This window comes from Ruegeria sp. CE8 (genome assembly GCF_056537465.1).
Genome location: NZ_JBQFRP010000005.1, coordinates 110,285 through 288,699 on the forward strand (window position 1 = coordinate 110,285; position 178,415 = coordinate 288,699).

Here is a 178,415-nt window from a genome sequence, read left to right on the forward strand (position 1 = left end):
CAAAGTCCGGTAGCCTGATCACGGCGCGGGACGCCCTGGATCAGGGGCGCGAAGTTCTGGCGGTGCCCGGTCACCCTTTCGACGCCCGCGCTGCCGGGTGCAACTTGCTGATCCGAGACGGCGCGACATTGGTGCGATCTGCTGAAGATGTCATTGAGGCACTGCCAAAACAGGTTGCAAATTGCGATGTCGAAAGCCCTTCCCTGCCCCACATGCCGGATGAACCATTCATCACCGGCGTCGCGCTGCACAAGGAAATCCTGTCGCGATTGGGGCCGTCCCCGATTGCCGAGGACCAGTTGATCCGAGATATCGCCGCAACGGCCGGAGAAATCGGCCCTGCACTGATCGATCTGGAACTTGATGGGCGCATCCAGCGGCAACCGGGCGGTTTGCTGTCTTTGACGGCGTAACACGGATTCGCCCTGCCGCGCCCTTTGGTTTGGCGCCGTGTATCCACCTGTTATTACCGCGTTATTTCCACCTTCAAAGGAACGCATTGACAATTCGCCCTTGCCCTCCACATTTTGCACGACCATAGAAGGCGTACATTCTGTCGAGCGAGGTTTTCCCTTAAATGCCTGTAGTTGTTGTAGAATCTCCTGCCAAGGCCAAAACAATCAATAAATATCTTGGCCCCGACTACACGGTTCTTGCGTCTTACGGCCACGTACGTGACCTTCCGCCAAAGGACGGATCCGTCGATCCCGAGCATGAATTTGAGATGAAATGGGAAGTCGGAAACGACAGCCGAAAGCACGTCAAGGCGATCGCCGACGCCCTGAAGGAAGACAATGCTCTGATCCTTGCAACCGACCCTGATCGCGAGGGTGAAGCCATCAGCTGGCACTTGCAGGAAGCGCTAACCAAGCGTCGGTCAATTAAGAAAGACACACCAGTCAGCCGCGTCACGTTCAACGCGATTACCAAAGACGCTGTGACCGAAGCGATGCAAAACCCGCGCGAAGTCGACATGCCGCTGGTCGAGGCTTATTTGGCGCGTCGCGCGCTGGATTACCTTGTTGGGTTCAACCTGTCTCCGGTCCTTTGGCGCAAACTCCCCGGCGCCAAGTCCGCTGGTCGTGTGCAATCGGTCTGTCTGCGCCTAATCGTCGAGCGCGAGATGGAGATAGAGGCCTTCAAACCGGTTGAATACTGGTCGGTCAAGGCACTGTTCGAAACGCCGCGCGGACAGACCTATGAGGCACGCCTGGTCACTCTGGCCGGTAAAAAGCTGGACAAACACGATCTGGCCAACGCGACACAGGCTGAGTTGGCGGTTCAGGCTATCACCAGCCGCGCGCTAAGCGTGACATCGGTTGAGGCAAAGCCGGCAGCGCGCAATCCCAGTGCCCCCTTCATGACCTCGACCCTGCAGCAAGAGGCCAGCCGGAAGTTCGGCATGGGCGCGCGCCATGCGATGCAGGTGGCGCAGCGGCTGTATGAGGCGGGTTACATCACTTACATGCGGACCGATGGCATCGACATGGCACCCGAAGCTGTGGCTGCCACCCGCGACGCGATCACCGATCGCTACGGCGCCAAATACGTACCGGACAGCCCGCGCATCTATAAAAACAAAGCCAAAAACGCGCAGGAAGCGCACGAATGTATCCGCCCGACGGATATGTCGCGCGATGCCAAGGCTCTGAAGGTTACGGATGAGGATCAGCGCAAGCTATATGACCTGATCTGGAAGCGCACGATTGCCTGTCAGATGGCTGCGGCCCGGCTGGAACGTACGACGGTCGAGATCGGCAGCGATGACGGTCAGGTCGGTCTGCGCGCCACAGGTCAGGTGGTTCTGTTTGACGGGTTCATGCGCGTCTACGAAGAAGGCCGCGATGATGTAGCCGACGAAGACGAAAAGCGCCTGCCTCAGATCATGCAGGGTGATCCGGCCCGCTTTGCCAAAACCTCATTGCGGGATCAGTTCGCGAAGGCGACCAGTGAATCTGGCGACAAGGTCGCGAAAGAAGCCATTCTGTCGGAGAATGAAGCCGTTCTGGCGCTGCAGCACCACACGCAGCCACCACCACGCTATACCGAGGCCACCTTGGTCAAGCGGATGGAAGAGTTGGGGATCGGTCGCCCGTCGACCTATGCCTCGATCGTGACCACGATTCAGGACCGGGAGTATGTGCGCAAGGACAAGAACAGGCTGATCCCTGAGGAAAAGGGCCGGATCGTCACCATCTTTCTGCTGAACTTTTTCCGGCAATATGTGGGCTACGAGTTCACCGCAAATCTGGAAGAGCAACTGGACGACGTCAGCGCCGGGGACCGCGACTACAAGGACCTGCTGGGCAAGTTCTGGCGCGATTTCTCAGCGGCGATCGGCGAGACGTCCGAACTGCGCATCTCGGAAGTGCTGGACAAGCTGGACGAGGCGCTGGCACCGCAGCTCTATCCTCCACGTGAGGATGGATCCGATCCGCGTATCTGCCCGAAGTGTGGTGTGGGTCAATTGCACCTCAAAACATCCCGGACTGGCGGTTTCGTGGGCTGCGGGAACTATCCCGAATGCACATATACCCGCCCCATCGCTGGTGAGGGGGCCGAGGGCGATGAACGCCTGCTGGGCGAAGACTCAGGTGATGAGATCTGGCTGAAATCCGGACGCTTTGGTCCCTATGTTCAACGTGGCGAGCCGACACCTGAAAACAAGAAGCCGCCGCGCGCGTCTCTGCCGCGCGGTTGGAACAAGGATGACATGGATCTGGACAAGGCGCTGACCTTGCTCAGTCTGCCGCGCCAGATCGGTGAACACCCCGAGGGCGGCTTGATCAGTGCGAATTTCGGGCGGTTCGGACCCTATCTGATGCATCAGTTGCCGGAGGAGGCCAAGCCGGTCTATGCCAACCTCAAAGACCCTAACGACGTGTTTGAGATCGGCATGAACCGCGCTGTCGAGATGCTGGCCGAAAAACGTGCCAACCCCGGGCGGGGCCGTCGTGCGGCAGCCAAACCGTTGAAGGAATTGGGCGATCACCCAGATGGTGGCGCAATGCAGGTTTTGGATGGGCGTTATGGACCATATGTGAAATGGGAAAAGGTCAATGCGACCATTCCCAAGGACATCAAGCCCGAAGACGTGACGCAGGAAATGGCCATCGAATTGGTCAACGAGCGCGCGGCCAAAAAGGGCACCAAGAAAAAGGCTGCACCGAAAAAGAAAGCCGCTGCCAAGAAGACGACCAAAAAGGCGGCCACCTGACGGTCGGCTAGGTAGAAATACCACCTACGCCTTGGTTTCATTGACTTCCCCGTGACGTGGCGGCACAACCTGCGCCATCACCATGTCATTGGGGGAGTTTTCCATGAAGAAAGTCTATGCCAATGCCACCGAAGCGCTCGATGGAGTGATTTCGGACGGCATGATGATCGCGGCGGGCGGTTTTGGCCTGTGCGGTATTCCCGAGCTGCTGCTTGAGGCGATCAAGGACTCGGGTGCTCAGAACCTGACTTTTGCGTCGAACAACGCTGGCGTCGACGATTTCGGCATCGGCATCCTGCTGCAGACCAAGCAGGTCAAAAAGATGATCAGCTCTTATGTCGGCGAAAACGCCGAGTTCATGCGCCAGTACCTGAGCGGTGAGCTGGAGCTGGAGTTCAACCCGCAAGGCACACTGGCCGAGCGTATGCGCGCCGGTGGTGCGGGCATCCCCGGTTTCTACACCAAGACCGGCGTGGGCACTGTGATCGCTGAAGGCAAAGAGCACAAAGACTTCAACGGCGAGACTTACATTCTGGAAGAAGGCATCTTTGCCGATCTGGCCATCGTCAAAGCCTGGAAAGCCGACGACACTGGCAACCTTATTTTCCGCAAGACCGCCCGCAACTTTAACGCGCCCGCGGCAACCTGCGGCAAGATCTGCATCGCGGAAGTGGAAGAGATCGTACCGCGCGGCTCGCTGGACCCTGACGCGATTCACCTGCCCGGTATCTACGTGCACCGCATCATTCAGGGCGAGCACGAGAAGCGCATCGAACAACGCACCACCCGTAAGAAGGAGGAAGCATAATGCCCTGGGACCGTAATCAAATGGCCGCCCGCGCCGCACAAGAGTTGGAAGACGGCATGTATGTGAACCTCGGCATCGGGATTCCGACGCTGGTGGCGAACTATGTGGGTGACAAAGACATCACCCTTCAGTCCGAAAACGGTATGCTGGGCATGGGTCCCTTCCCCTTCGAGGGTGAAGAGGACGCAGACCTGATCAACGCGGGCAAGCAGACGATCACCGAACTGTCGCGCACATCATATTTCGACAGTGCTACTTCGTTTGCCATGATCCGGGGTGGCAAGATCGCAGCCGCGGTTTTGGGCGCGATGGAGGTCGATGAAGAGGGCGACCTGGCCAACTGGATGATTCCCGGGGTGCTCGTCAAAGGCATGGGCGGCGCAATGGATCTGGTTGCAGGCGTTGGCCGCGTAATTGTGGTGATGGATCACACCAACAAGCACGGAAAATCCAAACTGCTGAAGAAATGCACCCTGCCCCTGACCGGCAAGAAGGTGGTGAATCGCATCATCACCAACTTGGGCGTTCTGGACGTGGTCGATGGCGGGCTGAAGATCATCGAGATCGCCGAAGGCGTGACCGAAGACGAGATTCGCGCTGCAACCGAAGCTAATATCGTCAACTGATTCCGATCATAGAAAAGGCCCGCCGGTCGCGAGCGGGCCTTTTTCAATTCCCGGTTTGAAAGACGCATCCGTCCGAAATTAACTCCGGCGGCGTTGAACACAAGGCACGGGCCACTTGAAACGCTGCTAAAACCTTTGGCACATAGTCACGCGTTTCCGCATAGGGCGGCACGCCTTCGTGTTTTCGCACGGCGCCTTCGCCTGCATTGTACCCGGCCAGCACTAGAATCGGGTCATTACCGAACTCTTCCATCAGCCAATTCAGGTATTTCACCCCGCCTGAGATATTCTGTGACGGCTGCATGCTGTCCTTGACGCCAAAGCGTTTGGCAGTGGCGGGCATCAACTGCATCAAACCCTGTGCCCCGGCTGAACTGACGGCATCCGTACGCCCGGCCGATTCCACCGAAATAACGGCCAGCACCAGTGCCGGAGAAACATTTGTACCAATGGTTGAACGCAGAATATCAACGCCGCGCTGTTCGGCGATGTTCTGCAACGTCTGCAACCTTGGCGAAGAGATGTTTGTGGCTGCCAGCGCGTTTATGGCATCGTCCAGCCGCCCAGACTCGGACTCGGCCAGTGCGGGTGAGATCCTCTCCCAAAAAGCTTTATAAGATCCGACCGCTTTATTCACTGCGCCAACAGCACCCGGCACTGCGGCGGGCACGACCCGCGTGCGCGCAATGATCTCGGGTACAATGATCTCAGTGCCGGTACTTGGGGCGGAAGGTGCCGTCGCATGTTGCTCGGCTGTTATCTGTACCGTGACGCGGGGCCGCGTTCCCGGCTTCGGCGCCTTCACCCGCTTATAGACACCCCTTGGCTCGGTCTCGCTTGCGACTGCTGGCACTGGGCCAGACACCACCAACACCGCTAAGCCGGCGCAAGTTATTGCGTCCCGGAGATTCATTTGCCTGCCTCATGTTTATTCTTTTGGTTGATTTGAACCTCGAATCCGCCCGTAAGACCAGAAAAACAATGCGAAATGGGGCAATTTCGCCTCATTTGCCGCAATTTTGCATCGGCCAAACAAGGCTACATCGGTCGCATTGAATTTTTATTCATTTCTTTTCAATGCCTTACACAAAAAACTACCAAAAAGTTAAACTCCCACCAAAAAAAATGGGGTTTGGCCCAATTCCTGCCACGCACAGCAGGCAATCATAGTGCCATACCGAGACGGTCGGGAGCGGACTGAGAGAGAAAGCTCTGGGAGACGCCAAGGTTTAAGTGACTTTTTTGATCCTTTAGGAGGGACGTAACATGATCAAGTTCATCAAGAACTTCCGCAAAGACGAAGACGGCGCCGTAACAGTTGACTGGGTCGTTCTGACCGCAGCCGTTGTTGGCCTGGCAGCAGTTGCCTACACTCAGATCGGTGAAGGCACCGGCAAAGTTTCAAAGAAAGTTGGAACCGCGCTGACCACAGTTGAAGGCGCTGTTCAGAATCCTGACGTAGACTTCACGCAGCAATAATAACTCAGATACTCTGAGTTTTCTTTGATGGGGGCCTGGCTTGTTTCAGCTTGGCCCCCATTTTTTCAGAAACTCCAACTTTGGGGTTCCCATGGTAAACAGAGTAAAAAATCTCCTGAAAGATGAAGATGGTGCAATCACTGTTGATTGGGTCGTTTTGACAGCGGCGCTGGTTGGGATTGCCGTCTTCATCGGCCTGTACATAGCGGACCCCGTAAGGGAATTAGATGGTGCAGTCGGCACATCGCTGACCACGGTTAGCGACAATGTTCAGGAAATCACTGTTAACTTTAGCCAGCCTGACTCCTGATCCCGTTCGCAGCTAAGCCATAGCGCTTAAGAAAGGCTGTGAAAAAGTAATGATTGTCCCCCTTTTCGACACAATTGGCATTCATATTGGGGGAAACTGATGTCGTAACGTGTTCGACGTCTAACCTGAATGAAGTAATGCGAGGGGACGCGAATGCGCGCAGTATTTGGACTAGTCCTGATTATTGGGGTGGCTTTGGCCGGAGGTGCCGTATATTTGGCACGAGACTATATCGCTCAGTATCAGGACCAACTTGCCCGAGAGCGCCTGGCGACGCAGGAAGCGTTGGCAAATGTCAAAACAATTCCGACTGTCGGAGTGATCGTTTCAAACAAGGCTCTGAAATACGGCCAACGCCTGACCGAAGAAGACGTTCGTATCGTGAACTGGCCCGAGGACGCCATCCCTGAAGGCACCTTCGTGGAAATGGCGGTGCTATTCCCGGAAGACGCAAGGGGTGAACGCTTTGTCCTGAGAGCAATGGAAAAGGACGAAGCTCTGATGGAGGTGAAAGTCACGCAACCCGGCGAAGCGGCTGGTATTACGTCTCGCCTTGAAAAAGGTATGCGAGCGTTCGCTATCAGCGTGGACGTGGCATCGGGCGTATCAGGCTTCTTGCGTCCAGGCGACAATGTCGATGTTTATTGGACCGGCTCCCTGGTAGGTGCAGGCGGCGAAGGCGAGATCACACGCCTGATCCAGAACAACATCGAGTTGATCGCAGTTGACCAGACCGCGGGATCAGATGTGACCGGCACCACGATCGCGCGCACGGTAACGGTGGCCGCGACCCCGGAACAGATCGCCGCACTGGCTCAGGCTCAGAATACTGGGCGATTGTCCCTGGCGTTGGTCGGGGTGCAGGATGAAACCGTCGCTAGCGCAGTCGAAGTAGACCAGCGCAAGCTGTTGGGAATCAAAGAAGCGGCACCGACCCCCGTCGCCCAGGAGGAAAAAGTCTGTACCGTGAATACCCGCCGCGGTGGTGAGATTGTAAAAACGGTCATCCCCTGTACAAACTAATGAAAAATCAGAACCTTAAAGACACAAGCCGTGCGTTCAGCGCGGCTTGTGTTTTTTCGGATGTTGCGTATTACCCACATAAGGAAGTTTCCAGAAACCATTGATTATTGCAATAAATTCGCAATTCGCGCAGTGTTAATGCACATAAGGGCATTAGACCTAAAACGAGGCGTGATCGGAGAGGCAGGTCACATGAAAATAAGTTCCTGGATCAGCGCAACCCTGCTTGGGTTGGCGCTAGTTATCAGTTCGGCTGGCGATGCCGTCCGGGCTGAAACCCTTCGCGTGGTCAAGAACGGAACGGCGGAAACGCTGGATGTTCCGATGAACCGCGCAATTGTTGTTGAAAGCGAAACACCGTTCGCTGAGCTTAGCATTGCTAATGCGGGCATCGCCGACATTTCGTCGCTTTCGGACCGCACTATCTATGTTCTGGGTAAGGCGCCCGGCCTGACGACTCTGACCTTGTTTGACGGGGCGGGCAATTTGCTCGCCAACGTCCGGGTCCGCGTTTCCCCGGACGTATCCGAGTTCAAAGAGCGGCTTCGTCAGATTCTACCGAGCGAACCGGTCGAAGTACGCACCGCGAATGACGGGATCGTCCTTTCGGGCACGGTTTCCAGCGCGGCAAAACTTGCGCGTGCGCTGGAGCTGGCAGAACGTTACGCGCCCGAGCGTGTTTCTAACCTGATGTCGGTTGGCGGTGTTCAACAGGTTATGCTGAAAGTTCGCTTTGCCGAGATGAACCGGTCTGTCGCCAAAAGCCTGACCGCATCGCTTGGCTTTGGCGGCAGTGATGTAACGGGTGGTATCAACACACTGAACAGCGCTGGTGCTTTGGCCAACGCGTTGAGCAACAGAATCCCCCTCCAACAGACGAATACAGGTGCTATCCTGTTTGGCTTTGGCGCTGGTTCTACACAGGTGCGGTTGCTGCTGGAAGCCCTTGAGAGCAAAGGACTTGTCCGCAGTTTGGCGGAACCCAACCTGTCCGCCCTTTCAGGTCAGGAAGCAGAGTTCCTGGCGGGTGGCCAGGTGCCAATTCCGGTTCCAGCGGACGACGGCACCATTGGAATTGAATATCGTTCCTTTGGTGTTCAGATCCTCTTTACCCCCCGCGTGGTGGATGGAAACATCATCAACCTCGAGATGGGTACATCGGTTTCAAGCATCGATCCGAACTCGGAATTCACGATTGCAGGCAACAACGTGCCGACTTTCATCGTTCGCGACACAAAGACGACGGTTGAACTGCGGGATGGCGAGAGCTTTGCCATTGCAGGCTTGATTCAGGACAACTTCACGGACTTGAACAGCCAACTCCCATGGATCGGCGACGTTCCTGTGTTGGGTGCCTTGTTCCGCAGCGCTGAATACCAACGTCAACAAACTGAACTGGTGATCATTGTCACCGCACATCTTGTTTCGCCGACCCGCGGTGAAGCCCTGGCCTTGCCAACCGATCGGGTCAAACCGCCCACCGAGTTTGACTTGTTCCTCAATGGCAAAACAGCACGTACCGTGCGTTTGGGTGCCGGTGGCGCGTCCGAAGTCGCCAAGCAGGATTTTGGCAGCTCGTACGGCTACATCCTGGAATGATGGAGAGGATAGGACCAATGCAGAAGTGGATCATTACACTGGGTCTTTCAGTCGCTGTCGCCGGATGTACGCGTGAGGCAGGTTATGAAATTGACCAAGGCACCTTCGGGAACGCGACCCTGAATAACATTCAGGTCATGAACGGGGAACTGACTTATGCCCAGATTCTGGGTCAACGGTTTGCCGCCGAGGTGCCAACGCAGATCAACTTTGCCTTCGATAGCGCAAATCTGGACGCAACTGCTCAGCGCACTTTGCTTCGGCAGGCGGCCTGGATCAAACAATTCCCCGAAGTGCGGTTCCGCGTTTACGGCCATACGGATGCCGTCGGGTCCAAGGCATATAACCAGGCCCTTGGACAACGCCGCGCCAACGCCGCAGTTGCGTTTTTGACGCAACAGGGAATCTCACGGTCCAGGCTGGAAGCCGTTGTTTCCTTCGGTAAAACGCGGCCTCTGATCGACACAGCGAACCGGGACCGCCGCAACCGCCGCACGGTGACAGAGGTATCCGGTTTCTTGGATCGCAACCCGCTTGTACTGGATGGCAAGTATGCTGAGATCGTCTATCGCGAATACGTCGCAAGTGCCACGAGAGAAAGCTACATCCAGCGTGAAGATGCTTCCACCTCTAGCGAAGAATAATCCATATGAAATGGGCGGCATCGTCGCCCATTTCCCTACAATTGGTTCTTTTGCGCCAAAATCTTGCCTAAGTTCCAAGCCATCTTTTCAACAATAGGGTGAAGTGCGGCCCACATTGGCCGCGACCGGGCAACAGCAAACTGAACCGAACCAAGTACGTTCGGTCAGTATGCAGGCCCTCACGACGAGGATTGTGTAAATGACAAGCGCCACGACGCATGATGATGGGACTGCTATTCTGGCCTGCACGATCAGCCGCGACGTTCAGAACTTTGATCTGCTGATCGAAGATATGGAGGCCATACTGGGTGAGCGTTGGGGAGACCTGGGGTTTGCCGAAGCTCTGGCATTCTTCAGCCAGCCAGAGGCAGAAAGCCTTGAATTCGTTGCACTTGCCATTGACGGCGAAGACGAAGACAACCTTTCTCTGATGGGCGAAATCATCTCTCAGGCCAAGGAAAAGAAGATCAAGGTCGTGCTGATCGCCGAGGATGTAACGCCAGCCTCACTGCATCAGCTTTTGCGCAAAGGTGCGGACGAGTTTGTCCCCTACCCTCTTCCCGAAGGTGAACTTCAGGAAGCCATCGAGCGCATGAACAAACCTGATCCGGTTGCTGCTCCGCAGGCGGCGGCTGTTCCGATGGTTCAGGGCGAATCAAAAGAGGGAGCCCTTTTTGTCGTCCAAGGTCTGGCGGGCGGCGTGGGGTCGACCACGCTGGCGGTCAACCTGGCCTGGGAGCTTGCAACAGTTTCTGATAAAGACGCGCCAACCGTCTGCCTGATCGACCTGGACCTGCAATATGGCAGCGTGTCGACCTATTTGGATCTTCCGCGTCGCGAAACCGTATTCGAAATGCTGTCAGACACCGCTTCGATGGATGACGATGTGTTCTCACAGGCTCTTCAGACCTTTGAGGAAAAGCTCGAGGTTCTGACCTCACCGTCGGATATGGTTCCGCTGGACCTGATCACCCCCGAAGACATTGGGCGAGTAATTGAAACCGCCCGCAGGCAATTCGACTATGTGGTCATCGATATGCCAACGACTTTGGTTCATTGGTCGGAAACAGTACTCCAGACCGCGCATGTGTATTTTGCGTTGCTTGAACTGGACATGCGTTCGGCACAGAACGCGCTGCGCCTGAAGCGGGCCTTACAGGCTGAAGAGCTACCGTTCGAAAAGTTACGCTTTGCGTTGAACCGGGCTCCGAAATTCACGGATTTGAATGGCAAAAGCCGGGTCAAGCGAATGGGCGAAAGCCTGGGTATTTCGATCGACCTGCAATTGCCGGATGGTGGCAAACCGGTCATGCAAAGCGGCGATCACGGTCTGCCGCTGGCCAATTCGGCGGCCAAAAATCCGTTGCGCCGGGAAATCGCCAAACTTGCAAAGTCGCTTCACAGCCTGGGCAGCAACAACGCCGAGGCCGCGTAACGGAATTTCAGAGGGGTAGTCGTCGTGTTTTCAAGATACAAGAAACAGCCCGCGGCGCAGCCGGTCGAAACCGCTGCAGCGCCGCAAACCGCGGCCCCTGCGCCAGCGGCCGAGAAAGCACCTGCAGCCAACGCAATTGCCCGTCGGCCTGTGCAGAAGAAATCGGCAGAGCCGGTAGCTTCTGATCGCGAGCGCAAACGCAAGGAACGGCTTGGTGAAATCAAGATCGAATTGCATCGCGAATTGCTGGAAAACCTGAACCTCGCAGCGCTTGAAAAGGCAGGTGAGTCCGAACTCCGCGCCGAAATCAGTGCCATTGCCAGCGAAGTTCTGGAATCCCGCAATATCGTTCTGAACCGCGAAGACAGGACACAGCTTAACAAAGAACTGTATGACGAAGTCACCGGGCTTGGGCCCCTTGAGACGCTTCTTCAGGACGATACCGTCAACGATATTCTGGTTAACGGCCCACAGCAGATTTTCGTTGAGCGGTTCGGTAAACTGGAAATCAGCGACATTACGTTCAAGGACGAAAAGCACCTTATGCGGATCATCGACAAGATCGTGTCCGCAGTGGGTCGTCGTGTCGATGAATCCAACCCTTACGTTGACGCCCGTCTGGCCGACGGTTCGCGTTTCAATGCAATGGTGCCACCGATTGCGGTCGATGGCTCGCTGGTTTCCATTCGTAAGTTCAAGAAAGACAAGCTTGGCATCGACGATCTGGTCAATTTCGGTGCGTTTACCGAGGAAATGGCCGCCTACCTTCAAGCCGCAGTTTCCACCCGGCTGAACATTATCGTTTCGGGTGGTACGGGTTCCGGTAAAACGACTACGCTGAACGCACTGTCCAGCTTCATCGACGACGCCGAACGCATCCTGACAATTGAGGATACCGCGGAACTTCAACTGCAGCAGACCCATGTTGGCCGAATGGAAAGCCGCCCGCCCAACGTGGAAGGCAAGGGTGAGGTCAGTCCGCGCGACTGTCTGAAAAACGCCCTGCGTATGCGTCCCGACCGCATCATCGTGGGCGAGACGCGTGGCGCCGAGGTGATCGACATGTTGCAGGCCATGAACACCGGCCACGACGGTTCGATGACCACGATCCACGCCAACTCCGCCCGCGACGGAATTTCGCGTCTGGAGAACATGATCGCGATGGCCGGGATCGAGATGCCGATCAAAGCCGTCCGCAGCCAGATTTCTTCGGCTGTGAATCTGATTGTGCAAGCCAGCCGTCTGCAAGATGGCTCGCGCCGGATGACGTCGATCACAGAGATCACAGGTATGGAAGGCGATGTCATCTCTATGCAGGAAATCTTTAGATTTCAGAGGGTTGGCCTGACACCAGACAATAAGATCATTGGCCATTTCACCGCAACGGGCGTCCGCAGCCACTATTCGGAACGTTTCCGTTTGTGGGGCTTTGATCTGCCTCCATCCATCTACGAACCGACGACCGTCTAAGGAGATCCGGATATGCAACTGCCCGTAGAGGCCCTTATCTATGTCGTGATCTTCGTTGGAGTGCTGCTCTTGGTCGAGGGCATCTACCTTGTGGCGTTTGGCAAATCCATCAGCCTGAACAGTCGAGTGAACCGCCGTCTGGACATGCTGGACAAAGGTGTTGGCCGCGAACAGGTGCTGGAACAGCTGCGCAAGGAAATGCAGCAGCACATGAAGTCTCAGAGCATCCCGCTCTATTCTCTTCTGGCCGACAAGGCACAAAAGGCGGCTATCGCCTTCTCACCCCGCCAATTGATTATGATCATGGCGCTAGTTTCCGGCTTTGCCTACGTCGGATTGAGCATCGGTACAGCGACGGATCCCGTACTTAGGATCGTGCTGTCAATCGCAATTGGTGTTGGTGGCGTCTATGCCTGGGTAAACCACAAAGCTGGCAAACGCATGGCCATGATGGAAGAGCAGTTGCCCGATGCCGTAGAACTGATGGTGCGCTCGCTGCGCGTTGGTAACCCCTTTGTCTCGACGATCCAGATCGTCGCCAATGAGGTACAGGACCCGCTTGGGACCGAGTTCGGGATCATCGCCGATGAATGCGCATACGGCCGTGATGTGGGTGAAGCGCTCAAGGATCTGGCCGAGCGTCTGGATATGCAGGATCTTCGCTTTTTGTCTGTCGCTGTTGGTATTCAGCAACAATCCGGTGGTAACCTCGCCGAGGTTCTGGCCGGTCTCGCGAAGGTTATCCGCGCCCGTTTTCGCCTGTTCCGTCGAGTCAAGGCGATCACGGCCGAGGCTAAATGGTCCGGCAAATTTCTGTCCGGTTTTCCAGTGTTCTGCCTGTTGTTCATTCTTGTTAAGGACCCCGGTTATTACGACGAAGTTGTCGATCACGCATGGTTCATACCGGCTTGTTTCTTTGTTGGCATCATGCTGACCCTGAACCTGATCGTTATGCGCATCCTTACCGACATCAAGGTCTGAGGGCACCGACATGGAATTCCTGACCCAAATCAATGATATCCTGAAAGAGCATCTTGGAGAGTTTGGGCCACTTATCGTGGTCGGCTTGTTGGGATTGTTTATGATCCTCGTTGCCTTGCCGCTGATGCTGAACCAGCCAGAGGACCCCCTCAAGAAACTGCAACGCTCGAATGCGCCACAAAAAGGTGGCAAAAAGGCGAAGAAGGACAAGCTTCGAAACTCAAGCCGCAATGAGCAGCTCCAGAAATTCGCGACATTCCTTGAGCCCCAGAACGAAGAAGAGCTTTCGGCCATGCAGCTCAAGCTGCGCCAGGCAGGCTATCAGTCCAAGGACGCGGTTCGTTTTTTCCACTTTGCCCAGTTTGCGCTCGGTATTATTGGTATTCTGGTCGGCGTGATGCTTGTGACGGTTCTGGCCGGAGATCAGGAATTCACTCCTTCGCAAATGGCAATACGGGTGCTGATCCCAGCTTGTGTGATGTATTTCTTGCCTCGTTACTGGATCACCAGACGTGTAGCCGAGCGGGAGGAAGCCATCGTCGCCGGGTTTCCTGACACGCTGGACCTGATGCTGGTTTGCGTTGAAGCAGGGCAGTCTCTGGATCAGGCCATCGTGCGCGTGGCGGCGGAAATGAAGGTCTCCTACCCAGACATTGCCCTGGAATTCGAGGTCATTGCCTACGAATTGAAGGCAGGTAAGGACAAAGATACTGTTCTGCGTGACTTTGGTACGCGCTGCGGGGTTCAGGATGTCAGCGCCTTCGTGACCGTTATGATACAGTCGGCCACCTTTGGTACATCGATTGCCGATGCTCTGCGGGTTTATGCCGGTGAAATGCGTGACAAACGCGTGATGCGTGCCGAAGAGGCTGCGAACAAGTTGCCAACCAAAATGACGCTTGCCACAATGATGCTGACAGTGCCACCACTGCTGGTCATTCTGGTCGGCCCATCGGCAAAAGGTATCGCAGACTTTGCAAACAGCGCGAACTAGACTCCCGATGACATCAAAAATCAGGCGCATCCGTTTCCGGGTACGCCGCGCGGTTCAGGCCACCATGGTTTTTGCTATGGTGGCCTCTTGTACAGATACAGGACTGTCGAATGATCTGGATGCCCCCGGTCTCGACCCAAGAGCCGAGGGGGTGGATCCAATTACGGTTGGTAACCGGCTGATGGCCGCAGGCGAATATGAGCTGGCGATGGACGCCTTTACGCGGGCCGCTTTGGATCAGGGGATGACTACACAGATTCTCACGTCACTGGGCACTGCAAATCTGGGCCTTATGCGTTTGGGTCAGGCAGAAGACCTACTGCGTCGCGCTGTAAAAGATGATCCGGACTGGCCTGTCGCGTGGAACAATCTAGGCGTTTTGCTGATGGAAAAAGGCGAGTATCCAGAGGCTTCTCAGATGTTCCGAAGGGCCTTTGCGTTGGACAATGGCGAAAGTGACGCAATCCGAGACAATCTGCGCTTAGCCCTCGCAAAAATGGAAAATCCTGTTAATACTACCCCGGAAAAACAAGAATATACACTGGAGCAGCAAGGCGACGGGCAATTCACGCTGCGCAAGCTCCCGTAACATTGGCAAGAGCAGTAAGGGACGCAAAAATGCGCCAACAATTCTTGATTCCGACTATGGTAGTGTGCGGTATAGTTCTTTCCGCCTGCGAAAAAGAAACCTCAGAGGAAAAGGTGGAACGCACGTATCAGGAGGTTAACGTCATTGACGAAACCAACCTGAATGAGGTGCTGCTGACCGCTGCGGACCCGAATGAGGCCGTTACGTATTTCCAAGGCGCGGCGGCCAAGAATCCGGATCGGATTGACCTCCAGAGGGGCCTTGCAATTTCCCTTACGCGCGCCAAACGCACGACCGAGGCTGCGTCGGCTTGGAAAAAAGTTACGACCATGAAAGGTGCCTCGAGTGTCGACAAGGTCGAATATGCCGGTGCGTTGGTGCGCGCTGGTGACTGGGCGAAGGCCAAGGCGACATTGGATACCGTACCCCCGACTTATGAGACCTTCCAACGCTACCGCCTTGAGGCAGTTGTGGCCGATTCCAGAAAAGACTGGAAACGGGCAGATCATTTCTATGAAACTGCCGTCGGCCTGACCACACGCCCCGGAAGCGTGATGAATAACTGGGGATATTCAAAGCTGTCGCGTGGGGAGTATGCCGAGGCAGAACGCCTGTTCAGCGAAGCGATCCGACAGGACAAGTCTCTGTTTACGGCCAAGAACAACCTTGTGCTGGCGCGGGCAGCGCAGGGCAAATACAGCATGCCGGTCGTTCCCCTGACACAGGTCGAACGTGCCATGCTGTTAAACACAATGGGTATTACTGCAGTCAAACAGGGCGATGTCACAACAGCTAAGAACCTGTTCCGCGAAGCGATCGCCACCCATCCGCAGCATTATGAGGAAGCCGTTCGCTCGCTCCGCGCGCTCGAGGAAGCCTGATCCATGCATATCCCCGCGACTGCGGCGGCTTGGTTTTTGCCGTTCGTGTTGCCCATCTGTTTTTATGTGGCGTTCACGGATCTGCGCAGCATGCTGATCAAAAACCACGCTGTTCTCGCCTTGGCCGCCGGTTTTGCCGTCGTGGGCCTGTTCGTTCTGCCGCCGTGGTCGACCGAGTGGACGACCGGTGGCGTGGGTCCGATTGTTGTGACGCTTCCACCTTATCTTTGGCAGCTGCTGCATATTGTAGTCGCTCTTTTTTTGGGGTTTTTATTCAATGCCGCTGGCGTCATGGGGGCCGGTGACGCCAAGTTTCTGGCCGCCGCTTCGGCTTTCGTCTGGCCCGGCGATTACAGTCTCATGATTATGATTGTGACCTGTGCCACGCTGGGCGCCTTTGCCACGCACAGACTGGCCAAATACACCCGGCTCAGAACAATCGCCCCCGAATGGGAAAGTTGGAATCGGATTAAGCAGTTTCCGATGGGCTTTCCATTGGGCATGAGTCTGGCAATCTATCTGATTTTTGGAACTGTTTCCGGGTCATGAACTATCATCAGTCCGCCTTTTCACTGCCTTGGTGATGACACAAAGCAAGGTAAGATTTTCTCCAATCAGCCCCGTGGTGGGCTTTTGGCGTGAATACTGGATAGACGGGCAACGCTCATGAATATGCAGACCACTTCGGTAATGGCCCCCCCTGCCCCCAAGGGGTTGGGCGAAATGAAATTGCCCATCGTGATGATGCGGGACATTCTGCTCAAGACGATGTTCCGGAAGAACGTTGACACTGTCACCCAGGTCGCAGAAGCAATCTGCCTACCGGGCGCGGTCACACAGGAACTGATCGACATTGCGCGCGAACAGAAACTGATCGAAGCCACCGGTACCCTGAATGCCAACAGCGGCAATGAGATGGGATATCAGTTGACGGACGCGGGCAAAGCCCGCTCGCTTGACGCGCTAAGCCAGTCTGAATACTTCGGCGCAATGCCGGTTCCGCTGGACGTGTATCGCGAACAGGTCAAGCGCCAGTCGATCCGAAATATCCAGGTGACCCGTGACCAACTGACTGGGGCGATGGGCCATCTGGTTCTGCCCGACAGCTTGCTTGACCATTTGGGCCCTGCGGTCAGCGCGGGCCGCTCCATTCTGATGTATGGCCCTCCGGGCAATGGCAAATCCTCGATCTCGAACGGTATTCGGGATGCGCTTGGTGACAATGTATATGTGCCACGGGCCATCGAATATGCCGGTCAGGTGATCACGGTCTATGACCCAATCGTGCACACCGCGATCGAGCAGGAAGCCGACGACCCCAACAGCCTGCGCCGCCGCAAGCGGTTTGATACGCGATACGTTCAGTGTGAACGCCCCACTGTTGTCACCGGTGGTGAACTGTCGCTCAGCATGCTGGATCTGGTCTACAATCCAACAGCGCGGACCTATCAGGCACCGCTGCAGTTGAAATCGACCGGCGGCATCTTCATCGTCGACGACCTTGGCCGTCAGCAGGAACCGCCGCAGGCCCTGATCAACCGCTGGATTGTTCCGCTGGAAGAGAACAAGGATATTCTTGGCCTGCAGTCCGGTGAAAAGTTCGAAGTCCCCTTCGACACTTTGGTCATCTTCTCGACCAACTTCCACCCGAACGAAATCTTCGACCAAGCGGCTTTGCGCCGGATCTTCTTCAAGATCAAGATCGGTGGTCCGAACCAGGAAGACTTCCTGAAGATCTTTGCGATGGTTGCCCGCAAACGCGGCATGCCGCTGGACGAATCCGCGCTGGTGCATTTGCTGAAGGTCAAATACCCGACGATCAACAACGTCTACGCCAACTATCAACCGATCTTCCTGATCGACCAGATGATCTCGATCTGCGAGTTCGAAGGTATCCCCTACCAGATGAGCCCCGACCTGATCGATCGCGCTTGGGCCAACATGTTCGTCAAGGACGAGAAAATCGTCAAATAACGCCGTGCCATTTCCGGGATGAGACGGGTAGTCTGCTTGCATGACGCAGATTCCCGCCCGGATCACGGATTGGTTTGACGCCAAAAGCTGGTCCATCCATCCACATCAACAAGACATGTTCGACCGGGCTGCGGACCCGGCCACGTTGCTGATCGCCCCAACCGGTGGCGGCAAGACAATGGCAGGATTTCTTCCGACGCTGGCTGAACTCGCCGCATGTGACCGGACCGGTCTACACACGATTTATGTCTCTCCTCTCAAAGCTTTGGCCGCCGATATCCGCCGAAACTTGCGTGGCCCAGCGGACGAAATCGGCCTGCCAATTCGTATTGAAGACAGAACCGGCGACACCTCGGCAACACAGAAGAAACGCCAACGCGTGGACCCTCCGCATATCTTGCTGACGACGCCCGAAAGTCTGGCCCTGCTGACCTCTTACGAAGACGCCCCGCGTATGTTCAAAGGCGTGCAACGTGTAATCGTCGACGAAATCCACGCACTGGCCGAGAGCAAACGCGGGGATCAACTGATGTTGGCCCTCGCCCGGCTGCAAAGCTTGTGCCCGGACCTGCGCCGAGTCGGCCTGTCCGCCACCGTCGAAGACCCCGACGCCATTGCTCGGTTTCTGGCGCGCCACCCCGACCCCTGTCGGATTATTCAGGCTGACCCCGGCCCTGATCCGGACATTCGGATGTTGAAAACGCAGGAAATGCCTCCCTGGTCGGGCGGCGGTGCCGCTTATTCGATCCCAGCTGTTCTGGACCAGATCAAACAACACAAGACAACGCTGATCTTTCACAATACCCGGGCGCAGGCTGAGATTTTCTTTCACAATCTCTGGCTCGCCAATGACGACGCACTGCCCATCGGCATCCATCATGGCAGTCTGGATCGCCAGCAACGCGAACGCGTTGAGGCCGCAATGGTGCGCGGTGATCTGCGCGCGATCGTCTGCACAGGTAGTCTGGATCTGGGCATCGACTGGGGAGATGTGGACCTGGTCATCCAGATTGGCGCACCCAAAAACGTCAAACGACTGGTGCAACGGATCGGGCGCGCCAACCATAGATACAACGCGCCCTCGAAAGCCCTTCTGGTGCCCGCAAACCGCTTTGAGGTCGTGGAATGCGTTGCGGCACTTGAGGCCGCTAAAGCCCACGATCTGGACGGAGAGCCGCGCGGCTCCGGTCCTCGGGATGTGTTGTGCCAGCATATCCTGATCGCCGCCGCCGCCGGTCCCTTCGACGCGGATTCTCTATTCGCCGAGATGACTAAGGCCGGGCCTTTTGCCAACCTCAGCCGGGTGGAATTCGATGCCTGCCTGGATTTCTGCGCCACTGGAGGTTACGCGCTGCGCGCCTATGATCGCTGGCAGCGACTGCTGCAACGGTCGGACGGAAAGTGGCAGTTGAGAGACCCCCGCGCCGCACAACGCATCCGAATGAATCTGGGCACGATTCAGGATACGGACACGCTGAAGGTTCGCCTGAAACGCAATCGCGGCGGCAAACCTCTGGGCGAGGTCGAAGAGGCATTCGCCGCCTCGCTGACCCCCGGGGACACGTTCATGATCGGTGGTCAGATTGTCCGCTACGAGGGACTGCGCGAAATGGTGGTCGAGGTCAGCCGTCGGGCGGACAAAAAACCCAAAATAGCTACGTTTTCGGGCACCAAATTCGCCACGTCCACGCAGCTCAGCGACCGTATCCTTCGGATGTTTGCCCAACCTGACTGGCCTCAATTGCCGCAGCACACTGCCGATTGGCTGGCCCTTCAGCGCGATATGTCGCGCCTGCCACAACGGGATCGCTTGCTGATCGAGAGCTTTCCCAACGATGGGCGAGAACACCTGTGTGTATATGGATTTGCGGGGCGCAATGCGCAACAAACCCTGGGTCTGCTGCTGACCAAGCGGATGGAGGAAACCGGGCTGGCCCCGCTTGGCTTCGTCGCCACCGATTATGCGACGCTTATCTGGGGTTTGGACGCCGTGATGGACCCGCGCCCCCTGTTTCGGCAAGATACGTTGCGTGACGGGCTTGAGAATTGGCTCGCGGGCAATGCGGTGATGAAACGAACATTTCGTGCCTCGGCAACGATTGCCGGATTGATTGACCGCAATACTGGCGGACAGCGCAAAAGCGGACGGCAGGCGACGTTTTCCTCGGACATTTTGTACGACACTCTGTTGAAATATGACCCTGACCACCTGCTGATGCAGATCACACGCGAAGAGGCCATGCGCGGGCTGGTGGATTTTGGGCGCATCGAAGAGATGATCACCCGCATCGGCGACCGAATCGATCTGGTTCGGTTGGAGCGGGTCTCACCCTTGGCTGCCCCGTTGTTTCTTGAGGTCGGGAAAGTACCGGTCAAGGGTGCTGCCGAGGAACGATTGCTGGCCCAAGAAAGCGCCCGTCTGCTGCAGGAAGCCGGTTTGGAAACAAAGTAAAACCGCTTGCGTCGGGCTCGGAAAAAAGCAAAGAACGTACCATGAACAACCTGGCGTTCTCCTTTACCCAGCAAGACCTGCGTGCGTTGGCGTCAGGCGCTTTGTGGTGGCCCGACCAAAACCTGCTGTGCGTGAGCGACCTGCACCTGGGAAAATCCGAACGCATGGCGCGACGAGGCGGCCCGTCCCTGCCCCCCTATGACAGTCTCGATACCCTGACCAGATTGGCCGCGGACATTGAACGAACCGACGCGCAGACCGTCATCTGCCTTGGTGACAGCTTTGATGATCTGGACGCGCTCGCCGCCCTTGGAGCAGCTGAGAAACTCAGGCTCACGGCCCTACAGGCGGGACGCCAATGGATTTGGATCGAGGGTAACCACGACCCCGGTCCAATTGATCTGGGCGGCACGCATCGGTCAGAGTATTCGGCTGGTTCTTTGGTTTTCAGACATATTGCGCAATCCGATGGACAAGGCGAAGTTTCAGGCCATTACCACCCAAAGGTCAGACTGAAGGCGTGCGGCCGAACTATCACGCGCCGGGCATTCTTGCTGGACAACGCCCGACTTATCTTACCAGCTTATGGCACGTATACGGGCGGGTTGCTGAGCTCTGAAAAGGTTCTGAACGAGTTGATGAGTAACCGGGCCATGGCCATCCTGACCGGTCCGCAACCGCAACTCATTCCCATGCGGCGATGAACTCAGATTAACCCGTCGTCTTCGAGCTTTGGTTTGTATTTTCGGCTGACCGGCACCAGATCACCATTAACCAACTTCAGATAGGTTCTGTCGTCCACTTTCTCAGTGCCGATGATGGCTTTGTCGGTGACCCAGTGGGACCGGTGTACGCAATGCCCGGACAAAGGTTCCATTTCAGCGATTGCGTCAGTGAGCCGCGACCGGATCGTAAACGTGCCTTCCGACGTGACGACATCGACATAGTGGTTTCGGGAGGTCAGTCGGTATATCTGCCCCTGGAACGAAGCCGGCAAGCGCCGTGTCAGACGCGGCGCCGAGGGAGGCGTCGGTTCGCTTTTTGGTTCGACCTGACGCATCAGAATAAGACCGGCAGTAAACAGGGTGCTGTACCCCACCACGCGCGGAATCCCCGGCGCGTTGTACCCGCCAAAAGAAAACAGAAGCCAGGCCAACACCCAAAGCGACGGGATAAACAGAACCAATACAAGCAGGGCAAACATAAGATCGCGCGCTGGAACCTTCATACCGGCTTGGGTCCCGTGAAATAGATTTCTGGCCATCCAAGTGGACGTGAGGGCGATTGCCATCACTCCGATCCAGAACAGTAGGCGCAGCACGAATGGCAATTCCGAAACCATGAAAGGAGGAAATGTGTAAGCCAGCATTGGCAGGAAGACAAAACCGGCCACCACGCGCTGTGGGCTGAGTACCTTGCTGTCGAGACTTAGTTTTGACGTCATACCAAATTAAAAGCCACTTTCGAGGACCCAGCCAAAAGTCCCAAAAGCTACCAGAAACAAACTATAACCGGCTGAAAAATCAGCGCTATCACGCCCCATGCAAACATTCAAACATAAATGATGGGGAAATTTACTGCGATTGCGTCTCTGCCGCAGGCATTGGCATGACACAAAGCATGGGTTGGTTGGGGCAGCTCAGAACGTGCCCCAACGTTGTTACTTAGGCCGTTAGCCCTTCGGGTTCCGGCAATCCGTTGGCGCGGCAGCAGGCAGTCAGCGTGTTGGCCAACAAGCAGGCAATGGTCATCGGACCCACCCCACCAGGTACGGGCGTAATAGCACCCGCACGCTCGGCAGCACTGGCGTAATCCACGTCACCGACCAGCTTGTTTTTGCCGTCGCGTTCAATCCGGTTGATACCCACATCGATGACGGTTGCGCCTTCCTTGATCCAGTCGCCGGGTACCATTTCGGGTCGGCCTACGGCGGCAACCACGATGTCCGCGCGCCGTACAACCTCAGGCAGGTCCTTGGTGCGGCTGTGTGCGATGGTCACGGTGCAGCTATCACCCAGCAACAGTTGCGCCATCGGCTTGCCCACGATGTTCGAGCGGCCAATTACAACGGCATCCATACCCGACAACGAGCCGTGGTGATCACGCAGCATCATCAGGCAACCCAGCGGAGTGCAAGGCACCATCGACTTCTGACCGGTGCCCAGCAGACCCACGTTCGAGATGTGGAAACCATCAACGTCCTTGGCCGGATCAATCGAATTGATCACCAGATCTTCGTTCAGGTGCTTGGGCAGCGGCAACTGCACCAGAATGCCATGCACCGCCGGATCGTTGTTCAGCTTATCGATCAGCGCCAGCAAGTCCTCTTCGGAAGTGTCGACCTCCAGCTTGTGCTCGTACGAGTTCATACCGACCTCGATGGTCATCTTGCCCTTGGAGCGGACATAGACCTGGCTCGCTGGGTCCTCGCCCACCAGAACCACCGCCAGACCGGGGGTGATGCCGTTTTCTTCTTTCAGCTTTGCAACCTGATCGGCAACCTGCCCGCGCACCTTGGCGGCAAAGGCCTTCCCATCGATAACCTGCGCTACCATCCTTTGATCCCTTCTTTCAAAAACGGATCGGGCGCATGGGGCGCCCGGTCATTCAGTCTGGGCCGAGTACACGCTCTTCGCGGGCAATCGACCAGTCAATCAATATGCGCCACAACTGTTCAGCAAGGTCCGGGTCCATTCCCAGCTCAGCTGAACTTGTGCGCACGCGCTGCACCACTTCTTCGACACGATCCGGGATTCGAGCAGGCAAGCCCTCGCCCGGCTTCAGCTCAGACGCGCGGTCAATGTAACTTGCACGCGTCACCAACATTTCGATCAGTTGGCGGTCCAGCTTGTCGATCTGAGGCCGCAATTCCTGCATCGATTGGCAGTCTTGCGGCGGTGTCAGAGTGGGCATGTTCGTCTCCTCATGGCCCGGGGGATTCCCCGGACCACGAGATGTCCTATTCGGCGGCTTAGAACAAGCCCTCGATCTCACCTGCGTCATTGAGGCAGATGGTTTCCGCAGCCGGTTTGCGCGGCAGACCAGGCATGGTCATGATCTCACCGCAGACAACCACGATGAAACCGGCACCTGCGGACAGGCGAACTTCGCGTACCGGAACCGAGTGGCCGGTCGGCGCGCCGCGCAGGGTCGGGTCAGTCGAGAACGAGTACTGGGTCTTCGCCATGCAGACCGGCAGGTTACCATAGCCCGCTTCTTCCCACTCGCGCAGCTGGTTGCGGATTTTGTTGTCGGCCAAAACCTCGTCAGCGCGGTAGATGCGCTTGGCGATTGTTTCGATCTTCTGGAACAGCGGCATGTCGTCGGGGTAGATCGGCGAGAAGTTCGCAGCACCATTTTCGACGATTTCCACAACTTTCTCAGCCAGAGGCGCAGAGCCATCCGAACCCAATTCCCAGTGACGGGACAAGATCGCCTCGACACCGTGCTCGGCACAGTAGTCTTTGACGGCCTGAACTTCGTCATCGGTATCGGTTACGAAGTGGTTGATTGCGACGACGACCGGAACGCCAAAGGACTTAACGTTTTCAATGTGGCGGCCCAGGTTGGCACAGCCCGACTGAACTGCATCAACGTTTTCCGCGCCCAGATCGGCTTTGGCAACGCCGCCGTTCATCTTCATCGCGCGCACGGTGGCAACCAGAACCACAGCCGACGGTGCGATGCCCGCCTTACGGCACTTGATGTTCATGAACTTCTCGGCACCCAGGTCGGCACCAAAGCCCGCTTCGGTCACGACATAGTCGGCAACTTTCAGAGCGGTCTTGGTCGCGATGACCGAGTTACAGCCGTGTGCGATGTTCGCGAACGGCCCACCGTGGACAAATGCCGGGTTGTTTTCAAGCGTCTGTACCAGGTTCGGCTGCATGGCATCTTTCAGCAGAACGGTCATTGCGCCTTCGGCTTTGATGTCGCGGCAGTAGACCGGGGTCTTGTCGCGGCGATAGGCCACGATGATGTCGCCCAGACGCTTTTCCAGGTCTTTCAGGTCGTTCGCCAGGCAGAGGATCGCCATAACTTCGGAGGCCACGGTGATGTCATATCCCGCTTCGCGTGGGAAACCGTTCGAGACACCGCCCAGCGAGCAGGTGATCTGACGCAGGGCGCGGTCGTTCATGTCGACGACACGACGCCACACGACGCGACGCATGTCGATCTCGCACTCGTTGCCCCAGTAGATGTGGTTGTCGATCATCGCCGACAGCAGCGAGTGGGCCGAGGTGATCGCGTGGAAGTCGCCGGTGAAGTGCAGGTTCATCTCTTCCATCGGAACAACCTGCGCGTAACCGCCACCTGCTGCGCCGCCCTTCATACCGAAGTTCGGGCCAAGCGATGCTTCACGGATACAGATCATCGCGTTTTTGCCGATGCGGTTCAGGCCATCGCCCAGACCCACAGTGGTAGTGGTTTTACCTTCACCCGCAGGAGTCGGGTTGATCGCGGTGACCAGGATCAGTTTGCCGTCTTCGCGGTCCTGAACCGAGTTGATGAAGTCCTGGCTGACCTTCGCCTTGTCGTGGCCGTAAGGCAGCAGATCGTCGCTGGAGATGCCCAGCTTTGCGCCGATTTCCTGAATCGGCTTCTTGTTCGCTTCACGAGCGATTTCGATGTCGGATTTGTAGCTCATTGGGCAATATCCCTGATTGAATACCGTGCAAACCGGCGCAGATGGGCCGATGCTGGCCAATCCATACCGTTGTGTACAATCGCGATGGATATAGATTCCGACATAATCACGCCATGAAACGGCGTAGCGTCAATTCGCCGGTTTCAAATCGGAAACGGTTGGCCTCTATGGCGCCCAGGCTCTTTGATCCGGTACGAACAACGTCATCCGATCCCCCAGCCGCAGCTGTCCGGGGCGTTCCACCCACGCCGTCACACCCCGACGACCCTTTGCCGCAGGCTTGAAGGACGCGCCGTAACCCGGCTGATCCGCCTCGATCTCACGTCCGGGGATGACGCAAGGGCGGTTTTCCATATCCACTGTAATCGTCACGCCATCGCGGACCTGCAGACGCGAAGCTGGAGGGATATGCGTGAAATCGGGAATACCCCGCAACAGAATGCTGACCCCCAGGAAGGAGGGATCGAGACGATCCAGCCCCATCTCTTTGGCCGTGTCATCCATCTCTTCTGCGGACAGGATCGACAACTGGCGGACATTACGGATTTCAGTCCCCTGAGGATACAGGTTCTTGACCCTGACACAGGAGGCTCGATTAACACCCTCGTGTCGCGTACCTTTCTCGCCTGCGAAGTCCAGATCCAAGGATTCGACAGCCTTGGCGCGGATCGAGTCGCCGTCAGGTACATGCCCCAGCCAGACAACTTCACCCGTGAATTCTGTTTCGCGCAATACCGGCATCAAAAGCCCCTTTTAAAATGCTTATTAAAAAGCAATAGAGGCCAGCCGGTGCGAAATGAAAAGGCCCAAAATAAAGACCCGGGACAATGCCCGGGTCTTGTTCTCTTAAGCCGAAGGTTCCGGCTCCATCCCGCCCTCAGGCGGGGTTTTCTTGACCTTGGTCTTGGGTATCGCGGTGACGCTGGGCGCGTTGCCTTCATCCGGGCTGTCGCCTTCGTCATCGCCTTCATTCGGCGAGTCGCCATTCATGACGCGCTTGATCTCGTCCCCGGTCAGGGTTTCGTATTCCAGCAGACCTTGCGCCAGACGCTCCCATTCCTCGTTCTTTTCGGTCAGGATTTTGTGCGCACGCTCGTAACCCTGCTGGATCAAGCGTTTCACCTCTTCCTCGATCAGCTCTTTCGTATGTGCCGAAACCGAGAATCCAGCGGTGTTGCCCTGATAGCCTTCGTGGGCTTCGGCATAATCAATGTTACCGACCTTGTCCGACATACCCCAGCGCATCACCATGGCACGCGCCAATTGGCTTGCCTGCATGATATCACCGGCCGGACCGTTCGAAACGTGATCTTCACCGTATTTGATGACCTCGGCAGCCTTACCAGCCATGGTCATTGCCAGCTTCTGCTCACACTCATCACGGTGATAGTTCAGACGGTCCATTTCCGGCAAAGAGACAACCATACCAAGTGCACCACCGCGCGGAATAATAGTTGCCTTGTAGACCGGATCGCACAGCGGCAGCTCCAGACCGACGACGGCGTGGCCTGCCTCATGATAGGCGGTCTTTTCCTTCTGATCCTGGGTCAGCACCATCGAGCGGCGCTCGGCCCCCATCATCACCTTGTCCTTGGCGTTCTCGAAGTCTTCCATGGTGACAAAGCGGCGACCCACACGCGCAGCCATCAGCGCCGCCTCGTTCACGAGGTTTGCCAGATCAGCACCCGAGAAGCCTGGCGTACCCCGCGCGATGATGCGCAGATCGACATCGGGGCCCAGAGGTGTCTTGCGCGCGTGCACGCCCAGGATCTTCTCGCGGCCTTTGATGTCGGGGTTGCCAACGGTGACGTTGCGGTCGAAACGGCCCGGACGCAGCAGCGCGGGGTCCAGAACATCCTTACGGTTGGTGGCCGCCAGAATGATCACGCCCTCATTGGCCTCGAACCCGTCCATTTCAACCAGCAACTGGTTGAGCGTCTGTTCGCGTTCATCGTTGCCGCCGCCATAACCGGCACCACGATGGCGACCCACGGCGTCGATCTCGTCGATGAACACGATGCAAGGCGCGTTCTTTTTGGCCTGCTCGAACATGTCGCGCACACGGGATGCACCAACACCAACGAACATCTCAACGAAGTCAGAACCCGAGATGGTGAAGAACGGCACACCCGCCTCACCCGCGATGGCACGCGCCAGCAGCGTTTTACCAGTACCCGGAGGGCCAACCAGCAGTGCGCCTTTCGGGATCTTACCGCCCAGACGGCTGAACTTCTGCGGGTTGCGCAGGAATTCCACGATCTCTTCCAGTTCTTCCTTGGCTTCATCGATGCCTGCAACGTCGTCAAATGTCACGCGGCCGTGCTTTTCGGTCAGCATCTTGGCCTTGGACTTGCCAAAACCCATCGCTCCACCTTTGCCGCCGCCCTGCATCCGGTTCATGAAATAGACCCAAACGCCGATCAGCAACAGGAAGGGCAACAGAGTGATCAGGAAGGACTGGAAGCCGGACTGCTGCTGCTTTTCGGCGCGAACTGGGATGTTCTCGTCGATCAGCAGTTTGGTGACTTCGGCATCACCGGGTTTGATGGTGACGTAGTTCGCGCCGCTTTGAGTGGTATAGCGAATCTGCTCGCCATCCAGCGTCACGTTCTTGACTTCGCCGCTTTCAACCGCAGTGACAAAATCGGAATAGGTTCTTTCGTTATTCTGAAGCGTTCCGCCTGGCCCACTGAACAGATTGAACAGTGCAAGGATCAGCAGAAACAGAACGACCCAGAAGGCGATGTTACGAGCGTTGCCCAAGGAAAATCTCCCAAAAGATTTCGGCAGATGGGGATCTGCCGGGTTGCTCTATAAAATAGAGATGATTCAAGCAGGTTCAATGCGATAAAAGAGAAGAGTGAAACTCGGGCGTTTCCGGGGCGAATTCGGCGGTCCAACCATTGGCAAACCCTGCAAGAGGTGCGGCAAGCAGATCGTCCCCGATCCAAACAGCTGGTGAGGCCAGCAATGCGGCGCGAGGTTTGCCCAATTCCCGCCAATCCGGAACCTTTGGCAATCCTTTATCTCCCAATGGGCGAATTTCGGCCCCAGCAACGGTCGGCCCCGACAGAATCCAGCGCTTGTCCCACAACTCGCCAGGGTTTACGGATTTGCCCAGTACCGCGTTTAGCTCTCTGCAAATCCACATCTTATTGCCTTTAGGGATCAGCAGGCAGCCACCAATTGAGGTTCTCGTGCCCTCATCAATCGCTTTCAGAGCCTGTTCCACTGTGGTTTGGCGCGGCGGATACCCTACACCCGCGATCCAAGCGACGCAGCCGACCAGAATCCGGCGCTTAATCTCCTGTGGCAGGGCCTGAACCCCGCGTCGGTCCAAGCAAATATCGCCAGCGTCAACCATGGCAATTTTGCGGGCGGATTCCTGCGTATAGCGCGCCAATGCCTCACGCGCTTGTGCAAGGTTTTCAGAAACGCGCGTCAGAGATCCGGCTGTAATGCCCAATCCTTCGAGGCCGGACAACGCCTGTCGCGCTTTGATCCGGTCGAACCGAAGATCGTGATTCGAAGGGTCCTCGATCCACTCCACGCCCTTTTCCGCCAGATAGTCGCGCAGTTGTTTTCGGGTGATCTTCAGCATCGGACGCAGCAGGGTCACACCATCTTGATCGCGGGCGGCAGGCATCCCCGCTAGCCCCGTAACGCCTGCTGCTCGACCCAGACGCATCAGAAACGTTTCGGCCTGATCGTCTGCCGTATGGCCAAGGGCAATCGCGTTGATGGCGTTGCGCCGCGCCCATTCGGTCAACAAATGGTAGCGCGCCTGCCGGGCCTGATCCTGCAAGTTTCCGTCACCGGTCCAGCCATCCCAGACCAGCGTTTGATGCGGAATGCCCAAACGCGCAGCGAGTTTACTCACTTTGTCAGCTTCAGCGGCTGAATCAGGACGCAACCGATGGTCAACCGTTGCAGCAAACAGTTCTACCTTCTCGCTCTGAGCGATCTCGTTCAAAAGCAAAAGCAGGGCAACCGAGTCGCCCCCACCGGATACCGCCACGCCCAGACGGGCTGGCAGGTTTTCAGGCAACCGCGCCCGGATATCGGCGCGAAATTTGTCTTCATGTCCCGTCAAGAACAGCCCAGCGACGCCATTTCCTGAGTGGCACTCGTTGCCGAGGTTGTGCTCGGGAAACGGACGCCCACCTCGCTGAGGGTAATGCAGGCCTGGTCGGTCTGACCCAGGCGTCCAAGTGCCGCACCAAGTTCAAACAACGCTTCGGGGGCAAATGCGCCTTCGGAATCACCGGTGAAGCTGGCCAGGAAGGCACGCGCCGCCTCGCGAGTGTCACCCAGGCCAACAAGTGCCTGCCCCCGTTTCAGGTTGGCTTCGGGCGCCAAGGGGCTGCCGGGATACGAAGTTTCGAACGTGGCAAACTGTTCGGCGGCGGCCTGAAAGTTGCCATCCGCGAGGGCTTGGGATGCGGCGTCAAAATCGGCCCGCTCGCCAACCGCAAGTTCGCCCGGATCGGTTACTGGCGGCGCGGATGGTGTGGCCGGCGCTGCAGCAGTGACTTCAGTCTCTCCACCCAGTGTCGAGGTTTCCCCAAGCGTGCTAAGATCACCACCTTCCAGCTCGACCAGCCGGAATTCGAGATCACCGATCCGGTTGGTCCCGTCTGTGACGATGTTCTGAACACGCTGGTTCAACTGTTCTGTCTGCCGTGTAAGGCGCTGCAACTCGGCCTCAATGGCATCGACCCGTTCCAGAACGGAACTGCCGGACAGGTTGGGTGCCGGGGACCCGGTGGTCGAAAACTCGCGCTTCAGGCGCTGAATTTCCACGTGCAGCACTGTCAATTCCTGACGAATGTCCGCCAGGGTCTGCTGATCCTGTGCATTGGCGACCCCTACGGTCGCTACGACCGCGGCCAGTACCCATCCTGCAATTCGCATTGTCTTACCCCAAGGTTGAACCGGTCAGCACCGTCACCGCGCGGCGGTTTTTGGAATAGCATTCCTCGGTGCTGCAAATTTCGATCGGGCGCTCCTTGCCGTAGCTGACGGTCGTCAGTCGGTTCCCTGCGACCCCACGCGAAATCAGGAACTCACGCGCTGCGTTTGCCCGACGCGCGCCCAGCGCAAGGTTGTATTCGCGGGTGCCTTGTTCGTCCGCATGCCCTTCGATCGTGGCCACAAAATCCGTGTTGGCCAGCAACCAATCCGCCTGCCCCTGCAACACGGTCTGCGCCTGCGCCGTCAGCGTCGACTGGTCCACTTCGAACAACACGCGGTCGCCCACGGTCTGCTGGAAATAGGCCGGTGAGCGTGGGTCGCTGGGCGATCCAGGTACGATCGAACCGTTACCACCTGCGCCTCCCCCCAATCCGGACGGATCATTGTTAGTGCAGGCGGCCATAATGCCCAGCGCGCCCAATGCTAAGACTTTGCCCAATACATTCATTTCAGGTGCCTCGTCGTTTTATCGCTTTATTGCCGTCTCTGTTATCACAGTGCAGGAAATTTGTGAACTTTTCCAACCCCCTGCAATGATCACTTCTGCAATGGCCCCCAGGATGGGTCGCTGCCCCCGTCTGGCGTGCGGACCGGGCGCAGGTTCCGGCCCGAGATATCCACTGAATACAGCGTCGCCCGACCGCTTGCGCCCTGCGACTCGCGCGTGAACATGATGACACGCCCGTTTGGAGACCATGTCGGCCCTTCGTCCAAAAAGGACGAGGTCAAAAGGCGTTCCTCGCTGCCGTCCGTGCGCATGACCCCGATATGGAACCGACCCTTGTTCTGCTTGGTAAAGGCAATCAAGTCACCACGCGGCGACCAGACCGGCGTACCATAGCGCCCCTGTCCGAAGCTGATCCGAGTCGCCTCTCCGCCATTTGCGGGCATAATGTACAGCTGCGGCGTACCCGAGCGATCGCTTTCAAACACGATCTGCGAGCCGTCCGGCGAATAGCTGGGCGCGGTTTCAATCGCCGGAGTGTTGGTCAGGCGCACGCTTTGGCCCGAAGCCAGGTCCATTTTCCAAAGGTCGGTATTGCCGCCCTGAATCAACGAGTAAACAATCGAACGACCATCGGGCGAAAAGCGCGGAGAAAAGCTCATCGTGCCGTCCTGTGTCTTCAACTCGGTCCGTTTGACGCGATCAACGTCCAGAACATAGATACGCGGCTGCCCCGTTTCATAGCTGGTATAGAGCAAACGATCACCAGAGGGAGAAAAGCGCGGCGCCAGAACGATCGCAGAGCTATCGGTCAGATACTGAACGTTTGCCCCATCATAATCCATGATGGCCAGTCGCTTCAGGCGCTGATCCTTGGGCCCGCTTTCCGAGACAAACGCCACGCGGCTGTCGAAATACCCGCCCTCGCCGGTCACGCGGCTATAGACCTGATCGGCCACTTTGTGCGCCATGCGACGCCATCCATCCGTTGTGCCGGAAAACTGCAGACCGTTACCCAATTCCTGGCCCGAGAACACATCCCAAACCCGGAACCGCACCGTCAAGCGCTTGCCCGAGACATTCACGGCCCCGGTCACCAAGGCTTCGGCGTTGATCGCTTTCCAGTCTGCAAACTGCACCGGGGCATCGAAACTGCTGACCCGGCTGATGAACGCATCTGACGAGATTTCTCGGAACAACCCGGTTCCGGTCAGATCGGCGGCGACAACACGTGAGATGTCGTTGGCATATTGCGTGGCCGCTGGCCCATCGGGCACGAAGTTCGGCACGGCAAAGGGCAAGGGTTCGATGATACCCTGATCCAGTTCCAGCCGCAGCGGTCCGCTTTGGGCATGCACCGGCGCTGCCAAAATTGTCAGGCCAAGCAACAGGCTGGTCAGAAATCTAATCATTTGATCCGCATCCTCTCGGGATTGAATGTAATCTCAATATCCCGCCATTGATCGTATTTGTCAGCAGGCAGGGTGTATCCTTTGGCCCCACAGCGCAAAATCGCTCGCCGGGCGGCGTCATAGGCTTGTTTGGCCGACGTCGCAGTCCCGCCGGAACTGTCCAACATCCGCAGGCTGCCCCCGATCACCTTGCCGTCTGGCGTCAGTGAAAACCCAACGACCACAACCGTTTGCAACGCATCCGTGGACAACGAGCCGACATTCCAGCACTGCGACACAGCCAATCGCATGGCATCTTTCTCACCAGCGGTCAGGGGTGGGCCTGACGGTTCACTGCTTTGCTGCAATGCTTCTGCCAGCGCATCGTTAATGGCGGCCTCGTCGCTTGGCGCAGGTTCCGGCCGCGATGGCTCCTCAACCTCGGCCACTTCGGGCTGTGCCGGAGGCGTCGGCCGGTTCGGCCGCACCAGCGGGCGTGGAGAACTGCGTGGCGCATATTCCTTGGCCTCTTCCGCCTCGGTCACGATTTCGTCTGTCGCTTCTTCCGGAGCAGTCTGATCTTGCTGCTCTTGCTGAGTCTCGGCCCCCTCGTCCAGCGAAACAGCCGGTGACTCGATGTCATCCGGCGCTGCCTCGGGCGGTGGCGGAGCAACGGGTTCCGGCGCGACTTTATCCGCAGGACGTGGCTGCGCTTCGGGCCCCGGTGGCACCGGCAAAACAACGGCTTCCGGTTCAGGCGTCTCAAGCGCCGGAGGTTGCTCGATCACGATCGGCTCGGGCGGTGGCGCGACCGCCTCGGGCTGTTGTTCCGGTTCGGGTTCAATTGGCTCGGACACCTCTGGTGTCGGAGGTTCCTCTTCCACAGGTTCAGGTGTCGGGATCTCTTCCTCAGGTGCCTCAGGCTGTTGCAAGGCCGCAGGCGTGGGAACCTCCGGCGCTTCGCGCTGCGCGGTCATCGCCGCGAACTGCTCAGCCGTAATCACGGAAATATCCTGCACAGGCATAGGCAATGGTTCGGACCTGAAGGTGCCGCCAAACAGAGCCCATGAAATCAAACTGACATGGGCAATTGCCGAGATCTTGGTGCCGGTATCCACCGCGCGGCCTCACTCTCCACCTTCGTCCAATGACGGGCCGCCGGTGTCTGTCACAAGCCCCACATTGGAAAACCCACCTGCGTTCAGCGCGCCCATGATCTGCATCACCTGCGCATAGGGGATGGCACCATCGGCCCGCAGGAACACACGGTCGCTGCTGCGCTCTGCCGCAATGGCGCGCAGTTTACCAATCAACTCTTCGCGCACAACATCCGTGGTCTGAATTTGCACCCGTCCGTCGGCTGTCAAAGTCACGGTCAAAGGCTCTTCGTTGTCGCCCGGCAAGGCGCTTGCGGCCGTTTTGGGCAAATCCACCGGCACACCAACTGTCAGCAGCGGCGCCGCGACCATAAAGATGATCAGCAGCACCAGCATGACATCCACAAACGGTGTCACGTTGATCTCGGCCATCGGCTGCGCGCGGCCGCGCCGACGCCCACGTCTGCGACCGTTCCCGCCTGAGGATTGCTGAACCGCCGCACCCATGTCAGCTGTCCAACTGGCGCGACAGGATGGTCGCGAATTCGTCGGCAAAGGCTTCATAGCCGCCGACGATCCGGTCACTGTCCGCGCTGAGCTTGTTGTAGAAAATCACCGCCGGGATCGCGGCCAACAGGCCCAGCCCCGTGGCCAACAGAGCCTCGGCAATACCGGGGGCAACAACCGCCAGGTTCGTGTTCTGCTGTTCGGCAATCTCGATAAAAGCATTCATGATGCCCCACACGGTACCGAACAGGCCGATAAACGGGGCCGTCGACCCGACCGTTGCCAGGATGGGTAAACCCTTTTGCAGCGTCTCAGCTTCTTTGGCGATTGCCACATCCATCGAGCGGTCGATCCGCGCCGTGGCACCTGCGATCAGGCCACCATCGGTTCGATGCGACCTGCGCCACTCAATCATACCGGCGGCGAATATCTTCTCGGAACTGCCATCGGGTTGCGTGCCGATATGTTCGAACAGCTCGTCCAGCGGATTGCCCGACCAGAAGGATTCATCAAACACCTGCGCCTCGCGGCGGGCGGCGCGATAGTTGATCAGTTTCTGAATGATGATCGCCCAAGACCAGATGGATGCGCCAACCAGCATCAACATCACCAGTTTGACGATAAAGGTCGCGCGGGCATACAGCCCCCACATGGAGAAATCGATCTCCTGCGCCAGCGCCAGCGTTTCAGCTTCCATGAACCTGCTCTTTGTTTTGCCTGACGGCCGTTCGTTTGGCCTTGTTTTGCCAAACGCTAACGCAGTTGGTTACGAAAAGCCAACATAACCACCCCGGACCGACAAATTGTTACATCAATGCGCGAATCTCTGCCGGAAGACGCACTGGTTTGCCCTGCGCATTCATGCAAACCGCAGTCACCGAGGCCCTAAAAACCTCGGTCTCGCCGCGCTTTACAAGCTGCCCCATGGTCAAACGGACCCCGGAAATCGAGGAAAGCCAGGTTTCAACGATCAGTTCATCGTCAAACTTCGCCGGCGACAGGTAGTCTGCCTCAATCCGGCGCACGACCCATACGATCCCACCGTCCCGCATCGCGTTCTGATCATTTCCCAGACGACGGACATAGTCCGATCGCGCGCGTTCGATGAATTTTAGGTAGTTTGCGTGATAGACGACACCGCCCATGTCGGTATCTTCGTAATAGACCCGGATCGGAAAGACATGCTTGTGAGGGGCGTTGACTTCATTGGCCATGATATCAGGTCCGGTCTTTCAATTGGCATCAATACGTTAAGTTTCGGGCAAACCTTTCCCAGACACAGATGCATGCTTGCCGCTGTTCCTGCAATCCCCTCGTGGGGACAAATTTGGAATCATCGGATGCTCACTATCGATATATTGAAATTTGCCGATTAGTCTTTCTGACAACTGACGTGAAATCGACTGGTGACCGAATGGCTAAGCCCAACACAGAAGAGAGAAAATTCGCTCTTCCGATCCTTCGGGGCGTCTTGCCGCTCAATCGCGCCAGCCTGCCGGCGGAAGTCCTGGCCGGTCTGACCTTTGCCTGTCTCGCGATCCCTGAAGTCATGGGCTATACCAAGATCGCAGGCACACCTGTTGTGACGGGCCTGTACACCATTCTCATCCCGATGGCCCTGTTCGCGCTGTTCGGGTCCTCCCGCCATCTGGTGGTCGGCGCAGATTCGGCAACAGCCGCGATCACTGCCTCGGCGCTTGCGGGAATGGCCGTTTCCGGGTCGTCGGAATACTTGGCACTAGCATCACTTCTGGCCCTCATGGCAGCAGTCCTGCTGATTGCAGCGCGCATCATCGGCCTTGGGTTTCTGGCCGACTTCCTGTCCCGGACAGTGCTGGTCGGCTTTTTGACCGGCGTAGGCATTCAGGTCGCAACCGGAGAGATCCCCGGCCTTCTGGGGATCAAGACCGAAGGCCACGGAACAATCGCCAAGCTGAAAGAGACGATCCTGAACATGGATCAGACAAGCTGGCCAACATTGGTTGTATCGCTGGCTGTTTTGGCAGTAGTTGTCGGGTGCAGAAGGGTTTCCCCCAAACTGCCCGGCCCGCTATTCGCCATTTTGGGGGTGATCGCTTGCAGCTGGGCCTTTCAGTTCACCGAGTCGGGCATCGCCATTCTGGGCGCGGTTCCCAGTGGCCTGCCCGCATTTTCGATACCGGATGTGGACTGGAGTTGGAACTTGTTCAAACAGTTGCTGCCCACCGCGTTGTCCATCTTCGTTGTAATCCTTGCGCAAAGCGCCGCAACTTCGCGGGCCTATGCCGCGCGGTATGAAGAGAAATTCAGCGAGAACACCGATCTCGTGGGGTTGGGCCTCGCCAATCTGGGTGCCGCATTTACGGGGACATTTGTGGTCAACGGCAGCCCCACCAAAACCGAGATGGTGGCGAGCGCGGGGGGGCGCAGTCAGGTCGCTCAGCTAACAACGGTTTTGATTGTTCTAGTGGTAATCCTGTTCCTTACCGGCCCGCTGGCTTACCTGCCAAACGCGGCGCTGTCCGCCGTCGTTTTTCTGATTGGTGTCAAGCTGATCGATCTGAAAGGCTTGACCGCGATTTACAAACAAGCCCGGTCCGAATTCTGGATCGCTGTTGCGACCGCGGCCGTGGTGGTCTTTGTGGGCGTGGAACAGGGCATCATCTTTGCGATGGTTCTGTCGCTGATCGACCATACCCGCCGCGGATATCACCCCAAGAACTCGGTGATCGTCAAAAACGACGACGGCGGATGGCATTCCAAACCCATTTCAACGCCAAACCAGTTCGAACCCGGCCTGGTCATCTATCGCTTTTCTCACAGCCTGTATTACGCAAACACGCAACGGCTTTCGGATGAGATCACGGCAATCACTCGGGATTCCGAAACCGAAGTGCAGTGGTTCTGCATAGAGGCCTCAGCCATCGACGACGTGGATTTCACCGCCGGGTATACGCTACGCAACGTGCAGAAGTTGCTACAAGCGAAGAACATAAAGCTGGTCTTTCTGCTCATCGAACCGCATGTCCGGTCAGAGCTGAACCGGTACGGCATCACCGCTATGGTGGGGGATGATGCCTATTTCGACACAGGCAGCGACCTGTTGAATGCCTTTCACCGGAGCAGCGTCAGCGCCCAATGATTTGGCTCAGGAACCTCATTGAGGCTGATGCAGTCTCGCAAACAAGCGTAGCGCATGAGAGGCATCTTGCGCCGCCCCCGGCAGCACCGGATCATAGGCCGCACGGATCAACCCCGCGATGTCCGGGCGCAGGATCGTCGAACCACCGGCAACCGCAAGCGGAGATTTCGTGCGGAAGGCCGTATCGGACCACAGCAGGACGGTCTGCACCACTTGGCTAAGCGCCAAGGTCTCGGCCGGGACTTTGGACAATTCCTTGTCCATTCGCAGAAACACAAAGGCTGCGCGGATCGCGCCATCTTCCTCAAACCGGAAAACGCGGTACTGGTTGGCGTCCGCTGCGATCAATCGATCAACCAACGGGCCCAGATCAGGAACCAACCGATCCAGATCGGGAACCTCCAAGAGCTCTTTCCAGTCACGGAAAAAGAATACCATGCAATTCGCACCCAGTTCGGGATCGGTCTCGGCCATCTTGTGATCGGCCAAAGACACGACCGCCTCGAAGGCACCTTTCACGGTCGCCAGCGTCTCGTCATCGACACCAAAAACGATCGGCACGATAGGGCGACCCCAGCGCGCGAAAAGGAACTCACCACTTTCACGGGTAAACAGGGCCTGAATCTCGTCCGGTGTCACGCGCAGTCCTTCATCTTTTTGCAAGTGCTCTCGCCGAAGGCATAAAATCTTCGCTGCCCGGCTTCAACCAAACAGATCACTTTGCCCACGTGGCGCGGCCATACCCAGATGCGTCCACGCCTTCTGCGCCAACATCCGCCCGCGCGGTGTTCGCTGAATCAGACCCTGCTGCAACAGATAAGGCTCGATCACCTCTTCCAGCGAATCCCGACTTTCCGAAAGGGCCGCAGACAGGGTTTCAATCCCAACCGGACCACCGGCATAGTTTTCGGCAATCAGTTTGAGGTATCGACGGTCAGCGCCATCCAGCCCCAAGTTATCGACTCCCAACCGCGTAAGCGCGCCATCCGCCAATTCGCGAGTGATCCGTCCGTCGCCTTCGACTATGGCAAAGTCCACCACCCGGCGCAGCAGCCGTCCCGCAATCCGTGGAGTCCCGCGGGAACGGCGCGCGATTTCACGGGCACCTTCGTCATCGGCAGGTGCGCCCAGCTTGCGCGCGTTGCGGGTGACAATCTCGTGCAATTCGTCGACCGTATAAAACTGCAGCCGCGTTGGAATACCGAACCGGTCGCGCAATGGGGTCGTCAGCAGACCCATCCGGGTCGTTGCGCCGACCAATGTGAACGGCTGCAACTCTATCCGCACTGTCCGCGCCGCAGGGCCTTCACCGATCACCAGATCGAGTTCGAAATCTTCCATCGCCGGGTACAGGACTTCTTCCACCGCCGGGTTCAGGCGGTGAATCTCGTCGATAAACAGCACATCCCGCGATTCCAGATTGGTCAGGATCGCAGCCAGATCCCCCGCCTTGGCCAAAACCGGCCCCGAGGTCATGCGGAAATTCACCCCCAACTCGCGTGCCATGATCTGCGCCAGCGTCGTCTTACCCAAGCCCGGAGGGCCATGAAACAACGTGTGATCCATGGCCTCGCCCCGCTGACGGGCGGACTGGATGAAAATGCGCAGGTTGGCGCGCGCCTCGGCTTGACCAATGAACTCGTCCAGCCCTTGCGGTCGAAGCGCGCGGTCGTTGTCCTCGGGCATGGGCTCGGGGCGCAGGGTGGGGTCGGCATCTACCATTCAGTCACCCTTTCGGAGCCAGCAGTTTCAAAGCGGCGCGGATCAGATCCGACTCACCCGCATCAGGCAAACTCGCCGCCGCTTCGGCGACAGCCGAGGCTGCCTCGGACGGTCCATACCCCAGATTGGACAGGGCCGACAATGCCCCGGCAGAGGCCGCTGCCGACCCTGAGGCTGGTCTTACGGCCCGTCTGGGTGCAGGCGCAGGTTCGGACGATTCCACGACCTCCAATTCCGGGCCGTCCATCGCCTCGGTCACGGTTCCGCCCATCGCCATTACACCCGGCGCCTTGTCCTTGAGGTCCAGCACGATCCGCTGAGCAGTCTTTGGCCCTACCCCTTTGGCCGCCTTGACCGCGCCCCAGTCACCCAGCGCAATCGCTCGGCTGACGCCGTCCGGCCCCAAAGCGCTGAGGATGGCCAGCGAGACCTTAGCCCCGACGCCCTGAACCGAGCACAGCAGGCGATGCCATTCCTTTTCGACCAGCGACAGGAAGCCATACAGCTGCATCAGGTCCTCGCGTACGACCATGTCGGTGTAAATCGAGACCGCCTCTCCCACACCCGGCAGCGCCGCCATCGTCCGATCCGAGCAGTAAACGATATAACCAACTCCGCGCACGTCAATCAGCACGTGGTCCGCGGCCCGGTAGTCCAGCCGCCCGGTTAGTTTTCCGATCATGCCCGCACCTCTTTCATGCGCGCCTGTGGTGCCGCGCCGTAGTAGGAGTGGCAGATGGCAATCGCCAGCGCATCCGCCGCATCGGCCCCCTTGGGCTGGCAGCCCGGCAATTGCAATTTGACCATATGAAGAACCTGCTCTTTCTCGGCGTGTCCAACACCCACGACCGTTTTCTTGACCCGGTTGGGCGCATACTCCCCTACCGGCAGCCCTGCTTGCGCCAATGTCAGCAACGCGACGCCGCGCGCCTGACCCAGCTTCAGCGTCCCAGCCCCGTCTTTGTTGACAAAGGTCTGTTCAATGGCCGCCTGATCGGGTTGGTATTCGGCGATGACTTCGACGATTTGATTGTGAAGCGACAGCAAGCGTTCGCCCAGATCGTCCCCGTCAGATTTGCACAACCCGTTGGCAACGTGGCTCAGGCGGCTGCCATGCGATTCGATGACGCCCCACCCCAGGGTCCTGAGCCCCGGATCAATGCCCAAAATCCGCATGTTTTGCCTCGGCCTGCTCGGGTTTTTTGTGATCTTTCTTTCGGATTAGCACGAAGCGTGAACATTTTCCAAGCGAATTGACCAAATGTCTGAAAACGACAGACCTGTTTCACCCGCGACAGAACGGTCAGTTTGCGACCGCAGAAAGTCTGAATTCGACACGATTCATTTCCGGATAATGGTCAATAAATTAAGGGATTTTAATGATCCCAGAGCCCTGCAAAAAACGCATAGGACATTTGCAAATTCCGCACTTGCACAGACGGTTTGGCGTCACTAGATGCCGCTCAGATCGAATGATCAGAACGTTAACCTAAACCAGAAGGAAACAGGATATGGCTGCACTGGACACCACTCGCACCACCACTGGCTCGTTCGGCCTCGTTGGCCGTATCGGCGCAAATTTTGCATCGGTCGTTAACGCCGTTGTCGAATGGAATGACGCCCGCGTGACTCGCAACACGCTGAGCGGTCTGAGTGACCGCGAGCTGGAAGATATCGGACTGTGCCGTGGCGATATTGACGTCGTGGCCGAAGGTCGTCGTTAAGAACGAACACACCACCACTCTAACGCCCCTCTCCTCCCTCGGGGCAAAGTAGAACGCCGCGCATCACCGAATGCGCGGCGTTTCTCGTTCACTTGCACAAAACTCAGGGTAGAATCTTAGTCAGCTGCTCGGAAAGCATTTGCGAGACCGGATCGATCTGCATTACCCAAGCGCCCGCTTTTTCGACCGACGTACCCTCGTTCAAGGCGTCAACCCGGTACTGATAGCCGGATGAGCCGAGGCTGGTCAGCAAAAATGTCTTGAACGCAAACAATCCGACCAGACACATCAGCAGAACCTTCGCCGGAAGCGCAGATTTCACCCTCTGTGGTTTCATGACCACAAGACCGTCTTTGCGCATCGTCGCGCGATAGCCACGGCTTAGTTTTGCGTGTTTTTTGTTCAGACGCGTAACGCGCTGATCAAACTCCAATTGTTTTCCCGTCATGGCAGCCTCCAAAAACCGCCCCCCGATTCCACGTTATGACGGTAAAAACAGATTGCGACAAAAACGAGGCAAAACACTACAAAACTCCTGCAAAAGGCCCAATTTTAGCCCTGTTTGCTTAAGACTAGCGTCGTCCATTCGCCAATTTGGTCGTTTTGCTCTAAATTGAACCCGTTTTGTAAATAAACCGAAATCACATCATCGGCCTGCTCATTGAGGATTCCCGATAGAATTGCGCGGCCTCCAACCCGCAGATTCGCGGCGATTTCGGGGGACAAAGCCACCAACGGGCCTTTGAGGATGTTCGCGAAAATCAGGTCATAGGGCGCGATTGCGTTCAGTTCAGGATGGTCGAAGCCCGCCGCTTCGACGCAACGGACCTGTCCGGACATTCCGTTGGCCTTCAGGTTGGCTTCGGCAACATCCACAGCGACCTCGTCGATATCACTGGCGATGATCTCACCCTCCCAGACCCGCGCAGCCGCCATGGCCAGAACAGCTGTACCGCAGCCGATATCGGCCACTTTGCTTGCCGTGAAACCTTCGTTCAGAAGGCCGTCCAACGCTTTCAGACACCCCAATGTCGTACCATGGTGGCCGGTGCCGAAGGCCATGGCGGCCTCGATCAACAGAGGGATTCGTCCCTCGGGCAGTTTGTCTGCATCGTGGCCGCCATAGACAAAGAAACGCCCGGCCTCGACCGGAGCCAGCTCGCGGCGCACGTGGGCGACCCAGTCCGTTTCGGGCAATTCGGACACCACAAAAGGCTTGGCTTCAAACGCCGCCGCCAGAACGGCCAGTGCGGTTTCGTCCGGAGTTTCGGTAAAATAGCCGCCAACTTCCCACAGGCCCGAACCATCTTCGACCTCAAAGACACCCACACCGGTGGGTTCCGGGTCCAGGCGCTCCATGGCTTCGCCCAGCCCTTCGGCGGCTTTCTTACCGGTCAGAGTCGTCAGCGCGGTGAATGTGGGCATGGGGGCCTCCTGTATCAGTTGATACAGCGCCTATGGCGATGGCCCGCCAAGGTCAAGCGTTCGCGCTTATTCAGCAGGCGCAGGCGCGTATTTCGTAAGGATGGTCTCATTGCCCGGTTCGGGGTGGCGCGGGATCAGCAGAGACAGAAGCAACGATACGATTGCCATCAGGGCTGCCAAGGCAAAGACCGCGCCGGGAGAAACGACCCACAGCAGGCCCAGAAGCGCTGGCAGGAACACAGCGGCGATGTGATTGATGGTAAAGGCTACGGCCGCAGTTGGCGCGATATCCGCCGGGTCCGCGATTTTCTGGAAGTATGTCTTAAGCGCCAATGCCAAAGCGAACAGCACATGGTCGATGACATAGAGGATCGCCGCCAGAACCACGCCCCAACCAAACCAGTAGATGCCACCATAGGCCGCAAAGACGATCGCCAGACCGGCATACTCGAAAATCAGTGTTCGGCGCTCACCGAAGACGGACACAGCTTTGCCCAGCATCGGTGCTGCCGCCATGTTGATCATGAGGTTGATCAGATAAAGGCTTGTCAGTTCGTGGACTTCAAAGCCGAATTTCTCGACCATCATGAAGCCCGCGAAGACGACAAAGATCTGCCTGCGGGCTCCGGCCATGAATTGCAGCGCATAGTACAGCCAGTAGCGGCGACGCAGGACCAGCTTTTTGGTTTGCGGGGTCGGAGAATCGAACTGCGGATAGGCGAACAGGCAGAACAATGCCAATAGTGCCGTCACGCCACCGGCGGCCATGAACACAGTATTATACGACAGGTCAAACCGGTCCCATGTCAGCACAATCAAGCCATACACAACCGCCGTGGCTGCCGACCCCATAGCCACAAGCCATCCCAGAATCTGAGGTGCGCGGTCCTTGGGCAACCATTGCAGTTGCAGCGACTGGTTCACCGTTTCGTAGTAGTGAAATCCGATCGAACTGAAGAGGGTGACAAACAGCAACCCGCCAAGGCTGGGAAACCAGGCCGTCACTGCAGTGGCCACGCCAAGCATCATCAGCGAGATCATCGCCAGCACCTGTTCGCGCACGAAAATGATCACCGCGATCACACCGACCGCCAGGAATCCAGGGATTTCGCGCACCGTGTGCAGCAAGCCGATATCCGCCCCATCGAAATTCGCCACTTCGATGACGAAGTTGTTCAACAGCGCACTCCACCCGTTGAACGCGATGGGCATGGTCAGTGCCATCATGAACAGGAGCGTCACAGGGCGGCGCCAGAACGGAAGGCTCTGCGCCTCGGAGAGGGGCATTGGTTTCAGCATGGGACTCCTGTACGCCCATTTTCCGATTTTGGCGAGAGGTAAGGCGTGCGCGCACAGTCGCTCTGCGCTGATGCAGAGCTCAGTAGAAACTCTGCGGGTCGATATCCACTGTCAAACGCAGGTCCCCCTTCAGGCGCAATGGCGCGATCCAGCGCGCGATCGCGTCCTGAATAGGTGCGCCTTTCGGGGCTTTGACCAGCAATCTCACACGGTGCCTGCCCCTGATCCGCGCAATCGGGGCCGGAGCGGGACCGAAGACCTGTGCCCCAATTTCGCGCAATGGCGCATCGTTGCGGGCCATTGCGTTGCCAATGTCGAACACCGGACCAATTTCGGGGCCAGACAGAACAATCCCGGCCATACGCCCGTAGGGAGGTACTCCAGCGGCCTGCCGCCCCGCAGCTTCGGCCTTCCAGAACCCTTCTTCATCACCGGACAGAATCGCCCGGATCACAGGATGCTCGGGCTGGAATGTCTGCAACAGCGCCTGCCCCGGCTTATCCGCCCGCCCCGCACGACCCGCTACCTGACGCATCAATTGGAAGGTTCGTTCAGCGGCGCGCAGGTCTGCCCCGTGCAGACTAAGATCCGCGTCGATAACACCAACCAATGTAAGTTTCGGGAAATTGTGCCCTTTGGCCACCAATTGCGTGCCGATGACAATATCCGCGTCCCCTTCGGCAATCTCTTCGATCTTGGCCTTCAATGCCCTGGCCGAGCCAAATAAATCCGAACTCAGCATCGCGATATTGGCTTCGGGGAAGGTGGCTTCGGCCTCTTCTGCCAGACGCTCGATCCCCGGCCCAACAGGAGCCAACTTTCCTTCGACACCGCAGGATGGGCAAGCCTCGGGCATCGGCTTGGTCTCGCCGCATTGGTGGCACATCAGGCGTTTCAAGAACCGGTGTTCAACCATCCGCGCATCACAATGGTCACAGGCAATCTGTTCTCCGCAGGCCCGGCACAAAGTTACAGGTGCATAGCCGCGGCGGTTGATGAACAGCAGCGACTGTTCGCCCTTCTCGATCCGCTGCCGCACCGCCTGTCGCAGCGACGGAGAAATCCACGTCCCCGGCTGCATCTGCTCGGCTCGCATGTCGATGGGCTTCATCTCGGGCAGAACCGCCGCGCCAAAGCGTGAGGTCAGGTCGACCCGTTCGTATTTACCCGCCTCTGCATTCGCCCAGCTTTCCAGCGACGGCGTTGCGCTCGCGAGGATGACCCGCGCGCCACAGATAGCCGAACGCAGCACGGCCATGTCGCGCGCGCTGTAGTGGACGCCGTCCTCTTGCTTGTATGAGGTGTCATGTTCTTCATCGACCACAACCAGCCCCAGATTGCGGAACGGCAGGAACAAAGCTGACCGGGCCCCAACGACCAGTTGCGCGTCCCCCTGCCCGACCATACGCCAGACCCGGCGACGCTCGGTCATGGTCGCGCCGGAATGCCACTCGGCCGGGCGCGCACCGAATCGCGCTTCGACCCGCGTCAGAAATTCAGCAGTCAGGGCAATCTCGGGCAGCAGCACCAGCGCCTGCCGCCCCATGCGTAGCGCTTCGGCCACGGCTTCCAGATACACCTCAGTCTTGCCCGAACCAGTGACACCCTTCAACAACGTTGTTCCGTAATCCCCAGACCGCTGGCCTTCCTGCAGTTTTGCAACCGCAGCGGCCTGATCTTCGGTCAACGCCTTGCCCGGCAAATCCGGGTCAAGGTGCGGATAAGGCAAGTCACGAGGGCTGTCTTCTTCCCTTACAGCACCCTGTTTGACCAACCCTTTGACGACCGATGACGTGACCCCGGCCTGTTCGGCAAGTTCTTTCAGCGTAAATGCCAACCCGCCATAATCGCGAAGAACCTCTAACACACGTGTCCGCGCGTCAGTCATCCGATCAGGTTCTCCATTGCCCAATCGGTAAATCTTGCGCATCGAAGGCGGATCACCCAAACCCGGCGCGCGCGTCGCCAAACGCAGCATCGCGGGCATCGGCGTCAGCGTGTAATCAGCGACACGCCCCAGAAACAGCCGCATCTCTTCGCGCATCGGCGCGACTTCAAGCACCCGGATCACCGATCGCGCCTTGGAAAGGTCGAACCCTCCCTGCCCCGGCCCCCAGACAACTCCCAGCACTTTTCGTGGCCCCAGCGGCACCTCGACATAAGCCCCAAGAAAACACCCGCCCTCGGGCGCCTTGTAATCCAGCGTCCGGTCCAGCGGTTGCGTTGTCAGCACCGCAACCAGTTCTCCTTCGTCGAAAAATCCGTTAGCGCTCACGGCACATCCTTCGCAGGGGGTTCCAGCATGGGTCTCTTTGAGGTAAAGGCATCGGCGACCAAGGCCAACCCATCAAAGGACTGCCCTCATGAAATTCTTCGTAGACACAGCCGAGATCGACGCCATCGCCGAACTGAACGATCTGGGCATGGTAGACGGTGTGACCACCAACCCCTCGCTGATCCTGAAGTCGGGTCGTGACATTCTGGAAGTGACCAAGGAAATCTGTGATCTGGTCGACGGCCCCGTCTCGGCCGAAGTTGTCGCCACCGAGGCCGACGACATGATCGCCGAAGGCCGCAAGCTGGCCAAGATCGCTCCGAACATCGCAGTCAAGGTGCCGCTGACCTGGGCCGGCCTGAAGACCTGTAAGACGCTTTCTGATGAAGGTCAGATGGTCAACGTAACTCTGTGCTTTTCGACCAACCAGGCCATTCTGGCCGCAAAAGCGGGCGCTACTTTCATCTCTCCCTTCATCGGCCGTCTGGACGACATCAACCTCGACGGCATGGACCTGATCGCCGATATCCGTCAGGTTTATGACAACTACGGTTTTGAGACTGAAATCCTGGCCGCTTCGATCCGCACCGTGAACCATGTCACCGACAGCGCCCGTATCGGTGCCGACGTGATCACCGCTCCGCCCGCCGTCATCAAGAAGCTGGCCGACCATCCGCTGACCGACAAAGGCCTGGAAACCTTTCTGGCCGACTGGGCCAAGACCGGTCAGAAGATCCTCTGATCTTTTTGCGCGACCGCGCGGCACCGTCAGGTGCCGCGCTCGGCCCAACTTCCAGGCCCTGATCAAAGATCAGGGTTTCGCAGGCGGAAGCCACTGAGCACAGCTCATATGAAATCCCGCAGGTTCTGCATTTTTTTCAAGGCAATTCCGCTAACTCATGTTATAAACCCCTCAACAAAAAAAGACCGAGCGGGACATGAGCAGCAACACGAAACTCAAGGATAATTTGCGCGCCGCAATTCTGGCCGAACCGGACGCCGTGCTGGACGACAAGGACCTGATGCAGGCGCTTGTGATGGCCAATGAACAGGCGCGCGGCGACAACATCATCGATTTGCGCGGCATCGCCATGCAGCGGCTTGAGGCGCGCCTGGACAGGCTTGAGGACACGCATCGGTCCGTCATTGCGGCAGCCTATGAGAATCTGGCAGGCACAAATCAGGTGCATCGCGCCATCATCCGCCTGCTGGAGCCCGCCGGGTTTGAGGATTTCCTGCGTACCCTCGGAACCGATGTGGCTGAAATCCTGCGCGTGGATCGGATCACGCTGGTTCTTGAGTCGACTGCAACGCAGGAAGATCCGGCCATCAATACATTGGGCGGAGTGCTTTCGGTTGTCGAACCCGGTTTCGTTGACAATTACCTGACCTTCGACCGCAGCGGCCCTGCCCGTGACGTGGTTTTGCGCGAGATCCTTCACCCAACGCACAGAATTTTGGGGCCCAAAGCTGAGCATCTACGCTCTGAAGCCTGCCTACGGCTGGACCTGGGCGACGGCCGCCTGCCCGGAATGATCGTCATGAGCGCAAAAGACCGAAATCACTTTTCGCCGCAGCTGGGCACTGATCTTCTGTCGTTCTTTGCCGGCGTCTTCGAACGTTCAATGCGCCACTGGCTGTCGTGAGCCTGATCTCACCCGCCTGTCGCGACGCGTTACAGAACTGGCTGGACGGTCTGAGCGCGCTGGCGGGGCGGTCGGAAAATACGCAGACCGCGTATCGTGGTGATGTCACCGAATTCCTGTCATTCATGACCCTGCACTACAGTGAACGGCAGGGTTTGGCCGCACTGGCCCGGATCACCGTATCCGACATGCGCGCATGGATGGCTGATCAGCGCAGCTCGGGCGTTGGCGCGCGGTCTCTGGCGCGCAAATTGTCGGCTGTCAAAAGCTTCTACCGCTGGCTCGCTGAACGCGAGGGGTTCGAACCCACAGCTGTTTTGTCCACGCGTGCACCGAAATTCACCAAAAAGCTTCCCCGCCCGCTGGCCGAAGACGCTGCCCGGGCCATGATCGAAACGGTTGAGTTGCAATCAACGAATGATTGGGTTTCGGCACGGGACGTCGCCGTTGTCACTCTACTGTATGGGTGTGGCCTGCGTATCTCTGAAGCACTGTCTCTGACCGGCGCGGACGCGCCTTTACCGGATAGCCTGCGCATTGTCGGCAAAGGCGGAAAAGAGCGGGTGGTTCCGGTTCTTCCTGCTGCCCGCGCTGCGGTCACGCATTACCTGCAGCTTTGCCCGCATCCGCAGGCCAGTGACCAGGCACTGTTCCGTGGTGTACGCGGCGGCCCACTCAATCCACGGGCGATTCAGGGCGTGATGGCCAAGGCACGAATGCAACTCGGCCTGCCCGCCACTGCGACACCACACGCTTTAAGGCACAGTTTCGCAACCCATCTTCTGTCCGCCGGGGGCGATCTGCGGGCCATTCAGGAACTGCTGGGGCATTCCTCGCTCTCTACCACTCAAGCCTATACCGCCGTAGACACGGCCCGGCTTATGGAGGTTTATAACCGCGCCCACCCCAAAGCCTGACTTCCATCCAGCTCGTGACGTTGCGCTTTGTGCGATTGGCGGGCTTTTGGTTTGCATCTGCAGCGCGCATCGTCCAAGAGACACAAATGACAATAAAACTCAAAGCCCTTTTCGTACATCTGTTCACTGCAACCGGCGCCGTCTTCGCAATGCTGGCCATGCTGGCCGCAGTCGAAGAAAAATGGAGCCTGATGTATCTGTGGCTGGTGATTTCGTTCATCGTGGATGGTATCGACGGCCCGCTGGCGCGCCACTACCACGTCAAAAAGAACGCACCGGAATTTGACGGTGTTCTTCTGGACCTGATCATCGACTACCTGACATATGTCTTCATCCCGGCCTTTGCATTGTTCAAATCGGGCCTGATGGACGGATGGACCGGCTGGTTTGCCATCATCGTCATTACTTTTGCCAGCGCCATGTATTTCGCGGACACGCGGATGAAGACCAAGGATAACTCGTTCTCGGGCTTTCCAGGTTGCTGGAACATGTTCGTAATCGTGATTTTCGCATTGGAGCCCAACTTCTGGGTCATCCTGCTACTGGTTTCGCTGCTGTCACTGGCGATGTTCCTGCCTTTGAAGTTCATCCACCCGGTCCGCACGGAACGCTGGCGCACCGTGTCCCTGCCTATGGCTTTTGCATGGACCTTCTTTGCCGGTTGGGCGGCGTGGGTTGATTTTCACCCCGAAAGCTGGGCTCATTGGGGGCTTGTGATCACCAGCCTGTATCTGGTTTCGGCCGGGATTGCGCAGCAGGTGATCCCGCAGCGCAATGACTGATAAGGTTAAAGGACTTCTTCAACCTCAAACTCGGTACCGTTATGGGTGAATACATCGCCCTCTTGCAGGCCGGTCATGGCCAGGTAAATCGGGCTTTGGGTTGAAATTCCCATGTAGGTTTTCCCGTCAACCTCAAACCGCGTGGTCGAAACACAGACCACGAAGTGGCGGCTGTTGAATTTGACCACTGCACCCGGTTGCACCCTGTCTGTCAGGCTGAAATCCGTATTCTCAATCACGTCGATTTTGGCGTGATGGGCATGGACGGGTGCGTCGAAGGCCGCTGCCAAATCCGCGTTCTCGCGCGATGCGGCGATGTCGTCCTTGTCGTGCCCCTCGCGATCATCCAGCTGTGAGTCCTTCAGAAATGCATCGTAGTGCGCCTGCGCAGTCGCCAATTCCTGTTCTTCCAGCGACATCAGGCGGTCGATGATGGCCTTCTTGCGGGCGGCCGGGTCTGTTTGAGCAGTCATTCGATGCGGTCCTTCAAATTCAGCAACTGATATAGGTTGGGCCTCAAACAACGGGATTGCAACTGGTTTTCGAGGCTCAGATCAACAACCCAGCCGCGCGTTCATGGCGCAACAGGGCCACTTTGGTCTCGACACCGCCCTCGCCCGAGAAGCCGCCCAGACCATTGGCGGACAGCACCCGATGGCAGGGTATAATCACGGGAATTGGATTTGCGCCGCAGGCTTGACCGACCGGCTGCGGTGGCTGCCCAAGCTCTTTGGCGATGTCGCCATAGGTTCGGGTCTCGCCCAACGGGATCGCGAACATCAGGTTGCAGACCTGTTTCTGGAATTCTGATCCTTCAACGTAGTATGGCAGGTCAAACCGACCCAGACGTCCTTCGTCATAGGCGGTCAGCTGCTCTGCCGCCTCTTTCAATAGTGGCGTTTCAGGACCTTCGTTCCGGCCATTCCAAACAAGGCGGGTTATGGCACCATCGGTCTCTTCGACACCTAGGCAGCCAAACTGCGTATCTACGGCGATCATAGGCATATGCTTAGCGTTTCAGATCAACGAACCACGCGCAAGCACGGAAAGAAAAAACCCCGGCATTTCGGCCGGGGGTATTGGTTTAGCCCAGTGCGTCGTTGCAACGCCCGCAGACGCCCGCATGTGCGTGCAGCCCTACATCGGGCAGGATTTTCCAGCAGCGCTGGCACTTTTCACCCTCGGCCTTTTCGAACACCACCGCGACGCCTTCAATCTCGGGTACACGGAACGCTTCGGCCGGGGCCGGATCGCCAGTGACGGTCAGACCCGAGGTGATGCACATGTCATCCACGTCGAAGGTCGCCAGCAGGTCGCGCGTCTCGGCGTCTTCGACATGTACGATCGGTGCCGCTTCGAGGCTTGAGCCGATGACTTTGTCCTGACGCTGAACCTCCAGCGCTGCGGTCACGGCACGGCGGACGCGGCGGACCTTGGCCATGTTCGCTTCAAGCTCGGCGTCGCGCCAATCGGCAGGCGTTTCCGGGAAGTCTACCAGATGGACCGAGCTGTCATCACCCGGGAACCGCTCCAGCCAAACCTCTTCCATGGTGAAGACCAGAACCGGGGCCAGCCATGTGGTCAGGCGATGGAACAGGATGTCCAGCACCGTGCGCGCAGAACGACGGCGCAGGTTATCGCCATCGCAGTACAGCGCATCCTTGCGGACATCGAAATAGAACGACGACAGATCGACCGTGGCAAAAGTGAACACAGCGCTGAACACACCCTGGAAATCGAACGCAGCATAGCCCTTGCGCACCTGTTCATCCAGATCGGCCAATCGGCTTAGCACCCAGCGTTCCAGACGCGGCATATCCTCGGGTACAACGCGATCCGCTTCGGTGAAGTCGGCCAGCGAACCCAGCATGAAGCGCATGGTGTTGCGCAGGCGGCGATAGCTGTCAGCGGTGCCCTTCAGAATCTCCGGCCCGATCCGCTGGTCGGCGGTATAGTCGGTCTGAGCCACCCACAGACGCAGGATATCCGCGCCGTATTGCTTGACGACCTCTTCCGGCACGATGGTGTTGCCCAGCGACTTGGACATCTTGTTGCCCTTGGCATCCAGCGTGAACCCATGGGTCACAACGTTGCGATACGGCGCACGGCCCTTGGTGCCGCAAGCCTGAAGCATCGAGGAATGGAACCAACCACGGTGCTGGTCGGTGCCTTCCATATAGACATCGGCAATGCCGTCTTCGGTCCCGTCCTCACGGTCACGCAGAACGAAGGCGTGTGTGGAACCCGAGTCGAACCACACGTCCAGCACGTCGAACACCTGATCGTAGTCATCGGGGTTGGCGATGCCGTCCAGCACCTGTTCTTTGAACCCGTCGGTGTACCAGATATCCGCGCCGTCTTTCTCGAACGCCGCCTTGATGCGAGCGTTGAGGTCTTCGTTACGCAACAGGTAATCCGCGTCGGTGGGCAGAGCGCCCTTCTTGGTGAAGCAGGTCAGCGGCACGCCCCAGGCGCGCTGGCGCGACAGTACCCAATCCGGGCGCGCTTCGATCATCGAATACAGGCGGTTGCGACCGGTCTGCGGTGTCCATTTCACCAGCTCGTCGATCGACCGCAGGGCGCGTTCGCGGATGGTGTCGCCCATCTCACCCATGCCATCGTCCAACTTGCGGTCTACGGATGCAAACCACTGCGGTGTGTTGCGGTAGATGATCGGCGCCTTGGAACGCCACGAATGCGGATAGCTGTGCTTGATCTTGCCACGCGCCAACAGACCACCGACCTCGACCAGCTTGTCGATGACGGCTTTGTTCGCGTCACCCTCGCCACCTTTGCGGGACAGGATGTATTTGCCACCAAAGAACGGCAGATCAGCGCGGAATGAGCCATCGTCCATCACATTGTAGGTGATAACCTGTTCGAGCATGCCCAGATCGCGGTACAGCTCGAATTCTTCCATACCGTGCGACGGCGCGCAGTGGACGAACCCCGTACCTTCGGTATCGGTCACAAACTCAGCGGCGCGGAAGTCGCGGATGTCGTCCCATTCGCCATTGCCGCCCTCGGCTCCAGCCAGCGGGTGGGTCAGTTGCACGCCCTCGAGCTCATCGGTGGTCACGTCACGGACGCGGGTCCACTGATCGTCGCTCAGACGCGCACGGCCCAGAACGTCGGCGGCCAGATTGTCGGCCAGCAGGAATTTGTCTCCCACATTGGCCCAGCACTCCTCAGGCGCGCCGGTGACTTCGTAAAGGCCGTAGGAGATATCCTTGCCATATACGACGGCCTTATTCGAAGGCATGGTCCACGGGGTCGTCGTCCAGATCACAACAAACGCGTCATCCAAATCACCGGCATTCACGACCTTGAACTTCACCCAGATGGTGAAGCTTTCCTTGTCGTGGTACTCGACCTCAGCCTCGGCCAGAGCGGTTTTCTCGATGGGCGACCACATCACGGGCTTAGAGCCCTGATAGAGCGTGCCGTTCATCAGGAACTTCATGAACTCGTCGGCGATCACGGCCTCGGCGTGATAGTCCATCGTGATGTAGGGATCGGCCCAGTTGCCTGTGATGCCCAGACGCTTGAACTCTTCACGCTGGATGTCGATCCAGCCTTCGGCGAACTTGCGGCATTCCTGTCGGAAATCGACGACGTTCACCTCGTCCTTGTTCTTGCCCTTCTTGCGGTACTGCTCCTCGATCTTCCACTCGATCGGCAGACCGTGGCAGTCCCAGCCCGGAACATAACGCGCATCAAAGCCCATCATCTGATGGGACCGCACGATCATGTCCTTGATGGTCTTGTTCAGCGCGTGGCCGATATGCAGGTGACCGTTCGCGTACGGGGGGCCGTCATGCAGCGTAAAGGGCTGGCGGCCCTCTTTTTCACGCAGGCGGTCATAGACGCCAATGGTCTCCCACCGCTCCAGCCATGCGGGTTCGCGCTTGGGCAGGCCGGCGCGCATGGGGAATTCGGTTTTGGGCAGGTTCAGCGTGTCTTTGTAATCAGGTGTCTGGATCGTGTCGGCGCACATTGGGGGCGTCCTTTGGATGATCTGGTCGTACTAGGATCGATGCGGTCGGTGCGAAGTCTCAAACACCTTTGCCCGGCGTCTCAGAGGGTCAGAGCGCCGGGGATATAATTCGAATAATGATGGCCGTCCGGTCATACATGGCCGCGCTTATAGGACGCGCGCGCCTAATGGTCCAGAGGTTCCGACCGTTGCGGCGAATGGCGCAGCTTTGCCCAGCGATTGAGCCACGCAAGACCGGCCAATGCCAGCCCCAGCGCCAGCAGCGAAAAGACCCGGATCAAACCGCCCAATCCTGAGATATCGACTAGAAAGACCTTGGCAACCGCAAGGCCGATCACGGCCAGCCCCGCTTTGCGCATCAAATCGGACCGACGCGCGAGCGCCTGGTAGAACAGTGCTGCACCGATGATCAGAAGCGCCATCGTATAGGTGTAAAGCTCGGGCTGCGAGACGCCGTCGCCTGCATACATGCCACCGGCCCCCTTCCAGATATGGCGGATGGTGAGACCCAGCCAGACTGTACCCAGTACCGCAGCCGATCCAAAACAGACCTGCCGCCAGCGCGGGTGCAACGCAGGCAGCCATGACGCCGAAACGCCCAGAATGAGCGCTGGTAACAAGTAGGCCACAGCGAGCGTATTCAGCAGCGGCACCCCGATCACCGGATCGGCGTGAGGGTGAAGCAGAGGGTTCGCCATCGTCAACGCTTCGCCCAGACGGTACATACCATGAGCCGCGAAGAACAACGTGAGCACGTACCGCACGTAGTTCAGTTTTCCACCCAGTTCGAACCGCCGCACCTGCGCGCAGGCCAGCAGAAGCCAAATCACCGAGAGCAGGCCCAGGCCCCAATGGCTGTCCTCGGCGCCGCCTTCGCCGAACCCCTCCAGCCAGCGCAACAACAGCAAAGATAGCAAGATGCCCGCGGTCGCCCAGGCAGCGCTTTCAAGCAACAACACGATCACAGGACGATTCATGGGCCGCAGGATCGTCCAAGCTACCAGAAATCCAACGACGGACACCGCATAGACCAAAGCCATTTCACCAACAGGCGCGGTGGTCGCCCAATCCAGACCGGGATTCAGCACGAGGCGGATCGTCACCGTGAAAACGCCAGCCCAAATGAACCAGCTCATTTGCGGCAGATCGAACCGGCGGTCCAAAACGGCGGCGGCGGCGATCAGGGCCACAAATGCAATAGTCAGGGCGGCAGAGCTCAGGACGATCACACAAGCGAAGGTAAGACATGACAAAGCTGAGAGCGTCACCAAAGCCGGGCGCAGATGATTTTCACCATCCACACGCGCAAAACGACCGGCGAGACCCACCATCAACACTGCCAGCGCCATGGCATGAAGCGCCCACGGGTAGGCCCCGATGACCTCGGCCGGGTGCCAACCGATCTCAAGAGCGATGGCCAGACCGGGCGCAAAGATCGCGGCCCCAGCCGCCCAAACCGCCGCATATTCAGTGGCGCGCAGGGATCGCCAGGCCGCGAGGACAGAGATCACTGCCCCCAACACGACCAACATCGTCAGTGCAATTGGGTAATCCGCCTCTGCGGTCTCGGCATAAGTTTCAGCAAACTGGCGCGCAACGGTGCCGTGGTCCCAGCCGTGAATCAGGATGAACCAGATCAGTCCCGCAGCGGGCAATACAGTCATGTCCTGCAATGCCCGCGCCTGACTGGCCCAGATCATCAAACCCAGTGTGAGGCCGGACAACAGGACAACGCCCAGCCAGAACTCGGCCGGCGAATCCGGCCAATGGAGCGACAGAATGGCTGTGCTGACAGCCACTGCTCCAAAAGCCAGACGGGTGGGAAATTCGGGCCATGGGCCGCCTTTTCCAGTGAGTATGACCTCGCTGATCAGGCGCCCGCTGTGATCGGGCCAAATCCGCCGGACAGGTATCGCGATCGCAATCACAGCCAGAGCGGTCACGCAGAGCAGGTATTCCGGTTCGGTCAGCGGTGCGGACAGAACCATCAACAGGCATGCGCTATACCCGCCGATCAGAGCCAGAACGGATATCCACGCCCAGCGGCGTACGGTGTCGATACCCAGTCCAAGCACGGAAACGACAAAGAAGTAACCGTATAGCCAACTGGGGTCCCTTGATGCTCCGCCCACCAGAAACGGTGCTGCAAACGCTCCGATCAAGCCGACCGCCGCCAACAGCGGGCCGTGGAACCAGCCAAGCACAAGGCCCAGGATGGCCACGAAGATCATTGCAGCCAGCGCTGCTTCGGGGCCGATCAGATCATACAGCTGTCGAGCGGCCAGAAGGCCGCCGAACAGCGCAACCAAACCGGCACCAGAAAAGACCGATGGCAGATAGGCGGTGGCCGAGGTTTCGTCATCGCCAAATTTACGGCGGATCACCTCACCCGCACCAATCAGTAACGCGCCGAAGACCAAGGCCGCGATGACCCGCATCGCAGGTGACAGCAACCCGCTTTCCACACCGTACTGAACCAGAAATATGCCTGCCAGAGCCAGCGACAGGGCCGAAACAGCGTAAAACCAGTTCTCGCGTAACCAGGCCCCAAATGCCGCAAAACGATCTTCCCGTACCGTAGTCCCGACAGGCACGCCTTTCGTCTCTGGTTCAGAAGGTTCCTCACTCGGGACCGTTTCAGGCGTCGCGGTCTTGAGCGCCGGCCAAGGCGAAGGTTTCTTTTCCTTTACCTCAGGTGGTTCAGCTTTCGGCTCCTGCTCGGGAATTTCTCCGCCAAGCGCGCGGAGCTGCAATTCAAGCTGTTCAACCCGGCGACGCAACCGGACCTGCGCGACTAGCAGAATAATTATGGCCACCGGGATGGCCAATACAATCAATCCAACAAGGACGAGTAGGGATTCCAATCGAAGCCTCCAAGCAGGTTTGCCGTCAAGCTAACCGGGTGTCGTTCCGCGCAACAGCCCGAAATGACATGAAATTTGTGCGGCACGCAAATCGGCGCGATCTGGCCCTAGCCGATTGTTGGTCTGGCAATCATCAGCCAGACGATCGCCAGCACAGCCGCGAATGCGGGAAAACCGCAGGCAAACCAGATCCGAAACAGCCGATGGTAGGACGCAGACAATGGATCGCCGGATTCTGCAGCCGCCCGAGCAAGGTCGCGCAGTCTGGTCTGTATCCAGACGACAGGTAGCCAGAACAGGCCCGTCACACCGTAAAGGACAAGTGACAGGACGATCCATCCATCGGCGAGAGACCACCCCAACCGCCACGCCAGCAGGCCACCTGTGACCGGCTGTGCGATAACAGCCGTTGTCGTGAACACCAGATCGGCCAAAACCACCACACCCGCGGTTTGCGCTATGAAACGCGGATCGCCCGACCGGTGCGCCATCAGCATGAAAAACGCGATCCCGGCACCGGTGCCCAACAGGACGCAGGCCCCGATAATGTGCAACCAGCGCAGGATCAGATCAGGGTCCATCATCGGCTTTGCAACATGGGCCAGGCGACCAGAGACAATGTCATCGTGGGCAAGATCTTGGTCAACGGACCTAATGGATCGACCCAAAACTCGGGAACAACAAGTGTCGCTGCCACGAGGTAGAGCACGGCGACGCCAAACTGCGCCAAACAAGCGTGCGCCGCCCATGGCCGCCACAGAATGGCCAACCCCAACGCGATATCGACGAAAGACCAGAAAATGACGCTGGCTAGCGCGGCAGCAAACCCCCACCCCGCATTCGTCAGAACACCCGCCGCCGCAGAGACCCCCCAAAGACCAAAGAGGCCGGACAGAACCCAAAACAGGCTGAGAACACCCACAACGAGCGGCATCAACAGCGTCATGCGTGCTGTCAGCCTGTGTTCTCGCGAACAGGTCAGTTTGGCATAGACCTGTTTCAAAGGCGCGATCGCGTGGCCGGCAGCCATCCGGTAAGGTTCAGGGTCGCCGACAACACCCGTTTCCATCACTTGCATCGCATTGCTGCGCAGGGGCGAGCGCCATCCCAAATGGCTGAGCCCATCTGCGCCGCTGGCAACCAAGCGCGTCAAAACTGAAGGCAGTGCCAACGTCACGCGCGCGGCAGGAAACCCCAACCATCGGCGTGTCTCGGCCAGAACATGCACGAGAGGCTGTGGTTCGTCTTCGATCAGGTCATAAGTGCCTTGCGGTAGTTCACCCGCAACGGCGCCCTCGACCGCGCGGCACAGATCGGGCATTCCAATACACTGAACAGGCGTTTCGGGATAAGCCACCGGCTGAACCAGGGGCACAGCCGCCAGCATGCGCAAAAGGGCCGTGCCGCCGTAATCGGATTGCCCGATAACCAAACCCGGTCGAAGTATCCAAAGCGGAACACCGCTGGACCTCAGCGCCTCATCCCCGGCGGCCTTCGTTCGCATGAAATCCGTATCAGCGTCCGCAGTCGCCCCAATCGCCGAAACCTGAACGACCGCGATTCCCCGTTGGGCACAGGCCAGACCCAAAGCGGCGATAGCCGTGTGGTGAACGGATTCCAGTTCGTCCGACGGCCCATCCTGCAATGCGCCCGCGCAGTTCACGACGCAGTCGATACCCGCCAGCGCGTCCTGCCAATCCTGCGGGTCCGTGTAATCGCGCAGGTCGCCTTGCACCGTGGGCATCCCCGGCAAGACCTGAGCACCCGTTTTCACGCTGCGCACAAACGCCGAAACACGCGCACCGCCGCGAAGAAGCGACCGAGTCACGGCGGTACCGATAAACCCGTATGCGCCCAGAACAAGTACGTTTTTTTCAAAGATCGAAACAGGTTGCATCACCGGCACAGTAACGGTTCAAGCCGCGTTGACCAGACTTGCCGACGCTCCTGCGACACTTCTGGCCACTAGGGGTGAAACAGCGACCCCACGAGGTACGCGATCAGCGCAGCCGCGCCACCGATCAGCAGCGTTTCAAGACCGGATCGCCACCACGGAGCCAGTGACCAACGGCTTTTCAGCGCCCCGATCGCAAAGAACACGCCCAGTGTCATAAAGGCAGAGATCCGGAACGCTTGATCCGCAGACAGAAGGAACGGCAACAACGGGATCATTCCGGCGATAAGAAACGCCAGAAACGTCGCCATCGCAGCCTTGAACGGGTTTGGATCGACGCTGCCCAGACCGTATTCGCCTTCGATCATCAGGTTGATCCAGTTTTCCCGATCCGCAGTGATCGCGTCCGTCGCCTCGTCCAGAACCTTGCCTGACAGCCCCTTCTGCGCGAGGATTTCGCGCACCTCGGCCCATTCGCCTTTGGGATAGAGCTTGATATGGCGTTCCTCGATAGTCCGAATTCGGCGGATGTTGTCCAGTTCGGCCTTGGTGCCCGAGTAGTTGCCTGCGGCCATGGAAAACCCGTCGGCCAACACATTGGCCAGCCCCAGCGCCACGATGATAAACGGAGACAACCCCGCACCCGCAACGCCACAAACGATGGCAAAAGTGGTCACCGAGCCGTCGATGCCGCCATAAACCACATCCCGCAGAACACCCCGGCCCGGGGGGGCGTTGATCCGCGCGGCGATCTCCTGCTGGCTGTGTCCGTGGTCGGTCATGGCTGGCTCTGGCGGTGTTATACTCGGTAGCAGACTGCAGGACTTTGCGTCAGGTCAAGTTTTGGAAAACAACCCGGCCAAAGCGCGCTTAATAATGCTCCGGGTGGACGGTTTGTGCCGGTCGGAAAAGGGCAACGGCCGGCAGACCTCCATCGCGGCGACCCCGACACGGGCGCTGAGCGCACCGTTCACAAGCCCTTCGCCGAACCGGCGCGACAGTTTGCTGAGAACTGAACCACCCAGAACCGGCTCAAGCAGATCGTCACCAACAGCCACGGCCCCCGTCGCCACAAGATGCACGAACACCGCACGCGTCAGGCGCCAGCTGCCCAGAAATCCTGCGCGCCCGCCATAGATTTCGGCAATACGCCGGATCATCCGCAACGAGGCCGCAAGCGCGGTCGCCACATCTGCAAGCGCCAGAGGCACCAGCGCGGTCACGGTGGCGACCTGCCGTGCGGCGGCCTCGACCTCTCGGCTGGCGGCGGCGTCCAGCGGGGCCAAAAGCTCGTCCTCCGCCAGCGTTAACAGTCCTGAGGCGTCGAATTGTTCGTCGATCCGCTCGGACAGCCGGTCGCGGCCCCAGCGGGTTTCATCGCGCCCTTTGTAGAACGCAATCAACCGGTTCGTCACCGTACGTGCCTGCGCCAGATCGTCTTCGGCCAAGGCGCTATCCGCCGCCTGTCGCATACCGTCCACTCGGGACAGCCGCCCGATTGCCGCCAACTCCCGAACAGCAATAATCAAAGCAACCAGCACCAACGCGGCGAACAATCCGGTCACGGCCCACCCCAGAATTGGTGCCCTCAATAGCAGTGAGTTGACAAAGTCCCACGCGGCAACCGAAACCACCGCGCCGACCACCGCCAAGGCCAACCCCCAGAACCAACGCGACAAAGCCGAGGGCCTGCGGGCCGCCAGCCGCGCCGCACTCTGCATCGCCTGCCCCTGCGGCTGTGCAACATCCGGCACCGGTGGCGCTTGCGACACGTCGGCAGCGGGTTCATCCGAGTCGAGATCAATCAGAACCGGGCCCTTAGCCATCTGCTGCTCCTTCACTGTTCCAGACATACTTGATGTCCGGCAGATTCTCGTCGTTTTCAGCGCCGTCGCTGCGCGCAACTTCTGCGAAGCCATTGCGCTCATAAAACCGTCTCGCTGGAAGATTTGCCTGAAAGGCAAACAGCGACAGGTGCGAGCGGCGTGACTTGGCATGCTCCAGCAGTTTTTGACCTACCCCCCGCCCTCGCGCGTCGGGTATCAGATACAGAGAATGGATTTCTGCGCCATTGAGCGCAAGAAAGCCGACAACACCTTGATCCGTTTCCGCAATGGTCACCCAATTTAAGTCAATCATCCGGCCGCAAAATGCAATGGTTTCCGCCTGTGTATGCAGTTCAGGCATCCACTCGTTTTCAAGGGCAAAGCCGTGCAAAATCTCGCCAGTCGCACCGGCATCCGTGCTGCGGGCAGGGCGAAGTATGACGGTCACAGCCGATCTCCGATCAGGAACTGCGCAGCGCGATCCAAACGGATATGGGGGGGGCCGTCGCCGGGACGCAAGGTCAGGTGGGCTGGCGCGAACGCCATGAACCCATAATCCTCGCCCAGCCAGTTGTCCGCCCCGTTTCGAGCCGGGCCAAGCAAATGCGTCGGATCTTCGGGCAGATCACCGGGGTAGAACGCCGCTTGTTTGCCACTGTCCAGCAAAGTGCCTCGCACACAGGGCAATTCGACCCCGTTGTGGTTGCGAATTTCCTCGGTCGTGGCCCGCAGCGATGCCAATGACAACGCAGCGGTCTCGGCCCCGGCAAAGCTGGCACGGTCGCGGGCTTCGCGGGTCAGGGCCTCCATGATGTTGGTCAGGCGGTGATGCTGCAGGTGATGCAGATGATCAGCCTTGGTGGCGGCGAACAGGATGCGCTCGACCCGTTTTCCCAACAACAACTGGCTGAGCCACGCGTTGCGCCCCGGCCGGAACGCCGAAAGAATATCCGCCATCGCCCGGCGCATATCCTCAACCGCTTGCGGGCCGTTATGGATCGCACCCAGCGCATCGACGAGGACCACTTGCCGGTCGATCCGCGCAAAGTGGTCGCGAAAAAACGGTTTCACGACCTGAGACTTATAGGCTTCGTAGCGTCGCGCCATCTCACGATGCAGACTGCGCCGCGGGCCGTGGCCGTCGACCGGCAAAGGTGCAAAGGTCAAAACAGGAGACCCCGCCAGATCGCCTGGCAGCAAGAAGCGCCCCGGTGTACAGTCATAGAACCCAGCGTCGCGTGCCAACTGCAGGTATTCGGCAAAATCCTTGGCCACCGCTTGCGCCTTCGGCTCATCGTGAACCTCAGTAGGATCAATCGCCTTTACTTGCGCAAGAAACGCCGCAGCCTCAGATCGATCTGCAATGCGTTCCAGAGTTTCTGTCGACCAAACCTCATAGGATTTATCCAACAGCGCCAGATCCAGCAGCCATTCCCCCGGATAGTCCACAATATCCAGATGGATGGTTCGTGGCCCCTGCAGGCCCGACAACAACCCGGCGGGGCGGGCCTTGAAAGACAAGCGCAATTCCGACACGGCGCGTGTGCTGTCCGGCCAGTGCGGTTGCGGTCCGGTCAAAGCCGCCAGGTGGTTCTCGTAGTCAAAACGCGGCACCGTATCGTCCGGTTGCGGTTGAAGGTAGGCGGCGTTGATCCGCCCCTCTTGCTGCGCCACGAGACCCGGCATCCGCCCACGATCCAGCAGGTTTGCGACCAAAGACGTGATAAACACCGTCTTCCCCGACCGCGCCAGCCCGGTGACGCCCAGTCGAATAACCGGCTCAAACAGTGTTTCAGACACCCGGTCGCCCACGGTTTCGATACCGCGCACCAGACTGTCTGCCAGAGATGAGATGACCAAACTGTCGCCCCGCTTTTTTCGTTTCGCTCAAGATAGGTAGAGGTCGCCGCACATACCAGCGCTTTCCCACCCTTGCCCGTTGCGACGCAGCGCGTTACCAGCAGCCCATGCCCAGATACGCGTTGAAAGTCGAATACCAAGGTGAACCGTTTGCCGGATGGCAACGGCAAAAGGAATTGCCGTCTGTTCAGGGGGCAATCGAACAGGCCTTGTCACGTATTCAGCCTGGTGATCACACCATTGCCGCGGCAGGGCGCACAGATGCCGGGGTGCATGCGCTGGGTCAGGTTGCCCATTGCGATCTGGTCAAGGAATGGGACCCGTTCCGCCTGTCCGAAGCTCTGAACTATCATCTCAAACCGCAGCCCGTGGCCATCGTAAAGGCCGCTCGGGTGGACGATGACTGGCATGCCCGGTTTTCGGCGCTGGAGCGGCAATACCTGTTCCGCATTTTGATGCGCCGCGCTCCTGCAACTCATGACGCCGGACAGGTTTGGCAGATCAATCACCAGCTTGATATCGACGCGATGCAGGCAGGAGCGGATATGCTGATCGGGAGGCATGATTTTACCACGTTCCGTTCTTCCATCTGCCAGGCTGCAAGCCCGGTCAAAACGCTGGATGAACTGCGCGTTGAACAGGTTCAGGGGTTTTCCGGTCCCGAGGTGCATTTCCATGTCCGTGCCCGTTCCTTTCTGCACAATCAGGTACGCAGTTTCGTAGGGACTCTGGAACGTGTCGGAGCTGGGGCCTGGTCTCCGGAAGACGTGCGGGATGCGCTGGAAGCGGTCGACCGGGCGGCTTGTGGGCCGGTTTGTCCGCCGCAGGGGCTGTACCTGGCTCGGGTTGGATATCCAGAACCAGTCTTCGACTAGATCGCGCGCAGCAGCAAGCCACCTGCGATAACGGCGATCAGCAACCCTGCAACCAACTCGATCGTAGGCGCAAGCACCGACGCAAACCGCGTTGCAGACGCTGAAGCCAATAGACCACCGCGCAAACCGAACGACGTCCACCCGACCAGAGTCGTGACCGTCGCCGTGCCCAGCGCCATGGCAAAGGCGCCAGCTATTCCGACCATCGCAATGCCCATTTGCCAGGTCAGGATCAGGACGAACAGGGCTCCGGTGCAGGGGCGCGCTGCAATGCCCAAAATCAGCAGCGCAGCTTCTCGCAGGCTGCTGACATTCGCCACCTCTTCGGCGGAAGGACCGTGGCGATGGCCACAATCCGCACAGACCTCATGATCATGGTGATGATGCTCGTGGCCATGATCGTTCTTGTGCTCGTGGTCGTGATGATGATCGTGATGATGATGCGCCGTTTCACTTCGATGACGTCGCACGAAACTGCGAATGGACCGGAATATCAGCCACAATCCAATCGCCGCAATGGCGCCATAACTGATAGGTGCCATGACCTGTTCTGTCGTCCCCACCAGACTTTCGCGAGACATCTGGAACACCAGAACACCGGCATAGACCAATACAACCGCCGTCACCGCCTGCCCCAGGCTGGACAGAAGGCTAATGGCCGACAGGCGCAGAAACGCCACGTTTCGACCCAATCCATAGCCGCCAATCAACACCTTGCCATGGCCGGGCCCAATGGCGTGAAAGAACCCGTAAGCAAAACAGACCGTCAGCAGAGTTGCGACGGCCTCGGGTTGCTCGGCCCGCGCGGCGCGCAAAGAACGGGCAATCTGGTTCTGGAACTCTCTCTGCTCACCGGCCGCCCAGGCGGCCAGATGGTCAAAGCCGCCGCTGCCCCAAAACCACAGCAACAGACCGATGGCGATAGCGACAGGTACGATCAGGTATTTGGACATGAAACGCGAATCTCGGTCGCAAAGTTTTCGCCAACAAGCGGAATATCGTTTTCCTCAAGGTCGTAGTCGGCGTCCAGCGTTTTCAGGAAAGCCTGCATCTGAGCCAGTTGGCCGTCGATATCAGGCTCAAACCGATCAATCTGACATGACACCGGCCCGGAAACAGTGACCGGACGGGTAACTTCATAAGCCGTGTAATAGGTCTCATCAAAGGCCTTGGCCGAAAGCGCCGCGGTCGGAACGGAACCTCCTTCAACCGCGCGCAGATGCGTGGTCACGATGCGCCCATCCTCGGTCGTCGCATGCGGCTCCATTGGGCCTGACAGCGGCACCGGCTCGCCGTTTGAAAACACGACCAGATCGCCGTTGTATCCCTCGACCCATTCCGCATCAAAGCCCGATAGAAACTGCTGTTCGGACTCGGTCAGAACACCGTCGGCGTCCTGGTCCAGTTTCATGTCCTCAAGGACAAGCAGGGAATAGAATTCGTCATAGGCCCAAGTCACACGCACATGTGTCAGGTTACCAGCATCATCCACGATGAATTCCAGCCCGGTGTCTATGAAGACATGCGGGTGCGTCAGTGCCGGTATCGGCACACAGCAGGTCAAAAGGGTCACAAGCCAGCGCATGCGAGAAAGATAGGGTTTTGACTGGTGCCCGGCAATGAGATTCACCACGGTCATGCGAAAACCGGCCAAACAGCTTACTTGGGCGGGAACAAGATCAAGGTCTGCAACGCTGTTCCGACCGGCCCTTCGGTATCGAACAGAACCGACTGCGACATTCCAATTCCCGACGGTTGCCAATGAGATACCGATTGCGAGGCCAGCCAATCCGAGACGGGTTCGCGGTGAATCTGAACGGTCAGGTCCGTGTTCATGAAGCCCATTTCCGTGGTTGGCGCATTCCAGGAAATGCCGTTGCCGCAATCAGCCAGCGGACATAACGCCTGAATGGGCGACTGCCTTTCCCCTTCCAGCAGCGAGGGTGTGCGCATCCAAACCGTCTTTGCACCTGCGCTCTGGTTGCCACCTTTGGGGTACAGAATGTCCGAATGATTTGCGAACCCCGGCAGATCGTGACGCGTTTCGCCAATCGGGAACGGACCTGTCACCGCCCCTTCAAGATCAGGCGAAGGGATCGCGACATTTGGAACTGGTCCCAAATCACGCCGCACTAAGTGCATGGTCGTGGCAGTGGCGCACAACGTGTCGTCCAGATCGTGAACCGTAACCCGCGTGGTCGCCAGCGTCTTGGTATGGCGCGTGGTTTCTGCGGCGACGCGCAAACCCGTCAAAGGCAGAGGGCGCAGCAGATCTACCGTCAGCCGGGTCAGCATCTTTTCCGGCCCAACCTCGGTTTCCGCTGCGCGAACGATCAATCCGGCGACCGGCCCGGCGTGACAGTGATCCGGCGACCATGGCCCACGGGCCGGGTCATTGCCGACAAAGGCTCCGTCCGCTGTGAAGTGAAAATATGCCTGTTCGTTCAGGTCGGGTTTCAGGACCATCTCACACCTCAGACTTTTTCCTGCGTATGTTTCTTCAACTCAGCCCGCGCCACCTGACGCCGGTGGACCGCATCCGGGCCATCCGCCAGACGCAGGGTTCGCACGTGGGTCCATGCCGTGGCCAACGGAGTATCCTGACTGACCCCCTGCCCGCCAAACATCTGCACGGCCTCATCGATGACCTTCAGTGCGACGCGCGGCGCAACAACTTTGATCTGGCTGATCCACGGCGCAGCCGCGCGGGCATCGCCCTGATCCATGTACCATGCCGCCTTCAGGCAAAGCAGGCGGGCCATTTCGATCTCCATCCGGCACTCGGCAATGATATCGTAGTTGGCGCCCAGCTGCGCCAGTTTCTTGCCGAACGCCTCACGCTGCAGCGACCGTTTGCACATTTGTTCCAGCGCCGATTCCGCCTGTCCGATCGCACGCATGCAATGATGGATACGACCCGGCCCAAGACGACCCTGAGCAATCTCGAACCCACGCCCTTCGCCAAGCAAGATGTTCTCGGCTGGCACCCGCACGTTGGTAAAGCGGATATGCATATGGCCATGCGGAGCATCATCGTGGCCGTAGACTTGCAGCGGGCGCAGAATCTCGATCCCTGGGGCATCTGCAGACACAACGATCATAGATTGCCGCTTGTGCTTGGGTTGTTCGTCACCTGCCGTCTTGACCATAACGATGTAGACCTTGCAGCGGGGATCACCCGCCCCCGAGGACCACCATTTCTCACCGTTCAGAACATAGTCATCCCCGTCCCGCACGCAGGACATCGACACGTTCGTAGCATCCGAAGACGCAACATCCGGTTCCGTCATCAGGTATGCCGACCGAATTTCACCGTTAAGCAGAGGTTTCAGCCACTGCTCTTTCATCTTGTCCGAGCCGTAACGTTCGAACACTTCCATGTTGCCGGTGTCGGGGGCCGAGCAGTTGAACACTTCGGCCCCAAGGGGGGTCTTGCCCATCTCTTCGGCAAAGTAAGCATATTCGACTGTGGTCAGGCCAAAGCCCTTGTCGCTGTCGGTCAGCCAGAAGTTCCACAGACCGGCGGCCTTGGCCTTGGCTTTCAACCCCTCCAGAATTTCGGCCTGACGCTCGGTGTATTGCCAGCGATCACCCTTGTCGATTTCGGCCTGATACTCTTCTTCCAATGGCATGATCTCTTCCAGGATCAACGCTGCCACCCGCTGCAGCAACGCGCGGTTTTCTTCGCGCAGACCGAATGACATGTTCATGAGATTCCCTCCTCAGACCCAAAGACCGGGCTTTACCTTTGACCAGAGAATGACTTAGCTGCCGACAGGATGTCTAGCTGTGTGACGGAACGTCAACTCAATCAAAATGAAACTATGAGGGTGAATGATGGCGCTGCTGATCGAAACCGGGCTGACCGATTGGATAAGCGATGACGACATCGCCAACGAAATCCGGAAAACGCTCCCCGGCGCGGACGTGCGGACGCCGGATGCGATTGGTGATGCAAGTGAAATCACCATGGTCGCCGTGGTCGGTTTGAACAACGACCACCCCAAGCGGCTGCCGAACCTGCAGCTGGTGCAGAAACTGGGTGCCGGTGTCGAAACGATTGTCAGCAACCCGCATCTGCCCGAACATGTTCGGATCGCGCGGCTGAAACCAGATGCCCCCGCGCAGGGGATTGCCGAGTGGTTTGTCGCCTATATCCTTCACCGCCAGCGGAACATGGCGTTCCACGAGGCGGCGCAGAGGAACGCGGAATGGTTGCCGAAGGCACCTCTGTTCACTCCAGACACCGTAGTAGGCGTGTTGGGGCTTGGTCATATCGGCGCCCGCAGCGCAAAAATGCTGCGGGCCATCGGGTTTCAGGTCATGGGGTGGAGCCGGTCCCCGAAGGAGATCGAAGGCGTGACCTGCCTGCACGGCGAAGACGCGCTGCCCGAACTGCTGGGCCAATGTGACCATATCTGTGCCATCCTGCCGTCCACGCCGCAAACCATCGGGTTGTTCGACGCACAAATGCTGGCCGCAATGAAACCTGGCAGTCAGTTGTTGAATGCAGGGCGCGGAGACCTGATCGACGAGAAAGCGCTGATCGAAGCGCTGGATCGCGGCGTGCCCGGTCACGCTGTTCTGGACGTCACCAGCAAGGAGCCACTGCCGTCAGACAGCCCGCTGTGGTCCCATCCCGGCGTCACGATCACGCCGCATGTCTCAGGCTGGCATCTGGGTGAGGCACTGGCCGACGTGGCCGAGAATTTTCAGCGTTTGTCCGCTGGAAACCCATTGCTGCACGAGGTCGACCGAAACCGCGGTTACTGATCCTTAGTTAAGGCGTCAGAAACCAGTTCCCGCTGGCATCCCGACAATTGCGGGTTCTGATCTCGCGCGCCTGATCCGCGCCCGCAGGTTTGATGAAGTACTGAAAGTGGACGCAGTTGTCCCGAACGTCACGCACGCGGATCGTACCTTTGGATCCGGTCTCTTCGTTTGACCAACTCCGCTCGGTGCCGACCTGAGGCATACCATCCGCAAGCATCGCATTGGTCGTTGCGTTGACGACGTTAAAGTCCGCTGGGCTCAGCCCCATTTCGGCGATGATTCTCGAAAGTGGCTTGGCCTGCGCAATGGAACTTGCGCCTATCAGAACAGCTACTGCAATTAAGGGTGAAATCCAGGCTTTCATGATCTTCTCGCCTTGCTGAAATAAGTTTGGCCATAAGACTATACCGCCCGCGAACGGTGGCCAAGCCCCGCAGACTGACCTTCAAATAATACCGAACAAACCTATCGCAACACTGACGCTAAGACCATTGGCCCGATCCCCGCATAGTGTCTCAAACACGAACCAGAGGCATAGAATGGCACAGCCAACTTACTTTGCGCCCATCGGCGGACACCCCGGACAAGACCAGCTTTTGACCGACCGCGCCATGTTTACGGACGCCTACGCAGTGATTCCGAAAGGCACGATGCGCGACATCGTCACCAGCTACTTGCCATTTTAGGAGGGCACCCGGCTGTAGGTCCTGTCCCGCCCGCTCAGCGGATTCGCCGAAACGTTCTCGCAATACATTATGGAGCTTCAGCCCGGCGGCGGCAGCGACCGCCCAGAAACCAACCCTGAGGTGCAGGGCGTTCTGTTTGTGGTCGAGGGCCAGGTGACGCTGACACTGAACGGAGACGTGCATGTGCTGGACACGGGAGGTTACGCCTATATCCCGCCCGGTTCCGACTGGACGCTGCACAACCGGACCGATGAAATCGCCCGTTTTCATTGGGTTCGGAAGGCTTACGAGGCCGTTTCCGATCTGCCAGCACCTGATCCGATTATTACCAATGAACGTGACGTCCCACCGGTTGAGATGCCGGGAACCGAAGGGCGCTGGTCAACGACCCGCTTTGCCGATCCGCAGGATCTACGCCATGACATGCACGTCAACATCGTCAATTTCGAACCAGGAGGCGTGATCTCATTTGCAGAAACCCATGTGATGGAACACGGGCTGTATGTGCTGGAAGGCAAGGCGGTATATCGGCTGAATCAGGATTGGGTCGAGGTCGAAGCCGGCGATTACATGTGGCTGCGCGCCTTCTGCCCACAAGCCTGTTATGCGGGAGGACCGGGGCGCTTCCGCTATTTGCTGTACAAGGATGTGAACCGCCACATGCCCCTGACACTGGCCAAGCGCTAGGCTTTTAAACGTTTTTTTCGGTCAGGGGTTCACAGAAGCGCTTGAATCTGGTGAAATAACACCGGTTTTTAGCACTGGAGATTGTTCAATGGTACTGCGCGTAACAATGCTGGCACTGGCAGCAGGAATTGGTTTGACAGCATTTGATGCAACGCCTGTCGCCGCAAAGGAAGAAACCAAGCAGGTTTTCGTCATGAGCCGCACCTGGGCGGTAACTCAGGTTTCGGATGCTCCGGTCGTGTATCGTGCAACGCGTGACAACAACAACCTGAACCCCTTTGGCCCACCGCCGCGACTGCGCACCATTCAGGCCATTGCTGCCATTCAGCAGGCAACCGGATGTAGACCAATCGTGGCCAGCATGTACCAGAACATTTCGGGCCAGTTCTTTTCGCAGGTCAGCTGCAACTGACCAAGCGTAAGAACGGGCATTGAGCTATCGACAGCACGCTGCCATAGCTTGCGCATGAAACTTGCAATCAACGGATTCGGCCGCATTGGCCGCACGATCCTGCGGCAGCTGCTGGCTCTGCCGCAGGATACGGATATCGAGTTGGTGCTGATTAACGACATCGCCCCGCTTGAGACCTGCGCTTACCTCTTCAAGTACGACAGCACCTTTGGCCCCTACCCCGGCATCGTCGAGCAGGGCGATGCAGCGCTTGTTGTCGATGGGCGCTCGTTTCCGATGACGCACAGCCCCAACCTGACCCATGTCGATCTTTCGGACGTGGACGTTTTAATGGACTGTACCGGTGTCGCCCGAACCTCGGACGTCGCAAGCCAGGGCCTTACCGCAGGGGCCAGCAAGGTGCTGATCTCTGGCCCATCGCCGGCGACCGAGATCACAATCGTTCTGGGCGCTAACGAAGACCAGTTGGGGAACGCCCGCATCGTTTCCAACGCGTCGTGCACGACCAATGGGTTGGCTCCTCTGGTCAAGGTACTGGACGGGATCGGCGGGATCGCATCGGCGCATATGACCACGATCCACTGCTATACCAACAGCCAACCCATGGTGGACGCGCCTCGTGGTGATCTGGCCCGTTCGCGCGCGGGTGCCCTGTCGATGGTTCCCACCACGTCCAGCGCCACCCACCTGATTGACGAGGTCCTGCCGCATCTGGCCGGGCGAATCTCGGGCGCAGCCGTGCGGGTCCCTACTGCCAGCGTGTCCGCCGTCGATTTGGTCGTGACGCTGGAACGCGGGATGTCACCCGATACTTTCAAAACCAAGTTGCAAACTGCCGTGGAACGCTCACCCGTTCTGGGTTGGACTGATCATCCGCTGGTTTCTTCAGACCTGCGCACACGACCCGAGTCTCTGGTAATCGCAGGACCCGAAACCCGGATGGTCGGCGAACATCAGGTTCGTGTCTTTGGCTGGTACGACAATGAGTGGGGGTTTTCAGCGCGTATGCTGGACGTCGCCCGCCTCATGACGCAGCACTGAGTCTGAGGTGACGCTGCGGGCGGGCTTGCCCGCGCGCTGCTTGTCCCAACAGGTCCCAAGCATCTTTGATGGGCAGGGGCTGGGCGGGAGGCCCTTTCCTTCGACGACCTCATACGGGGTGTCAAACCAGAACTCCTCCAGATTGTCGCCCTGGCCGATCCGGTCGATCACGGCAAACAAACCTGGCCCGTGCAAAGGTGTCAGCACACCGTGCCAAGTTCCCCGATGATAGTTCACAGCTTGGCCGGGTTTGGTCACAAGCGCCTGGGGATGCCCCGGTCGCCCGCCCTCGTCCGGTGCTACGACGACCAAAATGGTTCATGCGTCATCGGAACAAAGGCCTGACTACCCTCAGGGTGCCGCTCGACCATATCCAACTGATAAGGCAAAGACCGCGGATTGGCATTGAACAGGCTGATCCCGGCTTGCCCGTCCGAAAAGTCCAGCGATGCACGGTCGTGATAGCGGCCGCATTGTCCCTGATTGATGATCTTGTCCGCGTCGCCCACCACCTCGATCACATCGCCAAAGGGGGCAAAAGCCTCGGCCGTAAGCGGAGAGATTACGATGCGGCCATTCATGAGGGCAAAACGTCCAGCAAACGGAATTCGGCGATCCGTTCGACCTGACGGCAAGCCTCGGCAAATTCAGCGCCGCGGTCATGGTCGATCCGTCGTTGAAACGCCTGCAGGATCGACGCCTTATCATGATCGCGCACGGCAATGATGAACGGGAAACCGAACTTTTCGGTGTATTCCCGGTTCAACTCAGTGAACGTCGCGCGTTCTTCATCCGTCAAAGCATCCAATCCTGCCGAGGCCTGTTCCGACGTGCTTTCCTGTGTCAAACGCTTTGCCTGCGCCAGCTTGCCTGCCAGATCAGGGTGCGCAGTCAGAACCCCCAGCCGTTCTTCTTCGGATGCCGAACGGAACATCCGAGTCAGAGCATTATGCAACCCGCCAGCGGTGCCATGGGCAGGACCCAACTCCAGCTCATAGGCGCGTTCTGCGATCCATGCCGAATGCTCGAAGATGCCACCATATGCCGTCACAAACGCGTCACGCTCCATCTGCGAAGGCTTAGGGTGCTTTACCGGTGGATGATGCGCCGCCCAATGCTCGGCGATTTGCAATCGCGTCGCGAACCACACGTCAGAAAATCCGCGCGCATAATCCAGAAACCGTTTCAGCGCCATCACTCTGCCCGGCCGTCCGATCAGACGACAGTGCAAGCCGATCGAGAGCATCTTGGGCGCTCCGGCTTCCCCATCGGCATAAAGCGTGTCGAAACTGTCTTGAGGTAGGAATAGAACTGATCACCTGCATTGAACCCCTGCGGTGTGGCAAAGCGCATGTCGTTGCAGTCCAGCGTGTAAGGCACGATCAGCTGATCCCGCCCGCCCGTTTGCATCCAATACGGCAAATCACCTGCATAAGTGTCGACCACATAAGCAAAACCACCTTCCTCGGCCACCAGCCCTACGGTGTTTTCCGAACACCGCCCGGTGTACCAGCCGCGCGGACGCTCACCTACAACTTCGGTATGCAAGCGAATGGCCTTGGCAATCTGAGCGCGTTCTTAGTCTTCGGGCATATCTTTATGCTCGACCCATTTCAGGTCGTGGCTGGCAATCACCTAGCCTGCCGCCTTCCTTGCCGCCACCTGATTCCGAGGGCCGAGCCAACGCCGTTGCCACACCGTACGCTGTGATCGGAAGATCCCGCATCAGACGATACAGACGCCAGAACCCCGCGCGCGATCCATATTCATAGATCGATTCCATGTTCCAATGACGCTGGCCGGACCATTGCACGGCACCGACGATTTCAGGCAGGAACGCCTCAGATTCCGCATCGCCATGCAGCACGCAATTCTCTCCGCCTTCGTTGTAGTTCAGCACGATCTGAACAGCTAGTTTTGCGCCACCCGGCCATTAGGCATCTGGCGGGTTGGCACCGCTTCCGATCAAGTTACGGCGATAGCGAGGCGGTTGCATGGCATCTTCCATTCTTGGGCTTTTGGACAGCTTTTGCCCGGAAACGCGCGGATAATTATCAAATCAATCTGAACGCTGTTTTCGGTTCTTTCCGCATTTCCACCGTTTTGAACTTTGCGCCACACCGCGACAAGGCAAAAGGCAAATCAAAGGAGAGACCCGAAGCTGGCTATGTGGCGAGCCAAGTTCTGGACACTTCTCGCGGCTGCCAGGCCGATGGGTTGAAAATTTCGTACTACCGGGTGTCGGGAAATTCCCATCACAAGATCGCCGAGAGGCAAACGAACTCGGATGGCCGCACCGACAGCCCGATCCTCCCGCAGGACGCATTCAAAACCTGTACTTACAAGTTGATCTTTTTCGCCGGAGATTACTTGCGCGCAGCTGGTCAGGCGGCTGAAGTCCCGCTCTTTCTGCATCAGGTGCCAATTCGGTTCGGCACGGCCGATGACAAAGCGCGTTATCACATGCCACTGCTACTGTCCCCAATGGCTATTCGACCTACTGGGGAAGCTGAAGCACTCCCGCTTGTCGGTTGCCCTTAACGGGCGCCTCCGGTTGGGCCAAGCGCCAAGCCTTTCAGGCGCGGCTGTGACATTGTAATCCCGTCCGCCTAAACGCCTTTGGGGCCTGATGGCGACGGTGTGTATGAAGGCAAGCCATCTGCACAGAAGCCAGAGGCGTGTCGACCGCGACCGGCACCAGACGCCCCGTACCGAGTTGCTCAGCCACCTCAAAAAACCGGCTTCATCGCAATCCCCTACCCTGAGAGCGCCCAATCTTACAGTACGTCCTCGTCATCACTGTCAAAACGATCGGAAACCGCAAATCGTTTGGGTCCGTACGATGTTTCCCAAAAGCCACTGGATTCCGGTTGCACCGGGGGCTCGCAAATTCAGACATTCATGGCGCCGCAAAATCAGGTCCGCGCCGGTCATCGGCAGGCCCCGGCGATCAACATAAGTCGGGGTGGCGCATAAGACACGCCGGCGGTCGGCAATCTTGTGATGCGCAAGGCGTTGTCTTCGGGTTGATCAACAAGCAACTCCTGATCCAACCCCTCGGTCGTCCTGTCGGTCAGTCGCAGGCGCACGTCATTCCCGAGGTATTCTTCATGAAAATTAAGTGCTTTTGGCACCGAAACCCTGTCGTCAACACCCAGAGGCCCCCCTACGAACAGCGTTCCACGCGGCGCTTTGGTCAGATGCACGACTTGCGCGTCGCTCGCTGAAACCAGCGAACGCTCAGATGATCCACAAGCCGGGAAATCCGCGCCGATATCACCGCAGGCGAAATTGCAAGTCGCGCCCGGCAGCAGGCATGCTGCCCAGATCGTAGACCCTGACGTTGCTCTAGGCCACGGTTCTATGTGCCACGCGCGGGAACCGGTATGGTAGGGCATTCTGTGAGCTCCGAAGGGTGTGTTGTTGGAAACAGTAGGTGACATCGCCCGCACCGCCCAGCAAATCTAACTGCAGGCAGGTGTAAGCCACGCCATACCTCCGGCCAATGTCACCTATATGGAACCCGAAGATCGCGAGGCCATAATCCGCTGGTTCCGCAACGCCGGTTCCTGATCACGAGACCCAGCGACCACACATATCGCAAAAGTGGCATCTCGTTCGATAATGTCTTTTCCTCTCGGACGTCTGATGTTCTAAAGTGAAATTAATCAGCCGTTTCTGTGCACAAAACGGCGAAATTCATTTCGACTTGGGGCAGTTGGAGCTATCAGATGCCGAGGAGCAGGCCACGAGCCTTTGTGAAGAATTGCCTTCTCGGCGCGCTTGCAATTTCCTTGCCGACCTCTCTGGCCGCATTGGAAACGACCCTGTCGGTTCCGGGTGGGTCCGAAGAGCTTGTCGAGCGTCTGGAAGAGACCTCTTCGGTCACGACCGCAGAATCCCGTGGATTGGACACTCCGCTGGAGATCCTTTCGGCGGCCCTGTCTGACTACCGCACGATCGTTCAGATTCTGTATGACGAAGGGTACTTCAGCCCCGTCGTCAGCATAAAACTGGATGGGCAAGAGGCGGCTGAACTCAGCTCGCTCAGCGTACCGGCGCAAATCAACCGGGCCGTCATCACGATCAACACCGGTCCCAAGTTCACCTTTGGTGAGGCGATCGTGCAACCAGTGGCGCCCGAGACGGTACTGCCGGAAGAATTCGCCATTGGTAAGCTGGCCACAACCGGCGCCATTCAGCAGGCAACCTCTGCCGGTGTGCAGGGCTGGCGAAACGCGGGTCATGCCAAGGCCGGGGTTGAGGGCCAGAAGGTCATCGCGCGCCACGCGCAGGCCAAGCTGGACGCCGAAGTCGACCTCGCCCCCGGCCCCCGCCTGCGATTTGGCAAGATGTTTATCAAGGGCGACACGGATGTGCGCCATCGGTCGATTGAAAAGATCGCAGGGTTTCCGGCAGGTGAGGTGTTCTCTCCGGAAAAAATCCAGAAAGTCGGCACTCGGTTGCGACGGACCGGAACGTTCAATGTCGTTGCAATTGAAGAGCGGGAAAATCCAAACCCGGACGGGACCCTGGATTTCGACGCAACGTTCGAGGACTTGCCCAAACGCCAGCTAACTTTCGGGTTCGAAATCGCATCGCGCGACGGGATAGACGTGACCACAACCTGGACACATCGCAACGTGTTCCGGCGGGCCGAACGTCTCCGGTTCGAGGCTGCCATTCGCAACATCGGCGGATCCGAGGATATCGACGGCCGGATCGGTTTGCGCCTGGATCAGCCCGACCGGCTGGGCCCCGATGACAGTACATTCTGGAACGCCATTCTGGAGCGGCGAAACACCGACAACTACAATGTGACGCGCGCCTCGCTGGGCTATGGTGCCCGGCGCACGTTTTCCGATCGCCTGTACGCCGAAGCTTCGGCCGGGTTTCAGTGGTCCAGCGCTGACGACGCCTACGGTGACGACCGCAGGTTTCGGTATTTTATCATCCCCTTCCGGTCGGAATGGGATCAGCGCGACAGCAAAGTCAGTGCAACGCGCGGGTATTATCTGGATTCTCAGATCATGCCATTTGCCGGGCTGTCCGACACCGAAAGCGGCATCCGCCTGTTTTTTGACGGGCGCAGTTATACCAGCCTTGGCACCGGCGGCAGGATTGTTCTGGCGGGCCGTGTCCAACTTGGATCGGTTATCGGGCCGTCCCCTGACGGCGTAACGCCGGATTTCCTGTTCTTCTCGGGCGGTGCCGGGACGGTGCGCGGTCAACCTTATGAAAGTCTCGGCATCCCTGTTGGCACCGGTGTCGCGGGCGGCAAGTCCTTCCTTGGGCTGTCCGCCGAGGTTCGCGGCAAAGTAACCGAAGCAATATCCCTCGTCGGGTTTTACGACTACGGTACAGTGGACACGTCATCATTTATCGGCAGCGGCGCAGAATACCACTCCGGTGCCGGGCTGGGTGTTCGGTATGATCTTGGCGGCTTTGGCCCACTTCGACTGGATCTTGCCGTGCCGGTTCAGGGTGACACAGGGAACGGTCTGCAATTTTACATCGGGATCGGACAAGCATTTTGATTGGACGTCACGCATATCCCCTGGTGATCACAGGACTAATAATATCCTCCCCCCTGCCTGTTGCTGCGCAGGACGAAGGCGGCAGCATGTTGGAACGCTTCCTGCAGGACACGCTGTCGGGTGACGACCAGAACGTGACCGTAAAAGGCCTGCAAGGGGCACTGAGCGCCCGCGCTACGATCGAAGAAATAACAGTGGCCGACGATGAAGGTGTCTGGCTGACCATCAAGGACGCCCAGCTGGACTGGAACCGCCTCGCCCTGATCCGGGGCCGGTTCTCGGTCAACGCCTTGACTGCGCAAGAGATCGACATCGCCCGCGCGCCCGGCACCACAACGAAAGAAGAAGCGCCAGCTTCGGCAGAAACCCAGCCATTCCAGCTGCCCGAGCTGCCGGTTGCCATCGAGATCGGTGAAATCCGGGTGGATGACCTGTCCTTGGGAGAGCCGCTGATCGGTGTTGCGGCCGACCTTAGCGTGACGGGTAATCTGTCGCTGGCCGATGGTACGCTGGACACCAATCTGGACGTTATCCGGCTGGATCGCGCGGGCGATGAAATCAAGCTGGTGGCCGGTTTCCAGAATTCGAGCCGTGAGATCAATCTGGACCTGCAAGTGACCGAAGCTTCGGGCGGGCTGATTTCCACCGCACTGAAAATACCAGACAGCCCACCACTTGGTTTGACCGCGAAAGGTGCAGGTCCGCTGACTGACTTCACTGCGGATATCGGCCTAAGCAGCGACAACCAGATGCGTGTCACCGGGCAAGTTCGCCTGCAGGCAGCCGAGGGCGGCGCAGCTGACGGCATCGCGTTTACCACAGATCTGAACGGAGATCTGACACCGTTTCTGGGGCCGGACATTGACCCGTTCTTCGGCCCGAAATCGCGGCTGTATGTGGACGGGCATACCAAGCCCGAAGGCGCGCTGGATATCTCGGACCTGGAACTCACCACGCAGGCTCTGGACCTGAAGGGCGAGTTGCAATTGGGGGAAGGCAGCGAATTGCAACTGGCGGCGCTACAGGGGCGCATCACCCCACCAGATGGGCAAACAGTTGTACTTCCAGTTGCCGGGGGCGACACGTCGATCAAGGCGGCCCAGCTTTCGGCCCTGTTTGATCGCCAGAACGGCAACCTCTGGGATCTAAGCCTGACGGCGAATGAGTTCGCGTCGCCGCAGGCCAAGTTGGGGGACGCCCGGATTACGGCCCAAGGGACGCTGGATCAGGGCGACGTCTTGACGGTCGATGGTGATGTTCAGGCAACGGTCAGCGGCATCGACTTGGCCGATCCTGCCCTGAATTCGGCGTTGGGTGAGCGGATTACACTCGACGGTCAGTTCGACTACAGCAGCGACCAGTCCGTGCGACTGTCCGATTTCGAACTTGTGGGCACTGACTACACGTTGGCGCTGGATGCGCTGATTGACGGCCTGACAAGCGGTCTGACGGTCGACGGCTCCGCATCACTGGAAGCGACCGATTTGGCGCGCTTTTCGGATCTGGTCAAGCTGGACCTTGGTGGGCAGGTTTCGGCCCGGGTCGAAGGAAAAGGCTCACCGCTGGAACGTAGCTTTGACGGCAAAGTGGTGGTTCAGGGCCGCGATCTGTCCACAGGCCGTGACGACATAGATCCGGTGATTACCGGAGAGACGACGATCACCCTGGACGGCAGCCGCGGCACAGACGGTATTACTGTTCGAGAATTCGATCTGGACAGTGAGGCAGCCAAAGCCGTGGCAAGTGGTGTCGTGACGACTCCGGACGGCAACCTGACCATCGATGGCGAGGCACGGGTCAATGCATCGGACTTATCGGTATTTTCGGGCCTGGCCAAGCGCGAACTGGGCGGCGCGCTGCAGGCAACTGTGAACGGCAAAGGTACGGTGCAAACGCTGGAATTTGATGGCACCGCGACTGTGATCGGACAGAATATCAAGACCGGGATGGCCGATATCGATCCTCTGCTGACAGGTAGGACCGAGATCGAATGGGATGGCGCCAGGACCGCCGACAGCATCGACATCCGCAACGCAACCGTGAACGGCAAAGCCTTAAGCGCACAGGTGCAGGCAACGATTGACGACCCGACCGGCGATCTGTCTGCCGATGGGCAAGCGCAACTGAATGTTCCGGACCTGTCTTTGTTTTCCGGCCTTGCAGGTCGTGATCTGTTCGGCTCTGTCGCGGCAAATGTTCAGGGCAGTGGCACCCTGTCCAGCCGGGTTTTCGACATACAGGGCAATCTTGACGCCAACGACATTCAGACTGGCATCGACATCGTGGACAAGCTGATCCAGGGCGAGACGACCCTGACGGTCGACGCCGAAAACGGCGAGCAGGGCCTCGACATCCAGAATTTTCGCCTGAATGGCACAGCCATAACTGCGACGGCATCCGGGAAAGTGAATCGCGAGTCCGGCGGTTTGGACTACTCGGTCAAGCTTGATGATCTGGCTCGGATCATGAATACGATGTCCGGCCCGTTGACACTGGATGGGAATGTGGCCCCGACATCGTCCGGGATTGAGGGTACCGCCAACCTGAACGGCCCCGACAGTTCATATGCCAAGCTTGTGGGTACCGTGGACAGCGACGGTTCTGCGGATCTGGACTTTGACGCCAAGTTCAACCGTATTGAAAGGTTCGTTCCCGAGTTTCCCGGCACCATCGCCGCCAATGGCAGCGCAAAGCGCAACAAGGGTGTCTGGACGATCGATGCCAAGGCCGAAGGTCCGGCCCAAATCAACAGTGACGTTTCTGGCACGTTTGATGAAAACACCGGCGATGCCGATCTTAAGGCGGTCGGCGGTGTAAATCTGGGCATCGCCAACATCTTCATCACACCCAACAAAATCGACGGGAATGCCCGCTACGACCTGACCCTGTCCGGCAAGCCCGCACTGGAATCCCTGTCGGGATCAATCACAACGTCAGGCACTTCTCTGGCAATTCCGGGCGCAGGGCAAACAATCACAGGCATCAGTGGTTCGGTCGAGCTTGCGCAAAGCCGGGCCACAGTTTCGCTCAGCGGCGGTCCCAGAGCCGGCGGCAACTTTACCGTTAGTGGTCCAATCGACCTGACGCCGCCGTTCAACGCCAATGTTACAACCGCGCTCAACAGCGTCGTGCTAACCGATAGATTGCTTTTTGAAACCACCCTTAACGGGCAAATCGCGATGACCGGGGCTCTGGCCGGAAACAGTTCGGTTGCCGGTCAGATCACGTTTGACGAAACCAATATCAACCTGGCGGCTGCGGCGGGGGCCGTGGGCGCCGCGCCCATCCCCGACATCATTCACGTGAACGAAAGCCGGGCCAGCTATGTAACCCGCGAACGCGCGGGCCTTGTCGAGAAGGAAGGCGCGGAAAAAAGCGCGTCTCGTATTGCACTGGACGTCAGCCTGTTGGCGCCGAAGGCCGTTTTTGTTCGCGGCCGTGGCGTCAACGCAGAGCTGGGTGGACGTATACACATTGGCGGCACCACCTCTTCGGTCATTCCGTCCGGCCAGATCGAACTGATCCGTGGTAACTTTGACATTCTTGGGCGCAGGCTGGCGCTGACCAAAGGACTTGTGACGCTGCAAGGCGATTTGACGCCTTATATTGAGTTCGAATCCTCGACCAGCACATCAGACGGCACCGCGACCATCGAAATCGCCGGACCGCTGGACGCACCCGAGGTCGACGTCTTTTCCGACCCTGAGCGTCCGGCAGAAGAAGCCCTGGCCATGCTGCTGTTCGGCAACCGTTTCTCGGAACTGTCGCCGTTCGTGATCGCACAGATGGCCGCGTCCTTGGCACAGCTCAGCGGTGCAGGCGGTGACGCGACCAAAGGGTTGCGAGAGTCGACGGGCCTCGACACGGTCGATATCGGGGCCACTGAAGGCGGTGCGGGACGTTTGGGTGCTGGTGCTTATCTGAGTGACAATCTGTACACCGATTTCACTGTGAATACCGAAGGCGACACCGAGGTGAACCTGAATCTGGACGTCACCGACAACTTCACAGTCAAAGGCACTGTTGACGGTCGGGGGGAAACCGGCGTCGGGGTGTTCTTCTCGCGCGATTACTGAGCAGAGAGCGGGCTATTTCCTGCGAATACCGATCTGCTGGCCGACCTCCGGCACCGGATCCAGACCGGCGTGATCACTCACCATCCGCTGCAGACGTGTAACTGCCCAATCCGGGTAGGGAACCGAACGACCAGTCGTATGGCTGACGTTCATGAACAATGCCTCCTGAGTGGCACAAACTACGCCGTCCTTTTCGGATACCATCTGCGCGAAGTAGTGGCCGCGTTTGTGATCCGCGTCCAGCAGGCGAAACCGGATGCTGAAAGACTCGCCCTCCAGCATCTCGCGCAGGAAATTCATGTGCGATTGCAGGATGTACGGCCCCTGCCCTATTGCCTTGACCTGAGCCTCGCCCAACCCAAGGTGATCCACCATCAACAATTCCAGCGCGTTATCGAAGGCGACGCCGTAATAACCAACGTTCATGTGACCGTTATAGTCGATCCATTCTGGGCGCGCCTTGAACCCTTGGAACTCAACCGGGGCGTCATACGGTCCGTCATGTCCGGCCAGCGTTTCAGGCGTCAGCTGCATCAGGTGCTCCTTCCTGGGTCTCAAAGATCGCAACGGCGCGCACGAAACCGGCCGATGCCCCTTTGATCTTGAATGGGAAGCAGGAAATCTCGAACCCGACGGGCGGCAAAGATTCAAGGTTCGTCAGCTTTTCCATGTGACAATACCCGATATCCATCGACGCCCGATGCCCTTCCCAAATGATCGACGGGTCCTGCGTTTCAGCATACTCTTGCGCCGTCAAAGGAAACGGTGCGTCCCAACTCCAGGCATCGGTTCCGGTCACACGCACGCCGCGTTCGGTCAGATACAGGGTTGCCTCGCGCCCCATGCCACACCCTTTCATCAGGTAGTCGGGCTGCCCGTATCGCGTTCCGGCCGAGGTATTCACGACCACGATATCCAACGGACGCAGGTCATGGCCAATGCGCTTTAGTTCGGCCTCGACATCAGCCGCCGTCACCACATAGCCATCATCAAAATGGCGGAAATCCAGTTTAACGCCGGGGTTCATGCACCATTCCAGCGGAACCTCGTCGATCGTGATGGCCCGCTCTCCCTTGTTCATCGTGGAATGGTGGTGGTAGGGCGCGTCCAGATGGGTGCCGTTATGCGTGGCAATCTGCAACCGCTCGATCGCCCAGCCTTCACCGCCCGGAAGGTCCTCTTTCTTAAGCCCTGGGAAAAATGACATGACCTGTTCGGCGGTCTGATCATGCGTCAAATACTCGATTTCCGGCAGCATGATCGGCGGGTCCGATACGATCCCGGTTTCCAACGGAACGGATAAATCGACAAAGCGGCGCGCCATATGCAACTCCTCCACCAAAGACGGTGACAGGGTTGGCCGCAGTTAACCCGCTGTCAAGCAAAGAAAAAGGCGACCTAGAATGCCGCCTTTCCCAATAACTGTTTGTCGGATCTATTCCGCCGCGATGGCATCTTCGATCTTTTCCACCCGAATGGCCGAGAACTTAAACTCGGGGATCTTGCCGTAGGGGTCGATGGCCGAGTTGGTCAGGATGTTCGCTGCCGCCTCGACATAGGCGAATGGGATGAACACCATGTCTTCGGCAATCGCCCGGTCGGCGCGGGCCATGATCTCAATCGAGCCGCGACGGGTGGTCAGGCGGACCATCTCGCCCGGTTCGATCCCCATTAGCTTGAGCGTCCGTGGGTTCAGCGAACAGTTCGCCTCCGGTTCAACCGCATCCAGAACGTTGGACCGTCGGGTCATCGACCCGGTGTGCCAATGCTCTAGCTGACGGCCGGTGGTGGCGATCATCGGGTATTCTTCATCCGGCGCCTCATCCGGTGGGATGACGCTGGCCGGAGTGAACCGCGCCTTGCCATCCGCACGGGGGAAGCCGTCGCCGAATACAATCGCCTGCCCCGGATCAGTCTCGCTGAGCGACGGGTACGTGATGGTTTCGGTTTTCAGACGCTCCCACGTGATGTTGTTGAGCGAGTTCATCGTCAGCTTCATCTCGTCAAAGACCCGAGACACATCCGTATAATCCCAGTTCAGCCCGATGCGCTGCGCCAGTTCGACGGTGATCTTCCAATCCTCGCGCGCTTCACCCGGAGGTGTCACGGCCGGACGCACCCGCTGTACCTGACGGTTGGTATTCGACACCGTGCCGTTCTTTTCATACAGCGCCGAGGCCGGCAGGATGATGTCGGCATAGTTCGCCGTCTCGGTCAGGAAGATGTCCTGCACAATCATCAACTCAAGCTTGGCCAGAGCATCCCGCGCGTGGTTCACATCAGGGTCGGACATGGCGGGGTTCTCACCCATGATGTACATACCCTTGATGTTGCCCGCATACGCCTGATCAATGATCTCGGTGACCGTCAGACCCTTCTCGTTCGAGAAATCTTCGGAGTCCCACACACTGTTGAATTTCGCGCGGATGCCGTCATCGGTGACCGACTGGTAATCCGGCAGGAACATCGGGATCAAACCCGCATCTGAGGCACCCTGCACGTTGTTCTGCCCCCGCAGTGGGTGCAGACCCGCGCCCGGTTTGCCAACGTTTCCGGTCATCAGAGCGAGGCTGATCAGGCAGCGAGAGTTGTCAGTGCCGTGGATGTGCTGGCTGACGCCCATACCCCAGAAGATCAGACCAGCCTTGGCCTGTGCAAAGGTGCGGGCCACGCGGCGCAGCTGATCCGGTTCGATGCCGCAGATCGGCGCCATCGCCTCGGGCGTGAACTGGCGCAGATGCTCTTTCTCGGCTTCCCAGTTCTCGGTCCAGCGGTGGATGTACTGGCTGTCGTACAGCTCTTCTTCGACGATCACGTTCATGATCGCGTTGAGCATCGAGACATCGGCCCCCGGACGGAACTGCAGCATTTCGTCGGCGAATTTGCGCATGCCAACACCGCGTGGGTCCATCACGATCAGCTTGCCGCCGCGTTTGGCGAACTGCTTGAAGTAGGTCGCCGCAACCGGATGGTTTTCGATCGGGTTCGAGCCGATGATGATCGCCACATCCGCGTTTTCGATCTCGTTGAAGGTCGCGGTTACGGCACCGGAACCGACGTTCTCGATCAGAGCGGCTACAGACGACGCGTGGCACAGACGGGTGCAGTGGTCGACGTTGTTGTGCTTGAACCCCTGACGGATGAACTTTTGGAACAGGTAGGCTTCTTCGTTGGTGCATTTGGCCGAACCGAAGCCTGCTACGCTGCGCGGGTCTTGGTCGCGCAGGGCCGTCAGCTTGGTGGCCGCCAAATCCATCGCCTCTTCCCAGGTCGCTTCGCGGAAATGGGTACTTAGATCGCCGGGATCGACATTCAGGCCCTTCTCTGGTGCGTCTTCGCGACGGATCAGCGGCTTGGTTAGGCGGTGCGGATGGTGGATGTAGTCAAAGCCAAAGCGGCCTTTGACGCACAGGCGGCCCTCGTTTGCGGGGCCGTTGATGCCCTCGACGTATTTGACCTTACCGTCTTTGACCTTCAGCGAGACCTTACAGCCCACACCGCAGAACGGGCAGACGCTTTCGGTCTCAGAATCGTAGTCCTTGCTGTCGCCCTTTTGCTGGTCGTCCAGCAGAGTGGCGGGCATCAGGGCCCCGGTCGGGCAGGCCTGAACGCATTCGCCACAGGCCACACAGGTTGAATCGCCCATCGGATCGTTCTGGTCGAACACCACCTGCGCGGTATGGCCACGACCGGCCATGCCGATCACGTCGTTCACCTGCACTTCACGGCACGCCCGTACGCAAAGGTTGCAGTTGATGCAGGCGTCCAGATTGACGCGCATCGCAACATGGCTGTCATCCAACAGAGGGATTTTCTCGGCCTCTTTCGCCGGGAACCGGCTGTCGCTGACAGCGTTCAGCTTGGCCATGTCCCAGAAATGGCTGGACTTGTCGTGCGCCTCCTCGGGCTGGTCAGCGACCAGCAGCTCCATGACCATGGCGCGTGATTTCTCAGCGCGCTCCGAGTCAATCTTGACCACCATACCGTCCGCCGCGGGACGGATGCACGAGGCGACCAGAGTACGCTCGCCTTCCACCTCGACCATACAGGCGCGGCAGTTACCGTCGGGGCGATAGCCCGGCTGCGGCTTGTGGCACAGGTGCGGAATGGTGAACCCCTGCCCCTTGGCGGCTTCCCAGATGGTCCAGCCCTCGGGCACGGTGACATCCTCGCCGTTCAGGTTGAAGGTGACGGTCTTGTTTGGGCTTGCATCAAGCATGGCTCTGTCTCCCTCAGATTTCGTCAGCGAAATGTTTCATGACCAGGCGGATCGGGTTCGGGGCCGCCTGCCCCAGACCGCAGATCGAGGCATCGCCCATGACCTGACACAGGTCCTCAAGCAGGTCCTGATCCCACTTGTCGGCCTGCATCAGCTTCACCGCCTTTTCGCAACCGGCACGGCAGGGTGTACACTGACCGCAGCTTTCATCCTCAAAGAACCGTAGCATGTTCAGCGCCGCGTCACGGGCCGTATCCTGATCGGACAGAACCACCACGGCCGCAGAACCAATGAACGTCCCGTGCGGTTGCAGCGTGTCGAAGTCCAATGGGATATCATCCATCGACGCAGGCAGCAGGCCCGAGGACGGACCGCCCGGCTGATAGGCTTTGAAGGTCTGACCTTCGACCATCCCACCAGCGGCTTCGATCACGTCCAGAATGGTCGATCCGGCGGGCAGCAGGTAAACGCCCGGCTTTGCCACCCGGCCCGAGACCGAATAGCTGCGTAGGCCCTTGCGGCCATTTTTTTCGGTGCTGTTGAGGCACTCGGGCCCCTCGCGGCAAACTTTGGTGACCCAATACAACGTCTCGACATTGTGCACGAGCGTCGGGCGGTTGAAGACACCAACCTGCGCCACGAACGGAGGACGGTGACGCGGCAGGCCTTTCTTGCCTTCGATGGATTCAATCATCGCGGATTCTTCACCGCAGATGTAAGCGCCGGCACCGCGGCGCAGGTCGATGTAACCCGGCTCAACAATCCCGGCGTATTCCAGCGCAGCAATCTCACGCCGCAGAATCTCCAGCACCGCCGGATATTCGTCGCGCATATAGATGAAGCAGGTTTCCGCCTCGACCGCCCAGGCAGCGATCAGCATCCCTTCGAGGAAGACGTGCGGCGTGCGCTCCAGATAGTAGCGGTCCTTGAACGTACCCGGTTCGCCCTCGTCCCCGTTCACGGCCAGATAGCGCGGACCTTCGTTCATGCGAACAAAACCCCATTTCTTGCCGGACGGGAAACCAGCACCACCCAGACCGCGCAGGCCCGAGGACAGGACGTCTTCCTGCACCTTCTCCCAATCGCCGCTTTCGCGCAGCTCTTTCAGCTTGGCGTAGCCACCGTTTGCCTCATAAGCGGCAAAGGCTTCGTAACCGGGCAGATGGGCGTGGGTGTCGCCCGCAGCAATCGCGGCCTGCACCTTTTCGGGAGTCGCATGGTCGATATGGTTGTGACCGATCTCCAGCACCGGGGCAGTGTCACAACGGCCCATGCAAGGCGCGCGGACAACGCGGACTTCGGACGCGTCCAGTCCGTCTTCCAGCGCTTTTTGCAACTGCTGGGCGCCAGCCATTTCGCAGGACAGAGAATCACAGACACGGATCGTCAGCGCGGGCGGAGGCGTCTCGCCTTCTTTCACCACATCGAAATGGGCATAGAAGGTCGCGGTTTCGTAAATCTCGGCCTGACCGATCCGCATCTCGACCGCCAGCGCGGCGATGTGGTCGGCGCTGATATGGCCGTGTTCGTCCTGAATCAAATGCAGGAATTCAATCAACAGATCGCGGCGGCGCGGGCGGTCGCCCAGCAGGCGATGGATTTCTGCCTGCGCCTCATCCGTGAACTGACGGCCTTTGGGCGTATGCCGCCCTTTGCCTTTACCTGACTTCCAGACGCCCTTTGGCGCGCCTGATGGCTTGGTGTCTAATGGTGCCATGATGCCCTCCGATTGAGGCTCCGTGTCTCATCAGAATAACATATCGTCAAATCGCTTATCGTAATCGCACGATAACGACAGTTTATCACCGTAAAGACGTCACCACCGCGCGTAGGGCCTCAACCGTTGGCAATTCCGGGTCTCGGCTAAGTGTCGCCAGACAAATCGGTTTACTTACAACAGGATCGACCAGAGGCAGAACTTTCGTCCCCTTCAAATCGCCCAAAGCGCGGATCAGGACACGGGGCACAACCGTGGCCGCAAGCCCCTCACGCGCCATGACCATCGAGGCAGTAAAGCCGCTGGTTTCGGCAACCACATGCGGGTGTAGCCCCTGCTCGGCAAAGATGCGGTCAAGGATACGACGGTTCTGCATCTGCGGCTCCAAAAGGCTGATCGGGAATTCGGCCACCTGAGCCCAGGGGATCGGACCGGTTTCTTCGGTCATGTGAGACGGAACCAGCAGAACATAGGTCTCTTCGTACAAAGGCTGTACTTGTCGCAGATCGGTGCCGATGCTGTCGCCATAGGTGATGCCCGCGTCCAGGCTGCCCTCATCCAGTCGGTGTTGGATGGCCGAGGCCGACATGGTTTCGATTCGCGACAAAATACGTGGATGGGCTTGTTGCAGGCGTTTGATCAGCCGCCCCGTGAACGCAATCGCGGTCGGAATCACGCCCAGAATCAATGTCCCGGTGATCTCACCCCGTGCCGCCAGCACCTGCTGCTCTAGCGCCTTGGCGTCGTCAAGAATACGCCTGGCACGGCGCACGATCATCTCGCCCTCTTCGGTCAGCCCCTGAAACCGGTTGGCTCGGCGAACGATGGACACCCCCAGTCGATCCTCAAGGTTGCGGATACGCATCGAGAACGCAGGCTGAGAAATCCCGCACTCCTCTGCCGCTTTTGCAAAGTGCTGAAGCCGCGCCAGCGCGTTAAGAAGTTGAAGGTCGCGGATTTCGATCATGCAGCGGTGTCCTAAAGTCTGGCCAGTCGCACAGTAACGCGTTTGCGTCGCCGTGAAAGCGCTAGTTGTATTCCGGCCATGGCGCTTAGCCGTGGATTGCACTTTGTTCTGCTACGATGACCGCGCTATCATGGAGCGGAGTCGATATGATGGGCGGAGGACTTCAATGGTCAGAGAACGTTTCGGCTTGGGTGCTCGTATCTGGGTGCTGGCGGCGTTGTTAACTTTTTTGGCAGGAGGAGATGCCATGGCACAAGTGAATGACGTTTCTGCGGCAAAAGACCTTTCCCGACAGGCTCTTGAAATGTGGGCCGCAGAGTCCACGATTGACGAGACCATTTTCGCCGAAGGCTATCAGAACCATCAAGCGCCATTGGCTACCGGCGGCACCGGGAGCATCGACCTGACCACATGGGTCGGTATTGTTGAAGCTAACCATAGGACCTTTCCCGACCTGAAGGTCGAGATTTTGGAACAGACCGCCGAAGGCGACCGCGTATCCACCCACTGGCGCTTTTATGGAACCCAGAATGGCACCTATCTCGGGCTGCCCGCCACTGGCCGGTCGGCTGACTGGACCGGCGTTCAGATTGACCGTATTTCCAATGGCCAGATAGCGGAAAGCTGGGTCGTGTGGGATTTCTTCACGCAGCGACAGCAGCTTGGCATGGAAAACTAGGAACGGCGAACAATGTGCGCCCGATCTTCGGCTGGATCGAGCGTTCCTGCATTGATCAGGTGTTGAACAGGAAGTGCATCACATCGCCGTCCTTGACGATGTATCCCTTGCCCTCGGCCCGCATCTTGCCTGCTTCTTTGGCCCCTTGCTCACCATTGGCGGCGATATAATCGTCATAAGCAATGGTTTCGGCGCGGATGAAACCCTTTTCGAAATCACCGTGGATCACGCCTGCCGCCTGCGGTGCAGCAGTACCGGTGCGGATGGTCCAGGCGCGGGCCTCTTTCGGGCCAACGGTGAAATAAGTTTCCAGCTTCAGAAGGTCGTAGCCTGCGCGGATCAGTCGATCGAGGCCGGGCTCTTCCAGCCCCATTTCCTCAAGAAACATCTGGGCCTCGTCGTCTTCCAGCAGGCTGATCTCTTCTTCGATCTTGGCGCTGATGATGACGTGTGAGTTGCCTTGTGCCGCAGCCATCTCGGCAACCTTGGACGAGTATTCGTTGCCGTCGGCCGCTTCTTCCTCGGACACATTGCAAACATAGAGGACCGGCTTGGTGGTCAGTAGCTGCAGCATTTTCCACGCCTTGGCGTCTTCGTCAGACACTTCGACCAGACGCGCGGGTTTGCCGTTTTCCAGCATCGCCTGCGCTTCGGCCAGCAAGCGGTCCTGCTGCTGCGCCTCTTTGTCGTTGCCTTTGAGCTTGCGCACCAGATTGGCGCGGCGCTTTTCGATGCTTTCCAGATCGGCCAGCATCAATTCGGTCTCGATCGTGTCGGCATCGGCCACCGGATCGACGCGACCGTCAACATGGGTTACGTCGCCGTCTTCGAAGCAACGCAGCACATGAGCAATGGCGTCTGTCTCACGGATGTTGGCCAGAAACTGGTTGCCCAGCCCCTCACCCTTCGACGCGCCCTTCACCAAGCCGGCGATATCCACGAAGGTCATCCGCGTCGGAATGATCTGCTTCGAACTTGCAATTGCCGCCAACTTATCCAGCCGGTCGTCAGGCACAGCCACGTCACCCACATTGGGCTCAATTGTGCAGAACGGGAAATTCGCAGCTTGCGCAGCCGCGGTTTTGGTCAGCGCATTGAAGAGGGTCGATTTGCCCACATTCGGCAACCCCACGATTCCCATTTTAAAGCCCATGACGGCCTCCTGCATACCATTCGAGCGCTGCTTCTATGCAGGTCCGGGGAAATACGCAAGCCGGACCACGGAAAGGGCCACTGGTTCAAATTGCAACATCACAAAACCGTTGGGCATACGTGATCTTGCCTGGATTGAAATCGGCACACTAAGCTCACCATGTAAAACGTTGCGATCAAACAAATAGTGAATACATGATATGAAGTATTTTGCTGCAATCACTGCGCTTCTGCTCGCTGCCCAAACAGCGCAGGCGCAATCCATTGTCTTTGGTGCCGGTTTTTCAGATTTTTCAGACAGCCTGTCTGATGATGAAGCCGTAATTTCGATCGAATACCATCACCGGCCATTTCACGAAGCCACGCGTTTTTCCGCCACATGGGGAGGCGCCCTGACCGTTGATGCCGCCTCTGACATTCATGTCGGCATAGGCTTGATCGGAGTCTACGCGTTCACTGACCGCTGGTTCGTCGAAGGCAGTGTCATGCCCGGGTATTTTTCAGAAGGCGATGCGCTTAACGACCTCGGTGGTGAGTTCCAGATTCGCAGCCTGCTGGGCGTCGGCTACACCCTCAACAATGGCAATAGCTTGTCCTTGGCCATTACCCATAAATCCAATGCAAGCACACAGGACGACAACCCGGGCGTTAACTCGGCCTTGCTGCGATACCACTACGCGTTCTGACGCAATCTGCCCTAGGCGGGATTGATTTCCGGTCAAAGTTTCTGCACATCAGGTCTGAACCTGATTGCAAGGACTGCCCATGACCCGTATCGACGCCAAGTTCGCCGCCCTCAAGGAACAGGGAAAAAAGGCCTTTGTCGCCTATATCATGGCCGGAGACCCGGATTTCGATGCCTCGCTGGAAATCGTAAAAGGATTGCCGGGCGCCGGTGTGGACGTTATCGAGCTGGGTTTGCCCTTCACTGACCCGATGGCAGACGGCCCCACAATCCAGGCTGCCGGTCAGCGGGCGCTGGACGGCGGCATGACCTTGCAACGGACTTTGGATCTGGCACGCGCGTTTCGCGAAACCGACGACACCACTCCGATTGTGCTGATGGGGTACTACAATCCGATCTACAGCCGCGGAGTCGACAAGTTCCTTGTCGATGCCAAAGAGGCAGGCATCGACGGACTAATCGTGGTCGACCTGCCGCCGGAGGAAGACGAGGAACTGTGCCTTCCCGCGCAAGCCGCAGGTCTGAACTTCATTCGCCTTGCGACGCCGACCACGGATGATAAACGCCTTCCGCGTGTCCTGCAGAACACGTCGGGCTTTGTGTACTACGTCTCGATCACGGGCATTACGGGCGCGGCAGAGGCCGAAGCCACCAATGTCGGCCCCGAGGTCGCTCGGATCAAATCCGCAACCGATCTGCCAGTTATCGTTGGGTTCGGGATCAACACGCCCGAAAAGTCCCGTGCAATTGCAACCGTGGCCGATGGTGCTGTGGTCGGATCAGCCATCGTCAGCCAGATCGCTGCGGGCAAACCCGCTGCCGAAGTGCTGGACTTTGTAAAAACTCTGGCGGACGGCGCCCATTCGGCCTGATCCCGGGCTTACATTTCAACGCAGTCGACCCCGGTCGGCTGCGTTTTCTATGGTCTAATTGCGCGCGCATTGAACCGCGTTTTCGCGACGTTGCGAGATCTAATGGTAATTGGTAAAGAAAAAGAACCAGTCTTGCGAAAGTCGGAACACATGCCCGTGATTACCAATATTGACGACCTGAAACGCATCTACGAACGCCGCGTACCGCGAATGTTTTTCGACTATGCCGAAAGTGGCAGCTGGACCGAGCAGACGTTCCGCGAAAACAGCTCGGATTTCGAAGACATCAGGCTGCGCCAGCGGGTTGCTGTAGACATGGACGGGCGCTCGACCGCTTCGCAAATGATAGGTGAGGACGTCGCGATGCCGGTGGCACTCGCCCCTGTCGGCCTGACAGGCATGCAGCACGCGGATGGCGAGATGAAGGCCGCAAAGGCTGCCGAAGAATTTGGCGTCCCCTTCACGCTGTCGACCATGTCGATCAATTCAATCGAAGATGTCGCTGAGTACACGACCAAGCCTTTTTGGTTTCAGCTCTATACGATGAAGGATCAGGACTATGTGAGCCGCCTGATTCAGCGTGCCAAGGACGCAAAATGTTCGGCATTGGTGATTACCCTGGATCTGCAAATTCTGGGTCAGCGGCACAAAGATCTGAAAAACGGCCTGTCCGCCCCGCCGAAACTGACCGCCAAGACCATCGCTAACTTGATGACCAAATGGACCTGGGGAATAGAGATGCTGGGCGCGCATCGGCGCGAGTTTGGCAATATCGTTGGTCATGCCGAGGGTGTTTCGGACGCCTCATCTCTGGGCGCCTGGACGGCCGAGCAATTCGATCCCAGCCTCGACTGGAGCAAGGTCGAGAAGCTGATGGAACAATGGGGCGGCAAGGTGATCCTGAAGGGCATTCTGGACGCCGAAGATGCCAAGATGGCAGCCAAGCTTGGCGCCGATGCCATCGTCGTATCAAACCATGGCGGGCGCCAGCTGGACGGCGCACTCAGTTCGATCCGTGTATTGCCCGAGATCATGGACGCCGTTGGCGACGACGTTGAAGTCCACCTGGACAGCGGTATTCGCTCGGGGCAGGATGTTTTGAAAGCTTTGGCGCTGGGTGCAAAAGGCACATATATCGGCCGTGCTTTCGTCTACGGGCTTGGTGCGATGGGCCAAAAAGGCGTAGCTACAGCGTTGGATATCATACACAAGGAACTGGACACCACAATGGCGCTGTGCGGCGAGCGGAATGTAAATAATCTGGGCCGCCACAACCTATTGATCCCCGAAGATTTCGGCGGTCGTTGGCAAAAGTGACCCCGCGTGCCAAGGGGGCGCTGCCCCCGCCGCCCTTTGGGCGACTACTCCGAGGTATATGCAGCCAGATGAAGCAACGGACCCTCAATTCATCTGGCTGATCATCTGGCTGAAAAAACCTTGGAGCGCGAGGCAGAGCCTCGCAAAAACCAGATGGCTCAAAAACCTCTTTCCAAACCAGTTGAATCAAGCTAAGGACGCGGCTTCACGCGGGCATACAGCCTTGGAGGATGCCCGCCCTAACATTTGGAGAATTATCATGGCTGGAGAGATTCCTGATCTCGTAGCTCTGGAACGGACGGGGACAGGCAAGGGCGCCGCTCGTCAAGCACGCCGCGACGGCATGGTTCCGGGCATTGTTTTTGGTGGCGATAAAGAGCCGCTGCCGATTCAGATCCCGTTCAACGAACTGTTCAAGCGCCTAAAAGCTGGCCGGTTCAAGTCGACCCTGTGGAACCTGAAAGTTGACGGCCACGAAGATGTTCGCGTGATCTGCCGCGATGTTCAGCGTGACGTCGTCAAGGACCTGCCGACCCACCTGGACCTGATGCGCCTGCGTCGGACCACCAAGATCGCGCTGTTCATCCCCGTTGAGTTCATCAACGAAGAAGCAGCCCCCGGCATCAAGAAGGGCGGCGTTCTGACCGTTGTTCGTCCGGAAGTCGAACTGATGTGTACCGCAGGTGACATTCCGGAGAAGATCACCGTTGACGTGACCGGAATGAACATCAACGACGTTGTCACCATTTCGGCGGTAGACCTGCCCGCGGGCACCAAGCCGACCATCGACCGTGATTTCGTGATCGCGAACGTCTCGGCACCGACCGGTCTGTCGACCAGCGACGAAGAAGAAGGTGACGAAGCCGAAGTAGCCGCAGACGAAGTTGAAGTCGTCGGCCAGGAAGCTGAAGAATAAGTTCAGTTTCAACTGTTCTGATTTTGAAACGGGGTTCTATCGGAGCCCCGTTTTTTTGTGTCAGATGCGAATTTTCGCATTTGATCGCAGGTTGTGCTAGGTTCGCTGCCAGTGGCCCTGTTGGAAAGCCACAAGCCCATCGATTAGTTCAGTGGAGCCCGCGATTATGAAACGCCAATCCAATTTTCTATCCGCCCTCATTTCAATTACCGTCGGTGCAGTCTCTGGCTCTGCGGCTATTGCCCAGGTGCAGGACACGCTGCCCAGTCAGGAAGACGTCGCCGAACGGTTCACCTCGGATCACTTCTCGCCCTACGCCGGTCGAACCTTCCCGACCAGGCCGCTGTGGGGCGATACGCATCTTCACACCGAGGTGTCCGTGGATGCAGGAACCATGACCCGTCTCAGTCAGGAAGACGCATTTCGGTTCGCAAAAGGCCATGAGGTCACGACGACGCACGGATTGCAGGCAAAGCTCTCTCGCCCACTGGATTGGCTTGTCATCTCGGACCATGCAGAAATGTACGGGCTGATGCCTCAGCTACTTGGTGGGGATCAGAACGTCCTGTCCACGCCACAGGGCAAAGCCTGGTACGACGCGCTGACCAGCAACGACAATGACGTGATCTTTGCCACGGCTATGGAAATCGTGGCGTCGCTGTCCGGAGACGAACCTCCGATCGACAATCCAAAAGCGATCAAGGACGCGTGGCAAGACTACACCTCTCTGGCAGACCAGTACAACGAACCCGGCGTCTTTACAGCGTTGATCGGGTACGAATGGACGTCCGAGGGCGGAGACAATATCCACCGCAACGTGATTTTCAGGGACGGCGCGACCATGGCCAACCAGGTACTGCCGTTCTCGCAATTCGACAGCAAAAACCCCGAAGACCTTTGGGCGCATCTGGCTGGCTACGAAGATCGGACCGGTGGTGACGTTTTGGCAATTCCGCATAACGGCAACTTGTCCAACGGGCGGCTCTTTTCAGTATCGAATTTTGACGGCACTCCATTGACCGAGGAAAACGCACGTTTGCGCGCCCGGTTCGAACCGGTCATCGAAACCACCCAGATCAAAGGTGACAGTGAGGCGCATCCATTCCTCAGCCCGGATGACGAGTTTGCCGACTTCGACACATGGGATGCGTCGAACCTGAACGGCACCGAAGCCAAAAATCAGGATATGCTGCAATACGAATACTCGCGTGAGGCATATAAAACTGGCCTGATGCTGGAAGAGCAGTTGGGCATCAATCCCTACAAGGTCGGCCAGATCGGCTCGACCGATGCGCATACCGGCATGGCCGCTGTGGAAGAGGAAAACTTCTTTGGCAAGCATTCCGGCGTGGAACCTGAGCCCAACCGGTGGGAGCATCTGGTGATCGAGGCCCCCGATCCGGAGTTTTCCATTTATGGATGGAAACAGGCCTCGGGTGGATATGCGGCGGTTTGGGCCACTGAAAACACCCGCGAGGCAATCTTTGATGCACTGGAGCGGCGCGAGGTCTATGGTACCACCGGCTCTCGTATCCTCGTGCGGTTCTTTGGAGGCTGGGACTTTGCCGAAGAGGATGCCCTTTCCCGACTGCCAGCCGATATCGGCTATGCCAAAGGCGTTCCGATGGGGTCAGACTTGCCGAGCAACCCGGGCGACGGCGCGCCAAACTTCCTGATTGCAGCGCTGAAAGACCCCTACAGCGGAAACCTTGACCGGGTTCAGGTCATCAAAGGCTGGTTGAACGCCGACGGGACGCGCGGTGAAAAGGTCTATGATGTTGCGTGGGGCGGTGATCGCACACCCGGAGCAGACGGCAAGCTGCCCGCGGTCGGAGACACTGTAGACGTGGAAAACGCCACCTGGACCAATACGATAGGCGCATCGGAACTGATCACCTATTGGCAGGATCCCAATTTCGATCCGTCACAACGGGCGTTCTATTACGTCCGCGTCATCGAAATACCGACACCGCGCTGGACAGCTTACGAGGCGAAGCGGTTCAATGTTCAGATGGACTCCGACGTGCCAATGACCACGACCGAGCGCGCCTATACCTCACCCATCTGGTACACGCCTGAAGGCTGAGACCCGTCCCTTGCGCCCTGCCCCGGCTGGATTTCCGATCCAATTCGGGGCATGAGAAGGTAAAGCGAACAAGGAAGCGCGGAGCAGAGCCATGAAACTATTTGTCGGACTGGGAAATCCGGGTCAGAAGTATGCCCGGAACCGGCACAATATCGGCTTCATGGCTCTGGACAGGATAGCCGACGATCATGGGTTCGGCCCATGGAAATCCAAGTTTCAGGCGGAAATTTCCGAGGGTCGATTGGGCTCGGACAAGGTTTTGCTGATCAAACCGCAAACCTTCATGAACCGCTCGGGCCAGTCCGTGGGTGAGGCAATGCGGTTCTATAAGCTCGACTCAAACGATGTGACCGTCTTTCACGACGAACTGGACCTAGCCCCCGGCAAAGTCCGCGTCAAAGCGGGTGGCGGCCACGCAGGCCACAACGGGTTGCGTTCGATCCACGAGCATATCAGCCCGGCCTATGACCGCGTGCGTCTGGGGATCGGACATCCAGGGCGCAAGGAAATGGTCTCGCCCTATGTCCTCAGTGATTTTGCCAAAGCCGACGCGGACTGGCTGGATGACGTGCTGCGGGGTGTTTCGGATGGAGCTGCCCATCTGGCCAACGGTGATGGTGGCAAGTTCATGAACGCAGTCGCGTTGCGGACGGCGCCGCCGCGGTCGTCGAAATCCCCTGCGACGCCTGCAAAACCGGCGGCCAAGTCGGCACCGGAACCCGAGGCCGACGAACGGTCAGCCATGCAAAAACTGCTGGACAAGTTCAAATAGAGCCATTGATGTTGCCGTTACGTCTCAATTGCGAACTCGACCACGCCGCGGTCCAATACAGTACGAAAACGGGAGGTGTCATATGCGGGTCCTGATGAAATGGGTGCTGCGCATCCTATTGATGCTGGTGCTGGCGGCCGTGGTTGTGGGCTTTTGGAAGCGCGAAGAAATTCAGCGCCTGATGGCCGTGAACTCTTTGTTTACCGAAGAAAAGATCGTTCACAACTTCTCTCACATGAACGACGCCTTCCTCACCGTTGATCTACCGCGAGGTGACGGTCCGACCTATGAACTGCCCTATGGGCCCGGGTTTGATCTGCCCGGTGGAACGGATGCCTGGATCGAAGACCGGGTTGTTACGTCTCTGCTAGTGATGCAGGACGGGCAGATCCGGTTCGAAGAGTATTATCTGGGCACAACCCCTGAGGACCGCCGGATTTCATGGTCCGTCGCCAAGAGTTACCTGTCCGCCCTTTTCGGCATCCTGATGTCCGAAGGTACGATCGACTCACTTGATGACCCTGTGGTCAAATATGCGCCGAAACTGGAAGGAACCGCCTATGACGGCGCGACGATCCGCAACGTGCTGAACATGGCCAGTGGCGTCACCTTCGACGAGGATTATCTGGACTACGATTCAGACATCAACCGCATGGGTCGTGTCGTTGCACTGGGCGGAGAGTTGGACGATTTCGCCGCCTCACTGAATGAGACTTTCGCGACACCCGGCGAGACATGGCAATACGTATCTATCGACACGCATGTCATCGGCATGGTGATCCGCGGGGCGACGGGCCGGTCGGTGACTGAACTGTTGACCGAAAAGATCATTCAGCCGCTGGGCCTTGAACGCGACGGCTATTACGTCACCGACGGCGCCGGAGTGGCCTTTGTGCTGGGCGGGCTGAACTTCACCACTCGCGACTTTGCCCGGTTCGGGCAGATGATCCTGCAAAACGGCCAGCATAACGGCCAGCAGATCGTACCTGCCGAATGGATTGCCCAGTCAGTGTTTCCCAGCGCCCCGACCGAGGCCGGAAAAATCGGCTATGGGTATCAGTGGTGGATTCCCCTCGGCGCGCATGAAGGCGAGTTTCTGGCCCGTGGCGTCTATGGCCAGTACATCTATTTCGACCAGCCGCGAGGCGTTCTTATCGTCTCGACGGGGGCCGACCGCAGCTTTCGTGACAAGGGCGTCAACGAGGCCAACATAGAAATGTTCCGCAGCATCGCGCAAAGCCTGTAAGGTGTGCCTATGCAAAAGCTCGATAGCATAAATGTTCTGGGGGGCGTTCTTGCCTCGTGTTCCCGCGATCCGTTGACCGGGTTCTTTCGGGATGGCGCCTGCAACACCTGCGTCGAAGATCAGGGCAGCCATACGGTCTGCGCAGTCATGACGGCCGAATTTCTGGCTTACTCAAAATATGTCGGCAATGACCTCAGCACACCGCGCCCCGAGTTCAATTTTCCCGGTTTAAAGCCTGGTGACAGCTGGTGTCTGTGTGCGGCAAGGTTCCTGCAAGCCCATGACGAAGGTTGCGCGCCCAAGGTCCATCTTGAGGCAACGCATCAACGGGCGCTGGACATCGTTCCAATCGTTATTTTGCGCCAATATGCAGCTCAACCCGATTGACGCCGATCAAAAAAAGTCATCAAAGAAACCCGCCAGCCGACACTTTGTTTAGCAAGCGCGTAAACGTCAAACAAACGAGGTAGGCTATGAGCTTTATCGCCATGAACCGCTTCAAAGTCCGTCTGGGCAGCGAAGCCGATTTCGAAACCGTCTGGAAGGACCGGGAAAGCCGCCTGAAGGAGTTGCCGGGCTTTCAGGAATTCCGTCTTTTAAAGGGCCCTGAGGGCGAAGGTTACCGTCTGTATTCCAGCCACGTGATCTGGGACAGCAGGAACGATTTCGAAGCCTGGACCAAATCCGAACAATTCCGGGACGCACACAGGAATGCGGGTAAAGGCAACACGCAATCCGCGCTGATGGGACCACCTCAGTTCGAAGGCTTCGAAACCGTGTTGTATCAGAACTGACGCGTGGCTGACGGCACTCGCCCGGCAGCCGTTTGAATATCACATAGCCCGGGCCAAGTAGCCGCGCGACGTGCGTGATGGCGGGCCGGTTGGAAAACTGTGCTCCGCCTCCAAAAGCCACCCTGCATCTTCAAGCATTTCTGCCACTCTTCGCGGTCTGTAGGACCGGTGGCGCCATTGGAACCAAATGATGGCGTTACACCAGTGTGGTTTGCTGACAACCAGCCAAAGCTTCGCCGCAGGGGCTGCCAACCGGCGCATTCGGCGTAAGGCGTCGGTTGGGTCCTCGCAATGCTCAAGGACATGGGCGGCAAGAACACAGTCGAATGGCTCGGCTGACTGATAGTCCTCCAAACGTGAGAGCACAGTGTCTGCAGTTACGCCCCGCTTGGCCAAAGCATGCTTGGCCTGATCAAGCATTTTCCCCGACGGCTCCATCAGGGTAACGCGTCCTTCGTGTCGGATGACCGCGCGCGCTTCGGCAAAAGCGCCTGTCCCGCAACCCACATCCAACGCATTTTCGCCAAGACTCGCTGCCGATCCGGTCGAGAGAAAACCCAGATAGGCATCAAAATATCCAAGCAGACGCATTTTGTCGGCCCAGCCCGGGGCTGCGGCGTCGTATTTTTGATCGAGTTTTTCCGAACTGGATGCGTCCTGCATGCCCCGCAAGGTGGCATGAAACACCCGGGGCGCAAAGCCCCGGGATTTGGTTAGTCCGCCGAGCGGCCCTCGGTATCCGACATGTCGAAATTCAGATACTTCGCGACGGTCTGAACATCCTTGTCACCCCGCCCGCACATGTTCATGCAGATCAGGTGATCCTTGGGCAGATCCGGCGCGATTTTCATTACGTGAGCCAGTGCGTGGCTTGGTTCCAGCGCCGGGATGATGCCTTCGGTGGCGCAGCACAGCTGGAACGCCTCCAGCGCCTCTTTGTCGGTGATTGAGACATAGTTCGCACGGCCAATATCGTTCAGCCACGAGTGTTCAGGGCCGATACCCGGGTAGTCCAGGCCAGCCGAGATCGAATACCCTTCGAGGATCTGACCGTCATCATCCTGCAGCAGATAGGTGCGGTTGCCATGCAAAACGCCCGGGCGACCGCCAGTCAGCGATGCGCAGTGTTCCATCTTCTCGTTTACGCCTTTGCCACCGGCTTCGACGCCGATGATATTGACCGATTTGTCGTCGAGGAACGGGTAGAACAGGCCCATAGCGTTCGACCCGCCGCCGATGGCAGCGATGATCGTGTCGGGCAAACGGCCCTCGGCCTTCATCATCTGCTCTTTGGCTTCCTTGCCGATGATCGACTGGAAGTCGCGTACCATTGCCGGGTACGGGTGCGGACCAGCCACGGTGCCAATGCAGTAGAACGTGTCGCGCACGTTGGTCACCCAGTCACGCAGCGCGTCGTTCATCGCGTCTTTCAGCGTGCCGCGCCCGGAGGTCACCGGAATCACTTCGGCGCCCAGCAAACGCATGCGGAAGACGTTGGGCGCCTGACGCTGCACGTCATGCGCGCCCATGTAGACCACGCATTTCAGGCCGAACTTGGCACAGACGGTGGCAGTGGCCACGCCGTGCTGCCCTGCCCCGGTTTCCGCGATGATCCGGGTCTTGCCCATGCGACGCGCCAGAATGATCTGGCCCAGCACGTTGTTAATCTTGTGTGCGCCAGTGTGGTTCAGTTCATCACGTTTGAGGTAAATCTTCGCACCGCCCAGATGGTCGGTCAGGCGTTCTGCGAAATACAGAGGCGACGGGCGACCCACATAGTTGGCCCATAGGTCATCCATTTCGGCCCAGAAGGTCGGGTCATCCTTTGCCTTCTCATATTCCTCTTCCAGCGAAAGGATCAGCGGCATCAGTGTTTCGCTGACAAACCGCCCGCCGAAGATGCCAAAGCGCCCCTGCTCATCAGGACCGGACATGAAGGAATTGAAAAGATCGTTGGCCATGGGTGTCTCCCTCGTCGTACCCGTTGTTCATAGGTGGTGGCGGCGGGATTTGCCATGGCAAAACGTATCATTCCGCAGGCTGATACCGATGCTTCCAAATCCGCAGCGCCTGTTCTTGCGTTGGAACTGCGATGCATGAAAAGTGTTGGAACTCATGCGTGACCGATAATCGGTCCGACACTTCCAAAACGCGCCGATGAGGACCCGAATGGGCAAAGGTCAGCATCGCCTCGACATCCTGCCAGACACTGAGCGAAAAATAGAGCCCATTGTGCGGGAACAGCTGCGCATGTTCACACAAGGGATCGCCTTGCGCCTGCTTCAACGCTTGCCCGGCACGCCAAAAGAACTCGGGCGCATTGTACCAATGTTTTAGGGTAACCCCGCCGATCGCTGCGAGCATATCCATCCCTCCCACAGCTATATACGGGGGAACCAGTCGGACAGATCAACGGGCGGCGGATAAAAATTCCCGAATCTTAATGAGGTCTTTAACTCCCGGAGAACTTTCCACCCCTGAAGAGACATCAACCTGTTTCGCGCCGGTCATACGGATCGCTTCCGCGACGTTTTCCGGCGTCAACCCTCCGGCCAGCATCCACGGCCGCTGCCAGTACTTCCTGCCCGCCAACAGACGCCAGTCAAACGCCAAGCCGTTGCCCCCCGGCAATTCTGAGGTGCGCGGCGGTTTCGCGTCGATCAGCAACTGATCGGCCACTTCGGAATACAGATCAATCGCGCTCAGGTCTTCGGCCTCGGCAATACCGACCGCCTTCATCACCGGCAGGCCAAACCTTTCGCGCACGTCCGAAACCCGCGCTGGTGTTTCTTTTCCGTGCAGTTGAAGCATGTCCAAAGGGACACTGGCCAGGATGTTATCCAGCTCTTCATCCGAGGCATTCACGGTCAAGGCAACCTTGGCGATTCCCGCGGGCACCAGTTGCGCCAGCTTTGCTGCCGCGTCGATTTCCAAATGCCGGGGAGATTTGGGGAAGAACACAAAGCCGACATAGCGCGCGCCGGCCTCAGCCGCGGCACGCACGTGATCAGGCGCGGTCAACCCGCAGATTTTGACTGCTACATCTGGCATTGAAGTGCCTCAGCTGGCTTCGTCCAGCAGGGCCAGAACTTCATCCTGACCTTCGCTCTGCTTCTTCTTGAGCTTCTTGACCTCACGCTCAAGCTTGCGCACCTCGCCGGTTTTGGCCGAAGCGTCACGGCGGTGCTTATGCTCGCGCAGCCATTCCCACAGGAACCCGATGACCAGCCCGGCGACCACACCGCCCAGCACCACCAGGAACAAGGGCAAGGAGGTAGCAAAGTTGAACCCCAGCATTTCGGCAAGGGCATCCGGCATCAATTTCAGTTCGACAATCTGGCGGTTGGCCAGCGAGATCGACACAAGGGCGATCCCAAGGACCGCCAAGAAAGCATATCGAAGGTAGCGCATCATAGCCTAGGCTTTACCGTTCAAACGGTCCCGTAGCAACTTGCCAGTTTTGAAAAACGGAACACATTTTTCTTCAACCTGAACGGTTTCGCCAGTTCTTGGGTTGCGGCCCACGCGCGCATCCCTTTGTTTCACGGAAAATGCACCGAAGCCGCGCAGTTCGACACGGTCACCGCGCGCCATGGCGTCGGTTACTTCTTCGAACACGGTATTCACGATCCGCTCGACGTCACGCTGATAGAGATGCGGGTTCTCGTCGGCGATTTTCTGAATCAGTTCTGAACGGATCATGTGCGTTACCCTCCCAGGCGACCGGTTAACCATGTCTAGTGTTCTGGACAGTATAGGAAAAAACCGAGTTCGGGGGAACGTAAACTCTGTGTGCAAAGCCTTCATTTTACAGCAAATTCGCGCGATTTTTCGCCTGTTCGCGCAATTTCTGCGCCAAAAGCATGAACGACAGCCGGAATAAGCCCAAAAATTGGAACATATTGATTCGCAACAAAAACGGCCCCGCGCGTCTGCGCGGGGCCGTAAATTCGGCTAGGACTGCTGCCCCGGCTTAGTCGCCGGATTTCAGCGCTGCGCCCAGGATATCGCCCAGCGAGGCGCCTGAGTCGGAAGAACCGTACTGTTCCACGGCCTCTTTCTCTTCGGCGATCTCGCGTGCCTTGATCGACAGGCCCAGACGACGGGTCTTGCTGTCGACGTTGGTGACGCGGACGTCGACCTTGTCACCGACCGAGAAACGCTCGGGGCGCTGCTCAGCACGGTCACGCGACAGGTCCGAACGACGGATGAACGACTTCATGCCTTCGTATTCGACCTCGATGCCGCCATCTTCGATCGCGGTCACTTCAACGGTGATGACCGAGCCACGCTTCACGCCGCCCACGGCCTCGGCGAACTTGTCACCGCCCAGGGCTTTGATCGACAGCGAGATACGCTCTTTTTCCACGTCAACTTCCGAGACAACGGCCGAAACCATGTCGCCTTTGCGGTAGTTCTGGATCGCATCCTCGCCACGCTCGTCCCAGGACAGGTCCGACAGGTGAACCATGCCGTCGATGTCGCCTTCGAGGCCAATGAACAGACCGAATTCGGTGATGTTCTTGACTTCGCCTTCGACCTCGGTGCCCTCGGGGTGTGTTTCTGCAAACACTTCCCATGGGTTGCGCTGAGTCTGCTTCAGGCCCAGAGACACGCGACGCTTGGCGCCGTCGATTTCCAGAACCATGACGTCGACTTCCTGGCTGGTCGAAACGATCTTGCCGGGGTGGACGTTTTTCTTGGTCCAGGACATCTCGGACACGTGCACCAGACCTTCGACACCGGCTTCCAGCTCGACGAACGCGCCGTAGTCGGTGATGTTGGTGACGCGACCCTGATGGACCGAGCCCAGCGGGTACTTGGCAGCAACCAGATCCCACGGATCTTCCTGCAGCTGCTTCATGCCCAGGCTGATGCGGTGGGTCTCTTTGTTGATCTTGATGACCTGAACCTTGATGGTTTCGCCGATCGTCAGGATCTCGGACGGGTGGTTCACACGGCGCCATGCCATGTCGGTGACGTGCAGCAGGCCGTCAACGCCGCCCAAGTCAACGAATGCACCGTATTCGGTGATGTTCTTGACAACACCCTCGACGGTCTGACCTTCGGACAGGTTGCCGATGACTTCGGCACGCTGTTCGGCACGCGATTCTTCCAGGATTGCCCGGCGCGAAACAACGATGTTGCCACGGCGGCGGTCCATTTTCAGAATCTGGAACGGCTGCTTCAGACCCATCAGCGGGCCAGCATCGCGCACAGGGCGAACGTCAACCTGCGAGCCGGGCAGGAACGCAACTGCGCCACCCAGATCGACGGTGAAGCCACCTTTGACGCGACCAAAGATTGCACCTTCGACGCGCTGGTCGTCGGCATATGCTTTTTCCAGACGGTCCCATGCCTCTTCACGGCGGGCCATCTCACGCGAGATGACGGCTTCGCCACGGGCGTTTTCTGCGGCGCGCAGGTAAACTTCTACCTCGTCACCAACAGCGATTTCAGGGGCTTCGCCGGGATTTGCGAATTCTTTCAGATCAACGCGGCCTTCCATTTTGTAGCCTACGTCGATGATGGCTTGGCCGGCTTCGATCGCCAGAACCTTACCTTTGACAACAGAACCCTCTTCGGGTGTGTCCATTTCGAAGCTTTCGTTCAGGAGGGCTTCGAATTCCTCCATGGATGCGTTAGCCATGTGGCGTTGTTTTCCTTTACAGTACGTTTTTGCTGGCCGAGCGGTTGTCTCCGCCGGTCTTGTTTCATGATGTCTTCAGGCGTGACCCGGCGCGCCCCTGAGCAAACAAACACAAAGGGCCGAGGTTTCCCGGCCCTGCTCAGATACGCCATCCGGACGTTGACCGCCCTTGTGTTGACAGCGCGCGTATAGGCGGAATCTCCGACGGGTGCAAGAGGAAAGCCTTAAAATACGGGGCCTGAACCCCCTTAGATGCGATCCGGCCCGTCAGTTCCGCCTCCTGTGCCCCACACCCCTGCGTCCCGCCTCAGCATGGAATGCTCAATCGCATTCAGACGGGCACAGGCCGCAGAAGGGTTATGTGTTCCGCCTGCCTTGTTCCAAATGCGCAGGGCCGACTTTGGACTCCAGGGCAAGCAAGCCGAAGAAAGCCATTGCCGCAATTCGGCAGGCAATGCGTCATAGGCCTTCATCGGCGAACCAACTCGCCTGCGCCGCTTGATCTGGCTACGCAAATTTCGTGTCTTTCTACGATCAGCCACTGCCTGCCTCAGAGGATTGCCCCAACAACCAGATTTCTGCCCTGAAATCTATTGCCGTACTTTGCTTTCGATTTGGTATGTTATTACATCTAATAATTTGAAGCGCAACCGGCGACCGGGCACCCCAATTACCCTGATGACAATGGCTATTTCCGACGACCCGTGTCGTATATCGAACAGAAAGTCGGGCCCTTCTGGCAAACCTTTGGTACGAGCGGAGGACCCAATGAGCCAGCACACAAACTTTCTCGTCATTATCTCGGATGAACACCGCAAAGACGCGATGGGCTGCGCTGGCCACCCGATCGTCAAAACGCCGAACCTGGACGCGCTGGCCGCACGTGGCACAATGTTTGACTCCGCCTACACGCCCTCGCCCATGTGCGTACCTACGCGGGCGGCGCTGGCGACCGGTGACTGGGTGCACACGACAGGTAACTGGGACAGCGCGACACCGTACAACGGAGAGCCACGCAGCTGGATGCGACAGTTGCGGAGCGCCGGGCGTGAGGTGGCATCAATTGGCAAACTGCACTTCCGCTCGGTCGAGGACGACAACGGATTCAGCCAAGAGATCCTTCCAATGCATGTGGTTGGCGGCGTCGGCTGGGCGGTAGGATTGCTTCGTGAAAACCCACCCGCCTACGACTCAGCCGCTGAATTGGCCGGAGATGTCGGCGTGGGTTCCAGCACATATACCGACTACGATCTGGACATCACTGCTGCGTCCGAGGCGTGGCTCGCTGACCCCGCGCGTCAGGACCAACCGTGGGCTGCATTCGTTTCCCTTGTCAGTCCGCACTATCCGCTGACCTGCCCCAAGGAATGGTACGACCTGTATGATCCCGCCGAGATGGACTTGCCCATTGGCTACGGCAATGGTCTGCCTGACCACGAGGAACTGCGCAACATCGCCTCGTTCTTCAACTACGATGACTATTTTGACGAACAGAAGATGCGTGAAGCCAAGGCAGCCTACTATGGCCTGACATCGCTTATGGACGATTGCGTCGGGCGTATTCTAAAGGCGCTGTCCGACAGCGGTCAGGCCGAGAATACAGTGGTAATCTATGTGTCGGACCACGGTGACATGATGGGCGACCAAGGGTTCTGGACCAAGCAGGTCATGTACGAGGCCAGCGCAGGTGTTCCAATGATCATGGCGGGCCCCGGCATTCCGGCGGGTCGGCATGTCACCACATGCACGAACTTGACGGATATTGCGGCGACGGCCCGGGACGTCTGCGGTGTGTCAGACGATAAGGCCAATGCCACTCAGCCCGGCCTCTCTTTGTTGGACTTGGCCAATGCGCCGGACGACCCGAACCGGACTGGTTTCAGTGAGTACCACGACGGAGGATCAAAAACCGGCAGTTTCATGGTGCGGTGGGGCAACTGGAAATACGTCTACTATGTCGGCCAGCCCCCACAATTGTTCGATTTGGTCGCCGATCCGCATGAGCAAATCAATCGCGCGCTGGATGGGGTGAATGATCCGATCATCCAAGCAGCGTTGATCGAAGGAGAACGGCGCCTGCGTGAAATCTGCGATCCTGAAGAGGTCAACGCCCGCGCCTTTGCTGATCAGCGCAAAAAGATCGAGGAGTTGGGTGGAGAAGAAGCCTGCCGCACGGCCTTCGTTTTCAATCACACGCCCACGCCGTCCGAGCAGGACAAGCTGCGTGAAGGCCCGGCGCTCTAGCTCAATTTTCTTAGGAGTTCGTTGATCAAAGCACGTGGCAGGTCGTTGTTGTCACTACCGCTCAACTGCGCTCTACCTCCGGAAAAGTGTTCGTCATTGACCTGAGCGGTATTCACGGCCCGCGTACGGCTCAACGATCGCCCACAGGGGGACAGCGTTTCAACGCGCCGCCTTGATCTATTTGCCACCCCTTTGATCGCCCTGAAGGCCGAGGCTTGAAGCCCCGCCCTTCTTCCTCGTTTCAAATGGTTCCCGCAATGAGCGCAAAAAACCTCTAGAACAGTTGAAGATCCTTCGCGCCGCTTTGAATTTCTGCAAGGTTCGGCATGTTCTGGATCACAAGAGGTGCCGGTGCTGCGCCCGGCATCGCCACCGTCGGCTTCGCCGCCGCCATTTTTTTGAAGGCTGGTCGCTCCAGTTCTCCTCGTATATCACGCAGCAGCGTTTTGTGATCCGGCATTGATTTGAGTATCTGCGCAAGGTCCACTTTTGCGCCCTTCCACCACTGGAACCAAATCGGCCTTTTTAAAGGCCGAAGACGGTCGCGGATGCCGGTTCCATAGCCGGTATCATAGACCTGCTTGCCCAAAAGAACCGTCTGATAAACACGGAAATTGAACAGCGTTGCGAACTCGATGTCGTGCTCCATCGGCAGGCGGTGCTGCCACAACTCCAGGTTCTCGGCCAATCGATCCGGCAACTTCATCTCGGTGCGCGCGTCGATCCAGTATTGATCATCCGTGCGATTGCCCAGGCGATAATGCAGACAGATAAAGTCCAGAACCTCATCATAGAGCTTATTCATCTGCCGGTTATATCTCGACCGCAACGACGGCTCGATATCTCGCGTCGGCAGGTGCTCGGCGAACCAGCGCACCGCATGATCAATCATATGGATCGCGGTACTCTCAAGTGGCTCGATAAACCCGCCAGACAGACCAATTGCCAAACAGTTCTTGACCCAGGCGTTGCGCACGCGACCGACGCGCATCGGGATCACACGCGGCGTAAGTCCTTTCCCGCTGTCGCCCAGCCATTCAAGGTATTCATCCGCCGCCTGATCGTCCGTCCGATGCGCGGACGAATACACATAGCCCGTGCCCACACGGTTGTAGAGCGGCACACGCCATGTCCAACCTGCGCCCAGCGCGGTAGACCGCGTGACGCTTTCGATCTTCTCGGGATCAGGGTGTTCAATCTGCAACGCCATTGCGCGATCATTCGGCAGGTACTCCGAGTAATCCATGAATGGCTCGCCCAGAGCCTGATTGATGATCAACCCGCGGAACCCGGTGCAATCGATCACCATCTCGATATCGTGACGGCCTTTACGCTCGAGCATCAGATGGCTGACGTTGCCTTGCTCATCCAATTCAACCGATTTCACCTCGTCCTGGATGTGCTCCACGCCGCGCTTGGTGCAGACCGTTGTCAGCATACCTGCGAACTTCACTGCATCCAGATGATAGGCATAGCCGAACCGCTGCTCAAACTCAGGCTGCCCCAACTGCCGTGCGCCCTTGCACAGGCGGGCAAGATCATCGTGCGGCGAGATGGACTGCGTATAGTCCCGATCTCCATTGCCGAAGCGCAGGAAATACTCGGCGGCCTCCAAGCCTTCCAACAATTGGCCGTGGGCAAACGGGTTCACATAGTCGATGCGATTACCCTTGGCATCCTTGTTCCAATTGCAAAACTTCACGCCCAGTTTGAATGACGCGTTAGTTTCACGGAAAAAATCCCGCTCTGAAATGCCCGCCTGACGGAGCGTGACCGGCATACGCGGCACTGTGGCCTCGCCGACTCCCACGGTCGAGATATTGGGGCTTTCGATCAGGCAGATGCGCGGGCGATCCTTGGTTGCTGAAGTGCGTGAAAACACCATGTCCAGAATCAGCGCGGTCATCCAACCCGCCGTTCCACCACCAACGATGGTGATTTTACTCAAACGATTGTTCATGTTTTTTCTGTCCCTGTTGGCTTTAGGGATTATGTAGCTGCCTGCCCTTTTTTAGGCTTTTTGAGCAGCTTTCCCTTTTAGCTAATAAGAGACTATAGCAGCTTTCTGGCATCCATCTAGGGTCTGTGACGCAACGGCCGTTTTGGCAGCAAAAAAGGGCGAATTCCAAGTGACACTCAGATCTCCTCGCCTTTTTTCAGAAGTTCTTCAATCAGTTCACGCTGCAGATCATGGCTGTCACCGCCGCCAAATTCCGCCGCACCGCTGGAATACAGGGTACCGTAAGTCCTTGCGATATTCACGGTCTGGGCCAGCCCCGAGATCAATTGCTCTTTGTTCAGTCGAGACAACGGGTGAATGAAGGCAGCCCACAAGGTGCCATTGGCGATCGCGTAGCGCGCATCCAGCGTACTGTCGAAATTTGCCTGCATTACACGCCTCAGATCCTCGGACGACAATTCACCGGCGCTGCTGACCGCCACCATCGCCCGCATCCTGTCAGCGTTGATGTCTGTGACAACCAGCACCGTAACATCCGACACCTTCAACTCGAACCCCGGCCCGAACGGCTGCGCCTCGGGATCAAGCGCAAAGAGGATCTTGCCCAGACGTTCATATGTCATCGGTGGTTCGGGTTCCTTGGCCTCCTGGGCCGCCAGACTTCCGGCAAGGAAAAATAGCAATAAGGCTAGTCGGATCATGGCATCGCTCCTGCAGGCTACAATTCGACAATAGGAACCGACAGCGAACCTGACCAAACAAAGCTTGGTGAAGAGTATTTCCAGCCCACCTACAGCTTTGAACGATCTGCAAGATACTTGGGGCTTGCTGCGATAGCTCGTTCAGAACCCCGCACCTAGCTTTGGTTCAGCGGCTGGCAGACCCGCCGGCCCGAACCTGCACAGGAAAGGAAAACACAATGAAATCCCTGGTTCTGACCACCCTGATCGCGACCTTGCCGCTTGTTGCCGCTCCGGCTTTTGCGGCGGATGAGATCAATGTTTCAAACGGCATTTCCGCCGCTGGCGCGCCGCTGGCCGCGCATGGCGTCGATCTTGTGGCGCTGGTCAACGACGGCAATCCCGTTGAAGGATTTGCGACCCATTCCGCGACGTTTGACGGCGCATCATACTACTTTACCAGTGCCACCAACCGCGAAGCGTTCGAAGCCAACCCAGCGGCTTACTTGCCGCAGCATGGCGGATTCTGTTCCTTTGGCGTGTCCGTGGGCAAGAAGTTCGACGGCGACCCGGATCAGTACTTGGTTGCAGATGGTAAACTCTACCTGTTCCTGAACGCGGAAACACGTGCTGCGTTTCTTGAGAACGTAGCAGCGACATCACAAACCGCTGATGATCAGTGGTCGAAGATCAAAAACATCGCTGTCGGAGAACTGTAGTCTGGGCTCCCCCAGCCAAGGCTCGCGATATCAAAGGTTCGCGGGCCTTGCATTTTCAACGATCTCAACAGCTTTGGCCAAGGCGTCCTCGATGCTCAGGTCCGAAGTGTCCAGCAGTACGGCGTCTTCAGCCGGTTTCATCGGAGCGGTGCTGCGTTCTGCATCGCGCGCGTCGCGTTCACGGACATCTGACAACACCTGATCCCGCGTAACATCACTGCCCTTTGCGGCGAGTTCAAGGAAACGGCGCTCGGCCCGAACCTTGGGGCTGGCAGTAACGAACAGTTTCACCTCTGCCTCGGGGCAGATAACCGTACCGATATCGCGGCCATCCAATACCGCCCCCCCCGTTCGACGCGCAAAGGCCCGTTGGAATTCAATCAGAGCGGCCCGAACCTCGGGGATGACGGCGACCCTGGACGCCGCCTGAGCGATTTCTGCCGTGCGCAGATCGCCCTGCTCCAGCTCTTCGGGTGTAAGAGCCTGCGCCGCAACAATAGGCTCCATGCCTTGCAGGGTCCGGCGCCCGACGGCCCGGTACAACAGACCGGTGTCCAGATGGGCAAACCCGAACTGCGCCGCGACCGCTTTGGAGATCGTTCCTTTTCCTGCTGCGGCAGGGCCGTCAATGGCGACTGTGAAGGGCATGCCAGACATTAAACCGGACGATTGTTGCGCTGCAATTGTGCACCCAAAGTGGCCATCAGCGGTTCAAAAATCGGGAAGGAGGTGGCGATCGGACCAGCATCATCAACGGTAACGCCCTTCTTGGCACCCATGCCCAGAATCATGAACGACATGGCAATGCGGTGGTCCAGAAAGCTCTCACAAGTGCCGCCACCCGGGACGTTGCCGATACCCAGCCCCTCGACGGACCACCATTCTTCGCCTTCGTCCACGGTCACGCCATTGGCGCGCAACCCGCGAGCCATCGCGTCGATCCGGTCGCTTTCCTTGACGCGCAATTCTTTCACACCGCCCATCATCGTGGTGCCGGTGGCATTCGCCGCGATTACGGACAGAACCGGATATTCGTCGATCATCGAAGCCGCCCGTTCCGGCGGCACGTTGATGCCCTTCATATTGGGCGAGTACTTTGCGCGCAGGTCGGCGACGGGCTCTCCTCCCTCTTCGCGCTCATTCTCATAAGTCAGGTCCGCGCCCATCTCACGCAACGTGGTGAACAGACCTGCACGGGTCGGGTTAAGGCCGATGCCCGGCACCAGCACGTCCGAACCGGGCGTGATGAGCGCCGCGCAGACCGGAAACGCCGCGCTGGACGGATCGCGCGGGACTGCGATGACCTGCGGTTTCAGCTCTGGGCGTCCGGTCAGGGTGATCACCCGGCCCTCATCGGTATCCTCGACCGTGATCTCGGCACCGAAGCCCGCCAGCATACGTTCGGAATGGTCGCGGGTGGCTTCTTTCTCGATCACAACCGTTTTGCCCGGTGCGTTCAAACCGGCCAGCAGCACAGCGGATTTAACCTGCGCCGAGGGCACAGGCACCTCATAGCGGACCGGAACCGGATCGACCGCACCAACGATGGTCATTGGCAAACGCCCACCGGAACGGCCCACCGATTGCGTTCCAAATAACGCCAGCGGGTCGGTGACACGCGCCATTGGGCGTTTGTTCAGGCTGGCATCACCGGTAAAAGTCGCCGTGATCGGGCAGGTCGCCATAGCGCCCATGATCAGACGCACACCAGTACCGGAGTTTCCGCAGTCGATCACTTGGTCCGGCTCGGCAAATCCACCGACGCCCACACCATTCACAGTCCATTCACCGCCACCGTGATCGGTGACTTCGGCCCCAAAGGCGCGCATGGCCTTTGCGGTGTCCAGAACATCCTCGCCCTCCAACAGTCCCGAGATCTTTGTCTCGCCTACTGCCATCGCGCCCAGGATCAGCGACCGGTGCGAGATCGATTTGTCACCGGGCACCTCTGCCGTGCCGGTCAACGGGCCGCAGGGATGCGAGGTCATCGGGATGGGCGTGCCGTGTCCGGACATGGGGGCTCCTGTTTTCGCTATCAGTGCTCAAGCCGATTAGCGAATTGGGGCCGCTTGGTCCAGCCGCAATCAACCTTTGCGGCGGAAGGTCAGATAATGTGGCGTACGGCCTTCACGCAGAGCCTTCTGCTCGTAACGGGTGGAAATCCAGTCTTCCCACGGCTCTCGCCAGTCCGAGGGGCGCTCGGCCAGCCATTCGAACCCGGCGCGCGGCACCTCTTCCAGCGTCTGGCGCACATAATCTGGAATGTCGGTCGCCACGCGGAAAATCGAGCCCGGCTTCAAGGCGCGGGCCAGCGGCTCCAGGTGTTCCTGCGTCACGAAACGGCGACGATGGTGGCGGGTTTTTGGCCACGGATCCGGGTACAACAGAAAAGCGCGCGAGATGCTGGCCTCGGGCAATACGTCGAACAGATCGCGCGCATCACCGGGATGGACGGCCAGATTTTCGACCCCAGCCTGACGAATCTTGCCCAAGAGCATGGCGACGCCGTTGATGTAGGGTTCGGCCCCAATAATGCCGATATCGGGATTGCTGGCAGCCTGATGCACCAGATGCTCGCCACCGCCGAAGCCAACCTCAAGCCAGACATCCTTGCCGCCGAACAGCGCGTCCAGGTCCAGCGGGTGACGTTCAGGGTTGGTTTCCCAATCGACCGCGCCCGGCGACAGGGCATCGAGATCTTCGTTCAGATACGTCTTTTGACTCTGCTTCAGTGTCTTGCCCTTAAAGCGGCCATAGAAGTTTCTGCGGGGGCGTTTTGGTGTCTGGGTGCTCATGGCGGTGCCCATACTGCGCAGGTCCAAGTGTTGCAACCCCGGCGCCAGAACGAAAAAGCGCGCCGGTTAGGGCGCGCTTCGATTACTTCGGATCAGACCGCCGCTTTTAGCGCATCGGCCAGATCGGTGCGTTCCCAGCTAAAGCCGCCATCCGCATCGGGTTCGCGGCCGAAATGGCCATACGCAGCGGTGCGCTGGTAGATCGGCTTGTTCAGCTGCAGGTGCTGCCGGATACCGCGCGGGGTTAGGTCCATCACCTGGCCGACGGCCTTTTCGATCTCGACATCCGCAACCTGCCCTGTTCCATGCGTATCCGCATAAATAGACAAAGGTTTGGACACGCCGATCGCATAGCTCAGCTGGATCGTGCAGCGTTCCGCCATCCCCGCAGCAACGACGTTCTTGGCCAGATAGCGCGCAGCGTAAGCAGCCGAGCGGTCGACCTTGGTCGGATCTTTGCCCGAGAACGCGCCGCCGCCATGCGGGGCCGCGCCACCATAAGTGTCAACGATGATCTTGCGCCCCGTCAGGCCAGCATCACCGTCGGGTCCACCGATAACGAACTTGCCCGTCGGATTGACGTGCCATTCGGTCTCGCTGGTCAGCCAGCCTTCGGGCAGCGTTTCGGCGATGTAAGGTTCGACGATGCCGCGAATGTCTTTCGAGGTCAGCGTTTCGTCCAGGTGCTGCGTCGACAAAACGATCGAGCTGACGCCCACTGGTTTACCATCACGGTAGATAACCGAAAGCTGGGATTTCGCGTCCGGACCCAGCGCGGGTTCTGCGCCGCTCTTACGAACTTCGGCCAGACGGCGAAGGATCGCGTGCGAGTACTGGATCGGCGCTGGCATCAGCGCGGGGGTTTCGGTGGTGGCGTAACCGAACATGATACCTTGGTCGCCGGCACCTTCGTCCTTGTCCTCGGACGCGTCCACGCCCTGCGCGATATGGGCGGACTGCTCGTGCAACAGGTTTGTCACCTCGACGGTTTCGTGGTGAAATTTGTCCTGCTCATAGCCGATATCCTTGATACAGGCGCGCGCGATCTCATCGATACGGCCCATATAGTCGTGCAGCTTTTCCTGATCAGACAGACCTACTTCTCCACCGATGACGACGCGATCGGTCGTGGCAAAGGTTTCGCACGCAACGCGCGCTTCGGGTTCTTCGTTCAGAAATGCGTCAAGGACGGCATCGGAAATCCGGTCGCAAACCTTATCCGGGTGCCCTTCGGAAACAGACTCCGAAGTAAATGTGTAGTTCTGTCGCGACATGAAAGTGCTCCATTAAGATTTCCCCATCACGCCAGGAAGCCGTTGTGACGGGCAAGCGACGGAATACGCCCCTTGAAACAAAGGGTCAATGCGAAACTATCCCTGCTGCTTTCGTGCGTTGCGCCAAAACAGAGCGAAGAACACCAGCAACACGACAAAGATCGGCATATCCCCCATGCGCGAATACACCGTCGAGGCCATGGGCCCCGGCAGGTTTGCGTCGATGAACCCAGCCTGACCCAAAGGCAATGCTTCGGTTATGCGCCCCAATGGATCAATCATTGCCGAAACACCGGTGTTCGCCGAACGCATCATCGGCAGGCCTTGCTCAATCGCTCGCATCTGGGCCTGCGCCAAGTGCTGATAGGGACCGGACCGGGTTCCAAACCAAGCGTCATTGGTGATCTGCAACAGGAAATCTGCCCGGTCGGGGGCCGACAGAACATCCTGCGTAAATACGGCCTCATAACAGATTAACGGCAGAGCCTTTCCCAGCTGTCCGGCATCCATCAGCGCCGCGCCGGGACCGGCGGAGAAACCGTTGCCTGTGGTCGCGGCCATTCCGTAGATGCCGAACCGGGCCATGACATCACCGAACGGGACATACTCCCCAAACGGCGCGAGGTGATGCTTGTCATAAAGACCCTGTTGCTGACCATCCTCGTTCAGATAGATCATCGAATTGTATATGCGCGGCCCCTCTCCCCTCTGGATACCCAGAAAAACGGGCGTGCCCTGCGCTGCATCGGTGACCGCCGCCAAATACGGCTGAGCGCTGCCCAGCCACGCAGGCACCGAAGTTTCCGGCCAGACAATCAGATCGGGCCGGGGGGCCGACGCCGTGAACTCGACCTGACGGGTAAAGAACAGCGGGGCGAATTCGGGGTCCCATTTTTGGTGCTGAGGCGCGTTTGGCTGGATCAGGCGGACGACATGATCTGTTTCGCGAACGTCCGGACGCGTAGCTGCGTACGCAAGCGCCAAACCGGCGGTCCCGACCGTCAAGCACAAAGGCAACGCAAAGCCCCCACGCTGCGAAAGCGCGGCGCCCAATGGCAGTGTGGCCAGCATCGTCACCGCACCCAAACCGTACGGCCCGATCAGGGACAAGAGTTGCGCCACCGGCGTGTCCACCCAAACTTGCGCCAACCCGGCCCAGGGAAACCCGGTCAGAACATAACCTCGGGCAAGCTCGAATAACGAGATTGAGATGCCCAGAAAAACGGCCTGCGCTTTCGCCTGACCGTCCGGACGACGCGCTGCCCAGAAGGCGAGCGCCCAAAACAGCGCGAGGCCGCCTGCCATGAACGTCAGAGCAAAGGGGGCCATCCACGCGTGCCGCTCTGCGTCGACAAAGAATGGCTCGACAATCCAGCTAAGCGCGTGCGCGAAGTACCCGGTCGCAAAGGCCCAACCCAGCCAGGCTGCCTGCATCCGCGTCTCGGTTGTCAGAAACAGCGGGTACAGCAGGATCAAAGCGACCACGGTCGCTGGCCACATACCAAACGGAGCCAGCCCGAACGCCGCCACCGCGCCCAGCGCAGCAGCAAGTAAGAACCTCAGCCAAAATGGCCAGCCCTTTGCAGGGTTCATTCAACGCGATCCGGCAACATGACACGCAGACGCTTGATCCGACGAGGGTCGGCGTCGATTACTTCGAACTCAGGGCCTTCCGGGTGCAATACGACTTCGCCTCGGGCAGGAACGCGACCGGACAGCATGAAGACAAGACCACCCAGTGTATCGATCTCTTCCTCGTCCACATCTTCGTGGCTGGTCAGAGAGCGCTCGATCTCGGCCTCAAACTCTTCAAGCGGAACGCGCGCCTGCACAATATAGCAGCCGGGTTTGTCCTGAATCCAAAGCTGATCTTCGTCCGCATCGTGCTCATCGGCAATTTCACCGACCACCTGTTCAATGAGATCCTCGATCGTCACCAACCCGTCAACGCCGCCATATTCGTCAATCACCAGCGCCATGTGCCGACGTTCGGTCTGCATTTTGGTCAGCAGAACACCAATCGGCATCGAAGGCGGCACGAACAGTAGGGTGCGCAGCATCGACACCAGATCGAATTCCGAAGACGTGCCGTTGAAGCCATGGGTCAGTGCAAAGTCCTTGAGGTGGACAAATCCCAATGGCGTATCCAGCGTCCCCTCGTAAACCGGGATTCGGGACAGCCCGCTCTCGCGGAAGAGCTGAGCCAGTTCGTCCTTGCTGATGGTTGAAGGCACGGACACGATTTCTGCTGTCGGAATGGCGACATCCTCGACCCGCATCCGCCGAAGGTTGATCATGCCACGGGGCTGCACCTTGTCGACCTCATGTCCATTGGCCGCGCCAACCTCTTCAACGCTTTGCGATGAGAGCGCGTCCACTATTCGAGAAAAGAAACCGGCTTTCTCGCCAAAATTTTCACCGCTGTTCTTCGGTTGCGCGCCCTGCGCCGCCATAGAACTGCCGTCTGTATCGCCCATATTCCTGTTCCAATTAATCGGCCGCTGGGGCCCTATGACATACTATATGGGTCATCGATACCCAATTTGCCAAGTATCTCGACCTCGACCCCCTCCATCAAAGTGGCGTCGGGGTCACGAATGTGATCATAACCCAGCAAGTGCAACGTTCCGTGAATGATCAGATGCGTGACGTGATCGTCTATGGATTTACCGGCCTCGGACGCCTCGCGCGCGCAGGTATCGAAGGAAATCGCAATGTCGCCCAGCGGCATCTCGCCGGTAAAATCAGGTGCTGGCTTTGCCGGTGGTTGACCCGCAACTTCGGCCGCCAGATCCTCGGCTGGCCAGCTGAGCACATTGGTTGGAGCGATCTTGTCGCGAAACTCGGCATTCAGTTCCGCGATCCGAGCGTCATCGCAGCCAAGCAGACTGATCTCGCAAAGGTCGTCATCCAGACCGGAATAGTCCAATACAGCCTGAATCGCGCGCGTGGCCAATGGCTCAAGCCGCTGCCACCGCGCATCTTCTATCGTAACTTCCAGGTTCATTTCATCGTGCCCAGGGCCCTATCAAGTGGACCCCGGTGACTATGCTGTCTCGCGGCCCGAGTCGGCTTCATACGCTTCGATAATGGCCGCCACAAGCGGGTGGCGCACGACATCATTGGACGTGAAGTAGTTGAAGCTGATATTCGGGATCGTTTTCAACAAACGCTCTGCATCCGCCAATCCGGATTGAACGCCGCGCGGCAAATCAACCTGCGAGCGGTCGCCGGTGATCACCATACGGCTGCCTTCGCCCAATCGCGTCAGGAACATCTTCATCTGCATTGTCGTGGCGTTTTGCGCTTCATCCAATACGACAAACGCATTTGCCAGCGTACGCCCGCGCATAAAGGCCAGCGGAGCGATTTCGATTCGCTTTTCTTCAATCAGCTTGGCCAGTTGTTTGCCGGGCAGAAAGTCGTTCAGCGCGTCGTAGAGCGGCTGCATGTAGGGATCGACCTTGTCCTTCATGTCGCCCGGCAGATAGCCCAGCTTCTCCCCAGCCTCGACGGCGGGGCGACTGAGGATGATCCGGTCCACATGACCACCGATGAACATCGACACACCGACAGCGACGGCAAGGTAAGTCTTGCCGGTGCCGGCGGGACCGATCCCAAAGGCCAGTTCGTTGTTGAACAGGGACTGGACGTAAGCTTTTTGCGCATCTGTGCGCGGCTCGACCAGTTTCTTGCGTGTCTTGATTTCGACCGCGCCGCCCTTGAACATCTCAAGCTGATCACCGTCGCGGCTGCCGGTGCCCGTTTCCGAGCCACCCATCCGCAACTCACGGTCCACATCGGCCGCTTCGACATCTCGACCGCCCTCCAGACGGGTGTATAGGGCCTGCAGGACCTCAATGGCCTGTTTTTGGGCGTCTTCGTCACCCATGACAGCCAGCTGATTCCCGCGGCGCACAATCTGAACGGAGAGCTTTTGCTCGATTTCCGTCAGGTTGCGATCATATTCGCCGCAAAGGTCTATTAACAATCGATTGTCTGGAAACTCAACAAACGCTTCGCGCTGAGGCATTTCATCTTGCGGTGGGGTAAGGGCACCGATGGCCAATCCGCTCTCCTGTCTTGGCGTTTCACCTTGAGCGTAGACAAGAAATCTTGGTGGGCGCAAGCCACAGATTCATTTTTTCCGCGGCGGATGGTAAAACCGCCCACAAGACGGGACACAATCCCTTGAGGGATGCGCCGTCATTCCAAACCAGAAGTCAGAACCTGTAGTTCAGGCCCAGCTTCAAACCACGGTATCGCGGTGTCGACTTGGTAGACGTACCATTGGAAAACTCGACGTCTTCCGAGCTGAATTGCACATATTCGTACTCACCCGTAATCGACCAGTTTTCGCTCAGATTATGCTCGGCCCCGATGCTTGCGGAAAACCCGCTGCGCCGACCGCTATCTTGGAAAAATTGAGTGTTTCCTCCGGATGTCTGGCTGCTTTTGGTCGAAATGTCCCCGTTCACGTAACCGGCGGAAACATAGTACAAAACTGTGCCGCTTTTGTTGGTCAAACCATTGCGAAGCCGTATTGAGAAAACGTCAGAAACCTCGGAGGTACCTGTAACAGTCTCTCCGTTGATTTGATTGGTGACTTCATCGTCAATCGAGCCGAACTCGTACCCAAGTTCAAACCCGTAAACATAATCACGCCCGCCCTTTGCAGGCAAAACGCCGCGCCAACCGCCGCGTAAGCCGCCATAGGAGCCGCTCAGGTCCAGTTCGCCCACTTCCGACGTGCTGCCCGACGCATTCAGACCGAACCTATCGTCGCCGCCTATAGCGTATCCGCCTGTAACACCAAGATAAAATGCCTTGACGTCCGAACCGATCCGTTTGGGGCTGACCACGGGCGGGTCAGAAACCCCCTGATCCAGATTGCCGGCTACAGTCACACCGGGAAAAACCATAAAGGCGATCGCGGTCGACAGGGTGGTTTTGACAAACAATTCAACGGAACGCTTCACAATCTTCACTCGTACCCTCCATTGCCCGACCTGTTGAACCGGTCGGCGCAGAAATGGGCTTTTAAAGGCCCAGAACCCCAGGCCCCTAAAAACCTGATTTTTCTCGGAACATAGTTCCAAGTCATAAATCAAGGGTAAATTTGGAATTAACAGGTCAGTATGGTTTCCAAACAGCGCATAAAGGCCGCGTCAAACCAATTCTCCCGCAAGCGAGTTCGCGCCTGACCCCGTGATCCGAACATCCCGAAGTTCGCCCACCGCGAGATCGGCGTCGGACACGTGAACCGAATGAAGATACTCGGATTTTCCAACCATCTGCCCTGGAAGGCGGCCTGTCTTTTCGAATAGGACTTTGACGTTTCGACCAACCATCGCATCCTGAATTTCACGCTGGTGACGCGTGATCAGGGCCTGAAGACGCTGCAGGCGGTCATCCGCCGCCTCAGGATCAACCTGAGACCTTTCGGCCGCCGGCGTGCCAGGGCGCGTCGAATACTTGAACGAATACGCGTAGCCGTATTTGACCTCTTCCACCAAATCCATGGTGGCCTGAAAGTCTTCTTCGGTCTCCTCGGGGAAGCCGACGATAAAGTCGCCGGACATCACGATATCGGGGCGCGCGGCGCGAATTCGCTCGATCAGGCGCAGATAGCTTTCGGCGGTGTGGCTGCGGTTCATCCGCTTGAGAATACGATCCGAACCTGATTGAACCGGCAGGTGCAGGTACGGCATCAGTTTCTCACAGGTCCCGTGCGCATCGATCAGATCGTCCGCCATGTCATTGGGGTGCGAGGTGGTGAACCGGATGCGCTCCAGCCCGTCGACCTTGTTCAACTCCCAGATCAAACCGGCCAGTGTCATATCGCCGTTGGGGCCCGCCCCGTGATATGCGTTGACGTTCTGCCCCAGCAGCGTGATTTCACGTACTCCGCGTTCAACCAATTCGTTCGCCTCGCGCAGGATGCGATCTGCGGGGCGGCTGACCTCGGCCCCGCGCGTGTAGGGTACCACGCAGAAGGCACAGAACTTGTCGCAGCCTTCCTGCACCGTCAGAAAGGCAGTCGGTCCGCGCTTGGCCTTGGGACGGCCTTTGAGTTTCTCGAACTTGTCCTCTTCGGGGAAATCGGTGTCCAGCGCCTTGGCGCCTGTGCGCGTCTTCGCCTCCATCTCGGGCAGACGGTGATAGCTTTGCGGGCCAACAACCAGGTCCACCATTGGCTGGCGGCGCATGATCTCTTCGCCCTCGGCCTGCGCGACGCATCCCGCGACGCCGATCTTCAGATCAGGCTTTTCGCTTTTCAGGCCCTTGAACCGACCAAGCTCGGAATAGATCTTTTCAGCCGCTTTTTCCCGAATGTGGCAGGTGTTCAGCAGAATCATATCCGCGTCATCCGGGCTTTTTGTTTCCACGTACCCCTGCCCGCCCAGCGTTTCCGCCATACGCTCGCTGTCGTAGACGTTCATCTGGCAACCATAGGTCTTGATGTACAGCTTTTTGGGTTCTGACATGAAAACGGCCTTTGCATTCGCGGGATCGGCGTCGTCTATACCCAACGAACGCCGCTTGCAATGGCGACGCGATTACCCGATTTTGGCCCGAAACTCCAGCAAGGCAGCAGCGGACAGGCAATGCGATACGAATCCTTCGACAGTTTCCTGCAAACAGGCAATGCAGCTTTGGCCAAAGGGCCCGTAGCGCTGATTTTTGTCGAGGATGATGTCGAAATCGACAGCACCATCCGCCACCACCTAAGGCTGGGGTTCAAATCCCTGATTGCGTTCATGCCACAAGAGTTTGGGGTGGACCCCGAACTTGCGGACCGGATTCATCGCGTCACCCTGACCTGCGCGCCCCGGACTGTTGTTTTCGAGACCATAAACAAGGTCATCCAAGCAGCCCCCGGTTTTTGGATGTATTACTGCTATAACGCGGAGTACCTGTTCTTTCCCTTCTGCGAGTCGCGCTCCGTGGGCGAAATGCTGGCCTTCCATACCGAAGAACGCCGGGACTCGATGCTGAGCCACGTCATCGATCTGTATGCAGATGATCTGAACGAATTTCCGAACGGCGTCTCACCTGATCGCGCGATGTTGGACCGCACCGGCTATTTTGCACAGGCGCGGCTTGATTCGCAGAAGCACCCGGTCGAACGCCAATTGGACATGTCCGGCGGGCTGCGCTGGCGATTCGAGGAGCACGTCCCCCCACAAAGCCGCCGGATTGATCGTATCTCACTCTTCAAATCCCAAAAGGGATTGTCGCTGCGGCCCGATCACACGTTCAACGAGGCGGAATACAACACGTATTCCTGCCCGTGGCATCACAATCTGACAGCGGCGATCTGCTCATTCCGGGCGGCGAAGGCGCTGAAAACAAACGCAGGGTCCACCTTCGATATTCCAACCTTCCGCTGGCGCAATTCAATCCCGTTTGAATGGTCGTCGAAGCAGTTGCTTGAACTGGGAGTGATTGAAACGGGCCAGTGGTTCTGACCCGCCCATTTTTTGCGTTTCCGCTTTTTTCAACGCCGTAGCAACACCGGAAACCAGTCCTCGCGCAGGCGTTGGCCGGGTTCCATGTCATGCCCGGGAAACGGCGGAGACGTGCGCCCGGGGCGTTCGACATAGCGCACATCGTCACCGACCAAACGCAACGAGAATGCGCGGCGACGGCTGGTTGATTGATTGCCCCGAGCGCCGTGCAAAGTGCGATAGTTGAAGGCGACCGCGTCACCCGGTTCCATTTCGAACTCCACGACCTTCATCCCCTCGGCGTCCGGGTCCGGAACGGGAATGTACTGACCCTCGTCCGCAAAGAACCCCTCTTCCGAAACCCAGCGCGTCGGCAGGACTTCTTTCTCCCACCGGTGCGAACCGGCGACGCAGCGCAGTGTGGCCTGCTTTACCGGGTCAAGCGGAGACCAGAAGCTGATCGTCTGCTGCCCTTCCACAAAGTAATACGGGCCATCCTGATGCCATGGCGTCGCCATCGAGGTGCCGGGCTCTTTGACCAAGACATGGTCGTGGAACATCTGAACTGTCTGGGACTGCATCAGATCTGCCGCGACTTCTGCCGCAGGTGAATCCTGAATAACCGTCTGAAATTGTTCGATTCGGGACCAGTTGCAATAGTCGTCGAAGAACCGGCCTGTTTCACCCTCTTTCTTGTTCTCCGACGCATAAGGCCCGGGCTCGGCCATGTTCGCGGCAACCCCCTCGCGCAGGGTTTCAACGTGATCGGCAAACAGCCCTTTGATCAGAACCACGCCGTCCTGTTGATAGGTGTCGATCATCTCTTGTGTAACGAGGGGGTGCGTCATGTGTGTCTCCGTGCCGGTGGTAAGCCGATCTGCGCATGGATGACCCCTCTGTTCAAATAATATCTTTCTAAGTTAGATTTAATTTCATGTTATATATCTCGCTTCGCCAGTACGAATATGTCTGCGCAATCGGCCGTTTCGGAAGCTTGTCTGCCGCAGCGCAGCAGCTGAACGTGTCGCAACCGGCATTGTCCACCGCCCTGACACGCGTCGAATCGCACATCGGCTATCCGCTATTCACACGAAAACGCGGGGCATCCATGGCGCTTACGCCTCAGGGGCGCAGTTTCATTGAAGACGCCGAAACCCTCCTGACCAACGCAGCCCGGCTGGAAAAAGCGGATCAGTTCAGCGCGACCAAGGCGCAGCTGCGGCTGGGCTGTTTCGTCGATCTGGCCCCGTTTTTCCTTGCAAGCGCCGTGCGTCAGCTGCGCGCGGCGCTTCCTGATTTGGCCTTGGCCTACAAGGTGGATGGGTTCGAAGGTCTGATCTCTGGCCTGATCGATGGGCAGATCGATCTGGCGCTGACCTATGGCTTGAGTATGGATGCAGCGTTTCAGCAAACCACCCTGTTTACCAGTCTGCCCAACGCCATCATGGCCCCCGACCACCCTTTGGCTGGCGTGTCATCCGTATCGTTGGATGAGTTGGCCACCTTTCCACTGATTCTGTCGAACGAGGGGCTTTCGGCACAGCACGTATTGGGGCTTTTCCGACAGATCGGGTTGAGACCTTCGGTGGCACATCGCGCGGCTTCGCTGGAAATCCAACGCAGTCTGGCCGCTCATCACGAGGGTATTGCGATCAGCTACGCCAATCCCCCGTCTGCCTTCAGCTATGATGGAATGCCTCTGGTCAGCCGTCCGGTATCGGATCAGATCGCGGCGGAACCCGTGGTGCTGGCACGCCATGGAACCGGCCCCGCAGACCCGAACACGGCGGTAGCAGGACACATTCTGACGGACCTTTTGAGTTGATTTACTTTTTCCGCAGACGGATCACAACGTCGACGGACGCGATCTCGACGCCTTCGGGCGCTTCTGGAAGGCGCTGAATCACCAATTGATCCGACGGCGCATCGCTCAGCCGGCTTTCGTCTTCCCAGTAGAAATGGGGGTGATCGTGGGTATTGGTGTCGAAGTAACTCTTCGAGCCATCAACTGTGATTTCCTGCAGAACGCCCGCATCGCAAAACGCACGCAACGTATTGTACACCGTCGCCAACGAGACCGCGTCGCCGTTCTTTTTGGCAGCTTCGAACAGGCTTTCAGCCGTGACGTGCCGGTGACGCCCGTCGCCGACCAGAAGCTCGGCCAATGCAACACGTTGGCGCGTAGGGCGTAACCCGGCGTCAACCAACCAATCCGTGGCTATGTTCTGGCTCTGAGGTGTCATTAATCCGAAACCCAATTGTTGCTGAACCATATATAAGTGCTCTGTTCGGGTAATTTCAAATGAAATTCATTCGCAAAGAATGTCGTCTGCACAACAGGATGTGGCGCGGTGCTCTTGCAGGACCTTGCATACGGGTGCTAGACGAGGCCAGATATAACGAACGGACCCCTGGCAGGAGAGGCGGCAGAATGGCCCAATTCCCGAGCAGCTTTGACAAGGACGATCTGCTGAAATGCGCGCGTGGCGAATTATTCGGCCCCGGTAATGCGCAGTTGCCTGCTCCGCCGATGCTGATGATGGACCGGATTACCGACATCTCGGCCGATGGTGGCGCACATGGAAAAGGCCATGTTCTGGCCGAATTCGACATCACGCCTGACCTGTGGTTCTTTGACTGCCACTTCCCTGGCAACCCGATTATGCCTGGCTGTTTGGGACTGGATGGTCTTTGGCAGCTGACCGGCTTTAATCTGGGCTGGCGTGGTTGGCAGGGGCGCGGCATGGCCGTGGGGGTTGGTGAAGTCAAACTGACCGGCATGGTGCGTCCGGACCGCAAGATGCTGACCTATAAAATCGATTTTAAAAAGGCGATCCAGACCCGCCGCCTGACCATGGGTGTGGCGGATGGTATCGTCGAAGCGGACGGCGAAATGATTTACGACGTCAAAGACATGAAAGTCGTTCTGTCCGAAGCCTAAGCCGGACCGGCCTGAAATAAGGAGCACGCACATGCGTCGAGTAGTTGTCACCGGTCTGGGGGTTGTCTCCTCCATCGGGAACAATGCCGAAGAGGTTCTGGCCTCGCTTAAGGCCGGAAAGTCCGGCATCGAAGCCAATGAACAGATGGTCGAACATGGCTTTCGCAGCCAGATCGCCGGTACGCTGAAAATCGATGTGACCGAGCATGTGGACAAGCGGACCCTGCGCTTCATGGGCCCCGGTGCCGCTTATGCGCACATCGCCATGAGCCAGGCGATTGCGGATGCTGGCTTGACTGAAGATCAGGTTGTGAACCCACGCACCGGGTTGGTTGCCGGTTCCGGTGGTCCCTCGACCAGCGCCATGCTAACTGCGCACCAGACCGTTCTTAAGACCGGCGCAACCAAGCGTATCGGGCCGTTTGCTGTTCCGAAATGCATGTGTTCGACGATTTCGGCTAACCTGGCAACCGCGTTCAAGATCAAGGGCATCAACTACTCGATCACTTCGGCTTGCTCGACCTCGCTGCATTGCATCGGCAACGCTGCCGAGCAGATCATGCTGGGCAAGCAGGACGTCATGTTCGCAGGTGGCGGAGAAGAGTTGGACTGGACGCTCTCCTGCCTGTTCGACGCGATGGGTGCGATGTCGTCCAAGTACAATGACACTCCGGAAAAGGCATCCCGCGCGTTCGACCAGAATCGCGATGGGTTCGTGATCTCGGGCGGCGGTGGGATCGTCGTTCTTGAGGATCTGGAACACGCGCGGGCCCGCGGTGCAAAAATTTACGCGGAAGTGACCGGCTATGCGGCCACCTCGGATGGCCACGACATGGTCGCACCGTCCGGCGAAGGCGGCGAACGCGCAATGCGTCTGGCCCTGTCGACCGTGCCCGAAGGCCGCAAGGTCGGCTACATCAACGCCCACGGGACCTCGACCCCGGTCGGTGACGTTGGCGAGGTAGAGGCCGTCCGCCGCATCTTTGGTGAAGGCAACGTGCCCCCGATTTCCTCGACCAAGTCGATGACTGGCCACGCACAGGGCGCGGCTGGTGCTTTGGAGGCAATTTTCTGCCTGCTGATGTTGCACCATGACTTCATTACGCCGTCGATTAACGTCGACACTCTTGCCGAAGGCATCCTGCCCGGTGAAATTGCAACACAAGTTGTTGAAAACGCAGGACTGGACAGTGTCATGACCAACAGCTTCGGCTTTGGCGGCACGAACGGTTCCATGGTTCTGTCGAAGTATAACGGGTGAGTATGATGTCAGATCTTCTTAAGGGCAAACGCGGCCTGATCATGGGCGTGGCGAACGACCGTTCCATTGCTTGGGGTATCGCCAAGGCCATGCACGAGGCCGGCGCCGAGCTGGCATTCACCTATCAGGGCGAAGCGTTCGGCAAACGGCTGGAGCCGCTGGCACAAAGCCTGGGCAGTGATTTCATGGTGGACGCGGATGTCACGGATGACGAGTCGCTGGACCGCGCATTCGAAGAGCTTGGCGCGCGCTGGCCGACAATTGACTTCGTGGTCCACGCCATCGCCTATTCGGACAAGTCCGAACTGACGGGCCGGTTCCTGAACACCACGCGAGCCAACTTCAAGCACTCGCTGGACGTGTCAGCCTATTCTTTCATCGAAGTCGCGCGCCGCGCCTACCCACTGATGAAAGAGAATGGCGGCACGCTGCTGACCCTGACCTATCAGGGATCGAACAAGGTTGTGCCGAACTACAACGTGATGGGTGTGGCCAAGGCTGCGCTGGAATCGGCAACCCGTTATCTTGCCAATGATCTTGGCCCCGAAGGCATCCGTGTGAACGCAATCTCGCCCGGCCCGATGAAGACGCTGGCCGGCGCGGCGATCGGCGGTGCGCGCAAGACCTACAAATTCTGCGATCAGAACGCGCCCATGCGCTCGAACGCGACGCTTGAGGCCGTTGGTGGCACCGCAGTTTACCTTACGTCAGATGCGGGCGCCTGCACCTCGGGCGAGATCATCCGCGTCGATGGCGGCTTCCACATTCTGGGCATGCCGCAGCCCGATCATATGTGACCCGATCTTTCCCTGCCGGTGCCAAGATTTGACCATCTTTCGCGGGCAGGGATATCGGCATGAGCAAAGCCGATCACATTCTAGCAAGCAGCGCCCGGTCGCGACGCAGGTCCGGTTTTCTGGGCTTGCGTGGGCGCGTCGCCCTCTTGGCACTAACCACTCTACTGATGCTGTTCGTGTTTTTCACGCAACCGCATATACGTGCGACCGTAGAATCCTGGATCAGCCTAATTTCGGGCTGATCCGGTGCTGTGGGCATTCGGTTAATTCACCGAGACAACCTCAATGTCAAAAATCAGGTCCTGCCCGGCCAACGGGTGATTTGCATCAAGCGTTACGGTCGCTTCGTCAGAGTCGACAACTGTCACAGGCAGGGCCTGCCCGTCCGGGGTCTGCATTTGCAATTGGGTGCCCGGGTCCAGCGGAATGTCATCCGGAATACCCTCACGCGGGATTTGCTGGCGCGCCGCAGGATTGATCGGGCCATAGGCATCGACGCAGGCGATCTCGACCCGTTTCTTGTCACCCACGTTCAAGCCCGGCATCGCCGAATCCAAACCGGGGATAATCTGGCCAGATCCTACGACAAATTCCAGCGGATCACGTCCTTCGGAACTGTCAAAGACGTTCCCATCCAGCAACGTTCCTGTGTAGTGGATGCGAACCGTGTCGCCTTGTTTGATTTCGGTCATGCTGGCCTCCGGCCTCTGTAAAGTGTGAGCGGCCAAGCCTAGGGTGTAACACGACATTGTAAACCCTGACCTCTTTTATGGCTTTTGTTGTTGTGCAAACCTGCCCCGGATGGATGGGAGGGAACCTGATGCCGATCACGACCTGCGTTTTTGATGCCTATGGAACTTTGTTCGACGTGGCGGCTGCCGCGCGGCAGGCGGCGGGGGAACCGGGTTTTGACGCCCTTCAGGAGAAATGGCCCGAATTGGCCAACCACTGGCGCCTTAAGCAGTTGCAATACACCTGGCTGCGCGCGGTTACGGACGCGCATGCGGATTTCTGGGACGTCACTCAGGACGGGCTGGATTGGGCGCTTGAGGCCACGGGGCTGGACGGAGATGCGACGCTGCGGCAACGGTTGCTGGATCTCTATTGGGAATTGCAGGCCTACGCCGAAGTCCCGGACATGCTGCGTGCACTCAAAGCAGGCGGGTTGCAAACGGCAATATTGTCGAACGGATCACCTCCGATGTTGGACGGTGCCGTCCAATCGGCGGGCATAGGCGATGCTCTGGACGATGTTCTGTCTGTCGAGAGCGTCGGCATCTTCAAACCGGATTCACGTGTTTACGACCTTGTACAGGACAGGTTCGGTTGCGCCCGTGATGAAGTCCTGTTCGTCAGCTCGAATGGCTGGGATGCGGCCGGGGCCAGCGGGTATGGCTTTGTTACGGCTTGGGTGAATCGCGCAGGGGAACCGATGGACCGCTTGCCATGGAGGCCTGCACATGTACTGTCCGACCTGACGAGCATTCCTCAACTGGCTGGACTCTAATGGCTTTTTTCACAACGTCTGACGACAGACGTATTTACTTCGAGGACACCGGAGCCGGGGCGCCGGTGCTGTGTCTTGCGGGTTTGACCCGGAATAGCAGGGACTTTTCGTTTCTCGCGCCTCACCTGGCCGATATGCGGATGATCGCGATGGATTACCGGGGGCGCGGGCAATCGGACCATGACCCCGACTATATGAACTACAACGTCATTCGCGAATCGCATGACGCGATTGAGTTGTTGGACCACCTTGGCCTGGACCGCGTGACCGTCATCGGCACATCACGCGGCGGACTGATCGCCATGGCGCTGGCGGCAAGCCACCCGGAACGGTTGTCGAGCGTGGTTCTGAACGATGTCGGCCCGGTCTTGGACCCGTCGGGCATCGCCAAGATCATGGAATATGTCGGCAAACAGCCCGTATCCGGAACTTACGACCAAGCGGCACAGGCGCTGCAGCATGTCATGGAACCCCATTTCCCCGGCGTATCACTGGAACGTTGGCGACAGCAGGCCGAGATACAGTTTGAAGAGACCTCGGACGGCCTTACGCTGCGCTATGATCCCGCTTTGCGCACAGCGCTTTTGGAACAGGCATCTGCCGGGGCTGCACCAGACCTATGGCCGCTATTTGAAGCGTTGCAGGACATTCCGACAGGGGTCATTCGAGGTGAAAACTCTGACATTCTGGGCAAAGAAACGCTGACAGAGATGCACGACCGCCACCCCGGCCTTATCTCAGAAGAGATCCCGGATCGTGGCCACGCCCCGTTTCTGGACGAGCCGCAATCGCTTGAACTTATTCGCAAGGTACTGAACGCCGTATGAGCACACTTGAAATGATCGAGGCCGCCGCCGGGCGGCTCAGAGGACATGTTCGGGAAACACCAATTCTGAGCTCACCCTTTCTGGATGAAATCGCAGGCCGACGCGTGCTGGTCAAACCCGAGTGCCTTCAACACACTAGCAGCTTCAAGTTCCGCGGTGCATGGTCGGCTATTTCAGCCTTGAGCGATGGAGACCGTCAGCGTGGCGTGATCGCTTATTCCTCGGGCAATCACGCGCAGGGTGTGGCGTATGCGGCAGCTCAGCACGGGATTTCGTCGGTGATCATCATGCCCTCCGATGCCCCCCAGTTGAAGATCGACAACACACGCGCGCTGGGTGGTGAAGTTGTCCTTTATGACCGCGCAAACGAAAGCCGTGAGGATATTGGCGAAACACTGGCAACCGAGCGCGGGCTGACCTTGATCCGCCCGTACGATGAACCTCAGGTCATTGCAGGTCAGGGCACTGTGGGACTGGAGCTTGCGCGGCAGGCGGCGGAATTGGGCGTCGATGAAGCCGATGTACTGGTGTGCTGTGGCGGCGGTGGGCTGACTTCTGGTATCGCGCTGGCACTGGATGGTCACGCGCCGGGTCTGCGGACCCGCCCGTGCGAGCCCGAAGGGTTCGAAGACGTCAAACGCTCCCTCGCGACCGGTCATATTCAAAGCAACAACGCCACCGCTGGCAATATCTGCGATGCGATCCTGACACCGCAGCCGGGCCAGATCACCTTTCCGATCCTGAACCGGCTCTGCGGCCCAGGCCTGTCGGTGTCCGAGGACGAAGCCATGCGCGCGATGGCGCAGGCCTTTTTGCGTCTAAAGATCGTACTGGAACCGGGCGGCGCGGTGTCGCTTGCATCGGCCCTGTATCGGGCGGACGAAATCGAGGGCGACACGGTGATCGTGGTGGCTTCGGGGGGCAACGCTGACCCCGAAGTCTTTGCAAAAGCGCTGGGTTTCCTGACCTGACAATTTAATCGGACTGGGGCAAACTGACACCAATGCATATGACGACAGGGGATTGAGTCATGCAGATCGCAGACCTCGGAGAGGTGCAAATCCACTATCGGATCGACGGTGATCCGGATGGCGCGCCGATAGTGTTTGCAAACTCGTTGGGAACCGACCTTCGTCTTTGGGACGATATGCTGCCGCACCTACCGGGCGGCCTGCGCATTATACGCTATGACAAGCGGGGACATGGCCTGTCGTCGCAACCTCCTGCCCCCTATTCGATGGGTGCGTTGGTCAAGGATGCCGAGAGCTTGCTGGATCACCTTGAGGTTCGGGATTGCGTGTTCGTCGGTCTTTCGATCGGCGGGCTGATTGGGCAGGGGCTGGCAGTAAAGCGTCTGGATCAGATACGCGGCCTCGTACTGTCCAACACCGCGGCCAAGATCGGCATTCCCTCGATCTGGCAGGACCGCATGGATGCGGTACGCAAGGGCGGGATCGAGGCTTTGGCCGACGCAACCATGGACCGCTGGTTCTCGAAAAAATTTCGCACCTCGCCAGACCACCTGCTGTGGCGCAACATGATGGTTCGTCAGCCGGTGGACGGGTACCTGGGCTGCTGTGCGGCGATCTCGGGTACGGATTTTTACACGCCGACCAGCGGTCTGCGGCTACCCACACTGGGTATCGCCGGCAGCGAGGACGGCTCGACTCCGCCAGATCTGGTAAGGGAAACCGTTGAGCTTATCCCCGGATCCCGGTTCGAACTGATGCGACGCGCCGGGCACTTGCCTTGTGTCGAACAACCGGCAGAGTATGCGGCGTTGCTGCAGAGTTTCCTGACCGACATCGGCCACATTTGAAGGAGCAATGGTTTGGCGGATTATCTGTTAGTCCACGGATCCTGTCATGGCGCGTGGTGTTGGCGAGACCTCATCCCTGCGCTGGAGTCACTTGGGCATAACGTTCGCGCAATAGACTTGCCCAGCCATGGTTCCGACCCGACCCCCATTGCCGATGTGACGTTGGATAGCTGCCGCGATACAATTCTGTCGGCGACAAAGCCTCAGACAATTGTCGTCGGGCATTCGTGGGGTGGATATCCGGTCAGTGCCGCAGCCGAGGCTGCACCCGACGCCATGCGTGCGCTGATTTACCTGGCCGCCTATGTCCCACGTGATGGGTTGTCGATGGTAGAGATGCGAAAACTGTCGCCTCGCCAGACAATCCACGATGCGGTCGAGAAATCCTCGGACGGGCTGTCCTACACGGTCAAGCCAGACAGGGTGCATGACCTCTTTTATCACGATTGCCCGCCGGAAACCGTACCCTACGCGCTGGCGCGGCTGTGTCCGCAAGCCATCTCGCCACAGGATACCCCCCTGCCCGTGACTGAAAAGTTCGAAAAGGTTTCCAAAGCGTACATCCGCACAACGGATGACCGGACGATCCCGACCGAGTATCAGGAACAGATGAGTCATTGCGCCCCCGAGGGCATGCGCCTAACAATTGGCACCTCGCATTCGCCGTTCTTTGCCCAGCCGCAAAAGCTGGCTGAATTGTTGGACAATATCGGGAAGGCATTGCCTACATCGCGGGTCTGAGCGGGTCTCTTTCCACTCGCATCGACTGCGGTTAAGGTCCGGCCAGATTGTCATCCTCCCGGTTCCAATGCGACTGCCCTTTTTCTTCGTCCTTCTCACAGTCATGATCGACGCCATGGGCATCGGTTTGGTGCTGCCCATCATGCCGGAACTGATCGTCGAGGTTCAGGGCGGCACGTTGGCCTCCGCCGCGATCTGGGGTGGGATTCTCAGCACGGCATTCGCGGCGATGCAGTTCGTGTTTGGGCCAATTTTGGGGAACCTGTCGGACGCGTATGGGCGACGGGTTGTGCTGTTGGTGTCGCTGTTCGTTATGTCTCTGGATTACGTTGTGATGGCGCTGGCTGGCAGTATCTGGCTGCTTTTGGCCGGACGCATCGTTGGCGGTATCACGGCGGCCACGCACGCGACAGCGGCGGCATTCATGGCTGATGTGTCAAAACCCCATGAAAAGGCCGCCAATTTTGGCTTGTTGGGCGCAGCGTTCGGGGTCGGATTTGTGTTGGGACCGGTCGTCGGCGGATTGCTCAGCGAATACGGCACGCGCGCGCCGTTCTGGGCTGCGGCGGCATTATCTGCCCTGGCTTTCCTCATAGGCTTGTTTGTCATGCCCGAGACCGTCACGGACAAAACCAGACGGGTTTTTAACTTGCGCCGAGCCAATCCGGTGAACTCGTTACGCGCCATCGCGGCACTGCCCGGCATTCGACCGATGCTGTGGGTCTATCTTCTGTATTCCGTCTCGATCTACGTCTACCCCGCCATCTGGGCTTACTTTACGACCGAACGGTTCGGCTGGTCCCCGCAAATGATCGGCCTGTCGTTGGGCGTCTATGGGATCGGTATGGCCGCAGTACAGGGCGGGCTGATCCGCCCGGCCACCAAATACCTCGGCGAGCGTGTGACCATCATCTACGGCATGGGCTTCGAGATCTTCAGCTTCCTGTTGCTGGGGTTCCTGACCAACGGTTTCATCGCATTGATGCTAATCCCGATCACCGCAATCGGAGCCGTGGTGACACCGGCCCTGCAAGCCTTGATGTCTCGCGCGACACCGGACTCGCAGCAGGGGGAATTGCAGGGCGTTCTAACCTCGCTTCACGCCTTGTCGATGGTCATTTCTCCGCTTCTGATGACCACCGTGTTTGCGCAGTTCATCAAACCGGACGCGCCAATCTACCTGCCGGGTGCCCCCTTCCTGCTGGCACTGGTTTTGATGATCTTCGGCCTTTCACTGTTTTTGCGCTCACGTAGGGTCATAGCGTAACAGCGACATCGCTTTGGCGGATTCCGTATTGCAGTACCCTCTCAACCGCGCCACCGTGGCCGAAAGGGAGTGAGGGAACACATGCAAACCATTAAAGCCGCCGTCTGCCGCGCGTTCGGTGAACCTCTGATCATCGAAGACGTTCAAATCGCGCCTCCCAATACGGGTGAGGTAGAAGTGACACTGGATGCGGTGGCGATCTGCCATTCCGACATCTCGTACGCCAGCGGTGCCTGGGGCGGGTTTCTTCCAGCCGTTTACGGGCACGAAGCCGCAGGGATAATCACCGCCGTCGGAGGCTCGACCGGAGATTTCCAGGTCGGCGACGCGGTCGTCGTTACCCTGATCCGGGCGTGCGGGTCCTGCCCCTCATGTGCCGGGGGAAAACCAACCATTTGCGAAACGCCTTACGATACCGTCAAAGGCCCCTTGCGGACCGAAGACGGCAGCCCGCTGGAACAGGCCATGGCCTGCGGGGCATTCGCCGAAAAGGTTGTGGTCAGCCATCGGCAAATCGTGAAGATTCCGCATGACATGCCCAAAGACGTGGCCAGCCTCTTGTCCTGTGGCGTGATCACCGGCGTGGGCGCGGCCGTAAACGCCGCTGAACTGCGTCCCGGTCAGGATGTTGTGGTGATCGGTGCCGGCGGTGTGGGGTTGAACGCGATCCAAGGCGCACGCATCGCAGGTGCGCGCCGGATCGTGGCCGTGGACATGACCGAAGAGAAATTGGCCATCGCCAAGGAATTCGGTGCGACCCACGGCGTTTTGGCCGATCAGGAAGCCCCCTGGAAAGATGCCTACAAGGCCCTCGGCGGGCGCGGGGCAGACGCAGTTTTGATCACCGTCGGGGCTATCCCGGCTTATGATCAAGCCCCTCGCTACTTGGGTCGGGGCGGCAAGGCGATCATGATCGGAATGCCACATTCCGGGGACATGGCGAGTTACGAGCCGGTAGTGCTGGCTGCATTAGGACAAGGGTTGATCGGGTCGAAAATGGGAGATGTTGTCATCCAGCGCGATATCCCGTGGATGATTGATCTCTATGAACAAGGCCGTCTGAAACTGGACGAGCTGATCTCAGGCCGGTGGTCGTTGTCGCAGATCAATGAAGCGATCAAGGACACCAAAACCGGCTCGGCCAAGCGCAACGTCATCATATTTGACAGAGATTAACCTCATAAGGCGGGAGAAAATCTGATGAAGCTGCAAGACCTCGATATCATCGTCACAGCCCCGCCTGCGCCCGGGTGGGGCGGGCGGTATTGGATACTGGTCAAAGTCACGACCGATACAGGGATCTCCGGCTGGGGCGAATGTTATGCGTCCTCTGTCGGGCCCGAAGCCATGCGCCATGTAATCCGGGACGTTTTCGAACGTCACATGCTGGGCGAGAATCCCGAGAATATCGAGCTGATGTTCCGGCGTGCCTATTCCAGCGGCTTTACCCAGCGTCCCGATCTGACGGTCATGGGCGCATTTTCCGGGTTGGAAATCGCCTGCTGGGACATTCTGGGCAAAGACCGTGACCGCCCGGTCTATGCCCTGTTGGGGGGGCTGATGAACGAACGCATTCGGGCCTACACGTACCTCTACCCGCTGCCCCAGCATAATCTGAATGACTTCTGGACATCGCCTGAGCAAGCCGGAGAATGCGCCGCAGAAATGGTGCGCCGCGGCTTCACTGCAGTCAAATTCGACCCGGCAGGCCCCTACACGGTGCGAGGCGGGCACATGCCAGCGATGTCCGATATCTCGATGTCCGTGGCGTTCTGCAAAGCCATCCGCGAGGCCGTCGGGGACAAAGCGGATTTGCTGTTCGGAACCCACGGGCAATTCAACACCGCTGGAGCCATCCGTCTGGGTCAGGCGCTGGAACCCTACTCGCCACTGTGGTTCGAAGAGCCCACACCGCCGGACATGATCGAGGACATGGCCCGCGTCGCACGTAACGTTCGAATTCCGGTCGCAACTGGTGAACGTATGACAACCAAAGCTGAATTTGGTGCCGTTTTGCGCGCAGGGGCAGCCGAAATTCTTCAACCTGCGCTGGGTCGCGCAGGCGGCATCTGGGAAATGAAAAAGGTTGCCGCCATGGCCGAGATTTTCAATGCCCAGATGGCACCGCACCTGTATGCTGGTCCGGTTGAATGGGCCGCGAATATCCATCTCGCCGCGTCCATCCCCAACCTTTTGCTGCTTGAGACCATCGAAACACCATTTCACGATCAACTCATCAACAGTTCATTGCGTGTCGAAAGCGGGTTCGTCTTGGCCCCCGCTGCACCCGGACTTGGCATTGAGGTGAACGAAGACCTTGCCCGCGCTCACCCATACACAGGCAACGAACTGCACCTGCAAATGCAGGAAGAACCGTGTGACTATGTTGACGGAAATGCCTTTCAAGGGGGCGCACCGGCAACCGAGGGGTGACAACCGAGGGGTTCTTGAGGCACATTGACCCAACCACAAGATGTTGGACAGGTCACGTGTGACACTTAAAGACGACGAAACCCGGCAAACAGAAAAGGCGCTGTCAGATTTGCAGGCTAGCGCTGCCCGGGCGTCTGCGTTTCTGAAAAACTTCGCGCATGAGGGGCGGCTAATGATCCTGTGTCATCTGGCCGACGGAGAAAAGTCAGTCAGTGAGCTGGAGGCCCTGCTGCGGATTCGCCAGGCCGCAGTCAGCCAGATGCTTGCTCGTTTGCGCGCCGAGAAGATTGTTACGACGCGCCGGGACGGAAAATCCATCTACTACTCGCTGAGCAACAACGGCGCGGCGCAGGTCATCGCGGTCCTGTATGAAATGTTTTGCAAACCGGACGGGGAATAACCCCTAATTCGACACGTAACCCGCAATCACCTGCAATAGCTTGAACGCCGTTGCGGCATCGTTTTCGACAACGGCCAGGAACTCTTCCTCTCCGATGCGCAGACAGGACAGTTCCGTTTCGGCGATCATGCTCAGGGCGCGGGGTTCCTTGCGGATCAAACCCAACTCACCGACCAGGGCACCGGACCCGACTGTGGCAATCAACTGATCCTCACCATCGGGCTGCGGAAGATAAAGCCCGGCTTCCCCCTCCAGCACGACATAGGCACCATCGGTCGGCTGGTCGTCTTTCAGGAAGACCACTTCGCCCGGTTGCGCATCGAACCAGCGCGCACCAAATGCCAGCAGGCGCAGCTGTCGACGGTCCAGACCGGAAAACAGCGGGGTCTGCTCCAGCGCGCGCAGCTTGCGCGCGAGATCGGCTGAGGCGGCACTATCTTCTTCCACGTCCGCAGGCCCTTCGTCCGAGACCACACGACCTTGCCTGATTTCGACATACATGTCGAATACATCCGGGGTTTCGAACTGGTCATTCAGGTAGATCACGGTCGTGTCCGGCAACAGGGCGCGCAGGTTTTTGTACACGGCCACCTTGGATTTCATATCGTAGCTTGCCAGCGCATCCTCGAGGATCAGGATGTCCGGTTTCTTGATCGTCGCGCGCGTAAAAGACAGTGGTTCGGCAAACACCGCCGGCAGGTTCTGGCCCCCAAGTGCGACCGGGACGTCGAAGATCAGCTCGACCACCAGCGGACGGGCTCCGTTCTCGTTCAGAACGTCGACAATCAGCTTGCGCACCTCGTCTGACCGCGCACCGCCGATCTTGCTGACCTTTCCGAAAAGTGCGTTTTCCAGAACGGTCAGTCCGGGCGCGAACTTCGTCTCATCCAGTGGCACAAAGACATCCAGTAACCGTTCAAGCAGTTTTTCGGAATGGCTGTGCCGTAGTTCGAGGATGCGGTCTTTGAGATCGCCCGTGAAAGCCGGACCAATCTGTTCAGCCGAAATCACGAACGGGACAGCCAGCAGGTTGGCCAGTTGTTCATCGTTGAGACCCGAGACTCCTTCGTTCCGGGTTTTCTCGACGAGTTCGACGGCGGCCTCATAGGTCTGCGCTTCAAGTCCAAGCTTACGGAACAGCGGATGGTCGGTGCCATCCAGACCAAAAATCTGACGCAACATCTCAATCACGTCGCGGGTCAGGCTGATCAGTGTCTCATCCAGCCCAAACTCGCGGAGCTGACCCAGAAAAACGGTCTGGCGCGCCAAGAGTTCCTGCGTCACGGGCACTTTGGGCGTGGCAAACAACAGGTTCTCGGCAACCGGCAAAGCGGGGTTGTAGGTGTTGCGTTCAAAGACAAACGCTTGCTGATCCAAACCCGCCTTTTTGACGGCCTGTTGAACCAATGGGCGCAGTTCGACCAACTTGTGCGCCAGTTCCGGGTGTTCTGCACTGTCGAACGCCTGCTCGGCGCCGCGCTGGAACAACGCCATCCCAGAGCCTTTTCCGTCGATCAGCTTCAGCCACCAGTCCCGAACCGCGACTGCACTTTCCAACCCGGCGGTCGACGGGTCCAGCCAATCCGCCTTGAAGGGATCAGAACTGTTTCCTGCCCTCAGCGTCTCGGCAAAATCGGGATCGTCCGTTTCGCTAGTCAGCGGCTTGAAGCGCATCGGCATCATTACGTTGTCACCCAGCGTGCCCTGAAACATCACAGGCCGAGACGAGGCGTATCCGATACGCGCAGCGACAACGCCTTGGTGCAGGTTTGCCAAGTTTGCGTCTCCGATCCGGACCCGGCCAGCGCTGGGCAGGATTTCCCGGGTCAGCAACTCGGCAACGGCGCGACGGTCTTCCTCGCTCGGGGCGGCGATCCCGACGGTCTTTCCACCCGGAAAAGTCAGATCCAGATCATCCAACACCTGATTGCCGTCCATATCGCGCACCGAGACATGGTCCAGAACAATGTCACCGTTCAGCCGGGGCTTATCTTCCGGCTCGCCTTCGAACAGTTTTTCATCCTGCATTCCGGCAGGGGCAAACCGCTCGGTCACCACTTCCCAGCGCAAGCCCATGTCCTGCGTCTGGTTGTAGTAAGTCAGCAACTCCTTCCACGGCGAACTCAGGTCTTTGTACGCGGCCAACGCCGCGACCAGCGCACCCAGCGAAACCGACCCCTGAAGGACCAGAAGACCGCCCACCAGATAAAACATGAACGGCGTCAGCTGCGAGATGAAGTTGTTCAGGAACTTCATAAAGAACTTTTTCTGATAGATCTCGAACCGGATACCGAACAAACGGCCCAACTGATCCGAAATCATTGCGCGGCGATATCGCCACCCGCCATTCGTACGCAACGTGGACGCACCCGCCGCATTCTCACCGATCTGAGCCGCCAAAACCCGCACTTCCTGAATGCGCTTCTTGTTCAGCAGGTTGATCTGCCGTTGCAGTTTCGGAATCAGCCAGGCCTGCAGCGGGATCAATGCAACCGCCGCCAGACCGAACCAGACACTCTGCAAAAACAGGAAAGACAAAATCGTGATCATCTGCCCGGCCTGCAATACTGGCTGGCTGATCGCATCGCCCATCAGCCCGCCCATCGGCTCGCTTTCGGCGGTGACCATCGACACAAGTTCGCCCTGGCTGACCCGTTCGAAATAAGGCTGCGGAAAACGCAACGCTCGGCTGATGAGCTGATACCGGAACCGGCGCAGCATCCGCTCGCTCAGCACACCTTTCATGGTGTTGATGCGCATCTTCATCAATCCATGCGCCAAAACAGCCACCAGAAAGGCCACGCACAGAATGATCAGAAACGTGGTCTGCGGCAGGTCGTAACCCCAGACATCCACAATTGAACTTGTGGCACCGATCGCATCGTTGATGATGCGTTTGGGTAATTCCAGCGTCAGGTAGAGCAGAGGAAACAGCGTTGAGGTCACGGCCAACAGGATCAGCTGGTCGCGTTTTGAATACTTCCAAATGAATCGGAAAATTGAACGTTCTATGGAATCTGCCCCTGCTATGGATCACCGATCCGATCTTGACGAAAGTGTCGCAAATCCAACACCCTGAATTTACCGCAATCCGGATAAGAGACGCAAATAGTTTCGAATTTGATCAGATAATCGCCGAGTGTGAACAAGTTCATTTGCGCTACTACAATTTAGTGCCTAGAGTTTGGATTGGGACGATATCGGGAGGACTATTTTGACTGCCAGCATAGGCGCAGTATTATTGATGCTCTGCTTATTGCAGATCAAACATATGTTTGCGGACTTTTTCCTCCAGACTCCTAAAATGTTGTCCGGTCGAGGTGAGTACTTGCACGCAGGCCGTGCTCAGCATGCTGGCGTACACGTTATCGGGTCGGTGATCGTGTTCATGATCTTTAGCGCACCTTGGTCGTTTATTTTGATCATTGCCGCGCTGGAATGGATCGTACATTTCAATATCGATTTTGCCAAAGCCAGCTATTCGGACAAGAAGCAATTAATACCAACTCAGGCCGCTTTCTGGCGGGCCGCCGGTCTGGATCAGTGCCTGCACAACCTGACATATATCGCCATGGTTTGGGCTTGGGTTAAATTCGCCGCCTGAGCCGCGACCCAAAATCACGCGACATTTTTCAAAGCCACCGGGCAATACGCGGCAAGCCATTGCTTGTCCAATTGATCGATCTTCGCAGCGTCAAACTTGTGCGCCACTTCCCAGTACCGGCCAGAAGGAACTAGGTAATTCAACGCCTCTTCGGCCTGCAATACATCGCGCATGCCTTTGGTCGGCGGCAGCTCAGCGGGCACAAGGTTCTCTGGCGTGACAGACGGGTACACCAGACGGCTATCGCCCTGAGACAACCGGACCACGTGGCAGTTTTGCGCAGCGCCGAACAACGCCAACCGGGCGGATTTCGCCTCAAGCGACCGCAAGGTAATGTCGTCCCGCAAAGGATCGGCTGAACCGTGGCCGTAGAAATGAGTTTGGCCGGAACTTGGATAGATCATGTCGCAGCCGAAAAAGGCCAACACGGCGGGCTGAAGCGCGGACAGCGCCCAATACCCTGCAGTAAAAGCCATGGTGCCGCCAGCGTACACAAATCCACCGAATTGGTTTTGCAAAGGAACGTATTCGTCGGCCTCGACAATCCTCTGGCCACATCGTGTTTCAACTGGGCGGTGGCCTGTTGGAAAATCTTCGGGGTGGATAAGAACGTCCCAATCTTGCCGAATACGCCAGGCATTATTGATGGCAACGACGTGGGTAAAGGGTTCTCGCGCCCAGTCACGCGCGGCCAGAGCGGACGGGGCGCTTCCAAGTATCAGAACTCGATTTTTTGGCTCGGTCATCCTGGGTCCTGCCTATTTACAGTCCCCAGGAGGTTAGAGCGATTTGGCACGCAGACTAGCCCAGAACGGAAAAACTGCTTTCCTCGTTGATGGGGCGCTTGCGAGAATAAAACCCAACATCAATCGACCGCCCGATATAGGGCAGTTCGTATTGCAACGGTTGCGCATCGTGGTCCGCGCCGCCTTCGCAGTACTCGATCAGGGCCGTCATCATCTTGCCCGCGATCGGAGCATTCTTGTACTGGTTCCCGCTGGTGCCGCAGGCCATGTAGAACCCCGGAAGGCTGGATTTGTCATAGATCGGGATCCAGTCGGTCGACGCGTCATACAGATCAACGACCCCACGTGTTTTGGATGGGATGCCAAGGCTTGGCACACGCTGGGCATAACGCATGGCCTGTGTGGTCCACTGATCCGAGAAGTCGTGGTTGTAGTGCACGTCATCCTCGCACCATTGATGCGGGTCACATTCCGGATCTTCCGAACCCACCAGAATATGGTTGCCGTGTTCGGGGCGGCAGTAGCAGGCAATATCGCTGTCCGAGACGATCGTGCCGTCGTTTTCAAAATCGAACCCTTCGGGCGCGGGAACGTGCGCCACTTCCTGTCGCAGAGGACGGGTCTCGATTGTCATGTCGTCCAGAACACCGGCCATTTTATTGATGATGGCGGAACCAGGGCCAGCGACGTTCACCACAACCTTTGCGCGGATTTCCTCACCCGAGGCCAGCTTCACACCTGAGACCCGGCCGTCATCGGTCAGGATTTCGGCCACCTCGGCGCTGGTGCGCACCTCTGCCCCGTGCTGCTTGGCTGCATCCATCAGGTTCTGCGCGGACAGCGCCGGATCGGTGACATAGCCGGCCTGCGGCCAGAATACACCGCCCTGCATCTTGCGTCCGTTCGGTTGCCCAAACTCCGGATCATCCATGCGACGTGCAGGCGCGAAACTGTCCTGCGAGTAGATCGGCAATCGCTCACTGACTTTGTCGACCGACCACTCCTCGAACGGGCAATCCAGATCGGCACTGTTTTTCATGTGCTTTTCCAGCAGGCCGTTCGCCTCGGTCTTCATCACCAGGCAGCCGGTTTCTCGGAACTGCGCCAGGTTGGCATCTTCCGGCAGGCCCAGATATTCGGCCCAATCGCGCCAATAGTGGTAACCCTCCCACGCAAAGGCGGTTCCGTCAAATGTCGAATAATGCATCCGAATGATCGCACAGGACCCGGCAGTCGAGCCGTGGCCAACCTGGCTGTTGCGGTCCAGCGACAAGGTTTTCCAGCCCGCTTTTGCCATTTCAAAGGCGATGGCTGCGCCGATCACACCGGTTCCGATGATGATTGCGTCAGGTTGGCTCATTAAGGTGCTCCTTTCCAATAGCGCATTGAATACGCGCTGAATTCTTCGACTTCTTCGGGCCTGGGCTCAACCCCGGTGAAAACGAAAAGGTAATGCGGAACCATAGCGATCCGCGTCTCCATCGGTTCATTCAACTGCGCCAGATCGTAGCCGATCTGCATGTAGTACAGCACGCGCGCGCGGGTTTCGGCCTCGTACTCGGAATAGCCATAGCGCGCGAACATGGCATGCAGCGCCTCAAGCCTGCGCGCATCAGACTGATCCAGCGCGCGCCGCACCTTGCCAGACTTGCGCGCCCAGTCGCGCACGGCAAAATCTAGTGCAGTATCGAACAACGAAGTGTTCACCACGCAGCGATGCACATTGCAAACAGCCGCCGTGATGGTGTCTGCCGGAGCCTCAGCCTGTGCGACCAACGCAGCCGTATTGGTGGCCTGCCAGCGCGCCAGCAAGGCATCCAGCAACTCTTGCCGGGATTTGAAGTACCAGTAGAAAGACGACCGCGACACAGCCATCCGTTCTGCGAGGTTGAGCACCTTGATCTGGTCCACGCCGTCCGAGATCAGCACATCCATAGCCACGTTCAGCCAATCGTCACGCGTGACCTTGATGTTGCCGACCAAGGGCTCGGCTTCGGGGTCATCCCGGTGCAGGATAGGTTTGGTGCTCATTCAACTCTCCGGCGGTGCGCCGCCGTCAGCGGTACGACGGGCAATGAACTCCTGCAAGGCGCCTATGCGATCGCTGTCGCTTGGCGGAGCCTTAAAGTCATTCAGAATACCTTTCCAAACCCCCGTCGCGCGATGATTGGCATCGACCGACCCGCGTTCCGTCCAGGTGCCGAAATTGGCATAGTCGTGCACGTGGGGCTGGTAGAACTCGGTGTTGTATCGCTCCATTGTCTGGCTGGACGCAAAGAAATGCCCGCTGGGTTCAACCTCGCTTAGCGCTGTGTCAAACCCGATCTCGGCGGTGCCTGCCTGTGCCCCAGCACAAAGCTCGGCTACCATGTTCAGAACCTCGGCATCGCAGATCATCTTTTCGAATGAGACGGTGAGACCGCCCTCCAGCCAGCCAGCCGAGTGGATGATCACCGTCGCCCCGGCCATGAGACAGCCCCAAAGACCGAACTGGTTTTCGTTGGCAGCCTGCACATCGTTGATGTTCGAGGCCGATCCCGCAGCCGAACGCCATGGCAGGCCCAAGTGCCGCGCCAATTGCCCCGCCGCTAGCGAGGCCTGGAAGTGCGATGGGGTGCCAAAAGCAGGCGCGCCTGATTTCATGTCCACATTGCTGGTGAACGTGCCATAGCAGACCGGCGCACCCGGCTTGGCCAGTTGGGTCAACGTCAGTGCCGCCAGTGCCTCGGCATGTGAGAGTGTGATTGCACCCGCCACCGTGATCGGAGCCATTGCGCCCATCAAAGTGAAGGGCGTGATGATCGACATCTGACCATTCCGCGCGAAATCAATCAGTCCCTGCGCCATCGGGATATCCAGCGTGCGCGGGCTGTTTGTGTTTATGATCGTGTAGCAATGCGCGCCCGACTGAAACTCATCGTCCGAGAGACCGCGCGCGATCGAGAGCATTTCAAAACAATCCATCACTTGCGGTGTCCCGCGCGAGAAGAAGAACGGGAACTTGTCCGTCAACTCCATCTGCGCCTGCGTCGTGAAGTAGTGACGCAGGTGGGTCGGCACATCCTGCGGCTCGACCTGGGGCGAGATCATCTGAAAGACGTCGAAGTGATGGGTGAGTTTCAGAAACTCCAGATAGTCTTGGCCGGTCGCCGGGCGGCGCCCCCGTTCCAGATCTGTTGCGTTCGGTGCCCCTGCCCCCGGCTGGAAAACAAGGCTGCCCAGTTCCAAGGTAAAGTCGCGGCGGCGCGCTCCGGCGTGGCAAGCAATCGACTTGGGGGCCGAGGCAACGGCGGCCTCGACTAGATCGCGCCCGATAAAGACCATCTCGGTGTCTTCATCCACACGCGCGCCCGCTTTCTCGAAGATGCGGCGCGCCTCGGGTAGCAGACATTTGACCCCCAACTCCTGCAAGGTACGCAGTGCTGTTTCATGCATGTCCGCGATCTGGTCAGCCGGGAAAACCTCCATCTGAGGAAAGGGATTGCGCAACTGGCGATAATTCACGTCTCGACCGGGTGTGGGGGAAGCTTCGGCACTTCGCCCGCGCCGTCGTCGCCCGCGTTCGGATGTCTGCCCGATCATGCTCAGCCCCTCATCGCCTTGCCCAGCGGGTCATAGGGCGACGGTGCAATCACCCGCGCAGAACGTTCGACACCGACCACATGGACCGAGAGTTCCGTCCCCGGCTCGGCCTTGTCGCGATTGACCAGCGCCATTGCCAGAGATTTTCCGGTGTAGTGGCCATACCCGCCAGAAGTCACAAAGCCGACGCGATCCTCACCCGACCACACAGGTTCATATCCGCTGGCGTCTGCATCGACGGCGTCCACCTCAAGCGTGACCTGGACCTGCGCCGGGCCATTTCCATCACGCTCGGCGACTGCAGCCTCTTTGCCGACAAAGTCCTTGTCCCAGTCGATCCAGCGATCCATCCCGGTCATGCCGGGCGTATAAAGCTGCGTGAATTCCGCCGACCAGATGCCAAAACTCTTCTCAAGCCGGGTCGAGAGCATCGCGTTGAAACCGCACTCACGAATACCCTCATCAGCACCCGCCTCCAGCAGCATCCGGCGCAGTTTGATGTGGTCGCCATAGCGGCAGTTGATCTCGTATCCCTTCTCGCCCGTGACGGACATGCGGGCGACACGCGCGCGGACCAAGCCGATATCGAAATCACCGCAGCCCATGAATTTGAGGTCCGAAATGTCCTGCTCTGCCAGTTTCTCGACCACGGCCTGCGATTTCGGTCCGACAACGGCGAACCCGCAGTATTCCTCGCCCAGATCGCGGACGTTGACGCCATCGATCATGTGATCATCAAACCACCGCATATGCCAGGCGCGCAGGTAGTAGCTGCCCATGATCCACCAGGTGCCATCGCCCCAGTTCAGAACGGTCAGGTCTCCCTTGAGGCGTCCGTTTTCACCCAGCATGGGGGCCAGTTTCGCCCGCCCCGGCGCGGGCAGTTTCGACGCCATGACCTTGTCCAGCCAGATTTCGGCGTTGGGGCCAGAAACCTCGAACCGCGAAAAGCCTGAGATATCCAGCAGACCAGCGCCTTCACGTATCACCCTGCATTCCTCGGCCACGATGTCATGCGCGTTCGAGCGTTTCAGCGTCGGGGTCTCTTCAAACCCTTTCGGCGCGAAGTAGAGCGGGACTTCCAAATCCCAGCTGACGCCCCATTTGCAGCCCGCCTCGGTCATCGCATCATGCGCCGGGGCCATTTTCAATGGGCGGCCTGCGGGCAGTTGTTCGTTCGGATAAGTCATCACGAAACGGCGCGAGTAGAACTGGCCTGTGGTTTCGCGGATGTAGCGCTTGTTTTGCGCGAAGTTGCCATAGCGCGCAACGTCCATCGGCCAAGCGTCGGCTTCGGGCTCGCCATGGATCATCCATTCGGCCAGCGTTTTGCCAACGCCGCCCCCTTGCAGGAACCCGGCCATCACCGCACAGGCCGACCAATAACCGCGCTTGCCCGGCACCGGACCGACCAGAGGGTTCCCATCCGGAGAAAAGGTGAACGCGCCGTTGACCCATGTCTTGATCCCGACATTCTGGATCGACGGATAGCGTTCAAAGCCCAGCGTCAGTTCATTTTCGATCCGGTCGAGCTGTTCCTGAAACAGCTCCTCACCATAATTCCACGGCGCGCCGTCCATGGCCCAGTGTTCGTGATCGACCTCATAGATGCCGACCAGAACACCTTTCTGGTCCTGCCGCATATAGGTGAACCCTTCGAGGTCGACGGTCATCGGCATCTCGAAATCTGCCGCTGCGACCTCGGGCACCGCGTCTGTGATCAAATAGTGGTGCTTGAGTGGCGAAACCGGTAGTTCGACGCCAGCCATACGCCCAACCTGCTTGGCCCAAAGGCCCGCAGCGTTAACCACATGCTCGCAAGTGATCGTGCCTTTGTCGGTGACAACCTGCCAGCCATCATCAGTCTGGATCAGTTCCTCGACTTTGGTTTCCTCATAATACTCAGCGCCGCGCTTCTTGGCGGCCGTTGCGTAGGCCTGCACGGTGCCGGTTGTGTCGATGTAGCCCTCACGATCGGCCCACATCGCGCCCAGCACGCCATCGGTCGACATGATCGGGCAGCGTCTCTGTGCCTCTTCAGGGGTCAGCAGTTCACAGTCGTCGATCCCGATGGACTGGAAGATGCGATAATTGGCCTGCAGCCATTCCCACCGTTCCGGCGTGCCGGCCAGCGTCAAGCCACCAGTCATGTGCAAACCGATATTTTGGCCGGATTCCTTTTCGATCTCGCTGAGCAGGTCGATCGTGTAGGCCTGCAGTGACGCCATGTTCGGGTCAGCGTTCAACGCATGAATACCGCCAGCCGCGTGCCATGATGATCCCGACGCCAAACGCCGCCGCTCCAACATAACCACATCCGACCAGCCAAACTTGGCCAGGTGATAAAGAACCGAGGCGCCCACGACGCCGCCCCCGATGACCACTACGCGATACTGAGACTTCATCCTGCGCTCCCCTGCATGACTCGCACAGGACGCTAGACGCACTGTTCACTTCTGTCTAGACATTTCTGTACAGTTCTATGCGTACAAAAAATGCGACATCAAAAAGGCCGCGATCAGAGTTGCGCGCTGGGGCGGGAAGCGACCTTTTCAAACCACGCCAGAGTGGCCGCGTTTTCCTGTGGAATCCGCATCTTAATCACGCGGGCAAAGTCCACGAAGACAAATGTAGAAATGTCCGCCAAAGTGAAATCAGAGCCCGCGACATAGGGGCTTTCGGCCAGCCTGTTTTCGAGCATAGAGAAGAAATGACCAACGCGTGCGGACCCGCGCTGCGCCAATTCCGGAATTTGGGCATGATTCACCGGACCGGGAATCGCCCTGTCAGCAAAGGCGGGATGCGTGTTGCGCAAGGTCTCGGCCACAGGCGCGCCGCCTTGTTGTTCGACAATGCTGTTCCACATCAGAACCTGCCCTTTTTCGTCGGGTGTACGCCCCATCAAAGGCGGCTCGGGGAAGCGGGCCTCAAGATAAGCCGCAATCCCAAGGTTCTCGGTCAGCATGGTGCCCTCGTCCGTCATCAGGACCGGGACTGTCGCATTCGGGTTGACGGCGCGAAATTCGTCGCTGAGTTGCTCACCCTTGCTGATCGAGATTTCGCGGGTTTCGATCTCAAGACCCTTTTCCGCAATGAACATGCGTGCCCGGCGCGGATTGGGGGCGGTGGAGCAATCGTAAAACAGCATCGGGATTTCCTGGTCGGTTAGCGACGATAGATGAAACAGCGCCCTTCCACAGCCCCGTCAGGCAAGGGAAGCTCGGTCAAAGTGTCGAAATACATCCGGTCGCTGGACACCATCAAACCGCCCTCGGCCAAAAGCGGCTCGATCAGCGGTGAGACGAAGCGAGCGAAGTCATCGTTCTTTTTTCGGTCATGGCCGCCAAGGTCCGCGTGAATCAGAGTGGCGGTCGCTCCGAAACGGTCCAGCGAAGCCGGTAGCGTTTCGCGCACATCCCCCAATATCACCTTGTCCTCGGGCGGTGTGGAATCCGGATGAGACGCCACTGCACGCTCGAACACGTAGACCGGACGGTCGTCAATATACTGCGCCATGTGGTGGTACGTGCGTCCATTGCCCAGCCCCAGTTCGAACACCGGTCCGGGCATTCCTTTTGTCTGGGCAATGGCGAAATCCAGACAGGCCCGTTGGGACACCATGCGGTCGATGAACAGATCCAGGCGGCTTTGCTTGTCTGGCACGGGGAAATCTCTCCTTGATATCTGTCAGCTTAAATATTGGGGCCGACACCGCACGTGATGACAAATCTTCAAGGATTTGTGTAGGTAATTTGGCCTGAGTTTCACATTTTCGCGACAATTCGGCCCAAGAACGGGTTTGACTAGACCGCCCCAACCGCGCGAAACTGCGACAAAAAACACAGGGAGTTGAAAACGCCGATGCCGACCTTCGGACGAACGGGTGGAAAACCCGCATGACTGCGTTGTTGTCCGTCAGAGACCTCAGCATTGGTTTTGGTGCTGGCGACTCGGTTGTTAAAGGTGTCAGCTTTGACGTCGAGGCCGGGCAAACGCTTGCTTTGGTCGGTGAATCCGGATCAGGAAAAACCATCTCATGCCGGGCCGCATTACGCATCCTGCCGCGTGCGGCACAGATTCGTAGCGGAACGATTACTCTGAACGATTCGAAGGGCTTCGAAGATCTGACCAAGATCAGCGAACGCCAGATGCGCGATATTCGCGGCAACCGCGTTTCGATGATCTTTCAGGAGCCCATGCGCTCGTTGTCCCCTCTGCACAAGATCGGCAATCAGGTCAGTGAAGTGTTGTGGTTACACCGCGGCGCATCCGAGGCACAGGCCCGCAAAGAAGTCCTGACCCAGTTCGAACGCGTAGGCTTTCCCGATCCTCAGCGCGCCTATGATTCTTATCCCTTCGAGATGTCCGGCGGCATGCGTCAGCGCGCCATGATCGCGATGGCGATGGTGTCCAAGCCGGAATTGCTGATCGCGGATGAGCCGACAACCGCTTTGGACGTAACGACACAGGCGCAGGTGCTGGGTCTAATCAAGGAGTTGCAGCGCGAGACAGGAATGGCCCTTATTCTTGTGACGCACGACCTTGGTGTTGTTGCCAACATGGCCGAGCAGGTTGTCGTTATGCACAAGGGCCGTGTCATGGAATCCGGGGCGGCCGCGCCGATCCTGAGCGCCCCCGCCCACCCCTATACACAACAGCTTTTCAATGCGGCCCCGGCAATCCCCGATGAGGAATCGGTCGGACTGCCAATGCCGGACGAAGACCTCATTTTGGAGATGAAGGGGGTTTCAAAGACCTACACCATGCGGTCCAGCAGAGGCTGGCAGGGCGACAAACTGATCCATGCCTGCAGAGGAGTGGATCTGAAACTGGCGCGTGGAAAGACGCTGGCGATCGTCGGCGAAAGCGGATCGGGCAAAACGACGGCCGCGCGCATCGCCCTTGGTGCTGAAATGCCTGATCCGGGCGGTGAAGTGCTGTTTCGCACCTCACCCAGCGAAGATCCGATTACCGTCCATCACATGAGCCGCGCCCAGCGCACCGCCTTTCAGCGCAAGGCACAGATGGTGTTTCAGGACCCGTACAGCTCGCTCAGCCCGCGAATGCGTATTCAGGACGCCCTGACCGAACCGTTGGAGATTCACTCAATAGGTTCCGTTGCCGAGCAACGAGACAAAGCAATCGAGATGTTGCGGCGCGTCGGGCTGAATGCGGACATGCTCAAGCGCTATCCCCACGCCTTTTCCGGCGGGCAGCGTCAGCGTCTGTCGATTGCGCGTGCGATGATGCTGGACCCGCAATTGATTGTCTGTGACGAGCCGACCTCGGCGCTGGATGTATCGGTTCAGGAACAGATCCTGACATTGCTGGAAAATCTGCAGGACAGGTTGAACCTGTCCTATCTGTTTATCTCGCACGACCTCGCGGTCGTGGCGCGCATTGCGGACGAAGTTGCCGTGATGCGGCGTGGGCTTGTCGTCGAACAGGCCCCGCCGGAAACGCTGTTCTATAACCCCCGCCACCCCTACACCAAGGCGCTGATTGCCGCTCAGCCGGAACCCGACATCAACCGGCCCATCGACCTGAAACTGGTTGCTTTGGGCGCAGGTTCACCAGACAGTTGGGATGACGCCTTCCGATTTACCGACTCCGTGGTACCTTCACTGGTAGAGATGGAGCCCGGCCATAAGGTACGATGCCATGTTTAAGACCACTCGCCCCATGTTCCTGGCCGCCGCAATGGCCGCCTGGATGCTGCCCGCAAATGCAGAAACACCAACGCCGCAGGAAAGCGAATTCTGGGCAACTGAGGTAAATGCCGGAAACCTGCCCCCGGTTGCGGAACGCCTGCCTGTTGAACCGTTGGTCGTAGACTTGGCCGCCAAGGGGCGTGAATTCGGAACGCCGGGTGGCACCCTGCGAACCATGGTGACCCGGTCGAAAGACATCAGGCAGATGGTTGTATACGGATACTCGCGGCTGGTTGGGTTTAACGAAGACTATGAGATCGTACCCGACCTGCTGGACTCGTTCGAAAACGAGAACAACCGCAAATTCACCCTGCATCTGCGCGAAGGCCACAAGTGGTCCGATGGATCGCCCTTCACATCGGAAGATTTCCGCTATTGGTGGGAGAACGTCGCAAACAACGAATTGCTCAGCCCCTCGGGCCCGCCTGATTTTCTGATCGTCGAAGGCAAAACGCCCACCGTAACATTCCCGGACGAAACCACCGTTGTTTATGAGTGGGAAGATCCAAACCCGGACTTTCTGCAATCTCTGGCGCAGGCCCGACCGCCGTTCATCTACCGCCCGGCGGCCTTTCTGAAACAGTATCACAAAGACTTCGCGGATGCCGATGAACTGGCCTTTCAGGTCGAGGACGCCCGCGTCAAAAGCTGGGCCGCGCTGCACAACAAACTGGATAACCTGTACAAGTTCGACAACCACGAATTACCGACGCTGCAGCCGTGGCTGAATGCCAGCTCGGGCAAGAAAATCCGCCACAATTTCGTGCGCAACCCGTACTACCACCGGATCGACTCCAATGGTATTCAGTTGCCTTATATCGACGTGGTCGAGATGGAGATCGTCGCCCCTGGTCTGGTCGCGGCAAAAGCCAACGCAGGTGAAACCGATCTGCAGGGACGTGGACTGGCGTTCCGTGACGCTTCGATCCTGAAAAAGGGCGAGGCAGGCGGAAACTACAAGACCTTGCTGTGGAAAACCGGCGTTGCATCCCAAATCGCGATCTATCCGAACCTGAATTTTGCCGATGACGGTTGGCGCGAGGTTCTGCGCGATGTCCGTGTACGCCGCGCGCTTTCCCTGGCCATCGACCGCAAGACGATCAACCAGGCGCTCTATTTCAAGCTGGCCCAACCCGGCGCGATGTCTGTTTTGCCGGCGTCACCGTTTTACAGCGAGGAAAATGCGCAGGCCTGGGCGCAGTACGATATCAAAATGGCCAACGCGCTGCTGGATGAAGCAGGCCTGACCGAGCGCAACAAGAACGGCATTCGCCTGCTGCCGGACGGTCGCCCGATGGAACTGATTGTGGAAACCGCCGGTGAACGGCAAGAGGTCGAAAACGCCTTGCAGATCGTTACCGATACGTGGCGCGAGATCGGCGTGGACCTTGTCATGCGGCCGTTGGACCGTGATATCCTGCGCAACCGTGTCTTCGCGGGGAACACAATGGCTTCTGTCTGGTTCGGCTGGGATGACGGCATTCCGCAGCCGCACACGTCCCCGGCCTATCTGGCGCCGACGGATCAGGTGTTTCTGGCCTGGCCAAAATGGGGACAATACTATCAGACCAGTGGCGACGTCGGAGAAGCCCCCGACATGCCGGAAGCCGAGCGCTTGATGCAGCTGGCGCATGATTGGGAAGTCGCGACAACAGACGACGAGCGCAAGGCAATTTGGACCGAGATGTTGAACATTCACGCCGATCAGCTTTATGCCATTGGCATTCTGAACGGCGCACCGCAGCCAATCGTAGTCTCCAACCGTCTGCGCAATGTCCCGGAACAAGCCATGTGGGCGTGGGAGCCCGGCGCGCATTTCGGCATTCACCGTCCCGACGAATTCTTTTTCGCCGACTAAGCAGGAGCAGCTAAATGGTCATGCTGCGCTATGCGGTGTATCGCTTTTTTACGATGCTTCTGACTTTGCTGGTGGTGTCGGTGCTGATCTTCGTGATCATCAACCTTCCACCCGGTGATTATCTGAGCAACCAGATCGCCGAATTGCAGGCGTCGGGCCAGTCGGCCGGTGTGGCGAAGGCCGAATTCCTGCGGGCAGAATATGCGCTGGACCGCCCGATATGGGAACAATACCTGATCTGGGTGGGCTTCTGGCCGGGACCACACGGCTTCGAAGGTCTGTTGCAAGGCAACTATGGTTGGTCCTTTGAATTCGACCGACCCGTGGCCGAAATCGTTGGCGATACGCTGTGGCTGACCGTCGTGGTCAACTTGGCCGCTATCCTGTTCGTCTACGCTGTGGCCCTGCCCCTAGGTGTCATCGCCGCAGCGCGTTCGCGGACGTGGATCGACTATACCTCGGCCTTCGTCGGTTACCTCGGCCTTGCGACACCAAACTTTCTGCTGGCGCTGATCCTGTTCTATTACGGTCACCGCTATTTCAACCTGCCCATCGGCGGTCTGATGGATCCGTCCTTCGAAGGCCAGCCGATGAGCTGGGAAAAGATGAAATCTATTCTCGTCCACCTGATCGTGCCAACCTTTGTCATAGGTACATCCGGCGCTTCGGCCATGATGCAGCGCTTGCGTGCGAACATGCTGGATGAGTTGGGTAAACCTTACGTCGAGACAGCAATCGCCAAAGGGATGTCCCCGTCGCGGATGCTGACAAAGTACCCGCTACGCGTGGCGTTCAACCCCTTTGTGGCCGATATCGGCAACCTGCTGCCGTCGATGGTGTCGGGGTCGGTTCTGGTGTCGGTCGTTCTGGGCCTGCAGACCATCGGCCCGACCCTGCTGACTGCCCTGAAAACACAGGACCAGTTCCTGTCTGCCTTCATTTTGATGTTCGTGGCCCTGCTGACCCTGATCGGCACGATGATTTCTGACATCCTGCTGGTCATGCTCGACCCGCGTATTCGGTATGAGGGGCGCGAAGCATGACCAAACATCCCGACGGTCGCTTTGTTGACGACGCCCCATTTGACCCGGATGCATCCCTTCAACAATTGGAGCGTGCCGATCTGGACGCACCGAACTGGGTGCTGGTCTGGCGCAAGTTCCGGACGCACAAGCTGGGCCTGATCTCAGGCATCTTCCTTCTGTTCTGTTATCTGATGCTTCCCTTCGCAGGTTTCATCGCACCCTACGGTCCGAATGAACGGAACGGTGAGCATCTGTATGCTCCGCCCCAAAGCGTCAACTGGTTCCACGATGGCAAATTCTTCGGCCCCCATGTCTATCCGATTGTGGCCGAAGCTGACCTGGAAACCTTTCAGTGGAAATTCGTTCCGGACACCGAAGACCCACGCCCAATCCGGTTTTTCTGCGAAGGCGCAGAGTATAAGCTGGCGGGTCTGATTAGGTCTGACACCCACTTGTTCTGCGCACCTGAAGGCGCAACGCTGTTCCTCTGGGGGTCGGATCGACTGGGCCGTGACGTGTTCAGCCGGATCCTCTACGGCGCGCAGCTATCCCTAACCGTCGGCCTGATCGGGATTTCGGTTTCCTTCTTCCTCGGCATTCTGTTCGGCTCGATTGCCGGGTACTTCGGCGGCAAGATCGACTGGGTCATCAACCGCGTGATCGAAATCCTGCGCTCTCTGCCAGAACTGCCGCTCTGGCTGGCGTTGTCCGCTGCGGTCCCGTCGAACTGGAGCCCGGTCGCGGTGTTCTTCATCATCTCGATCATCCTCGGGATTCTTGACTGGCCGGGTCTTGCCCGTTCCGTACGCGCAAAATTTCTGTCCCTGCGGGAAGAGGAGTACGTCCGCGCCGCTGAAATGATGGGAGCCAGCTCTGGTCGGGTGATCCGCAAACACCTGTTGCCCAACTTCATGTCGCACCTGATCGCTTCGGCGACGCTGTCGATACCCGCAATGATCCTTGGGGAAACCGCACTCAGTTTCCTTGGCCTCGGGCTACGGGCGCCAGCGGTCAGCTGGGGCGTGATGTTGAACGACGCGCAGAACCTCGCTTCGATCGAGATCTATCCGTGGACGGCGATCCCGATGTTGCCGATCATCATCGTCGTGCTGGCCTTCAACTTCCTCGGCGACGGGTTGCGCGACAGTCTGGACCCGTATCAGCAATGACCCTGCTTTCGGCCCTTCCCGCATCGGACAGCTATCGCACGATCGGCACGGGAGCTCGACCCAGCGTCTATGCTGTTTCCGAGCTTGCGACCGCCAGTTTCGGCGCGGTAGGTCAGGAACTGGCACGACTTGTGACCGCATTAAACCTTGCCCCCGACGCACCCCAGATCACCGTCGACCACCGGTTGGCCTCGCTCTGGTACGGGTTTTCATTCAAACCCGATGGTTGGGAGATGCCCAGCCTCTGGGACGCCGTTGCTGGCGATTATCAGGTCTCGAACGGGTGGATCAGATTGCACACCAACCTGCCCCGCCACCGCGCGGCTGCGCTCAAGGTGCTAGGGGTCGAGGCGGATCGCACCGCTGTATCCAAGGCGCTGCGGACGTGGTCCGCAAGCGAACTCGAAGCCGCAATCGTCGCCGAGGGCGGCGTAGCTGCGGCCATGCGCAGCCGAGCTGAGTGGTTGGACCATCCTCAGGGGCGGGCCGTTTCCCGCGATCCGTTGATCGGCTGGCAGAGCCCGCGTCAGATCACTCTACGTGACCGGCCCGAGGCCACCGCCAAACGCCCATTGGCAGGCTTGCGGGTTCTCGACCTCACCCGCGTTCTGGCAGGGCCGGTGTCGACCCGCACATTGGCCGGATTTGGGGCCGAAGTTCTGCGCGTCGACCCACCCGGATGGGACGAGCCCGGGGTCATTCCGGATATCTCATTAGGCAAAACCTGCGCTTATCTCGATCTGAAATCTCCTTCGGGCCTCGAGAAACTTCAGGATCTGCTGTCTCAGGCGGATGTTTTCGTCCATGGCTATCGCCCTGGCGCTTTGGATGCGTTGGGTTTGACAAAGGCCAAGCGGGATGAGCTTGCACCAAACCGGGTTGAGGTCACTCTCAACGCTTATGGGTGGCAAGGACCATGGTCGACACGGCGCGGGTTCGACAGTCTCGTTCAAATGAGTGCCGGTATCGCAGATGCTGGCCGTGACTGGGCCAATGCCGACAAGCCCACGCCGTTACCGGTCCAGGCGCTGGATCATGCAACGGGGTATCTGATGGCCGCCGCTACGCTGTCGGCCATGGCTGAGGCAGCCTCTGGAAACCCGATCATGTCGGGGCAGCTCTCACTGGCTCGTACGGCCGAATTATTGGCCGTTCTTAGCAAGTCCGACAAGGAAGAACCCATCACAAACGCCGCGCCATCCGACTACGCCACAACGCCCGAGGCGTCTGGATGGGGACCCGGTCACCGCCTGAAACCGGCGCTCACCGTCGGAACTGCTAACATGTCCTGGGACCTGCCTGCGTCAAAGCTTGGCACGTCATCTGCGGTCTGGTCCTCGATGACCACCTGAACCGACCGCCGCGCGGAACGCGCGGCCCGGCCCAACGCTTTGGGCGGCGTCTCGTCAGAGACGCAGCTCAAAGGGGCGGGAGCACCGGTCAGCGGTCATCCCCGCCAGGGCCGATATCGTCCAGATAGTCTTCATCTATCGCAGCCTGCACCGCACCGGTTACCGCTTCGCGCTGTTTCGGCGTCAGATCCTCAGCCTCCTTGCCATCAGCAAGGCGCACAGTGACTTCGCGGTGCGCGAACTTGATACCTTCACGGGCAAACAACTCGCGGATGTCCTGATAGACCTTCTTGCGTACCAACCACTGATCTCCCGGTTTGGTCATGAACTTGACCCGGATGATCATTGCGGAATCCTGCATCTCGATCACGCCCTGAGACTTCAGCGGTTGAATGAAGTTGTCACCGATCACAGGATCGCTCAGCAGTTCCTGTCCCAGTTTCTTGATAAGCTTGCGCACCTTCTCGACGTCGGTGTCGTAGGTCACACGCAATGGCAGTTTCATGATGACCCAGTCGCGAGAGTAGTTGGTCAGGACCTTGATCTCACCAAACGGAATGGTGTTCAGCGCGCCCAGATGGTGGCGCAGTTGGAACGACCGGACCGAGATCTTTTCGACCGTCCCTTTCACGTCGCCGATGTCGATATACTCGCCCTTTCGGAATGCGTCATCCATCAGGAAAAACGCCCCCGAGAAGATGTCTCTCACCAGGGTCTGAGAACCAAAACCCACCGCCAGACCGACGACGCCGGCACCCGCGAATAGCGGACTAACATTGATGCCCAGCTCCATCAGTGCAATCAGGACGATCGTCACAACCACCACTGCCAGAATGGCTCCGCGGAACAAGGGCAACAGCGTCGCAAGGCGGCTCTGCCCGCCTTCCCCGCCTTCATCGCCCAGCTCGGCCTCACCCCCACCGTCGTCAATTTCCTGAGCGATCTTCGAGTCGATCCAGATGCGGAAGAAATGGAACAGGATATACCCAATGAACAGGATCACCATTACATCCAGCGCACGCTCGATCGGCAGATCCTCACTCCAGCTGGCATCCGGGTTCCAGATCACCACCAGCGCATACAGCCCGACGACAAAAGCCAGAATACCAGCAACTCGACGCGCCAGATCTTCGTAAGTCAGGATCGAGTGCTTTCTCATTTCAGACTGCGGTGTCTCAATCACCTCAGCTTCTGCTTCTGCCTCGTCTGTTTCGGCGTTCAGTTCTTCAAGCTGGCGATTTCGGTCGAAGTACCGCTCGAGCAGATAGTTCATGGCACCATAGGCAATGACGACCGACATGAAGATCGCATAGCTGCTGGCCACGATCGGGATCGAGTTTTGGTTTTCCAAAACCAGATCCACGGCAAGCTTGAACCAGCTGAACACCATGTACACGATCAACGCCGGTGCCCACGCAAACGAAATGAACCTAAGTATCCAAGACACCTGATCCGGCGCCCGGCCACCGCGAATGGCGTTCGAAATGGCACGCGCGTTGAACAGGATCATAAGGACATTGCCGACCGCACCAAACATGGTCAGGCTGCCATAGACCATCGCGTAGACGTTGTAGTTCAGCCCAAAATCCGCAACCCAGGTCGCAAAAAGCACCACGGTAATGTCATAGGTCGCCAGCGCCGAGGCCCAGCGATACAAGCGCTTTGCGTCACGGTCCGAAAACGGCGGCAAGCGGTATTGGCTGAGATAGGGGGACAGGACCATCCGCCAAAGGTCTGACACGGTGCGCGACAGGAAAAACGCCGTGAAAATAGCCGTGACAGTAAACTGGATCGAAATGTCCTCGGCCTCGCCGAAGAACAGAAATCCGACGATCAGCGCCATCAACATTGCAAAGATCGTGGCTCCGATCCCCATAAGAAACCGGAAGACCAGAAACGGCATCTTTTCCCGATAACCCTGTGGATCTTCCTTGGATCGGGCAACAACAATGCCTTTTGCGATCCGCTTGCCATAGATCTCGATCGACAACCATCGGCCGATCAGCAGAAACAAGACGTTCCAGAACAGGACCTCGACATAAGTTTGTATCCGGCCGTCCGGGCTGGTTTGGCGCAGGATGTATTGGACCTCAAAGATCGAATAGGGCAAAGCCTCGAGCCTTGAATTCATCGACTCTCGGAACTTCGAGAACCGTTCCTGCGCCTTCATAAGCTGGGACCCGTCGCCCATCGGGTCTTGTGACTCAGGTCCGGCAGCAGCCGTGTTTTGTCCGCCTGACGAAACGATCTGGCCGGTGCTGTCTATGACGATCACACTGGCCCCGGCTTCGGTCGCCGAACGAATCGCCGCAGCCAGATCACCTTCGTCGGGTGTTGCACTGCTGGAGTCCGTACCCGAGGTATACCCAGGAATAAGCGAGGTCTGCGCCGCAGCCCCGGTGACAATTGTCAGGGTAAAGGACCAGATTATAAGCGTTAATCCGGCCAGCAATGTGCGTGTCATCGGGTATTTTTCCAATTCGTCTTTCGCCACACAGGTTATAGAAGCCGGCTGGTGGGTTCAAATAATCAACCCCTGCCTTCTCGATATCGTGTCAAGCCGTGTTCCTGAGACCATGCTATGAATAGAAGTGTTTTCAACCCGGCAAAAACTGAATATGACCGATCCGGCGCAGGCTGCGTGGCGGACGAGTTGACATTTTGATGTAAAACAGAGCGGGCACTCGAACCGGGCTGGTAAAATGTCACCAATTCGCAATGAAAGCCGGGAATGACTGGTTACACCGGTGATTTTGCAAGCGGTTGGAAAAAATATACGATACTGGTGCGAGCGCGCGGAGTTGCACCAAAACTGAAACGGGCGAAGGCATGAGCCTAGGAATACAAAAAGAAATAACCGGCCGTGCGCCGCGCATTCTGTTCTACAGCCACGACACGTTCGGGTTGGGTCATTTGCGCCGTTCCCGCGCGCTGGCCGGGGCGATCACTCAGGTTAACCCGTCGGCATCTGCGCTGATCCTGACCGGATCGCCCGTGGCCGGACGGTTCACCTTTCCACGTCGCGTCGATCACGTGCGCTTGCCGGGGGTGACCAAGCGCGCCGACGGATCCTATGCCGCGCAGACGATCGGAATGGGCATCGAGGAAGTGACCGAGCTGCGCGCGGGACTGATCCAGACGGCGGTGCAACAGTTCGACCCGGACGTGTTGATCGTCGACAAGGAACCGACCGGTTTTCGGAGCGAGCTTCTGCCCACTTTGGAGAGCCTTCTGCGGAACCCTCGTGCCAAACTGGTTCTTGGCTTGCGCGACGTTCTGGATGAACCCGAGGTTCTGGCGGCCGAATGGGAGCGGAAAGAGGCCATCGAAGCAACCGAGCGATACTATGACGAAATCTGGGTCTATGGGCTGCGCTCGATTTATGATCCCACCCAAGGGCTACCGCTCAGCCCGGCCGCGCAGTCGCGTATCCATTGGACCGGCTATCTGCGGCGAGATCTGGGGCCGGTCGGCGAACCGCCGGAACAGCCATACATCCTGATTACGCCCGGTGGCGGCGGTGACGGCAAAGCCATGGTCAATCAGGTCTTGTCCGCCTATGAGAAAGACCCAACATTGTCGCCGCGCGCCGTACTTGTTTACGGCCCTTTTCTGGCTGGCGAACTGCGCGAAGAGTTTGAGACACGAGTTGCTGCACTCAACGGTCGGGTCACAGCCGTCGGTTTCGAATCCCAGATCGAAACGCTGTTTGCCGGGGCCGCAGGGGTGGTCTGCATGGGTGGATACAACACCTTTTGCGAGGTCCTGTCGTTCGACAAACGTGCTGTCATCGTTCCACGCACGACCCCGCGCCTAGAGCAATGGATCAGGGCGTCCCGAGCCGAAGATCTGGGGCTTGTTCGGATGCTGGACGAAAACCGCGACGGGCTGTCGGCGGATGCCATGATACAGGCTATCCGTAACCTGCCCCATCAGCCATTGCCGTCCCAAGCAATCCGCGAAGGCCTGCTGGACGGCCTGGACTATGTAACAAGCCGCGTTGACGCGCTGCTTGGCAGGGAACGGGAACGGGCCACCGGATGACTTCAGCAAAACCTAAGCTCGCGGTGCTGGTCAAAGGGTGGCCGCGCCTGTCCGAGACGTTCATCGCTCAGGAACTGGTCGCCCTGCAGGACGCGGGCCACAGCTTTGATATCTGGTCCCTGCGCCACCCAACGGACATCAAGCGTCACCCGCTGCATGATCGTTTCAACGGGAACGTGCACTATCTGCCCGAATACCTGTATGAGGAACCTGAGCGCGTCTGGGCCGGGCGTCGCATCGCGCAAACCCTGCCTGGATACGCCGAGGCCTATGATGTCTGGCGCGCAGATCTGCGCCGTGATCCGACGCATAACCGAATCCGACGGTTTGGGCAGGCTTGCGTTCTGGCCACCGAATTACCCCAAGAAACTCGGGTCATGTATGCGCATTTCATGCATACTCCATCTTCGGTCGCTCGCTACGCGGCCATCATGCGCGGCCTGCCCTGGAGCTTTGCCGCACATGCCAAGGACATCTGGACCTCGCCCGACTGGGAAAAGGCGGAAAAACTGCAAGCCAACACCCACGGCGCGGCCTTCGGCGCGACCTGCACCGCAATCGGGGCCAAGCACCTGCGCAGTCTGGCCGACGACCCGGCGCGGGTCGACCTGATCTACCACGGTTTGGATCTGGACCGCTTCCCTGCTCCCCCAACCCGAGAGGCCCGGAAACCAGAGGGACCGTTTCACATGGTTTCGGTTGGCCGCCTTGTCGAGAAAAAGGGGTTCGACCACCTGATAGATGCTTTCGCGCTTCTGCCGGAATCGCTGGACTGGCACTGGACGCATATAGGTGGCGGCGCGCTTGGCGATGCGCTGCGCAACAGGGCCGAAGCCGCCAGGATATCGCATCGGATCACCTGGAAAGGGGCGTGCGATCAACCCGAGGTTATCGAAGCGATGCGCCAGTCTGATCTGTTCGTGCTTCCCAGCCGGATCGCGGAAGACGGCGACCGGGACGGTTTGCCGAATGTCTTGATGGAGGCCGCGTCTCAGCTGCTGCCCGTTTTGTCGACTCCGGTTTCCGCCATTCCCGAATTCATCGACACCGGCGTACATGGGCTTTTGTCGGATGACAGTCCGGCTGCTCTTGCAGCCGCCATAACGGAAATGGCGACCAATCCCGAACGCTCGGCCGCGATGGCGGCGGCTGCCTATGACCGCCTGATTGCCGAGTTCCGCATGGATCCCGGCATTGCTCTTTTATCCAAACGCCTGAGTGCGCTGGGCGCGGACAGAGGCTGATGGCCCGCGTCGCCTTTTACTCTCCGATGAAATCACCGGACAGCCCGGTGCCTTCGGGCGACAGGGAAATGGCGCGAAATCTGATGCAGGCCATTGCGGCACAGGGGGATCGGATCGATCTGGTGTCCCGGTTGCGCATTTACGACAAATCTGGCGACGCTCAGGTTCAATCTAAATTACGAGCCGAAGCCGACACTGAAGCGCAGCGTGTAATTGTAGATTTGCCCACGGACACGGCCTTGTGGGTGACGTACCACAACTATTACAAGGCACCCGACCTGCTGGGCCCAAAGGTGTGCGCCGCGCGGAATATTCCCTATGTTCAATTGGAAAGCACCCGCGCGACCAGTCGTTTGCACGGTCCATGGGCAGGGTTCGCGCAGGCCGCACATGACGCCTGCAACGCCGCTCGGATCATTTTTTACCATACGACCAACGACCTTATTACTTTGGAGCGCGAAAAATTCGGCGATCAGAGTTTGGTCGAACTGCCGCCATTCCTGCCAATGGATAACCTGCCGCCTGCGTCAACCTGCGAAGGTCCAATGTTGGCTGTCGGGATGATGCGGCACGGTGATAAATTTGCCTCCTATACACTGCTGGCGCAGGCACTGACGCGGCTGTCCGGCGATTGGACCTTGAATATCGCAGGCGACGGTCCTGCCCGGTCCGAAGTCGAAGGCCTGATGGCCCCATTCGGGTCTAAAGTCCGGTTTCTTGGCCAGTTGGACCGCGAAACCCTGCAGGCTGTTTACGCGACCGCTTCACTTTTGGTCTGGCCCGGCGTCAACGAAGCCTATGGCATGGTCTATCTGGAGGCTCAGGCCAATGGTGTACCCGTCGTCGCGCAGGACAGACCCGGTGTACGAGACGTTCTGGCACCTGCTGAGTATCCGTCCGTCGATGCCGGAGCGGAAGGCCTGGCCGCCAGAATACGGGTGCTGCTTGAAGATATCGCAACACGCCGCGCGTTGGGCAACGAGGCCCGTAAACGTATGTCCGAACGCCACCTGATGCCCGGCGCAACCGACCGGTTCTGGCAGGCGGCCCGACCTTTGACGGAGACCATTTCATGAGCCAGCTTGCCCTTTTGCGCCATGGTCACACGCATTGGAACCGCGCGGGCCGCATTCAGGGACGCAGCGACATTCCATTGGATGCCGATGCCCGAACGGAACTGGCAGGTTATCAACTGCCCGAACCGTGGGGTGCGGCGGCTCTCTGGTCCAGCCCACTGCAACGCGCCAGCGAAACAGCTCGTTTGGTGGCAGGGCAAGAACCCAGCGTTTCCGAAGCGTTGACCGAAATGAACTGGGGCGATTGGGAAGGTAAACGCGGTGTCGACCTGATTGCCGACGCGGACAGCGGTTACCGCCATATTGAGGACTGGGGTTGGGATTATCGCCCCCCGAACGGCGAAAGCCCTGCAGAAGTCCGGGTACGGCTGCAGCCGTGGCTGGACGGGTTGCAGGGCGACACGGTGGCCGTGTGCCACATTGGTATCATGCGCGTGATATTAGCCGGGGCATGGAGTTGGAATTTCGAAGGCCCTGCACCCTTCAAAATCAAACGAAACCGCCTTTACATCATCGATCTTGATAGCTTCTGCGCCTACCCCGAGCCGATCCGGCTGCTGCGACAGGAGGCTCCCGAATGAAGGTCATGATCGTTGTGACCCACTTGCTGGGCACCGGGCATCTCAGCCGTGCTTTGACCTTGGGCCGAGCCTTTGTTCAGGATGGGCACGAAACCTTCATTGTGTCCGGCGGAATGCCTGCCCCGCAACTGGACAGCACCAAAATGACAATGTTGGGACTGCCGCCACTGCGTTCGGATGGTACAGAATTCACCCGCTTACTGACTCAGGAAGGAACGGTCGCCGATCCCGACTATTTCGAGGCGCGAAAAACCGCATTGGTCGAGGCCATTCGCACCTTTGAGCCAGACGTTCTGATCACAGAGCTTTACCCATTCGGTCGACGGTCACTGGCCGCTGAATTCACGGCAGCATTGGAGACAGCCCGGAACATGAACCCGCGCCCGGTCATTCTGGGATCGATCCGGGACATTCTGGCGCCGCCGTCCAAACCCTCGAAGGCTGAACGGGCCGAAAAAACCATTCTGGAGCATTACGACGGCGTCCTTGTACATTCGGATCAGAATGTCGTGCCCCTGAACGTCAGTTGGCCAGTGTCCGAGCAATTGGCACATCGCCTGTTTTACACCGGTTTCGTGGCTCCACCCACCCCGACCCCACACGCAAACGCGATAGGTAGGGACGAAGTGCTGGTCAGCGCCGGTGGCGGATCGGTAGGTCAGCCAATCTTTCGCGCGGCCATCGAGGCCGCCCGAAAGATGCCCAACAGGCGCTGGCGCCTGTTGGTGGGCGGGCAGGACGCACAGGCGCGTATTGAACAACTAGCGCAACTGGCGGGTGACCTCCCAGTGATATTGGGACCCGTGCGCCCCGATTTCCGACACATGCTGCCCCATGCAGCGGCCTCGGTCAGCATGTGCGGCTACAACACTGCGTTGGACATTCTGCAGACTGGGATACCTGCTGTTTTCATCCCGTTTGACGACGGCAACGAAGTCGAGCAAAGCCTGCGCGGCCAAACCCTATCGGACCTTTCGGCAATAGGCGTGTTGCCAAGTAAATCCCTGGACGGGGAAGCCCTGTTTCAGGCCGTCAGCGAAGTAATTGCTTCCGGGCCGCGCCCGGTTTCCACCCATGGTTTCGATGGTGCTGCGCAATCCGTTCAGATTGCGAAAAGGCTTTGGGAGCAGCGCACATGATTGCAGACTGGAGCCCTTTGACCGCAGAGCTTGAAGTCTGGCACCAGCAAGGGCTGGCTCTGCCGATATGGTGGCGCGACGATGACGCCGTTTCAACGACGCCACACCTGGATCGGCTTTCCGCGATGTCGGATAAGCTGGGCGTACCGGTTCATCTGGCCATCATTCCACGCGATGCCGAAGACGGGCTTGTCGAATACGTATCCTCCCGACCGAACCTGATCCCTGTTGTTCATGGATGGGCACATCAGAACCACGCGCCTAAAGGCGAGAAGAAATCCGAGTTTCGCCTGCATCGACCTCTGTCCGAAATCGTCCAAGACGCGCAATCCGGGACTACGCGCATGCGCACGCTGTTCGCAGATCAGCTGTGCCCCATGTTCGTCCCCCCCTGGAACCGCATCGCGCCCGAAGTTGTCAAGGAGTTGCCCGCCGCAGGGTATCGCATCCTGTCGACCGCGACGCCAAGACCAAGCCCGCAGGCCGCCCCGGGGCTGGATCAGATCAACACACACCTGGATCCGATTGACTGGCGTGGAACCCGCGGACTGGCCGCGCCCGAGACGCTGATCGCCAAAACGGTTCAGCTGCTGCGCGACCGCCGCGAGGGCCGTACAGACAACACGGAACCCTTTGGTATCTTGACCCACCATCTGGTTCATGATGAGGACATCTGGACCTTTTCTCACGACCTGCTGCACCGGCTTATGAAAGGCCCGGGTTTTGTCTGGTCGGTAGCCCGCGATTGAATACGGAGACCTGAATGAGCCGACTGGATTCCATGCTGCGCCGCCTGACTGCCCAACGCGACGGTCTGAACTGGGCAGTTGATCAGATTGCCGACATGGATGGCGACGTGCTGGACATGGGCCTTGGAAACGGCCGCACCTACGACCATCTGCGGGAAATCCTGCCGAACCGAAGAATCTGGGTAATGGACCGCGTGCTGCAATGTCATCCGTCCAGTACGCCTCCGGCAGAGGACTTTCTGCAGGGCGAGGCCGAACCGATGCTGCAGAAACTGGCCGAGGGTGGGCCAACGATCGCCATGGCGCATTACGATTTCGGGCGCGGCGTCAAGGATGAGGACGTTGCCGAAGCGGCGCGCCTCAGCCCTTTGATCGCACAAGTAGTGCTGCCCGGGGGTCTGCTGATCTCGGGCCAGCCTCTGGTTGGCTTTGACCAGATCGGCGGCCCGGACACCATCGCTCCGGATCGCTATCTGTTCTACAGGGCCTGATCAGGCCACGCGCCGCCCGCGCGACCAGACGCCATTCAGTGCCGGTGCGCCTTCGCGCATGCGGAACCGGATAACGTCCGCGCGTGCGCCTGCCCGCAGCTCGCCCCGGTCATCCAATCCAACAGCCTCGGCAGGTGTTTTTGTCACGGTCTTCATACCGCGGGCGAAATCGCCCCACATCTCGCCCAGGCGCGCAGCGGACAGCAGCAGGGCGGCCGGCACGTAGTCCGAAGACAGGATGTCGAGGTGGCCAAGCTCGGCCAGTTCCTGCGCGGCGACATTGCCGGAATGCGACCCACCCCGGATCACGTTCGGCGCGCCCATCATCACCTTGATGCCGTGATCATGGCAGGCGCGTGCGGCCTCAACTGTAGTCGGAAACTCAGCCAAGGTGATGCCGTGCCCAGCCGACACGCGGACCTGCCCCTCCGTCGTGTCATCATGGCTGGCGAGCATTGCGCCGAACCGATTTGCGGCCTTAACGGTTTCGATCTCGTGCCTGTCACCGAACCGGTCCCGCAGCGCCTTGAGCTGCGCCACATGTTGCAGGAAGTCATCGTCGTTCATCGCGTGCTTGCCCTTCATATAGGCTTCAAGCTGCGACATGTCGCGGAACTGGCGCTGTCCGGGTGTGTGGTCCATCAGTGAAACAAGCCCGACCCGGTCCTCGGGACCAAATTCATCCAGCTCATCCACCAGCGTTTCCGAGCACACTTCGGCGCGCAGATGCAAAAAATGGCTGATCTTCAGCGCGTCCTGTTCGCGCAGGTCCCACAGTTCTTGTGACAGTCCACGAGCGTATTTCTTGTAACGGTTGCCGGATGGGATCGAACCGATCCGCATTGCGTCGAACACAGTGGTGATCCCTGTGCTCGCCAGTTCCGCGTCGTGCGCCAGGATCGCGGCAGCGTGCGGCCAGTCGACCTTGGGACGCGGCTGGATGTGCCGTTCCAGATTGTCGGTGTGCAGCTCAACCAGACCAGGACAGATGTAATCGCCCTCGCAATCCGTCGCGCCCGCCGGAACTGTCGCGCCGGTGGCGATCTCAGCAATGGTATCACCCACAATCCGAACGCTGCCTGTCACCGTCTCATCCGGAAGAACAAGTGTGGCATTGGCAAGTATCATTTCTTCTGTCATCTGAATTTCACAACGTTTGAGCTATTGGGAAGGCCACGCATAGGAGGCCAATGTGACATTCACGCGATACGCGATCTATTTTGCGCCACCGGCCGAGGCCGAATGGACGAAATTTGCAACCCAATGGCTGGGATGGGACATGGAATCCGGGAACGAGGTTGCGCACCCTGTCGTTGACGGCGTGGACGTTTCGGCCGTGACCGAAGTTCCGCGAAAATATGGGCTGCATGCGACGATGAAGCCGCCGTTTCGCCTCAATGATGGGCAGGCGTTGGGCGACCTGAAAGACGCGTGCGAACGATTGGCAGAATCTCGGCCTGTAGTGACCCTGGACGGAGTCGAAATTGCCCGGCTGGGTCGTTTTCTGGCGTTGCGGCCGACAGGCGACTCGGACGGGCTGAACGACCTGGCGGCGGCTTGCGTCCGCGATCTGGACCGTTTTCGCGCCCCTGCGCCCGAGGCTGAACTGGCGCGTCGGCGCGCGACCGGTTTGACCCCCGAACAAGACGCCAATCTTGTTCGATGGGGATATCCCTACGTGATGGATATGTTCCGCTTTCACATCACTCTCAGCGGCAGGCTGGACAAGCCTACACTGAGCACCGTTCAGGCGGCTTTGGAAGACCAACTGGTCCCGCTGCTGCCCGAACCGTTTCAGATCAAGGATCTCGCTCTGATGGGCGAAGCCAAAGATGGCCGGTTTCACCTGATCCATCGCTATGCCCTTTCCGGCTGAAGTCGGGCGAGAATGGTGTCTATCGTGACGTCCAGCGGCCCTGAATTGTCGACCTCGATCACGCGGTTCAACCCCTCCGGCAAAGGAATGCCAGCCCGCCCCAAGCGGCGCACCTGATCACTGGCGCTTTCCCGTCCGCGCAAGGAAAGGCGCTGCGCCAGCACCTCGGGGTCAGCGGTCAGAGAGATCACGATCAGATCACCAAAAACCTCCTGCGCCCGCATCAGCATCGATCGGGACAGGTTGACCAACAAAGCATCAGCCTCTTGCCGTTGCGCTGCGATTTCTTTTGGGATGCCATACAGCAATCCGTGCGCCGGCCAGTGCAGCGCAAACGCGCCGTCCAGCACCATCTGCTCGAAGATTTCGACCGAGACCCGGTCGAAATCCTCGCCCACTTTACCTTCGGGGCGGGTGATCACGCGACGAACACGAGATATCCCCGGCGCATGCGCGGCCAGCGCTTCCATCACGCTGTCCTTCCCAACACCCGATGGTCCAACGACCGCTATGACCGGAGCAAGGCTCATGCAGCGATCCCCGGAGTAAAATCCGAGACGTTAATCTCGCGGTCACATACACGGTCACGCGCTTCGACGTCATGGAAAATTCCCACAATCGCAGCGCCGCGCGCCTTGGCCTCTTCGATCAGGGACAGCACTGTTTCGCGGTTCTGTGCGTCCAAAGACGCTGTGGGTTCATCCAACAGCATCGCAGGATATTCATGCGCAAATCCGCGCGCGATATTGACCCGCTGCTGTTCGCCCCCCGAAAAGGTGGTCGGGCTGAGGGTCCACAGACGCTCTGGAATGTTCAATCGCGCCAGCAGCCCCGCGGCCTTGTCCAGCGCAACCTGTCTATCACAGCCGATGGCCAGCAAAGGTTCGGCCACTACCTCAAGCGTTGGAACCCGTGGTACAACACGAAGGAACTGGCTGACGTAGCCCAAGGTCTCGCGCCGCAGCGCAAGGATTTCGCGAGGTTCAGCTTGCGCAACGTCCAGCCCGTCGACCAGAACCCGCCCCGAAGCGGCCAGGTAATTTCCGTAGATCACCCGCATCAGCGTGGATTTCCCCGCCCCTGATGCCCCTGTCAGGGCAACGCACTCGCCGGGCGCCACTTTCAGTGTCGCACCTGTCATCACAGGAATAACTGCGCTGCCCTGATTGTGCAGGGTAAAGCTTTTGCTGACATCTTTGAGTTCAATCATTGCCTTCACCTTCAAACCTGCAGAACGCTGGAGACCAGCAGTTGCGTATAGGCATGTTGCGGATCGTCCAGAACCTGATCTGTCAGCCCGGCTTCGACCACATGACCGCCTTTCATGACCATCAGCCGGTCCGCCAACAGACGCACCACGGCCAGATCATGGGTGACGATGATGGCGCTCAGCCCCATCTCACGAACCAGCCCGCGCAGCAGATCCAGCAAACGTGCCTGTACCGAGACATCCAGCCCGCCGGTCGGTTCGTCCATGAACACCAGCCTCGGTCCGGTCACCAGATTACGCGCAATCTGCAGCCGCTGCTGCATCCCGCCAGAAAAGGCTGTTGGGCGGTCATCCACGCGGGTCTCGTCGATTTCGACCCGCCCCAGCCAGTCGATCGCGCGGTCCCGGATGGCGCCGTAGTGGCGGTCGCCGACGGCCATCAGGCGTTCACCGATATTACCGCCAGCGCTGACCGACATCCGCAGACCGTCACGGGCATGTTGGTGCACAAAGGCCCAGTCCGTTCGGCTCAGCATCCGGCGCTCGGGCTCGGACATGGTGACCGTATCCACCGGCCCATCGGCACGTGTGTCAAAGACCACCCGCCCGGCGTCAGGTTCCAGATGCCCGGCCATACAATTCAGCAAGGTGGACTTGCCCGAGCCACTTTCACCCACGATCCCCATCACCTCGCCGGGATAGAGATCAAAGCTTACATCCGTGCACCCGATCCGCGCGCCATAGCGTTTCTCGATGCCTTTGACCTGCAACAGGGGGGTCATGCCGCGTCCTCCTCGGCCAGTCGGCCTACTTGGCCCGCCTCGCGGCGCGACCGGCAATAATCGGTATCCGAGCAGACAAACATCCGGTTGCCCGCGTCATCCATGATCACTTCGTCCAGATAGCTGTCTTCGGCCCCACATAGGTCGCAGGGATGATTGGCCTTGGTCGCCTCGAACGGGTAGTCCTCGAAATCGAGGCTCACGACTTTGGTATGCGGCGGCACCGCGTAAATCCGCTGCTCGCGCCCCGCGCCAAATAGCTGGATCGCGTCCATCTCAAGCTTGGGGTTGTCGAATTTCGGGATCGGCGACGGGTCCATGACATAGCGGTCCGACACCTTCACTGGATAGGCATAGGCGGTCGAAATCGCACCGTGTTGGCTGATATCCTCATACAGCTTTACGTGCATCAAACCGTATTCCTCGAGGCTGTGCATCTTTCGCGTCTCGGTCTCGCGCGGCTCCAGAAAGCGCAGAGGCTCCGGGATCGGCACCTGATAGACGATGATCTGATCCCCGCGCAGCTTAGCCTCGGGGATACGGTGGCGTGTCTGGATGACCGTTGCCTTCTCGGTCTCTTCCGTGGTCTCAACACCTGCGGTGTTTTCAAAGAACTTACGGATAGAAACGGCGTTGGTCGTATCATCCGCACCCTGATCGATCACCTTGAACGTATCCTCGGGCGTCAGGGTCGCTGCCGAGACCTGCACCCCACCGGTGCCCCAGCCATAGGGCATCGGCATTTCGCGGCTGGCGAACGGCACCTGATAACCCGGCACCGCCAACCCTTTGAGAATGGCACGGCGTATCATTCGTTTGGTTTGTTCATCCAGATAGGCGAAATTATACTCGCTCATAGGAAACCTCTTTCGGTCAACTCAACCTCCAACGCTCGCGGAGTGGTAAAGTGTATGCCGTCCATGCCGACAGCGCGCGCGCCTTCGACATTGTGCAAACCGTCATCGATGAACACACAGTCCTGAGGCGCGATACCTGCCCGTTCGCAAAGCAGTTCGAAAATCCGCGCATCGGGCTTCATCACACACTCCTGCCCCGAAACGACAAGAGTTCCGAAAACTTCGCCAAGACGCGGGTGAACCTTCAACCCTTCCGGCCATGTTTCAGCTGACCAGTTGGTGATGGCATGAACCGGAGTTCCACGCATCTTGAGCCGGTCCAGCACATCCCATGTACCGTGGATCGGGTTTTCGACGGTACGCGTGTATAGTTCGACATAAGCCGCAAACAGGGTTTGATCCCGCGGGTCCTCAAGCTCCAGTGCCAGATCGGCAAAGCGTTCGCCGCTATCTCCGCGGGCATTGCGGGCCAGGAAATCCGTGCGTTCAATGAACGCATGCGCAGCCTCTTCTGAACCCAACTCTTCAGCCCAAGCAAGGTGGGGTTGCCAGTCGACCAACACTCCACCGATATCAAAAACGACAGCCTTCATTCCGCAGCCTCCTTCGGTGTGATCCGCTCTTCGGCCTCACGGCGCAGTTTGCGGACAAGTTCCAGCTCGGACTGAAAATCCACGTAATGCGGCAACTTGATATGTTCGAGGAAACCGGTGGCCTGAATGTTGTCTGAGTGGCTGAGGACAAATTCGTCATCCTGCGCAGGAGCGCCCAGATTGTCCTCACCCAACTCTTCCCAACGCAGGGCGCGATCGACCAGAGCCATCGCGATGGATTTACGTTCCGACTGGCCGAATACCAGCCCATATCCGCGCGTGAATTGCGGCGGTTCGGTCTTGGATCCTTTGAACTGGTTCACCGTCTCGCATTCGGTCAGTTCGACTTCACCGATCTCGATGGCGAAACCCAGCTCGGGGATGTCCATCTCAACCGCGACTTTTCCGATGCGCAATTCGCCCACGAAGGCGTGGTTGCGGGCGTAGCCGCGCTGGGTCGAATAGGCCATGCCCAACACGAACCCTTCGTCCCCGCGTGTCAGCGATTGCAGGCGCAGGGGGCGGTTCGCCGGAAACTCCATCGGTTCACGCGTCAGGTCGCCAGGCGTCGCATTGCTGACTGGATCATCCTGAATAATGTCCTCTCCCTTGAGGAATTCGGTGATATGCGGCGTTGCTTCCATGCGAGGTTGCCCCTCGGGCGCGGCTGGAACTTCACCGTCGGCGGCCAGTTTGAAATCCAGCAACCGGTGTGTGTAATCGAACGTTGGTCCAAGGACCTGACCGCCCGGCGCGTCTTTGAACGTGGCCGAGATACGGCGGTCACAGGCCATCTCGCCTGTTTCAACCGGATTGGAATACCCAAATCGCGGTAACGTGGTCCGATAGGCCCGGATCAGAAAGATCGCCTCGATCAGATCGCCGCGCGCCTGTTTGATCGCCAGCGCAGCCAGATCGGGGTCGCATAAAGAGCCCTCGGCCATAACTCGGTTGACCGCCAGACTGAGTTGCTCACGGATTTGCGCGATGCTCAGTTCGGCAATATCGGTCGACCCACGCCGTTCCTCGGCCAACCAGGCATGCGCGTTTTCGATGGCCTTTTCACCACCTTTGACTGCTACATACATCGCTCAGACCTCCAAACTGATCTGCGTGCTGCGCGGCAGGGCTGCAACCCTGTCACCGCACGTGAAAAAGAAGTCACTCCCCAGCGGATACAAAGCCGCGTTGACCTGCAGCGCCGAAACGTCCGGCAAGGTCAGGCGCGCCGTGTCTTTGATGCCCGGACCGCGCAAGACAGCTCCTGCCTGTTGCAGGTCGTCACATTCAACAATCAGGGTTGTTGACCGGTCCGGGTATTCTGCCGTCCCGATACGGTATGTGCTCAATGGCCCAAGTTCCGACCAAGTCCCGACCGCAAAATCTGCGTTCGCAGGCGCCGAGAGAGGCGCCCCTGTGTGAAAGGTCAGCCAATGGCGTACGGCATCCGTATCAGCTGCGCCCGCCAGATGAACCTTTGTGTCCGGATCGCACAGTGTCAGCAGCAGAGTTCCCGCTGCGACCGAAAGGGGTTCTGGCGGCTGGCCACCGGTGACGTGACGGATCTCGCCCGGCCGGGCCATCACGGTCATGGCGGCACGAAACGCGTGGGCGGCATCGACCGGCGCGTTCTGAAACCCACCCGAAAACTGGGACTGCGTGCTCATCAATCCTCTCCCCTGACCATGGTGAAAAACTCGACCTTCGTTGCTGCGGCCTTGGCCGCTCGGCCCATTTTGGCGGCCTGCATTTGATCGTTGAGCGGCGCGATCACCTGCGCACGAACAGCATCTGCAGCCGAGGTCTGCATCAAGGCATCGATCAGCGCGGCCGCCTCGGCCTTGGGCTTGGAACGGCCTTGCACATATCCGTGCCCGACTGTTCCGTCGTTCAGTACTAATGAGCAGCGCGTGACGGTCATTTCTCCAAGGTTAAACGGTGCGCCGGTACCACCTGTGCGCCCGCGAACCATCACGCCACCGACTTCGGGGCTGCGCAGCCACTCGAAATCTGGACAAGCTTCGTATTTGTCCCAAAGCGCCATCAGCGCCCCTTCGGGTGCACGCGCCAGCAGGCCCATCCAGCCCTGCCGTGCTGCATTCTCAATATTTGTCTGATCTGCCATCAAAGCCTCTTGGCCGGGTTGTCTACTTGATCTATACAACTAGACAAATATTACACCCCACCACGGCGACTCGCAATCCGCATCCTTGTGAAGTTTTGATGACATGAGAAAAACACCCGTCTGGAAAGGCATCGCGTTGAGCCTGACATCCGACATCGCCGAAGGCCGCTATAACACTGGTGATCGCCTGCCGACCGAGGCGCAACTGGCCGCCAAACATGGGGTCAACCGCCACACGGTGCGACGTGCCCTGTCAGATTTGGCCGAACAAGGCCTGGTTCATGCCCGCCGCGGCGCCGGTGTTTTTGTGGCCGCACAACCAACCGACTATGCGATTGGTAGACGCGTGCGATACCACAAGAGTATTTCGGCCAGTGGCAAGATTCCCGGAAAGAAAATCCTGACCCTGACCACGCGCACAGCGGATGGAACCGAAGCCGAGGCATTACAGATTGCCGCTGGTGATCCTGTGCATGTCTATGACGGGCTTTCCCTCGCCGACGGGCAGCCGATCGGCCTGTTTCAAAGCGTCTTCCCCGCAGAACGCCTGCCCGAAATTCTTGAAGCCCTGTCAGACACTCAGTCCGTGACCAAAGCCCTGCAGCAATGCGGTGTTGCGGACTACACACGTATCTCAACGCGCCTGACTGCCCGCGCAGCCACGGCGACCCAAGCTCTGCACCTGCGCCTGCCCGAAGGCACGCCGGTTCTCTATTCTGTTGGAATAAACGCGGACCCAAACGGGTTGCCTGTTGAGTTCGGACGGACTGTTTTTGCCGGAGACCGGGTTACCCTGACCTTGAACGAAGATTAGGCGGCAACGCTCCCGCCCCTCTTCGACCTCCTCACGGAGGGCTCATCCCGTTGGGCATAGCGCCGCGCAAAGCGCGGCGCCGAGCCCAAGGCCGCCAGGTCGCGTCGGCGCAGCCGATGCGGACGCGGGCGCGGGAGTTTTCGCCTCACGGCCGTTCAAACCGTTTCGTACTTGTCCAGAAACGCTTCCGCGCTCAATGCACGGAAGTCCGGCAGAGCCGCGCGCAGGCGGGCATTGTCCCAATCCCACCAGGCCAAAGCTATCATACGCTCGGCCACGCCTTTCGGATACCGGCCCCGGATCGGCTCAGCCGTGACACCGCCTACGATGGTATATGGTGCCACATCCTTGGTGACGACCGCACCCGAAGCTATGACCGCACCGTGGCCGATGGTCACTTCGGGCTTTATGATCGCCGCGTGACCGATCCACGTATCGTGGCCTATCCGAGTTATGCGGCTGGCGCGGCACTCGAACCATTCTGCGTCGTCTTCCGCATCGTCCCAATAGTCGGCCGAGCGATAGAGGAAATGGTGCAACGACGCTTTCTCCATCGGGTGATCCGTTGCACCGATCCGCGTGAAGCTGGCGATGTTGGCAAACTTGCCGATTTCCGCATTGGCGATGTCACAGGTACGGTCGCAGTAGGAATAGTCGCCAAAAGTCGAATTCGCCACACGGGTCCCAGCGCCGATTTCGACGAATTCGCCGAAGTAACTGGCGGTGATCTGACACTCCGGATGGATGAACGGCTGGTCTAAACGCAGTCGCGCCATGGTCTGTTTGTCCTTAACTATGGTCATGGCAGCGGGAACGACTTCGCTTTAGCGTCCTTGGGCTTACGCTTTTTGCCGGTTTCTCCCTGAATGAGCCGCCGCCGCAGCCACCCCGAGAACCAGTCCATCAGCATCACCATCAGGATGATCAGGACAATGTAGTAAGCGACCTCCTCCCAGTCCTTCTGGGTAATGATCGCCTGCGTCAGCAGCAGGCCGATACCACCGCCCGTGATCGCGCCGATCACTGTCGCACTACGGGTGTTGGACTCAAGGAAGTAAAGCAGCTGGCTCAACAGCACCGGTGTCACCTGCGGGATCACACCAAAGCGATAGCGCTGCGGGGCATTCGCGCCTGTGGACTGAACCCCTTCGATCTGCTTCTGGTCGACGTTTTCAAGCGCTTCTGAGAAAATCTTGCCGAAAGTACCCGTATCAGTCACCAGCATGGCAAGTGCGCCGGTCAATGGTCCGGGGCCAAAAGCCCGCGCCAGTATAACTGTCCAGATCAGCGCATCCACGCCTCGCACAAAGTCAAAGATGCGACGAGTGGCAAATCTGAGCGACCTTAGAGGGTTGAAATTGCGAGCGGCGAGGAATGCCAACGGTAGGGCCACCATCGCGGCACCAAATGTTCCAAGGAACGCCATCAGGATGGTTTCAAAGATTGCCCATGCAACGTCTTGGTGCCGCCACATCTTGTTGGTCCAGAAATCGTTGAAAATCTCTCCAGCCTCACCTTGAGCGGCCAACCCGGCCAACTCAGTGAAGGACTTGCGATAGTAGGGGCTATCGAGGGTGAACCAGAACAATTCCCACCCGTTGAAGTAGCGGAACACCTCGGAACGATTACGCGTCACCGTCAGGCGCCCCGCTTCCGTAGTGATTGCCATCCGGTTTTTCGAGACATTGATCCAATCCGGGACATCTCCGCCCGGTAGTTCAGCCTGAACGCCCGATGAGCGAGTCGGTGTCGCACGGACCGTGCCGTAACCCGGGATATCGTATTCTACAGTCTCGGGTCCAAAGCGCACGACATGGCCGTCTTCCAGATCAATGACCGTGGTTTCCCCCAGGCTGACCCACTCCGGGGCCTGCCCTTCCGGGTAGCGGCCTTTGCGTTCCCCTTCGACGGCAGCCGAAACCTCGCCTGTGCGGTTGTCGCGCTCGATATGGGTTTTGTAGCTATAGCTGTCGGCAATCAGCGTCTGGCCGTTGTCCCAGTTGGCCCGCTCGGTCAGACCGGGTACGTCAAAGGCAAAGAACACATAGGTCAGATAGGCCAGCACCAGCGCGGGTAGGCCGAAATTCACCAGACGTTTGCGGTTGAACAGTCGGTCGGCTTCGGCCTTCAGTTCGTAAATGGACAAGTCGGTGGCGAAGGTGCTCATGCCCGCGCTCCTTTTTCGGAACCATGGGTCAGACGCTCGCGCAGGAGACCCGAGATTTGATCGACGACGACGATTGTTACGAACAGCAGAAGGAAGATCGCGGCGGCCTCGTCATACCGTCCCTGCCCCCAGGACATCGAGTTCCGCAGCTCATAGCCCAGACCGCCCGCACCGACGAAACCCAGAATGGCCGAGGCGCGGATATTGATTTCGAACCGCAACAGCGCATAGCTGACATAATTTGGACCAACTTGAGGAATGACACCCAGATACATCCGTTGCGACCAGTTGGCACCCACCGAGTGCAGACCCTCGACCGGTTTCAGCGAGGCGTTCTCATTCACTTCGGAAAACAGTTTGCCCAGCGCGCCTGCGGTGTGGATTGCAATGGCAATCATCGCCGGAACCGGGCCACCGCCCAGAACAAAGATCAGCACCAGGGCAATCACGATTTCAGGCACCGCGCGGCAGATGTCCGCGATGCGGCGAAACAGCGGGATCAGCGACGGCCACAGCGCCATGCCGCGGGTGGACATCAGCGCCAGAAACGTCCCTGCGATAGTTCCGGTCAGGGTCGATGCGGCGGCGATGTTGAGGGTCTCGACCAGTGCCGGAAAGAACTTGACCAGATTGGCAGGCAGCGCGTCGATTTTATCCCACGCCTCTGACAGAACCTCGGTTGGGTAGTCGAAGATGCGGTGCCAACCGTCGATGAAACTGCCAGCGTTTCGATCGTCAGCTGTGCGGAAACCTGCGGCCAACAGGGCCACAAAAACGATCAGAAGGATACCACCATAGACCCGCTTGCGTCGTGTCATCTCGGTATAGTCGGCCCGGATCTGGTCGACGTTGGGGGACCCTGCGGTCAGGTCTGTCATGGAATGCTCCTGAGTGGAAAAACGGGGCCCGATTTGTCACCGGACCCCGATCAATGGGTGTGCAGGCTTAGTTGGACTTCAGCTTTCGCGCTTCGATGATGATTTCATACGCATCGTGGGTGATCGGCTCGAATGCTTTCGCTTCACCCGCTGCAACGCCGTAGAAGCAGTCACGGTCCTTGTCAGCCAGACCGGCCATCAGGGCGGTCATCTTTTCTTTGACGTCCACAGGCAGAGCTTTGCGCAAAACGATGGGGCCTTCCGGGATCGGCTTGGATTTCCAGATTTCGACCATGTCGTTCATGTCGACCAGACCGGCATCGACGGCACGGCGCAGCGCACCCGACTGATACCCGTCTTCCCAGTCACCCAGACCGTCGGCCCAGGTTACGCCGCCGTCAACGTCACCGTTGTTCACTGCAACGATGGTCTGCTCGTGGCCGCCGGTGAATTTCACTTCGCCGAAGTAATCACCCGAGTCCATGGTCGCGCCGGTAGCCGCAGGAATTTCGATGGACGGGATCAGGTAACCAGAGGTCGAGTTCGGGTCGCCAAAGCCAAAGGTCTTACCCTTCATGTCTTCCAGAGAGGCGATGCCGCTGTCCTTGCGGGCAAAACCGATCGAATAATAGCCGTAGCCGCCGTCGGTGTTGACTTTGACCAGTACCGGCTCAACCGCTTCGGCGTCGCTCAAATAGGTTTTTGCATAGCTCGACGCGCCCAACCACGCCATGTCGATAGTGCCGCCCAGAAGACCCTGGATTACGCCGTCATAGTCAGCGGGGGCAAACAGCTTGGTTTCAACGCCCAGTGCTTCTTCGGCGTATTCGCGCAAGCATTCGTTGTTATTCAGACGGTCCTGAGCGTTCTCGCCACCCAGGATACCGATGCGGAATTCGCTGATTTCCTGAGCCATGGCCGGCGCGGCCATCGCGGTTGTGGCCGCCAGGGCAGCAATCAGTTTTTTCATCTGTCTCTCTCCGGTTTGATGCGCCGGCCTTTCATCGGCCGGTCGATGAAAGGGGTCGATCGGGCTTAGATGGTGGCCTCGGCTTCCATCAGGGCCTTCTGGGTCGCGTCCAGCGTTTCGATCTCGGTCGAGGTCGCCTCTTCCGAGAAGCTGGCATCGGCTCCATAGATTTCGCGGGCGACACCCGTTGTCAGTTGCTCGGGCAGGCCGTCGAATACGATACGACCGTCGCGCATACCGACCACGCGGTCGCAATAGCGGCGGGCAGTGTCCAGTGTGTGCAGGTTGGCAATGACGGTGCGGCCGTCCTCTTCGTGGATGCGACGTAGGGCTTGCATCACGACCTGCGCGTTCATTGGGTCAAGCGAGGCGATGGGTTCGTCCGCCAGAATGATGCTGGGATCCTGCATGAGGGCGCGCGCGATGGCGACACGCTGTTGCTGACCGCCCGATAGCGCCTCGGCCCGTTTGGGCGCATGTTCGGCAATCCCCAGACGATCCAGAATGTCGATCGCGCGGTGGATGTCTTCCATCGGGAACAGGTTGAACATGGTCGCCAGCGTCGAGTGACGGTTCAGCGTGCCGTGCAGCACGTTCGATACCACGTCCATGCGCGGTACAAGGTTAAATTGCTGAAAGATCATCGCGCAATCGGCTTGCCACGCGCGTTTCTCGCGGCCCCTCAGTTTGGTGACATCGCGGCCTTCGAACAGAATCTCGCCGTTGCTTGCGTCGGTCAGGCGGTTGATCATCCGCAGCAGGGTCGACTTGCCCGCGCCCGACCGCCCGATGATGCCGATCATGCAAGGCTTGTCTACATCCAGTGTCGCTGCATCTACGGCAACATTGTCGCCAAAGCGTTTGGTCAATTTCTCTATGCGCAGCACGTGCCACCCCCAATTCGTGTTGGCGGTCAGCTACAGATGAGATTCAACGGCTATGTGTCGGTTGGGTGAAAGTTTTGTAAACGCCGTTGCGGCCCAAGGGGCCTACCCATCGCTGCATATCGCCGCTATATGCGGTGCCAACACGCTATCCAAATGAGGCCAACCATGAGCTTTGACCGCAGCATCAAGATCGCCCCGTCGATCCTGTCCGCCGACTTCGCCAATTTCGGCGCCGAGATTCAGGCTATCGAAGCCCAAGGGGCTGATTGGGTCCATGTCGACGTTATGGACGGGCATTTCGTGCCAAACCTGACCTTTGGCCCGCCAGCGGTCAAAGCGTTCCGTCCGCATGTCAAAACGGTCATGGACGTGCATCTGATGATCGCGCCCGTTGATCCCTACATTCAGGCCTATGCAGATGCAGGAGCAGACATTCTGACGGCGCATGTCGAAGCCGGTCCGCACACGCACCGCACCCTGCAAGCCATCCGCGCGGCCGGAATGAAAGCAGGTGTTGCACTGAACCCCGGCACTCCGGCCGAGGTGGTCGAGCACCTGCTGGACCTCACCGATCTGGTTTGTGTCATGACCGTCAACCCCGGCTTTGGCGGGCAGAAGTTCATCGACATGACCGCCAAGATTCGCAAGCTACGCCAGATGATCGGAGACCGCCCGGTGCATATCGAGATCGACGGCGGGGTCGATCCTCGAACCGCTCCATTAGTTGCTGCAGCGGGAGCGGATGTGCTTGTGGCTGGATCTGCCGTGTTCAAAGGCGGATCGGTGGACCGGCCCGAAGTGTACGGTGAGAATCTTCAGGCTATTCGAACTGCTGCGGCGGCAATAAAGATCGCCGAGTGAACGCTTTTCGCTACTGTTCTCCGGCTCTGGCATAAACTTAGCCATCCCGTACCCGTACCAATTGCAGCGAGAGCCTTTGTTTGCCAAAGGCTCTCCTCAGATATCAATCCGCCCCAAATGCACCTATATATGCAACGCCACCGGAACCGGTTGCACTGAATGTGCCGCCCACCTCTTCGGCTTTGGGCCCATAGAACACACCATCGGCTCGGCCGCTTGTCGCAGAACCTGAGATATTAGCCGTAAACCCCGAATTCGAGACGTTCCCTGTCCCTGAGAAATCCAGTTCGGGGGCCGCACGTGTCGTGCCACCTACTCGCAAACTGTCCACAGATGTGTTCTTACTGGTTATGGTCGCCGTTGAGAAATCTGTAGTTACATTGATGGCCGATGAAGTCTGGTAGTTATCACCATCAGAAAGGCGCGCGATTCCTGTGCTTGCACCGGTGTACTGCGCGGTCCCTCCACTGGGCATATCTGCTGTCGGGGTGACCGACCCCCACGAACCAGCACCTGCAGTGCCGTTGGCCTCTCCCCGCCCCTCTAACCAGACCCCAAACGTCTGATATTCAAAAGTAGCTCTGGACGGGTCGACAAGCACGACCGCCTTGTCCCGATCAGGCGAGTTGATCGCAACAACTACAGTGCCCTGGTCGACAGTGTCTCCTGCGCGTCCGTCAAGTTCAGCAACGGAACCAGCCGCGCTTGCAGTGGCAGCGACAATGTTTCCTGCGCTGGTCGTAACGACCATTGTGGAGGATGCAGGACCGGTCTGCCCCTGTGCCGTGATGTTTCCGGTCGACTGATCTGTAGTAAACGCCTGGACCACAGCCCGCCCATTGAGCGTCGCCGTACCATTCTGGGGAAGAACAATTTTTTCCGCCGGTATGGTGGAAATCGGGCCGCCTGAAGGCGTACTACTACTATCGTCGTCGTCACTAAGATCTATATCAAGCCCCGCGATACCACCGCAGGCGCTCAAAAGAACAACCGGAATAAATGCTGCAATCCGGCAACTAATTCGGGATTTCATAACTGCTCCATAGTCAATGTATTAACGGCACATTAGTTACTCCCTTAATCAGTGCAACCTCTGTTAACATTTCAATCTAAAGGACTATCTGTTTGGTGTTTGAAATGCGACAGGTATTGGGTGAGGGACAGAAATATTCCGGCAACGCAATACCTAAAACAAAATTAAATCAAATTATTAGCTCGCCCAACCAAGCCTTTTCAGACCACCACAGAATTACTCAACAATGGAATCTGGTATGATACGGCTGTTACTTGTGCTCACATGTCTTTTGTTGACGAGTCTAACTGCCGGGCGACTGCATGCCGAGTCAAGCGTCGCAACGTCTACCGCACTGCTTGCAGATGAAATCGAGATCGAATCCTTGTTTCTGAGCGGGCTTTCTGACCTCGAAAACGGTCGACCCCAGTCCGCGATCGAAAAGTTCTCAACTATTCTGGCGACAAACCCGAACCTGATCAGGGTTCGCCTGGAACTGGCCCGTGCATTTTTCATGGCCAGACAGTGGACCCGCGCCAGAAATGAGTTTTTCACCGTTCTCTCTGGTGATCTTCCAGATCCCGTACGGGCTCGCGTATTGGGTTTTATACGCGAAATTGACGCACGGCGTGGATTTGACTGGGATCTCAGCATCGGGTTCACGCAAGTCGGCAACAACAGACGATACGATACAGACTCGATAACACTCAACTTCTTCGGGCTGGATCTGCCTTTTACTCTAAACCGCGACACCTCGACGGAGATAGGGCTGCGTGCAACGGGTGCCGCCAATTTTCGACAGCCGCTCAATATTTCCCTTCCTAATGTACAAATGGTCGCTTTTGCCTCGGTAGACTTTGACCTCACCGAAGCACCTACTTCGCAACATGATGATTATATCTTCGTGGGACGTCTTGGGCTGCGCGCTCTTTCGCAATACACGACGAGTTCATTTGGGCCGGTTCTGGCCACCCGGTTGATCGGGGGGAACGTCTATGAGAACCGCGTCGGACTGCAAGCAGCGTTCGAGCGCCGCAACTTGCTGGGTGTCTCCGTCTTTGGTGCCATCAGCGGTTTCAAGTTGCATAGCCCCAGATCTAGCGCGCTGGACGGACACAGTTTTGAAGGCGAGTTGGGCTTACGGCGATCAGTAGGTGGACGTGGCGTAATTGGACTGAGTGCTTTTGTGCAGGACAAATCCGTGGACGCCAACCTCGAAAACTACACCCGCAAAAGACTGACTCTGTTTGGCCAATATAATGCACGCGGGGGATTCACATATCGCCCCTCCGCTTATCTCGAACGCACAGCGTTTAAGACACCGAGCCCTTTGCTGACTGGAGACCCGGATGAAATCACTTGGGGTTCGACGTTAAGAGTTGAAAAAAACGACCTTTTTATCGGCAATGGTTTTTCGCCCTTTGCACAAGTCGCGTATCGCCGCACAAACTCCGGCATCGATGCCTACAGTTTCTCAGAAACTGATTTTGAGCTTGGGCTTGAACGTAGGTTTTGAGTTGCAAGCAGGGTTGATCAAGATTTCTAGGGTCAGGATTCATAACCAATAGATTACGGTTGCTGCGAGCGCGATGGCAGAAAGGAGTACTTTGGGACAGCGGTCATAGCGGGTTGCGACGCGTCTCCAGTCCTTGAGTCTGCCGAACATAATCTCGATACAGTTGCGGCGTTTGTACCTACGCTTATCGTACTTGACCGGGGTCTTGCGTTGTTTACGGCCGGGGATGCTGGCGCGTATCCCTTTGTCTTTTAACGCTTCTCGAAACCAGTCGGCGTCATAGCCGCGATCCCCAAGTAGCCAGTCGACTTTTGGGATGCTGCTG

166 protein-coding genes, 6 pseudogenes and 1 riboswitch (1 of these 173 cut by a window edge) are annotated in these 178,415 nt (G+C 58.4%); of the genes and pseudogenes, 77 read left to right on the top strand and 95 right to left on the bottom strand.

Annotation, left to right across the window (positions count from 1 at the left end):
• The 4 genes from dprA to ACR0AA_RS10590 all read left to right on the top strand — a co-directional run.
• Positions 1-413 carry the end of a DNA-processing protein DprA gene (gene dprA / locus ACR0AA_RS10575; protein ID WP_480663195.1) on the top strand. It extends 721 nt beyond the left edge of the window, so only the last 413 of its 1,134 coding nucleotides appear in the window; the start codon falls outside the window, past its left edge; its stop codon occupies positions 411-413.
• Between the two features lie 164 nt (positions 414-577).
• Positions 578-3,217 (top strand): type I DNA topoisomerase, encoded by a 2,640-nt coding sequence (gene topA, locus ACR0AA_RS10580; RefSeq protein WP_480755989.1) that lies wholly within the window; start codon positions 578-580, stop codon positions 3,215-3,217.
• Between the two features lie 103 nt (positions 3,218-3,320).
• Positions 3,321-4,025 carry a CoA transferase subunit A gene (locus ACR0AA_RS10585; protein ID WP_480663191.1) on the top strand — a complete coding sequence of 235 codons (705 nt, stop codon included), beginning with the start codon at positions 3,321-3,323 and terminating at the stop codon, positions 4,023-4,025.
• Positions 4,025-4,651 carry a CoA transferase subunit B gene (locus ACR0AA_RS10590; protein ID WP_170426692.1) on the top strand — a complete coding sequence of 209 codons (627 nt, stop codon included), beginning with the start codon at positions 4,025-4,027 and terminating at the stop codon, positions 4,649-4,651. Before ACR0AA_RS10585 ends, ACR0AA_RS10590 begins: the two co-directional genes overlap by 1 nt.
• A 43-nt stretch (positions 4,652-4,694) precedes the next feature.
• On the opposite strand, the gene ACR0AA_RS10595 is transcribed toward ACR0AA_RS10590, so the two are convergent.
• Complete coding sequence (locus ACR0AA_RS10595) at positions 4,695-5,564, bottom strand: lytic transglycosylase domain-containing protein (RefSeq protein ID WP_480663189.1); 870 nt, start codon at positions 5,562-5,564, stop codon at positions 4,695-4,697.
• Between the two features lie 353 nt (positions 5,565-5,917).
• Here ACR0AA_RS10595 and ACR0AA_RS10600 point away from each other — a divergent pair, with 353 nt between their 5' ends.
• The 15 genes from ACR0AA_RS10600 to pdeM all read left to right on the top strand — a co-directional run bounded on the left by ACR0AA_RS10600 (position 5,918) and on the right by pdeM (position 21,186).
• Positions 5,918-6,130, top strand: a complete 213-nt coding sequence (locus tag ACR0AA_RS10600) for a Flp family type IVb pilin (RefSeq protein WP_480663187.1) — start codon at positions 5,918-5,920, stop codon at positions 6,128-6,130.
• 91 nt (positions 6,131-6,221) lie between these two features.
• Positions 6,222-6,440: a Flp family type IVb pilin gene (locus ACR0AA_RS10605; protein ID WP_480663185.1), complete on the top strand. Its 219-nt coding sequence runs from the start codon at positions 6,222-6,224 to the stop codon at positions 6,438-6,440.
• 153 nt (positions 6,441-6,593) lie between these two features.
• Positions 6,594-7,463 carry a Flp pilus assembly protein CpaB gene (gene cpaB / locus ACR0AA_RS10610; RefSeq protein ID WP_480663183.1) on the top strand — a complete coding sequence of 290 codons (870 nt, stop codon included), beginning with the start codon at positions 6,594-6,596 and terminating at the stop codon, positions 7,461-7,463.
• Positions 7,464-7,655: 192 nt separating this feature from the next.
• A complete protein-coding gene (locus tag ACR0AA_RS10615; RefSeq protein WP_480663181.1) occupies positions 7,656-9,062 on the top strand; it encodes a type II and III secretion system protein family protein in 1,407 nt (468 codons plus the stop codon).
• A gap of 17 nt (positions 9,063-9,079) precedes the next feature.
• Positions 9,080-9,706 carry an OmpA family protein gene (locus tag ACR0AA_RS10620; RefSeq protein ID WP_480663179.1) on the top strand — a complete coding sequence of 209 codons (627 nt, stop codon included), beginning with the start codon at positions 9,080-9,082 and terminating at the stop codon, positions 9,704-9,706.
• 199 nt (positions 9,707-9,905) lie between these two features.
• Positions 9,906-11,141, top strand: coding sequence for a CpaE/TadZ family protein (locus tag ACR0AA_RS10625; protein ID WP_480663177.1), 1,236 nt, complete (start codon positions 9,906-9,908; stop codon positions 11,139-11,141).
• Positions 11,142-11,165: 24 nt separating this feature from the next.
• The gene (locus ACR0AA_RS10630) at positions 11,166-12,611 is read left to right on the top strand and encodes a TadA family conjugal transfer-associated ATPase (RefSeq protein WP_480663175.1); all 1,446 of its coding nucleotides are present in this window, start codon (positions 11,166-11,168) and stop codon (positions 12,609-12,611) included.
• A gap of 12 nt (positions 12,612-12,623) precedes the next feature.
• Positions 12,624-13,592, top strand: coding sequence for a type II secretion system F family protein (locus ACR0AA_RS10635; protein ID WP_480755994.1), 969 nt, complete (start codon positions 12,624-12,626; stop codon positions 13,590-13,592).
• A gap of 10 nt (positions 13,593-13,602) precedes the next feature.
• Positions 13,603-14,586: a type II secretion system F family protein gene (locus ACR0AA_RS10640; RefSeq protein ID WP_480755996.1), complete on the top strand. Its 984-nt coding sequence runs from the start codon at positions 13,603-13,605 to the stop codon at positions 14,584-14,586.
• 7 nt (positions 14,587-14,593) lie between these two features.
• On the top strand, positions 14,594-15,175 hold the full coding sequence (locus ACR0AA_RS10645) for a tetratricopeptide repeat protein (RefSeq protein WP_480755997.1): 582 nt from the start codon (positions 14,594-14,596) through the stop codon (positions 15,173-15,175).
• Positions 15,176-15,204: 29 nt separating this feature from the next.
• Positions 15,205-16,056, top strand: a complete 852-nt coding sequence (locus ACR0AA_RS10650) for a tetratricopeptide repeat protein (protein ID WP_480663167.1) — start codon at positions 15,205-15,207, stop codon at positions 16,054-16,056.
• 3 nt (positions 16,057-16,059) lie between these two features.
• Positions 16,060-16,605: a prepilin peptidase gene (locus ACR0AA_RS10655; RefSeq protein ID WP_480755999.1), complete on the top strand. Its 546-nt coding sequence runs from the start codon at positions 16,060-16,062 to the stop codon at positions 16,603-16,605.
• A gap of 117 nt (positions 16,606-16,722) precedes the next feature.
• Positions 16,723-18,030 carry a P-loop NTPase family protein gene (locus ACR0AA_RS10660; RefSeq protein ID WP_480663164.1) on the top strand — a complete coding sequence of 436 codons (1,308 nt, stop codon included), beginning with the start codon at positions 16,723-16,725 and terminating at the stop codon, positions 18,028-18,030.
• Positions 18,031-18,070: 40 nt separating this feature from the next.
• A complete protein-coding gene (locus ACR0AA_RS10665; RefSeq protein ID WP_480756002.1) occupies positions 18,071-20,482 on the top strand; it encodes a ligase-associated DNA damage response DEXH box helicase in 2,412 nt (803 codons plus the stop codon).
• 41 nt (positions 20,483-20,523) lie between these two features.
• Positions 20,524-21,186, top strand: coding sequence for a ligase-associated DNA damage response endonuclease PdeM (gene pdeM, locus ACR0AA_RS10670; RefSeq protein WP_480663160.1), 663 nt, complete (start codon positions 20,524-20,526; stop codon positions 21,184-21,186).
• A gap of 2 nt (positions 21,187-21,188) precedes the next feature.
• Here the strand turns inward: pdeM and ACR0AA_RS10675 are convergent, their stop codons facing one another.
• The 14 genes from ACR0AA_RS10675 to ybgC form a co-directional block, all read right to left on the bottom strand.
• On the bottom strand, positions 21,189-21,926 hold the full coding sequence (locus ACR0AA_RS10675; protein WP_480756004.1) for a LytTR family DNA-binding domain-containing protein: 738 nt from the start codon (positions 21,924-21,926) through the stop codon (positions 21,189-21,191).
• A gap of 220 nt (positions 21,927-22,146) precedes the next feature.
• A complete protein-coding gene (gene folD, locus ACR0AA_RS10680; RefSeq protein WP_480663156.1) occupies positions 22,147-23,037 on the bottom strand; it encodes a bifunctional methylenetetrahydrofolate dehydrogenase/methenyltetrahydrofolate cyclohydrolase FolD in 891 nt (296 codons plus the stop codon).
• Positions 23,038-23,089: 52 nt separating this feature from the next.
• Positions 23,090-23,395, bottom strand: coding sequence for a chorismate mutase (locus ACR0AA_RS10685; RefSeq protein WP_480663154.1), 306 nt, complete (start codon positions 23,393-23,395; stop codon positions 23,090-23,092).
• A 58-nt stretch (positions 23,396-23,453) separates the two neighbouring features.
• A complete protein-coding gene (locus ACR0AA_RS10690) occupies positions 23,454-25,130 on the bottom strand; it encodes a formate--tetrahydrofolate ligase (protein WP_480663152.1) in 1,677 nt (558 codons plus the stop codon).
• Positions 25,131-25,295: 165 nt separating this feature from the next.
• Entirely contained in the window at positions 25,296-25,871 is a 576-nt protein-coding gene (locus ACR0AA_RS10695; protein WP_480663150.1) for an MOSC domain-containing protein, read from the bottom strand.
• Positions 25,872-25,976: 105 nt separating this feature from the next.
• Complete coding sequence (gene ftsH, locus ACR0AA_RS10700) at positions 25,977-27,893, bottom strand: ATP-dependent zinc metalloprotease FtsH (protein ID WP_480663148.1); 1,917 nt, start codon at positions 27,891-27,893, stop codon at positions 25,977-25,979.
• Between the two features lie 76 nt (positions 27,894-27,969).
• On the bottom strand, positions 27,970-29,223 hold the full coding sequence (tilS, locus tag ACR0AA_RS10705) for a tRNA lysidine(34) synthetase TilS (protein ID WP_480663146.1): 1,254 nt from the start codon (positions 29,221-29,223) through the stop codon (positions 27,970-27,972).
• Positions 29,220-30,044 carry a tol-pal system protein YbgF gene (ybgF, locus tag ACR0AA_RS10710; RefSeq protein ID WP_480663144.1) on the bottom strand — a complete coding sequence of 275 codons (825 nt, stop codon included), beginning with the start codon at positions 30,042-30,044 and terminating at the stop codon, positions 29,220-29,222. Before ybgF ends, tilS begins: the two co-directional genes overlap by 4 nt.
• 4 nt (positions 30,045-30,048) lie before the next feature.
• Entirely contained in the window at positions 30,049-30,552 is a 504-nt protein-coding gene (gene pal, locus ACR0AA_RS10715; protein WP_480756006.1) for a peptidoglycan-associated lipoprotein Pal, read from the bottom strand.
• Between the two features lie 89 nt (positions 30,553-30,641).
• Positions 30,642-31,961: a Tol-Pal system beta propeller repeat protein TolB gene (gene tolB, locus ACR0AA_RS10720; protein WP_480663140.1), complete on the bottom strand. Its 1,320-nt coding sequence runs from the start codon at positions 31,959-31,961 to the stop codon at positions 30,642-30,644.
• Positions 31,958-33,058 (bottom strand): energy transducer TonB family protein, encoded by a 1,101-nt coding sequence (locus ACR0AA_RS10725; RefSeq protein WP_480756008.1) that lies wholly within the window; start codon positions 33,056-33,058, stop codon positions 31,958-31,960. The genes tolB and ACR0AA_RS10725 overlap by 4 nt, the downstream gene beginning before the upstream one ends.
• A gap of 9 nt (positions 33,059-33,067) precedes the next feature.
• Positions 33,068-33,544 carry a protein TolR gene (gene tolR, locus ACR0AA_RS10730; protein WP_480663137.1) on the bottom strand — a complete coding sequence of 159 codons (477 nt, stop codon included), beginning with the start codon at positions 33,542-33,544 and terminating at the stop codon, positions 33,068-33,070.
• Between the two features lies 1 nt (position 33,545).
• Positions 33,546-34,241, bottom strand: coding sequence for a protein TolQ (gene tolQ / locus ACR0AA_RS10735; protein WP_480756010.1), 696 nt, complete (start codon positions 34,239-34,241; stop codon positions 33,546-33,548).
• 109 nt (positions 34,242-34,350) lie between these two features.
• Positions 34,351-34,758: a tol-pal system-associated acyl-CoA thioesterase gene (gene ybgC / locus ACR0AA_RS10740; RefSeq protein ID WP_480663133.1), complete on the bottom strand. Its 408-nt coding sequence runs from the start codon at positions 34,756-34,758 to the stop codon at positions 34,351-34,353.
• 200 nt (positions 34,759-34,958) lie between these two features.
• On the opposite strand from ybgC, the gene ACR0AA_RS10745 reads away from it, so the two are divergent.
• The gene (locus tag ACR0AA_RS10745) at positions 34,959-36,665 is read left to right on the top strand and encodes a SulP family inorganic anion transporter (protein ID WP_480756012.1); all 1,707 of its coding nucleotides are present in this window, start codon (positions 34,959-34,961) and stop codon (positions 36,663-36,665) included.
• Positions 36,666-36,680: 15 nt separating this feature from the next.
• Here the strand turns inward: ACR0AA_RS10745 and ACR0AA_RS10750 are convergent, their stop codons facing one another.
• The 4 genes from ACR0AA_RS10750 to ruvC form a co-directional block, all read right to left on the bottom strand.
• Entirely contained in the window at positions 36,681-37,304 is a 624-nt protein-coding gene (locus tag ACR0AA_RS10750) for a hypothetical protein (protein WP_480663404.1), read from the bottom strand.
• 63 nt (positions 37,305-37,367) lie between these two features.
• Positions 37,368-38,387, bottom strand: coding sequence for a Holliday junction branch migration DNA helicase RuvB (gene ruvB / locus ACR0AA_RS10755; RefSeq protein WP_480663128.1), 1,020 nt, complete (start codon positions 38,385-38,387; stop codon positions 37,368-37,370).
• Positions 38,388-38,391: 4 nt separating this feature from the next.
• On the bottom strand, positions 38,392-39,069 hold the full coding sequence (gene ruvA / locus ACR0AA_RS10760) for a Holliday junction branch migration protein RuvA (protein WP_480663126.1): 678 nt from the start codon (positions 39,067-39,069) through the stop codon (positions 38,392-38,394).
• Positions 39,066-39,563: a crossover junction endodeoxyribonuclease RuvC gene (ruvC, locus tag ACR0AA_RS10765; protein WP_480663123.1), complete on the bottom strand. Its 498-nt coding sequence runs from the start codon at positions 39,561-39,563 to the stop codon at positions 39,066-39,068. The genes ruvA and ruvC overlap by 4 nt, the downstream gene beginning before the upstream one ends.
• 335 nt (positions 39,564-39,898) lie before the next feature.
• Between ruvC and ACR0AA_RS10770 the strand changes: the two genes are divergently transcribed.
• The gene (locus tag ACR0AA_RS10770) at positions 39,899-40,111 is read left to right on the top strand and encodes a DUF1127 domain-containing protein (RefSeq protein ID WP_239335939.1); all 213 of its coding nucleotides are present in this window, start codon (positions 39,899-39,901) and stop codon (positions 40,109-40,111) included.
• Positions 40,112-40,214: 103 nt separating this feature from the next.
• Here ACR0AA_RS10770 and ACR0AA_RS10775 read toward each other — a convergent pair whose 3' ends face one another.
• From ACR0AA_RS10775 to ACR0AA_RS10790, 4 genes are all read right to left on the bottom strand, one after another.
• The gene (locus ACR0AA_RS10775) at positions 40,215-40,559 is read right to left on the bottom strand and encodes a hypothetical protein (protein WP_480663121.1); all 345 of its coding nucleotides are present in this window, start codon (positions 40,557-40,559) and stop codon (positions 40,215-40,217) included.
• Between the two features lie 104 nt (positions 40,560-40,663).
• Entirely contained in the window at positions 40,664-41,536 is an 873-nt protein-coding gene (locus tag ACR0AA_RS10780) for a 50S ribosomal protein L11 methyltransferase (RefSeq protein WP_480756015.1), read from the bottom strand.
• A 66-nt stretch (positions 41,537-41,602) separates the two neighbouring features.
• A complete protein-coding gene (locus ACR0AA_RS10785) occupies positions 41,603-42,835 on the bottom strand; it encodes an MFS transporter (RefSeq protein WP_480663117.1) in 1,233 nt (410 codons plus the stop codon).
• A 79-nt stretch (positions 42,836-42,914) separates the two neighbouring features.
• Entirely contained in the window at positions 42,915-45,110 is a 2,196-nt protein-coding gene (locus ACR0AA_RS10790; protein ID WP_480756017.1) for a primosomal protein N', read from the bottom strand.
• Between the two features lie 88 nt (positions 45,111-45,198).
• On the opposite strand from ACR0AA_RS10790, the gene fsa reads away from it, so the two are divergent.
• From fsa to ACR0AA_RS10810, 4 genes are all read left to right on the top strand, one after another.
• Positions 45,199-45,852, top strand: coding sequence for a fructose-6-phosphate aldolase (fsa, locus tag ACR0AA_RS10795; protein ID WP_152457215.1), 654 nt, complete (start codon positions 45,199-45,201; stop codon positions 45,850-45,852).
• A gap of 196 nt (positions 45,853-46,048) precedes the next feature.
• Positions 46,049-46,756 (top strand): DUF484 family protein, encoded by a 708-nt coding sequence (locus tag ACR0AA_RS10800; protein WP_480663113.1) that lies wholly within the window; start codon positions 46,049-46,051, stop codon positions 46,754-46,756.
• Positions 46,753-47,673 (top strand): tyrosine recombinase XerC, encoded by a 921-nt coding sequence (locus ACR0AA_RS10805; protein ID WP_480663111.1) that lies wholly within the window; start codon positions 46,753-46,755, stop codon positions 47,671-47,673. Before ACR0AA_RS10800 ends, ACR0AA_RS10805 begins: the two co-directional genes overlap by 4 nt.
• A gap of 86 nt (positions 47,674-47,759) precedes the next feature.
• The gene (locus ACR0AA_RS10810) at positions 47,760-48,455 is read left to right on the top strand and encodes a CDP-alcohol phosphatidyltransferase family protein (RefSeq protein ID WP_480663110.1); all 696 of its coding nucleotides are present in this window, start codon (positions 47,760-47,762) and stop codon (positions 48,453-48,455) included.
• Positions 48,456-48,460: 5 nt separating this feature from the next.
• On the opposite strand, the gene ACR0AA_RS10815 is transcribed toward ACR0AA_RS10810, so the two are convergent.
• From ACR0AA_RS10815 to ACR0AA_RS10860, 10 genes are all read right to left on the bottom strand, one after another.
• Entirely contained in the window at positions 48,461-48,928 is a 468-nt protein-coding gene (locus tag ACR0AA_RS10815; RefSeq protein WP_480663108.1) for a hypothetical protein, read from the bottom strand.
• Positions 48,929-49,004: 76 nt separating this feature from the next.
• Entirely contained in the window at positions 49,005-49,460 is a 456-nt protein-coding gene (locus ACR0AA_RS10820) for a methylated-DNA--[protein]-cysteine S-methyltransferase (protein WP_480663106.1), read from the bottom strand.
• A 79-nt stretch (positions 49,461-49,539) separates the two neighbouring features.
• Positions 49,540-52,452 (bottom strand): isoleucine--tRNA ligase, encoded by a 2,913-nt coding sequence (gene ileS, locus ACR0AA_RS10825; protein WP_480663104.1) that lies wholly within the window; start codon positions 52,450-52,452, stop codon positions 49,540-49,542.
• A gap of 164 nt (positions 52,453-52,616) precedes the next feature.
• Positions 52,617-55,316 carry a DUF2339 domain-containing protein gene (locus ACR0AA_RS10830; RefSeq protein WP_480756021.1) on the bottom strand — a complete coding sequence of 900 codons (2,700 nt, stop codon included), beginning with the start codon at positions 55,314-55,316 and terminating at the stop codon, positions 52,617-52,619.
• A gap of 107 nt (positions 55,317-55,423) precedes the next feature.
• A complete protein-coding gene (locus tag ACR0AA_RS10835) occupies positions 55,424-55,897 on the bottom strand; it encodes a DUF2269 family protein (RefSeq protein WP_480663402.1) in 474 nt (157 codons plus the stop codon).
• Complete coding sequence (locus tag ACR0AA_RS10840; RefSeq protein ID WP_480663100.1) at positions 55,897-57,213, bottom strand: SDR family oxidoreductase; 1,317 nt, start codon at positions 57,211-57,213, stop codon at positions 55,897-55,899. Before ACR0AA_RS10840 ends, ACR0AA_RS10835 begins: the two co-directional genes overlap by 1 nt.
• Before the next feature lie 68 nt (positions 57,214-57,281).
• Positions 57,282-57,992, bottom strand: a complete 711-nt coding sequence (locus tag ACR0AA_RS10845; protein ID WP_480663098.1) for a VIT1/CCC1 transporter family protein — start codon at positions 57,990-57,992, stop codon at positions 57,282-57,284.
• Positions 57,993-58,046: 54 nt separating this feature from the next.
• Positions 58,047-59,036 (bottom strand): YcjF family protein, encoded by a 990-nt coding sequence (locus ACR0AA_RS10850; RefSeq protein ID WP_480663096.1) that lies wholly within the window; start codon positions 59,034-59,036, stop codon positions 58,047-58,049.
• Entirely contained in the window at positions 59,029-59,484 is a 456-nt protein-coding gene (locus ACR0AA_RS10855; protein ID WP_480663094.1) for an N-acetyltransferase family protein, read from the bottom strand. Before ACR0AA_RS10855 ends, ACR0AA_RS10850 begins: the two co-directional genes overlap by 8 nt.
• Positions 59,481-60,896, bottom strand: a complete 1,416-nt coding sequence (locus ACR0AA_RS10860; RefSeq protein WP_480756023.1) for a YcjX family GTP-binding protein — start codon at positions 60,894-60,896, stop codon at positions 59,481-59,483. Before ACR0AA_RS10860 ends, ACR0AA_RS10855 begins: the two co-directional genes overlap by 4 nt.
• Before the next feature lie 107 nt (positions 60,897-61,003).
• Here ACR0AA_RS10860 and truA point away from each other — a divergent pair, with 107 nt between their 5' ends.
• On the top strand, positions 61,004-61,771 hold the full coding sequence (gene truA / locus ACR0AA_RS10865) for a tRNA pseudouridine(38-40) synthase TruA (RefSeq protein WP_480663090.1): 768 nt from the start codon (positions 61,004-61,006) through the stop codon (positions 61,769-61,771).
• Here truA and ACR0AA_RS10870 read toward each other — a convergent pair.
• The 4 genes from ACR0AA_RS10870 to ACR0AA_RS10885 are packed head-to-tail and all read right to left on the bottom strand — an operon-like array spanning position 61,768 to position 65,481.
• A complete protein-coding gene (locus ACR0AA_RS10870) occupies positions 61,768-62,724 on the bottom strand; it encodes a nickel/cobalt transporter (RefSeq protein ID WP_480663088.1) in 957 nt (318 codons plus the stop codon). The genes truA and ACR0AA_RS10870 overlap by 4 nt on opposite strands.
• Positions 62,709-63,410 carry a DUF1007 family protein gene (locus tag ACR0AA_RS10875; RefSeq protein ID WP_480663086.1) on the bottom strand — a complete coding sequence of 234 codons (702 nt, stop codon included), beginning with the start codon at positions 63,408-63,410 and terminating at the stop codon, positions 62,709-62,711. Before ACR0AA_RS10875 ends, ACR0AA_RS10870 begins: the two co-directional genes overlap by 16 nt.
• 20 nt (positions 63,411-63,430) lie before the next feature.
• Positions 63,431-64,237 (bottom strand): thioesterase family protein, encoded by an 807-nt coding sequence (locus ACR0AA_RS10880; RefSeq protein ID WP_480663084.1) that lies wholly within the window; start codon positions 64,235-64,237, stop codon positions 63,431-63,433.
• Positions 64,238-64,245: 8 nt separating this feature from the next.
• Positions 64,246-65,481 carry an acyl-CoA dehydrogenase family protein gene (locus ACR0AA_RS10885; RefSeq protein WP_480663082.1) on the bottom strand — a complete coding sequence of 412 codons (1,236 nt, stop codon included), beginning with the start codon at positions 65,479-65,481 and terminating at the stop codon, positions 64,246-64,248.
• Positions 65,482-65,605: 124 nt separating this feature from the next.
• Here ACR0AA_RS10885 and ACR0AA_RS10890 point away from each other — a divergent pair, with 124 nt between their 5' ends.
• Positions 65,606-66,544: a 2-hydroxyacid dehydrogenase gene (locus ACR0AA_RS10890; RefSeq protein ID WP_480663081.1), complete on the top strand. Its 939-nt coding sequence runs from the start codon at positions 65,606-65,608 to the stop codon at positions 66,542-66,544.
• A gap of 7 nt (positions 66,545-66,551) precedes the next feature.
• Here the strand turns inward: ACR0AA_RS10890 and ACR0AA_RS10895 are convergent, their stop codons facing one another.
• Positions 66,552-66,908 carry a hypothetical protein gene (locus tag ACR0AA_RS10895; RefSeq protein ID WP_480663079.1) on the bottom strand — a complete coding sequence of 119 codons (357 nt, stop codon included), beginning with the start codon at positions 66,906-66,908 and terminating at the stop codon, positions 66,552-66,554.
• 175 nt (positions 66,909-67,083) lie between these two features.
• Here ACR0AA_RS10895 and ACR0AA_RS10900 point away from each other — a divergent pair.
• From ACR0AA_RS10900 to ACR0AA_RS10910, 3 genes and pseudogenes are all read left to right on the top strand, one after another.
• Positions 67,084-67,917 (top strand): annotated as a pseudogene (locus tag ACR0AA_RS10900) (bifunctional allantoicase/(S)-ureidoglycine aminohydrolase).
• Between the two features lie 88 nt (positions 67,918-68,005).
• On the top strand, positions 68,006-68,329 hold the full coding sequence (locus ACR0AA_RS10905; protein ID WP_480756026.1) for a hypothetical protein: 324 nt from the start codon (positions 68,006-68,008) through the stop codon (positions 68,327-68,329).
• A 54-nt stretch (positions 68,330-68,383) separates the two neighbouring features.
• A complete protein-coding gene (locus ACR0AA_RS10910; RefSeq protein WP_480756028.1) occupies positions 68,384-69,370 on the top strand; it encodes a type I glyceraldehyde-3-phosphate dehydrogenase in 987 nt (328 codons plus the stop codon).
• Positions 69,371-69,472: 102 nt separating this feature from the next.
• On the opposite strand, the pseudogene ACR0AA_RS10915 reads toward ACR0AA_RS10910, so the two are convergent.
• Positions 69,473-69,951: pseudogene (locus ACR0AA_RS10915) on the bottom strand (ureidoglycolate lyase); the annotation flags it as partial.
• Positions 69,948-71,366, bottom strand: a pseudogene (puuE, locus tag ACR0AA_RS10920) (allantoinase PuuE). The pseudogenes puuE and ACR0AA_RS10915, both read right to left, overlap by 4 nt.
• Positions 71,367-71,539: 173 nt before the next feature.
• On the opposite strand from puuE, the pseudogene uraH reads away from it, so the two are divergent.
• Positions 71,540-71,883, top strand: a pseudogene (gene uraH, locus ACR0AA_RS10925) (hydroxyisourate hydrolase).
• Between the two features lie 62 nt (positions 71,884-71,945).
• On the opposite strand, the pseudogene ACR0AA_RS10930 reads toward uraH, so the two are convergent.
• A pseudogene (locus ACR0AA_RS10930) lies at positions 71,946-72,688 on the bottom strand (LysR substrate-binding domain-containing protein).
• A 21-nt stretch (positions 72,689-72,709) separates the two neighbouring features.
• Between ACR0AA_RS10930 and ACR0AA_RS10935 the strand changes: the two are divergent.
• The 3 genes and pseudogenes from ACR0AA_RS10935 to ACR0AA_RS10945 form a co-directional block, all read left to right on the top strand.
• Positions 72,710-72,943 (top strand): annotated as a pseudogene (locus ACR0AA_RS10935) (urate hydroxylase PuuD); the annotation flags it as partial.
• Between the two features lie 158 nt (positions 72,944-73,101).
• Positions 73,102-74,907: an autotransporter assembly complex protein TamA gene (locus tag ACR0AA_RS10940; RefSeq protein ID WP_480663071.1), complete on the top strand. Its 1,806-nt coding sequence runs from the start codon at positions 73,102-73,104 to the stop codon at positions 74,905-74,907.
• A gap of 86 nt (positions 74,908-74,993) precedes the next feature.
• Positions 74,994-78,983 (top strand): translocation/assembly module TamB domain-containing protein, encoded by a 3,990-nt coding sequence (locus ACR0AA_RS10945; protein ID WP_480756031.1) that lies wholly within the window; start codon positions 74,994-74,996, stop codon positions 78,981-78,983.
• Positions 78,984-78,995: 12 nt separating this feature from the next.
• Here ACR0AA_RS10945 and ACR0AA_RS10950 read toward each other — a convergent pair whose 3' ends face one another.
• From ACR0AA_RS10950 to ACR0AA_RS10970, 5 genes are all read right to left on the bottom strand, one after another.
• Complete coding sequence (locus tag ACR0AA_RS10950; protein ID WP_480663067.1) at positions 78,996-79,517, bottom strand: thioesterase family protein; 522 nt, start codon at positions 79,515-79,517, stop codon at positions 78,996-78,998.
• On the bottom strand, positions 79,501-80,307 hold the full coding sequence (locus ACR0AA_RS10955) for a cyclase family protein (RefSeq protein WP_480663065.1): 807 nt from the start codon (positions 80,305-80,307) through the stop codon (positions 79,501-79,503). The genes ACR0AA_RS10950 and ACR0AA_RS10955 overlap by 17 nt, the downstream gene beginning before the upstream one ends.
• 111 nt (positions 80,308-80,418) lie before the next feature.
• Complete coding sequence (gene fdhF, locus ACR0AA_RS10960; protein ID WP_480756033.1) at positions 80,419-83,202, bottom strand: formate dehydrogenase subunit alpha; 2,784 nt, start codon at positions 83,200-83,202, stop codon at positions 80,419-80,421.
• 13 nt (positions 83,203-83,215) lie between these two features.
• Entirely contained in the window at positions 83,216-84,919 is a 1,704-nt protein-coding gene (locus ACR0AA_RS10965) for an NAD(P)H-dependent oxidoreductase subunit E (protein ID WP_480663061.1), read from the bottom strand.
• A gap of 85 nt (positions 84,920-85,004) precedes the next feature.
• Entirely contained in the window at positions 85,005-85,886 is an 882-nt protein-coding gene (locus ACR0AA_RS10970) for a LysR family transcriptional regulator (protein WP_480663059.1), read from the bottom strand.
• A gap of 166 nt (positions 85,887-86,052) precedes the next feature.
• On the opposite strand from ACR0AA_RS10970, the gene ACR0AA_RS10975 reads away from it, so the two are divergent.
• Entirely contained in the window at positions 86,053-86,565 is a 513-nt protein-coding gene (locus ACR0AA_RS10975) for an ester cyclase (RefSeq protein ID WP_480663057.1), read from the top strand.
• Positions 86,566-86,620: 55 nt separating this feature from the next.
• Here the strand turns inward: ACR0AA_RS10975 and ychF are convergent, their stop codons facing one another.
• Positions 86,621-87,718: a redox-regulated ATPase YchF gene (ychF, locus tag ACR0AA_RS10980; RefSeq protein WP_480663055.1), complete on the bottom strand. Its 1,098-nt coding sequence runs from the start codon at positions 87,716-87,718 to the stop codon at positions 86,621-86,623.
• Between the two features lie 199 nt (positions 87,719-87,917).
• On the opposite strand from ychF, the gene ACR0AA_RS10985 reads away from it, so the two are divergent.
• The 9 genes from ACR0AA_RS10985 to hmuQ all read left to right on the top strand — a co-directional run bounded on the left by ACR0AA_RS10985 (position 87,918) and on the right by hmuQ (position 96,405).
• Positions 87,918-88,403 carry an acyloxyacyl hydrolase gene (locus ACR0AA_RS10985; protein WP_480756036.1) on the top strand — a complete coding sequence of 162 codons (486 nt, stop codon included), beginning with the start codon at positions 87,918-87,920 and terminating at the stop codon, positions 88,401-88,403.
• Between the two features lie 79 nt (positions 88,404-88,482).
• Positions 88,483-89,274, top strand: coding sequence for a tryptophan synthase subunit alpha (gene trpA, locus ACR0AA_RS10990; protein ID WP_480756038.1), 792 nt, complete (start codon positions 88,483-88,485; stop codon positions 89,272-89,274).
• 150 nt (positions 89,275-89,424) lie between these two features.
• Positions 89,425-90,591: an alpha-hydroxy acid oxidase gene (locus ACR0AA_RS10995; RefSeq protein WP_480756040.1), complete on the top strand. Its 1,167-nt coding sequence runs from the start codon at positions 89,425-89,427 to the stop codon at positions 90,589-90,591.
• Positions 90,592-90,850: 259 nt separating this feature from the next.
• Positions 90,851-91,507, top strand: a complete 657-nt coding sequence (locus ACR0AA_RS11000) for a 50S ribosomal protein L25/general stress protein Ctc (protein ID WP_480663047.1) — start codon at positions 90,851-90,853, stop codon at positions 91,505-91,507.
• A gap of 166 nt (positions 91,508-91,673) precedes the next feature.
• A complete protein-coding gene (locus ACR0AA_RS11005) occupies positions 91,674-93,593 on the top strand; it encodes a DUF3604 domain-containing protein (RefSeq protein WP_480756043.1) in 1,920 nt (639 codons plus the stop codon).
• 91 nt (positions 93,594-93,684) lie between these two features.
• Positions 93,685-94,365: an aminoacyl-tRNA hydrolase gene (gene pth, locus ACR0AA_RS11010; RefSeq protein ID WP_480756046.1), complete on the top strand. Its 681-nt coding sequence runs from the start codon at positions 93,685-93,687 to the stop codon at positions 94,363-94,365.
• A gap of 82 nt (positions 94,366-94,447) precedes the next feature.
• Positions 94,448-95,611, top strand: a complete 1,164-nt coding sequence (locus tag ACR0AA_RS11015; protein WP_480663041.1) for a serine hydrolase domain-containing protein — start codon at positions 94,448-94,450, stop codon at positions 95,609-95,611.
• Between the two features lie 9 nt (positions 95,612-95,620).
• Positions 95,621-95,998, top strand: coding sequence for a DUF2237 family protein (locus ACR0AA_RS11020; protein WP_480663039.1), 378 nt, complete (start codon positions 95,621-95,623; stop codon positions 95,996-95,998).
• Between the two features lie 86 nt (positions 95,999-96,084).
• Positions 96,085-96,405 (top strand): heme-degrading protein HmuQ, encoded by a 321-nt coding sequence (hmuQ, locus tag ACR0AA_RS11025; protein WP_480663037.1) that lies wholly within the window; start codon positions 96,085-96,087, stop codon positions 96,403-96,405.
• A 39-nt stretch (positions 96,406-96,444) separates the two neighbouring features.
• On the opposite strand, the gene ACR0AA_RS11030 is transcribed toward hmuQ, so the two are convergent.
• From ACR0AA_RS11030 to ACR0AA_RS11065, 8 genes are all read right to left on the bottom strand, one after another.
• The gene (locus ACR0AA_RS11030; protein WP_480756049.1) at positions 96,445-97,068 is read right to left on the bottom strand and encodes a class I SAM-dependent methyltransferase; all 624 of its coding nucleotides are present in this window, start codon (positions 97,066-97,068) and stop codon (positions 96,445-96,447) included.
• Between the two features lie 50 nt (positions 97,069-97,118).
• On the bottom strand, positions 97,119-98,366 hold the full coding sequence (gene trpB / locus ACR0AA_RS11035; protein ID WP_480663033.1) for a tryptophan synthase subunit beta: 1,248 nt from the start codon (positions 98,364-98,366) through the stop codon (positions 97,119-97,121).
• A gap of 67 nt (positions 98,367-98,433) precedes the next feature.
• Positions 98,434-98,769 carry a DUF3291 domain-containing protein gene (locus ACR0AA_RS11040; RefSeq protein ID WP_480663031.1) on the bottom strand — a complete coding sequence of 112 codons (336 nt, stop codon included), beginning with the start codon at positions 98,767-98,769 and terminating at the stop codon, positions 98,434-98,436.
• Between the two features lie 45 nt (positions 98,770-98,814).
• Positions 98,815-99,456, bottom strand: coding sequence for a phosphoribosylanthranilate isomerase (locus ACR0AA_RS11045; protein ID WP_480663029.1), 642 nt, complete (start codon positions 99,454-99,456; stop codon positions 98,815-98,817).
• 9 nt (positions 99,457-99,465) lie between these two features.
• Positions 99,466-99,816 (bottom strand): lipopolysaccharide assembly protein LapA domain-containing protein, encoded by a 351-nt coding sequence (locus ACR0AA_RS11050; protein WP_480663400.1) that lies wholly within the window; start codon positions 99,814-99,816, stop codon positions 99,466-99,468.
• A 6-nt stretch (positions 99,817-99,822) separates the two neighbouring features.
• On the bottom strand, positions 99,823-100,107 hold the full coding sequence (gene ihfB / locus ACR0AA_RS11055) for an integration host factor subunit beta (RefSeq protein ID WP_037310872.1): 285 nt from the start codon (positions 100,105-100,107) through the stop codon (positions 99,823-99,825).
• A 271-nt stretch (positions 100,108-100,378) separates the two neighbouring features.
• Positions 100,379-102,055, bottom strand: a complete 1,677-nt coding sequence (gene rpsA / locus ACR0AA_RS11060; protein ID WP_039532111.1) for a 30S ribosomal protein S1 — start codon at positions 102,053-102,055, stop codon at positions 100,379-100,381.
• 248 nt (positions 102,056-102,303) lie between these two features.
• On the bottom strand, positions 102,304-102,597 hold the full coding sequence (locus ACR0AA_RS11065; protein WP_480663026.1) for a DUF6525 family protein: 294 nt from the start codon (positions 102,595-102,597) through the stop codon (positions 102,304-102,306).
• 226 nt (positions 102,598-102,823) lie between these two features.
• On the opposite strand from ACR0AA_RS11065, the gene ACR0AA_RS11070 reads away from it, so the two are divergent.
• Complete coding sequence (locus ACR0AA_RS11070) at positions 102,824-104,299, top strand: sulfatase family protein (protein WP_480663024.1); 1,476 nt, start codon at positions 102,824-102,826, stop codon at positions 104,297-104,299.
• A gap of 274 nt (positions 104,300-104,573) precedes the next feature.
• Here ACR0AA_RS11070 and ACR0AA_RS11075 read toward each other — a convergent pair whose 3' ends face one another.
• On the bottom strand, positions 104,574-106,259 hold the full coding sequence (locus ACR0AA_RS11075) for a tryptophan halogenase family protein (protein ID WP_480663022.1): 1,686 nt from the start codon (positions 106,257-106,259) through the stop codon (positions 104,574-104,576).
• A 176-nt stretch (positions 106,260-106,435) separates the two neighbouring features.
• Positions 106,436-106,960 carry a hypothetical protein gene (locus tag ACR0AA_RS11080; RefSeq protein ID WP_480663020.1) on the bottom strand — a complete coding sequence of 175 codons (525 nt, stop codon included), beginning with the start codon at positions 106,958-106,960 and terminating at the stop codon, positions 106,436-106,438.
• A gap of 218 nt (positions 106,961-107,178) precedes the next feature.
• On the opposite strand from ACR0AA_RS11080, the gene ACR0AA_RS11085 reads away from it, so the two are divergent.
• Entirely contained in the window at positions 107,179-107,658 is a 480-nt protein-coding gene (locus ACR0AA_RS11085; protein WP_480663018.1) for a YHS domain-containing (seleno)protein, read from the top strand.
• Between the two features lie 30 nt (positions 107,659-107,688).
• Here the strand turns inward: ACR0AA_RS11085 and ACR0AA_RS11090 are convergent, their stop codons facing one another.
• The 10 genes from ACR0AA_RS11090 to miaB form a co-directional block, all read right to left on the bottom strand.
• Entirely contained in the window at positions 107,689-108,306 is a 618-nt protein-coding gene (locus ACR0AA_RS11090) for a (d)CMP kinase (RefSeq protein WP_480663015.1), read from the bottom strand.
• 8 nt (positions 108,307-108,314) lie between these two features.
• Positions 108,315-109,673 carry a 3-phosphoshikimate 1-carboxyvinyltransferase gene (aroA, locus tag ACR0AA_RS11095; protein WP_480663013.1) on the bottom strand — a complete coding sequence of 453 codons (1,359 nt, stop codon included), beginning with the start codon at positions 109,671-109,673 and terminating at the stop codon, positions 108,315-108,317.
• A gap of 69 nt (positions 109,674-109,742) precedes the next feature.
• Positions 109,743-110,453, bottom strand: coding sequence for a tRNA (guanine(46)-N(7))-methyltransferase TrmB (trmB, locus tag ACR0AA_RS11100; protein ID WP_480663011.1), 711 nt, complete (start codon positions 110,451-110,453; stop codon positions 109,743-109,745).
• Positions 110,454-110,545: 92 nt separating this feature from the next.
• Positions 110,546-111,727 carry a methionine adenosyltransferase gene (gene metK / locus ACR0AA_RS11105; protein WP_480663009.1) on the bottom strand — a complete coding sequence of 394 codons (1,182 nt, stop codon included), beginning with the start codon at positions 111,725-111,727 and terminating at the stop codon, positions 110,546-110,548.
• A gap of 5 nt (positions 111,728-111,732) precedes the next feature.
• A riboswitch (SAM-SAH riboswitch) is annotated at positions 111,733-111,781 on the bottom strand.
• A gap of 42 nt (positions 111,782-111,823) precedes the next feature.
• Entirely contained in the window at positions 111,824-113,320 is a 1,497-nt protein-coding gene (gene lnt, locus ACR0AA_RS11110) for an apolipoprotein N-acyltransferase (RefSeq protein WP_480663008.1), read from the bottom strand.
• Positions 113,317-114,204 carry a hemolysin family protein gene (locus tag ACR0AA_RS11115; RefSeq protein WP_480663006.1) on the bottom strand — a complete coding sequence of 296 codons (888 nt, stop codon included), beginning with the start codon at positions 114,202-114,204 and terminating at the stop codon, positions 113,317-113,319. Before ACR0AA_RS11115 ends, lnt begins: the two co-directional genes overlap by 4 nt.
• A gap of 32 nt (positions 114,205-114,236) precedes the next feature.
• Positions 114,237-114,734: an rRNA maturation RNase YbeY gene (gene ybeY, locus ACR0AA_RS11120; RefSeq protein WP_480663004.1), complete on the bottom strand. Its 498-nt coding sequence runs from the start codon at positions 114,732-114,734 to the stop codon at positions 114,237-114,239.
• A 39-nt stretch (positions 114,735-114,773) separates the two neighbouring features.
• The gene (locus tag ACR0AA_RS11125) at positions 114,774-115,796 is read right to left on the bottom strand and encodes a PhoH family protein (protein WP_480756058.1); all 1,023 of its coding nucleotides are present in this window, start codon (positions 115,794-115,796) and stop codon (positions 114,774-114,776) included.
• A 154-nt stretch (positions 115,797-115,950) separates the two neighbouring features.
• Positions 115,951-116,715 carry an outer membrane protein gene (locus ACR0AA_RS11130; protein ID WP_480663000.1) on the bottom strand — a complete coding sequence of 255 codons (765 nt, stop codon included), beginning with the start codon at positions 116,713-116,715 and terminating at the stop codon, positions 115,951-115,953.
• A 180-nt stretch (positions 116,716-116,895) separates the two neighbouring features.
• The gene (gene miaB / locus ACR0AA_RS11135) at positions 116,896-118,215 is read right to left on the bottom strand and encodes a tRNA (N6-isopentenyl adenosine(37)-C2)-methylthiotransferase MiaB (RefSeq protein ID WP_480756060.1); all 1,320 of its coding nucleotides are present in this window, start codon (positions 118,213-118,215) and stop codon (positions 116,896-116,898) included.
• Positions 118,216-118,335: 120 nt separating this feature from the next.
• Between miaB and ACR0AA_RS11140 the strand changes: the two genes are divergently transcribed.
• Positions 118,336-119,199, top strand: a complete 864-nt coding sequence (locus ACR0AA_RS11140; RefSeq protein WP_480756062.1) for a glycosyltransferase family protein — start codon at positions 118,336-118,338, stop codon at positions 119,197-119,199.
• A 29-nt stretch (positions 119,200-119,228) separates the two neighbouring features.
• On the opposite strand, the gene ACR0AA_RS11145 is transcribed toward ACR0AA_RS11140, so the two are convergent.
• Positions 119,229-120,026, bottom strand: a complete 798-nt coding sequence (locus tag ACR0AA_RS11145; protein WP_480662994.1) for a phytanoyl-CoA dioxygenase family protein — start codon at positions 120,024-120,026, stop codon at positions 119,229-119,231.
• Positions 120,027-120,112: 86 nt separating this feature from the next.
• Between ACR0AA_RS11145 and ACR0AA_RS11150 the strand changes: the two genes are divergently transcribed.
• A complete protein-coding gene (locus tag ACR0AA_RS11150) occupies positions 120,113-121,003 on the top strand; it encodes a LysR family transcriptional regulator (protein WP_480662992.1) in 891 nt (296 codons plus the stop codon).
• Position 121,004: 1 nt separating this feature from the next.
• Here the strand turns inward: ACR0AA_RS11150 and irrA are convergent, their stop codons facing one another.
• Positions 121,005-121,421, bottom strand: a complete 417-nt coding sequence (gene irrA / locus ACR0AA_RS11155) for an iron response transcriptional regulator IrrA (protein WP_239335809.1) — start codon at positions 121,419-121,421, stop codon at positions 121,005-121,007.
• Between the two features lie 188 nt (positions 121,422-121,609).
• Between irrA and fabA the strand changes: the two genes are divergently transcribed.
• Genes fabA through ACR0AA_RS11170 form a run of 3 tightly spaced genes read left to right on the top strand, consistent with a single transcriptional unit; the run spans position 121,610 to position 124,177 of the window.
• Positions 121,610-122,119 carry a bifunctional 3-hydroxydecanoyl-ACP dehydratase/trans-2-decenoyl-ACP isomerase gene (gene fabA, locus ACR0AA_RS11160; protein ID WP_170326986.1) on the top strand — a complete coding sequence of 170 codons (510 nt, stop codon included), beginning with the start codon at positions 121,610-121,612 and terminating at the stop codon, positions 122,117-122,119.
• Between the two features lie 31 nt (positions 122,120-122,150).
• Positions 122,151-123,380, top strand: coding sequence for a beta-ketoacyl-ACP synthase I (gene fabB, locus ACR0AA_RS11165; RefSeq protein WP_480662990.1), 1,230 nt, complete (start codon positions 122,151-122,153; stop codon positions 123,378-123,380).
• A gap of 5 nt (positions 123,381-123,385) precedes the next feature.
• Positions 123,386-124,177, top strand: coding sequence for an enoyl-ACP reductase FabI (locus ACR0AA_RS11170; protein WP_480756066.1), 792 nt, complete (start codon positions 123,386-123,388; stop codon positions 124,175-124,177).
• A gap of 263 nt (positions 124,178-124,440) precedes the next feature.
• On the opposite strand, the gene ACR0AA_RS11175 is transcribed toward ACR0AA_RS11170, so the two are convergent.
• Positions 124,441-124,869 carry an FKBP-type peptidyl-prolyl cis-trans isomerase gene (locus ACR0AA_RS11175; RefSeq protein ID WP_480756067.1) on the bottom strand — a complete coding sequence of 143 codons (429 nt, stop codon included), beginning with the start codon at positions 124,867-124,869 and terminating at the stop codon, positions 124,441-124,443.
• 128 nt (positions 124,870-124,997) lie between these two features.
• On the opposite strand from ACR0AA_RS11175, the gene ACR0AA_RS11180 reads away from it, so the two are divergent.
• The 9 genes from ACR0AA_RS11180 to ACR0AA_RS11220 all read left to right on the top strand — a co-directional run bounded on the left by ACR0AA_RS11180 (position 124,998) and on the right by ACR0AA_RS11220 (position 133,171).
• Complete coding sequence (locus ACR0AA_RS11180; RefSeq protein WP_480756069.1) at positions 124,998-125,684, top strand: haloacid dehalogenase type II; 687 nt, start codon at positions 124,998-125,000, stop codon at positions 125,682-125,684.
• A complete protein-coding gene (locus ACR0AA_RS11185; protein ID WP_480756070.1) occupies positions 125,684-126,511 on the top strand; it encodes an alpha/beta fold hydrolase in 828 nt (275 codons plus the stop codon). Before ACR0AA_RS11180 ends, ACR0AA_RS11185 begins: the two co-directional genes overlap by 1 nt.
• Positions 126,508-127,482, top strand: coding sequence for a threonine ammonia-lyase (locus ACR0AA_RS11190; RefSeq protein WP_480756073.1), 975 nt, complete (start codon positions 126,508-126,510; stop codon positions 127,480-127,482). The genes ACR0AA_RS11185 and ACR0AA_RS11190 overlap by 4 nt, the downstream gene beginning before the upstream one ends.
• Positions 127,483-127,541: 59 nt before the next feature.
• Positions 127,542-128,330, top strand: a complete 789-nt coding sequence (pcaD, locus tag ACR0AA_RS11195) for a 3-oxoadipate enol-lactonase (RefSeq protein WP_480662982.1) — start codon at positions 127,542-127,544, stop codon at positions 128,328-128,330.
• Positions 128,331-128,342: 12 nt separating this feature from the next.
• Entirely contained in the window at positions 128,343-129,071 is a 729-nt protein-coding gene (locus ACR0AA_RS11200) for an alpha/beta fold hydrolase (RefSeq protein WP_480662981.1), read from the top strand.
• Between the two features lie 67 nt (positions 129,072-129,138).
• A complete protein-coding gene (locus ACR0AA_RS11205; RefSeq protein ID WP_480756076.1) occupies positions 129,139-130,338 on the top strand; it encodes a TCR/Tet family MFS transporter in 1,200 nt (399 codons plus the stop codon).
• Between the two features lie 81 nt (positions 130,339-130,419).
• Positions 130,420-131,514: a Zn-dependent alcohol dehydrogenase gene (locus ACR0AA_RS11210; protein ID WP_480662977.1), complete on the top strand. Its 1,095-nt coding sequence runs from the start codon at positions 130,420-130,422 to the stop codon at positions 131,512-131,514.
• Positions 131,515-131,538: 24 nt separating this feature from the next.
• The gene (locus ACR0AA_RS11215; protein ID WP_480662975.1) at positions 131,539-132,771 is read left to right on the top strand and encodes a mandelate racemase/muconate lactonizing enzyme family protein; all 1,233 of its coding nucleotides are present in this window, start codon (positions 131,539-131,541) and stop codon (positions 132,769-132,771) included.
• A gap of 58 nt (positions 132,772-132,829) precedes the next feature.
• Positions 132,830-133,171, top strand: coding sequence for an ArsR/SmtB family transcription factor (locus ACR0AA_RS11220; RefSeq protein WP_480662973.1), 342 nt, complete (start codon positions 132,830-132,832; stop codon positions 133,169-133,171).
• A gap of 3 nt (positions 133,172-133,174) precedes the next feature.
• Here the strand turns inward: ACR0AA_RS11220 and ACR0AA_RS11225 are convergent, their stop codons facing one another.
• Positions 133,175-136,171 (bottom strand): cyclic nucleotide-binding domain-containing protein, encoded by a 2,997-nt coding sequence (locus tag ACR0AA_RS11225; protein ID WP_480756101.1) that lies wholly within the window; start codon positions 136,169-136,171, stop codon positions 133,175-133,177.
• Positions 136,172-136,415: 244 nt separating this feature from the next.
• On the opposite strand from ACR0AA_RS11225, the gene ACR0AA_RS11230 reads away from it, so the two are divergent.
• Positions 136,416-136,775, top strand: a complete 360-nt coding sequence (locus ACR0AA_RS11230; protein WP_480663395.1) for a DUF3307 domain-containing protein — start codon at positions 136,416-136,418, stop codon at positions 136,773-136,775.
• Between the two features lie 14 nt (positions 136,776-136,789).
• Here ACR0AA_RS11230 and ACR0AA_RS11235 read toward each other — a convergent pair whose 3' ends face one another.
• From ACR0AA_RS11235 to ACR0AA_RS11265, 7 genes are all read right to left on the bottom strand, one after another.
• Positions 136,790-137,521 (bottom strand): hypothetical protein, encoded by a 732-nt coding sequence (locus ACR0AA_RS11235; protein WP_480662971.1) that lies wholly within the window; start codon positions 137,519-137,521, stop codon positions 136,790-136,792.
• 55 nt (positions 137,522-137,576) lie between these two features.
• Complete coding sequence (locus ACR0AA_RS11240) at positions 137,577-138,881, bottom strand: NAD(P)/FAD-dependent oxidoreductase (RefSeq protein WP_480756080.1); 1,305 nt, start codon at positions 138,879-138,881, stop codon at positions 137,577-137,579.
• The gene (locus tag ACR0AA_RS11245; protein ID WP_480662967.1) at positions 138,881-139,552 is read right to left on the bottom strand and encodes a TetR/AcrR family transcriptional regulator; all 672 of its coding nucleotides are present in this window, start codon (positions 139,550-139,552) and stop codon (positions 138,881-138,883) included. Before ACR0AA_RS11245 ends, ACR0AA_RS11240 begins: the two co-directional genes overlap by 1 nt.
• Positions 139,553-141,103 (bottom strand): trimethylamine methyltransferase family protein, encoded by a 1,551-nt coding sequence (locus ACR0AA_RS11250; RefSeq protein ID WP_480756082.1) that lies wholly within the window; start codon positions 141,101-141,103, stop codon positions 139,553-139,555.
• A gap of 2 nt (positions 141,104-141,105) precedes the next feature.
• Entirely contained in the window at positions 141,106-143,508 is a 2,403-nt protein-coding gene (locus tag ACR0AA_RS11255) for a GcvT family protein (RefSeq protein WP_480756084.1), read from the bottom strand.
• Positions 143,509-143,621: 113 nt separating this feature from the next.
• Positions 143,622-144,251 carry a glutathione S-transferase family protein gene (locus tag ACR0AA_RS11260; RefSeq protein WP_480662961.1) on the bottom strand — a complete coding sequence of 210 codons (630 nt, stop codon included), beginning with the start codon at positions 144,249-144,251 and terminating at the stop codon, positions 143,622-143,624.
• A 17-nt stretch (positions 144,252-144,268) separates the two neighbouring features.
• Positions 144,269-144,766 carry a class I SAM-dependent methyltransferase gene (locus tag ACR0AA_RS11265; protein ID WP_480662959.1) on the bottom strand — a complete coding sequence of 166 codons (498 nt, stop codon included), beginning with the start codon at positions 144,764-144,766 and terminating at the stop codon, positions 144,269-144,271.
• A 233-nt stretch (positions 144,767-144,999) separates the two neighbouring features.
• On the opposite strand from ACR0AA_RS11265, the gene ACR0AA_RS11270 reads away from it, so the two are divergent.
• The 5 genes from ACR0AA_RS11270 to ACR0AA_RS11290 are packed head-to-tail and all read left to right on the top strand — an operon-like array spanning position 145,000 to position 152,218.
• A complete protein-coding gene (locus ACR0AA_RS11270) occupies positions 145,000-146,772 on the top strand; it encodes an ABC transporter ATP-binding protein (protein ID WP_480662957.1) in 1,773 nt (590 codons plus the stop codon).
• A complete protein-coding gene (locus tag ACR0AA_RS11275; protein WP_480662955.1) occupies positions 146,765-148,672 on the top strand; it encodes an ABC transporter substrate-binding protein in 1,908 nt (635 codons plus the stop codon). Before ACR0AA_RS11270 ends, ACR0AA_RS11275 begins: the two co-directional genes overlap by 8 nt.
• Before the next feature lie 14 nt (positions 148,673-148,686).
• On the top strand, positions 148,687-149,715 hold the full coding sequence (locus ACR0AA_RS11280; RefSeq protein WP_480662954.1) for an ABC transporter permease: 1,029 nt from the start codon (positions 148,687-148,689) through the stop codon (positions 149,713-149,715).
• The gene (locus ACR0AA_RS11285) at positions 149,712-150,866 is read left to right on the top strand and encodes an ABC transporter permease (RefSeq protein WP_480662952.1); all 1,155 of its coding nucleotides are present in this window, start codon (positions 149,712-149,714) and stop codon (positions 150,864-150,866) included. Before ACR0AA_RS11280 ends, ACR0AA_RS11285 begins: the two co-directional genes overlap by 4 nt.
• Positions 150,863-152,218 carry a CoA transferase gene (locus ACR0AA_RS11290; protein ID WP_480662950.1) on the top strand — a complete coding sequence of 452 codons (1,356 nt, stop codon included), beginning with the start codon at positions 150,863-150,865 and terminating at the stop codon, positions 152,216-152,218. The genes ACR0AA_RS11285 and ACR0AA_RS11290 overlap by 4 nt, the downstream gene beginning before the upstream one ends.
• A gap of 88 nt (positions 152,219-152,306) precedes the next feature.
• On the opposite strand, the gene ACR0AA_RS11295 is transcribed toward ACR0AA_RS11290, so the two are convergent.
• The gene (locus tag ACR0AA_RS11295; RefSeq protein WP_480662948.1) at positions 152,307-154,682 is read right to left on the bottom strand and encodes a mechanosensitive ion channel domain-containing protein; all 2,376 of its coding nucleotides are present in this window, start codon (positions 154,680-154,682) and stop codon (positions 152,307-152,309) included.
• A gap of 365 nt (positions 154,683-155,047) precedes the next feature.
• Between ACR0AA_RS11295 and ACR0AA_RS11300 the strand changes: the two genes are divergently transcribed.
• Genes ACR0AA_RS11300 through ACR0AA_RS11330 form a run of 7 tightly spaced genes read left to right on the top strand, consistent with a single transcriptional unit; the run spans position 155,048 to position 161,542 of the window.
• On the top strand, positions 155,048-156,262 hold the full coding sequence (locus ACR0AA_RS11300) for a glycosyltransferase family protein (protein WP_480756089.1): 1,215 nt from the start codon (positions 155,048-155,050) through the stop codon (positions 156,260-156,262).
• Positions 156,259-157,506, top strand: a complete 1,248-nt coding sequence (locus ACR0AA_RS11305; RefSeq protein WP_480756091.1) for a glycosyltransferase — start codon at positions 156,259-156,261, stop codon at positions 157,504-157,506. The genes ACR0AA_RS11300 and ACR0AA_RS11305 overlap by 4 nt, the downstream gene beginning before the upstream one ends.
• Positions 157,506-158,582: a glycosyltransferase family 4 protein gene (locus ACR0AA_RS11310; protein ID WP_480756092.1), complete on the top strand. Its 1,077-nt coding sequence runs from the start codon at positions 157,506-157,508 to the stop codon at positions 158,580-158,582. Before ACR0AA_RS11305 ends, ACR0AA_RS11310 begins: the two co-directional genes overlap by 1 nt.
• Positions 158,579-159,163, top strand: coding sequence for a histidine phosphatase family protein (locus ACR0AA_RS11315; protein WP_480662941.1), 585 nt, complete (start codon positions 158,579-158,581; stop codon positions 159,161-159,163). Before ACR0AA_RS11310 ends, ACR0AA_RS11315 begins: the two co-directional genes overlap by 4 nt.
• Positions 159,160-160,302 carry a glycosyltransferase family protein gene (locus tag ACR0AA_RS11320; RefSeq protein ID WP_480756093.1) on the top strand — a complete coding sequence of 381 codons (1,143 nt, stop codon included), beginning with the start codon at positions 159,160-159,162 and terminating at the stop codon, positions 160,300-160,302. The genes ACR0AA_RS11315 and ACR0AA_RS11320 overlap by 4 nt, the downstream gene beginning before the upstream one ends.
• Positions 160,299-161,051 (top strand): polysaccharide deacetylase family protein, encoded by a 753-nt coding sequence (locus tag ACR0AA_RS11325; RefSeq protein ID WP_480756094.1) that lies wholly within the window; start codon positions 160,299-160,301, stop codon positions 161,049-161,051. Before ACR0AA_RS11320 ends, ACR0AA_RS11325 begins: the two co-directional genes overlap by 4 nt.
• Before the next feature lie 14 nt (positions 161,052-161,065).
• Positions 161,066-161,542, top strand: a complete 477-nt coding sequence (locus ACR0AA_RS11330) for a class I SAM-dependent methyltransferase (protein WP_480662935.1) — start codon at positions 161,066-161,068, stop codon at positions 161,540-161,542.
• Here ACR0AA_RS11330 and ACR0AA_RS11335 read toward each other — a convergent pair whose 3' ends face one another.
• Positions 161,543-162,682 (bottom strand): alpha-D-ribose 1-methylphosphonate 5-triphosphate diphosphatase, encoded by a 1,140-nt coding sequence (locus ACR0AA_RS11335; RefSeq protein WP_480662933.1) that lies wholly within the window; start codon positions 162,680-162,682, stop codon positions 161,543-161,545.
• Positions 162,683-162,734: 52 nt separating this feature from the next.
• On the opposite strand from ACR0AA_RS11335, the gene ACR0AA_RS11340 reads away from it, so the two are divergent.
• Positions 162,735-163,418, top strand: a complete 684-nt coding sequence (locus ACR0AA_RS11340; RefSeq protein WP_480662931.1) for a DUF1045 domain-containing protein — start codon at positions 162,735-162,737, stop codon at positions 163,416-163,418.
• On the opposite strand, the gene ACR0AA_RS11345 is transcribed toward ACR0AA_RS11340, so the two are convergent.
• The 8 genes from ACR0AA_RS11345 to phnG are packed head-to-tail and all read right to left on the bottom strand — an operon-like array spanning position 163,400 to position 168,985.
• Positions 163,400-163,948, bottom strand: coding sequence for an AAA family ATPase (locus ACR0AA_RS11345; protein WP_480662929.1), 549 nt, complete (start codon positions 163,946-163,948; stop codon positions 163,400-163,402). The two genes, ACR0AA_RS11340 and ACR0AA_RS11345, sit on opposite strands and share 19 nt — an antisense overlap.
• On the bottom strand, positions 163,945-164,628 hold the full coding sequence (gene phnL / locus ACR0AA_RS11350) for a phosphonate C-P lyase system protein PhnL (RefSeq protein ID WP_480662926.1): 684 nt from the start codon (positions 164,626-164,628) through the stop codon (positions 163,945-163,947). Before phnL ends, ACR0AA_RS11345 begins: the two co-directional genes overlap by 4 nt.
• 11 nt (positions 164,629-164,639) lie before the next feature.
• The gene (gene phnK, locus ACR0AA_RS11355) at positions 164,640-165,410 is read right to left on the bottom strand and encodes a phosphonate C-P lyase system protein PhnK (protein WP_480662924.1); all 771 of its coding nucleotides are present in this window, start codon (positions 165,408-165,410) and stop codon (positions 164,640-164,642) included.
• Positions 165,407-166,267, bottom strand: coding sequence for an alpha-D-ribose 1-methylphosphonate 5-phosphate C-P-lyase PhnJ (locus ACR0AA_RS11360; protein WP_480662922.1), 861 nt, complete (start codon positions 166,265-166,267; stop codon positions 165,407-165,409). The genes phnK and ACR0AA_RS11360 overlap by 4 nt, the downstream gene beginning before the upstream one ends.
• On the bottom strand, positions 166,264-166,860 hold the full coding sequence (locus ACR0AA_RS11365; RefSeq protein WP_480662920.1) for an HAD family hydrolase: 597 nt from the start codon (positions 166,858-166,860) through the stop codon (positions 166,264-166,266). Before ACR0AA_RS11365 ends, ACR0AA_RS11360 begins: the two co-directional genes overlap by 4 nt.
• The gene (locus ACR0AA_RS11370) at positions 166,857-167,948 is read right to left on the bottom strand and encodes a carbon-phosphorus lyase complex subunit (protein WP_480756095.1); all 1,092 of its coding nucleotides are present in this window, start codon (positions 167,946-167,948) and stop codon (positions 166,857-166,859) included. The genes ACR0AA_RS11365 and ACR0AA_RS11370 overlap by 4 nt, the downstream gene beginning before the upstream one ends.
• Positions 167,949-167,951: 3 nt before the next feature.
• The gene (gene phnH, locus ACR0AA_RS11375) at positions 167,952-168,527 is read right to left on the bottom strand and encodes a phosphonate C-P lyase system protein PhnH (protein WP_480756096.1); all 576 of its coding nucleotides are present in this window, start codon (positions 168,525-168,527) and stop codon (positions 167,952-167,954) included.
• Positions 168,527-168,985, bottom strand: coding sequence for a phosphonate C-P lyase system protein PhnG (phnG, locus tag ACR0AA_RS11380; protein ID WP_480662914.1), 459 nt, complete (start codon positions 168,983-168,985; stop codon positions 168,527-168,529). Before phnG ends, phnH begins: the two co-directional genes overlap by 1 nt.
• Before the next feature lie 103 nt (positions 168,986-169,088).
• Here phnG and phnF point away from each other — a divergent pair, with 103 nt between their 5' ends.
• Positions 169,089-169,799, top strand: coding sequence for a phosphonate metabolism transcriptional regulator PhnF (gene phnF / locus ACR0AA_RS11385; RefSeq protein WP_480662912.1), 711 nt, complete (start codon positions 169,089-169,091; stop codon positions 169,797-169,799).
• Between the two features lie 155 nt (positions 169,800-169,954).
• Here phnF and ACR0AA_RS11390 read toward each other — a convergent pair whose 3' ends face one another.
• From ACR0AA_RS11390 to phnC, 5 genes are all read right to left on the bottom strand, one after another.
• The gene (locus ACR0AA_RS11390; RefSeq protein ID WP_480662910.1) at positions 169,955-170,575 is read right to left on the bottom strand and encodes an LbetaH domain-containing protein; all 621 of its coding nucleotides are present in this window, start codon (positions 170,573-170,575) and stop codon (positions 169,955-169,957) included.
• Positions 170,576-170,598: 23 nt separating this feature from the next.
• On the bottom strand, positions 170,599-171,966 hold the full coding sequence (gene phnE / locus ACR0AA_RS11395; protein WP_480662908.1) for a phosphonate ABC transporter, permease protein PhnE: 1,368 nt from the start codon (positions 171,964-171,966) through the stop codon (positions 170,599-170,601).
• On the bottom strand, positions 171,963-172,844 hold the full coding sequence (gene phnE / locus ACR0AA_RS11400; RefSeq protein ID WP_480756097.1) for a phosphonate ABC transporter, permease protein PhnE: 882 nt from the start codon (positions 172,842-172,844) through the stop codon (positions 171,963-171,965). The genes phnE (ACR0AA_RS11395) and phnE (ACR0AA_RS11400) overlap by 4 nt, the downstream gene beginning before the upstream one ends.
• Positions 172,845-172,911: 67 nt before the next feature.
• The gene (gene phnD / locus ACR0AA_RS11405) at positions 172,912-173,814 is read right to left on the bottom strand and encodes a phosphonate ABC transporter substrate-binding protein (protein ID WP_480662904.1); all 903 of its coding nucleotides are present in this window, start codon (positions 173,812-173,814) and stop codon (positions 172,912-172,914) included.
• 65 nt (positions 173,815-173,879) lie between these two features.
• A complete protein-coding gene (gene phnC, locus ACR0AA_RS11410; protein WP_480662902.1) occupies positions 173,880-174,701 on the bottom strand; it encodes a phosphonate ABC transporter ATP-binding protein in 822 nt (273 codons plus the stop codon).
• 165 nt (positions 174,702-174,866) lie between these two features.
• Here phnC and rpe point away from each other — a divergent pair, with 165 nt between their 5' ends.
• A complete protein-coding gene (rpe, locus tag ACR0AA_RS11415) occupies positions 174,867-175,562 on the top strand; it encodes a ribulose-phosphate 3-epimerase (RefSeq protein WP_480756098.1) in 696 nt (231 codons plus the stop codon).
• 103 nt (positions 175,563-175,665) lie between these two features.
• Here rpe and ACR0AA_RS11420 read toward each other — a convergent pair whose 3' ends face one another.
• On the bottom strand, positions 175,666-176,595 hold the full coding sequence (locus ACR0AA_RS11420; RefSeq protein WP_480662898.1) for a transferrin-binding protein-like solute binding protein: 930 nt from the start codon (positions 176,593-176,595) through the stop codon (positions 175,666-175,668).
• A 238-nt stretch (positions 176,596-176,833) separates the two neighbouring features.
• Between ACR0AA_RS11420 and ACR0AA_RS11425 the strand changes: the two genes are divergently transcribed.
• Positions 176,834-178,090 (top strand): tetratricopeptide repeat protein, encoded by a 1,257-nt coding sequence (locus tag ACR0AA_RS11425; RefSeq protein ID WP_480756099.1) that lies wholly within the window; start codon positions 176,834-176,836, stop codon positions 178,088-178,090.
• Between the two features lie 39 nt (positions 178,091-178,129).
• Here ACR0AA_RS11425 and ACR0AA_RS11430 read toward each other — a convergent pair.
• The coding region (locus ACR0AA_RS11430) for a transposase (RefSeq protein ID WP_480756100.1) at positions 178,130-178,415 on the bottom strand (286 nt) is incomplete at its 5' end.

What these genes read in the sequence shown, in the direction of transcription:
- topA (WP_480755989.1), top strand. Translation starts at nt 578, where the DNA reads ATGCCTGTAGTTGTTGTAGAATCTCCTGCCAAGGCCAAAACAATCAAT.
- ACR0AA_RS10585 (WP_480663191.1), top strand. Translation starts at nt 3,321, where the DNA reads ATGAAGAAAGTCTATGCCAATGCCACCGAAGCGCTCGATGGAGTGATT.
- ACR0AA_RS10590 (WP_170426692.1), top strand. Translation starts at nt 4,025, where the DNA reads ATGCCCTGGGACCGTAATCAAATGGCCGCCCGCGCCGCACAAGAGTTG.
- ACR0AA_RS10595 (WP_480663189.1), bottom strand. Translation starts at nt 5,564, where the DNA reads ATGAATCTCCGGGACGCAATAACTTGCGCCGGCTTAGCGGTGTTGGTG.
- ACR0AA_RS10600 (WP_480663187.1), top strand. Translation starts at nt 5,918, where the DNA reads ATGATCAAGTTCATCAAGAACTTCCGCAAAGACGAAGACGGCGCCGTA.
- ACR0AA_RS10605 (WP_480663185.1), top strand. Translation starts at nt 6,222, where the DNA reads ATGGTAAACAGAGTAAAAAATCTCCTGAAAGATGAAGATGGTGCAATC.
- cpaB (WP_480663183.1), top strand. Translation starts at nt 6,594, where the DNA reads ATGCGCGCAGTATTTGGACTAGTCCTGATTATTGGGGTGGCTTTGGCC.
- ACR0AA_RS10615 (WP_480663181.1), top strand. Translation starts at nt 7,656, where the DNA reads ATGAAAATAAGTTCCTGGATCAGCGCAACCCTGCTTGGGTTGGCGCTA.
- ACR0AA_RS10620 (WP_480663179.1), top strand. Translation starts at nt 9,080, where the DNA reads ATGCAGAAGTGGATCATTACACTGGGTCTTTCAGTCGCTGTCGCCGGA.
- ACR0AA_RS10625 (WP_480663177.1), top strand. Translation starts at nt 9,906, where the DNA reads ATGACAAGCGCCACGACGCATGATGATGGGACTGCTATTCTGGCCTGC.
- ACR0AA_RS10635 (WP_480755994.1), top strand. Translation starts at nt 12,624, where the DNA reads ATGCAACTGCCCGTAGAGGCCCTTATCTATGTCGTGATCTTCGTTGGA.
- ACR0AA_RS10640 (WP_480755996.1), top strand. Translation starts at nt 13,603, where the DNA reads ATGGAATTCCTGACCCAAATCAATGATATCCTGAAAGAGCATCTTGGA.
- ACR0AA_RS10645 (WP_480755997.1), top strand. Translation starts at nt 14,594, where the DNA reads ATGACATCAAAAATCAGGCGCATCCGTTTCCGGGTACGCCGCGCGGTT.
- ACR0AA_RS10650 (WP_480663167.1), top strand. Translation starts at nt 15,205, where the DNA reads ATGCGCCAACAATTCTTGATTCCGACTATGGTAGTGTGCGGTATAGTT.
- ACR0AA_RS10655 (WP_480755999.1), top strand. Translation starts at nt 16,060, where the DNA reads ATGCATATCCCCGCGACTGCGGCGGCTTGGTTTTTGCCGTTCGTGTTG.
- ACR0AA_RS10660 (WP_480663164.1), top strand. Translation starts at nt 16,723, where the DNA reads ATGAATATGCAGACCACTTCGGTAATGGCCCCCCCTGCCCCCAAGGGG.
- ACR0AA_RS10665 (WP_480756002.1), top strand. Translation starts at nt 18,071, where the DNA reads ATGACGCAGATTCCCGCCCGGATCACGGATTGGTTTGACGCCAAAAGC.
- pdeM (WP_480663160.1), top strand. Translation starts at nt 20,524, where the DNA reads ATGAACAACCTGGCGTTCTCCTTTACCCAGCAAGACCTGCGTGCGTTG.
- ACR0AA_RS10675 (WP_480756004.1), bottom strand. Translation starts at nt 21,926, where the DNA reads ATGACGTCAAAACTAAGTCTCGACAGCAAGGTACTCAGCCCACAGCGC.
- folD (WP_480663156.1), bottom strand. Translation starts at nt 23,037, where the DNA reads ATGGTAGCGCAGGTTATCGATGGGAAGGCCTTTGCCGCCAAGGTGCGC.
- ACR0AA_RS10685 (WP_480663154.1), bottom strand. Translation starts at nt 23,395, where the DNA reads ATGCCCACTCTGACACCGCCGCAAGACTGCCAATCGATGCAGGAATTG.
- ACR0AA_RS10690 (WP_480663152.1), bottom strand. Translation starts at nt 25,130, where the DNA reads ATGAGCTACAAATCCGACATCGAAATCGCTCGTGAAGCGAACAAGAAG.
- ACR0AA_RS10695 (WP_480663150.1), bottom strand. Translation starts at nt 25,871, where the DNA reads ATGCCGGTATTGCGCGAAACAGAATTCACGGGTGAAGTTGTCTGGCTG.
- ybgF (WP_480663144.1), bottom strand. Translation starts at nt 30,044, where the DNA reads ATGCGAATTGCAGGATGGGTACTGGCCGCGGTCGTAGCGACCGTAGGG.
- pal (WP_480756006.1), bottom strand. Translation starts at nt 30,552, where the DNA reads ATGAATGTATTGGGCAAAGTCTTAGCATTGGGCGCGCTGGGCATTATG.
- tolB (WP_480663140.1), bottom strand. Translation starts at nt 31,961, where the DNA reads ATGATTAGATTTCTGACCAGCCTGTTGCTTGGCCTGACAATTTTGGCA.
- tolR (WP_480663137.1), bottom strand. Translation starts at nt 33,544, where the DNA reads ATGGGTGCGGCGGTTCAGCAATCCTCAGGCGGGAACGGTCGCAGACGT.
- tolQ (WP_480756010.1), bottom strand. Translation starts at nt 34,241, where the DNA reads ATGGAAGCTGAAACGCTGGCGCTGGCGCAGGAGATCGATTTCTCCATG.
- ybgC (WP_480663133.1), bottom strand. Translation starts at nt 34,758, where the DNA reads ATGGCCAATGAAGTCAACGCCCCTCACAAGCATGTCTTTCCGATCCGG.
- ACR0AA_RS10745 (WP_480756012.1), top strand. Translation starts at nt 34,959, where the DNA reads ATGGCTAAGCCCAACACAGAAGAGAGAAAATTCGCTCTTCCGATCCTT.
- ruvB (WP_480663128.1), bottom strand. Translation starts at nt 38,387, where the DNA reads ATGGTAGATGCCGACCCCACCCTGCGCCCCGAGCCCATGCCCGAGGAC.
- ruvA (WP_480663126.1), bottom strand. Translation starts at nt 39,069, where the DNA reads ATGATCGGAAAACTAACCGGGCGGCTGGACTACCGGGCCGCGGACCAC.
- ruvC (WP_480663123.1), bottom strand. Translation starts at nt 39,563, where the DNA reads ATGCGGATTTTGGGCATTGATCCGGGGCTCAGGACCCTGGGGTGGGGC.
- ACR0AA_RS10770 (WP_239335939.1), top strand. Translation starts at nt 39,899, where the DNA reads ATGGCTGCACTGGACACCACTCGCACCACCACTGGCTCGTTCGGCCTC.
- ACR0AA_RS10775 (WP_480663121.1), bottom strand. Translation starts at nt 40,559, where the DNA reads ATGACGGGAAAACAATTGGAGTTTGATCAGCGCGTTACGCGTCTGAAC.
- ACR0AA_RS10780 (WP_480756015.1), bottom strand. Translation starts at nt 41,536, where the DNA reads ATGCCCACATTCACCGCGCTGACGACTCTGACCGGTAAGAAAGCCGCC.
- ACR0AA_RS10785 (WP_480663117.1), bottom strand. Translation starts at nt 42,835, where the DNA reads ATGCTGAAACCAATGCCCCTCTCCGAGGCGCAGAGCCTTCCGTTCTGG.
- fsa (WP_152457215.1), top strand. Translation starts at nt 45,199, where the DNA reads ATGAAATTCTTCGTAGACACAGCCGAGATCGACGCCATCGCCGAACTG.
- ACR0AA_RS10800 (WP_480663113.1), top strand. Translation starts at nt 46,049, where the DNA reads ATGAGCAGCAACACGAAACTCAAGGATAATTTGCGCGCCGCAATTCTG.
- ACR0AA_RS10810 (WP_480663110.1), top strand. Translation starts at nt 47,760, where the DNA reads ATGACAATAAAACTCAAAGCCCTTTTCGTACATCTGTTCACTGCAACC.
- ACR0AA_RS10815 (WP_480663108.1), bottom strand. Translation starts at nt 48,928, where the DNA reads ATGACTGCTCAAACAGACCCGGCCGCCCGCAAGAAGGCCATCATCGAC.
- ACR0AA_RS10820 (WP_480663106.1), bottom strand. Translation starts at nt 49,460, where the DNA reads ATGCCTATGATCGCCGTAGATACGCAGTTTGGCTGCCTAGGTGTCGAA.
- ileS (WP_480663104.1), bottom strand. Translation starts at nt 52,452, where the DNA reads ATGTGCGCCGACACGATCCAGACACCTGATTACAAAGACACGCTGAAC.
- ACR0AA_RS10835 (WP_480663402.1), bottom strand. Translation starts at nt 55,897, where the DNA reads ATGGACCCTGATCTGATCCTGCGCTGGTTGCACATTATCGGGGCCTGC.
- ACR0AA_RS10840 (WP_480663100.1), bottom strand. Translation starts at nt 57,213, where the DNA reads ATGCAACCTGTTTCGATCTTTGAAAAAAACGTACTTGTTCTGGGCGCA.
- ACR0AA_RS10845 (WP_480663098.1), bottom strand. Translation starts at nt 57,992, where the DNA reads ATGACCGACCACGGACACAGCCAGCAGGAGATCGCCGCGCGGATCAAC.
- ACR0AA_RS10850 (WP_480663096.1), bottom strand. Translation starts at nt 59,036, where the DNA reads ATGGCTAAGGGCCCGGTTCTGATTGATCTCGACTCGGATGAACCCGCT.
- truA (WP_480663090.1), top strand. Translation starts at nt 61,004, where the DNA reads ATGCCCAGATACGCGTTGAAAGTCGAATACCAAGGTGAACCGTTTGCC.
- ACR0AA_RS10870 (WP_480663088.1), bottom strand. Translation starts at nt 62,724, where the DNA reads ATGTCCAAATACCTGATCGTACCTGTCGCTATCGCCATCGGTCTGTTG.
- ACR0AA_RS10875 (WP_480663086.1), bottom strand. Translation starts at nt 63,410, where the DNA reads ATGACCGTGGTGAATCTCATTGCCGGGCACCAGTCAAAACCCTATCTT.
- ACR0AA_RS10880 (WP_480663084.1), bottom strand. Translation starts at nt 64,237, where the DNA reads ATGGTCCTGAAACCCGACCTGAACGAACAGGCATATTTTCACTTCACA.
- ACR0AA_RS10885 (WP_480663082.1), bottom strand. Translation starts at nt 65,481, where the DNA reads ATGAACATGTCATTCGGTCTGCGCGAAGAAAACCGCGCGTTGCTGCAG.
- ACR0AA_RS10890 (WP_480663081.1), top strand. Translation starts at nt 65,606, where the DNA reads ATGATGGCGCTGCTGATCGAAACCGGGCTGACCGATTGGATAAGCGAT.
- ACR0AA_RS10895 (WP_480663079.1), bottom strand. Translation starts at nt 66,908, where the DNA reads ATGAAAGCCTGGATTTCACCCTTAATTGCAGTAGCTGTTCTGATAGGC.
- ACR0AA_RS10905 (WP_480756026.1), top strand. Translation starts at nt 68,006, where the DNA reads ATGGTACTGCGCGTAACAATGCTGGCACTGGCAGCAGGAATTGGTTTG.
- ACR0AA_RS10910 (WP_480756028.1), top strand. Translation starts at nt 68,384, where the DNA reads ATGAAACTTGCAATCAACGGATTCGGCCGCATTGGCCGCACGATCCTG.
- ACR0AA_RS10940 (WP_480663071.1), top strand. Translation starts at nt 73,102, where the DNA reads ATGCCGAGGAGCAGGCCACGAGCCTTTGTGAAGAATTGCCTTCTCGGC.
- ACR0AA_RS10945 (WP_480756031.1), top strand. Translation starts at nt 74,994, where the DNA reads ATGTTGGAACGCTTCCTGCAGGACACGCTGTCGGGTGACGACCAGAAC.
- ACR0AA_RS10950 (WP_480663067.1), bottom strand. Translation starts at nt 79,517, where the DNA reads ATGCAGCTGACGCCTGAAACGCTGGCCGGACATGACGGACCGTATGAC.
- ACR0AA_RS10955 (WP_480663065.1), bottom strand. Translation starts at nt 80,307, where the DNA reads ATGGCGCGCCGCTTTGTCGATTTATCCGTTCCGTTGGAAACCGGGATC.
- fdhF (WP_480756033.1), bottom strand. Translation starts at nt 83,202, where the DNA reads ATGCTTGATGCAAGCCCAAACAAGACCGTCACCTTCAACCTGAACGGC.
- ACR0AA_RS10965 (WP_480663061.1), bottom strand. Translation starts at nt 84,919, where the DNA reads ATGGCACCATTAGACACCAAGCCATCAGGCGCGCCAAAGGGCGTCTGG.
- ACR0AA_RS10970 (WP_480663059.1), bottom strand. Translation starts at nt 85,886, where the DNA reads ATGATCGAAATCCGCGACCTTCAACTTCTTAACGCGCTGGCGCGGCTT.
- ACR0AA_RS10975 (WP_480663057.1), top strand. Translation starts at nt 86,053, where the DNA reads ATGGTCAGAGAACGTTTCGGCTTGGGTGCTCGTATCTGGGTGCTGGCG.
- ychF (WP_480663055.1), bottom strand. Translation starts at nt 87,718, where the DNA reads ATGGGCTTTAAAATGGGAATCGTGGGGTTGCCGAATGTGGGCAAATCG.
- ACR0AA_RS10985 (WP_480756036.1), top strand. Translation starts at nt 87,918, where the DNA reads ATGAAGTATTTTGCTGCAATCACTGCGCTTCTGCTCGCTGCCCAAACA.
- trpA (WP_480756038.1), top strand. Translation starts at nt 88,483, where the DNA reads ATGACCCGTATCGACGCCAAGTTCGCCGCCCTCAAGGAACAGGGAAAA.
- ACR0AA_RS10995 (WP_480756040.1), top strand. Translation starts at nt 89,425, where the DNA reads ATGCCCGTGATTACCAATATTGACGACCTGAAACGCATCTACGAACGC.
- ACR0AA_RS11000 (WP_480663047.1), top strand. Translation starts at nt 90,851, where the DNA reads ATGGCTGGAGAGATTCCTGATCTCGTAGCTCTGGAACGGACGGGGACA.
- ACR0AA_RS11005 (WP_480756043.1), top strand. Translation starts at nt 91,674, where the DNA reads ATGAAACGCCAATCCAATTTTCTATCCGCCCTCATTTCAATTACCGTC.
- pth (WP_480756046.1), top strand. Translation starts at nt 93,685, where the DNA reads ATGAAACTATTTGTCGGACTGGGAAATCCGGGTCAGAAGTATGCCCGG.
- ACR0AA_RS11015 (WP_480663041.1), top strand. Translation starts at nt 94,448, where the DNA reads ATGCGGGTCCTGATGAAATGGGTGCTGCGCATCCTATTGATGCTGGTG.
- ACR0AA_RS11020 (WP_480663039.1), top strand. Translation starts at nt 95,621, where the DNA reads ATGCAAAAGCTCGATAGCATAAATGTTCTGGGGGGCGTTCTTGCCTCG.
- hmuQ (WP_480663037.1), top strand. Translation starts at nt 96,085, where the DNA reads ATGAGCTTTATCGCCATGAACCGCTTCAAAGTCCGTCTGGGCAGCGAA.
- ACR0AA_RS11030 (WP_480756049.1), bottom strand. Translation starts at nt 97,068, where the DNA reads ATGCAGGACGCATCCAGTTCGGAAAAACTCGATCAAAAATACGACGCC.
- trpB (WP_480663033.1), bottom strand. Translation starts at nt 98,366, where the DNA reads ATGGCCAACGATCTTTTCAATTCCTTCATGTCCGGTCCTGATGAGCAG.
- ACR0AA_RS11040 (WP_480663031.1), bottom strand. Translation starts at nt 98,769, where the DNA reads ATGCTCGCAGCGATCGGCGGGGTTACCCTAAAACATTGGTACAATGCG.
- ACR0AA_RS11045 (WP_480663029.1), bottom strand. Translation starts at nt 99,456, where the DNA reads ATGCCAGATGTAGCAGTCAAAATCTGCGGGTTGACCGCGCCTGATCAC.
- ACR0AA_RS11050 (WP_480663400.1), bottom strand. Translation starts at nt 99,816, where the DNA reads ATGCGCTACCTTCGATATGCTTTCTTGGCGGTCCTTGGGATCGCCCTT.
- ihfB (WP_037310872.1), bottom strand. Translation starts at nt 100,107, where the DNA reads ATGATCCGTTCAGAACTGATTCAGAAAATCGCCGACGAGAACCCGCAT.
- rpsA (WP_039532111.1), bottom strand. Translation starts at nt 102,055, where the DNA reads ATGGCTAACGCATCCATGGAGGAATTCGAAGCCCTCCTGAACGAAAGC.
- ACR0AA_RS11070 (WP_480663024.1), top strand. Translation starts at nt 102,824, where the DNA reads ATGAGCCAGCACACAAACTTTCTCGTCATTATCTCGGATGAACACCGC.
- ACR0AA_RS11075 (WP_480663022.1), bottom strand. Translation starts at nt 106,259, where the DNA reads ATGAACAATCGTTTGAGTAAAATCACCATCGTTGGTGGTGGAACGGCG.
- ACR0AA_RS11080 (WP_480663020.1), bottom strand. Translation starts at nt 106,960, where the DNA reads ATGATCCGACTAGCCTTATTGCTATTTTTCCTTGCCGGAAGTCTGGCG.
- ACR0AA_RS11085 (WP_480663018.1), top strand. Translation starts at nt 107,179, where the DNA reads ATGAAATCCCTGGTTCTGACCACCCTGATCGCGACCTTGCCGCTTGTT.
- ACR0AA_RS11090 (WP_480663015.1), bottom strand. Translation starts at nt 108,306, where the DNA reads ATGCCCTTCACAGTCGCCATTGACGGCCCTGCCGCAGCAGGAAAAGGA.
- aroA (WP_480663013.1), bottom strand. Translation starts at nt 109,673, where the DNA reads ATGTCCGGACACGGCACGCCCATCCCGATGACCTCGCATCCCTGCGGC.
- trmB (WP_480663011.1), bottom strand. Translation starts at nt 110,453, where the DNA reads ATGAGCACCCAGACACCAAAACGCCCCCGCAGAAACTTCTATGGCCGC.
- metK (WP_480663009.1), bottom strand. Translation starts at nt 111,727, where the DNA reads ATGTCGCGACAGAACTACACATTTACTTCGGAGTCTGTTTCCGAAGGG.
- lnt (WP_480663008.1), bottom strand. Translation starts at nt 113,320, where the DNA reads ATGAACCCTGCAAAGGGCTGGCCATTTTGGCTGAGGTTCTTACTTGCT.
- ACR0AA_RS11115 (WP_480663006.1), bottom strand. Translation starts at nt 114,204, where the DNA reads ATGGGCGATACAGACGGCAGTTCTATGGCGGCGCAGGGCGCGCAACCG.
- ybeY (WP_480663004.1), bottom strand. Translation starts at nt 114,734, where the DNA reads ATGAACCTGGAAGTTACGATAGAAGATGCGCGGTGGCAGCGGCTTGAG.
- miaB (WP_480756060.1), bottom strand. Translation starts at nt 118,215, where the DNA reads ATGTCAGAACCCAAAAAGCTGTACATCAAGACCTATGGTTGCCAGATG.
- ACR0AA_RS11140 (WP_480756062.1), top strand. Translation starts at nt 118,336, where the DNA reads ATGCGATACGAATCCTTCGACAGTTTCCTGCAAACAGGCAATGCAGCT.
- ACR0AA_RS11145 (WP_480662994.1), bottom strand. Translation starts at nt 120,026, where the DNA reads ATGACGCACCCCCTCGTTACACAAGAGATGATCGACACCTATCAACAG.
- ACR0AA_RS11150 (WP_480662992.1), top strand. Translation starts at nt 120,113, where the DNA reads ATGTTATATATCTCGCTTCGCCAGTACGAATATGTCTGCGCAATCGGC.
- irrA (WP_239335809.1), bottom strand. Translation starts at nt 121,421, where the DNA reads ATGACACCTCAGAGCCAGAACATAGCCACGGATTGGTTGGTTGACGCC.
- fabA (WP_170326986.1), top strand. Translation starts at nt 121,610, where the DNA reads ATGGCCCAATTCCCGAGCAGCTTTGACAAGGACGATCTGCTGAAATGC.
- fabB (WP_480662990.1), top strand. Translation starts at nt 122,151, where the DNA reads ATGCGTCGAGTAGTTGTCACCGGTCTGGGGGTTGTCTCCTCCATCGGG.
- ACR0AA_RS11170 (WP_480756066.1), top strand. Translation starts at nt 123,386, where the DNA reads ATGTCAGATCTTCTTAAGGGCAAACGCGGCCTGATCATGGGCGTGGCG.
- ACR0AA_RS11175 (WP_480756067.1), bottom strand. Translation starts at nt 124,869, where the DNA reads ATGACCGAAATCAAACAAGGCGACACGGTTCGCATCCACTACACAGGA.
- ACR0AA_RS11180 (WP_480756069.1), top strand. Translation starts at nt 124,998, where the DNA reads ATGCCGATCACGACCTGCGTTTTTGATGCCTATGGAACTTTGTTCGAC.
- ACR0AA_RS11185 (WP_480756070.1), top strand. Translation starts at nt 125,684, where the DNA reads ATGGCTTTTTTCACAACGTCTGACGACAGACGTATTTACTTCGAGGAC.
- ACR0AA_RS11190 (WP_480756073.1), top strand. Translation starts at nt 126,508, where the DNA reads ATGAGCACACTTGAAATGATCGAGGCCGCCGCCGGGCGGCTCAGAGGA.
- pcaD (WP_480662982.1), top strand. Translation starts at nt 127,542, where the DNA reads ATGCAGATCGCAGACCTCGGAGAGGTGCAAATCCACTATCGGATCGAC.
- ACR0AA_RS11205 (WP_480756076.1), top strand. Translation starts at nt 129,139, where the DNA reads ATGCGACTGCCCTTTTTCTTCGTCCTTCTCACAGTCATGATCGACGCC.
- ACR0AA_RS11210 (WP_480662977.1), top strand. Translation starts at nt 130,420, where the DNA reads ATGCAAACCATTAAAGCCGCCGTCTGCCGCGCGTTCGGTGAACCTCTG.
- ACR0AA_RS11215 (WP_480662975.1), top strand. Translation starts at nt 131,539, where the DNA reads ATGAAGCTGCAAGACCTCGATATCATCGTCACAGCCCCGCCTGCGCCC.
- ACR0AA_RS11230 (WP_480663395.1), top strand. Translation starts at nt 136,416, where the DNA reads ATGCTCTGCTTATTGCAGATCAAACATATGTTTGCGGACTTTTTCCTC.
- ACR0AA_RS11235 (WP_480662971.1), bottom strand. Translation starts at nt 137,521, where the DNA reads ATGACCGAGCCAAAAAATCGAGTTCTGATACTTGGAAGCGCCCCGTCC.
- ACR0AA_RS11240 (WP_480756080.1), bottom strand. Translation starts at nt 138,881, where the DNA reads ATGAGCCAACCTGACGCAATCATCATCGGAACCGGTGTGATCGGCGCA.
- ACR0AA_RS11245 (WP_480662967.1), bottom strand. Translation starts at nt 139,552, where the DNA reads ATGAGCACCAAACCTATCCTGCACCGGGATGACCCCGAAGCCGAGCCC.
- ACR0AA_RS11250 (WP_480756082.1), bottom strand. Translation starts at nt 141,103, where the DNA reads ATGATCGGGCAGACATCCGAACGCGGGCGACGACGGCGCGGGCGAAGT.
- ACR0AA_RS11255 (WP_480756084.1), bottom strand. Translation starts at nt 143,508, where the DNA reads ATGAAGTCTCAGTATCGCGTAGTGGTCATCGGGGGCGGCGTCGTGGGC.
- ACR0AA_RS11260 (WP_480662961.1), bottom strand. Translation starts at nt 144,251, where the DNA reads ATGCTGTTTTACGATTGCTCCACCGCCCCCAATCCGCGCCGGGCACGC.
- ACR0AA_RS11270 (WP_480662957.1), top strand. Translation starts at nt 145,000, where the DNA reads ATGACTGCGTTGTTGTCCGTCAGAGACCTCAGCATTGGTTTTGGTGCT.
- ACR0AA_RS11275 (WP_480662955.1), top strand. Translation starts at nt 146,765, where the DNA reads ATGTTTAAGACCACTCGCCCCATGTTCCTGGCCGCCGCAATGGCCGCC.
- ACR0AA_RS11280 (WP_480662954.1), top strand. Translation starts at nt 148,687, where the DNA reads ATGGTCATGCTGCGCTATGCGGTGTATCGCTTTTTTACGATGCTTCTG.
- ACR0AA_RS11285 (WP_480662952.1), top strand. Translation starts at nt 149,712, where the DNA reads ATGACCAAACATCCCGACGGTCGCTTTGTTGACGACGCCCCATTTGAC.
- ACR0AA_RS11290 (WP_480662950.1), top strand. Translation starts at nt 150,863, where the DNA reads ATGACCCTGCTTTCGGCCCTTCCCGCATCGGACAGCTATCGCACGATC.
- ACR0AA_RS11295 (WP_480662948.1), bottom strand. Translation starts at nt 154,682, where the DNA reads ATGACACGCACATTGCTGGCCGGATTAACGCTTATAATCTGGTCCTTT.
- ACR0AA_RS11300 (WP_480756089.1), top strand. Translation starts at nt 155,048, where the DNA reads ATGAGCCTAGGAATACAAAAAGAAATAACCGGCCGTGCGCCGCGCATT.
- ACR0AA_RS11305 (WP_480756091.1), top strand. Translation starts at nt 156,259, where the DNA reads ATGACTTCAGCAAAACCTAAGCTCGCGGTGCTGGTCAAAGGGTGGCCG.
- ACR0AA_RS11310 (WP_480756092.1), top strand. Translation starts at nt 157,506, where the DNA reads ATGGCCCGCGTCGCCTTTTACTCTCCGATGAAATCACCGGACAGCCCG.
- ACR0AA_RS11315 (WP_480662941.1), top strand. Translation starts at nt 158,579, where the DNA reads ATGAGCCAGCTTGCCCTTTTGCGCCATGGTCACACGCATTGGAACCGC.
- ACR0AA_RS11320 (WP_480756093.1), top strand. Translation starts at nt 159,160, where the DNA reads ATGAAGGTCATGATCGTTGTGACCCACTTGCTGGGCACCGGGCATCTC.
- ACR0AA_RS11325 (WP_480756094.1), top strand. Translation starts at nt 160,299, where the DNA reads ATGATTGCAGACTGGAGCCCTTTGACCGCAGAGCTTGAAGTCTGGCAC.
- ACR0AA_RS11330 (WP_480662935.1), top strand. Translation starts at nt 161,066, where the DNA reads ATGAGCCGACTGGATTCCATGCTGCGCCGCCTGACTGCCCAACGCGAC.
- ACR0AA_RS11335 (WP_480662933.1), bottom strand. Translation starts at nt 162,682, where the DNA reads ATGACAGAAGAAATGATACTTGCCAATGCCACACTTGTTCTTCCGGAT.
- ACR0AA_RS11345 (WP_480662929.1), bottom strand. Translation starts at nt 163,948, where the DNA reads ATGAGCCTTGCTCCGGTCATAGCGGTCGTTGGACCATCGGGTGTTGGG.
- phnL (WP_480662926.1), bottom strand. Translation starts at nt 164,628, where the DNA reads ATGATTGAACTCAAAGATGTCAGCAAAAGCTTTACCCTGCACAATCAG.
- phnK (WP_480662924.1), bottom strand. Translation starts at nt 165,410, where the DNA reads ATGACCCCCCTGTTGCAGGTCAAAGGCATCGAGAAACGCTATGGCGCG.
- ACR0AA_RS11360 (WP_480662922.1), bottom strand. Translation starts at nt 166,267, where the DNA reads ATGAGCGAGTATAATTTCGCCTATCTGGATGAACAAACCAAACGAATG.
- ACR0AA_RS11365 (WP_480662920.1), bottom strand. Translation starts at nt 166,860, where the DNA reads ATGAAGGCTGTCGTTTTTGATATCGGTGGAGTGTTGGTCGACTGGCAA.
- ACR0AA_RS11370 (WP_480756095.1), bottom strand. Translation starts at nt 167,948, where the DNA reads ATGTATGTAGCAGTCAAAGGTGGTGAAAAGGCCATCGAAAACGCGCAT.
- phnH (WP_480756096.1), bottom strand. Translation starts at nt 168,527, where the DNA reads ATGAGCACGCAGTCCCAGTTTTCGGGTGGGTTTCAGAACGCGCCGGTC.
- phnG (WP_480662914.1), bottom strand. Translation starts at nt 168,985, where the DNA reads ATGGCAGATCAGACAAATATTGAGAATGCAGCACGGCAGGGCTGGATG.
- phnF (WP_480662912.1), top strand. Translation starts at nt 169,089, where the DNA reads ATGAGAAAAACACCCGTCTGGAAAGGCATCGCGTTGAGCCTGACATCC.
- ACR0AA_RS11390 (WP_480662910.1), bottom strand. Translation starts at nt 170,575, where the DNA reads ATGGCGCGACTGCGTTTAGACCAGCCGTTCATCCATCCGGAGTGTCAG.
- phnE (WP_480662908.1), bottom strand. Translation starts at nt 171,966, where the DNA reads ATGAGCACCTTCGCCACCGACTTGTCCATTTACGAACTGAAGGCCGAA.
- phnE (WP_480756097.1), bottom strand. Translation starts at nt 172,844, where the DNA reads ATGACAGACCTGACCGCAGGGTCCCCCAACGTCGACCAGATCCGGGCC.
- phnD (WP_480662904.1), bottom strand. Translation starts at nt 173,814, where the DNA reads ATGAAAAAACTGATTGCTGCCCTGGCGGCCACAACCGCGATGGCCGCG.
- rpe (WP_480756098.1), top strand. Translation starts at nt 174,867, where the DNA reads ATGAGCTTTGACCGCAGCATCAAGATCGCCCCGTCGATCCTGTCCGCC.
- ACR0AA_RS11420 (WP_480662898.1), bottom strand. Translation starts at nt 176,595, where the DNA reads ATGAAATCCCGAATTAGTTGCCGGATTGCAGCATTTATTCCGGTTGTT.
- ACR0AA_RS11425 (WP_480756099.1), top strand. Translation starts at nt 176,834, where the DNA reads ATGATACGGCTGTTACTTGTGCTCACATGTCTTTTGTTGACGAGTCTA.